General features: G+C 64.7%; 197 protein-coding genes and 8 tRNA genes (2 of these 205 only partly in view). 103 read left to right on the top strand and 102 right to left on the bottom strand.

What is annotated here, in order from left to right; translation table 11 throughout:
* The 4 genes from FMM79_RS14110 to FMM79_RS14095 all read right to left on the bottom strand — a co-directional run.
* Nucleotides 1–902, bottom strand: the 5' portion of a protein-coding gene (locus FMM79_RS14110) for a CynX/NimT family MFS transporter (protein WP_240339189.1). Its footprint begins 361 nt before the window's first position; only the first 902 of its 1,263 coding nucleotides appear in the window; its start codon is at nucleotides 900–902; the stop codon falls past the left edge of the window.
* Nucleotides 903–1,200: 298 nt separating this feature from the next.
* Nucleotides 1,201–3,609, bottom strand: coding sequence for a TonB-dependent receptor (locus tag FMM79_RS14105; protein ID WP_148628061.1), 2,409 nt, complete (start codon nucleotides 3,607–3,609; stop codon nucleotides 1,201–1,203).
* A gap of 353 nt (nucleotides 3,610–3,962) precedes the next feature.
* Nucleotides 3,963–5,384: a sensor histidine kinase gene (locus FMM79_RS14100; RefSeq protein ID WP_148628060.1), complete on the bottom strand. Its 1,422-nt coding sequence runs from the start codon at nucleotides 5,382–5,384 to the stop codon at nucleotides 3,963–3,965.
* Nucleotides 5,381–6,037: a response regulator transcription factor gene (locus FMM79_RS14095; protein WP_148628059.1), complete on the bottom strand. Its 657-nt coding sequence runs from the start codon at nucleotides 6,035–6,037 to the stop codon at nucleotides 5,381–5,383. Before FMM79_RS14095 ends, FMM79_RS14100 begins: the two co-directional genes overlap by 4 nt.
* 115 nt (nucleotides 6,038–6,152) lie before the next feature.
* On the opposite strand from FMM79_RS14095, the gene FMM79_RS14090 reads away from it, so the two are divergent.
* From FMM79_RS14090 to FMM79_RS14080, 3 genes are read left to right on the top strand one after another with little or no spacing between them, the layout of a single operon-like run.
* A complete protein-coding gene (locus tag FMM79_RS14090) occupies nucleotides 6,153–7,271 on the top strand; it encodes an efflux RND transporter periplasmic adaptor subunit (RefSeq protein WP_148628058.1) in 1,119 nt (372 codons plus the stop codon).
* A gap of 4 nt (nucleotides 7,272–7,275) precedes the next feature.
* Complete coding sequence (locus FMM79_RS14085; RefSeq protein WP_148628057.1) at nucleotides 7,276–10,386, top strand: efflux RND transporter permease subunit; 3,111 nt, start codon at nucleotides 7,276–7,278, stop codon at nucleotides 10,384–10,386.
* Entirely contained in the window at nucleotides 10,379–11,629 is a 1,251-nt protein-coding gene (locus tag FMM79_RS14080; RefSeq protein ID WP_148628056.1) for a TolC family protein, read from the top strand. The genes FMM79_RS14085 and FMM79_RS14080 overlap by 8 nt, the downstream gene beginning before the upstream one ends.
* A gap of 17 nt (nucleotides 11,630–11,646) precedes the next feature.
* On the opposite strand, the gene FMM79_RS14075 is transcribed toward FMM79_RS14080, so the two are convergent.
* On the bottom strand, nucleotides 11,647–12,936 hold the full coding sequence (locus FMM79_RS14075) for a DUF4010 domain-containing protein (RefSeq protein ID WP_162528516.1): 1,290 nt from the start codon (nucleotides 12,934–12,936) through the stop codon (nucleotides 11,647–11,649).
* A 206-nt stretch (nucleotides 12,937–13,142) separates the two neighbouring features.
* Here FMM79_RS14075 and FMM79_RS14070 point away from each other — a divergent pair, with 206 nt between their 5' ends.
* The gene (locus FMM79_RS14070) at nucleotides 13,143–15,926 is read left to right on the top strand and encodes a DUF3857 domain-containing protein (RefSeq protein ID WP_162528515.1); all 2,784 of its coding nucleotides are present in this window, start codon (nucleotides 13,143–13,145) and stop codon (nucleotides 15,924–15,926) included.
* On the opposite strand, the gene FMM79_RS14065 is transcribed toward FMM79_RS14070, so the two are convergent.
* Nucleotides 15,919–17,040, bottom strand: coding sequence for a putative zinc-binding metallopeptidase (locus tag FMM79_RS14065; RefSeq protein WP_148628053.1), 1,122 nt, complete (start codon nucleotides 17,038–17,040; stop codon nucleotides 15,919–15,921). The genes FMM79_RS14070 and FMM79_RS14065 overlap by 8 nt on opposite strands.
* 246 nt (nucleotides 17,041–17,286) lie before the next feature.
* Here FMM79_RS14065 and FMM79_RS14060 point away from each other — a divergent pair, with 246 nt between their 5' ends.
* The 4 genes from FMM79_RS14060 to paoC all read left to right on the top strand — a co-directional run bounded on the left by FMM79_RS14060 (nucleotide 17,287) and on the right by paoC (nucleotide 23,677).
* Nucleotides 17,287–19,563 (top strand): FdhF/YdeP family oxidoreductase, encoded by a 2,277-nt coding sequence (locus tag FMM79_RS14060; protein ID WP_148628052.1) that lies wholly within the window; start codon nucleotides 17,287–17,289, stop codon nucleotides 19,561–19,563.
* Nucleotides 19,564–19,881: 318 nt separating this feature from the next.
* Nucleotides 19,882–20,526, top strand: a complete 645-nt coding sequence (gene paoA / locus FMM79_RS14055; RefSeq protein ID WP_148628051.1) for an aldehyde dehydrogenase iron-sulfur subunit PaoA — start codon at nucleotides 19,882–19,884, stop codon at nucleotides 20,524–20,526.
* Nucleotides 20,523–21,479, top strand: coding sequence for a xanthine dehydrogenase family protein subunit M (locus FMM79_RS14050; protein ID WP_148628050.1), 957 nt, complete (start codon nucleotides 20,523–20,525; stop codon nucleotides 21,477–21,479). The genes paoA and FMM79_RS14050 overlap by 4 nt, the downstream gene beginning before the upstream one ends.
* On the top strand, nucleotides 21,476–23,677 hold the full coding sequence (gene paoC / locus FMM79_RS14045; protein ID WP_148628049.1) for an aldehyde oxidoreductase molybdenum-binding subunit PaoC: 2,202 nt from the start codon (nucleotides 21,476–21,478) through the stop codon (nucleotides 23,675–23,677). Before FMM79_RS14050 ends, paoC begins: the two co-directional genes overlap by 4 nt.
* A 191-nt stretch (nucleotides 23,678–23,868) precedes the next feature.
* Here paoC and rlmN read toward each other — a convergent pair whose 3' ends face one another.
* Complete coding sequence (rlmN, locus tag FMM79_RS14040) at nucleotides 23,869–25,194, bottom strand: 23S rRNA (adenine(2503)-C(2))-methyltransferase RlmN (protein WP_148628048.1); 1,326 nt, start codon at nucleotides 25,192–25,194, stop codon at nucleotides 23,869–23,871.
* A gap of 241 nt (nucleotides 25,195–25,435) precedes the next feature.
* Between rlmN and FMM79_RS14035 the strand changes: the two genes are divergently transcribed.
* Nucleotides 25,436–26,107 carry an outer membrane protein gene (locus tag FMM79_RS14035; protein ID WP_148628047.1) on the top strand — a complete coding sequence of 224 codons (672 nt, stop codon included), beginning with the start codon at nucleotides 25,436–25,438 and terminating at the stop codon, nucleotides 26,105–26,107.
* A gap of 87 nt (nucleotides 26,108–26,194) precedes the next feature.
* Here FMM79_RS14035 and FMM79_RS14030 read toward each other — a convergent pair whose 3' ends face one another.
* A complete protein-coding gene (locus FMM79_RS14030; RefSeq protein WP_240339188.1) occupies nucleotides 26,195–26,707 on the bottom strand; it encodes a hypothetical protein in 513 nt (170 codons plus the stop codon).
* On the bottom strand, nucleotides 26,704–27,198 hold the full coding sequence (gene greB, locus FMM79_RS14025; RefSeq protein ID WP_148628046.1) for a transcription elongation factor GreB: 495 nt from the start codon (nucleotides 27,196–27,198) through the stop codon (nucleotides 26,704–26,706). The genes FMM79_RS14030 and greB overlap by 4 nt, the downstream gene beginning before the upstream one ends.
* Before the next feature lie 228 nt (nucleotides 27,199–27,426).
* Here greB and FMM79_RS14020 point away from each other — a divergent pair, with 228 nt between their 5' ends.
* On the top strand, nucleotides 27,427–28,737 hold the full coding sequence (locus FMM79_RS14020) for a glycoside hydrolase family 27 protein (protein WP_205466680.1): 1,311 nt from the start codon (nucleotides 27,427–27,429) through the stop codon (nucleotides 28,735–28,737).
* Between the two features lie 147 nt (nucleotides 28,738–28,884).
* Here FMM79_RS14020 and FMM79_RS14015 read toward each other — a convergent pair whose 3' ends face one another.
* The gene (locus tag FMM79_RS14015) at nucleotides 28,885–30,861 is read right to left on the bottom strand and encodes a lytic transglycosylase domain-containing protein (RefSeq protein WP_148628044.1); all 1,977 of its coding nucleotides are present in this window, start codon (nucleotides 30,859–30,861) and stop codon (nucleotides 28,885–28,887) included.
* A 104-nt stretch (nucleotides 30,862–30,965) separates the two neighbouring features.
* Between FMM79_RS14015 and dapA the strand changes: the two genes are divergently transcribed.
* Nucleotides 30,966–31,847, top strand: coding sequence for a 4-hydroxy-tetrahydrodipicolinate synthase (gene dapA, locus FMM79_RS14010; RefSeq protein WP_148628043.1), 882 nt, complete (start codon nucleotides 30,966–30,968; stop codon nucleotides 31,845–31,847).
* 64 nt (nucleotides 31,848–31,911) lie between these two features.
* On the opposite strand, the gene FMM79_RS14005 is transcribed toward dapA, so the two are convergent.
* Nucleotides 31,912–33,900 carry a S9 family peptidase gene (locus FMM79_RS14005; RefSeq protein WP_240339186.1) on the bottom strand — a complete coding sequence of 663 codons (1,989 nt, stop codon included), beginning with the start codon at nucleotides 33,898–33,900 and terminating at the stop codon, nucleotides 31,912–31,914.
* Between the two features lie 277 nt (nucleotides 33,901–34,177).
* On the opposite strand from FMM79_RS14005, the gene smpB reads away from it, so the two are divergent.
* The 4 genes from smpB to recA all read left to right on the top strand — a co-directional run bounded on the left by smpB (nucleotide 34,178) and on the right by recA (nucleotide 39,311).
* Nucleotides 34,178–34,660, top strand: a complete 483-nt coding sequence (smpB, locus tag FMM79_RS14000) for an SsrA-binding protein SmpB (protein WP_148628042.1) — start codon at nucleotides 34,178–34,180, stop codon at nucleotides 34,658–34,660.
* Between the two features lie 115 nt (nucleotides 34,661–34,775).
* Nucleotides 34,776–35,378: a DUF2062 domain-containing protein gene (locus tag FMM79_RS13995; RefSeq protein WP_371710918.1), complete on the top strand. Its 603-nt coding sequence runs from the start codon at nucleotides 34,776–34,778 to the stop codon at nucleotides 35,376–35,378.
* Complete coding sequence (locus tag FMM79_RS13990; RefSeq protein ID WP_148628143.1) at nucleotides 35,378–37,840, top strand: ATP-binding protein; 2,463 nt, start codon at nucleotides 35,378–35,380, stop codon at nucleotides 37,838–37,840. The genes FMM79_RS13995 and FMM79_RS13990 overlap by 1 nt, the downstream gene beginning before the upstream one ends.
* 397 nt (nucleotides 37,841–38,237) lie before the next feature.
* Entirely contained in the window at nucleotides 38,238–39,311 is a 1,074-nt protein-coding gene (gene recA / locus FMM79_RS13985) for a recombinase RecA (RefSeq protein WP_148628041.1), read from the top strand.
* 296 nt (nucleotides 39,312–39,607) lie between these two features.
* On the opposite strand, the gene FMM79_RS13980 is transcribed toward recA, so the two are convergent.
* Genes FMM79_RS13980 through FMM79_RS13965 form a run of 4 tightly spaced genes read right to left on the bottom strand, consistent with a single transcriptional unit; the run spans nucleotide 39,608 to nucleotide 42,745 of the window.
* The gene (locus tag FMM79_RS13980; RefSeq protein ID WP_148628040.1) at nucleotides 39,608–39,862 is read right to left on the bottom strand and encodes a hypothetical protein; all 255 of its coding nucleotides are present in this window, start codon (nucleotides 39,860–39,862) and stop codon (nucleotides 39,608–39,610) included.
* 16 nt (nucleotides 39,863–39,878) lie between these two features.
* A complete protein-coding gene (locus FMM79_RS13975; protein WP_148628039.1) occupies nucleotides 39,879–40,856 on the bottom strand; it encodes a threonine/serine dehydratase in 978 nt (325 codons plus the stop codon).
* Nucleotides 40,857–40,872: 16 nt separating this feature from the next.
* Complete coding sequence (locus tag FMM79_RS13970) at nucleotides 40,873–41,511, bottom strand: class I SAM-dependent methyltransferase (protein WP_148628038.1); 639 nt, start codon at nucleotides 41,509–41,511, stop codon at nucleotides 40,873–40,875.
* A gap of 4 nt (nucleotides 41,512–41,515) precedes the next feature.
* Entirely contained in the window at nucleotides 41,516–42,745 is a 1,230-nt protein-coding gene (locus tag FMM79_RS13965) for a DUF3419 family protein (RefSeq protein ID WP_148628037.1), read from the bottom strand.
* A gap of 235 nt (nucleotides 42,746–42,980) precedes the next feature.
* Here FMM79_RS13965 and FMM79_RS13960 point away from each other — a divergent pair, with 235 nt between their 5' ends.
* The 4 genes from FMM79_RS13960 (at nucleotide 42,981) to FMM79_RS13945 (ending at nucleotide 47,573) form a co-directional block, all read left to right on the top strand.
* Complete coding sequence (locus FMM79_RS13960) at nucleotides 42,981–44,192, top strand: saccharopine dehydrogenase family protein (protein ID WP_148628036.1); 1,212 nt, start codon at nucleotides 42,981–42,983, stop codon at nucleotides 44,190–44,192.
* Between the two features lie 17 nt (nucleotides 44,193–44,209).
* Nucleotides 44,210–44,740 (top strand): O-acetyl-ADP-ribose deacetylase, encoded by a 531-nt coding sequence (locus tag FMM79_RS13955; RefSeq protein WP_148628035.1) that lies wholly within the window; start codon nucleotides 44,210–44,212, stop codon nucleotides 44,738–44,740.
* A 6-nt stretch (nucleotides 44,741–44,746) separates the two neighbouring features.
* Complete coding sequence (locus tag FMM79_RS13950) at nucleotides 44,747–45,949, top strand: carboxynorspermidine decarboxylase (RefSeq protein ID WP_148628034.1); 1,203 nt, start codon at nucleotides 44,747–44,749, stop codon at nucleotides 45,947–45,949.
* 394 nt (nucleotides 45,950–46,343) lie between these two features.
* Nucleotides 46,344–47,573, top strand: coding sequence for a type III PLP-dependent enzyme (locus FMM79_RS13945; RefSeq protein ID WP_148628033.1), 1,230 nt, complete (start codon nucleotides 46,344–46,346; stop codon nucleotides 47,571–47,573).
* Between the two features lie 77 nt (nucleotides 47,574–47,650).
* On the opposite strand, the gene FMM79_RS13940 is transcribed toward FMM79_RS13945, so the two are convergent.
* The 3 genes from FMM79_RS13940 to murI all read right to left on the bottom strand — a co-directional run bounded on the left by FMM79_RS13940 (nucleotide 47,651) and on the right by murI (nucleotide 51,339).
* Complete coding sequence (locus FMM79_RS13940) at nucleotides 47,651–48,748, bottom strand: NADH:flavin oxidoreductase/NADH oxidase (protein ID WP_148628032.1); 1,098 nt, start codon at nucleotides 48,746–48,748, stop codon at nucleotides 47,651–47,653.
* Nucleotides 48,749–48,906: 158 nt separating this feature from the next.
* Nucleotides 48,907–50,121 (bottom strand): 5-aminolevulinate synthase, encoded by a 1,215-nt coding sequence (hemA, locus tag FMM79_RS13935; RefSeq protein WP_148628031.1) that lies wholly within the window; start codon nucleotides 50,119–50,121, stop codon nucleotides 48,907–48,909.
* Nucleotides 50,122–50,493: 372 nt separating this feature from the next.
* Nucleotides 50,494–51,339, bottom strand: a complete 846-nt coding sequence (gene murI / locus FMM79_RS13930) for a glutamate racemase (protein WP_148628142.1) — start codon at nucleotides 51,337–51,339, stop codon at nucleotides 50,494–50,496.
* 142 nt (nucleotides 51,340–51,481) lie between these two features.
* Here murI and plsY point away from each other — a divergent pair, with 142 nt between their 5' ends.
* The 4 genes from plsY (at nucleotide 51,482) to FMM79_RS13910 (ending at nucleotide 56,381) form a co-directional block, all read left to right on the top strand.
* Complete coding sequence (gene plsY / locus FMM79_RS13925) at nucleotides 51,482–52,063, top strand: glycerol-3-phosphate 1-O-acyltransferase PlsY (protein WP_148628030.1); 582 nt, start codon at nucleotides 51,482–51,484, stop codon at nucleotides 52,061–52,063.
* A gap of 19 nt (nucleotides 52,064–52,082) precedes the next feature.
* Nucleotides 52,083–53,234: a DNA-processing protein DprA gene (gene dprA / locus FMM79_RS13920; protein WP_148628029.1), complete on the top strand. Its 1,152-nt coding sequence runs from the start codon at nucleotides 52,083–52,085 to the stop codon at nucleotides 53,232–53,234.
* A 177-nt stretch (nucleotides 53,235–53,411) separates the two neighbouring features.
* Complete coding sequence (gene topA, locus FMM79_RS13915; RefSeq protein WP_148628028.1) at nucleotides 53,412–56,087, top strand: type I DNA topoisomerase; 2,676 nt, start codon at nucleotides 53,412–53,414, stop codon at nucleotides 56,085–56,087.
* A gap of 114 nt (nucleotides 56,088–56,201) precedes the next feature.
* Entirely contained in the window at nucleotides 56,202–56,381 is a 180-nt protein-coding gene (locus FMM79_RS13910) for a hypothetical protein (RefSeq protein ID WP_148628027.1), read from the top strand.
* A 158-nt stretch (nucleotides 56,382–56,539) separates the two neighbouring features.
* Here FMM79_RS13910 and FMM79_RS13905 read toward each other — a convergent pair whose 3' ends face one another.
* From FMM79_RS13905 to lepB, 4 genes are read right to left on the bottom strand one after another with little or no spacing between them, the layout of a single operon-like run.
* Nucleotides 56,540–57,568, bottom strand: coding sequence for an SGNH/GDSL hydrolase family protein (locus FMM79_RS13905; RefSeq protein ID WP_240339182.1), 1,029 nt, complete (start codon nucleotides 57,566–57,568; stop codon nucleotides 56,540–56,542).
* A 46-nt stretch (nucleotides 57,569–57,614) separates the two neighbouring features.
* A complete protein-coding gene (era, locus tag FMM79_RS13900) occupies nucleotides 57,615–58,526 on the bottom strand; it encodes a GTPase Era (RefSeq protein ID WP_148628026.1) in 912 nt (303 codons plus the stop codon).
* Nucleotides 58,523–59,191, bottom strand: coding sequence for a ribonuclease III (gene rnc, locus FMM79_RS13895; RefSeq protein WP_148628025.1), 669 nt, complete (start codon nucleotides 59,189–59,191; stop codon nucleotides 58,523–58,525). The genes era and rnc overlap by 4 nt, the downstream gene beginning before the upstream one ends.
* Before the next feature lie 3 nt (nucleotides 59,192–59,194).
* Nucleotides 59,195–60,085: a signal peptidase I gene (gene lepB, locus FMM79_RS13890; RefSeq protein ID WP_148628024.1), complete on the bottom strand. Its 891-nt coding sequence runs from the start codon at nucleotides 60,083–60,085 to the stop codon at nucleotides 59,195–59,197.
* Nucleotides 60,086–60,253: 168 nt separating this feature from the next.
* Here lepB and pgi point away from each other — a divergent pair, with 168 nt between their 5' ends.
* The 14 genes from pgi (at nucleotide 60,254) to FMM79_RS13820 (ending at nucleotide 76,782) form a co-directional block, all read left to right on the top strand.
* Entirely contained in the window at nucleotides 60,254–61,774 is a 1,521-nt protein-coding gene (gene pgi, locus FMM79_RS13885) for a glucose-6-phosphate isomerase (RefSeq protein ID WP_148628140.1), read from the top strand.
* 275 nt (nucleotides 61,775–62,049) lie between these two features.
* Entirely contained in the window at nucleotides 62,050–63,396 is a 1,347-nt protein-coding gene (gene gor, locus FMM79_RS13880; protein ID WP_148628023.1) for a glutathione-disulfide reductase, read from the top strand.
* Nucleotides 63,397–63,743: 347 nt separating this feature from the next.
* The gene (locus FMM79_RS13875) at nucleotides 63,744–65,270 is read left to right on the top strand and encodes an acyl-CoA carboxylase subunit beta (RefSeq protein WP_148628022.1); all 1,527 of its coding nucleotides are present in this window, start codon (nucleotides 63,744–63,746) and stop codon (nucleotides 65,268–65,270) included.
* Nucleotides 65,271–65,358: 88 nt separating this feature from the next.
* Entirely contained in the window at nucleotides 65,359–66,540 is a 1,182-nt protein-coding gene (locus FMM79_RS13870; protein WP_148628021.1) for an acetyl-CoA C-acyltransferase family protein, read from the top strand.
* Nucleotides 66,540–66,980: a VOC family protein gene (locus tag FMM79_RS13865; RefSeq protein WP_148628020.1), complete on the top strand. Its 441-nt coding sequence runs from the start codon at nucleotides 66,540–66,542 to the stop codon at nucleotides 66,978–66,980. Before FMM79_RS13870 ends, FMM79_RS13865 begins: the two co-directional genes overlap by 1 nt.
* Nucleotides 66,977–67,426 (top strand): methylmalonyl-CoA epimerase, encoded by a 450-nt coding sequence (gene mce / locus FMM79_RS13860; protein ID WP_148628019.1) that lies wholly within the window; start codon nucleotides 66,977–66,979, stop codon nucleotides 67,424–67,426. Before FMM79_RS13865 ends, mce begins: the two co-directional genes overlap by 4 nt.
* Complete coding sequence (locus FMM79_RS13855; RefSeq protein WP_148628018.1) at nucleotides 67,426–68,205, top strand: enoyl-CoA hydratase-related protein; 780 nt, start codon at nucleotides 67,426–67,428, stop codon at nucleotides 68,203–68,205. The genes mce and FMM79_RS13855 overlap by 1 nt, the downstream gene beginning before the upstream one ends.
* Before the next feature lies 1 nt (nucleotide 68,206).
* On the top strand, nucleotides 68,207–70,354 hold the full coding sequence (scpA, locus tag FMM79_RS13850; protein ID WP_148628017.1) for a methylmalonyl-CoA mutase: 2,148 nt from the start codon (nucleotides 68,207–68,209) through the stop codon (nucleotides 70,352–70,354).
* A gap of 27 nt (nucleotides 70,355–70,381) precedes the next feature.
* Nucleotides 70,382–71,185: a heme-dependent oxidative N-demethylase subunit alpha family protein gene (locus FMM79_RS13845; protein ID WP_148628016.1), complete on the top strand. Its 804-nt coding sequence runs from the start codon at nucleotides 70,382–70,384 to the stop codon at nucleotides 71,183–71,185.
* Nucleotides 71,186–71,205: 20 nt separating this feature from the next.
* The gene (locus FMM79_RS13840; protein WP_148628015.1) at nucleotides 71,206–72,480 is read left to right on the top strand and encodes an O-acetylhomoserine aminocarboxypropyltransferase; all 1,275 of its coding nucleotides are present in this window, start codon (nucleotides 71,206–71,208) and stop codon (nucleotides 72,478–72,480) included.
* A 2-nt stretch (nucleotides 72,481–72,482) separates the two neighbouring features.
* Nucleotides 72,483–73,535, top strand: a complete 1,053-nt coding sequence (gene bioB / locus FMM79_RS13835) for a biotin synthase BioB (RefSeq protein ID WP_148628014.1) — start codon at nucleotides 72,483–72,485, stop codon at nucleotides 73,533–73,535.
* A 63-nt stretch (nucleotides 73,536–73,598) separates the two neighbouring features.
* Nucleotides 73,599–75,620: an acetyl/propionyl/methylcrotonyl-CoA carboxylase subunit alpha gene (locus tag FMM79_RS13830; RefSeq protein ID WP_148628013.1), complete on the top strand. Its 2,022-nt coding sequence runs from the start codon at nucleotides 73,599–73,601 to the stop codon at nucleotides 75,618–75,620.
* 3 nt (nucleotides 75,621–75,623) lie between these two features.
* A complete protein-coding gene (locus FMM79_RS13825; protein WP_148628012.1) occupies nucleotides 75,624–75,995 on the top strand; it encodes a tRNA-binding protein in 372 nt (123 codons plus the stop codon).
* Nucleotides 75,996–75,999: 4 nt separating this feature from the next.
* Entirely contained in the window at nucleotides 76,000–76,782 is a 783-nt protein-coding gene (locus tag FMM79_RS13820; RefSeq protein ID WP_205466666.1) for a thioesterase family protein, read from the top strand.
* A gap of 6 nt (nucleotides 76,783–76,788) precedes the next feature.
* Here FMM79_RS13820 and FMM79_RS13815 read toward each other — a convergent pair whose 3' ends face one another.
* From FMM79_RS13815 to FMM79_RS13800, 4 genes are all read right to left on the bottom strand, one after another.
* Nucleotides 76,789–78,183 (bottom strand): peptide MFS transporter, encoded by a 1,395-nt coding sequence (locus FMM79_RS13815; protein WP_148628011.1) that lies wholly within the window; start codon nucleotides 78,181–78,183, stop codon nucleotides 76,789–76,791.
* A 100-nt stretch (nucleotides 78,184–78,283) separates the two neighbouring features.
* Entirely contained in the window at nucleotides 78,284–78,469 is a 186-nt protein-coding gene (locus tag FMM79_RS13810) for a DUF3008 family protein (RefSeq protein ID WP_148628010.1), read from the bottom strand.
* 305 nt (nucleotides 78,470–78,774) lie between these two features.
* Entirely contained in the window at nucleotides 78,775–79,890 is a 1,116-nt protein-coding gene (aroB, locus tag FMM79_RS13805) for a 3-dehydroquinate synthase (protein ID WP_148628009.1), read from the bottom strand.
* Nucleotides 79,881–80,456, bottom strand: coding sequence for a shikimate kinase (locus FMM79_RS13800; RefSeq protein ID WP_148628008.1), 576 nt, complete (start codon nucleotides 80,454–80,456; stop codon nucleotides 79,881–79,883). Before FMM79_RS13800 ends, aroB begins: the two co-directional genes overlap by 10 nt.
* Before the next feature lie 58 nt (nucleotides 80,457–80,514).
* Between FMM79_RS13800 and FMM79_RS21255 the strand changes: the two genes are divergently transcribed.
* Genes FMM79_RS21255 through FMM79_RS13790 form a run of 3 tightly spaced genes read left to right on the top strand, consistent with a single transcriptional unit; the run spans nucleotide 80,515 to nucleotide 83,505 of the window.
* Entirely contained in the window at nucleotides 80,515–80,667 is a 153-nt protein-coding gene (locus FMM79_RS21255; RefSeq protein ID WP_153269329.1) for a hypothetical protein, read from the top strand.
* Entirely contained in the window at nucleotides 80,664–82,589 is a 1,926-nt protein-coding gene (locus FMM79_RS13795) for a hypothetical protein (RefSeq protein WP_148628007.1), read from the top strand. Before FMM79_RS21255 ends, FMM79_RS13795 begins: the two co-directional genes overlap by 4 nt.
* Nucleotides 82,590–82,611: 22 nt before the next feature.
* Entirely contained in the window at nucleotides 82,612–83,505 is an 894-nt protein-coding gene (locus tag FMM79_RS13790) for a tyrosine recombinase (protein ID WP_148628006.1), read from the top strand.
* A gap of 136 nt (nucleotides 83,506–83,641) precedes the next feature.
* On the opposite strand, the gene FMM79_RS13785 is transcribed toward FMM79_RS13790, so the two are convergent.
* Nucleotides 83,642–83,815: a Flp family type IVb pilin gene (locus FMM79_RS13785; RefSeq protein ID WP_148628005.1), complete on the bottom strand. Its 174-nt coding sequence runs from the start codon at nucleotides 83,813–83,815 to the stop codon at nucleotides 83,642–83,644.
* Between the two features lie 125 nt (nucleotides 83,816–83,940).
* On the bottom strand, nucleotides 83,941–84,114 hold the full coding sequence (locus FMM79_RS13780) for a Flp family type IVb pilin (protein WP_240339180.1): 174 nt from the start codon (nucleotides 84,112–84,114) through the stop codon (nucleotides 83,941–83,943).
* Between the two features lie 101 nt (nucleotides 84,115–84,215).
* On the opposite strand from FMM79_RS13780, the gene FMM79_RS13775 reads away from it, so the two are divergent.
* The 4 genes from FMM79_RS13775 (at nucleotide 84,216) to FMM79_RS13760 (ending at nucleotide 85,048) form a co-directional block, all read left to right on the top strand.
* Nucleotides 84,216–84,686, top strand: coding sequence for an NUDIX domain-containing protein (locus FMM79_RS13775; protein ID WP_256376804.1), 471 nt, complete (start codon nucleotides 84,216–84,218; stop codon nucleotides 84,684–84,686).
* A 37-nt stretch (nucleotides 84,687–84,723) separates the two neighbouring features.
* A tRNA-Arg gene (locus tag FMM79_RS13770) sits at nucleotides 84,724–84,800 on the top strand.
* A gap of 45 nt (nucleotides 84,801–84,845) precedes the next feature.
* Nucleotides 84,846–84,922, top strand: a tRNA-Arg gene (locus FMM79_RS13765).
* Nucleotides 84,923–84,971: 49 nt separating this feature from the next.
* Nucleotides 84,972–85,048: transfer RNA gene (locus tag FMM79_RS13760), tRNA-Arg, on the top strand.
* Nucleotides 85,049–85,159: 111 nt separating this feature from the next.
* Here the strand turns inward: FMM79_RS13760 and FMM79_RS13755 are convergent.
* Nucleotides 85,160–86,464 carry a chloride channel protein gene (locus FMM79_RS13755; protein WP_148628003.1) on the bottom strand — a complete coding sequence of 435 codons (1,305 nt, stop codon included), beginning with the start codon at nucleotides 86,462–86,464 and terminating at the stop codon, nucleotides 85,160–85,162.
* A 282-nt stretch (nucleotides 86,465–86,746) separates the two neighbouring features.
* A complete protein-coding gene (locus FMM79_RS13750; protein WP_148628002.1) occupies nucleotides 86,747–87,325 on the bottom strand; it encodes a hypothetical protein in 579 nt (192 codons plus the stop codon).
* Nucleotides 87,326–87,815: 490 nt separating this feature from the next.
* On the opposite strand from FMM79_RS13750, the gene FMM79_RS13745 reads away from it, so the two are divergent.
* Entirely contained in the window at nucleotides 87,816–89,378 is a 1,563-nt protein-coding gene (locus tag FMM79_RS13745; RefSeq protein ID WP_148628001.1) for a phospholipase D-like domain-containing protein, read from the top strand.
* A complete protein-coding gene (gene folE, locus FMM79_RS13740) occupies nucleotides 89,375–89,983 on the top strand; it encodes a GTP cyclohydrolase I FolE (protein WP_148628000.1) in 609 nt (202 codons plus the stop codon). The genes FMM79_RS13745 and folE overlap by 4 nt, the downstream gene beginning before the upstream one ends.
* A gap of 88 nt (nucleotides 89,984–90,071) precedes the next feature.
* On the opposite strand, the gene FMM79_RS13735 is transcribed toward folE, so the two are convergent.
* Nucleotides 90,072–90,551 (bottom strand): peroxiredoxin, encoded by a 480-nt coding sequence (locus FMM79_RS13735; RefSeq protein ID WP_148627999.1) that lies wholly within the window; start codon nucleotides 90,549–90,551, stop codon nucleotides 90,072–90,074.
* Nucleotides 90,552–90,949: 398 nt separating this feature from the next.
* Between FMM79_RS13735 and ahcY the strand changes: the two genes are divergently transcribed.
* The 8 genes from ahcY to trxA all read left to right on the top strand — a co-directional run bounded on the left by ahcY (nucleotide 90,950) and on the right by trxA (nucleotide 103,993).
* Complete coding sequence (gene ahcY, locus FMM79_RS13730) at nucleotides 90,950–92,371, top strand: adenosylhomocysteinase (RefSeq protein ID WP_148627998.1); 1,422 nt, start codon at nucleotides 90,950–90,952, stop codon at nucleotides 92,369–92,371.
* Nucleotides 92,372–92,523: 152 nt separating this feature from the next.
* On the top strand, nucleotides 92,524–94,881 hold the full coding sequence (locus FMM79_RS13725; protein ID WP_148627997.1) for a PAS domain-containing sensor histidine kinase: 2,358 nt from the start codon (nucleotides 92,524–92,526) through the stop codon (nucleotides 94,879–94,881).
* Nucleotides 94,878–95,342: a tRNA (adenosine(37)-N6)-threonylcarbamoyltransferase complex ATPase subunit type 1 TsaE gene (tsaE, locus tag FMM79_RS13720; protein WP_148627996.1), complete on the top strand. Its 465-nt coding sequence runs from the start codon at nucleotides 94,878–94,880 to the stop codon at nucleotides 95,340–95,342. Before FMM79_RS13725 ends, tsaE begins: the two co-directional genes overlap by 4 nt.
* Nucleotides 95,339–96,337, top strand: coding sequence for an aminoglycoside phosphotransferase family protein (locus FMM79_RS13715; protein ID WP_148627995.1), 999 nt, complete (start codon nucleotides 95,339–95,341; stop codon nucleotides 96,335–96,337). Before tsaE ends, FMM79_RS13715 begins: the two co-directional genes overlap by 4 nt.
* On the top strand, nucleotides 96,334–97,059 hold the full coding sequence (locus FMM79_RS13710) for a nucleotidyltransferase family protein (protein ID WP_148627994.1): 726 nt from the start codon (nucleotides 96,334–96,336) through the stop codon (nucleotides 97,057–97,059). The genes FMM79_RS13715 and FMM79_RS13710 overlap by 4 nt, the downstream gene beginning before the upstream one ends.
* Complete coding sequence (addB, locus tag FMM79_RS13705) at nucleotides 97,052–100,096, top strand: double-strand break repair protein AddB (RefSeq protein WP_240339177.1); 3,045 nt, start codon at nucleotides 97,052–97,054, stop codon at nucleotides 100,094–100,096. Before FMM79_RS13710 ends, addB begins: the two co-directional genes overlap by 8 nt.
* The gene (gene addA, locus FMM79_RS13700) at nucleotides 100,093–103,593 is read left to right on the top strand and encodes a double-strand break repair helicase AddA (RefSeq protein WP_148627993.1); all 3,501 of its coding nucleotides are present in this window, start codon (nucleotides 100,093–100,095) and stop codon (nucleotides 103,591–103,593) included. Before addB ends, addA begins: the two co-directional genes overlap by 4 nt.
* A gap of 79 nt (nucleotides 103,594–103,672) precedes the next feature.
* A complete protein-coding gene (trxA, locus tag FMM79_RS13695) occupies nucleotides 103,673–103,993 on the top strand; it encodes a thioredoxin (protein ID WP_039392795.1) in 321 nt (106 codons plus the stop codon).
* Between the two features lie 66 nt (nucleotides 103,994–104,059).
* On the opposite strand, the gene FMM79_RS13690 is transcribed toward trxA, so the two are convergent.
* From FMM79_RS13690 to argJ, 3 genes are read right to left on the bottom strand one after another with little or no spacing between them, the layout of a single operon-like run.
* Entirely contained in the window at nucleotides 104,060–104,869 is an 810-nt protein-coding gene (locus FMM79_RS13690; RefSeq protein ID WP_148627992.1) for an inositol monophosphatase family protein, read from the bottom strand.
* A gap of 23 nt (nucleotides 104,870–104,892) precedes the next feature.
* On the bottom strand, nucleotides 104,893–105,516 hold the full coding sequence (locus tag FMM79_RS13685) for a glutathione S-transferase family protein (RefSeq protein WP_148627991.1): 624 nt from the start codon (nucleotides 105,514–105,516) through the stop codon (nucleotides 104,893–104,895).
* A 13-nt stretch (nucleotides 105,517–105,529) separates the two neighbouring features.
* The gene (gene argJ, locus FMM79_RS13680; RefSeq protein ID WP_148627990.1) at nucleotides 105,530–106,756 is read right to left on the bottom strand and encodes a bifunctional glutamate N-acetyltransferase/amino-acid acetyltransferase ArgJ; all 1,227 of its coding nucleotides are present in this window, start codon (nucleotides 106,754–106,756) and stop codon (nucleotides 105,530–105,532) included.
* 83 nt (nucleotides 106,757–106,839) lie between these two features.
* Here argJ and FMM79_RS13675 point away from each other — a divergent pair, with 83 nt between their 5' ends.
* Complete coding sequence (locus FMM79_RS13675) at nucleotides 106,840–107,160, top strand: hypothetical protein (protein ID WP_240339176.1); 321 nt, start codon at nucleotides 106,840–106,842, stop codon at nucleotides 107,158–107,160.
* 136 nt (nucleotides 107,161–107,296) lie between these two features.
* A complete protein-coding gene (gene secA / locus FMM79_RS13670; protein ID WP_148627989.1) occupies nucleotides 107,297–110,044 on the top strand; it encodes a preprotein translocase subunit SecA in 2,748 nt (915 codons plus the stop codon).
* 105 nt (nucleotides 110,045–110,149) lie between these two features.
* Here the strand turns inward: secA and FMM79_RS13665 are convergent, their stop codons facing one another.
* From FMM79_RS13665 to FMM79_RS13655, 3 genes are all read right to left on the bottom strand, one after another.
* Nucleotides 110,150–110,557 (bottom strand): hypothetical protein, encoded by a 408-nt coding sequence (locus tag FMM79_RS13665; RefSeq protein ID WP_148627988.1) that lies wholly within the window; start codon nucleotides 110,555–110,557, stop codon nucleotides 110,150–110,152.
* A 95-nt stretch (nucleotides 110,558–110,652) separates the two neighbouring features.
* On the bottom strand, nucleotides 110,653–111,099 hold the full coding sequence (locus FMM79_RS13660) for a GFA family protein (RefSeq protein ID WP_148627987.1): 447 nt from the start codon (nucleotides 111,097–111,099) through the stop codon (nucleotides 110,653–110,655).
* Nucleotides 111,100–111,166: 67 nt separating this feature from the next.
* The gene (locus tag FMM79_RS13655) at nucleotides 111,167–111,382 is read right to left on the bottom strand and encodes a hypothetical protein (RefSeq protein ID WP_148627986.1); all 216 of its coding nucleotides are present in this window, start codon (nucleotides 111,380–111,382) and stop codon (nucleotides 111,167–111,169) included.
* Between the two features lie 118 nt (nucleotides 111,383–111,500).
* Between FMM79_RS13655 and FMM79_RS13650 the strand changes: the two genes are divergently transcribed.
* The gene (locus tag FMM79_RS13650) at nucleotides 111,501–111,776 is read left to right on the top strand and encodes a hypothetical protein (protein ID WP_162528514.1); all 276 of its coding nucleotides are present in this window, start codon (nucleotides 111,501–111,503) and stop codon (nucleotides 111,774–111,776) included.
* A 50-nt stretch (nucleotides 111,777–111,826) separates the two neighbouring features.
* Nucleotides 111,827–112,198: a hypothetical protein gene (locus tag FMM79_RS13645; RefSeq protein WP_148627984.1), complete on the top strand. Its 372-nt coding sequence runs from the start codon at nucleotides 111,827–111,829 to the stop codon at nucleotides 112,196–112,198.
* A 334-nt stretch (nucleotides 112,199–112,532) separates the two neighbouring features.
* On the opposite strand, the gene FMM79_RS13640 is transcribed toward FMM79_RS13645, so the two are convergent.
* From FMM79_RS13640 to FMM79_RS13620, 5 genes are all read right to left on the bottom strand, one after another.
* Entirely contained in the window at nucleotides 112,533–113,465 is a 933-nt protein-coding gene (locus tag FMM79_RS13640) for an IS5 family transposase (protein ID WP_148627983.1), read from the bottom strand.
* Between the two features lie 43 nt (nucleotides 113,466–113,508).
* Nucleotides 113,509–116,289, bottom strand: coding sequence for a M14 metallopeptidase family protein (locus FMM79_RS13635; protein WP_148627982.1), 2,781 nt, complete (start codon nucleotides 116,287–116,289; stop codon nucleotides 113,509–113,511).
* Between the two features lie 38 nt (nucleotides 116,290–116,327).
* Nucleotides 116,328–116,771 carry a putative 2OG-Fe(II) oxygenase gene (locus FMM79_RS13630; protein ID WP_148627981.1) on the bottom strand — a complete coding sequence of 148 codons (444 nt, stop codon included), beginning with the start codon at nucleotides 116,769–116,771 and terminating at the stop codon, nucleotides 116,328–116,330.
* A 334-nt stretch (nucleotides 116,772–117,105) separates the two neighbouring features.
* A complete protein-coding gene (locus FMM79_RS13625) occupies nucleotides 117,106–118,428 on the bottom strand; it encodes an NADPH cytochrome P450 oxidoreductase family protein (protein WP_148627980.1) in 1,323 nt (440 codons plus the stop codon).
* Between the two features lie 135 nt (nucleotides 118,429–118,563).
* A complete protein-coding gene (locus FMM79_RS13620; protein WP_148627979.1) occupies nucleotides 118,564–119,070 on the bottom strand; it encodes a DUF2271 domain-containing protein in 507 nt (168 codons plus the stop codon).
* Nucleotides 119,071–119,588: 518 nt separating this feature from the next.
* On the opposite strand from FMM79_RS13620, the gene FMM79_RS13615 reads away from it, so the two are divergent.
* The 4 genes from FMM79_RS13615 to FMM79_RS13600 are packed head-to-tail and all read left to right on the top strand — an operon-like array spanning nucleotide 119,589 to nucleotide 123,797.
* Complete coding sequence (locus FMM79_RS13615) at nucleotides 119,589–121,625, top strand: TonB-dependent receptor plug domain-containing protein (protein WP_240339174.1); 2,037 nt, start codon at nucleotides 119,589–119,591, stop codon at nucleotides 121,623–121,625.
* A 21-nt stretch (nucleotides 121,626–121,646) separates the two neighbouring features.
* A complete protein-coding gene (locus FMM79_RS13610; protein ID WP_148627978.1) occupies nucleotides 121,647–122,423 on the top strand; it encodes an energy transducer TonB in 777 nt (258 codons plus the stop codon).
* A 28-nt stretch (nucleotides 122,424–122,451) separates the two neighbouring features.
* Complete coding sequence (locus FMM79_RS13605; RefSeq protein ID WP_148627977.1) at nucleotides 122,452–123,261, top strand: DUF4198 domain-containing protein; 810 nt, start codon at nucleotides 122,452–122,454, stop codon at nucleotides 123,259–123,261.
* Nucleotides 123,262–123,308: 47 nt separating this feature from the next.
* Complete coding sequence (locus tag FMM79_RS13600) at nucleotides 123,309–123,797, top strand: EF-hand domain-containing protein (RefSeq protein WP_148627976.1); 489 nt, start codon at nucleotides 123,309–123,311, stop codon at nucleotides 123,795–123,797.
* 342 nt (nucleotides 123,798–124,139) lie between these two features.
* Here the strand turns inward: FMM79_RS13600 and FMM79_RS21635 are convergent, their stop codons facing one another.
* The 3 genes from FMM79_RS21635 to FMM79_RS13585 all read right to left on the bottom strand — a co-directional run bounded on the left by FMM79_RS21635 (nucleotide 124,140) and on the right by FMM79_RS13585 (nucleotide 125,800).
* The gene (locus FMM79_RS21635; RefSeq protein WP_205466664.1) at nucleotides 124,140–124,658 is read right to left on the bottom strand and encodes an Arm DNA-binding domain-containing protein; all 519 of its coding nucleotides are present in this window, start codon (nucleotides 124,656–124,658) and stop codon (nucleotides 124,140–124,142) included.
* Nucleotides 124,659–124,794: 136 nt separating this feature from the next.
* Nucleotides 124,795–124,869, bottom strand: a tRNA-Asn gene (locus FMM79_RS13590).
* A gap of 121 nt (nucleotides 124,870–124,990) precedes the next feature.
* Nucleotides 124,991–125,800: an NAD kinase gene (locus tag FMM79_RS13585; RefSeq protein ID WP_148627975.1), complete on the bottom strand. Its 810-nt coding sequence runs from the start codon at nucleotides 125,798–125,800 to the stop codon at nucleotides 124,991–124,993.
* A 110-nt stretch (nucleotides 125,801–125,910) separates the two neighbouring features.
* Between FMM79_RS13585 and FMM79_RS13580 the strand changes: the two genes are divergently transcribed.
* Nucleotides 125,911–127,248 (top strand): EAL domain-containing protein, encoded by a 1,338-nt coding sequence (locus FMM79_RS13580; protein WP_148627974.1) that lies wholly within the window; start codon nucleotides 125,911–125,913, stop codon nucleotides 127,246–127,248.
* A 38-nt stretch (nucleotides 127,249–127,286) separates the two neighbouring features.
* Here FMM79_RS13580 and FMM79_RS13575 read toward each other — a convergent pair whose 3' ends face one another.
* From FMM79_RS13575 to FMM79_RS13560, 4 genes are all read right to left on the bottom strand, one after another.
* Nucleotides 127,287–128,843 carry a S10 family peptidase gene (locus FMM79_RS13575; RefSeq protein WP_148627973.1) on the bottom strand — a complete coding sequence of 519 codons (1,557 nt, stop codon included), beginning with the start codon at nucleotides 128,841–128,843 and terminating at the stop codon, nucleotides 127,287–127,289.
* 110 nt (nucleotides 128,844–128,953) lie between these two features.
* Nucleotides 128,954–132,427: a transcription-repair coupling factor gene (mfd, locus tag FMM79_RS13570; RefSeq protein ID WP_148627972.1), complete on the bottom strand. Its 3,474-nt coding sequence runs from the start codon at nucleotides 132,425–132,427 to the stop codon at nucleotides 128,954–128,956.
* Between the two features lie 67 nt (nucleotides 132,428–132,494).
* Complete coding sequence (locus FMM79_RS13565; protein WP_148627971.1) at nucleotides 132,495–132,764, bottom strand: succinate dehydrogenase assembly factor 2; 270 nt, start codon at nucleotides 132,762–132,764, stop codon at nucleotides 132,495–132,497.
* Between the two features lie 80 nt (nucleotides 132,765–132,844).
* Nucleotides 132,845–133,264 (bottom strand): host attachment protein, encoded by a 420-nt coding sequence (locus tag FMM79_RS13560; RefSeq protein ID WP_148627970.1) that lies wholly within the window; start codon nucleotides 133,262–133,264, stop codon nucleotides 132,845–132,847.
* A 107-nt stretch (nucleotides 133,265–133,371) separates the two neighbouring features.
* Between FMM79_RS13560 and recG the strand changes: the two genes are divergently transcribed.
* Nucleotides 133,372–135,429, top strand: coding sequence for an ATP-dependent DNA helicase RecG (gene recG, locus FMM79_RS13555; protein ID WP_148627969.1), 2,058 nt, complete (start codon nucleotides 133,372–133,374; stop codon nucleotides 135,427–135,429).
* A gap of 11 nt (nucleotides 135,430–135,440) precedes the next feature.
* On the opposite strand, the gene FMM79_RS13550 is transcribed toward recG, so the two are convergent.
* The 3 genes from FMM79_RS13550 to FMM79_RS13540 are packed head-to-tail and all read right to left on the bottom strand — an operon-like array spanning nucleotide 135,441 to nucleotide 137,049.
* Nucleotides 135,441–136,010: a hypothetical protein gene (locus FMM79_RS13550; protein WP_148627968.1), complete on the bottom strand. Its 570-nt coding sequence runs from the start codon at nucleotides 136,008–136,010 to the stop codon at nucleotides 135,441–135,443.
* Nucleotides 136,007–136,282: a hypothetical protein gene (locus FMM79_RS13545; protein WP_148627967.1), complete on the bottom strand. Its 276-nt coding sequence runs from the start codon at nucleotides 136,280–136,282 to the stop codon at nucleotides 136,007–136,009. Before FMM79_RS13545 ends, FMM79_RS13550 begins: the two co-directional genes overlap by 4 nt.
* On the bottom strand, nucleotides 136,279–137,049 hold the full coding sequence (locus tag FMM79_RS13540; RefSeq protein WP_162528513.1) for an N-acetylmuramoyl-L-alanine amidase: 771 nt from the start codon (nucleotides 137,047–137,049) through the stop codon (nucleotides 136,279–136,281). The genes FMM79_RS13545 and FMM79_RS13540 overlap by 4 nt, the downstream gene beginning before the upstream one ends.
* A gap of 336 nt (nucleotides 137,050–137,385) precedes the next feature.
* On the opposite strand from FMM79_RS13540, the gene FMM79_RS13535 reads away from it, so the two are divergent.
* Nucleotides 137,386–138,912: a tetratricopeptide repeat protein gene (locus tag FMM79_RS13535; protein ID WP_162528512.1), complete on the top strand. Its 1,527-nt coding sequence runs from the start codon at nucleotides 137,386–137,388 to the stop codon at nucleotides 138,910–138,912.
* Nucleotides 138,913–138,988: 76 nt separating this feature from the next.
* On the opposite strand, the gene FMM79_RS13530 is transcribed toward FMM79_RS13535, so the two are convergent.
* From FMM79_RS13530 to FMM79_RS13520, 3 genes are all read right to left on the bottom strand, one after another.
* A complete protein-coding gene (locus tag FMM79_RS13530; RefSeq protein WP_148627965.1) occupies nucleotides 138,989–139,702 on the bottom strand; it encodes a cistern family PEP-CTERM protein in 714 nt (237 codons plus the stop codon).
* A gap of 254 nt (nucleotides 139,703–139,956) precedes the next feature.
* Nucleotides 139,957–141,423, bottom strand: a complete 1,467-nt coding sequence (locus FMM79_RS13525) for an alginate export family protein (protein ID WP_240339172.1) — start codon at nucleotides 141,421–141,423, stop codon at nucleotides 139,957–139,959.
* Between the two features lie 135 nt (nucleotides 141,424–141,558).
* Nucleotides 141,559–142,902, bottom strand: a complete 1,344-nt coding sequence (locus FMM79_RS13520; protein ID WP_148627964.1) for a dicarboxylate/amino acid:cation symporter — start codon at nucleotides 142,900–142,902, stop codon at nucleotides 141,559–141,561.
* Between the two features lie 232 nt (nucleotides 142,903–143,134).
* On the opposite strand from FMM79_RS13520, the gene FMM79_RS13515 reads away from it, so the two are divergent.
* Together FMM79_RS13515 and FMM79_RS13510 are read left to right on the top strand one after the other, a co-directional pair.
* Nucleotides 143,135–144,883 (top strand): ATP-binding protein, encoded by a 1,749-nt coding sequence (locus FMM79_RS13515; protein WP_148627963.1) that lies wholly within the window; start codon nucleotides 143,135–143,137, stop codon nucleotides 144,881–144,883.
* A complete protein-coding gene (locus FMM79_RS13510) occupies nucleotides 144,880–146,196 on the top strand; it encodes a sigma-54 dependent transcriptional regulator (protein ID WP_148627962.1) in 1,317 nt (438 codons plus the stop codon). Before FMM79_RS13515 ends, FMM79_RS13510 begins: the two co-directional genes overlap by 4 nt.
* Nucleotides 146,197–146,263: 67 nt before the next feature.
* Here the strand turns inward: FMM79_RS13510 and FMM79_RS13505 are convergent.
* The 3 genes from FMM79_RS13505 to FMM79_RS13495 all read right to left on the bottom strand — a co-directional run bounded on the left by FMM79_RS13505 (nucleotide 146,264) and on the right by FMM79_RS13495 (nucleotide 148,314).
* Nucleotides 146,264–146,340 (bottom strand) — tRNA-Pro (locus FMM79_RS13505).
* Between the two features lie 97 nt (nucleotides 146,341–146,437).
* Nucleotides 146,438–147,973: a methyl-accepting chemotaxis protein gene (locus FMM79_RS13500; protein ID WP_148627961.1), complete on the bottom strand. Its 1,536-nt coding sequence runs from the start codon at nucleotides 147,971–147,973 to the stop codon at nucleotides 146,438–146,440.
* Complete coding sequence (locus FMM79_RS13495) at nucleotides 147,970–148,314, bottom strand: hypothetical protein (protein WP_148627960.1); 345 nt, start codon at nucleotides 148,312–148,314, stop codon at nucleotides 147,970–147,972. The genes FMM79_RS13500 and FMM79_RS13495 overlap by 4 nt, the downstream gene beginning before the upstream one ends.
* A gap of 124 nt (nucleotides 148,315–148,438) precedes the next feature.
* Between FMM79_RS13495 and thyA the strand changes: the two genes are divergently transcribed.
* The 7 genes from thyA to FMM79_RS13460 all read left to right on the top strand — a co-directional run bounded on the left by thyA (nucleotide 148,439) and on the right by FMM79_RS13460 (nucleotide 155,370).
* Entirely contained in the window at nucleotides 148,439–149,422 is a 984-nt protein-coding gene (gene thyA, locus FMM79_RS13490; protein ID WP_148627959.1) for a thymidylate synthase, read from the top strand.
* A 117-nt stretch (nucleotides 149,423–149,539) separates the two neighbouring features.
* The gene (locus tag FMM79_RS13485; protein ID WP_371710917.1) at nucleotides 149,540–150,886 is read left to right on the top strand and encodes a thiamine pyrophosphate-dependent enzyme; all 1,347 of its coding nucleotides are present in this window, start codon (nucleotides 149,540–149,542) and stop codon (nucleotides 150,884–150,886) included.
* Nucleotides 150,883–151,935: an alpha-ketoacid dehydrogenase subunit beta gene (locus tag FMM79_RS13480; RefSeq protein WP_240339171.1), complete on the top strand. Its 1,053-nt coding sequence runs from the start codon at nucleotides 150,883–150,885 to the stop codon at nucleotides 151,933–151,935. The genes FMM79_RS13485 and FMM79_RS13480 overlap by 4 nt, the downstream gene beginning before the upstream one ends.
* A 4-nt stretch (nucleotides 151,936–151,939) precedes the next feature.
* Nucleotides 151,940–153,346 carry a dihydrolipoamide acetyltransferase family protein gene (locus tag FMM79_RS13475; protein ID WP_148627958.1) on the top strand — a complete coding sequence of 469 codons (1,407 nt, stop codon included), beginning with the start codon at nucleotides 151,940–151,942 and terminating at the stop codon, nucleotides 153,344–153,346.
* A gap of 357 nt (nucleotides 153,347–153,703) precedes the next feature.
* Nucleotides 153,704–153,780, top strand: a tRNA-Asp gene (locus tag FMM79_RS13470).
* 100 nt (nucleotides 153,781–153,880) lie between these two features.
* Nucleotides 153,881–153,957, top strand: a tRNA-Asp gene (locus FMM79_RS13465).
* A 102-nt stretch (nucleotides 153,958–154,059) separates the two neighbouring features.
* Nucleotides 154,060–155,370 (top strand): Hsp70 family protein, encoded by a 1,311-nt coding sequence (locus FMM79_RS13460; protein WP_148627957.1) that lies wholly within the window; start codon nucleotides 154,060–154,062, stop codon nucleotides 155,368–155,370.
* Between the two features lie 15 nt (nucleotides 155,371–155,385).
* Here the strand turns inward: FMM79_RS13460 and FMM79_RS13455 are convergent, their stop codons facing one another.
* The 4 genes from FMM79_RS13455 to FMM79_RS13440 form a co-directional block, all read right to left on the bottom strand.
* On the bottom strand, nucleotides 155,386–155,601 hold the full coding sequence (locus tag FMM79_RS13455; RefSeq protein WP_148627956.1) for a DUF2842 domain-containing protein: 216 nt from the start codon (nucleotides 155,599–155,601) through the stop codon (nucleotides 155,386–155,388).
* A gap of 3 nt (nucleotides 155,602–155,604) precedes the next feature.
* The gene (locus FMM79_RS13450; protein ID WP_148627955.1) at nucleotides 155,605–156,201 is read right to left on the bottom strand and encodes a 5-formyltetrahydrofolate cyclo-ligase; all 597 of its coding nucleotides are present in this window, start codon (nucleotides 156,199–156,201) and stop codon (nucleotides 155,605–155,607) included.
* 560 nt (nucleotides 156,202–156,761) lie between these two features.
* Nucleotides 156,762–157,112, bottom strand: a complete 351-nt coding sequence (locus FMM79_RS13445; protein ID WP_148627954.1) for a cell division protein ZapA — start codon at nucleotides 157,110–157,112, stop codon at nucleotides 156,762–156,764.
* Nucleotides 157,109–157,336: a hypothetical protein gene (locus tag FMM79_RS13440; protein ID WP_148627953.1), complete on the bottom strand. Its 228-nt coding sequence runs from the start codon at nucleotides 157,334–157,336 to the stop codon at nucleotides 157,109–157,111. Before FMM79_RS13440 ends, FMM79_RS13445 begins: the two co-directional genes overlap by 4 nt.
* Nucleotides 157,337–157,549: 213 nt before the next feature.
* Between FMM79_RS13440 and tkt the strand changes: the two genes are divergently transcribed.
* From tkt to thiE, 6 genes are all read left to right on the top strand, one after another.
* Complete coding sequence (gene tkt, locus FMM79_RS13435; RefSeq protein WP_148627952.1) at nucleotides 157,550–159,538, top strand: transketolase; 1,989 nt, start codon at nucleotides 157,550–157,552, stop codon at nucleotides 159,536–159,538.
* Nucleotides 159,539–159,553: 15 nt separating this feature from the next.
* Complete coding sequence (gene gap, locus FMM79_RS13430) at nucleotides 159,554–160,561, top strand: type I glyceraldehyde-3-phosphate dehydrogenase (protein ID WP_148627951.1); 1,008 nt, start codon at nucleotides 159,554–159,556, stop codon at nucleotides 160,559–160,561.
* A gap of 5 nt (nucleotides 160,562–160,566) precedes the next feature.
* Nucleotides 160,567–161,043 carry an MOSC domain-containing protein gene (locus tag FMM79_RS13425; RefSeq protein ID WP_240339201.1) on the top strand — a complete coding sequence of 159 codons (477 nt, stop codon included), beginning with the start codon at nucleotides 160,567–160,569 and terminating at the stop codon, nucleotides 161,041–161,043.
* Nucleotides 161,040–162,239, top strand: coding sequence for a phosphoglycerate kinase (gene pgk, locus FMM79_RS13420; RefSeq protein ID WP_148627950.1), 1,200 nt, complete (start codon nucleotides 161,040–161,042; stop codon nucleotides 162,237–162,239). The genes FMM79_RS13425 and pgk overlap by 4 nt, the downstream gene beginning before the upstream one ends.
* 265 nt (nucleotides 162,240–162,504) lie before the next feature.
* The gene (locus tag FMM79_RS13415) at nucleotides 162,505–163,416 is read left to right on the top strand and encodes a fructose bisphosphate aldolase (RefSeq protein WP_148627949.1); all 912 of its coding nucleotides are present in this window, start codon (nucleotides 162,505–162,507) and stop codon (nucleotides 163,414–163,416) included.
* 142 nt (nucleotides 163,417–163,558) lie between these two features.
* Nucleotides 163,559–164,212 carry a thiamine phosphate synthase gene (gene thiE / locus FMM79_RS13410; protein WP_148627948.1) on the top strand — a complete coding sequence of 218 codons (654 nt, stop codon included), beginning with the start codon at nucleotides 163,559–163,561 and terminating at the stop codon, nucleotides 164,210–164,212.
* Nucleotides 164,213–164,238: 26 nt separating this feature from the next.
* Here the strand turns inward: thiE and FMM79_RS13405 are convergent, their stop codons facing one another.
* Entirely contained in the window at nucleotides 164,239–165,345 is a 1,107-nt protein-coding gene (locus tag FMM79_RS13405) for a helix-turn-helix transcriptional regulator (protein ID WP_148627947.1), read from the bottom strand.
* On the opposite strand from FMM79_RS13405, the gene cysD reads away from it, so the two are divergent.
* The 3 genes from cysD to FMM79_RS13390 are packed head-to-tail and all read left to right on the top strand — an operon-like array spanning nucleotide 165,251 to nucleotide 169,040.
* A complete protein-coding gene (cysD, locus tag FMM79_RS13400) occupies nucleotides 165,251–166,366 on the top strand; it encodes a sulfate adenylyltransferase subunit CysD (RefSeq protein WP_371710916.1) in 1,116 nt (371 codons plus the stop codon). The genes FMM79_RS13405 and cysD overlap by 95 nt on opposite strands.
* Entirely contained in the window at nucleotides 166,366–168,303 is a 1,938-nt protein-coding gene (cysN, locus tag FMM79_RS13395; RefSeq protein WP_148627946.1) for a sulfate adenylyltransferase subunit CysN, read from the top strand. The genes cysD and cysN overlap by 1 nt, the downstream gene beginning before the upstream one ends.
* Nucleotides 168,304–168,308: 5 nt before the next feature.
* The gene (locus FMM79_RS13390; protein WP_371710921.1) at nucleotides 168,309–169,040 is read left to right on the top strand and encodes a 3'(2'),5'-bisphosphate nucleotidase CysQ; all 732 of its coding nucleotides are present in this window, start codon (nucleotides 168,309–168,311) and stop codon (nucleotides 169,038–169,040) included.
* A 92-nt stretch (nucleotides 169,041–169,132) separates the two neighbouring features.
* Here FMM79_RS13390 and FMM79_RS13385 read toward each other — a convergent pair whose 3' ends face one another.
* From FMM79_RS13385 to infA, 9 genes are all read right to left on the bottom strand, one after another.
* Entirely contained in the window at nucleotides 169,133–169,621 is a 489-nt protein-coding gene (locus tag FMM79_RS13385) for a MarR family winged helix-turn-helix transcriptional regulator (protein ID WP_371710915.1), read from the bottom strand.
* A gap of 152 nt (nucleotides 169,622–169,773) precedes the next feature.
* Nucleotides 169,774–171,216, bottom strand: a complete 1,443-nt coding sequence (locus FMM79_RS13380) for an efflux transporter outer membrane subunit (protein ID WP_240339170.1) — start codon at nucleotides 171,214–171,216, stop codon at nucleotides 169,774–169,776.
* Nucleotides 171,213–174,425 carry an efflux RND transporter permease subunit gene (locus tag FMM79_RS13375; RefSeq protein ID WP_148627944.1) on the bottom strand — a complete coding sequence of 1,071 codons (3,213 nt, stop codon included), beginning with the start codon at nucleotides 174,423–174,425 and terminating at the stop codon, nucleotides 171,213–171,215. Before FMM79_RS13375 ends, FMM79_RS13380 begins: the two co-directional genes overlap by 4 nt.
* A gap of 6 nt (nucleotides 174,426–174,431) precedes the next feature.
* Nucleotides 174,432–175,568 carry an efflux RND transporter periplasmic adaptor subunit gene (locus tag FMM79_RS13370; protein WP_148627943.1) on the bottom strand — a complete coding sequence of 379 codons (1,137 nt, stop codon included), beginning with the start codon at nucleotides 175,566–175,568 and terminating at the stop codon, nucleotides 174,432–174,434.
* Nucleotides 175,569–176,187: 619 nt separating this feature from the next.
* Nucleotides 176,188–176,263, bottom strand: a tRNA-Phe gene (locus FMM79_RS13365).
* Between the two features lie 98 nt (nucleotides 176,264–176,361).
* Nucleotides 176,362–176,553: a DNA gyrase inhibitor YacG gene (gene yacG / locus FMM79_RS13360; RefSeq protein ID WP_084592214.1), complete on the bottom strand. Its 192-nt coding sequence runs from the start codon at nucleotides 176,551–176,553 to the stop codon at nucleotides 176,362–176,364.
* Nucleotides 176,550–177,524: a ribonuclease gene (locus FMM79_RS13355; RefSeq protein ID WP_148627942.1), complete on the bottom strand. Its 975-nt coding sequence runs from the start codon at nucleotides 177,522–177,524 to the stop codon at nucleotides 176,550–176,552. The genes yacG and FMM79_RS13355 overlap by 4 nt, the downstream gene beginning before the upstream one ends.
* A 7-nt stretch (nucleotides 177,525–177,531) precedes the next feature.
* Entirely contained in the window at nucleotides 177,532–178,128 is a 597-nt protein-coding gene (locus FMM79_RS13350; protein ID WP_148627941.1) for a nucleoside triphosphate pyrophosphatase, read from the bottom strand.
* 18 nt (nucleotides 178,129–178,146) lie between these two features.
* Nucleotides 178,147–178,398, bottom strand: a complete 252-nt coding sequence (infA, locus tag FMM79_RS13345; protein WP_039392992.1) for a translation initiation factor IF-1 — start codon at nucleotides 178,396–178,398, stop codon at nucleotides 178,147–178,149.
* A 228-nt stretch (nucleotides 178,399–178,626) separates the two neighbouring features.
* On the opposite strand from infA, the gene FMM79_RS13340 reads away from it, so the two are divergent.
* Together FMM79_RS13340 and uvrC are read left to right on the top strand one after the other, a co-directional pair.
* On the top strand, nucleotides 178,627–181,353 hold the full coding sequence (locus FMM79_RS13340) for a hypothetical protein (RefSeq protein WP_240339169.1): 2,727 nt from the start codon (nucleotides 178,627–178,629) through the stop codon (nucleotides 181,351–181,353).
* Nucleotides 181,354–181,429: 76 nt separating this feature from the next.
* Nucleotides 181,430–183,373, top strand: coding sequence for an excinuclease ABC subunit UvrC (uvrC, locus tag FMM79_RS13335; RefSeq protein WP_148627940.1), 1,944 nt, complete (start codon nucleotides 181,430–181,432; stop codon nucleotides 183,371–183,373).
* Nucleotides 183,374–183,389: 16 nt separating this feature from the next.
* On the opposite strand, the gene FMM79_RS13330 is transcribed toward uvrC, so the two are convergent.
* From FMM79_RS13330 to FMM79_RS13305, 6 genes are all read right to left on the bottom strand, one after another.
* Nucleotides 183,390–185,492, bottom strand: a complete 2,103-nt coding sequence (locus tag FMM79_RS13330) for a sodium-translocating pyrophosphatase (RefSeq protein WP_148627939.1) — start codon at nucleotides 185,490–185,492, stop codon at nucleotides 183,390–183,392.
* Nucleotides 185,493–185,608: 116 nt separating this feature from the next.
* A complete protein-coding gene (gene thiL / locus FMM79_RS13325) occupies nucleotides 185,609–186,568 on the bottom strand; it encodes a thiamine-phosphate kinase (protein ID WP_148627938.1) in 960 nt (319 codons plus the stop codon).
* 53 nt (nucleotides 186,569–186,621) lie between these two features.
* The gene (gene nusB / locus FMM79_RS13320) at nucleotides 186,622–187,065 is read right to left on the bottom strand and encodes a transcription antitermination factor NusB (protein ID WP_148627937.1); all 444 of its coding nucleotides are present in this window, start codon (nucleotides 187,063–187,065) and stop codon (nucleotides 186,622–186,624) included.
* A complete protein-coding gene (hisD, locus tag FMM79_RS13315; protein WP_148627936.1) occupies nucleotides 187,065–188,354 on the bottom strand; it encodes a histidinol dehydrogenase in 1,290 nt (429 codons plus the stop codon). Before hisD ends, nusB begins: the two co-directional genes overlap by 1 nt.
* Complete coding sequence (gene hisG, locus FMM79_RS13310; RefSeq protein WP_148627935.1) at nucleotides 188,354–189,010, bottom strand: ATP phosphoribosyltransferase; 657 nt, start codon at nucleotides 189,008–189,010, stop codon at nucleotides 188,354–188,356. The genes hisD and hisG overlap by 1 nt, the downstream gene beginning before the upstream one ends.
* A 107-nt stretch (nucleotides 189,011–189,117) precedes the next feature.
* The gene (locus tag FMM79_RS13305; RefSeq protein ID WP_148627934.1) at nucleotides 189,118–189,390 is read right to left on the bottom strand and encodes a BolA family transcriptional regulator; all 273 of its coding nucleotides are present in this window, start codon (nucleotides 189,388–189,390) and stop codon (nucleotides 189,118–189,120) included.
* Nucleotides 189,391–189,583: 193 nt separating this feature from the next.
* Here FMM79_RS13305 and FMM79_RS13300 point away from each other — a divergent pair, with 193 nt between their 5' ends.
* Entirely contained in the window at nucleotides 189,584–190,030 is a 447-nt protein-coding gene (locus FMM79_RS13300; protein ID WP_371710914.1) for a J domain-containing protein, read from the top strand.
* Nucleotides 190,031–190,228: 198 nt separating this feature from the next.
* On the opposite strand, the gene FMM79_RS13295 is transcribed toward FMM79_RS13300, so the two are convergent.
* Together FMM79_RS13295 and FMM79_RS13290 are read right to left on the bottom strand one after the other, a co-directional pair.
* Entirely contained in the window at nucleotides 190,229–190,711 is a 483-nt protein-coding gene (locus FMM79_RS13295) for a GFA family protein (RefSeq protein ID WP_240339168.1), read from the bottom strand.
* 31 nt (nucleotides 190,712–190,742) lie between these two features.
* A complete protein-coding gene (locus FMM79_RS13290; protein WP_148627932.1) occupies nucleotides 190,743–191,375 on the bottom strand; it encodes a glutathione S-transferase family protein in 633 nt (210 codons plus the stop codon).
* Between the two features lie 206 nt (nucleotides 191,376–191,581).
* Here FMM79_RS13290 and FMM79_RS13285 point away from each other — a divergent pair, with 206 nt between their 5' ends.
* From FMM79_RS13285 to FMM79_RS13275, 3 genes are all read left to right on the top strand, one after another.
* Entirely contained in the window at nucleotides 191,582–192,319 is a 738-nt protein-coding gene (locus FMM79_RS13285; protein WP_148627931.1) for a helix-turn-helix domain-containing protein, read from the top strand.
* Nucleotides 192,320–192,439: 120 nt separating this feature from the next.
* A complete protein-coding gene (locus tag FMM79_RS13280) occupies nucleotides 192,440–193,417 on the top strand; it encodes an AAA family ATPase (RefSeq protein WP_371710913.1) in 978 nt (325 codons plus the stop codon).
* A gap of 364 nt (nucleotides 193,418–193,781) precedes the next feature.
* Nucleotides 193,782–195,401, top strand: a complete 1,620-nt coding sequence (locus FMM79_RS13275; protein WP_148627929.1) for an FAD-dependent oxidoreductase — start codon at nucleotides 193,782–193,784, stop codon at nucleotides 195,399–195,401.
* A gap of 64 nt (nucleotides 195,402–195,465) precedes the next feature.
* On the opposite strand, the gene FMM79_RS13270 is transcribed toward FMM79_RS13275, so the two are convergent.
* The 3 genes from FMM79_RS13270 to fmt form a co-directional block, all read right to left on the bottom strand.
* On the bottom strand, nucleotides 195,466–196,281 hold the full coding sequence (locus tag FMM79_RS13270) for an acyl-CoA thioesterase (protein WP_205466661.1): 816 nt from the start codon (nucleotides 196,279–196,281) through the stop codon (nucleotides 195,466–195,468).
* A gap of 274 nt (nucleotides 196,282–196,555) precedes the next feature.
* On the bottom strand, nucleotides 196,556–197,302 hold the full coding sequence (gene truA / locus FMM79_RS13265; protein ID WP_148627928.1) for a tRNA pseudouridine(38-40) synthase TruA: 747 nt from the start codon (nucleotides 197,300–197,302) through the stop codon (nucleotides 196,556–196,558).
* A complete protein-coding gene (gene fmt / locus FMM79_RS13260; protein WP_148627927.1) occupies nucleotides 197,299–198,207 on the bottom strand; it encodes a methionyl-tRNA formyltransferase in 909 nt (302 codons plus the stop codon). The genes truA and fmt overlap by 4 nt, the downstream gene beginning before the upstream one ends.
* Before the next feature lie 73 nt (nucleotides 198,208–198,280).
* Here fmt and recR point away from each other — a divergent pair, with 73 nt between their 5' ends.
* The 3 genes from recR (at nucleotide 198,281) to rmuC (ending at nucleotide 201,166) form a co-directional block, all read left to right on the top strand.
* On the top strand, nucleotides 198,281–198,877 hold the full coding sequence (recR, locus tag FMM79_RS13255; protein ID WP_148628125.1) for a recombination mediator RecR: 597 nt from the start codon (nucleotides 198,281–198,283) through the stop codon (nucleotides 198,875–198,877).
* A 79-nt stretch (nucleotides 198,878–198,956) separates the two neighbouring features.
* Complete coding sequence (gene def, locus FMM79_RS13250) at nucleotides 198,957–199,523, top strand: peptide deformylase (protein WP_148627926.1); 567 nt, start codon at nucleotides 198,957–198,959, stop codon at nucleotides 199,521–199,523.
* 71 nt (nucleotides 199,524–199,594) lie between these two features.
* Nucleotides 199,595–201,166 (top strand): DNA recombination protein RmuC, encoded by a 1,572-nt coding sequence (gene rmuC / locus FMM79_RS13245; protein ID WP_148627925.1) that lies wholly within the window; start codon nucleotides 199,595–199,597, stop codon nucleotides 201,164–201,166.
* A 7-nt stretch (nucleotides 201,167–201,173) separates the two neighbouring features.
* Here rmuC and FMM79_RS13240 read toward each other — a convergent pair whose 3' ends face one another.
* The 8 genes from FMM79_RS13240 to FMM79_RS13205 form a co-directional block, all read right to left on the bottom strand.
* Entirely contained in the window at nucleotides 201,174–201,587 is a 414-nt protein-coding gene (locus FMM79_RS13240; RefSeq protein WP_148627924.1) for an META domain-containing protein, read from the bottom strand.
* 78 nt (nucleotides 201,588–201,665) lie between these two features.
* Nucleotides 201,666–202,484 carry an RNA methyltransferase gene (locus FMM79_RS13235; protein WP_148627923.1) on the bottom strand — a complete coding sequence of 273 codons (819 nt, stop codon included), beginning with the start codon at nucleotides 202,482–202,484 and terminating at the stop codon, nucleotides 201,666–201,668.
* Between the two features lie 16 nt (nucleotides 202,485–202,500).
* Nucleotides 202,501–202,785 carry an HPr family phosphocarrier protein gene (locus FMM79_RS13230; RefSeq protein WP_148627922.1) on the bottom strand — a complete coding sequence of 95 codons (285 nt, stop codon included), beginning with the start codon at nucleotides 202,783–202,785 and terminating at the stop codon, nucleotides 202,501–202,503.
* Nucleotides 202,782–203,186, bottom strand: coding sequence for a PTS sugar transporter subunit IIA (locus tag FMM79_RS13225; protein WP_148627921.1), 405 nt, complete (start codon nucleotides 203,184–203,186; stop codon nucleotides 202,782–202,784). The genes FMM79_RS13230 and FMM79_RS13225 overlap by 4 nt, the downstream gene beginning before the upstream one ends.
* 42 nt (nucleotides 203,187–203,228) lie before the next feature.
* Entirely contained in the window at nucleotides 203,229–204,221 is a 993-nt protein-coding gene (gene rapZ / locus FMM79_RS13220) for an RNase adapter RapZ (protein ID WP_148627920.1), read from the bottom strand.
* A gap of 89 nt (nucleotides 204,222–204,310) precedes the next feature.
* Nucleotides 204,311–204,760, bottom strand: coding sequence for an HPr kinase/phosphorylase (locus FMM79_RS13215; protein ID WP_240339167.1), 450 nt, complete (start codon nucleotides 204,758–204,760; stop codon nucleotides 204,311–204,313).
* Nucleotides 204,757–206,343 (bottom strand): stimulus-sensing domain-containing protein, encoded by a 1,587-nt coding sequence (locus FMM79_RS13210; protein WP_148627918.1) that lies wholly within the window; start codon nucleotides 206,341–206,343, stop codon nucleotides 204,757–204,759. The genes FMM79_RS13215 and FMM79_RS13210 overlap by 4 nt, the downstream gene beginning before the upstream one ends.
* A 27-nt stretch (nucleotides 206,344–206,370) precedes the next feature.
* The gene (locus FMM79_RS13205) at nucleotides 206,371–207,174 is read right to left on the bottom strand and encodes a response regulator transcription factor (RefSeq protein ID WP_148627917.1); all 804 of its coding nucleotides are present in this window, start codon (nucleotides 207,172–207,174) and stop codon (nucleotides 206,371–206,373) included.
* A gap of 275 nt (nucleotides 207,175–207,449) precedes the next feature.
* On the opposite strand from FMM79_RS13205, the gene FMM79_RS13200 reads away from it, so the two are divergent.
* Both FMM79_RS13200 and FMM79_RS13195 read left to right on the top strand, forming a co-directional pair.
* A complete protein-coding gene (locus tag FMM79_RS13200; protein WP_371710912.1) occupies nucleotides 207,450–209,051 on the top strand; it encodes a phosphoenolpyruvate carboxykinase in 1,602 nt (533 codons plus the stop codon).
* A 199-nt stretch (nucleotides 209,052–209,250) separates the two neighbouring features.
* A complete protein-coding gene (locus FMM79_RS13195; RefSeq protein ID WP_240339165.1) occupies nucleotides 209,251–209,514 on the top strand; it encodes a hypothetical protein in 264 nt (87 codons plus the stop codon).
* Between the two features lie 66 nt (nucleotides 209,515–209,580).
* Here the strand turns inward: FMM79_RS13195 and FMM79_RS13190 are convergent, their stop codons facing one another.
* Nucleotides 209,581–211,443, bottom strand: a complete 1,863-nt coding sequence (locus tag FMM79_RS13190; protein WP_148627915.1) for a DUF885 family protein — start codon at nucleotides 211,441–211,443, stop codon at nucleotides 209,581–209,583.
* A 117-nt stretch (nucleotides 211,444–211,560) separates the two neighbouring features.
* Between FMM79_RS13190 and FMM79_RS13185 the strand changes: the two genes are divergently transcribed.
* The gene (locus FMM79_RS13185) at nucleotides 211,561–211,776 is read left to right on the top strand and encodes a hypothetical protein (protein WP_148627914.1); all 216 of its coding nucleotides are present in this window, start codon (nucleotides 211,561–211,563) and stop codon (nucleotides 211,774–211,776) included.
* A 44-nt stretch (nucleotides 211,777–211,820) separates the two neighbouring features.
* On the opposite strand, the gene FMM79_RS13180 is transcribed toward FMM79_RS13185, so the two are convergent.
* A complete protein-coding gene (locus FMM79_RS13180; RefSeq protein ID WP_148627913.1) occupies nucleotides 211,821–212,477 on the bottom strand; it encodes an alpha/beta hydrolase in 657 nt (218 codons plus the stop codon).
* A gap of 145 nt (nucleotides 212,478–212,622) precedes the next feature.
* On the opposite strand from FMM79_RS13180, the gene FMM79_RS13175 reads away from it, so the two are divergent.
* Genes FMM79_RS13175 through FMM79_RS13165 form a run of 3 tightly spaced genes read left to right on the top strand, consistent with a single transcriptional unit; the run spans nucleotide 212,623 to nucleotide 215,086 of the window.
* The gene (locus tag FMM79_RS13175; RefSeq protein ID WP_256376806.1) at nucleotides 212,623–213,675 is read left to right on the top strand and encodes a cysteine desulfurase family protein; all 1,053 of its coding nucleotides are present in this window, start codon (nucleotides 212,623–212,625) and stop codon (nucleotides 213,673–213,675) included.
* Nucleotides 213,672–214,751 (top strand): cysteine desulfurase family protein, encoded by a 1,080-nt coding sequence (locus FMM79_RS13170; protein WP_148627911.1) that lies wholly within the window; start codon nucleotides 213,672–213,674, stop codon nucleotides 214,749–214,751. The genes FMM79_RS13175 and FMM79_RS13170 overlap by 4 nt, the downstream gene beginning before the upstream one ends.
* A gap of 2 nt (nucleotides 214,752–214,753) precedes the next feature.
* Entirely contained in the window at nucleotides 214,754–215,086 is a 333-nt protein-coding gene (locus tag FMM79_RS13165) for a 2Fe-2S iron-sulfur cluster-binding protein (RefSeq protein ID WP_148627910.1), read from the top strand.
* 76 nt (nucleotides 215,087–215,162) lie between these two features.
* Here FMM79_RS13165 and FMM79_RS13160 read toward each other — a convergent pair whose 3' ends face one another.
* Both FMM79_RS13160 and FMM79_RS13155 read right to left on the bottom strand, forming a co-directional pair.
* Entirely contained in the window at nucleotides 215,163–215,702 is a 540-nt protein-coding gene (locus FMM79_RS13160) for a type 1 glutamine amidotransferase domain-containing protein (RefSeq protein WP_148627909.1), read from the bottom strand.
* A gap of 122 nt (nucleotides 215,703–215,824) precedes the next feature.
* Complete coding sequence (locus FMM79_RS13155; RefSeq protein WP_240339162.1) at nucleotides 215,825–216,361, bottom strand: DUF4349 domain-containing protein; 537 nt, start codon at nucleotides 216,359–216,361, stop codon at nucleotides 215,825–215,827.
* Nucleotides 216,362–216,469: 108 nt separating this feature from the next.
* Here FMM79_RS13155 and parC point away from each other — a divergent pair, with 108 nt between their 5' ends.
* Nucleotides 216,470–218,758: a DNA topoisomerase IV subunit A gene (parC, locus tag FMM79_RS13150; RefSeq protein WP_148627907.1), complete on the top strand. Its 2,289-nt coding sequence runs from the start codon at nucleotides 216,470–216,472 to the stop codon at nucleotides 218,756–218,758.
* A 52-nt stretch (nucleotides 218,759–218,810) separates the two neighbouring features.
* Here the strand turns inward: parC and FMM79_RS13145 are convergent, their stop codons facing one another.
* The 7 genes from FMM79_RS13145 to FMM79_RS13115 all read right to left on the bottom strand — a co-directional run bounded on the left by FMM79_RS13145 (nucleotide 218,811) and on the right by FMM79_RS13115 (nucleotide 224,311).
* Entirely contained in the window at nucleotides 218,811–219,476 is a 666-nt protein-coding gene (locus tag FMM79_RS13145) for a TIGR02281 family clan AA aspartic protease (RefSeq protein WP_148627906.1), read from the bottom strand.
* A gap of 57 nt (nucleotides 219,477–219,533) precedes the next feature.
* A complete protein-coding gene (locus FMM79_RS13140) occupies nucleotides 219,534–220,157 on the bottom strand; it encodes a TIGR02281 family clan AA aspartic protease (protein WP_240339161.1) in 624 nt (207 codons plus the stop codon).
* Nucleotides 220,154–221,326 (bottom strand): CCA tRNA nucleotidyltransferase, encoded by a 1,173-nt coding sequence (locus tag FMM79_RS13135; RefSeq protein ID WP_148627905.1) that lies wholly within the window; start codon nucleotides 221,324–221,326, stop codon nucleotides 220,154–220,156. Before FMM79_RS13135 ends, FMM79_RS13140 begins: the two co-directional genes overlap by 4 nt.
* Nucleotides 221,319–221,912 (bottom strand): CoA pyrophosphatase, encoded by a 594-nt coding sequence (locus tag FMM79_RS13130; RefSeq protein WP_148627904.1) that lies wholly within the window; start codon nucleotides 221,910–221,912, stop codon nucleotides 221,319–221,321. Before FMM79_RS13130 ends, FMM79_RS13135 begins: the two co-directional genes overlap by 8 nt.
* Nucleotides 221,909–222,454 carry a DUF1285 domain-containing protein gene (locus tag FMM79_RS13125; RefSeq protein ID WP_148627903.1) on the bottom strand — a complete coding sequence of 182 codons (546 nt, stop codon included), beginning with the start codon at nucleotides 222,452–222,454 and terminating at the stop codon, nucleotides 221,909–221,911. Before FMM79_RS13125 ends, FMM79_RS13130 begins: the two co-directional genes overlap by 4 nt.
* A 103-nt stretch (nucleotides 222,455–222,557) precedes the next feature.
* Nucleotides 222,558–223,085, bottom strand: coding sequence for a GNAT family N-acetyltransferase (locus tag FMM79_RS13120; RefSeq protein WP_148627902.1), 528 nt, complete (start codon nucleotides 223,083–223,085; stop codon nucleotides 222,558–222,560).
* A gap of 38 nt (nucleotides 223,086–223,123) precedes the next feature.
* Complete coding sequence (locus FMM79_RS13115; RefSeq protein WP_240339159.1) at nucleotides 223,124–224,311, bottom strand: PQQ-dependent sugar dehydrogenase; 1,188 nt, start codon at nucleotides 224,309–224,311, stop codon at nucleotides 223,124–223,126.
* A 16-nt stretch (nucleotides 224,312–224,327) separates the two neighbouring features.
* Here FMM79_RS13115 and FMM79_RS13110 point away from each other — a divergent pair, with 16 nt between their 5' ends.
* The 4 genes from FMM79_RS13110 to FMM79_RS13095 all read left to right on the top strand — a co-directional run.
* Entirely contained in the window at nucleotides 224,328–224,966 is a 639-nt protein-coding gene (locus FMM79_RS13110) for a ribonuclease HII (protein WP_148627900.1), read from the top strand.
* Nucleotides 224,967–225,214: 248 nt separating this feature from the next.
* A complete protein-coding gene (locus tag FMM79_RS13105; protein WP_148628123.1) occupies nucleotides 225,215–226,348 on the top strand; it encodes a site-specific DNA-methyltransferase in 1,134 nt (377 codons plus the stop codon).
* Nucleotides 226,349–226,406: 58 nt separating this feature from the next.
* A complete protein-coding gene (gene folP / locus FMM79_RS13100; protein WP_148627899.1) occupies nucleotides 226,407–227,519 on the top strand; it encodes a dihydropteroate synthase in 1,113 nt (370 codons plus the stop codon).
* A 238-nt stretch (nucleotides 227,520–227,757) separates the two neighbouring features.
* Nucleotides 227,758–227,775, top strand: the start of a protein-coding gene (locus tag FMM79_RS13095) for a hypothetical protein (protein WP_148627898.1). Its footprint extends 357 nt past the window's final position; 18 of the gene's 375 nt are visible here — the first part of the coding sequence; its start codon is at nucleotides 227,758–227,760; its stop codon lies off the right edge, out of view.

Here is a 227,775-nt window from a genome sequence, read left to right as displayed (position 1 = left end):
AGGAGCGCCATGGCGAGCGCTTGGAGGACGAGGCCGCCGATCAGGATCAGGCGCGGTGAGACCCGCTCGCAGATGGCGCCGGTCACGCCCTTCGTGCCGGTGCCTGCAAAGGCAAGGAGGCTCATCGCGATGGCACCCGGTGCCGCGCCATGGCCCAGGTTGGCAATGTGCGCGACAAGCAGCGAGTGGGTCGCGGTGACGACCGTCTGCACGACGGTGAGAATTACCGCGAGGATTAGGAAAGTGCGGGTGAAGAGGGCCTGACGCACGGTGTATCCACTGTCCGCAATTGTGCCGCTGGCCTCGGTGTTTTCCTGCGTTTCGGTTGTGGTGGCGGTGGCCTGGGTGTCGCGGATGCAGACAAAGCAGATGAGGCCAAGGACGGCGGCGGCTACGGCCATGACCATCCAGTGCAGGCGCCAGTCGCCGGTGGCCCCGGCAATGGCGCTGACGATGAGGGGCCCTGCGATACCGCCCGAGGAGCCCACCATGAAGTAGAACCCGATCATCCGGCTGGAGGTTCGCGGAAACCAGTTGGCGAGGAGATACACCGCAGGCGATGGCGCCAGCAGCGTGAAGCCAGCCCCCATCAGCGAGGTCGCGACGAAGAAGAAATTGAGGTCGTTGATGACAGAGGCCATCCCGAAGCCGCCTGCCAGAACGAGTGCGCCCAGGACCATCGTCAGGCGCGTTCCGATGGTCTTCATCAGGTAGGGTGGCAGCGGGCTGGCGAGCCCGCAGGCGAGGCCGAGCAGGGCAAAGCTGAAACCCGCAGCCGCGGCCGACCAGTCAAGCTGGTCGACCATGATGTAGAGGACATAGCCCAGCGAGGTGAAGGTCGTGGCCGTCACGAAGAAGAACGCCAGCGAGGCGGCAATCATGACCTGTGCGTTGCGGGGCATCGTATCTCCTGCTTACAGCTGCGTCCCGGCTTCGTGGCCGGGATTCGTGTGGCAGCATGTTCCCGAACTGGCGGGCTGCACTCTTGATGGTGTGCGCCTCAACACTTGATCCGGCAGCGGTTTCAGCTCTGGTGTCCTTGTGTGCGACAGCGGCATGGCGGTGCGACGACGCGCGAAGGCGCTTTTCCAGCCCCATGATGCGCTGCAGCGTCTTATGTCGCACTTGCGCACAAAAGGGAACGGGCACGAGGAGTCTTGCTCCCCGCGCCCGCAGACCGGCCATTGCTGGCGGTTTGGCTCAGAAGGTGTAGCCGAAGGACAGGATGAACTGGCGCGGGGGAATGTAGGTCTCCATCACCTGCGCGCTGCCGTAGGGATCGGAGAAGCGCGAGTTCACGCCGTTCGTGTCGAACAGGTTGATGACGCGGAACATCATCGAGAAGTTCGTGTCCTCGGGTTCGTACTTCACCATGGTGTTCACCTGGGTGTAGGACGAGGCGAGGTCGACGTCGGCGTCGTTGAACACGCGGTACTGGTACTTGCCGCGGTAGATCGCCTGGGCGCGGGCGGTCAGGTTACCCGGGCCGACCTTGTTGGTGTAGGTCGCAGCCAGCGTGCCCTGCCAGCGCGGCAGCTTGGGAATGCGGTTGCCGTTGATGTTGGCGCGCGCACCATCGCGCACGACTGAGGCGGCGTAATAGTTGTTCCAGAACAGCCAGTCTCCATAGCCCGCCGCGTTTTGCGCCGCCGCCGCCGCCGCCGGATCGAGCGCGAGGTAGTCCTCGGTGAACTCGCCTTCCAGCCACGAGCCCGAGGCATCGACGCGAAAGTGTTCGGTCGGCGCCCACTGGGCTTCGAGCTCGATGCCGTAGACGCGGGCCTTGGGGGCGTTGGAGATGCCTTCACCATAGAGTACGGGGTCTTCCTCGAGGAACTGCATGTTCTTGTAGAGATAGAGGAAGCCTGATGCGTTCAGCTGGAGCGTGTCGTTCGCGAAGCGGTTCTTGGTGCCGATCTCGAAGCTGTCGACGGTCTCCTTGGTGTAGGTGGGCTGCACCGAGTTCATGAGGCCCAGCGCCAGTCCGCCGCTGCCCGCCGAGGCGGCCGAGTTGATGCCGCCCGGCTTGAAGCCGCGCGTCCAGCTGGCGTAGACCATGTTTTCGGGCGTGATCTGGTAGTCGAGCGCGACCTTGCCGGTCCAGGCCTTGGTCTTGCGGGAGCCTGTGTAAGCGGGCTGAAGATAGGCCCCCGAGGACTGGCTGGAAGAGCCGCCCGATACGCTGTCCGACATGCCTTGCGCCTTGTCGTGATTGAAGCGAACGCCTGCGGTAAGCGCGAGCTTCTCGGTCAGGTCGTAAGTCGCCTGGGCGTAGACCGCCCAGAGGTCACGCTCGATCGAGGAAAGTTCCGCATAGGCCAGGTTGCCCACCAACGGGTCGTCCCAGGGCGTGGTCAGGGGCAGGGCGGGCTGGATGATGTTGTCGTCGGCCGCGCGGTACTCGTTGATGTACTGCTCGTTGTCGGAATGCAGGTAGACGCCGCCCGCAACCCAGTTCAGCGGCCCCGAGCCATTTGAGGTGATGTTGAATTCCTGGCTCCAGCTTTCCGTGTCCGACTGCCACAGGGGCACGTGGTCGTAGTTGGAGTAGGTCCAGCTGTCCGGGTTGTAGGTCACGGCCGAAAAGGTGGCGGCATCGAGGCCATCGGCGTCCCAGGCCTGGATCGAATGCAGCTTCTGGTAGCCGGTGATCGACTTGAACGTGGCGAACGGCGCCTCGTAGCGGATCGTGCCGGTGTAGAGCTCGGTCTCGACCAGCGAGCGGGCCGGGTAGTCCTGAGTCAGGATGCGCGGATCGTCTTCGGGGTCGAGGATGTTCTTCTGTGCCGGGCCATTGGTGTCGGAGTGGAAGTTGATGGCGTTGAGGGTGATCGAGAAGTTGGCCGAGGGCGCCCACTTTGCGCCAAGACGCCAGCCGTATTCGTCCTGATCGTCCAGGTCGTAGCTGTCGGTGCCGGGGACCTCGGTGGCCTTGGCATAGCCATCGTGCTTGGTCATCTGGAAGGCACCGCGCACGGCCAGCGTGTCGGTGAGCGGCACGTTGAGCGCTGCGCTCGCTTCCTTGTAGGCGTAGTTGCCGAAGCCGCCGTTGGCATAGCCGGTGACCGCGTCCATCGTCGGCTCGACCGAGACGACGTTGATCGTACCGCCGGTCGAGCCCTGGCCGAACAGCGTACCCTGGGGCCCGCGCAGCACTTCGACCTGGGCAACGTCGATGAAGGCGGCCGAGGCGGCGATAGAGTTGAAGATGTAGACGCCGTCGATGTGGTAGGATACGCCGGGTTGGGTGTTGGTGTTCTCGGGCGTCTCCGAGCCGATGCCGCGGATCGAGATGATGCGCTCACCGCCGCCTGAACGCGCGACGACCAGGCCCGGGACCGAGCCGTTGAGGCCGGTAATGTCGGTGATGTTGGCGGCCTTCAGGTCCTCGGCGCTGATCGCCGAGACCGAGAGCGGAGCGTCCTGGAGGCTGACCTCGCGGCGCTCAGCGGTCACGATAATGTCGTTGAGGCCCGTGGCGGCCGGAGCCGGGGCGGGGGCAGGCGCTGGTGCCGGCGCGGCCTCGTCGGCCTGCGCGGTCCCGGCCTTGAAGGCCATAAGTGAAACACTGCAGGCCAAGGCCCTGGCAAAATGCATCTTCGTCAACATGAAAGCTCCCCAAACCATGAATCTAATGGCAGTCCCGTGGTGGCGGCCGCTGGTTTTGTGGTTTGGCCGCTTGCCGGGGAAGCTGGCGAGAATTTGCCCGTGCGGTCTTGTGCGCGTGCGAATAAGTAGTTGACTGCAGACCCTCGCGGGGATGCCGTTTCGGGCATTCGTCGGGTCGATTTCAGGCGCGTGGGCAAGGATTACTGTTCCATAAGGGCTGTGGGGCGCGGGCCGCGACAGGGAGCGCTGCAGTGCAGGGTGGCTCCTCTATTGCGCGTGCGCGAAGGGTCAATGGGGCGGGGCGATGCGCGACAAGACGCACTACGTCCCGCACCCGGACCGGCAGGCCTGCGTCAGTCGGTTTCGTCAGGCACGGGAATTTCCACGCGCGCTTCGAGGCCGCGCGGAGCGTCGCCGCGCGCGGCAAGAGCAAGTTTCAGGCCATAGGCCCCGGCAATGTCGCGCGCGATGGCAAGGCCGAGCCCTGAGCCAGCCATGGCCGGATCGAAGCGCGAACCGATTTCGAAGGCCTGTGCGATCTGTTCACGCGTGAGCCCCGGACCATCGTCGAGAATGCGCACTACAAGCAGGCTTCCCCTCGCCGTGCCACGCTGCTCAACGGCGACAAAGACCTTGCGTGCAGCCCACTTTCCCGCGTTGTCGAGGAGTATCGCGAGCAGTTCGGAGAGGTCCACCGGGTCAACCGGGAGCGCGAGGTTGGTCTGCTCGGACATGGCGACAGAGAAAGCGGTGTCACGATGGAGGCGCTGCATCGCGCTGACGAGGGGGGGGAGGACCTTGGCAATGCGGCTTACCGTTCCGGGACGCCGCGCGCTTGCCATCGCGCGGGCGCGGGCGAGTTGATACTCGATCTGCTGGACCATGATCCGGCTCTGCTCCAGCAGCGTTGCGCCTGCCGCCTGCGTCGCCGGATCGTGGCTGAGGCGTTCGGCCTCGTCGGTCATCACCGCAAGCGGGGTACGCAGCGAGTGCGCGAGATTACCCGCCTCCAGCCGCGCACGCTCGACCGCACCCTGGCTGTGTTCGATGAAGACGTTGAGATCCGAGACGAGCGGGGCGATCTCGGTTGGGTAGGTCCCTTCCAGCCGCGCGGCCGTGCCCTCGCGCAGCCGCGCGCTGGCCGCGCCCAGCCGGTCGAGCGGACGCAGGCCGAATGCGACATACATTACGCCGGTCGTGCCCAGCAGCGCGGCCAGCAGCCCCAGCCACAGCCGCAGTTCGTGGTCGAAACGGGCGATGATGTTGTCGAGGATGCGCTCATCGGTGGCGATCACGTAATGGACATCGCCCAGCCCCTCAGCCTTGCGCACGAATCCGTAGGTGATGGTAGGACCTGTGGGGCCGCTCTCGACGTGGTGATGGATCGAACTGTCATGCGCAATGGAGATGTCGAGCTCGCCGTGGGTGAGCGAGGCCGAGCGCAGCGGCGGATAGCCATTGATGCTGACCTGCCAGTAGAAGCCACCATCGGGCACCGCGAAGCGCGGATCGGACAGCGGACGGTCGAGCCGGATCGTGCCGTCCGGTCCGATCCGCACGAGGCGGCCCAGCTCCCGGATGTGGACCTGGAGTTCGTCGTGGTAGTTCTGCTCGACGTGCTTGGCGAAAAGGCGGGTTGCCGAATACCAGATCCCGGCGATGCCAAGCGCGATCCAGGCCAGCGAGGCGAGGAGCAGACGAACCCTCAGCGAGCGCCAGTTCCAGCGCCCGCGCCTCGGGGTGTGCGGGGTGGTGCAGGCGGTGGAATGGCTCATGCACCGAACCTGTAGCCAAGCCCGCGCACGGTGTGAATGCGGCTCTTGCCGATCTTGCGGCGCAGGCGTGAGACCAGGACTTCGACCGAGTTGAGGTCGTAATGACTGGACAGATCGTAGAGGTGTTCGCCGATATTGGCCTGCGAGAGGATTTGCCCCGAGCGGCGCACGAACAGGCTGAGAAGCCGGAATTCCTGTTTGCTGAGAGTCAGCGGTTCCCCGTCGCACTCCACCACGCGGGCGACCGGATCGATACGGATGCCGTTGTCCTCCAGCCAGTTTTCGCGCGCGCCGTTCTCGCGTCGCAGTAGTGCGTGGAGGCGGGCGAGCAGTTCCTCGAAGCGCACTGGCTTGACTACGAAGTCGTCCGCGCCCGCGTTGAGCCCTGCGACCTTGTCCTGCCAGCTGCCGCGCGCGGTCAGGATCAGGATCGGGCAGGAAACCTTGCGGCGGCGCCAGTAGTCAAGAAGCTCCATGCCCGACCCGTCGGGAAGGCCGAGGTCGAGGATGATGACCGCGATCTTGTCCATGTCCGGCCAGTCCTCGCCCTCGCTGCGCGAGCGCGCGACGTCCACGGCAAAGCCTGCCGAGCGCAGGCGCCCGGACAGGCGCTCGCTCAGTTGGTCATCGTCTTCCACCAGAAGTGCGCGCATGGCCGCTGTTCTCCCTTGGCTGGGCTATGGCCTCATCGGCCTGTCCTCGTGAACCTGTCAATACGCTGCAAAACTGACAGGGTCCTGTCAGGTTGAAGGCGCATTTCAGGCCACCATGAACAGGACCACTCTTGCCGGCCTCGCCGCCGCCGCGCTTGCCCTTGCAGGCGGTGTCTATTTCGCCTTGCGCCTGGACGTTCGGGTCGAGCAAAGCAGTGAGGAAGCGCAGGATGGCCCTGCGGGTGCCCTGAGCGCCAAGCAGGTCGAGGCGCTGGGGATCCGCACCGAGGTGGCTGTGCGCGCCGAGGGTGTGCCGCTGGGGACGGTCCCGGCGCAGGTGACGCTGCCACCCCAGGCAAAGGTTGCTGTGACGACGCCGTTCACCGGCACGGTCGCGCAGCTCTTCGTGCTCGAAGGCGAGAATGTCGCGCGCGGGTCTGCGCTTGCGGTGGTGCGCGCGGCCGATGCGGTGCAGTTCAGCGCAGCTTTGCAGCGGGCCCGCGCGGATCTCGCGCTCGAGCGGGTGCGGGCGCAGCGGCTGGAAACGCTCGCGAAGGAAGGCGTCGTGGCCGGAGCTCGCGCAGACGAGGCGCGGGCGAGCCTGCGCCAGTCACAGGCGACCGTATCGGAAAACCAGCGCCTCCTCGCGCTGGCCGGGGCAGGGGCGGATGGCACTGTCACCCTGCGCGCGCCGATTGCCGGGCGTGTTGCCCATGTCGGCGTGGAAACCGGCGGCGGTGTCGGCAGTGACGAAGCCCCCTTCGTCATCGAGAACACGGCGGCGTTGACCCTCGATCTGCAGTTGCCGGAGCGGCTGGCGGGCAAGGTGCGTCCCGGCATGGACGTCGAAGTGACTGTGCGTGGCAGGGAAGCTACGCCGATCGCGGGGCGCATCGTTTCGGTTGGCGCGTCGCTCGATCCGCAGACACGCTCGATCCTTGCCAAGGCGCGGCTGCACGACACGGCAGGCCTCGTGCCCGGGCGCGGGGTAATGGCGGTCATCCGCGATCCCGGCGGCGCAGGAGAGGGGGTCTCCGTCCCCGCGACCGCAGTCACCCGGATCGGCGAGGCGGACGTCGTTTTCGTAGCGCAGAAGGGCCGCTTCGTGCGCCGCGATGTGCAACTGGTCGCCGAAGCCGGCGGGCGTGCCGTCGTCGCCGAGGGCCTGAAGGCCGGAGAACAGGTGGCGACGCATGGCGTGGCCGAACTCAAGTCCCTTTTGGCGGAGCAGTAAGGCCATGTTGCGCACCTTAGTCGAACGGGCGCTGGCCTGGCGCCTCGCCATGCTCGCGCTCGCGCTCGCGCTGGCCGGGCTCGGCACCTGGTCGTTCCTGCGTCTACCCATCGATGCCTTCCCGGACATCTCCAGCACGCAGGTGAAGATCATCTTGAAAGCGCCGGGTATGACGCCCGAGGAGGTGGAAAGCCGGGTCATCACGCCTATCGAGATGGAGATGCTGGGCATCCCTAGCCAGGCTAACCTGCGCTCGGTCGCCAAGTACGCCATCGCCGACATCACCATCGATTTCGACGATAGCGCGGACATCTACTGGGCGCGCACGCAGGTGGCCGAGCGGCTGAACGGGATCATGGGCGACCTGCCCGAGAACGTCTCGGGCGGCATGGCGCCGATCTCCACGCCGCTCTCGGACATGTACATGTTCACGCTGGAGGGGCCGCAGAGCCTCGCCGAGAAGCGCCGCACGCTCGACTGGGTGATCCGTCCTGCATTGCGCACGGTGCCCGGCGTTGCCGACGTTAACGCGCTGGGCGGCCGGGTCGAGACCTTCGAGGTCGCCCCCGATATGAGCGCGCTGGCCGCGGCGGGGCTCACCATTTCGGACCTTGCCGAAGCCGTCGAAGCGTCCAACCGCAACGATGGCGCGGGCCGCCTCGATGCGGGCGAGGAGGCGTTGATCGTGCGCTCCACCGCGCGGGTGGAGTCATTGGACGATCTGGCCGCCGTGGTCGTGCGCAGCGACGGGCAGCGTGTGGTGCGCGTGAGCGATGTCGCCGATGTGCGGACCGGCAGCCTGACCCGCTACGGCGCGGTCAGCAAGAACGGCACGGGCGAGGCGGTGGAAGGGCTCGTCATCGGCCTTCGCGGGGCCGATGCGGCGCAGGTCGTCGATGGGGTGAAGGCGCGCCTCGAAGACCTTCAGCCGAGCTTGCCCGAGGGCATGAAGGTGGCGGTCTTCTACGACCGTTCGGACCTCATCGAACGGGCCGTGGGCACGGTGGAAAAGGCGCTCCTGGAGGCGACTGTCCTGGTCGTTGTCCTGCTCCTTCTGTTCCTGGGCGATGTGCGCGCCTCGCTGATCGTGGCGCTGGCGTCGCCCATGGCGGTGCTCCTCACCTTCATCTTCATGCGCGCGATTGGCCTCACCGCCAATCTTATGAGCCTTGGCGGTATCGCGATCGCGGTGGGCATGCTGGTAGATGGTGCGGTCGTCGTGGTCGAGAATGTGGTGGAGAGGCTTTCCGACCCGAAGCATGCGAGGAATGGCAAGCTTTTCAACGTGCTCGTCGCGTCTGCTGAAGTGGCCAAGCCGGTCACCTCGGGCATGGCGATCATCGCGCTGGTCTTCCTGCCGCTCCTCACGCTGCAGGGGCTGGAGGGCAAGCTTTTCGCGCCCGTGGCGGTGACCATCGTGCTCGCGCTGCTGTCCGCGCTGGTGCTCTCGCTGACGCTGGTGCCGGTGCTCGCCTATTTCGTCCTCAAGGTGAAGGTGGAGGGGCATGGGCACGCGCATGAACCCTGGCTGATGCGCCAGCTCAGTCCGCGCTACCACGCATTGCTGGCCGGGGCCTTCGCGCGGCGGCGGCTTGTCTACGCGGTCGCGGGGCTTTCGCTGGTGGTCACCGTCTTTGCCTATAGCCTGACCGGCAAGACCTTCCTGCCGACGATGGACGAAGGTTCGGTCATCGTGCAGCTGACCAAGCTGCCCTCGATTTCGCTGGAGCACAGTGTCGAGGGTGACCTGAAGGCGCAGCGCTTGATCCTCGACACGGTGCCCGAAGTGCGCTCGGCGATTGCCCGCGTGGGCTCGGACGAACTGGGCCTCGACCCGATGAGCCCCAACGAGACCGACACCTTTCTGGAACTTGCCCCGCGCGAGGAATGGCGCGTGGCCGACAAGGAATGGCTGATCGGCGAGATCCGCACTGCGCTCGCCGCGCTGCCCGGGATGGAGCCCAGCTTCACCCAGCCTATCGATATGCGCATCTCAGAGATGCTCACAGGCTCGCGCGGGGATCTTGTGATCAAGGTCTTCGGGCCCGACCTGGCCGAGCTCTCGCGCATTGCGGGCGCCATTCAGGGGCGTCTCGAAGCCATTCGTGGGACCAGCGAGGCGATGACGGTCGCGAACGACAGCGTCGACTACCTCCAGCTTGCCGTCGATCGGGTCGAGGCGGGCCGCGTCGGCATGCCGGTAAGCGACCTGCAGGACGCCATGCGCGCCCAGATCGAGGGCATGCACGCGGGTGTGGTCGCGCAGGGCATCCGCCGTGTTCCCATTGTCATTCGCGGCGAAGGCGAGGGGCTTACCGCGCAGACCTTTGCCGATACGCTTTATCGTTCGCCCAGTGGTCAGCTCGTGCGTGCGAGCGATGTCGCGCACGTCGCGCGTGTAGAGGGGCCGGTGAAGCTGGAGCACGAGAACGGCTCGCGCTTCGCGCTTGTCCAGGCCTTCGTCTCGGGCCGCGACCTTGTCGGCTATGTCGAGGAGGCCAAGGCCGATATCGCGCGGAACGTAGCGCTGCCGCAGGGCTACCGCATCGTCTGGGGTGGCCAGTTCGAGAACCAGCAGCGCGCCTCGGCCCGGTTGATGGTGGTGCTGCCGATCTCGCTGGTGATGATCTTCGTGGTCCTCTACGCGACGCTCCACTCGCTGCGCGCCTCGCTGCTGATCCTGGCGATGATTCCCTTCGCGGTGGTGGGTGGCATGGTCTCGCTCGCGCTCTCGGGTGAGTATCTCTCGGTGCCTGCCTCGGTCGGCTTCATCGCGCTGCTCGGGATCGCGGTTCTGAACGGGCTCGTCATGGTCAGCTATTTCCGGCAACTGCGTGAGGAGGGTGTGCCTCTCGTCGAGGCTGTCCGACGTGGCGCGGAGCGGCGGCTGCGCCCCGTTCTGATGACTGCGACGATCGCGGCGTTCGGCCTTGTTCCGTTGCTCTTTGCCAGTGGTCCTGGCTCGGAAATCCAGAAGCCGCTCGCCATCGTTGTCATCGGGGGGCTCGTCTCCTCCACGCTGCTGACGCTGATCCTGCTGCCCATGCTCTACGAACGCTTCGGGGAGAACCGTGGCGAGACCCGCGCCGAAGAGGAGGAGAACGCCCATGCGTAAGCGTCTTTCCATCACCGCTGCGCTGGTCCTGACCCTGGCCGCACCACCGGGCCATGCGCAGGAGCCGGGCCTGCCCGACCTCGCGGAGGTCCGGGCCGCGCTCGATGCACACCCGTCAGTCCAGGCCGCGCAGGCGCGCACCGGAGCCGCGCAGGCCCAGGCTCGCGCGTTGGCGCGCGGCAGCCACGAGGTGACCTTCCAGGGCAGCTACATGAACCGCTCGATCACCCGCGAGGGGACCTATGACGAGTTCGACGCGCAGCTCATGCGGCCCTTGCGTCTTCCCGGCAAGGCGCGGCTCGACAAGGAGATCGGCAGCTACGGCATCGTCGCGGCCAAGAACCGGGCCGAGGATGCACGCCACCAGGCAGCGACGCGTCTCAACGACAGCTGGTGGGACTGGTTGGGCGCGGCCGAGGAAGTGCGCATCGACCGGCAGGCGGTGGGGAATTACGAGACGCTGCTCAAGGCCGTCTCGCGGCGCGTGGAACTGCGCGATGCGGCCCAGCTCGAAGCCGATCAGGCCGAAGCGAGCCTGGGGGCGGCGCGGCTTACCCTACAGCAGTCGGAAGGGCGCGCGGCGCTTGCCCGCACGCGCCTGAGGGCCCGGTTCCCAACTCTTGCCTTGGATGGCGAGGCGCCTCTGGTTCCCGTGCCGGTGTTGCCCGAAGCGGGCCTCGCCGCGCTTGGCCAGAAAGTTGTCGAGCACAGCCACGAGATCGCGGCGGCTGAGGCCGCGGCGGGCGGCGCGGACGTTTCGGCGGCGCGCGCGCGGGCCGAGCGCACGGCGGATCCGTCGCTGGGCTTCCGCGTCTTTTCCGAGCGCAGCGGCGAGGAGCAGGGCGCCGGCGTCCTTTTCCAGATGCCTCTGGGCGGCGGGCACCGCCGGGCGCTCGCCGATCAGGCCGAGGCGCAGGCCAGCGCGGCACGCGCCGAAGCCATGGCAACCCGCTTCGTCGTGACCGAGATGGCCGAGGCGGACATGACCGAGGCGCGCTACCGGCACGCGGCCTGGCAGCGTGCGCGCGAGGGCTTGCAGGCACAGATGGCGGCGCTCCTGAAGCTGCGCATCGGCCACAAGGCGGGTGAGATCGACCTCTCGGCTGAGCTTCTGGGCGAGCGGCAGGTCCACGACGCCCTGCGCCAGGAAGTTCAGGCACGGGTCGAGGCGATGCGCGCGCTGACCCGGTTGCGGCTCGATGCCCACGCGATATGGATCGGCGATCCGGCGGAACGCGACTAGAGGCGGGCGCGGCTCGTTCAGCCAAGTAGCGGAATTGCGCCCATGGCCAGCGTGACCAGCAGTACGGTCAGACTGGCGAGCAGGGCGAGCCCTGCGCGGCGCCCGGTGCGAGGACCTGCGTTGATGAAGACGAGGACGGTCTTGAAGGCCATGTTGCTGGCTACGGTCCCGGCAAGCGCGAGGGAGGCGATGGCCGGCGCGACCGCGCCCTGTGGCAGCGTGGAATAGGCCACCATCGCGGCATCGACGTCGAAGCTTCCGGCGAGGAAAAGCGAGAGCCCTCCGCCCGCCTCGCCGAACTGGTCCTGTGCCCAGCGCACAAGCAGCGCCGCGCCCGCAACGGCAAGAAGAAAGCCGAAGGCGGGGAGCAGTTCGAAAGGCTTGCCGCCTTGCGCAGGGCTGCTGGCGCCCGAACGCGTCTCGCGGCGCCAGACAAGGCTCGATACGAGGAAGGCGACGAGGAGAGCAGGCCCGAGCAGCCTGGCAAGGCGCACAAGGATGTCGGGTGCGAGCACGGCGGCGAGGATCATTACGCGCAGGTACATCACGGCCGAGGCCAGCGCGATGCCGGTCGCGAGGGGCCCCTCGCTCCCCTTGCGTAGCTGGCTGGCGAAGGCGGCGGTGACCGCGGTCGAGGAATAGGCTCCACCGATGAACGCGGTCGTGAGCGTCCCGGCCGATGCACCGATGGCGCGCCGCGCAATGTAGCCGGCAATCGAGAAGCCGGTGATGAGGATTACGACAAGCCAGAGCTGAAAGGGGTTCCAAGCCGCGTAAGGCCCCATGTTGCGATCGGGGAGGAACGGCAGAACGGCCACCGCGATGACCGCAAAGCGCACCAGCGCGCGCATTTCCTCCGGGGTCAGCGCGCGCAGGAGTGCGTGGGCCTGTTGCCGGGCCGACAGGAGAAGCGTGGCGATGGCGGTCAGGGCCAGCGCAAGGGCAGGGTATCCGGCGCCAGCCAGAAGCCCGAGGCCGATCGTCATCAGCGCCGCGACGGGTGTGGTCGCATCGAAGGTGGGGACGGCCCGGCGCGAGACGAAGAAGGCGCCGATGAGAAGGGCGAGGAGGGCGCTGAGGAGTACGGCCCCCAGGATCGCGGAAACGGCAAGCGAGAGCGCTGCAATGAGCCCCCCGCAGGTGCCGATCAGCGCGAAGGTGCGCACCCCGGCGACCCGGCTGCCATCCGCGGCCTCACGCTGGCGCCAGCCGCGCTCGACGCCCACCAGCAATCCCGCGGCGAACGCCGCCAGGAGGCGGCTGGCAAGATCCAGCTGGCTGTTCCAGTCCACGGTCTCGATTGGCACGCGCATTTTCCCTGGCAACTGTCCGGAGCGATCCGCGTCCTCTAGGCCGGTTCGGACCTGGGTAAAAGTGTCCTGTCGATTTTCCGAAATAGTCCTCTAGTCCCGGCACTTGTGCAATAGGTTAACCCCAAGTTGGGGGTGAGCCGCCTTGCCTTGGTGCGGCGTTCTTGCCACTCTTCCTCCGAGTAATTCTTGAGGGGGGTATGATGCGGTTTGTTTCTCTGTGCCTGGCCGGGGTTTCGTTGCTGGCGGCGGGTACGGCCATGGCGGGCGAAGAGGTGCTCTATTCGCCCGCGCCCGATTGGGTCGAGGAAGTCGATGCGAATGTCATCGATACCTCGTCCTCGACCCCACTGGCGCTTTACGACATGCAGCAACGCATCGAGGACGGGACGCTGTCGATCTATGTCGATCGGGCCTTCAAGCTCGATGCGCCTCAGGCCCTGACCCAGGCAGGGACAAGCACTGCCTCGTGGCTCCCGGACAAGGGCGACCTCACCATCCACAGGGTTGAAATCCTGCGTGGAGATAAACGCATCGACTTGTTGGAAGGCGGTGCGAAATACACCGTTCTGCGCCGGGAGACCCAGCTGGAAAAGCGCACGCTCGATGGCGCCCTGACCGCCACGCTCGCCGTGCCGGGGCTCGAACTGGGCGACGTGCTGCGCATTGCCTTTACCCAGTCGATCAAGGACCCCACGCTCAAAGGGGAGGTCCAGATGACCAACGTCCTGTTCGCAGCTCCCACCGAGGCGGGCTTTGCGCGTGACATCGTTTCCTGGCCCGAGGATGAGGGCGTGCGCTGGCAGACCGGCCCGGTCGACGTCGCGGTGGAGGAAACCAGCAAGAGCGGGGAGCACCGTCTCATCATTGCGCTCCCGTTGCCCGAGCCCGAGGACATGCCCTCCGATTCGCCGGTCCGCTACCGGCGCCCCGCGCTGATCCAGGCCGGGACCTTCTCGTCCTGGGAGGAGGTTTCCAGCATCTTCGCGCCGCTTTATGATCCGGCGGGGCGTATCGCGCAGGGCAGCGCGCTCGCGGGCGAAGTCGCGACGATCCGCGCGGCGAGCGCCGATCCGCTGGAACGCGCCGCACTCGCGACCCGTCTCGTCCAGGACAAGATCAGTTACCTGATGAATGGCATGGCCTCGGGCAACTACGAGCCCCAGGCCCCCGACGAAACCTGGCAGCTGCGCTACGGCGACTGCAAGGCCAAGTCACTGCTCCTGCTTTCGCTGCTCCATGAACTGGGCATTTCCAGCGAGGCGGTGCTCGTCCACTCCTCGGCCAGCGATGCCATTCCCGACCTCCTGCCCATGCCCAGTGCCTTCGATCACGTGCTCGTGAAGGCGAATATCGGGGGGAAAGACTACTGGCTCGATGGCACGTCTGCGGGCACGCGTATGAGTAACATTGCCGACACTCCGCCGTTCCGCCACGTCCTGCCGATCAGGGCCGAGGGGACGGGCGTGATGGCTCTGGCGCCGCGTGTCCCTGCGACCCCGCAGGCTCTTGTCAAGCTGACGTTCGACGAGCGAGGCGGGGTCGATCTGCCTGTGCTCGTCACCGCTCGGGCGATGCTATCGGGGCCCGTGGGCGTGGGGCTTGGCGCCGTCATCAAACAGGTTGGAGAGGACCAGAAAGAAAAGCTGATCGACCAGTTCGCATCCTCGACGCTTGAAGGGCTTGTCGTGACGGAAGGTTCATTGTCCTTCGACGAGGATCAGGGCATCGCCCATGTCGATGTCAGCGGCATCCGCACCACCGCATGGAGCCGGCAGGGCTCGCGCAAGCGCCAGGACTTTGCGGACCTGCCCAGCCAGGATGTCGACTTTTCGCCCGATCGCGCACGTCCGGCGTGGCGCGAGATCCCGGTCGACACGGGCGCGCCCACGCTGCAGATGACCGAACTGACCGTGCTCCTGCCCGAGGACGAGGATGGCTATCTCCTGCGCGGGCGCCCTGAGCTGGACATGCAGTATGGCACTACCCATTTCGTGCGAAGCGCGCAGCTGGAGGGGCAGACCCTCACCGTGACCGAGCGGGTCGAGGGGCTGGGCGGTGAAGTGCCGAGCGAGGCCATCGCGGCCGAGAAGGGCAAGGCAGCCCGGATCTCCAATTCCGCCGTATTCCTCCTCGCACCCGGCGATGCGGTGCGCCAGTGGCAGCTGGCCATGCCCGCCTACGAGGGACGGCTCAAACCTTACGAAGAGGCCTACGCCAAGGTCATCGCGCGCGAACCGGATAAGGCGTTTGGATACACCAACCGCGCGCTGTTTCGCTGGCGAACCGCGAACCTCGAAGGTGCATTGGCCGATTATGACAAGGCCCTGGAGCTTGACCCGGCTGCGAAAACCTACCGTTCGCGCGGTTCGGTCCTGTTCGCAATGGATCGTTTCGAGGATGCGCTGCCCTCCTACCGCAAGGCGTTCGAGATCGATCCCTCATCGACTTCCGCGCTTGGTCTCGCTGGTGCATTGGGACGCAACGGCGAGACCGAAGAGGCGTTGGCGCTGCTGGACGAGTACGACGACTACGGCACCCAGCATCCTCAGTTCGTAGAGCTGCGCGCCGAAGTCCTTGCCTATGACGGGCGCGCGGAAGAGGGCTTGGCGGCCATCGACGAGTTGATCGAGGAACGTCCCGGGCAAGGCTATCTCTACAACAATTCGTGCTGGTACCGCGCGCGCTTCAAGGTGGGGACAGAGGGCATGATCGAGACGTGCGACAAGGCGGTCGAACAGTCCTCGATGGCCGCCGCCGCGCTCGACAGCCGCGCGCTTGCCTGGCTGCAACTGGGCGAGCCAGCAAAAGCACTGGCGGACGCGGATGCGGCCATCGACCTGGCGCCCGAACAGACATCTAGCCGGTACTTCCGGGCTGTCGCGCAGCAGCGGCTGGGCGATGACAGCGGCAAGGATTTTATCGCCTACATGGATCGCTTCTGGCCCGGCCAGGCCCGCGATTTTGCGTTCTACGGCCTCAAGTAGCCGCCACGGGCGGGGGCATTGCGTCCGCCTCGAAGCGGTTCTTCGCGACGAGGCGGACGATGAAGTCAAGCTTGGCGACGATGGTTTCGGACAGGCGGAAAGGGTAGAGATCCCCAATCCCCATGGCTCGGTTCATGGAGTTCAAGGCAAAGGCGATCGGCTCCATGTGCCGCGCGAGCGTTGCGGCGTCGGCGCGGTAGGGATCGAAGCAAACCTCGACGTCGTTGCCGGGCGTGGCATCGGTGCTATCGCCGGGCAGGTGCAGTGAAAGGTCAAAGCTCCCGGCCGTCGCCTGCAGGTCCACCATGTGGAGATAGTGCGCCCAGGTCTCGGCGAAGTCCTCCCAGGGGTGTGAGGTCGCGTAGAAGCTGACATAGGCATCGGTCCAGACGGTGTTGCCGTTGCCATTGTAGTGTTCGGTCAGCGCCTGCTGGTAGTCGATCCGCTCATCGCCGAAGATCTTGCGGAATTCAGCAAGGCTGTCCGAATCGGTCTCGATCAGGCGCGACCAGTAGTGGTGGCCGATTTCGTGGCGGAAATGGCCGAGCAGCGTGCGGTAAGGCTCGCCCATGTTCTGGCGTATGCGTTCGCGTTCGGCATTGTCGGCCTCGATCAGGTTGAGCGTGATGAGGCCCGAGGCGTGCCCTGTCATGACCTGTGGGGCTTCGTCGTTTTCGGCTGCCGGGTCGTAGAGGAAATCGAAGGCGAGGCCCTGGCGTCCAGGCACTTCTTCGGCCTTGGTCTCCAGAGGCAGACCCAGCTTGAGGAGTGTGTGGACCATGCGCCGCTTGGCCGCCTCGATCCGCGCCCAGCGCGGGGGGACGGACGGTTCGGCAAGATCGGGGATCGTTCGGTTGTGACGGCAGGCCCGGCACAGGTGCGAGGGCTCGTCCGGTTCCACCAGCCAGTTGCAGATAGCGTGCGCGTTGTTGTTCGCGCAGACCACCACCTCGCGTGCAGCGCCGTCCTCGCCGCGCCAACGCGTGGCTCCGTCGGTCAGGTGGCGGAAGGCGTCGAGGACGGGATCGTAGCCCAGAGTCGCCTGACAGTGCGGGCACAGGCGGGCCTCGAAATGGATCGGCTGGTGGCAGTTGGGGCAGGCAAAGGCGTGCATGGACACTCTCGTTCCCGAAACAGGGCTTCTTGAAAAGCGGCGTGGCGCGGTATCGTGGCTCGCATAACGCATGGAAGGCGCGTAAGGTTCGCGACGAGTTGAAGAGCGGCGTGGCAACGCGTTTTGCGCCGTAAGGTGGCAGTTCCTATACCATTGGAATGCTTACCCCTTGCGGGCGCCTTGCGAAACGTGGAACCAGCGCTAGGCGTCGCGCATTGCGCCCACAGGAAGATCGGGAGAATACGAATGACGAAGGCCCCCAAGGTGCAGGGTTACAAGGGATCGGCAGGGGGCTGGGGATCGCTCAAGGGTATTTCGCGCATTGAACGCTCGCAGAAGGCGGGCCCGTCCGTGCTTGACACCCTGCGTCAGCTCAACAAGCCGGGCGGCACTATGTGCACGTCGTGCGCGTGGGTGAAACCGGAGAAGCCCAAGCCCTTCGAATTCTGCGAAAACGGCGCAAAGGCCACCTTGTGGGACCTGACTACGGACCGCTGCACGCCCGAATTTTTCGCCCGGCACACTGTCAGCGAACTGGCCATGTGGTCGGACTACGAACTGGAGATGGAAGGGCGCCTGACGCATCCCATGCGTTATGAGCCCGAAGTTGATCGCTACGTTCCGACGAGCTGGGAGGAGGCCTTCAAGGCCATTGGCGCGAAGCTGCGCGCACTCGATCCCAAGGGGGTGACCTTCTACGCCAGCGGCAAGGCCGCCCTCGAGCCCAGCTACCTCTATGCGATCTTTGCGCGCATGTACGGGCACAACAACCTGCCCGACAGCTCCAACATGTGCCACGAGACGACCTCGGTCGCGCTCAAGAAGGCCGTCGGTTCGCCGGTCGGCACCTGCCAGATGGAGGATTTCGAGCACTGCGACGCGATCTTCTACATGGGGCAGAACCCGGGGACGAATTCCCCGCGCATCCTGCACCCCTTGCAGAAGGCGGTGAAGCGTGGATGCAAGATCGTCGTCTTCAACCCCTTGAAGGAAAAGGCACTTACCGAGTTTCGCAGCCCCCAGAATCCGCTGCAGATGACCTTCGGCAAGGCTACGAAGATGAGCCATCTCTACCTGCAGGTGCGCCCGGGTGGCGACATCGCGGCGCTGATGGGCACGATGAAGCGCGTCCTCGAACGCGACGAGGAAGCCAGGGCGCGCGGAAGCCGGCGCGTTCTCGACACCGCTTTCCTCGAACAGCACACCAATGGGCTTGAGAGCCTGCTGGAAAAGCTGGCCGCCACGAACTGGGACGAACTTGAAGAGGCGAGCGGGGTCACTCGCGCCGAGATGGAGGCGGCTGGCGACATTTATGCCGATGCCACCAAGGTGATCGGTATCTACGGCATGGGCCTGACCCAGCACGTACACGGCAACCAGGCCATCGGCATGCTGGTCAACCTGCTGCTCCTGGGGGGCAACATGGGACGCCAAGGTGCGGGCTGCTCGCCGATACGCGGCCACTCGAACGTGCAGGGTCAGCGCACCGTAGGTATCACCGAGAAGGTCACACTGGCTCCGGTCGAGAAGTACCGCGAGATTCTGGGTCTGGAGACCCCGCAGGAGGACGGGCACACCACCGTCGAATTCCTCGAGGCGCTGCTGGCGGGCGCCAACACCGGCTTCATCGGCCTTGGCGGCAACCTGGCGCGGGCAATCCCCGATCATGACCGGGTTTACCCGGCCTGGCGCAACATGGAGCTTACCGTCCACGTCGCGACCAAGCTCAACAAGACGCATTGTATGCCGGGCAAGGAATCCTGGCTGCTGCCCTGTCTTGTGCGCGCCGAGGAGGACATGCAGGCCACTGGCAACCAGTGGGTCTCGATGGAGGACAGTTTCAGCCACGTTTCGGCTTCCAAGGGCAAGCGCAAGCCCGCGAGCGAGCACTTGATGAGCGAAACCGCGATCATTTGCGAGATCGCCAAGGCCACGCTCGATCCGAACCCGAAGTGGCAATGGGACGCCTGGCGCGGCGACTATGCGCGCATCCGTGACCTAATCGCGCGCACTTACCCCGATCAGTTCTACGAGATGAACACGCGCATGCACGAGCCGAGCGGTTTCTACCGCGGCAATCCGGCGCATGAGCGGATCTGGAAGACCAAGAGCGGCAAGGCCGAGTTCACCACGCCCAGCGTCCTCAACGCTTGTGGCATTCGCGGCAATCCGGGCGGCATGCATCTCGTCACCTTGCGCTCGAACGACCAGTTCAACACCACGATCTACGGCTTCTCCGACCGCCTGCGGGGGCTGGAGGGCAACCGCATGATCGTGCTGGTGAGCCCCGAGGAAATCGCGCGCCTTGGCCTCCACGAATACCAGCAGGTCTCGCTCGTCACCGAGGTGGACGACAATATCGAGCGCCGTGTTTCCGGGCTGTCGGTGCGCGCCTACGATCTGCCCAGGGGTGCGGTCGTCGGCTACTTCCCCGAGCTCAACCCGCTGGTGCCGCTGTGGTACCATGACGAACTGGCCAAAGTGCCCGCAAGCAAGGGCATTCCGGTCCGTATCGAGCCCTGAGGGCCGCTGTCAGCGGTCCCGGTGCGGACCGCTGACAGCGGACGGTAAATTATTTACAGCGTCGTTTCGGGTGCGTTTGCGGAACGAGTGCGCCGCACACGCATTAGCTTAGGCGAGGGGCCTCGGACCATTTGGGTTTCGGAGCCTTTTCGTATTCTGGCGTCGAAGCCCTGCGCTCTTGATGCCTGCGGGTAAACAGGCAGGAAAATACGCGCACCGGGCGCAGGAATACGGGTCGTTCGCGCCTTGCAAGGGGGCGTGGTCCGGATATCTCGCCCGAGGATCAGGTGCGCGGCACAGGACGGAGAAGCTTTCCCGATGGATCAACTCGACTATTTCTCGGTGTCCCGGCGCGGCGTGCTCGCCAGCGGCGCGGCAGGGCTGGCAGCCGGATCGATATCGCCACAGGTCGCCTTCGCGGCCTCCACACCGGCAGGGGAAAGGGCAATCACGATGCAGACCGTTTCGATGCGCATCAACGGCAAGGCGCAAACGCTTGACCTCGACACACGCACGACGCTGCTCGACGCTCTGCGCGAGCACGTCAAGCTGACCGGCACAAAGAAGGGCTGCGACCACGGCCAGTGCGGCGCTTGCACGGTGATCGTCAATGGTGAGCGCATCAATTCCTGCCTCAGCCTTGCTGTCATGCACGAAGGCGACGAGGTCACGACCATCGAAGGCCTCGGCACGCCCGAGAACCTCCACCCCATGCAGGCCGCCTTCGTGAAGCACGATGGCTACCAATGCGGTTACTGCACTCCGGGTCAGATCTGCTCGGCGGTCTCGGTACTCAAGGAGATCGCCGATGGCGTGCCCAGCCACGTCAGCGCGGAACTGACCGGGCCGATGGAGGCCAGCAACATCGAAATGCGCGAGCGCATGAGCGGCAACATCTGCCGCTGCGGCGCCTACTCCAACATCGCGGAGGCCATGGCCGAAGTCGCAGGAGATCGCGCATGAAGCCCTTTAGCTACGAACGCGTTTCGAGCCCTGCCGAAGCGGCCGCCGCGGCCGCGCGCGCGCGCGGCGCCAAGTTCATCGCAGGGGGGACCAACCTCCTCGACCTGATGAAGCTCGAGATCGAAACCCCGCACCACCTTGTCGACGTGACGGGCACCGGCCTCGATACCATCACCGAAACGGACGAGGGTGGCCTGCGCATCGGTGCGCTTGTCAGCAACACCGCGCTGGCCAGTGACGAGCGGGTAAAGCGCGACTACGCCGTCCTTTCGCGCGCCATCGTGGCGGGCGCCTCGGGTCAGCTGCGCAATAAGGCGACGACGGGCGGTAACCTGCTCCAGCGCACGCGCTGCCCTTATTTCTACGACACCAACCAGGCTTGTAACAAGCGCAAGCCCGGCAGCGGCTGCGCGGCGAAGGAGGGCGTCAGCCGCCAGCTGGGCATCGTCGGTGTCAGCGATGCCTGCATTGCGACCTACCCGGGCGATATGGCTGTGGCGCTGCGTGTGCTCGACGCGGTGGTGGAAACGGTCAAGGCCGACGGCACGACCCGCGCCATCCCGCTGGGCGAATTTCACCGCCTCTGGGGTGATACCCCGCATATCGAGACCGTTCTGGAACCGGACGAGATGATCACGGCCGTGACCCTGCCCAAACCCCTTGGCGGCACGCATATCTACCACAAGGTGCGCGACCGCCGCTCCTACGCCTTTGCGCTGGTTTCGGTTGCCGCCGTTCTCGACGCGGAGGGTAAGGGGCGGGTCGCCATCGGCGGCATCGCCCCGCGCCCCTGGCGTGTCGAGTCCGCCGATGCGGCGCTTCCTGACGTTAAGGCCGCCGCGCGCGCGCTCACGCAAGAGGCAAGCCCCACCGATCAGAATGCGTTCAAGATAGCCCTTGTCGAGCGCACGCTCGCGGGCGTCATGGCGAAGGCCCGAGGAGAGGCTGCATGAAGTACACCACCCCCGCAGGCGAGACCGTCATCGACCGCCAGCGCGTTGTCGGTCAGCCCACCACCCGCGTCGACGGCCCGCTCAAGGTGACCGGCCACGCGCCTTACGCCTATGAACGTCACGACGTGGCCGCCAACCAGGCCTATGGCTATATCGTGCCTTCGGCCATCGCCAAAGGCCGCGTGCGCAGCATGGATCTGGCTGAAGCCAAGGCGCAGCCGGGCGTGATCACGATCCTCACCACCACCGAAGTGGACGAACTGCCGCTGGGTATGGGGCACACCGTGCCGCTGTTTGGCGGTTCGCAGATACGATTTTACCATCAGGCGCTGGCGCTTGTGGTGGCCGAAACGTTCGAACAGGCCCGTGCGGCGGCCAAGCTCGTGCGCGTCGATTATGAGCGCACGCCGGGCAACCACGACTTCCACGCGCTGGCGCCTGATGCGCCGCTCGTCGAAGGTTCGGACGGTCCCGATGTCAGCAAGGTCGGCGATTTCGAGGCGGCCTACGCCTCGGCGCCGGTCACCATCGATGTGACTTACGAGACGCCGCACGAGAGCCACGCGATGATGGAGCCCCACGCCAGCATCGCGGCGTGGGAGGGCGAGAAGCTCTCCCTCTGGACCTCGAACCAGATGATTGCCTGGAGCAAGCAGGCGGTCGCCAAGATGCTGGACCTTGATCCCGCCAACGTCCGCCTCGACAGCCCGTTCCTGGGAGGTGGTTTCGGCGCCAAGCTCTTCGTGCGCGTTGACGCGGTCGCCGCCGCCCTTGCCGCGAAAAAGGCGGGGCGTCCGGTCAAGGTCATGCTCGACCGTCCACTGGTGTTCAACAACACCACGCACCGTTCGGCCACGATCCAGCGACTGCGCTTTGGCGCCGAGCGCGACGGGCGCCTGACCGCCATCTCGCATGAGTGTACCTCGGGCAACCTTGCGGGCCAGGAAGGAGAGAACGGCATTGCCCAGACGCGCCTCCTCTATGCGGGAGCCAACCGCTACACCGCGCAGCGAATCGCCCGCCTCGATCTGCCCGAAGCAAACGCCATGCGCGCGCCGGGCGAAACGGCAGGCCTCATGGCGCTGGAAGGCGCGATGGATGAACTGGCCGAGAAGCTGGGCATGGATCCGGTCGAACTGCGCATCGTCAACGACACGCAGGTTGATCCCGAAACCCCCAACCGGCCCTATTCGAGCCGCATGATGGTGGAATGCCTGCGGCGCGGCGCCGAGGCCTTCGGCTGGGACAAGCGCAACACGACGCCGGGTGGCTGGCGCGAAGGGCGCTGGCTGATCGGTCACGGCATGGCTGTGGGCTTCCGCAATTCGGTCCAGATGAAGTCGGCCGCACGCGTGCGCCTGTCGGGCAACGGCAAGCTCACGGTCGAAACCGACATGACCGACATCGGCACGGGCTCCTACACGATCCTTGCCCAGACCGCAGCTGAGATGCTGGGCCTGCCGCTGGAGGACATCACGGTTACGCTGGGCGATTCCGACATGCCCGCTTCGTGCGGCTCGGGCGGGCAGTGGGGTGCGCAGAACTCCACCTCGGGCGTCTATGCGGCCTGCGTGAAGCTGCGCGAGGATATTGCGGAGCGCTTTGCAATGGACCCCAACGCGGCGGAATTCGCCGATGGTGAAATCCGCGCAGGGGGCGAGAGCCGCAAGCTCACCGAGGCCACCGCCTCGGGCGAGATCGTCGCTGAGGATTCGGTCGAATACGACGATCTTTCGCAAAAGTACCAGCAATCGACCTTCGCCGGGCACTTCGTGGAAATCGCGGTTGATGCCTATACTGGTGAGACGTACGTGCGCCGCATGCTCGCAGCCTGTGCGGCCGGGCGCATCCTCAACCCGATCTCGGCGCGCAGCCAGGTGATCGGCGCGATGACGATGGGCGTGGGGGGCGCGCTGACCGAGGAACTGGCGGTCGACACCCGCTTCGGCTTCTTCGTCAACCACGACCTTGCCGGATACGAAGTACCGGTGCACGCCGACATCCCGCACCAGGAAGTGATCTTCCTTGATGAGCTCGACGCCATCGCCTCGCCGATGAAGGCCAAGGGCGTGGGCGAACTGGGCCTGTGCGGTGTGGGCGCGGCGGTCGCCAACGCGCTCTACAACGCAACCGGCGTGCGCGTGCGCGAGTACCCGCTGACGCTCGACAAGTACCTCGACAAGCTGCCCGCGGTCTGAGGGGCGAGAACGCATGAAAAAGGGCGGTCGGAGTGATCCGGCCGCCCTTTTTGTATGTCACGAATATACAAGAGATAGATCCGAGGGCCATCGCCCTCGGGCTCCCCGAACGGTCTAACTCACCTGCCGTACGCCCCCGTGGCCGAGAGAGGCGAGGTCGCCCGTTATGGGGTCCTTGTATCCTGCCTTCCTTACTCGGGCAGCTGCGCCAGTTCTTCGACGACTTCCTTGTCCTTCTCGGCGTAGAGGCGGTCGATCTCGGCGCGGCTCATCTTCTTGGCTGCAGTCTTGAGCTGGCCGCAGGCTGCGTCGATGTCGCGGCCGCGCGGGGTGCGCACAGGGGCCGAGATGCCCGCTTCGAACACGATGTTCGAGAACGACTTGATGCGCTCGGGCGTCGAGCACTCGTAGGCGGCGCCGGGCCAGGGGTTGAACGGGATGAGGTTCACCTTGGCGGGCAGCTTGTACTTCTTGAGCAGGCGGACCAGTTCGCGCGCGTCCTCGTCGCTGTCGTTCTTGTCCTTGAGCATCACGTATTCGAAGGTGATGCGCCGCGCGTTGCTGGCGCCGGGGTACTCGGCGCAGGCCTGCAGCAGTTCCTCGATGCCGTACTTCTTGTTGATCGGCACGATCTCGTCGCGCACTTCCTTGGTTACCGCGTGAAGCGAGACCGCAAGGTTGACGCTGATTTCCTGGCCGCAACGTTCGATCTGTGGGATCACGCCCGAGGTCGAGAGCGTGATGCGGCGGCGCGAGAGGGCAAGGCCATCGCCGTCCATGACGAGCTTGAGCGCATCGCGCACGTTGTCGAAGTTATAGAGCGGCTCGCCCATGCCCATCATCACGATGTTGGTGAGCAGGCGCCCGTCCGCGCTGTACGAGCCTTCATCCTCGTCCTCGTCGAGGCCCGCCATGGTGGCAAAGCGCGTATCCGAGGCGGACTTGGGCCATTCGCCCAGTGCATCGCGTGCGAGCATGACCTGACCAACGATTTCACCCACCGTCAGGTTGCGCACGAGACGCATCGTGCCGGTGTGGCAGAAGCGGCAGTTCAGCGTGCAACCCACCTGCGAGGACACGCACAGCGTGCCGCGGTCCGCATCGGGGATGAAGACCATCTCGTAGTCGTGGTTGTCTGCGGTGCGCAGTAGCCATTTGCGGGTCCCGTCGCCGGAATGCTGGGCCTGCACGATTTCCGGGCGACCGACCACGAAGCGCTCGGCCAGCCAGGGGCGCATGGTCTTGGCGATGTCGGTCATCGCCTCGAATTCGGTCACGCCGCGGTGGTAGAGCCAGTGGTAGACCTGCTTGGCACGCAGCTTGGCCGCCTTCTTGTCGAGGCCTGCGGTCTCGAACAGTTCGGCTATGCGCGTCTTGGGCAGGCCGATGAGGTCGGTGCGCCCGTCTTCACGCGGCGTCACGCCGTCTACCAGCGTCGGGCGCGGGACGGGCATCGGTTCGGTCGGGCCGGGGATCGTCATGATCCCCCCGGAGGGCTGGGAATTCGTGTCTGTCATGATTGAGCCCGCCTATACCCGATTTGGCGCTCCAGTGAAAGATGGGCTCGCGAACGCTAGTATCCGGATATTCGTTCCGGGAATCCACCGCGCGCCAAATACGTTCTGTCGCGCAAGTGTGGCCTAAAAACATCAATAAATTCGTTGTCTTACGTTAATGAAACTCCTCGTCCACGCGCCGCATTTGATGGGTCCATGCAGGGCGCCCGCCCGCAAAGGAAAACAAGACTGGAGTTTGAGTATGAAAAAGATCGTGTTTGCTCTCGCCGCCGGAACCACCGCGCTTGCCACCCCCGCAATGGCGCAGAATGTCGGCCCGGCGGAGCCCTTCGAGGGTTTCCACGTTGAAGCGCTCGGCGGCTATGACCGTGTCGAGGCCGGCAGCAGCATCGATGACATGCCCCAGTACGACAACGATGAAGGCATGGACGGCTTCAGCTACGGTGTGGGCGCGGGCTACGACCTCAAGATCGGTGAGCGCTTCGTGGTCGGCCCCGAGGCGGAAATCACCTGGTCAACGGGCGACACCGATTTCGAGGACGGCAATTTCGGTGGCTTTGGCATCGGCGATGTGAGCGCAAGCCGCGATATCTACGCGGGCCTGCGCGCCGGTTACATTGTCTCCCCTTCGACCATGATCTACGCCAAGGGTGGTTACACCAACGCCAAGTTCGACGTGAACAACGCGTTCGAAGGCACCCGCTACGAGCGCGATGTCGACGCCGACGGCTGGCGCATCGGCGCCGGTGTCGAGCAGGCGGTGACCAACAACGTCTTCGCCAAGGTTGAGTACCGTTACTCCAACTATGGCCGCGCCGAGATCGACTATGGCGCTGACATTCCCGACAGTTCGCGCTTCGACGTCGACTTCGACCGCCACCAGGTTATGGCTGGCGTGGGCGTGCGCTTCTGATCTGAGCCGGTTTCACGACCACCGAGCGGGAAGGGCGGGGGACCGAAAGGTCGTCCGCCCTTTTCCCTTATGCGGGATTCGTCGGTTTCAACGCAGGCGTGCGCAACCCAGCAGTGCGGAATCGATCGCCGAAGCTGCGCCCTGAAGCTCCCAGGTATTGGAAAAACGCCCGCCCTTGGCGCCGGTGGCGCTCAGCGTCATGCGCGGGGCCGCGCGCATGGCCGCGATGATCGCGGCGTTCTGCGCGTCGTCGGCAGGCCAGGCATCGCCGCCGCCGCCGATCAGACGAAAGCGCTCCGATCCTACCCTGAGCGAGATCGCGCTGCCCTTGGCCATCGCACGCGAGACGCGGAAATGGAGCTGGCTGCGCCGTCCGCGCTTGGGCCAGGTACCGATGGCGGCATACGGCTCATAATCGCGCCAGAGCTGGCTTGGCGCGGCCTTGGCAATGGCATAGCAGCGCGGCACAACCGGATCGCGAAACACGCCCCAGTCGCCATAGAGCCCCAGACTTTCGCGCGCACTGACCGGAGCTGCGAGAAGCGCGCTCCCTAAGGCCGCAGCGATCAGGGCGAGAACCGTCGACCTGACGCGTGTCAAGGGAGCCTGTCCTTGGGGTAGGTGATGGCCATGACTTCCCATTCCTTCGCGCCGGACGGCAGGCGTACCGTGCGCAGGTCGCCGATAGCTGCCCCCCGAAGTGCCTTGGTGAGGGGGGCGCTCCAGCCGATACGGCCCTGGCTCGCGTTCTGCTCATCATCGCCGACAAGGGTCACGACCATGCGTTCGTCGTCCTCGTCGGCCAGTTCCACGGTCGCGCCGAAAAAGACCTTGCTGCGCTCGACCTGGCGGGCCGGGTCGATCACCCGGACCCGCTTCATGCGCTTGGCAAGATAGCCCAGTTCGCGGTCGATCTCGCGCATGCGCTTGCGGCCGTAGAGGTAGTCCCCGTTTTCCGAGCGGTCGCCATTGCCCGCAGCCCACGAGACGATCTCCACGATCTCCGGACGCTCCTTGCCCAGGAGATGGTCGTAACGTGCGCGCAGGGCGGCAAATCCGGCAGGGGTGATCGGCGGGCCTTCGGGTTTCATGAAGACCGTCATACGGCGCGCGAAGGGCGGGGCCAAGATGGCGTGCGATCTTCGTCCCCGGCTTGCGATCCGGTTATTAGTCGGACAAAAGGGAGCGAGAGTCCACGGGAGCAAGGAACGGACATGACGAAGGCGAGCATCGACCTTACGCGCCGCAAGGCCCTCCAAACCGCGGCGGGCCTTTCCGGCGTGGTCGTGGGTGCGGCGCCGCTGTCCGCGCTGGCGGCAATGAGGCAAGCGAACGGTAGCGTGGGTTCGCAGGCGGGCGCGCGGGCTCCGGTCACCGATCTCGCGCCAAGGCCGCCAATGGGCTGGAACAGCTGGAACAGCTTTGCGGGCACGATCAACGAGGAACAGTCGCTGGAAACAGCGGCCATCATGGCCGAGAAGCTGCTGCCCTTCGGCTACGATGTCTTCACCGTGGATATACAGTGGTACGAGCCTGACGCGACGAGCTATTCCTACAATCCCAATCCGGTGCCCGCGCTCGATGGCCATGCGCGCCTCCAGCCTGCGCCCAATCGCTTCCCGTCCGCCAGGGATGGGCAGGGCTTCGCGCCGCTGGCCGACAAGGTCCATGCACTCGGTCTCAAGTTCGGCATCCATGTCATGCGCGGGATCGCGCGCCATGCCGTGAAGCTGGACCTGCCGATCGAGGGGACGCGCTATACCGCGCGCGACATCGCCGACACGTCCAGCGTGTGCCCGTGGAACCCGGACATGTACGGCGTCGACATGAGCAAGCCCGGCGCGCAGGAGTACTACGACGGGCTTTTCCGGATGTACGCCAGCTGGGGTGTCGACTTCATCAAGATGGACGACATGAGCCGCCCCTACGACGCTCACGCACCCGAAATCGAGGCTGCGGCCAAGGCCATTGCACGCTGCGGCCGGCCTATGGTGCTGAGCCTTTCGCCGGGAGAAACACCGGTGCCGCGCGGAGGCCACGTGCGCCAGTACGCGCAGATGTGGCGCATCTCGGACGACTTCTGGGACGATTGGGGCCTGCTTGCCGCGCAGTTCACCCGGCTTGAAAACTGGAACATGTGGATGGGCCCGGGTTCCTGGCCGGATGCCGACATGCTGCCACTTGGGCGCCTCGCGCTGGGGGATCGGAACACCAAGTTCACGCCCGACGAACAGGTCACGCTGATGACGCTGTGGTCGATCGCACGCTCGCCGCTCATCATGGGCGGGGACCTGCGCTATCTTGATGCCAAGACACTGGCGTTGCTGACCAATCCCGAGGTGCTTGGCGTCAACCAGAACTCGACCGCGAACGCGCCGCACTTCCTGGAGGACGGCCTCAAGGTCTGGACCGCGCGGGGGGCGCGCGGTTTCGAGATCTATCTGGCGCTCTTCAACCTCGCGCCCGAGGCGCGCGAGGTCTCGGTCCAGCTCGACAAGGTGGGACTTGTCGGTAGCTTCCTGCTGCGTGACCTCTGGGAACGTCAGGACAGGGGGGATGTGAAGGGCGCAGTCTCGGCGCAGGTGCCAGAGCACGGGGCGAGGCTCTTCAAGCTGACGCCGTTGGTTTGAGGAAGCCAAAGAATAAGTCCGAGGGCCATCGCCCTCGGGTTTCCCAAACTGTCCGCCTCACCTTTCGCGCGCCTCCCGGGCTGAGAAAGGTGAGGTTGCTGCGTTTGGGGTCAAGGGGCGATGGCCCCTTGAAGCGTCCTTCTTCTTCTAGCCCGGAGTCCGTTTGCCCATCAGCTTGGAGGTTAGGTTGGGCCCCTTGTAGATCCCCTTGTTAGGGTACATCGCCTCGTAGACGGTCGCGTTCTCGAGGACGCGCATGACGTAGTTCTTGGTCTCGTAGAACGGGATCTGCTCGATCCAGTCGACCCATTCGATCTCGCCCTTGCGCGGATCGCCGTTGGCGCGCAGCCACTTGTTCACGTTGCCGGGACCTGCGTTATAGGCGGCAATCGCCAGCGGGCGGGCGCCCCCATAGTAGTCCATCATGCGCGCGAAGAAGCCGGTGCCCAGCTGGATGTTGTAGACCGGGTCGCTCGTCAGCTTGTCGACCGAATAGGAAAGGCCGAGCTTGCCTGCGGTCTCACGCGCGGTCGCGGGCATGAGCTGCATCAGACCGCGCGCGCCCGCATGGCTGATCGCGTTCTGGGCGAACTGGCTTTCCTGACGGGTGAGGGCGTGGGCCATGGTCCAGTCTGCGCCGGAGGGCAGCGGCATCGTCGGGAACGCGATGGCGCCGAAGGCATCGTGGCCTTCGCCGTGTGCGCTCTGGCCCAGGATCACGGCAAGGTCGCGCCGCCCGATTTCGCGTGCAAGGTCGGCGACGAGCTTGTGCTCGATTTCGGTCTCGGCCTGGCCTGCGATCTCGCGGAAGAACTGGATGCCAGTGCGCCAGTCGGCGCTGCGCGCCACGTCACGCACGGCCTTGGTGATCGGCCTTGCATTGAACTCGGCACGCTGGGCAGGTGTGGGCTGCGCGTTGGAGCGGGTGTCGAGATCGGGCAGCGGACGGCCAAGGCGTTCGAGCGAGAGCTGGCCGTAGAAATAGTGCGGGTACTGCGCGGCCATCTCAAAGTAGCGGCGCGCACCGCTTTCATCGCCCGCCTTGGAAAGCGCACGTCCTGCCCAGTAGAAGCCCTTGGAGCGGGTGCCGGGGGTCTGCGCGGCCGCTCCGTAGCGGTAGAACAACGGCGCGGCGCGGCGGGCATCGCCCAGCGACCACAGCGCCTTGGTGCCCCCTAGCCACACGAGCGAGGTATAATCGTCGCGCAGGCGGTAGGAGAGACGGGAGATGTCGGTGCCGGGAGTGAAGGCGTCGTCGATCGAAGCGGCGATGGCGACCGCGTTCGACGGGCCGGTGCCGCGCGCCGCGGTCAGCAGTTCGCGCACCCACTTCTCGGGTTCGGGAACGGGTTCGCGTAGCTTGGGACGGTTGACCAGGAAGGCGATGGCGCCGGGCAGGTTGCCGTGGCGGCGCGCCTGCGAGACGCGGTTGAAGGCGTAGCCCGGATCTGTCGCGACATCGCCCGGAAGATCAAGGCCCAGGGTGCCGGGCGCGGTCCCCTGAAGCAGCGCGAGGCGTTCCATGAAGACGGGGCGGCGGGCAGGGGAAACGAACGAGATCTGCCGTTCGGCCTGCGGCGTCTCGCCCTGCCACAGGAGCGCATCCATGCGCGCGTCGTGATCGGCCGGGGTGAGCTGATTCCGATAGAGTGAGAGCAGGGTGGTTTCCGCGTTCTCGGTCAGGTCGCCGCCGCGCCAGGCTGCGCGGGCCTTTTCCAGCGCATCGTCGCGGCGCACGGCGGCCAAGGCGGTCGCATAGCGGCCAGCCGCTTCGTTGCCGAGCGGGGGGAAGCGGTCGAAGTAGGAGAGTACGGTGCGCGGTTCGGGCGATTCGCGCAGCATTGCCTTTTCGGCGTAGCCGCGAATCTTCTCTTCCTGCGGATAGCCCGGATAGGTCAGCAGGAAGCTGGCGTAGGTGCCGAAATCGAGTCGGTCACTGGCCACCACGCGGCGCCAGTCGTCGATCGATTGGTGGACGCGAATGTCGATGTCCTGCGACTGACGGGCCCGCGCAAGGTCCCATTCCCGGGCCTCCTGGGCCGATTCCTGGGCCATGGAGGGCGAGGGGAGTGCGCCGAGCGCAACCGTCGCCAAGAGAGAAGAAACTCGCAACATACTGGACATCGTGGAGGGTGGCTCCTTATCAGGCCCTTGAACGTAAGGCTTGGCGTCGGGACATGTTCCCGATGGCCAGCCCGACCAATTGCGCATCACTAGGGGTAAAGTCCATGTTCTCGGGGTCCATACCGGCACTTGTCACACCGTTTCGCGACGGTGCGTTCGATGAAGCGGCGTTTCGCCGCCTGGTCGACTGGCAGATCGAAAGCGGTTCCTCGGCGCTCGTGCCGTGCGGCACGACGGGTGAGAATTCCACGCTTTCCAACGCCGAGCACCACCGCGTCATCGAAGTCTGCATCGAACAGGCCGCCGGCCGCGTCCCGGTCATTGCGGGCTGCGGCAGCAACGATACGATGAACGCACTTCTCCACATGAATTTCTCGAAGAAGTGCGGGGCCACCGCGGCCCTCGTCGTCGCGCCCTACTACAACAAGCCGAGCCAGGAAGGCCTCTTCGCGCATTTCGCTTATCTGGCCGAGCATGCCGAGCTGCCGATCCTGCTCTACAACGTGCCGGGCCGAACGGTCTCGGACCTGAAGCCCGAAACCGTTTGCGAACTGGCGCGCCGTTATCCCGGCAAGATCATCGGCATCAAAGACGCGAGCGGCGACCTCAGCCGCGTAACCGATCACCGCATGGGGATCGGCAAGGACTTCTGCATGCTCTCGGGCGACGATGAACTGGCGCTGCCCTTCAACGCGGCCGGCGGAGCAGGCTGCATCTCGGTGACGGCGAACGTCGCGCCGGCGCTGTGCGCCGAGTTCCAGGCGGCTTGCGCGGCCAATGACCTCGCCCGTGCGCGTGAGCTCAACGATAAGCTCTATCCGCTGCACTACGCCATGTTCGAGGACAGCTCGCCGGGGCCGTGCAAGTACGCGCTGGCGCAGGTCCACGACTGGATGGAAAACGAACTGCGCCTGCCGCTCGTTCCCTGCAACGACACGGCCCGCAAGGCCGTGGACGAGGCACTGGTTCACGCCGGTCTGCTCTGAGCCTTCCGGCCAGACACCGATGAAAAACGGGGGCGCACCGCAAGGTCGTCCCCTTTTTTCGTGGTCAGTCCGCCGGGTTATGCTTCGCCACGAAGCTGACGACGACTTTCAGCATCGCCTTGCGGGTTTTGGCGCGTGAGAGCCAGTGATCCTCTTCGTCGAGCACCACGATTTCATAGGGTTTGCCCGCGTCCTTCAGCGCATCGGCCATCTTGCTGCTCTGCTCGAAGGGCACGACCGTATCGTCCTTGCCGTGCACGAGAAGGATCGGGGCGTCGGCATCCTCGGCATGGCGGCGGGGTGAGATCGCGTCGAAATCGTCCCTGTCGCCCAGGTCCTCCTGGAGGGAATTGCGTACCATGCGCGAACTGCCGCTCTCGTAAACGTCGGTGCGGTACATGAGCCCAACGTCCGAGATACCCGCGACCGAGGCCGCGCAGCGATAGAGCCCCTGTTGCAGAGTTACCCCGGCCAGCGCCGCATAGCCGCCGTAGCTGGCGCCCACGATGCAGGCCCGCGTGGGGTTGATGATCCCTTTCTCGGCGAGCGCTTGTACGCCATCGGAGATGTCAGTCTGCATGGCGCGGCCCCACTGGCCATGTCCGGCGTTGCGCAGTTCGGCCGTTCGGCCGGTCGAGCCTCGAAAATTGGGCTGGAACACGGCGTAACCGCGCGAGGCAAAGGCCTGGGCCCACCAGTCGAAGCCGACCTCGTCGCTGGAGTGCGGACCGCCGTGGGGCAGGACCACCAGCGGCAGGTCGCGCGCTTCGCGGCCCGGAGGCAAGCTGAGCACACCATCGAGTTCGAGGCCGTCCCCTGCGGTGTATCCGAACGAGGAGACCGGGCCGACCTGCGCAGTGTCGATGGGCGGGCGATCGTTGCCGATGGCGTCGGCCCTGCGGCCCGGAACATCGACCCGATACCAGGTGCCGCTGTCGGCATTACCTTCGGTATGGACAAGCACCTGGTCGAGGTTCGCCGTCCAGTCCACGAGGCGTGGGTTGCGACCGGGAAAGGCCTTGAAGATCATCGCCAGCTTGGTGTCTAGCTGGGGATCGAACATGACCGTTTTCGCGCTCTCGCCCGCTTCGCGGTAGCCCATGATCTGTCCATTGCCCGGATCGGTGTACAGCCGTTCGATGGCGATGCCTGACAGATATTCGACGGCTTCGCCGCCTGCGAGGGGAACCTCGAACCAGCGGTCGCGGCCTTCTTCGTCGCGCAGCTCATAGACGATGGTGCGCCCGTCCTTGCCGAAGGCGATGAGCCCGGCGCCATGGGTGGGGTCGTTGCCCCGGGCCAGTTTGTTGCCCTGCGCATTGACGATGTCCCAGGCGCCTGTGCGGGTGTTGATGTCGAGCGTGGCAGCTACCACGCCCTGGCCGTCGACCAGCCAGTCGCGCCAGTGATCCTCACTGGCTGCACGCGCGGCATGGTCCGCCCGGTTGCGCGCCAGATCCACGGCGTAGAGTGTCGGGCGGCCGTGGTTGAACTGCGGGTCGCCCATACCGCGTACGCTCAGTTCGATGCCGCCGTAGTAGCCGATGGTCTTGCCATCAACGCGGCGGATGCCATGCGCCCCGCGCGTGGTATCCGCGATCCTGCGCGTGTTTCCAAAGACAAGCCCGGTGGCGTTATCGGGATTGAGCGGGACGATGATCGTGCCAGTCAACTCGTACTTGGAGGCCGTGAAATTCATGCCCAGCGACACCGTCGCCGAATTGGTGATGAGGATCGTCTCGTCGTCGGCCCAGGTCAGGCCGCGAAACTTGTTGGTGCCCATTGGCACGCGCTGGATCGGCTGGATCTGCGAATCGAGAACGAACAACCAGAACTGCCCGCCGGAGTAGCGGATCGAAGCGGTCCGGGTGCCGTCCGGCGATATTGCGATATCGACAACGGCGGGAAGGTCGCCATAGGCATCAAGCGCGGGCAGTTCGGGCGCGGTGGCGAGGGCGGACGAGGAGCCAAAAGTCGGCATGGCGGCGAAAAGAAGGCCGCTGCCGACAAGGTGCGCCACGGTGCGCCGTTTCTGGCGACTGTATGCTGGCATATCGAAATGAGGTCCCCTTAGCCGGTCCCCCATGACCGACAGGACGAGAATAGCCCGCGATGTCGTAAAATCCAGATTTGCTTTCAGAGAGTTAATATAATTCGTATGGACGAAGCAGTCCCGCACAGGCACGCGTGCCCTGTCCGCCAGGCGAGAGGGAGTTGGCTTTGCTTCGCCCAATTTCCGCAGGCACGTGAGGGGCATGCCCTCCCAAAGTCGGGCTAATCGTTTTCAGCCGTTTCTTTTTGCCGCGCGCATCACTACATGCGCCTTCACCATGGCACGTCCGCAACGCACTACATTCGACAAGACCAAGACCGTCGCCGAAAACCGCCGGGCCCGCTTCGATTACTATATCGAGGAAAAGTTCGAGGCCGGCATCGCGCTGACGGGCACGGAGGTGAAGTCCCTGCGCTTTGGCGAGGGCTCGATCGCCGAATCCTATGCCGAGATCAGCGGCGGGGAATGCTGGCTGATCAACGCCAACGTGCCCGAATTCAGCCACGGCAACCGATTCAACCACGAGCCCAAGCGCCCGCGCAAGCTCCTGCTGCACGAGCGCGAAATCGCGCGTCTGCAGGGCGCGGTCGAACGCAAGGGCATGACCCTCGTACCGCTCTCGGTCTACTTCAACAGCCGGGGCCGGGCGAAAGTCGAGCTCGCACTCGCCAAGGGCAAGAACGCCGCCGACAAGCGCAACACGGTCAAAGAGCGGGACTGGAAGCGCGAACAGGGCCGCTTGCTGCGAGAACACGGATGATCACCGCCTTCGGGCGCCAGGCACACCGGTTCGACCGGCACGTGCTGGCCCAGGATCAGATCGCGGCCAAGTGCCGCCCGGACCTGCGCCTACGTCATGAGGGCGGTTTGGTCTCGTGAGCCACGGATCTCTCCTCCACCGTATCTCGGCCGCGCTGCGAAAGCGTATGCCGAGCCGTGAAGACGTGGCGGGGAACAAGTGGCTTGCGCCGGTCGCTGGACGCGCGCTCAGCCCCGAGCTCTGGCGCTTTACCCGCCGCTCGGTGCCGCGCGGTGTGGCGCTCGGTCTGTTTGCAGCCTTCATCATCCCGATCGGGCAGATCTTCCTGGCCTGCCTGTTGGCCTTTCCAGCCCGCGCGAACGTGGCGGTCGCCGCGCTCCTCACTTTCGTGACCAACCCGCTGACCTTGCCCTTCTGGTTCGTGGTTGCGAACCGCGTAGGGCACTTCTTCCTGAAGCCGGGAAGCGCCGACGAGGTGGTGCAGGCCGCAGCGCAGGGCAGCAGCGTGTGGAACGACGTCAACTGGTTCGCCCATTCCGCAGGCCAGGCCGCGCTCGGCTTCGTTATCCTGGCGATCGTCAGCTCGGCACTGGGCTATCTTGTGGCGGGTTGGGTATGGCGGTACTGGATCGGGCATAAGCAGCGCGAGCGGCGTCTGCGCAAGCCGGGCACGCGTGGGCGCACCCCGCCGGAGATGAGGACGGAACAGGACGAGTGATCTCAGTCGAGGATACGCCGCAGCCTGAAAGCCGCCGCTCTCTGATCGATGTGCTGGTCGTGGTCGGCGCCCTTGCCGCCAGCCTCGCCCTGGTTTGGGTCCTGACCCGCGATCCGGTGCTGAGCGCGGTCTTTGGCGGGGCCATGTTCGTTTTTGCAGGACTGTCCTTCGTTCTGTCCCGACGCGGTGGCGAAGTTGCCAGCCCTGATTTCGCCCAGCCCGACTGGTCGGTGACGGTCGCCGCGATCGAGCGACTCGACGTGGCTGTGGCGATTACCGACAGGGCCGGGCGGCTGACCTGCGCCAACACCGTATTCGAGACCCAGTTCGGGGTCGCGAGCGCACCGCCGATGCTGGCGCTTGATGTCCCCTCGCAGGAGCGGCTCGCCCAGGCCACGCGCATGGCCCTGCGCGATGGACAGGCCGCGTGCGATGTCGCAGCCGAGGCCCCAGCTGGGCTCGGTCCTTCGCTCTGGACGGCGCAGCTGCGCCGGGCCGGTCGCGGTGACGATTTCCTGATCTGGACCTTTACGCCCCAGTCTGCGCCGGATCTTGTCCGGGGCTTTGTGCAGCATCTCGAAGGCGGCCTTGGCCGGGGGCTCGCGCGCGCGGGAATCGCTGCGGCGCTGGTCGAGCCGGATGGCACGATCCAGGCTACCAGCGCGCTCTTTGCGGAACAGGCGGCGGGCGATCCCGAGGCAAGCCTTGCTGGAAGCGACTTCATCGAACTTCTCGCCCGTGACGAGGACGACACGATCAGTTGGGCCCACAGCGAAGGTCACGGCGAGCCGATGGTTCTCTACGCCGTGCCGGTCGCAGACCCCGATACGCCTGATCCGCTGGACGAGACCACGACACCCTCGCTGATGCTGGCGGTTCCCGCCTCGCAGGGGATCGGCGCCCGCGCCAATGGCAGCGGAGCCTCTCCGCACCTGGAAGCGCTTCTGGCACAGCTTCCGCTGGGGCTTGCCATGGCGGATCGCGACGGCCGCCTGCTCTTTGCCAACTCGGCCTTCATGCGGGCCGCAGGCCGTGAAGGCGAGGACGCGCCGACCTATCCCACCGACCTTGTCGTGCGTGAGGACAAGCGGGCGCTCTCCGAAGCGATCCGACGCTTTGCACAAGGCCCGTCCAGCGCGGGCGACATCGCCGTGCGCCTGTCCGCACAGGCGGAGGATCCGGTTTCGCTCAGTCTGGCAGGCGTGCGCGGCCTGGGCGATGCGGCAGTTCTTCTGGGCCTGACCGATACCTCGGAGGAAACCCGCCTCAAGCGCCAGGTCGCGCAGGCCACCAAGATGCAGGCCGTGGGCCAGCTTGCGGGCGGCGTAGCCCATGATTTCAATAACGTGCTGACCGCGATCCTGGGCACCTGCGATCTCATGCTGATGCGCCATACACCCGGCGATTCGGATTACGACGACATCCAGCAGATCCGAGCCAATTCCAACCGCGCGGCCTCGCTGACGCGCCAGCTTCTTGCCTTCTCGCGCCAGCAGACGCTGCGCCCGGAAGTGCTCCAGTTGCCCGATGTCGTGGCCGACGTCGCGCAGATGCTGCGCCGCCTGATCGGTGAAAAGATCGAACTGGTGGTCAAGCACGACCGGGACCTGGGGCCGGTGCGCGCCGACCCTACGCAGCTGGAGCAGGTGATCGTCAACCTGTGCGTCAATGCCCGCGATGCCATGCAGGGTCGCGGCGACGGTTCCGGCAAGCTCACGCTCTCTACCCGCAAGGTCCTGACGAGCGACGCGCGCACCTCGCGTAGCGAGATCATCCCGGCGGGGGATTACACCGCGCTCATTGTCGAGGATACGGGCGGCGGCATTCCGCCCGAGGTCATCGGTAAGATCTTCGAGCCGTTCTTTACCACCAAGGAACAGGGCAAGGGCACTGGCCTTGGCCTCTCCACCGTCTATGGCATCGTCAAGCAGTCGGGAGGCTTCATCTTCGCCGAAAGCGAACCGGGCAAGGGCACGCGTTTTGTGGTCTACCTGCCGGTCTACCATCCCGCGCCGGGTGCGCAGGTGGAGGCCGACGCGCCCGAGGTCCAGGCCGAGGCCGAGCCGAGCCAGTGGGCCGGGGGAGGGCGCATCCTGCTCGTCGAGGACGAGGTAACCGTGCGGATCATCGCCGAGCGCGCGCTGCTTCGCCAGGGCTACGAGGTGACCTGCGCCGAAGATGGCGAGGATGGCCTTGCCAAGGTCGAGGACGTGATTGCGGCCGGGGGCGGTTTCGACCTGGTTGTCTCCGACGTCGTCATGCCCAGCCTCGACGGGCCCGGCATGGCGCGCGAGATCCGCGCCATCGTGCCGGGCATGCCGGTGCTGTTCATGTCGGGCTATGCCGAGGAGCAGCTGCGCAAGGAAATCGGCCTCGCCAATGCCTGGTTCATGCCCAAGCCGTTTTCGGTGCAACAGCTCTCCGAAAAGGTTGGCGAGGTTCTTGCCCGCACAGCAAAGTAGCATCGAGTCCGCGCGCATCTGTTCGAAACTGTGGAAACGCGCGGTTCGTGCATCGGCGTCGCTGCGGCCACGAAGTGCAGGCCTTCATGACCGGAGTTGGCATGAGGCAAGTGACGAAAGAGGGCGAAGGCGTACAGGCGATCACCTGAGGGTGGTAGCGGTGTGCGCCGCCGAAAAGCCACCATTTCAGAAGGCCTAGGGGTAGGTTCATGTGCGACCACCGCGTCTACCTCTCCGGAATGCGCAGGGCCGGTGCGCCGCGCCGCACGGCCATCGGCTGGCGGTTAAATTTTGTTCAAAAGCAGATGTTCTCATCTTGTTCGCGTAGAACAAATAGAATACATAGCCCCGGTGACGTTGACCTTTCCGGTCAGCCCGGTAGCACAGGGGAAGTTTTATGGCTGCTCAGCTCAAGCTGATCCAGGAAGGCAAGGAAAAGGACGCGATGGACCGTCAGAAGGCGCTCGACGCGGCACTCGCACAGATCGACCGTGCGTTTGGCAAGGGCTCGGCTATGAAGCTGGGCTCGAAGGAAACGATGCAGGTCGAGGCAATCTCGACCGGTTCGCTGGGGCTCGACATCGCGCTCGGTATCGGCGGCCTGCCCAAGGGCCGCGTGATCGAGGTTTATGGCCCGGAAAGCTCGGGCAAGACCACGCTCGCGCTGCACGTCATTGCCGAGGCGCAGAAGAACGGTGGCACGGCGGCGTTCGTCGACGCCGAGCACGCGCTCGACCCGGTCTACGCCAAGAAGCTGGGTGTGGACATCGACGAACTGGTCGTCTCGCAGCCGGACACCGGCGAGCAGGCGCTGGAGATTACCGACACTCTGGTGCGCTCGAACGCCATTGACGTGCTTGTGGTCGACTCGGTCGCCGCGCTCGTTCCCCGCGCGGAAATCGAAGGTGAGATGGGCGACAGCCACGTCGGCCTTCAGGCCCGCCTGATGAGCCAGTCGCTGCGCAAGCTGACCGGCTCGATCAACCGCTCCAAGTGCATGGTGATCTTCATCAACCAGTTGCGTATGAAGATCGGTGTCATGTACGGCAACCCGGAGACGACGACGGGCGGTAACGCGCTCAAGTTCTACGCTTCGGTCCGTCTCGACATTCGTCGCACTGGCCAGATCAAGGACCGTGACGACATCATCGGCAACTCAACGCGCGTGAAGGTGGTGAAGAACAAGGTGGCCCCGCCTTTCAAGCAGGTCGAGTTCGACATCATGTACGGCGAAGGCATCTCCAAGATCGGCGAGATCCTCGATCTGGGCGTGAAGGCGGGTATCGTCGAGAAGTCGGGGTCGTGGTTCAGCTACGACTCGATTCGCATTGGCCAGGGCCGTGAAAACGCCAAGAACTTCCTTAAGGAAAATACGGAAGTCTGTGAGCGTCTCGAAAAGGCGATCCGCGGTCAGCGCGAGGGTCTTTCCGAGGAGATGATGGTCGGCCCCTCGGCGGAAGACGAGGAATAGATCTTCCCATGCCTCCGCCGCCAAGCGGAGGAAGGCGCGATCGAAGCACAAAAAGAGCCCCGGCCGAAAGGTTGGGGCTCTTTTCGTTTCGTCGTGATAGGGCGAGATGAAGTTCGGGAATCTAGGGGATGAAGAACAAGAAGCTGTCAATTCAAGGGGCTATTGCCCCTTGATCCCGGAGCGGCCGACCTAACCTTTCTCAGCCAGAGGGGGCGTGTTGCAGGTGGTCTGGACAGGTCGGGGCGCCCGAAAGCGATGGCCTTCGTGCTCCATCCTTCAAAGCTTGTGAACCTGTCTCAGGAACTCCGATCCAGCAGGTCGAGGAAATTGCGCGCAGCCTCGCGTTCGGCTTCGTCCTTGAAGGCGACGTCGAGGTCGGGGGCCTGTCCAAACATGTACATGAGCGCCCAGAGCGCAAAGCGGCGTCCGGGATCTTTCTCCATGCCCAGGTCAACCCTCATTTTCTCCAGTCCGCTCTCGAGCGCGCCGGGGCTGATGGTGGTGGGATCGTCGGTGCCGAAGTAGCGGCGCAGTTGGTCGTTGAAATCCATGGCGTGGGCTCGCGTGTCAGTCGGTGGAGGTCAAGACCTTTGCGTAGGCCTGCGCGTCGGTATTGCCGCCAGACAGGACAACGGCGGTCTGCGGGCCGACCTCGACCTTGCCTGCAAGGACGGCAGCCAGCGCAGCCGCGCCGCCTGGCTCGACGACCAGGCGTAGTTTCTCGAAGGCAAGGCGCTGGGCGCGGCGCACTTCGGCAGGCGAAACCGCCAGCCCGAAGGGGCAGTGCAGCGAAAGCACCGCGAAGTTGATGGGATGTGTTGCCGGTGTCTGCAGCGCATCGCATGCTGTTGGCGGCGCGTCGGGCCCGACGGGGAGGATCTTTCCTGCCGCAAGGCTGCGGCAGACATCGTCCCAGCCTTCGGGCTCAACCGGGACGATCGCCGCGTCCGGGCAGGCAAGCGCAAGGCCTGCGGCCAGTCCGCCTCCGCCGCAGGGGGTGACGATCCGATCAGGGCCCAGCCCGGTCATGCGTCCCATCTGCGTGGCGATCTCGATCCCGACCGATCCCTGACCCTCGATCACCCAGGGGTCACCGAAGGGATGTACGAGCGTCGAACCGCGCTCTCCGCAGAGCTTGCGGGCCACCTCGTCGCGGTCGACACCGCCCGGACGGTCGTAAAGCACCACTTCGGCACCAAGGGCGCGCGTGTTGGCCAGCTTCACGGCGGGCGCGTCGGTGGGCATGACGATGGTGGCCGCAATGCCCAGCTTGCGCGCGGCCCAGGCGATACCTTGGGCGTGGTTACCGCTGGAAACCGCGAGGATCCCGCGTGTGCGGGCCTTGGCGTCAAGATCGGTCAGCCGGTTCCAGGCGCCCCGGATCTTGAAGGCCCCGATGGGCTGCAGGCACTCGGCCTTGCACCAGAGCGTGGTACCTTCGATTTCGAGGGGGAGGAGGGGCGTTTCGGGCAGGATCTCGGCGACCTTGCGGGCGGCGAGTTCGACGCCTTCGTGCGTCGGATGGCGTAGATGGGGCTCGGACATGCCCCGCTTCATAGCCTCAGCGCGTCAGCCGTACCAACTGGTAATAGCGCATGGGGCCGTCCTGAATGTCGTAGGCAAGCCCGTGGGCATGGGCCAGGTCATTGGCGACATCGTGGAGGGCATGGCGCGGGCAGACGTGGAACTTAGCCAGCCAGGCCCGAAGCGCGCTCCGGGCGGGTTGAGGTAGGCCCGCCCCATCGCCAAAGTCGACAATATGGAGTGAGCCGCCCGGGGCGAGGCAGGCGGCTGCATGGGCAACGCAGGACTGCCAGTCCGGGATCATCGAGATGGCGTAGGAAAGGACGATCCGGTCAAAGCCCTCCCGCCCAAACAGCGCGATGGGATCGAAAGCCATCGCATCCCCGAGCGCCAGTTCGCCCTGGCCACCCAAGCGCTTGCGCGCGCTCTTGAGCATCTCGCGCGAGATATCGAGGCCGAACGGGCGGACACCCGGCCAAGCCTGAGTGATCCGGGCAAGGTTGCGCCCGGTTCCGCAGCCCAGTTCGAGCACGGCCATGCCGGGGCCTGCGTCCAGTTCGCGGATCAGCCGGTCGCGCCCGAACAGGTAGTACTTGCGCGTCAGGTCATAGATCGGGCGCTGCCAGCGGTAGATCGTGTCCATCAGGCGCGCGTGATCGTGGGGCTGGCTGGCCATGGCCCTATCCCTTGCGCACGTAGAGGTGGACGCCGCCATAGATCGAGGAGCGGTCCGCCTCGGTCGTGCGGCGTGATTCGTCCTCGCGGTAGTCCCAGCAATCGAGAATGGCCTCGGGCAGCCGGCCGGGCAGCAGCGTGGGCTCGGCGGCAGTGCGAAAAAGGACGCGCGCGCCAGGGGCGGCGACGCGGGTCATCTCGTGCCACAGGTCGGTCAGCTGCGTGTCGCTCATCCAGTCCTGCGCATCAAGGAGGATGAAGCGGTCGAAGGCGCCGTGATCGCTTGCGCGCACGATGTCGGTGAAATTGGCATGTTCCACCTGCACACGCTCCAGGCGGTCGCGCACCGCCTGGATGTTGCCGCGCTGGAGGTAGGGCGGGAGCGGGGCTTCGCAGCTGCGGCCATAGCCGCGTGAAAAGGCCTGCCAGGCAAAGTAGTTGTCGTTGACCGGAAAGCCGCAGGCGAGCTTTTCGAGGCGTGCGCGCAGGACATCGGCCATGCGCTGCTCGCCACCCAGCGCGTCGTACTGGGCGGGCGGAATGCCAAGGCCGAAGAGCGAGGCGGGATGGTTGGTGAGCCAACGCACGAGGCGGCGCTCGAAGACAGGGGCGAAGCGCTCGTCGAACAGGCGGCGCTGTTCCTCGACGCTTTCCGCGCCAAGGATTTCGGCCGGATCGAGGCGATAGAGGCGCGCGATCATGTGCGCGGCCCCGATGAACCCGCCGAGCAGGCCCTGCTTGTAGATCCCGCGCGTGAACGCGCGGATACGGCGGCGCCCGACAAGATCGCGGCCTTCCCAGTAACGGCGCGTCGTCTCGTCGAGGTGCGGGGCAAGCCGCTCACGGTAGATTGCGACATTGCCCGGATGGTCAGCCTCGGCGATGAAACGGCGAAGCTCCGCGTAGGTGGTGAGTTCGCGGATCGCGACGTGCTTCAGCTTGTTGAGCGCAACGTGTGCGGTGTTGAGGTCCACTACCGTTACAGAGGCCGGGTTCGCAGTGAGGTAGGACAGCGCGTTGCAGCCCCCGCTTGCAATCGTGAGGATACGGCTGTCGCTCTCGAGCGCGAGCGCCTCCATGTCCGCAACCGGGTCCTCCCAGATCTGCGCGTAGACCAGTCCCTTGAAGGCGAGCGCGAAGGCCTTGTCGAGCAACTTGGCGCCCGCGCGTGCGTCGCGGCGGACGACGGCGCCTTCGATCAGGTTGGCTTTCGCGGCGGGAGCGTGGGCGGTCATGCGGGATGTCACGGGCAGGATGTCCTTTGCCGATGTGCGGGTGTGTCGCGTCTCGTGACCGCTGTGCCGCCTTCGCGTGACCGCGCGATGACGTCTCGGGGACGCTTTATGACACGACTAAAAGCGCACCTGCGGGCACCTTGATGTGCAAATCGGGGAGGGCGCGCAGTTGAGTTGTCACGCAGGACCCTTATATGCGGGCCTTTCCCCGGCTCGCGGCGAAGGAGAATGACAGGTGAGCAAGGTTCTGGTGATCGGCGCAGGTGGCGTCGGCTCGGTCGCGGTCCACAAGATGGCCATGAATCCCGATATCTTCAGCGATATCCATCTTGCAAGCCGCACGGTTTCCAAGTGCGAGGCGATTGCCGAATCGGTCAAGGACCGCACCGGCGTGTCGATCAGCACCTACGCCATTGACGCCGACGATGTCGCGGCAACTTCGGATCTGATCCGCCAGCTCGGTCCCGAGCTTGTCGTCAACCTCGCGCTGCCCTATCAGGATCTGGCGATCATGGATGCGTGCCTGGCGACCGGCGTCAACTACATGGACACCGCGAACTACGAGCCCAAGGACGTGGCCAAGTTCGAGTACCACTGGCAGTGGGCCTACCAGGATAAGTTCAAGGACGCGGGCCTCACCGCGCTGCTGGGTTCGGGCTTCGACCCGGGCGTAACCAGCGTGTTCGCGATGTGGCTCAAGAAGCACAAATTGAAGACCATCCGCACGCTGGACATCCTCGACTGCAACGGCGGCGACCATGGCCAGGCCTTCGCGACCAACTTCAACCCGGAAATCAACATCCGCGAAGTGACCGCGCCCGCGCGCCACTGGGAGAACGGCGAGTTCGTCGAGACCCCCGCGATGGCGAACAAGCAGGCCTTCGACTTCGAGCAGGTCGGCCCCAAGAACATGTACATGATGTACCACGAGGAACTGGAAAGCCTCGCCAAGTTCCTGCCCGAGATGGAACGTGGCCGCTTCTGGATGACCTTTGGCGATGAGTACATCAAGCACCTGACCGTGCTGCAGAACGTGGGCATGACCCGCATCGATCCGGTGATGTATAACGGCGTCGAGATCGTGCCGTTGCAGTTCCTCAAGGCCGTGCTGCCCGAGCCCAGCTCGCTCGGCTCGACCACCAAGGGCAAGACCAACATTGGCGATATTGCGACCGGCGAAGCGCTCGACGGTTCGGGTGAGAAGACGTTCTACATCAAGAACATCTGCGATCACGAAGACGCCTTCGAGGAAACCGGGAACCAGGCCGTCTCCTACACCACGGGCGTCCCCGCGATGGTTGGCGCGGCTATGCTGCTGACCGGTAAGTGGAAGGGTGAGGGCGTGTTCAACATGGAGCAGTTCGACCCCGATCCGTTCCTGGAGATGCTGGGCGAGCAGGGCCTGCCCTGGCACGTCGAGGAACTCGCCGAACCGTTGCCGTTCTGATCGCACGAGGCGCGTCGATGAAGCTGGGCGCCACCTGTGTCGAGGTCTGGCAGGGGGACATCACGCAACTGGCGGTGGATGCCATCGTCAACGCGGCGAATTCCTCTCTGCTGGGCGGTGGGGGCGTCGATGGCGCGATCCACCGCGGTGCAGGGCCGGAACTCCTTGTCGAATGCCGCGAACTGGGGGGCTGCCCAACCGGGGAGGCGCGCCTGACAGGAGGCCACCAGCTTCCAGCGCGCCACGTCATCCACACCGTCGGGCCGGTCTGGCATGGCGGCGGGCAGGGGGAGGCGGAGCTTCTCGCCCGATGCTACCGCTCCTGCATTGACCGGGCCCACCGGGCGGGGCTGCGCACACTAGCCTTCCCGGCGATTTCGACCGGGGTTTATGGCTATCCCGCTGCGATGGCGGCGCAAGTCGCCGTTGGTGCAATTGCCCAAGCGCTTCGGGAACGTCCCGGAGCTTTCGACACTATCACGCTGGTCGGCTTCGACCGGCACGCCACGGCCGTGCTCCGCGCGGCACTGGCCGCGCAGGAGGACTAGGGAAACATGGAAACCAAAGCCGGTGATCCGGGCGCCTTTGCCCATTTCGATCTGTCGCGTGTCGACAGCCCTGCCTTCGTGGTCGATGCGGCCAAGCTGCGTGCGAACCTGCAGATCCTGCAGGACGTGGGTGAGCGTTCAGGTGCCAAGGTGCTCTCGGCTCTGAAGGCGTTCTCGATGTGGTCGACCGCGCCGATCATTGGCGAGTACCTCGATGGCGTGTGCACCTCGGGGCTGTGGGAAGCGCGCCTGGCGAGCGAGTTCTACGACGGCGAGATCGCGACCTACTGCGCGGCCTACAAGCCCGACGAACTGGACGAGATTCTGCGCCTGTCGGACCACGTCATCTTCAATTCGCCGCAGCAGATCGTGCGCTGTTCGGCGATCATCGCGAACGCGCGGGCGCGCGGCGAGACCTTCGACATCGGCCTTCGCATCAATCCGATGCAGCCCGAGGGCGAGGTCGCCAAGTACGATCCCAGCGCGCCGCACTCGCGTCTGGGCTTTCCCATCGACCAGCTCGCCGAAGAGCATGTCGAGCTTGTCGACGGCATCCACTTCCACAACTTGTGCGAGCAGGGCTTCGGCCCGCTCGATCGCACCTGGGACAAGGTGTTCGACTACCTCGAACCCTTCTTCGGTCAGCTCAAGTGGATCAACGTGGGCGGAGGCCACCACATCACCCGCGCCGATTACGAGCGCGAGGAACTGATCACCTTCCTGTCCGACATGGCCGAGGATACCGGCGCGGAAATCTACATCGAGCCGGGCGAGGCCGTAGCGCTCGATGCGGGCATCCTGATCGGCACCGTGCTCGACACGGGTTGGAACGGCATGCCGGTCGCCATTGTCGACATCTCGGCCACCTGCCACATGCCCGACGTGATCGAGGCACCCTACCGCCCGGCCATGCTGGGCGAGATCCCCGCGGCCGATCACGGCATGGTCGATGAAGGCGAGGGCGGGGCAATCCGTCTGGGCGGTCCCTCGTGCCTCGCGGGTGATGTCATCGGCGATTATCGCTTTCCCAAGGACCCGCAGCCGGGCACGCGTTTCGCGTTCCTCGACCAGGCCCACTACTCGATGGTCAAGACCACGACCTTCAACGGGGTCGCGCTGCCCTCGATCTGGCTGTGGGATTCGGAGACGGATGCGCTCGAGTGCGTCCGTCGCTTCGACTACGAGGATTTCCGCAGCCGACTGAGCTGAGCTTTGGTTGAAACGCACGCCAAGGCCTGTTAGGCGCGCGCCCCTCAACTGGTCCCGAACCGGGGCCGGGTGGGCACGCACCACGCGAATCGTGCGGAGCGTCTCATTAAGTCATGCGTTCGGAACGGCTGATAGAGTCGGTTCGAGGTGCACGCGAGAGCGTTGCCGCGCGGACCGATGGTCTGCAACATCGTGTTGTTACGGAAAGGAAAAATTTGGCTGATTGGCAAGCTCTTGTACGTGTGAACCGACATTTGTGACGGTTTCGTGAAATCTTTGGTTTTTCACTTGCGATTCAGCGCATCAGTCTTATATCCGCCCCTCGCTGCCCCATGGGGACTTCCAAACCGCAAGGCAGCTTTGTCGCTAACAATTTCGCTGGGGGTCCCTTGAATTGCTCCAACATCTCGACGCACCGGCCGTAGCGCGCGAAATCGCGCCTGACGAACCCGTTATCCTGAACCGCCCGCATGCAGCGGCGCGCGCGGCCCGATTCTTCGCCTCGAAGTTTCCGGGCAAGTCGCTCTATGCGGTCAAGGCCAATCCCTCGCCCGATCTGATCCAGATCCTGTGGGACAACGGGATCTCGCATTACGACGTGGCCTCCATCACCGAAGTGCGCATGGTCCGCGCGACGCTTCCCGAAGCGACGCTGTGCTTCATGCACCCGGTGAAGACGGCGAGCGCGATCCGCGAGGCCTATTTCAAGCACGGTGTGCGCACTTTCAGCCTGGATACCCAGGAAGAGGTCGACAAGATCGTGGCCGCAACCACCGACGAGAACGGTGTGCGTGCCAAGGATCTGCGCCTGTGCGTGCGCCTGCGCGTCTCCTCGGAGTATTCCGAACTGAGCCTTGCATCGAAGTTCGGCGTCGACCTTGTCGATGCGGGCCAGCTGCTCCAGTCGACCCGGCAGGTCGCGGACTGGCTGGGCGTGTGCTTCCACGTCGGCAGCCAGGCGATGACGCCCTTCGCCTATGTTCAGGCGCTGGAGCGCGCGCGCGCCGCAATCGCCGATGCCGGTGTCGTGATTGACATGATCGACGTGGGTGGGGGCTTCCCTTCCAGCTACCCGGGCATGGAACCGCCGCCACTCGAAGACTACTTCGCGATCATCCACCGCCATTTCGAGGCGATGCCGATTGCCTACAACGCGGAGCTGTGGTGCGAGCCCGGCCGCGCACTTTCGGCCGAGTACAACTCGCTGATCGTGAAGGTCGAGAAGCGTCGCGGCGAAGAGCTCTACATAAACGATGGGGCCTATGGCGCGCTTTACGACGCCGCGCACGTGGCCTGGCGTTTCCCGGTCCGCCACATCCCGCGCGATGTCGACAACGACAATTCGGCGATGGACGCGGCCGAACTGGAAGCCTTCTCGTTCTATGGCCCGACCTGCGATGATGCGGATTTCATGGAAGGCCCCTTCATGCTGCCCCCGGGCATCAAGGCGGGCGACTGGATCGAGGTCGGTATGCTGGGCGCCTATGGTGCGGCGATGAAGACCGCGTTCAATGGCTTTGGTGGCGCGGAAGTCGTCATTGTCGAGGATGAGCCGATGGCCAGCCTCTACACCGGCGACCGGTCCGACCCGCGCGTGTCGGACAACGTGGTCTCGCTGCGTTGAGGCTGCACTCTCGAACGGAATGAAAAAGGCCCCCGGAACAATGTGTTCCGGGGGCCTTTTTCATGTAGCTGAGAGCCCTATGCGGAGAACAGGTCCTTGAGGCGATGGGGCTGGCACCGCAGGTACTGCGGCGCGGCCTTGACTTGCGCGCCAAGCGCGGCGGCGGCGTGCCAAGGCCAGCGCGGGTCGTAGAGAACCGTACGTGCCAGCGCGATCATGTCGGCATCGCCCGTCGCGACGATGGCTTCGGCCTGTTCGGGCTCGGTAATGAGGCCGACTGCGATGACGGGGACGTTCACCGCTGCTTTCACGGCGCGGGCCAGCGGCACCTGGTAGTTGGGGCTGACGGGGATCTTCTGGTCCATGTGGAGCCCGCCGGAAGAGATGTGCATGGCCGCAACCCCGCGCGCTTCCAGTTCCTTCGAGAAGGCCACAGACTGTTCGACGTCCCAGCCGCCCTCGACCCAGTCGGTGCCCGAGATGCGCATGGTGACGGGCTTTTCGGCCGGAAAGGCCGCGCGCACGGCGTCGAAGACTTCAAGCGGGAAGCGCATGCGGTTTTCCAGGCTGCCGCCGTATTTGTCGGTGCGCTGATTGGAGAGGGGCGAGAGGAACTGGTGGAGCAAGTAGCCGTGCGCGCCGTGAAGCTGGATGGCATCGATGCCAAGGCGCGCAGCGCGCATGGCAGCCTGGGCAAAGGCATCGCGCAGGCGCACCAGGCCCTCGATGTCGAGGGCGGTGGGGGCGTTGTCATCGGCATCGAATGGAATGTCCGAGGCCGAGACGGTCTGCCAGCCGTTTGCTGCGTCAGGGGCGATCTGACGGCCGCCGTCCCAGGGCTTCTTGCAGCTGGCCTTGCGACCCGCGTGGCCCAGCTGAATGACGATGGGCATGTCCGACCAGCGCCGCACCGATTGCAGCACCTTGTCCATCGCGGCTTCGGTCGCATCGTTCCACAGGCCGACGTCGGCATAGGTAATGCGCCCTTCCGGGCTTACCGCGGTGGCTTCAATGGTGAAGGCGCCTGCGCCCGATTGCGCGAGCTGGCCGATGTGCATCGCGTGCCAGTCGGTCATGCAGCCCTCCTGTGCTGAATACTGGCACATGGGGGCGATGACGATACGATTGGAAAGTGTGAGATCGCCCAGAGTGATCGGCGCGAAAAGTTTTGCCATTGGGTCCTCGGATCAACCGGCCGCGAGATGCGCGGCCCTTGCGTGACCCTTTAGATGGGACCTTGCAGGCATAAGGGAAGGGGGCGCGGGCCGGGAGCTATCCGGCCCGACTAAAAGGAATTCTCTGACGTGCAGGGCAGGGGCAGGGGCGAGTGCGCTCAGGCGGCCTTGCGCATCTCCAGGCGTTCCCAGATCTCAACCAGGGCGCGGGTGAGGTCGTCCATCATTTCCTCGGTGTGTGCAGGGCCCGGGGTGAAGCGCAGGCGCTCTTTGCCGCGCGGCACGGTCGGGAAGTTGATCGGCTGCACGTAGGCACCGTATTCGGCGAGCAGGATGTCACTGATCTTCTTGGCCTTGACCGGATCGCCCACCATCAGTGGCACGATGTGCGTGGTCGAGTTCATGACCGGAAGGCCGGCCTCGCGGAACTTGGCCTTCATCATTGCAGCCGACTTCTGCTGCGTCTCGCGCTCGACGCTCGAGTTCTTGAGGTGCTTCACCGAGGCGAGCACCCCCGCAACCAGCACCGGCGAGAGCGAGGTCGTGAAGATGAAGCCGGGTGCGTAGGAGCGGATGCAGTCGATGATCTTCTGGTCGGCGGCGATGTAGCCACCCATGACGCCGAACGCCTTGCCCAGTGTACCCTCGATGATATCGATGCGGTGCGCGGCCTTGTCGCGGTCGGTGATGCCGCCGCCGCGCGGGCCGTACATGCCCACGGCGTGGACTTCATCGATGTAGGTCAACGCGTTGTACTTTTCGGCAAGGTCACAGATTTCGTGGATCGGGGCGACGTCGGCATCCATCGAATAGACCGATTCGAAGGCGATCAGCTTGGGAAGTGCCGGGTCGGTGTCGGCCAGCAGTTCCTCAAGGTGTTCGAGGTCGTTGTGGCGAAAGATCTTCTTGGGGCAGCCGGCGTTGCGGATGCCGGCGATCATGCTCGCGTGGTTCAGCTCGTCCGAGAAGATCACGCAGCCCGGCAGCAGTTTGGCCAGCGTGGAGAGCGTGGCGTCGTTCGAGACATAGCCCGAAGTGAAGAGCAGCGCGCCTTCCTTGCCATGCAGGTCGGCCAACTCGGATTCGAGCTCGATGTGGTAGTGGGTGTTGCCGCCGATGTTGCGCGTCCCGCCCGAGCCCGCGCCCACGTCGTGCAGCGCCTCTTCCATGGCTTCGATCACCTTGGGGTGCTGGCCCATCGCAAGGTAGTCGTTCGAGCACCACACCGTGATCGGCTTGGGACCGTTGTGGCCGGCAAAGCAGCGTGCGTTGGGGTAAGCCCCCTTGTTGCGCAGGATATCGATGAAGACGCGGTAGCGACCTTCGGAATGGAGACGGTCGATAGCCTGGTCGAAAATCTGATCGTAGTTCACGAAAGCCTTGTCCTGCTCTACGCCGTTATGCCTTTTTGCTTTGCGCCGGCTTAACTTTTGCCTCTATCCGCCCCTCGGTCCAGTCCTTTCCGGACTTTCCGATGGAAAGACGAACTCTACCCCGTATCGCGGGCCAATACATTATCCCTTGGTCCATGACCAGAACGTTGTCCCATATAGACGTCTTGCCGGTGTGCGGAAGTGGACGCCTTGTCCTAGCCGTGATGCCGGTTTTCTACCGTTTTGCGAAAGCTTCTACGGTTCTCGGCGCGACTGGCCTATTGCTGGTCTGAGACTTGCAAACATTGATCGCCATCAAGGTTTGCAAGGAGTTTCAATCCCAAGCGCGCAAAAGCATCGCGCGGGCGCGTATCAGAAGCGTTCGATGGTCTTGAGCCCGAAGCGGGTGAGGGCCGTGCTGTAAGCGCGCGCGGCCACTGGATCTCCGGTGAAGAGCGCGCGGTCCGGGGCGCGGCGGGAAAAGGCCTGTTTCTGCGTCAGCCGTGCGACTTGCCGCGCAATCCCCTGCGCGCCATGGACGAAGCGCACCTCCGGGCCGAACGCACCGGAGAGTTCCGGCTCCAACAGCGGGAAATGGGTGCAGGCCAGCACCACTGTGTCGATTTTCTCGCCGCCCGGCATCGCGCGCAGCGCGTCTGCCGCGCGGGAAATGGCCGCGGGATCGACAGGCTCGCCGCGCAGCTTGGCTTCGGCGGCCCCCACCAGCTCAGGCGCGCCGTGGCGCAGGAGTTGCTGGTCGGCGGCAAACTCGCGCTCGAGCCGGTCGACATAGCCCTGCCGGATCGTTGCCTGCGTCCCCAGAAGGCCAATAACACCTGTCTTCGTCATGGCGGCGGCAGGCTTGATCGCGGGCACCGTGCCGACAATCGGTGTTTCGAGCACCTCACGTACCATGCCCAGCGCGATCGTGGAGGCGGTGTTGCAGGCGATACAGATGAGGCGGGGGCGGAAACGTTCGGCCATGCGGCCGAGAAGGCCCGCCACGCGCGCGGCGACCTGAGCCTCGGTCTTGGTGCCGTAGGGCAAGCCGGCGGTGTCGGCGGCGTAGAGAATCGGGGCCTCGGGCAGAAGGCGGCGCACTTCGTCGAGCACGGTGAGACCGCCCACGCCCGAATCGAACAGAAGGACCGGCGCGCTTGCATCCGCGCCGCCTCTGTCCGCCGTCACCGTGTCCGCTTCGAGAATTTCGCCTGCCATCACTTTGCCTTGAGCCATGTCTCAGTTAGCCGCGATAGCGCGCATGTCGCAACGCGGGAAGCGGCAACTGGTCGCATTGTGGGGGCACTTACGCGTGCAAGATGTCTTCGCCTTGCCTTCCAATCGGGCTATGGCGCGCGCCATGGATTGGATTCTTGCTCTTCTTGTCGGCTACGGCTTCGGCTCGGTGCCCTTCGGTCTCATGCTCACCCAGCTTGCCGGGATGGACGATCTGCGTTCCATCGGTTCGGGCAATATCGGCGCGACGAATGTCTTGCGCACGGGTAACAGGAAGCTCGCGGCCGCGACCCTTCTGCTCGATCTGGCCAAGGGCCTGGCGGCGGTGTCGATGACCGCGCTGCTCTGGCCGGAGTGGACCTGGCTGGCCGCGCTCGGCGCCTTCTTCGGCCACTGCTTCCCCATCTGGCTCAAGTTCAAAGGCGGCAAGGGCGTGGCGACCACCGCGGGTATCGCTTTTGCTTATGCTTGGCCCATTGGTCTTGCCTACGCGGTTGCCTGGATCGGCCTCCTTGCCGTGGTGCGCATTTCCTCGGTTGCGGGGATGAGCGCGGCTGTCATCGCGCCGCTCGTTGCCTATCTTGTCGGCCAGAATGAGGCTGCGATGGTGCTTGGGGTTATTGCCCTTGTCGTCCTCTTCCAGCATCGTGCCAATATCGCGCGGCTGATCGCGGGGACCGAACCCAAGGTCGGCAGCAAGAAGTAGAACGTATCTGCGGGGGCGAATGGACGAGGCGAAGGCGCCTACGGGCACGGTCGAGAAGGAACGGCTGCAACTGAGCCAGGAGGAGGCCTTCGCGCGCATCCGCCTGCTGCGCTCGCCCAATGTTGGGCCCGTCAGCTACCGCCAGCTTCTGAGCCGTTTCGGCAGCGCTGTCGCGGCGCTCGAGGCGCTGCCCGATCTCGCCGGGAAAGGGGGCAAGCGCTACACCGCTGCCCCGGTCAAGCGCATCGACGCTGAGACGTCTGCGATGCGCAAGCTGGGCGCGAGATACCTTTTTCATGATTCGCCAGACTATCCGGCTTTGCTCACACAGGTCAGCGGCGCGCCGCCGATCCTGACCTGTATGGGCGATCTTTCGCTCCTGCATCGCCCCGGCGTTGCCACTGTCGGCGCGCGCAACGCCTCGGCCGCCGCGGTGCGGCTGGCACGTGATTTCGCCTATGGCCTGGCGCAGGCCGGATTTACCGTCGTCTCGGGCCTTGCCCGGGGCATCGACGGGGCCGCACACCAGGGCGCGCTCGCAGCGGGCGGCGCGACGGTGGGCGTGATCGCGAGCGGTATCGACATCGCCTATCCTCCCGAGCACGAGGCGCTCCAGGCCGAGATCGGGGAAAGAGGCCTGCTGCTTGCCGAACAGCCCTGCGGAACCGAGCCGCTGGCGCGCCATTTTCCTGCCCGTAACCGCATCATCGCCGGGCTTTGTGCGGGCACGCTGGTGGTGGAGGCCGCGCCCAAGTCCGGCTCGCTCATCACCGCCCGGTTGGCGGGCGAGATGGGGCGCGAGGTCATGGCGATCCCGGGCTCTCCGCTCGATCCGCGTGCCCACGGCTGCAACGGCCTCATTCGCGATGGGGCGGTGCTGGTCCAGTCGGTCGAGGACGTGGGCGAACTGATCACCGCTTTCGATGGCACCTCCCCCCGCACCACCTTCCGCGAGGAGGCCGAGAACTGGGACGTCTCCGAGGAAATCGCGCCGGTGGATGACAGTCCGGCCGAGATTGCCGATCTTCTCACTACCGCGCCTGTTGGCGTTGACGAACTCATTCGCCAGACCGGGGCGAGCCCGTCGGCTGTGCAACTGGCCTTGCTCGAACTCGAACTGGCCGGGCGCCTGACCCGTCACGCTGCGGGCCGGGTCAGTCTTTCGGGGTAGGCGGCCTCTCCTTCGAAACCGGACCTTGTTCCTCGGGACGAGGGTTCCCACCTTTGCCATCGCGCCGTCACGCATTGGTGCTTGACGAACGGTTCATCCGATTCCCACCCTATGCGTACACACATACACGTGTATGTGCATGCGCACGCACGTGAGGGGCATACTAGAAAGTCTGAAATGCAGCTTGTTATCGTCGAGTCACCCGCCAAGGCCAAAACCATCGAGAAGTATCTCGGCAAGGACTACAAGGTGCTCGCCAGCTACGGCCACGTCCGCGACCTGCCGCCCAAGGACGGCTCCGTCCGCCCGGACGAGGGCTTCGAGATGGACTGGGAACTTTACGGCGACAAGCAGAAGCAGGTCCGCGCCATCACCGACGCGGCCAAGCAGGCCGACCGCCTGATTCTCGCGACTGACCCTGATCGCGAAGGCGAAGCCATCTCCTGGCACGTGCTGGAGCTTCTGAAGAAGCGCCGCGCACTGCCTAAGGAGGTCGAGCGCGTCACCTTCAACGCGATCACCAAGGCCACCGTCACCAAGGCGATGCAGGAGCCGCGTGAGCTCGACCAGGACCTGATCGACGCCTATCTCGCGCGCCGTGCGCTCGACTACCTGTTCGGGTTTACGCTCTCGCCGGTGCTTTGGCGAAAGTTGCCCGGCGCCAAGTCGGCAGGCCGCGTGCAGTCGGTCGCGCTGCGCCTGATCGTGGATCGCGAGCGCGAGATCGAGGCGTTCAAGCCGCAGGAATACTGGTCGGTCGCGGCCCTTATGGCGCACGACGGCACCGACTTCACCGCCAAGCTGGTTCAGTTCGAAGGCGAGAAGCTCGATCGTCTCTCGCTCGGCGAGGAAGGCATCGCGATGCGCGCGAAGGCCGCAGTCGAAAATGGCGCTTTCAAGGTCGAGAACGTCGAGACCAAGCCGCACCGCCGCAATCCGCAGCCGCCCTTCACCACCTCAACCCTGCAGCAGGAAGCCGCCCGCAAGCTCGGCTTCTCGGCCAGCCAGACGATGCGCGTGGCGCAGGGGCTCTACGAGCAGGGCGCGATCACCTACATGCGTACCGACGGTGTGCAAATGGACCCGAGCGCGATCCAGGATTGCCGCAAGGCCGTCGCGGACCGCTACGATGGACATTTCCTGCCCGACAAGCCGCGTCACTACGAAACCAAGGCGAAGAACGCGCAGGAAGCCCACGAAGCGATTCGTCCGACGGACTTTACCAAATACAAGCTGGGCTCGGGCGATGCCGCGCGCCTCTACGACCTCATCTTCAAGCGCGCGATGGCGAGCCAGATGGCCTCGGCGCAGATGGAGCGCACCACGGTCACCCTGCGCGATGGCACGGGGCGTACCGAGCTGCGCGCCTCGGGCCAAGTCGTGAAGTTCCCGGGCTTCCTTGCCGTCTATGAAGAAGGACAGGACAACAAATCGGACGATGATGACAGCGGCCTCCTGCCCTTCATGAAGGCAGGCGACATGCCCGCCAAGAAGGACGTTTCGGCCGAGCAGCATTTCACCCAGCCGCCGCCGCGCTTCTCTGAAGCCAGCCTGGTCAAGCGGCTGGAGGAACTGGGCATCGGGCGCCCGTCGACCTACGCCGCCACGATCCAGGTGCTGAAGGACCGCAATTACGTGCGGACCGAGAAAAACCGTTTCTTCGCCGAGGAATCGGGCCGACTTCTCACCTCGTTCCTACAGCGCTTTTTCGAGCGCTATGTCGCTTATGACTTCACGGCGGGCATGGAAGATGAGCTCGACGATGTCTCGGATGGCCGCCAGGCGTGGAAGGATCTGCTCGAAGCGTTCTGGCGTGACTTCAAGCCCAAGTCCGATGAGATCATGGAGCTGAAGCCCTCGGACGTGACCAAGGAGCTGGACGAATTCCTGTCCGACTTCCTGTTCCCGCCCAAGGATGACGGCTCGGACCCGCGCCAGTGTCCCAAGTGCGCAGACGGTAAGCTGGCGCTGCGCGGCGGTCGCTACGGCGCCTTCATCGCCTGCTCGAATTACCCCGAGTGCAAGTTCACCCGCAAATTCGCCCAGCCCGGCTCCGATGGCGAGGGGCAGGACGATCACGAACTGGGCACCCACCCCGAGACGGGTGAAGAGATCTTGCGCAAGGTCGGGCGCTTTGGCCCCTACATCCAGATGGGTGAGGGCAAAGACGCCAAGCGTGCCTCGATCCCCAAGGATATCGACGAGCTTGATCTCGATTGGGCGGTCAAGCTGCTCAGCCTGCCGCGCACGATCGGCACGCACCCCGAAACGGGTGAGGAAATCGTCGCGAACATTGGGCGTTACGGGCCGTACCTTCTGCATAATGGCAAGTACGGGAAGCTGAAGACCACTGCGGACGTGTTCGAGACGGGCATGAACGCGGCAGTCTCGATTCTGGCTGAAGCGGCTGCGGGCCGGGGCGGCGGACGCACCAAGGCCGAGCCGATCAAGGTTCTGGGCAAGCACCCCACCAGCGAGGGCGAGATGAAGGTCATGTCGGGCCGCTATGGCCCCTACGTGACTGACGGCACCTACAACGCTACGCTCCCGCGCGACAGCAAGCCCGAAGACCTGACCGAGGCCGAGGCGATCGCGCTGATCGATGCGAAGGCCGCCAAGGGGCCGCCCAAGGGCAAGAAGAAGGCGCCCGCGAAGAAGAAGGCTCCGGCCAAGAAGACCGCGGCGAAGAAGGCGGACGACGGCGAGGGTGAAACCACGGCCAAGAAGGCGCCAGCAAAGAAGGCTGCGCCGAAAAAGACGGCTGCCAAGAAGGCTCCGGCAAAGAAGGCTCCGGCAAAGAAGGCCGGGGCCTCGGGTGAGGACCAGGGCGACGACGTGCCCTGGGATGCGTAAGGTTCGTGGGATCGCGCTGCGGTTGCGCTTGCCTGCGCACCGCATCGTGGATCCGTCAAGGGGTGAGTTCAGCCCCAATCAGATAAGGTCCGTGTCCGGGCCGGAAAGCAGGCCGTGAGCAACAAGATCGCCAAGCACAAGCAGCCCTGGAAGCCCGAAGAACTGCAAAAGCTGCAGACGCTTGCGGGCAAGGGCAAGGGCCTCAAGGAAATCGCCAAAGCTCTCAACCGCACCGAGGAATCGACCAAGGACGCGGCGCGCCAGCACGGTTTTTCCATCGCGAAGGCGCGGTAAGGTAGAAATAAGAGGTGTCCGAGGGCCATTGCCCTCGGGCTCCCCGAACTGTCTGCCTCACTGTCCTCGTGCAACCTTGGTCAAGAGAGGTGAGGTCGCCCATTTCTGGGGGCAAAGGGGCGATGGCCCGTTGAAAACGTCTTCTTACCTTCTTGAAATTAGTTGACTGCGGCTGCGTTGTCCTCCCTTTGCCCCGCAACTTCATAGGCCGGCGGATTGATTTCCTTGATGCCGCTGTTGATCAGCCACCACGAGATATCCTGTGCGGTCGCGCGCATGCCTGCCAGGTTGAGGTGCCACTGGAGACCCAGGCTCCCGTCGTAACCCGTTGGAGAGCCGATCATCCAGGCGTTTTCACCGTCGCAGGGCGTATGTCCCTTTGAGGCGATGTTCATTTCCACGACCAGAACACCGCGTTCGCGGGCGACCTTGTCGGTAATCTCGCCAAGGCGCTTGCCGATGGTGCGCACGATGGCCGCGTGTTCGGGGCTAACAGGCGTCGCCTCGCACAGCTGGCCCACAGGTGGTAGCGGGGTCAGGTACTGGACGAGCACGATCCGCGCGCGCGGTGCCTGGCTGCGCACGCGGCGGACGATCTCGTTTAACTGCATCTCGACGCGGGCGTAGTCGACGTTCTGGGGCGTACGTACTGCGTTGCAGGTGCGTGGCTTACTGCCGGGACTACGGTTTGCGTTGCGGAAATGGCAGGTCGCCGAGAACAGGTTCCCGATGTAGTTGAGATCGTTGCCGCCGATGGTGATCGTCACCAGCCGGGTCTGGGGTGTGACGGCCTCGATCTGCGGGGCGATTTCTTTCCATGGGCCCAGGATGTTCGTCGTCATCGCGCCCGAGCAGGTACGGTCGGTCAGGTTCAGACCGAAGCGCTGTGCAAGGAGCGTGGGGTAGTTGTTCTGGCTCTGCCCACAGCGCGGGTTGGGCCCGGGCTTGACCGGGCGCAGGCCCGGGCCTGCCGAAAACGAGGAGCCCATCGCGACGTAACGCTCGCCTTCCAGGCTTACGGGTTCGGGGGGCGGGGGGGCTTCGATGGTCACGACCGGTTCCGGCGTGGTCGGCTCGATACGCATGGGCGCGCGTGTCTGGGCGTGGGCCGTGTTCGCGGACAGCGCGCAGGCACCGGTAAGCAGCGCGGCAAGGCCAAGGCGGCCCGCCCGGGAAAAGAACGTCATCGTGCCTCCTGGATGGGAACGCGAGGTAATGTCGGGTTGGAAATGCCTAGCGGACCCAGTCGAGCCCGATTTCCTCGTAGATATCTTTCGCGTCGGCCCAGTTTTCCTCAACCTTCACGTGGAGAAAAAGGTGCACCTTCTGGCCCAGGATGTCGGCGAGTTCCTTGCGGGCGGCCTCGCCAATGGCCTTGATCTTGGTGCCGCGCTTGCCCAGCACGATGGCGCGCTGGTTGTCGCGGGTCACGACGATCTGCTGGCGGATTTCGACCGAGCCGTCCTTGCGCTGGGTGTAGCTTTCGGCCCGCACCGCGCTGTCGTAGGGCAGTTCCTCGTGAAGCTGGCGGTAGAGCTGTTCGCGCGTGACCTCGCAGGCGAGCAGGCGTTCGCTGGCATCCGACACCTGTTCCTCAGGGTAGTGCCAAGGCCCCTCGGGCATGAGTCCCGCAAGGTGCCCCTTCAGTTCCGGCACGCCGTCCCCGGTCAGGGCGGAGACGAAGTAGATCTCGTCGAAGCTGATCGCAGCACCAAGTTCCTGGGCAAGCTTGAGCAGCGGTTCCTTGGCGCAGGCATCGACCTTATTGAGGACGAGGATCTTGCGCTCGGCACGGTCTTTCAGCGTTTCGAGCAGCGGTTCCAGTTCGTGGCGACGCTGCTTGATCGGGTCGACCACGAGCAGGATCGCATCGGCTTCTTCCGCGCCTTCCCAGGCCGCAGCCACCATCGCGCGGTCGAGCCGGCGCTTGGGCGCGAAGATGCCCGGCGTGTCGGCAAGGATGATCTGGACTTGGCCTTCCAGGGCAATGCCCATGAGGCGCGCGCGGGTGGTCTGCGCCTTGGCCGAGGTGATGGCGACCTTTTGGCCGACAAGAGCGTTCACCAGCGTGGACTTGCCCGCGTTGGGGGCGCCGATGACGGCCACAAGGCCGCACTTTTCCGCGCTGTTGTCGGGCGACGTCATGCAAACTTCCTCATGAATTCTTCGGCCGCGCGGGTTTCGGCATCCTGCTTGGAATTGGCCGTGGCCTGTGCGCGGCCCACATTGTGAATAGCAACCTCGACGGTGAATTGCGAGGCGTGATCGGGGCCCGAGCGGTCGACGAGCTTGTATTCGGGCATCCGCCGGCGGTTGCCCGCGGCCCATTCCTGCAGCGCCGATTTGGGGTGCTTGCGCTGGCCGGTCTTACCCTCCAGCGTCTTGGCCCAGAGGCGCCGTACCATGGCCTGGGCGGCTTCGAAACCGTGGATGAGGAAGCAGGCGCCGATCAGCGCCTCCATCACATCGCCCAGGATGTTCTCGCTGTCCTCGCCCCCGTCGTCGCGCGCCTGCTTGCCCAGGCGCATATGCTGGCCAAGGCCCAGGCCACGCGCGATGACGGCGCAGGTCGCGCGACTGACGAGCGCGTTGAGGCGCTGCGACAGGCGGCCTTCGGCCTCCGCGCTGTGTTCGTAAAGCCACTCGGCGATGGAGAGCCCGAGGACACGGTCGCCGAGGAACTCCAGGCGTTCGTAGTTGCGCTTCTCGCCGGTGCTGCCGTGGGTGAGGGCCGCGATCCAGATCGCCTCCTCGCCGATGGGCTGGCCGACCGTCTCTTCGAGAAAGCGGCGGGTATCGTCAGTGAGCACGGATCAGAAGGTCCCGCCGATACGGTTCCAGCGCGCGGCCGTGAACCAGGTCCAGGGAAGCAGCCAGTTGGCCGAGCCATCGGTCGAGAACATCATCAGCGCCGCCTTGCCGACCAGGTTTTCCTGCGGGACGATGCCGATGCCGCCGCCTTCGATCGCCGGGAAACGGCTGTCGAGTGAATTGTCGCGGTTGTCCCCCATCAGGAACATGTGGCCTTCGGGCACGATGTAGGTGCCGGTGTTGTCCTTCTCGCGCGCGCCCATGTCGAGCACGTTGTAGCTGACTCCGTTGGGCAGCGTTTCGCGGTACTGCGGATAGCGGCAGGCGGACGAGCCATCGGCGCGCACGATTTCGAAGCGTGGCTCGACGCAAGGGAGGCGCATTTCCGTCTTGGCGGAATCGCGCATGTTTTGCGTGACGGGCAAGATGAAGTCGTCGATGCGTTCCTTGGGCACGGGCGTGCCGTTGAGGATGACCTGGCCGCCCTGCATGCGGATCTCGTCGCCGGGCAAACCAATGACTCGCTTGATGTAGTCGAGGTCATTGCCTGGAGGCGCCTTGAAGATGACGACGTCGCCGCGTTCCGGCTGGCTGGCGAACACGCGGCCCGGGATCAGCGGCGCGCTGAAGGGGAGCGAGTACTTCGAGTAGCCGTAGGACCACTTCGAGGCGAACAGGTAATCCCCGATCAGCAGGCGCGGCAGCATCGATTCGCTGGGAATGTTGAAGGGCGAGACGATGAAGCTGCGCAGCACGACCACGCCCAGCACAAGCCAGAACAGGAACGCGAAGAAGTTCTCGTCCTTCTTGGGCTTTTCGTCAGGTTTGGCCGCTGGGGGCTGGGGCGCCTTGGCGGCAGGCGCCGTGTCGGGAACGCTGTCGGTTTCGCTCATGCCCGACCCATGTTGCGCAAGGCCTCAAAGGTCAAGTGAATTGCCGAGGAAGTGCCATCTTGGCTCGACCGGGGGCAGCGGCAATGGGTGCTCTTGTGAAACGGCTTGGTTTTCGCACCTGCAATAACCATAAGGCGATCTAACTGCGCCATGAACGAGGAGACTGGCATGACTGACGCGATCTGGGACGCTCTCAAGGGGCTCGCAAAACCGAGCCTGACCGAGCTCTTCGATGGCGATTCGCAGCGCCTCGACAAGCTTTCGACCCGCTTTGAGCTGGGCGAGGAAGAGACGCTGGGCGAAATCCGATTCGACTGGTCGAAGACCCACCTTGATGACGCGCACATCGCCGCGTTCGAGGAACTGGCAGGCGCCATGGACTTTGCCGGGCGCCGCGCGGCGCTGTTCGCGGGCGAGATCGTCAATCCGACCGAGGGGCGCGCGGCCGAGCACACCGCGCAGCGCGGAGTGGGCAAGGAAGAGAGTGTCCAGCTGGCGCTTGACTACCACCACAAGACCGCCGCGATTGTCGAGGCGATCCTGCGCGGCGCGATGGGCGAGGTAAAGCACCTCATCCACGTGGGCATTGGCGGTTCGGCACTGGGGCCGGCCCTTGCGGTCGACGCGCTCTCGGAAGAAGGGGCGCTGGTCGATGTCCATGTCGTCTCCAACATTGACGGGGTCGCGCTGGAGCGCGCGCTGCGAGCCTGTGATCCGCGAACCACGATGCTCGCCATCGCGTCCAAGACCTTCACCACCATCGAGACCATGACCAACGCCGAGAGCGTGATGAACTGGTTTCGCGAGAACGAGGTCGAGGACCCCTACGGCCGCGTCGTGGCGCTGACGGCCTCGCCTGAGAAGGCGGTCGAATGGGGTGTCGATGAAACCCGCATCCTGCCATTTTCGGAAAGTGTGGGCGGACGCTATTCGCTCTGGTCCTCGATCGGCTTTCCGGTCGCGATGGCGCTGGGCTGGCCGGACTTTGCCGAGTTCCTGGCCGGCGCTGCAGCCATGGACGAGCATTTCCGCGACACCGACGGGGCGAACAACCTGCCGCTGCGCGCGGCCTTTGCCGACCAGTATTATGCACGCCTTCGTGGCTGTCAGACCCGTGCGGTTTTCGCCTATGACCAGCGCCTGGCGCTGCTGCCCGACTATCTCCAGCAGCTCGAGATGGAATCGAACGGCAAGAGCGTGAAGGCGGATGGCACCCCCGTGGAAGGGCCGACGGCACCGATTACCTGGGGCGGCGTCGGCACTGATGCGCAGCACGCGGTGTTCCAGCTCCTCCACCAGGGCACGAACCTTGTACCGGTCGACTTTATCGCCTGCATCGCGCCAGGAGATGACCTCGCCGAGGACCACCACCGCATCCTTCTCTCAAATTGCTTTGCGCAAGGCGCCGCGCTCATGGCGGGCAAGGCGAGCGACGATGCCGCCCGCGCCTATCCGGGCAACCGTCCTTCGGCGACGATCCTTCTTGATGACCTGACGCCTGCCACCTTCGGTGCGCTGGTCGCCTTCCATGAACACCGAACGTTTGCGAACGCGGTGCTTATGGGGATCAACCCCTTTGACCAGTTCGGCGTGGAACTGGGCAAGGCGATTGCCAAGCAGATCGAGAAGGGCGGCACCACCTTCGATCCTTCGACCGAGGCGCTGTTACAGGCCGCCGGGATCGCGTGAACTAAGATAGAGGATCCAAGGGGCCATCGCCCCTTGACCCCGGAATCGGCGACCTCATCATTCTCCGCCAACGTGGCGCGGGAAGGCTGAGGTCTCCTGTTTTGGGGAGCCCGAGGGCGATGGCCCTCAGAAGCCTTCCTTCTTGCATGCCCCTGATTGTTTGCTAGGCAAACAATCAGGGTGCGCGGTTGTCAAAGGGACCTGACCCGGCCCATATGCCGCGCAGCGATCCACAGTCTCGAATGCAAGGCCCACGCGCCGGGAGCAACCAGCAGATGTCCGAATACGATTACGACCTTTTCACCATCGGTGCCGGTTCGGGGGGCGTGCGCGCCAGCCGTGTGTCCGCGGCCCATGGCGCGCGCGTGGCCGTGGCCGAGGAGTTCCGCGTGGGCGGGACCTGCGTAATCCGCGGCTGTGTGCCCAAGAAGATGCTCGTCTACGGCGCCCACTTCGCCGAGGATCTTGAGGACGCCAAGCATTTCGGCTGGGATATCGGTGCAGCCAAATTCGATTGGGTGAAGCTGCGCGACAATGTCCTCAACGACATCGATCGCCTGAACGGCCTGTACAAGCAGACGCTGGAGAATAACGGCGTCGAGGTGTTCGATGAGCGCGCGACGATCACGGGCCCGCACGAGATCACGCTATCGAGCGGCGAGGTGAAGACGGCGAAGGTCATCCTCATCGCCACTGGCGCGCGCCCCTTCGTGCCCGGCTTTGAAGGGCGCGAACACGGCATCACGTCGAACGAGGCTTTCCATCTCGACGCCATTCCCGAACGTGTGCTGATCGCGGGCGGCGGCTATATTGCCAACGAGTTCGCCGGGATCTTCAACGAGTTCGGCGCGCAGGTCACGATCATGAACCGCTCGGACCAGATCCTGCGCGGCTATGACGAGGCCATGCGCGACCGTCTGTTGCAGATCTCGCTGGCCAAGGGCATCGACTTCCGCTTCCGGGCCGAGTTCGAGAAGATCGAGAAGAACGCGGACGGCTCGCTCAAGGTGTTCATGACCAACCATGAGCCGATGGATGTCGACTGCGTGCTCTACGCCACGGGCCGCGTGCCCAATGTTGAAGGGCTCGGCCTTGGCGAGGTGGGTGTTGCGACTAATGATCGCGGCGCCATCGCGGTGGACGAGTACAACCGCACGAGCGTCGAGAGCATCTACGCGGTGGGCGATGTGACCGACCGCATCCAGCTCACCCCGGTCGCGATCCGCGAGGGCCAGGCCTTTGCCGATACCGTGTTCGCCGGCAAGCCGACCACGGTCGATTACGGCTGCGTCCCTTCGGCGGTGTTCAGCCACCCCCCGATTGCCTCTGTCGGCATGACCGAGAGTGAGGCGACGAAGGCGTTTGGGTCGTGCAAGGTTTATACCAGCGATTTCAGGCCGATGAAGAACGCGCTCGCGCACCGTAACGAGCGCGCGCTCTACAAGATGATCTGCGAGCCCGAGACCGGCAAGGTGCTGGGCCTGCACATGATCGGCCCGGATTCGCCCGAGATTATCCAGGTCGCTGCCGTGGCCGTGAAGGCCGGGCTCACCAAGGCGGACTTCGATGCGACTGTCGCGGTGCATCCTACCATGTCGGAGGAACTGGTCCTTTTGAAGTAGGGCGCGTCCGACAGGTTTCGCTTCGCCGCAGATGCGAAGCGATGGGTGAAATGGGGCAGGGTTCAACTCCTGCCCTTTTTCGTGCGCGCACGTGCATGAAACGTTACACTGTTTCGCGCAAATTGCCGCAAGCGCACTGTTTGTACCTGCCTGGCGGGAAGATCGCTTGCCGGATATTGTCCGGTCAGAATACGATTTCTGTTTAACCGGGCGATTAAAACTGTTGACCTGAGCGCTGTGACCTGCCTTAGCACGCGCAGAAAAAGTTTTGCTCGTACCACCATGGACCGTTCCGCAGCGGGGCCATTTCCGCCGTGGTCTGGGACAGCACTGCCAAGGGAAGTCGGATGTCAGCCAATATTGCCGAACTGGAGAAGCGTCGTGCCGGTGCCAAGATGGGCGGAGGCCAGCGCCGCATCGATGCACAGCATGCCAAAGGCAAGCTGACCGCACGCGAACGCCTCGAAGTTCTCCTCGATGAGGACAGCTTCGAGGAGATGGACCTCTATGTCGAGCACGATTGCATCGATTTCGGCATGCAAGAGCAGAAGATCCCCGGCGACGGTGTGGTGACCGGATCGGGCACGATCAATGGCCGCCTTGTCTATGTATTCAGCCAGGACTTCACCGTGTTCGGCGGCTCGCTCTCGGCGCGCCACGCGCAGAAGATCTGCAAGGTAATGGACGCTGCGCTGAAGGTCGGCGCGCCGGTGATCGGCCTCAATGATTCGGGCGGTGCGCGCATCCAGGAAGGCGTCGCCTCGCTGGGCGGCTATGCCGACGTGTTTCAGAAGAACGTGCTCGCCTCGGGTGTCATCCCGCAGCTCTCGCTGATCATGGGGCCCTGCGCGGGCGGCGCGGTCTATTCGCCCGCGATGACCGACTTCATCTTCATGGTGAAGGATAGTTCCTACATGTTCGTGACCGGCCCGGACGTGGTCAAGACGGTCACCAACGAGGTTGTCACGCAGGAAGAACTGGGCGGCGCGATCACCCACTCGTCCAAGACCTCGGTTTCGGATCTGGCGCTGGAAAACGACATCGAGGCGTTGCTGGCTGCGCGCGAGTTCATCGACTTCCTGCCAGCCTCGAACCGTGACGAAGTGCCTGAGCGCCCCAACGCGGACCCCTGGGACCGTCTCGAGCCGAGTCTCGACACGATCATTCCGCCCTCGGCCAACCAGCCCTATGACATGCACGAAGTTATCCGCAAGACGCTGGATGAGGGCGAGTTCTTCGAGATCCAGCCGCTCCACGCGGGCAACATCCTGTGCGGGTTCGGCCGTATAGAGGGCAAGACCGTGGGTATCGTCGCCAACCAGCCGATGGTGCTGGCAGGCGTGCTCGACATCAATGCGTCCAAGAAGGCCGCGCGCTTTGTGCGTTTCTGCGACGCCTTCAATATCCCGATCATCACCTTCGTCGACGTGCCGGGCTTCCTTCCGGGCACAGACCAGGAGCACAACGGCATCATCAAGCACGGCGCCAAGCTGCTCTTCGCCTATGGCGAGGCGACCGTGCCCAAGATCACCGTGATTACCCGCAAGGCCTACGGCGGTGCCTATGACGTCATGGCCTCCAAGCACCTGCGCGGGGATCTCAACTACGCCTGGCCGACCGCCGAAATCGCGGTGATGGGCGCCAAGGGCGCGGTGGAGATCATCTTTCGAGGTCTCGACGCCGATGGCATCGCGGCCAAGACCAAGGAATACGAAGACCGTTTCGCAAATCCCTTCGTGGCCGCGAGCCGGGGCTACATCGACGAAGTCATCTACCCCCAGTCGACCCGCAAGCGCATCGCGCTGGGTCTTCGCAAGCTGCGCAACAAGAACCTCGAGAACCCCTGGAAGAAGCACGACAACATTCCGCTGTAAGGCGGACCATCGTCCGGGCGCAGGCGTGGTGTTGAACATACCGCGCGCGCCGGCGCGAACGATAATTTGAAGAGGATAGAGGGCACGCATGGAAGAGATTTACATCGTCAGCGGCACGCGCACGGCGGTCGGCACCTTTGGCGGTAGCCTGGCCTCGTTCCGTCCGGCAGAGCTCGGCGCCATTGCCATCAAGGAAGCCATCGCCCGTGCAGGGATCGATGCCGAACTGATCGAGAACGTGGTCGTTGGCACGGTCGTCCCGACCCAGCCCAAGGACGCCTATGTCTCCCGCATGGCCTCGCTGAACGCGGGCGTGCCGATCTCCTCGCAGGCGATGAATGTCAACCGCCTGTGCGGCTCGGGCCTGCAGGCTATCGTCTCGGCCGCGCAGGCGATCGCTCTTGGGGAACACCAGTTCGCCGTTGGCGCAGGCTGCGAGGTCATGTCGAACTCCACCCACATGACCAGCGCCGTGCGCAAGGGTGTAAAGATGGGCGGCGTCACCTTCGAGGACGGCATGCTGGGCGCGCTGACCGACCCCTTTGACGACATCCACATGGGCGTCACCGCCGAGAACGTCGCGGCGCAGTGTGATATCTCGCGCGAGGACCAAGATGCGCTGGCGGTGGAAAGCCACAAGCGCGCTGCGAACGCGATCGAGAAGGGCTACTTCAAGGACCAGATCGTTCCGGTCGAGATCAAGACCCGCAAGGGCGTGACCGTCTTCGACACCGATGAGCACGTGCGCGCCGATGCTACGCTGGAATCGATGGCCAAGCTCAAGACCGTATTCAAGAAGGACGGAACGGTGACCGCGGGCAACGCTTCGGGCATCAACGACGGCGCCGCAGCCGTTGTCCTGGCTAGCGGAAAGGCGGTTGCTGAAAAGGGCCTGACGCCGATGGCCAGGATCCTGGGTTGGGGGCATGCGGGCGTCGAGCCCACGGTCATGGGGCTTGGCCCGGTGAAGGCGGTTCCGGTGGCGCTGGAGCGCGCTGGGCTGACGCTTGACCAGATCGACGTGATCGAAAGCAACGAAGCTTTTGCCGCGCAGGCCTGCGGCGTCGCCAAGGAGCTGGGCTTCGATCCGGACAAGACCAACCCCAACGGTTCGGGCGTCTCGCTGGGCCACCCGATTGGCGCGACTGGCACGATCCTCACCGTCAAGGCGATGTACGAATTGAAGCGCACGGGCGGCAAGTACGCGCTCATCACCATGTGCATTGGTGGCGGGCAGGGTATCGCCATGGTCATCGAGGCCTGCGCCTGATGCAGCTGGGCCGGCTCAATCACGTAGGCATCGCGGTCCCCGACATGGAGGCCGCGCTGGCCCACTGGACCGGCGTGATGGGGGCAACCTGTGTGCACGAGCCCATCGTGATTGAGCGGGCCGGCATCCTCATCCGGTTCGTGGATACGCCCGCAGGCGGGGCGATGAACGGCACACAGGTCGAACTGATCCAGCCCCTGCGCGCGGGCAGCACGGTAAGCCCGTTCCTGGCCGAGAACCCGGGCGGCGGGCAGCATCATCTGTGCTTCGAGGTGCCCGACATCCACGAGGCCAAGGCCTGGTTCGAGGCTCAGGGCAAGCGTGTCCTGGGTGAGCCGCGCCCGGGCGCCCACGGCCATCCGATCTTCTTCGTCCATGGCGATGACATGGGCGGCATCCTCACCGAAATTCTCGAAACACCCAAGGAGCCTCAGCCATGAAGCTTGGCCGTCTCAACCACGTCGGCGTCGCGACGCCCGACCTCGATGCTGCCATCGCCTTCTACAAGGACGTTATGGGCGCGGCTGTCGTAACCCAACCTTTCGTGCTCGAAAGCCAGAAGGTGCGCGTGTGCTTCGTGGAAACGCCGCAGGAAAGCGGAGCGCTGGGCACTACGGGCGGCACGCAGATCGAACTGCTCGAACCCACTGATCCCGATTCCGCGGTCGGCAAGTGGCTGGCGAAGAACCCGCTCGGGGGACAGCACCACATTTGCTACGAGGTCGAGGATATTGCCGAGGCCAAGGCCTGGTTCGAGGCTCAGGGCAAGCGGGTCTTGGGCGAACCGCGCATTGGTGCCCACGGCACGATGATCTTCTTCGTCCACCCCAAGGACATGGGCGGCCAGCTTACCGAGATCATGGAACGTCCCAAGGGGGCGCACTGATGGCCGAGGTTCTCAAAGTCGAGCGTGAGGGCGATGTCGCCATTCTCACGCTCTCGCGCGAGGAACGCCTGAACGCGCTGACCCCGCGTCTCATCACCGAACTGCGCCTCGCGCTGGAGACAAGCGTGGCCGAAGGTGCACGCGCGCTGGTGCTGACGGGCGCGGGCCGGGCCTTCTCGTCCGGTGCGGACCTTCAGGCCGATGGCGAGGACGCGCTGCCCGAGGACCTCGGCGAGATTCTGGGCACGACCTACAACCCGCTGGCGCGCACGCTGGCCGAACTGCCCGTGCCGCTTGTCGTGGCCGTCAATGGCCCGGCGGTGGGCGCAGGAATGGGCTTCGCGCTCGCCGGCGACATCGTCGTCGCGGAGCGCTCGGCCTATTTCCTGCTCGCTTTTGCCAACATCGGCCTCGTGCCCGATGCGGGCGCGACGTGGATGGTGGCCAAGTGCGTAGGCCGCGCGCGCGCGATGGAACTGGCGCTGCTGGGCGAAAAGCTCTCGGCCGAGGACGCGCAATGCATGGGCCTCATCGCGCGCGTGGTCGAGGACGGGACCTCGCTGGCCGAGGCGAAGGCGCTGGCCGCGAAGCTTGCCAAGGGGCCGACGCGGGCGCTGGGGATGATCCGCAAGCAGGTAATCCACGCGCTCGACCATGATTTCGACCAGAGCCTGCGGATGGAAGCGGCGAACCAGAGCGATGCCGGCTTTTCCGAGGACTTCAAGGAAGCGGTCACCGCCTTCCGCGAGAAGCGCAAACCCGAGTTCAAGGGATTCTGAGATGAGCGACACACCCAAGCTGGACGACTGGAAGGCCCTTGCCGACAAGGAAGTGAAGGGCCGCGACCTCACCTGGAACACGCCTGAAGGTATCGCGGTAAAGCCGCTCTACACCGCCGAGGATGTGACCACCGATCCGGGCCTTCCCGGCTTTGCGCCTTTCACGCGCGGCGTGAAAGCCTCGATGTACGCAGGGCGCCCCTGGACGATCCGCCAATACGCAGGGTTCTCTACCGCCGAGGAATCGAACGCCTTCTATCGGCGCAATCTCGCAGCAGGTCAGAAGGGCCTCTCGGTCGCCTTCGACCTTGCCACCCACCGCGGCTATGATTCCGATCACCCGCGCGTGACCGGTGACGTGGGCATGGCAGGCGTCGCCATCGACAGCGTCGAGGACATGAAGATCCTCTTCGATGGCATTCCGCTCGATGAAATGTCGGTCTCGATGACGATGAACGGCGCGGTGATCCCGTGCCTCGCCTTCTATATCATCGCCGCCGAGGAACAGGGCGTTTCGCCCGACAAGCTGACCGGAACCATTCAGAACGACATTCTGAAGGAGTTCATGGTCCGCAACACCTATATCTATCCGCCTGAGCCTTCGATGCGGATCATCTCGGACATCTTCGCCTATACGGCGGACAACATGCCCAAGTTCAACTCGATCTCGATTTCCGGCTACCACATGCAGGAAGCGGGCGCGACGCAGGTGCAGGAACTGGCCTTCACGATTGCCGATGGCATGGAATACGTGAAGTACGGCGTAGCCTCGGGCCTCGATATCGACAAGTTTGCAGGGCGTCTCTCGTTCTTCTTCGCGATCGGCATGAACTTCTTCATGGAAATCGCCAAGCTGCGCGCCGCGCGCACCTTGTGGCACCGGGCGATGACACAGCTGGGCGCCAAGTCGGAACGCTCCAAGATGCTGCGCACGCACTGCCAGACCTCGGGTGTCAGCTTGCAGGAGCAGGATCCCTACAACAACGTCATGCGCACCACCATCGAGGCCATGGCCGCGATGCTGGGGGGCACCCAGTCGCTCCACACCAACGCGCTCGATGAGGCTATCGCGCTGCCGACGGACTTCTCGGCCCGCATCGCGCGCAACACCCAGATCGTGATCCAGGAAGAAACCGGCATGACCAATGTCGTCGATCCCTTGGGCGGCTCCTACTACATTGAGGCTCTCACCAGTGAACTGGTCGAGAAGGCCTGGGAGATCATCGAGCGCGTCGAGCGCGAAGGCGGGATGGCCAAGGCGGTTGCTGCCGGCTGGCCCAAGGGCATGATCGAGGAAGCCGCAGCCGGGCGCCAGGCGCGCGTCGACCGGGGCGATGACGTGATCGTGGGCGTCAACAAGTACCGCCGCGAGCAGGAAGACCCGATCGAGACCCTCGCGGTCGACAACGCCAAGGTTCGCGCCAGCCAGATCGCGCGCATCAACAAGGTCAAGGCGGGCCGCGACGAGGCCAGGTGCCGCGCGGCGCTCAAGGCCCTGACCGAAGGTGCAAAGGGCAAGGGCAACCTCCTGGCGCTCGCTGTCGATGCGGCGCGCGAACGCGCCACGCTGGGCGAAATCTCGGCCGCGATGGAAGAGGTCTTTGGCCGCCACGGCACGATGCCGACCCCGGTCAAGGGCATCTACGGCACGGCGTACGAGGGCGACAGCCGCTACCAGCAGGTGCTCGACGGGGTGGAGGCGGTCTCGCGCCGTCTGGGCCGTGCGCCGCGCCTTTTCGTCGCCAAGATGGGTCAGGACGGCCATGACCGCGGCGCCAACGTGATCGCCTCGGCTTTTGGCGACATGGGTTTTGATGTGGTGTCGGGCCCGCTGTTCCAGACCCCGGAAGAGGCCTGCAAGATGGCGCTCGAGAACGAGGTCGAGGTGGTCGGCGCTTCCAGCCTTGCCGCGGGGCACAAGACCCTCATCCCCGAGATGATCGAACACCTGCGCGACGCCGGGCGCGGGGATATCAAGGTGGTGGCAGGGGGCGTCATCCCGGCGACCGACTACGAGTTCCTCAAGGAGCGCGGCGTTCAGGGCATCTACGGTCCGGGCTCTAACGTGGTCGAGTGCGCGGCCGACGTCTTGCGCCTGCTGGGCCACAACATGCCGCCTGCGGGCGAAACGCTGGACGCGGCCGAGTAAGCGGCGGGCTGGGCGCGAGGACGAACGATGACACTCGGTTTCTCCGTGGAGGCACTCCTCCCCCAGGCGCGGGTCGAAGGGCCCCTGCGCATGGGGCTGGTACGCCTGCCTGAGGCCGATTGGCTCGATCCCGCGCCTGACTGCGCCGCGCGCGCGGCAGCCTTCGATGCCCACCCGCACAGCGTGATCGCGGGGCCCGAGGCGGCCGAGGCGATTGCCGAACTGGGCGAATTGCTTGGCGTCGAAGGCGACCTTGAAGCCTGCGCACGGGCCTGCTGGGAGGACCTGTGCATCATCGTCCAGGATGCCCCGGGCGCGCCGTTCCATTTGGCGGCGGGGGCGGTCGCCTTCCCAACCGATTGGCGTCTTGAGGAGAAGGTGGGGCTCTCGACAGCGGCGATCCATGCGCCCATCGATGGGTATGCGCAGGCGCTAGCCAGCGGCGTCGACAAGTTCATGGATGGCCTCCAGTCCTTCAACATCTTCGGGCGTACCAACGCCTTCGTGGTGGCAAGCGGTGCGCTGCGCTACCTGCCCGACGCGGAGCCCGAGGCCCGCTTCGCGCATGTCACGCCCGAGAACGCAGGGAGCACTCTCTACGTGCGCTGCGAGCGTGAGGCGCTGCGTCGTCTCAAGCGCTCGCGCGCGATCGTCTTCAGCATCGGCATCTACCGTGCGCGGCTCGACAGCCTGAGCGACGCGGCTCTGGCGCGCATCGTGCGTTCCGTCGAAGGGTTCGGGGCGGACGAGGGCGAACGCCGCGCCGCGCCGCACTACGCCGATGCGCTGCGCGGCTATACGACGCGCCGCCTTGGCACGACGGTTCAGTGACGAGAGGACAGGAGAGGGACATGACGCACAAGCTCGAGACCATGACCATCCACGCCGGCACCCAGCCCGATCCGGCGACGAACGCGCGCATCACGCCGATCTACCAGACGGCAAGCTATGTTTTCGACAGTCCCGAGCACGCGGCCGACCTCTTCGCGCTCAACGAATTCGGCAACATCTATACCCGCATCATGAACCCCACGAACGGGGCGCTCGAAGGCAAGATCGCTGCGCTCGAAGGCGGGGTGGCGGCGCTTGCCACCGCTTCGGGTCATGCCGCGCAGTTCCTGGCCTTCCACACGCTCATGGAGCCGGGCTGCAACATCGTGGCGGCGCGGAAGCTATACGGCGGCTCGCTCAACCAGATTGGGCATAGCTTCCGTAAAATGGCCTGGGATTCGAAGTTCGTGAACGCGGACGATCCCGAGGAAGTTGCCGCAGCCATTGATGACAAGACCCGCGCGGTCTTCATCGAGAGCCTCGCCAATCCGGGCGGGGTGGTGCAGGACATCGCCTCCATCGCCAAGGTCGCTCACGCGGCGGGCGTGCCGCTCATCGTCGACAACACCATGGCGACGCCTGCGCTGTGCCGCCCGATTGAGCACGGCGCCGATGTGGTCGTGCATTCGGCCACCAAGTTTCTGGGCGGACACGGCAATTCGATTGCCGGCCTGATCGTGGACGCGGGCACCTTTGACTGGAGTGCAGGGGGCAAGTTTCCCTATCTCTCCGAACCCAATCCCAGCTACCACGGCAAGGTCTTTACCGAGGCGTTTGGCAATCTGGCTTTTATCCTGGCCTGCCGGGCGCTGGGAATGCGCGATCTTGGTCTCACGCTTGCGCCGCAGAACGCTTTTAACGTGTTGACCGGAATGGAAACTCTGGCGCTGCGCATGGAGCGCCACTGCGCCAACGCGCTACATCTGGCCAGGTGGCTCCAGGCCCACCCCAAGGTCGCCTGGGTCAGCTATGCCGGACTGCCCGAGAGCGACTATCACCAACTTGCGAGGAGCTATCTGGGCGGCAAGGGCGGCGCTGTCTTCACCTTCGGGGTCAAAGGCGGCTATGAGGCGGGCGTGAAGCTCGTGTCCTCGGTCGAATTGTTCAGCCACCTGGCCAATATCGGGGACACGCGCTCGCTGATCATCCACCCGGCTTCGACGACGCACAGCCAGCTGCGCGACGACGAACTGGTCGAGGCAGGCGCAGGGCCCGATGTCGTGCGCGTGTCCGTGGGGATTGAGCACATCGACGATATCGTGGCCGACCTCGCGCAGGCCCTGGAGCAGATTTGATTATGACCGACGCCCCCCACAACGCCATCCGCAACGACTGGACCCGCGAGGAGATCGCTGCGCTGTTCGACCTGCCGTTCACCGAGCTGGTCTTCCGCGCGGCTGAGGTGCACCGCGCCAATCACAAGGCGAACGAGGTCCAGCTTTCGACGCTTCTCTCGATCAAGACGGGCGGGTGCCAGGAAGACTGCGGCTACTGTTCGCAGTCGGTCCACGCCAAGAGCGGGGTGAAGGCGACCAAGCTGATGGGCGTGTCGGAAGTTCTCCAGCGCGCCGCGCAGGCCGCCGACCAGGGCTCGACCCGCTTCTGCATGGGCGCGGCCTGGCGCAACCCCAAGGACCGTGACATGCCCGCCATTATCGAGATGGTGAAGGGCGTGCGCGCGATGGGTATGGAAACCTGCATGACGCTGGGCATGCTCACGGCCGAGCAGGCCGACATGCTCAAGGAAGCCGGGCTCGACTACTACAACCACAACATCGACACCTCGCCCGAGCGTTATGACGATGTCATCACAACGCGCACCATGGAGGACCGTCTCGACACGCTTTCCAATGTGCGCATGGCGGGAATGAACGTGTGCTCGGGCGGTATCGTCGGCATGGGCGAGACGCGCGCCGACCGGGTCGGCTTCGTCCACACGCTGGCAACGCTGCCCGACCATCCGCAGTCGGTGCCGGTCAACGCGCTCGTGCCGGTCAAGGGCACGGTTCTGGGCGACATGCTGGCCGACACCCCGATGGCCAAGATCGACGATGTGGAGTTCGTGCGCACCGTCGCGGTCGCGCGCATCACCATGCCCGGCTCGATGGTGCGCCTCTCTGCGGGCCGCGAATCCATGTCCGAGATGACGCAGGCCATGTGCTTCATGGCGGGCGCGAACTCGATCTTCACCGGCGACAAGCTGCTGACCGCGCCCAACGCGGGCGATGACAGCGACCTTGCCATGTTCGAACGCCTGGGGATCAAGCCTATGGCGATCACCGAGACATCCGCCGATGTCGACGCCAGCCGCATGCCCAAGGGCTGCGCGAAGCTCGAAGCGGCGGAATAACGCAACAGTACGCCAGGGGACGCTCGGGGAGAGCGCCTGATCGGCAAATTGGAGGAAGAGGGTTTGTTCAAGAAGATCCTGATCGCAAACCGTGGCGAAATTGCCTGCCGCGTGGTCAAGACGGCGCGCCGCATGGGTATTGCAACCGTGGCCGTGTACTCCGATGCCGACGCGCAGGCGCCCTTCGTGAAGATGGCGGATGAAGCGATCCACATCGGGCCCTCGGCGGCGGCGGAAAGCTACCTGCTGGCCGACAAGATCATCGCAGCCTGCAAGCAGACAGGCGCCGAGGCAGTGCATCCGGGCTATGGCTTCCTCTCCGAGCGCACCTCGTTCGCCGAGGCGCTGGCCAAGGAAAACATCGCCTTCATCGGTCCGCCCCCGGGCGCAATCGCGGCGATGGGCGACAAGATCGAATCCAAGAAGCTGGCGCGCGAAGCCGGTGTGAACGTGGTCCCCGGCTTCGTCGGCGTGATCGAGGACACCGAGCATGCGGTGAAGATCTCCAACGAGATCGGCTACCCGGTGATGATGAAGGCGTCCGCTGGCGGCGGCGGCAAGGGCATGCGTCTTGCCTGGTCGGAAACCGACGTGCGCGAAGGCTTCGAGGCAACGCGGCGCGAAGGGCTCAACTCCTTTGGCGATGATCGTGTCTTCATTGAAAAATTCATCGAGAACCCGCGCCACATCGAAATCCAGATCCTGGGCGACAAGCACGGGAACATCCTCTACCTGAACGAGCGTGAATGCTCGATCCAGCGCCGCCACCAGAAGGTGGTCGAGGAAGCGCCGTCGCCCTTCGTCACCGACAAGATGCGCAAGGCCATGGGCGAGCAGTGCGTCGCCTTGGCGCGCGCGGTGGACTACCACTCGGCGGGCACGGTCGAGCTGATCGTCTCGGGTGCGGATCCGACGGGCGAATCGTTTTACTTCCTCGAAATGAACACCCGTCTCCAGGTGGAGCACCCGGTCACCGAGGCGATCACCGGTATCGACCTTGTCGAGCAGATGATCCGCGTTGCCTATGGCGAGAAGCTGGCGATGACGCAGGACGACGTTAAGATCGAGGGCTGGGCCATCGAAAACCGCGTCTACGCCGAAGACCCCTATCGCGGCTTCCTGCCCTCGACCGGACGCCTCGTGCGCTACAACCCGCCGGTGGACGGCTGGAGCGATGACGGGACGGCCAACGGGCGGCGCGGCATCGACGGCATTCGCGTGGATGACGGCGTCTACGAGGGCGGTCAGGTCTCGATGTTCTACGACCCCATGATCGCCAAGCTGATCACCTGGGGCGAGACCCGCGACGAAGCCGCCGACAAGCAGATCGCTGCGCTCGATGCCTTCGAGATCGAGGGTCTGGGCCACAACATCGATTTTGTGAACGCGATCATGCAGCACGAGCGGTTTCGCTCGGGCGAACTGACCACGGGCTTCATTGCCGAGGAATACCCCGAAGGCTTCCACGGCGCGCCCGCTTCGGACGAGCTCAAGATCAAGCTGGCCGCCGTTGCCGGTTTCATCGCCGCCGCGCGCGCTGACCGTGCGCGCCGCGTCGATGGACAGTTGGCGACCCCGCTCGACCCGCCGGGTGAGTGGACGGTGACGCTTCAGAAGGAGCCCTACACCGTCGTCGTCGAGGAGGACACGATCCTCGTCAACGATGTCGAGGTGGATCTTGCGCTGGAATACACGCCGGGCGATCGCTTCATCGATGCCGACATCGATGGCGAGCCGATCACGATCAAGCTCGAAACCACGCGCATGGGCTTCAGGATGACCACGCGCGGGGCCATTCATACGCTCGATTGCCTGCCGACCCGCGTGTCGCAGCATTCCAAGCACATGATCGAGAAGATCCCGCCCGATCTCTCCAAGTACCTTATCTGCCCGATGCCGGGTTTGCTTGTCTCGCTTAACGTGGGTGAGGGCGACACGGTCGAAACCGGCCAGCCGCTGGCCGTGATCGAAGCGATGAAGATGGAGAACATCCTGCGCGCCGAGAAGTCGGGCACGGTCAAGGCGGTCAACGCCAAGGCGGGCGATAGCCTGGCCGTGGACGCGATCATCCTGGAACTGGAGTAACCCTTGCACCTCGACCACGACGCTACCGCCAGGGCTGCCGAACCCATCGGCTTCGATGATTTCCTGAAGGTCGACATTCGGGTGGGGACCGTGGTCGAGGCCACGGTCTACGAGGGTGCGCGCAAGCCCAGCTACAAGCTGGTGATCGACTTCGGGCCCGGGATCGGGAGACGAAAATCGATCGGGCAGGTCGCCGCGCTCTACGCGTGCGAGGATCTGGTGGGCAAGCAGATCGCTGCGGTTGTGAACTTCCCGCCGCGCCAGATCGGCAAGGCCATGTCCGAGTGCCTGACGCTTGGCTTTGGGGACGAAGAAGGGCGCATCACGCTCTTCTCGCCCGACACGCCCGTGCCCAACGGCGCGCGGCTGGCTTGAGGCGGTGCCTGCACTCGTCGAAATGCTCGCCGGAGCAGAGGCGCTGGAGGACGGCTTTGCCCTTGCGATCACGCCTGACTGGCAGCAGGGGCGCACCGCCTATGGCGGGCTGACCTCGGCGCTGGCGGTGGAAGCCGCGCGCCGAGTCCTGCCCGAGCCCCTGCCGCTGCGTTCGGCGCAGTTCTCGATGATTGCCCCACTGGTGGGCCGCATCGAGGCGCGCGCGAAGGTCGTGCGCGCGGGCCGCAATGCGGTCTGGGTGACAGCCGAGCTGGTCGGGGAGAAGGGAACCGGGTTCCTCGCCACGTGCGTCTTCATGCACCCGCGCGAGAGTGTGCTGGCGCTGGGCGGATATGCTCTGCCCGATGGCCTGATGCCGCTGGAGGAGGCGCCGGTCTTCAAGACTAAGGTGCTTCCGGCCTTCATGCAGATGCACTTCGACGTGCGTGTGGCGGTCCCGGCGGATCGCCTCCAGGAGGCGGATTTGTGTTGGTGGGTCCGCGTGCGCGAGCGCGAGGGGCTCGACGCCGATGTCGAGGCCGTGCTGCTGGGCGATGCCCTGCCGCCCGCCGTTCTCCCTTACTTGCCGCCGCGCACACCCGTCAGCTCGATGCAGTGGCACGTCAACATGCTCAACGCGGCGGCGCGGCCACGCGATGGCTGGTGGCTGATCCGCTCGACCAGCCGCCAGTCCGGCCACGGTCTGGCGAGCGAGGACATCCTGCAGTGGGGAGAGGGCGGCACGCCGGCAGTAGCCGGCATGCAGTCCGTCGCGGTCTTCGCCTGAGTGGGATCAGATGTTCGCCGGATCGGCGAGCGTCTTGCCCAGAAACAGTTTGAGCAGCGCAAAGGCGACAAGCCCGAACGCGGCGCTGGCGACGTGGAGCAGCCAGAACTGGGTGGTGTCCATTGAGGAATACCACCCGCCCACGATGCCGATTGTCTTGTTCGCGGCGAAGAAGGCCAGGTAATAGATGCCCACGACCGTCGCATTGAGGGCGCGTGGTGCGATCTTGGTGAAGAGTGCCAGACTGACCGGCATCAGGTGGGCAAAGCCGATCGAGTTGAAGAGGTGGAACATGACCGGCCAGAACAGGCCGATCTTGATGTCCGCCGGCGTGGTGGCCGAGGCGACAACAAGGCACAGGCCGCCCACGATCACAAAGACCGAGCCGATCACCATCTTGCCCAGTTCATCGGGCTCGGTACCGGTGCGACCGGCGCGCCACTTCCAGAACCAGGCGACCGCCACCAGCATCGAAAAGGCGAGCGCGGCATCGATCGTGATCATCCACGATGTCGGCACCTTGTGGCCGAAAAAGGTCAGGGCAAAGCGTTCGTCGGCCCAGACGAGGTAGGCGTTGAAGATTTCCTGGTTGGTCAGCATCGCAATGGCGAGCACGGGTACCAGGACCGCGAGTGTCGCCAGGCGCGGTGCGTCAGCGCGGGTGAGCTTGGCGCCTTCCTTGGCGGTATCGGCACCCTTGGCGCTCTCCCCCGGCAGCCATGGGCGGGCTTTCAGGTAAATGAGCAGGCCGATCACCATGACCACGCCAGCGGTGCCGAAGCCGTAGTGCCAGCCCAGCTCCTCGCCGGCGGTGCCCGCGACGAGCGGGGCGGCGATGACCGAGACGTTGATCGCGATGTAGAAGATCTGGAAGGCCATCGCGCGGCGTAGGTCCCCGGGGCCGTAGAGCTCGCCAACCTGGCTGGCGATATTGCCCTTGAACAGGCCCACCCCAATGACCAGCGCGATGAGCGCAAAGAGGAACAAGCCCTCGAAGGCCATGAGGAAATGCCCCATCGACATGATGACGGCGCCTGCGATGAGCGCGGCGCGGCGGCCCAGCCAGCGGTCGGCGAGGATACCGCCCAGAACCGGGGTCAGATAGACGAGCGAGGTGTAGTCGCCGAAGATCGCCGAGGCGAGCGGCTGGCCTTCAAGCCCGGTGTAGTGGGCCGAACGCAGCCATGACAGGCCAACCACGTTGCCCACATTTTCGGGGAGCAACAGGTACTTGACCATGTAGAGCACGAGCAGTGTCTGCATGGAATAGTAGGAGAAGCGCTCACAGCCTTCGACGAAGGACAGATAGCCAAGCCCCTTGGGATGGCCGAGAAAGGCGCGGTCCTCGGCGGAGGTCAGTGGATCGTGTTCAAAATCGGGTGTCGCTTCGGGGGCTGTCATGCAGAGGATGCTCGCGTAACTTTCTTATGATCGCGGGCACCATTACCACATGTCTGCGCAATGTCATGGGGAGAGGGGGACGTCCTCCGGAGAGCACTGCTCAACCCTCCTTGCGGTCCGGTTTGCCCGCGCGCGAGGTGGAGGCCATATCCTGGAGCTCGGCCTCGGTCATGGTCTCGACCATCTCGCGCGAGGCGCCCTGCAGTTCGGACTTGGGTATCTCGCCGCGCTTGGCCGAAAGGGCTGCGCCTGCAGCTTTCTGCTGGGCCTTGGACTGGGCTTTCATGGGTTTTCTCCTTTCACAAAGGAGAATGCACCACGGCATGTGGCCGTTCCCGAAGTCGGCCATGCACGCCGCGCGGACGGCGGCAGGCCGTGGGGACCTGCCGCCTGTGCATGCCGCTGTCAGGGGGATTCGCGAAGTGGCATGCGCGCCGCTCCCCGATCGGGCCTCGGGGTCGACCTAGCCGTATACATACTCCCATTTTCTGACGGATTTGCGAACAGAGTGCGCACACGGTCGCACACCGCACACATGTCGTCGTCTTTTGGAAGGTGGTGGTCGTTGGGGAACTTGGCACCCCCTGAAAACTACTTGGTCGGGCGGGCCAGTTCACTGTCGAGGAAGGGGGCGACATCGGAAAGGTCGACCTGTTTGTCGAGGTAGGTCTTGCCGATTCCCTGCATCAGAAGGAAGGGCAGGGTGCCCGCGTCCATCTTCTTGTCGTGCAGCATGTGGCGAACGAGCGCTGCGCCGTCGCAAGTAAGACCGAGCTCGGCGATCTCGGCACGCAGGCCGACGTCGGCGATGTGGCGGGCAACATGCTCCGCGCTCGCCGTGCTCATGTGGCCCAGGCGCGCCGAATAGCGCGCGGCGAGCACCATGCCCAGCGCAACACCTTCGCCGTGGAGAAGGTCGCTGGAAAAGCCGGTCTCGGCCTCCAGCGCATGGCCGAAGGTATGGCCAAGGTTGAGCAGCGCGCGCTTGCCGGTGGTCTCGAACTCGTCCTCGGCCACGATCCGCGCCTTGGCGGCGACCGAGTGGGCGACTGCATATTCGCGCAGCCCGCCGTTGCCCGCCAGCATGGCTGCGCCGTTCGCCTCGCACCAAGCGAAGAAATCGGCATCGTCGATCAGGCCGTACTTCACGACTTCGGCATAGCCAGCCAGCCGTTCGCGTTCGGGCAGTGTGTCGAGCGCGTCAAGGTCTGCGAGCACCAGCGAGGGCTGGTGGAAAGCACCGACAAGGTTCTTGCCAGCGGGGGTGTTGATCGCGGTCTTGCCGCCCACGCTTGAATCAACCTGGGCGAGGAGCGTCGTGGGTATCTGGATGAACTTGCAGCCGCGCTTGAGGACAGCCGCGCAAAAGCCGGTCAGGTCGCCGATGACACCGCCGCCCAGCGCAAGGATGTGGTCGCCGCGTTCGACCTCGAGCGCGAGTAGCCAGTTCACCGTGGCCGCCAGTTCGTCCCAGGATTTTGTCTGTTCGCCCGCGGGCAGGATGCGCCAGTGAACTTCGTGGCCGTGGGCGCTCAGCGAGGCCTCGACGATTTCCCCCCAGGCCGCGTGCACGTTCGCATCGGTGATGACAGGAACGGCGCGCTTGCGCAGGAAGCCCCGGCACTCGGCGCCGATCTCGGCAAGGAGGCCCTGGCCCACGCGAACCTCGTAGGGGCGCTGGGCGATGTCGACATGGATCACAGCCATTCAGTAAGTTCCTGCAAGACCTTGTTAATTGTTTGGACGTGGGGCCCTTGACCGCTGACGATGTGGATCGGGGCTTGCGCATAGAAGGGCTGACGGGTCTCGCGCAGCCGGCTCAGAATCTCGCGTGGGTCGCCGTTTTGGAGAAGGGGGCGGTTGTCCTTGCGCGCGGTGCGCTCGACCAGGGTGTCGACGTCGCTGTCGAGCCAGATCGTGACCGCTTTTTCAAGGATCAGTGCCCGGGTTTGTGCGTTGACGAAGGCTCCGCCGCCTGTAGCAATCACGATGCAGCCTTCGTTCTCGGCCATGAGGCGGGCGATGACGCGGCGCTCGCCATCGCGGAAATAGTCCTCGCCGTACGTCTCGAAGATTTCGGGAATGGGCATCTGTGCCGAGCGTTCGATCTCGTCATCGGCATCGACGAAAGGGCAGTCCAGAATTGATGCGAGGCGTTTGCCCACGCTCGACTTGCCGACGCCCATCATGCCGACGAGCACGATGGGGCGATCGATCTGGCGGGCGAGCGCGGATATCTCCTGCGCCGAGTAGCGGGTCTGTTGAACGTCCATTGCCCCACCGCCTATAGTTGCGCTAGGTCGCAGCGCAAGCATCGGTGAAGGAAGGCGAGTGACGATTAGAATGCGTGGGCGTTTGGCTCTGGCTATGGGGCTTGTCGTTCTGGCTGCAGGGGCGGTTCTGGCCGTTGCCTGGATCGATGCTGGCGAAATGCCGATCGAGGACCAGGTCTTGCCGGTTGCCGTGCCGGAGGTTCAGCCGTGAGGGCGGTTTATCTCCTTGCGGGCGCGGCGCTCAGCCTGATGTCGGCCTGGGCGGTCGCGCAGGATTCGCCCGAATCGCTCCTTCCCAAGATGTTCCAGGATCCCAAGCCGGCCGCGCCGCCGAGCCCGACGTCGACGCCCGCGCCGCGCACGAGCGCGCGTCCGGCAATCCGGCCCTCGTCAGGTGCTGCACCAAGCCCTACGGCTATCGCGACGCGCTCCGGTTCTGCGCCGTCGGGACAGCCCGCCCCAGGGGAGGTCGTACAGCGTTTACCGCAGCAGGCCGTGGCCGAAGACGATGCGCGCCGGGGGAATGACGGGCTCGCCCTCAAACGCCTTCCCTCGTTGGAAGAGCTGGGCAAGATGTCCCCGGAAGATTTCGAGGGGCTTATCGGGCGCAAGGTCGAGTTCGACATGCCCCCGCAGGCGCGCCGTACGATGACCCATGTCGGCCTGTTTGATGCCGATGAAGGCGGTCTGGCTGCGGGCTCGCTTCAGGGCGGTGATCCGGCGCTGCTGCGCCTGGCGCTTTCGGGCAATCGCGGCGCGCTGGTTTCGCGCTGGGGGCACATCGCGCTGCGCCGTGCTCTGCTCTCGCGCCTCGATGCGCCCGAGGGCATGAGCGCGCAGGATTTCCTGGCGCTGCGCGTGGCCCTGCTGGTGCGTATGGGCGAGTATGACGCGGCCCGCGCGCTGCTGCAGGACATCGACATTGCCAACTATACGCCCGAGATCGGCGCGCAAGTGCTCGACGTCTATCTCGGGACGGCGGACATGACGGGTCTGTGCCCGATCATGGCCACGCAGGGCTCGATGCGCAGCGATGCCGAATGGAACGTGGCAGGTGCTATCTGTGATGCGTTTCGCGGTAACAGCAACGCTGCGCTCTCTCGGCTTGATCGCGACATGACCCGCAAGGAACTGCCGCGCATCGACCTCCTGCTGGCGCAGCGCTATTCGGGCGCTGCGGGCAAGGCGCGCCGTGCCGTCACGATCGAGTGGGACAATGTCTCGGACCTTACGCCCTGGCGCTATGCCCTGGCGCGCGGGGTCGGCATCGCGCCTCCCGAATCGCTCATGGCCCCCAACGAGGGGCGCTACGATGCGGCCACAGTGCTGGCGCCGATGGTGGGCCTGGAGCGCCGTGCGAAGGCCTCGGTGCGGGCCGGGGCCTCGGGTATCCTCTCGAATGCGGCGCTGGTCGATCTCTACGCGCAGCTCTACGCCGATCCCGATACGGGAAGCGCCTGGCAAACGCGCGCGGAAAGCCTGCGCGATGCCTACGCGCTTCCTTCGTCTGCCGCGCGTATCGCGGCGATGCGCACGCTGTGGAGCGAACTGGAGGACGATGGCAGCGCCTATTGCGGGCGGGTCCTGACCGCAGCTGCCGCCGCGCGTATCGCGCCGAGCGAGGATGTCGCCGCTGAAGCGCCGGCTCTGCTGGGCTCGATGCTGGCGGCTGGTTTCGACGCCAATGCGGCGCGCTGGGCGCCCGTTGTTGAGGGTGGCAGCGAGGGCTGGGCACTGGTCGTGCTGTCGGCGCCCGGCGCCAACCAGAGCGCATCGTCGGGAAGCCTCGACAGCTTCATCGATGAGGACGCGAGCGCTGGCAAACGCAAGGCAGGATTCCTCGTGGCCGGACTGGCCGGACTGAACCGCCTCGATCGTAGCCGTGTGATGGGCTACTCGAATGATCTGTCCCTGGCGCTCGATGGCGAGACTCGCTGGACGCGGGCCATCGATGCGGCTGCAGCGCGCGGCGATGCCGCGAGCGTGGTGATCCTGGCGGGCTTTGGCATGCAGGGCGCCAACTGGAGACAGATGACTCCGCGTTATCTTTATCACATCGTGGCGGCCATGCGCGAAGTGGGGCTCGAGGCCGAGGCGCGCATGATCGCGGCCGAGGCGATCGCGCGCACCTGATCGCGATCGGCGTGAAGGCGTGATGGCACCGCGGGAGGATCCGCTCGAGGCGTTCCTCACTATGATGGCCGCCGAGCGCGGTGCGGCTGCCAACACCCTTGCAGCCTATCGCAGGGACCTGGAGGGTGCCCAGTCGGCGCTGGGGAACCTGGCCGGAGCGGACGGCGATGCGCTGGCCTCTCTTGCCAGCCATTGGGCCTCGCTTTCGGCCGCCAGCCTTGCGCGCAAGTGTTCAACCTTGCGCCAGTTCTTCGGGTTCCTCGTGGACGAGGGGCTGCGCGAAGACGATCCTTCGCCGGCCTTGCCGCGCCCACGCACCCGGCGTCCCTTGCCTCGGCTGCTCTCGCGTGAGGATGTGACACGCTTTCTGGCACAGGCGGAGGACGAAGCGCGGGGAGGGGAGAGCGGACCTGTGCGACTGTTGGCGCTGTTGGAGTTGCTGTACGGATCCGGGCTCCGCGCAAGCGAACTGGTTGCCCTGCCACTGGCTGGCGTACCGCGCGACACGCCGTTCCTGCATGTGCAGGGCAAAGGTGGGCAGCAGCGAATGGTGCCAGTCAGCACGCGCGCGCGCGCGGCTCTGTCGCGCTGGCTCGCGGTGCGCGGGGAAGCGGCGGGCTCGCGCTTTCTGTTTCCTTCGCGTGGGCGGTCCGGTCATCTGACCCGGGTTCGCCTATTTCAGTTATTGCGCGATCTGGCCGTTCGTGTCGATCTCGACCCGGCGAGGGTTTCGCCCCATGTGTTGCGCCATGCCTTCGCGACGCATCTGCTGGAGGGCGGGGCGGACTTGCGTGTGCTCCAGACGCTGCTGGGCCATGCCGATATCGCCACCACCCAGATATACACCCATGTCGACAGCGCGCGGCTTGTCGCGCTCGTTAATGAGCGGCACCCCTTGGCCGGGCGGGTAGGCTGAGGGGACGGCGTCGCAGTGTAAAGATTTCCGACGAGCGTCCCTGGGGGTACATGAAAACGGGCGGCAGGATGCCCTGCCGCCCGTTTCTGTAGCCAGCCATCGCCGTGAAGGCGAGTGGCACGGTAGACCTGCGAAATTAGGTGTTCGCGTTCGACAGCGTGGTCGAGGTCTTGTTGAAGGTGTTGCTCAGGTTGGTGCCGAGGCTGGTCATCGCGGTGATCGCGGCAACGGCGATGAGGGCGGCGATCAGGCCGTATTCGATCGCGGTGGCACCTTCTTCGTTGCGACGCAGCTTGGTGAGAAACTTCATGAAATGTCTCCTGATGAAAAGCAGTCTAACGTACCCGGTCCGGCCCACCTTCATTTTGTCTCAGGCTTGCCGAACCTCTTGATTGGTAGGTTGGAATAGTTGAAAAATGCTTAAGTCTGCAGGGGCTAGCCCGATGATGAAAGGGCCTCTGAGGTCTTGTCGTTGACATTACCCCACATCGCGATGGTCTCGTCGGCGACGCTCTGCATAGCCACTACGATGACGAGGGTGATGAGGCCCATGATCAACCCGTATTCGATTGCACTCGCGCCCCGGGCGTCGCGAAGCAGGGTTTGCATTCTGGTCAGGGGGAGCATCGCGGCCTCGGACCTTGTGATGACTAGGTTGCCCTTTAAACTTGCGGGTGGAGCTTAAGGATTGATTAAATGAAGGCGGCAAAGTGGCAAAAAATTTGACACCGCTTGTGGTGGTCGCGGTGGCGCTGGTCGATGCGCAAGGGCACGTGCTCATGCAGCAACGGCCTGAGGGAACGATGCACGCCGGGCTCTGGGAATTTCCGGGCGGCAAGGTGGATCCCGGTGAAAGCGCCGAGCAAGCCGCTGTCCGCGAGATGGAGGAGGAACTGGCCGTCGGGCTGGATTCGTCATCGCTTGTGCCTGTGGGGTTCGCCAGCGGACTTTTGGGCGAAGGGGGCGGGGGAGCGTCCGGGCGCAGGGCGCTTGTCCTTCTCCTCTATGCCACGCGCGCGTGGGAGGGGACTCCGGTCTCGCAGGAGGGCGGCCAGGCTCAATGGTATGCGCCTCAAGGCCTTGGAGAATTGGCCATGCCGCCGCTCGATTATCCGCTGGCAGATGCACTTAAGATTTGGCTGAATCACGATTCTTCAGAAGAATATGCAGATAGATGTTGACCGACCCCGATTCCTTTTCTAGAGGCGCCTCTCCAACGCGCCCGTAGCTCAGCTGGATAGAGCATCAGACTACGAATCTGAGGGTCGGACGTTCGAATCGTTCCGGGCGCACCATTTTCTCCGAATGGTTTGTTGGAGTTCAGGAGAACAAATATATGCGCGCCCGTAGCTCAGCTGGATAGAGCATCAGACTACGAATCTGAGGGTCGGACGTTCGAATCGTTCCGGGCGCACCATTCTCTTCGAATGACTTGTCTGCGCATTAGGAGAGAGCCAAGCGAATATGCGCCCGTAGCTCAGCTGGATAGAGCATCAGACTACGAATCTGAGGGTCGGACGTTCGAATCGTTCCGGGCGCACCATGGCTTCCAAAGCGTTCACCGCATCAAAAACGCCGCATCCTTCGGGAATGCGGCTTTTTTGTGTTTGCGGTAGGAAGGGCTCGACGAGGCGGGGAGGGCGAGGGGCGACGCTCAGGCCTGCCGCTCGCGGTTGTCCTCCCGCTGGCGCAGGAAGCCCTGCGAGAGCCCGTGGTAGAGCTTGGTCTGGCACACCAGCTTGCTGGCCGCATCGGCGATGATGGCGGTGAGGAAGAGCGGCAGGATCATGCCCCGGTTGGCGGTGGTCTCCATGAGGATGATGACGGCCGTCAGCGGCGCGCGTACGACGCCCACGAAGTAGCCGGTCATACCCAAGAGGACGACGGCGGGCATGGCGTCATCGGGGAAAGCGAACGTGAGCAGTTCACCGAAGCCCGCGCCCACGGAGAGAGAAGGGGCAAAAATGCCGCCCGGAGCTCCCGAGACCGCCGTCGCGGCAGTCGCCAGGAATTTGGCGGGGCCGAACCAGCCGGAAGGGGTGGCTTCGCCCTCGATCATCATCTTGGTCGTTTCATAGCCTGTCCCCCAGGTCGCGCCGCCGGTGGCGATGCCCACGATGGCTACGACGAGGCCGCAGGCAAAGGCCGAGAGGACCGGGCGCTTGCGGATGGCCTGGAAGGCCGGATGCCCGCTGCGCGCGAAGGACAGCATGATGCGGGCAAAGAGGCCGCCTGCGATACCGCCCAGGATCCCGGCCACGGGCGTGATGACGAGCACCGAGGTCAGCTCCAGCGTCTCGTGCATGACGCCGAAATAGACATAGTCGCCTGCAATTCCGAGCGAGACGAGACCGGCGATGACGACAGCGCCCATGACGAGGACGGCAACGCGCTGCTCGAATGCGGAGGCAAGTTCCTCGATGGCAAAGGCGACGCCGGCCAGCGGCGTGTTGAAGGCGGCAGCGACACCGGCCGCGCCGCCTGCGATGAGCACGCCCGCTGTCATGGGGACACGCATCACCTTGTGGCAGGCCACCATGATGGCTGCGGCGATCTGGACGGTGGGGCCTTCACGCCCCACCGAGCCGCCCACGAGCAGAACGCCCACGGTCAGCAGCAGCTTCACGACCGCGGTGGGGATCGTGAGGAGGCGGGTGTAGGCGAGGTCGAGGTTCTTGGTCGCGGCCATGACCTGCGGAATGCCCGAGCCACGCGCGGCGGGGCTGACACGGTTGGTGAACCACACGATCGCGGCAAAGCCGCAAGGCGTAAGCACAAGCGTCAGGTAGATATTGTCGGACTGGAAGCGGGTGAACAGTTCCTGCGCCTTGTCGCCCATCCAGGCAAAGGCAATGGCGATGAGCCCCAGGATGATCGCGCCGATGGCAGTGGCGATGCGGCGGCGGGCAAGGTCGAGCGATGAGTCGAAGCTGTGAAGAGCCTGTAGAATGCGTCTCATGCGCGCAGGGAAGGTCAACGCGGGTCCAATCGTGGTTATAAGGGGCTTGCAGGTCTCGTGCAGGTTGTTGCCGGGACAATTTCTGCGCCCTCTTGCTCCAAACCCACGATGAATCGCAAGGTATTTCCCCAGATTTCTGCGCGCAGGGGCTTAAGTTGCAAAATATGCAATGCCGCGAAGGGCGCTTTGCGGAGCCCACCTATGAAAAAGGGCCGGGATGGTCTGTCCATCCCGGCCCCGTTTCGTCTGAATGTCTCCAGCCCGGGGCTGGAAGCGCACGTCTTATTCCGCTGCGGGGCTTTCCTCGACGGGTGCGGCCGGAGCCGAGCCGCCGATGGCCTGCGCAAAGGCGGCCGCAGTCATGCCGATGGCGAGCGAGCCGTCGGGCATGAGGCCGATGTTGGCCTTCTTGAACAGGGCGGTCGCGCCATCGCCGTTGGCGAGCTCCATGGTCACGTCCTCACCCTCGAGCTTGGCAATGGTGCCGAGAACTTGGCCGTCGCTGCTCTTGATCGGGGCGTCGACGACCATGGCCGCTTCCTTGGCCTGGCCGGTTTCGGCCTTGGCGCCCATGACAGCGGATTCAAGCTGCGCCTTGGTCATACCGATGGTCAGACCCTTTTCGCGCATGGCAAAGGCCTTGGTGGGAAGACCGGCACGGGCCACGCCCGTGTTCACGGTAACCACCTCACCCGCGACGGCTTCAACGGCGCCGACTTCGTTCCCCTCAGGGTCGAAGACCTTGGCGCCCACCGTCGGGGCGACCGTCTCGGCTGCGGGAGCCGCAGCGTCCTGCGCCACGGCGGCGGCGGGAGCCAGGCCCGCAGCGAGGATCGCGGCGGCGATGAGCGAATTCTTCATGGTGTACTCCTTGTTTGCTCCACGAGGCCGGTTGGGCTCGACTTCACGGAGAGTTGCCCCGGGATAACGCAGGGCAGTGAATTTGGGTCCGGCTCAAGTTGTCCGGACAACGAACGCCGTCCGAAAACGAACCGCGCGAGGCCGCCCCGGGCAATAGCGTGCTGCACTGCAAATGGGCGACCAGAGGTGGTGCATGTGTTGCACACGCCTAATGGATGACCGCTGAACGGCTCCAGATCAACCGCTAAAATGACACTTTTTCACGGCCTGTTGTTCGCGCTCTTCAGGGTTTGAGCGTCATGTCCTTGAAAGGGCGCGCGGGGGTGAGGTGGGCTTGGGACTTGTGCGTCGGGCAGGGTGGGCTGCACTGTACTGCATTGCACAAAAGATGGTGCCAAAGGGGGGCGTGCACTCAAGCTTTGGGGGAACATTCCGGTATCGCGGCACTTTAGGCAGCAGTATTCGGCCGTAGCAGTACATGGACATCGGAATGAACGAGGTGGATCGCACCGGCCTTGGAACGGACCTGGAGGACATCTCCGCTCCCTCGGTCTGGCGCTATGCGATGGCGCGCAAGGCGCATGTGGTCATTGATGCAGACGACTATTTCAAACTGGTGCGTGAGGCCATGGAAGCGGCGCGGCAGCGGGTTTTCCTGATCGGCTGGGACTTTGATTCGCGCATTTTGCTCTCCGATGGACGCCGGTGGTGGCAGAAGGGGCGCAAGCGCCGTTTTCCGGCGCGCCTCGGCTCGTTCATCCTGTGGCTGGTGGAGCACAATCCAGACCTGGAGGTGCGAATACTGAAATGGAATTTCGCGCTTTTCAAGTCACTGTTCCGGGGAACCATGCTGGTTGACCTGCTGCGCTGGGCGCGGCGTGACCAGATCGACTTCAAGTTTGACGCCGCCCATCCGCTGGGCTGCAGCCACCATCAGAAGATCGTCGTGCTTGACGATGTCTTCGCAGTGTGCGGCGGTATCGACATGACTACCGACCGTTGGGACACGAGCGAGCATCTGCCCCGCGACACGCGCCGCCGCCGTCCGACCGGGCGCCTCTACAGCCCCTGGCACGACATCACGATGATGATGGAGGGCGAGGTCGCCGGCGCGCTTGGCGAATTGGGGCGCGACCGCTGGGAGGTGGCCGGCGGCAGGCCGCTGGAGCCCTGCAAGTTGCAGCAGGAAAGCCCCTGGCCGGAAAGCCTGCACGGCGAATTTCGGGACGTTGAACTGGGCATCGCGCGCACGCGCGCGAAGTATGGTGATTGCCCGCAGGTCAGCGAGATCGAGGCGCTCTTCGTCGCGCAGATCCGCTCCGCCCGGCGCTTCATCTACGCTGAAACGCAGTATTTCGCCTCACGCGTCATTGCCGAGGCCATCTGCGAGCGGCTTATGGAAGACGATCCGCCCGAGATCATCATCGTCAATCCCTTCACCGCCGATGGATGGCTGGAGCAGGTGGCGATGGATTCCGCGCGCACGCGCCTGCTGGAGATCGTGCGCGAGGCCGATCACGCCGGGCGCTTCCAGCTCTACTATCCTGTCGCGAGCGACGGTACGCCGATCTACGTTCACGCCAAGCTGACGATCATCGATGACCGTATCCTGCGCATCGGTTCGGCCAATATGAACAACCGGTCGATGGGGCTCGACAGCGAATGCGACGTGTTCCTTGACATCGAGCGGCCTGCCAACGCCGACCGTCCCGAACTTCCCGAGACCATCCGCAAGGTGCGTTACCGCCTGCTTGGCGAGCACTGCGCGCTGGAATTCGACGAAGCTGCGCGGCGTGTCGAGGAACTGGGGTCGATGCGGGAGATGATCGACACGCTCAACGAAGCGCGCGGAAATCAGGGCCGCCGGCTGGTCCCGCTGCCCTTGAAGGAACTCTCCGATGCCGAGAAGAAGCTGGGCGACAGCGCGCTTCTCGATCCTGAACGTCCCGACGAAATGTTCGAGCCGATCGAACGTCGCGGGTTGTTTCGCCGGAAAGGGGCACTAATGCGGGTGCGCCTGAAGGAAAGATGGAAAAGGAGAAGGCGCAGATGAGCTGTCTGGACGAGCCGGACACGGACAATCCGCTCGGCAAGCCCGATGTGCCGGAGCATGTCCAGGAGGCCATTCGCACTCTGATCGGCTGGGCGGGCGATGACCCGAGCCGCGAGGGGCTGCTCGATACGCCCAAGCGCGTCGCACGCGCTTGGCTGGAATATTGCCAGGGGTACCAGGAAGATCCCTCGATCCACCTGCGCCGCGTCTTCGAGGAAGTGGGCGGCTACGACGAGGTCGTGCTGCTCAAGGACATCCCCTTCCAGTCGCACTGTGAGCACCACATGGCGCCGATCCAGGGAAAGGCGGCGATTGCCTATCTGCCGCGCGATCACGTGGTTGGCATTTCGAAGCTTGCGCGCGTGCTGCACGGCTATGCGCGTCGGTTGCAGATTCAGGAGCGTCTGACCGCCGAGGTTGCCCAGTGCATCTGGGATCACTTGAAGCCGCACGGCGTGGCCGTGGTGATCGAGGCGCAGCACGGCTGCATGACCGGGCGAGGCGTGCGCACCCCGGGCGTGGGCATGATCACCAGCCGCATGATGGGCACGTTCCTGGAAGACGAGCGCAGTCGTAAGGAAGTGCTGAGCCTGATGGGCTACTGATCCGTCACCGCAGGTCCTGAACGAACACGAAAAAGGGGCGGCGCACCACAGGTACGCCGCCCCTTTTTGTATCGGATCTGGTCCGCGCTCAGAGCTTGCCGAGCATGTATTCCGCCGCGCTCACCTCGAAGGTGCCAGGGGCTTCGACGAAGACCTGCTCGACCACGCCGTCGTTCACTACCATCGAGAAGCGCTGTCCGCGTGTACCCATGCCGAAGCCCGAGCCGTCCATGGTGAGGCCCATCGCCTTGACGAGGTCACCGTTGCCGTCGGCCAGCATCGTGACGTCGGACGAGCCGGCGGCCTTGCCCCAGGCACCCATCACGAAGGCGTCGTTAACGGCGGTACAGGCGATCTCGTCGATGCCCTTGGCCGTGAGGTCAGCCGCCTTGTCGACGAAGCCAGGAAGGTGCTTCGCTGAACAGGTCGGAGTGAAGGCGCCCGGAACCGAGAAGAGCGCGACCTTCTTGCCCGCGAAGTAGTCTGCGGTCTGGACCGGCTCGGGGCCGCTCTCGCCAGCCTTCATCAGCTTCACGTCGGGAAGTTTGTCACCTACGGCGATGGTCATGCGTTCATCCTTCTTGGCATGGGTGTGCGGTTTCGCGTTCCCGATATAGGCCGGGCAGTGCGCCCTGCAATGCCCTTGCGCGCAATACTGAGGGGTGGGCGAAGGTCACATGTGTTTCTGAAATCGGAAAACTCCGGACCCGTGCGGATGGCGCGCGAAAGCGGCCGTGCATGTTTGCGGGATAGTCCTGAGCCACGCGCGAGGTCCAGGATGATACGTCTCTGCGCAGTGGTCCGGCGCGGTCATGACTGCGCCGACTGGTGGTGCGTTCAGGGTGGATATAAAGATGCCTTTATATTCGGTTTGCGTTTTGGCCGGGGGTCCTTTAATCCCTCACCAACCGCCGACGCTTTCGGGCGTCGACATCATTCACACGATCATTCCCCAGGAGTTCCCTCGTGGCCACAGCTGATACCGCCGTTCACGACTACGCCATCGCCGACATGTCGCTCGCCGATTACGGCCGCGCCGAAATCGCGATCGCCGAGACCGAAATGCCGGGCCTGATGGCCCTGCGCGAGGAATATGGCGCACAGCAGCCGCTCAAGGGCGCGCGCATCACCGGCTCGCTCCATATGACGATCCAGACCGCCGTGCTCATCGAGACGCTAGTCGCGCTGGGCGCCGAAGTGCGCTGGGCGACCTGCAACATCTTCTCGACCCAGGACCACGCCGCAGCCGCGATCGCCGCGCAGGGCATTCCGGTCTACGCCATCAAGGGCGAGAGCCTGGCCGATTACTGGGACTACGTCGGCAAGATCTTCGAATGGGGCACCGAGGCCGACGGCGAGCAGACCGCCAACATGATCCTTGACGATGGCGGCGATGCCACCATGTTCGCGCTGTGGGGCGCGCGTGTCGAAGCGGGTGAAGACCTGTTCGAGCCGAGCAACGCCGAAGAAATCGAATTCGTCCGCTCGCTAAAGAAGTTCCTCAAGGAAAAGCCGGGCTACCTGACGAAGTCGGTCCAGGCCATCAAGGGCGTTTCGGAAGAGACTACCACCGGCGTCCACCGCCTCTACCACATCGCCAAGCAGGGCAAGCTGCCGTTCCCGGCGATCAACGTGAATGACTCGGTCACCAAGTCGAAGTTCGACAACCTCTACGGCTGCCGTGAATCGCTGGTCGACGCGATCCGCCGCGCCACCGACGTCATGCTCTCAGGCAAGGTTGCCTGCGTGGCTGGCTTCGGCGACGTTGGCAAGGGCTCGGCCCAGTCGCTGCGCAACGGCGGCGCCCGCGTCCTCGTCACCGAAGTCGATCCGATCTGCGCCCTGCAGGCCGCGATGGAAGGGTTCGAGGTCGTCACCATGGAAGAGGCGGTCACCCGCGCCGACATCTTCGTGACCGCGACCGGCAACGAAGGCGTCATCACTGGCGAGCACATGAAGGGCATGAAGGACAAGGCCATTGTCTGCAACATCGGCCACTTCGACAGCGAGATCCAGATCTCCGCGCTCGACAACTACGAGTGGCAGGAAATCAAGCCGGGCACCGACCTTGTCACGCTGCCCGACGGCAAGCAGCTGCTTATCCTCGCGCAGGGCCGCCTGGTGAACTTGGGCTGCGCCACCGGCCACCCCAGTTTCGTGATGTCGGCCAGCTTCACCAACCAGACGCTGGCGCAGATCGAACTCTTCACCAAGTCGGAAAACTACAAGAACGACGTTTACGTCCTTCCCAAGTTCCTGGACGAGAAGGTTGCTGCGCTTCACCTCAAGAAGCTGGGCGTCAAGCTGACCGAGCTTTCGCAGCGCCAGGCCGACTACATCGGCGTGCCGGTGGAAGGCCCGTTCAAGCCCGATCACTACCGCTACTGATTTCAGGCGGGCAGCCGGGCTGCCCAACCGTTTTGCGGGACGAAGGGGCTGCGCGAAGGCGCGGCCCCTTTTTTGTTATCCGGCACAGTTTTGGGGTGGTCTTGCGGAGAGGGCATTGTCTTTGCGGGCCGTGCGCACCATAGCCGAGGGTGATGGAGACTGATCGTTTTCTGCCCCTCGTAGTCGGCATTCTGCTTGCGGCCTGGACGCTGGCGGCGGCTTGGGCGATCCTTGTCGCGCGCCGCCGCCAGAAGCGTGCGGAAATGCAGCTGCGTTCGGCCCGGCGCCTTGCCCGCATGATCGAGGAAAGCCCCGCGCTGCCGCTGCTTGTCCGCTCGGACGGCAGGATCGAAGCTTCGCCCCGGCTGGCGCAGTGGCTGGGACTCGATTCCGTGCCGCAGTACCTGACCGAACTCGATACCGGCGAGCGCGGCCTGCCCGCCGACAAGCTGACCGAACTGGCCGAGGCCGTGCGCCGCACCCAGAAGACGGCCTCACCGTTCCGGCTGGCCGCGACGCCGCGCAATTCCTCGCGCAGCCTGGCCCTGCGCGGGCACCTTGCCGATCCCCAGGTTTCGCCCGGCGGCGCGGCGCTTGTCTGGGTTTTCGACTTTTCCGAAAGCGAAAGCGAGCTCAGCCGTCTGCGGGAAGAGGCGGCCCGTGCGCGTGGCGATTTCAGCGCGCTCGTCTCGTTGATCGAGGCCGCGCCGATGCCGATGTGGTTCCGCCGCCCCGATGGGGCGCTGCAACTGGTGAACCGGGCCTATGTCGACGCCGTGGGTGGGCAGAGTGCGGAACAGGTCGTCAACTCGGGCATCGAACTGATCGAGACGGTGGAAGGCTTCACGCCCGGCGATGTCGCTTTGCAGGCCGCCGAGCGCAATGTGCCGGTCGAGCGTGTGGTCTCCACTACCATCGACGGCGCGCGCCGGGCGCTGCGCGTCTCCGATCTGCCGCTCGGCGGCGAGGGCGTCGCCGGGTATGCCGTCGACATCGAGGACATGGAAGATCTCTCGCGCTCGTTCCGGGCCTTCCGCGATGCCCAACGCGCACTCCTTGATCAGCTTTCGGCCGGTGTCGCCCAGTTCGACCGCCAGCGGCGCCTGTCCTTTGCCAACCAGCCCTTCCAGCGCATCTTCAACCTGCCTGCCAGCGCCGAGCACGACCCGCCCGCTTTCGAGCGTCTGCTCGATGCCGCGCGTGATGCCGGACGCGTGCCCGAAGTGCGCGATTTCCCGGCCTGGCGGCGTGAGAAGACGGCCTGGTTCCTTTCGGATGTCACTCGGGAAGAGGCCTGGACCCTGCCCGATGGCACCTACATGCGCATTGTCGCGCAGCCGCTTCCGGACGGCGGGCTGCTTGTCATTGCCGAGGATCGTACGGAGCAGTTGCGCCTTTCGGCGATGCGCGACACGCTGTTGCGCACGCGCACGGCCATTGTCGACAGCCTGTTCGAATCGATCGCCGTCTTTGCACCCGATGGCCGGATGCAGATCTGGAACCGGCGCTTTGCCAACGACTGGGGGTTGGAGAGCGATTTTCTCGACACCCACCCACACGTCGAGACCCTGCTCAAGAAGATCGCGCCGCGCCTTCGCCGCGGTGTCGAGGCTGAGAAGGTAGGCAACGTAGTGCGTGCCTCCACGCTCGACCGCACCCAGAAAGGCGGGCGCATCGCCCTCTCCGATGGGCGTATTCTTGAATTCGCGGGCGTTCCGCTGCCTGACGGGAACGGGCTTCTGGCCGTGCTCGACATCACCGATTCGCAAAAGGCCGAGGACGCCCTGCGCGAGAGTAACGCCGCGCTCGTCGAGGCCGACGCGATCAAGACGCGCTTTCTGGCGAGCATGAGCTATGAATTGCGCACGCCGCTGACCACCATCGGCGGCTTTGCCGAGATGCTGGATGCGGGAATCGGGGGCGAATTGAACGACAGTGGCAAGGAATATCTGGCCGCAATCCTGGCCTCGGTCGGCCAACTGGGTGAGCATATCGAGAGCCTGCTCGATCTTTCGCAAAGCGAGGCCGGTATGCTGCCGCTGCGTAAGGAGCCGGTCGACCTCATGCCCTTCCTGCGCAAGATCGCCGAAGAGCGCGCGGCCCGGCTCGATGCGATGGAGTTGACGCTCGATCTTCGCGGCGATGGCCTGCTGCGCCCGATCGAGGCGGACCGCAAGCGCCTCGCCCGGGCCGTTGGCGCGTTGCTCGACAACGCCATCGGCGCCTCGCCCAAAGGCGCGCGCATTCTATTACAAGCCACGCGCAAGAGAAGTGCAGCCGGCGGTGATGTCGTGCGCATCCAAGTCGAAGACAAGGGCGAGGGCATGGATGGCCGCACGCTGGCCCGCGCGCTCGACGGGATGAAAGTGAGCGCAGATGGCAAGAGCGTCGAGCGACGTCAGGGTCTTGGCCTGCCGCTCGCCCGCCAGCTGATCGAAGCGCATGGCGGGACCCTGACCCTGCAATCCGAACCTGGCCAGGGCACCCAGGCCCTTGTGGAGCTGCCATGACGACGACCATCGACCTTCCCGACATTGCCGCGATGGAGCGCCTGGGCATCGCAATCGCCAAGGCCCTGCGACCGGGCGACGTGGTCGCGCTCGAAGGCGGACTTGGCGCGGGAAAGACTACGCTGGCGCGCGCTATCGTTGCGGGGCTTGGCCATGACGGCGAAGTTCCATCGCCCAGCTTTGCGATCATCGAGCTCTACGAGCCGGGGCCGGACGGGACGGGTGTACGTCTGCCACTGGTCCACGCCGATTTCTACCGGCTCGAACATCCCGACGAAGCCTACGAGATCGGTCTCGATGAATACCGCGAGGGCGCGGCCCTCATCGCAGAATGGCCCGATCATGCGGGTGGTTTCGGGCATGAGCCCGGTTGCCTCACGATTGCGCTGGAAGTTGCGGATGCGGGGCGCTTGGCCATTGCCCGGGGTGGTTCGGATTGGCTAGGGCGGATGCCGAAATGACAGACGCTGGTGTGACAGGCCCTGAAGGGCTCGATTCGTTTGTGGCCAAGGCTGGCTGGGGTGACGCGCGCGTGGAGCCGCTGCCCGGCGATGCCTCATTCCGCCGCTATTTCCGCTTGCGCCGGGGTGAGGGCGCCTCGGCCATGCTGATGCACGCGCCGCCGCCCAACGAGGACCCGGTGCCGTTCCTGCGTGCTGCGCGCTGGCTTGACGGCAATGGCCTGCGCCCTCCGCATGTCCTCGCCGAGGACGCTGAACAGGGGTTCGTGCTGCTGGAGGATTTCGGCGATGCGCGCGTGCGTGACTACCTTGATGAATGGCCTGGTGATGAAATGGCGATCTACACCGGCGCGGTCGACGCGCTGGTGCAGCTTCATGCGCTTCCGGGCGGCCCGTTCAACGACTACACGCTGAGCGAGTACCTGCGCGAGACGAGGCTCTTTACCGAGTGGTACGTGCCTGCGCAGAAGCTCTACGTCGATGTTGAAGGCTACGCCAAGGCCTGGGAGACGGTGCTTGCCGATCTCCTGCCGCGTCAGCGCCCGGGCGTAGCGGTCCTGCGCGATTACCACGCGGAAAACATCATGCTTCTGGGCTCGCTGGAAAAGCAGGGCCTGCTGGATTTCCAGGACGCGCTGGTCGGGCACCGCGCCTACGATCTCGTCTCGCTCTTGCAGGACGCGCGCCGCGACGTCTCGCCCGAAGTTGAGCAGGCCATGATCTCGCATTACGTGCGGGCGACCGGGTGCGATGCCGAGGTGCTCCTGGCCGACTATGCCCGCCTTGGCGCCCAGCGTAACGCCAAGATCGTGGGTATTTTCGTGCGTCTTTGGAAACGCGACGGCAAACCGCGTTACCTCGACATGATCCCGCGTGTTTGGGCACATCTCGAACGCGATCTCGCGCACCCCGCGCTGGCCCCCGTTGCGGACTGGTTTGCATCCAACATTCCGGCCGAATTGCGCCAGGCAAAGGGCGGGAGCTTCGCGCTGTGAGTTGCGCGCATCTTGCCAGCGACACCGCGATGATCCTCGCGGCAGGTATGGGCAAGCGGATGCGTCCGCTCACCGCGACCCAGCCCAAGCCGCTCGTGCGCGTGGCCCACAAGGCGCTGATCGACCACGCGCTCGACAAGCTCGAGGGGGCCGGAATCGCGCAGGCCCTAGTCAATGTCCACTACATGGCCGACGCGCTGGAGGGGCACCTTGCCGTGCGCAAGGCGGGCCCGAAGACGGTCATTTCCGACGAACGGGCGCAGCTTCTGGAAACGGGTGGCGGCATGGTCCATGCCGCCGACAAGCTGCCCGATCCCTTCTTCTGCCTCAACAGCGACAATATCTGGCTCGATGGACCCGAGAACGTCTTTGCCGAACTCTCGAACGGCTGGGACCCGGAGCGCATGGACGCGCTCTTGCTGATGGTGCCCCACGCGCGGGCCCGCAACTATAGGGGAGAGGGAGACTTCCACCTCGACGCCGAGGGCCGGGTTTCGCGCCGCAAGCCGGGCCGTGTTGCGCCGTTCATCTACACCGGCATCCAGATCGTTTCGAAGCGCCTCTTGCGCGATGCGCCGCAAGGCCCGTTCTCGACCAATATTCTGTGGAGCCGGGCCATCGAGGAAGGTCGTCTCTTCGGCATCTCGCATCAGGGCGAGTGGTTCGAGGTGGGCGAGCCCAGCGCGATCAAGCCGACCGAAGAGTATCTCATTGGTGCCTGATCTGTTTGCGGCGGGGGACGAGACTTCGCCCAGTGTCTATTCGATTGCCGCCCACCGCGGGTTTGCCGATGCGCTCGTGGCAGGTCTCGTGCCACGCTACGCGGTTGCGGATATGGGCCTTGCGCGGCTGACCCTGCTGCTCCCCAGCCGCCGCACCGTGCGCACGGTGACCGAGGCCTTCGTGCGCTATGCGGGCGAGCAGGGGCTGGGAGCCGAGGTGGCCGACGACGCGCGCGCACCTGCGGGCATGCTGTTGCCGCGCATGGCGGTGGTGGGCGATCTTGATCTCGACGAGGCGCTCGGGCCCTTGCTTGATCCGCTGGGTGCGGCGGACATTCCGCCTGCGTGCGATCCGACGCGGCGCTGGCTGCGCCTTGCCCACTACCTGCGCCATGTTGAAGGCGATGCGGCGGGGAAGGGACCTGCGCTCCTGCGCCGTGCGTTCGAACTTGGCAGCACGATGGATCGCCTTCTGGTCGAGGGCATCGCGCCAATCGATCTCCTCTCCGACGAGGTGGTCGCTATCGTTGGTGACCTTTCGAAGCACTGGGAGGACAATACCCGCAGCTTCCTCAAGGTCCAGCAGTTCTGGATCGCCGAACTGGCGGGGCGCGGCGAGATCGATGCGCCTGAGCGGCGCAACCGTCTCTTCGCCCACGCCGCCGAAAGCTGGGCGACGAACCCGCCCGAATTTCCGATCGTTGCGGCCGGTGTCACCAGCGCTTCGCCCGCGCTTGCCCGCCTGCTGCGGGTGGTGAGCGAACTGCGCGATGGCGCGGTGATCCTGCCCGATCTTGACCTAGGCCTTGATCCGGAGGTCTGGGATGAACTGGGCAGCGCCGGCAAGCCGGCCGAGCCCGAGGATCCGCCGCTCGGTCGTCACGACGCGGTCACGCACCCCCAGTATCACCTGAAGCTCCTGCTCAACCGCATGGGCCTGTCGCGCTCGGACGTACGGCCCTGGCACCGCTCAGGGATGACGGCCTCCCCGCCCGAGCGCAAGGCTGCGATTTCCAACCTCTTCCTACCCCCGCGCGCCTCGGCGGCCTGGGTGAGCCTGCCCGCCGACAAGCGCCGCCTGTCCGACGTGCGGCTCATGGAGAGCGTCCATCCCGGCGAGGAGGCGCAGGCCATCGCGCTCCTCATCCGAGAGGCGCTGGAAACCCCCGAGCGCCGTGTCGCGCTGGTGACGCCGGACCGCGGGCTTGCCGCGCGCGTGGTGTCGCACCTCCAACGCTGGGGGATCACCGCAGACGATACGGCAGGCCAGCCCCTGCCGCAGACGGCCGCCGGGCGCCTGTTCCTGCTGCTGGCCGAAGTGCTGGCCGAGCAGGGGGCCCCAGTTCCGCTCATCGCACTTCTTACCCATCCTTTGGCTGGTAGCGGCGAGGGCCGTGCGCGCTGGCTCGAATCCGCACGCCGTCTCGACCTGGCGCTGCGGGGGCCACGTCCGGCTGCAGGGCTCGCCCCGCTGGCTGCGCTCGCCAAGGAGAACCGGCTGGGCACATGGTGGGAGCAGGTCGAGGTCTGCCTTGCGCCCCTGTTCGCACTCTACGCTGCTGAGCCGCTTGAAAAGGCGCTGGGTGTCCTGACCGAAGCGACCGAGGCGCTGTGCGGCGAGAACCTTTGGACCGGGGCGGATGGCCGCGCGCTCAGTGCTTTCATCGAGGAACTGCGCGCCGGAGCCTCGGCGGCGGGCACGCTTGTCGACGCGCGCGATATCCACGCGGTGCTGCGCGATGCGATGGACCGCACCTCGGTCCGTCCGCCCTGGGGCGGTCATCCGCGCGTGTCCATCTACGGCCTTCTCGAAGCGCGCATGAGCCGTGCGGATCTGGTCATCTGCGGCGGCCTCACCGAAGGTGTCTGGCCCGCCAGCCCTTCGCAGGATTCGTTGCTGCCGCCAGCTGTTCTGCGTGCATTGGGCGTGCCGGGCGCGGACTTTCGCATCGGCCTTGCCGCGCATGACCTTGCCGCCGCGCTGGGCGCGCCCGAGGTGGTGTTGAGCTGGGCGCAGCGCGACGAGGGCGGTCCTGTCATCCCCTCGCGTTTTGTCCTGCGCGTGAAGGCGATGCTGGGCGATCAGGTGGGGCGTCATCTGGAGCGCGAGATCCCGCGTCTGGCCCGCCTGATCGACGATGCGCCTCGCGCCGCGCCTCACCCGCGCCCGCAGCCCATGCCCAGCGCCGAGCAACGGCGGGTTGCCGTCTCGGTCACCGGGCTCGACCGCCTGAGGGGGGACCCCTACCAGTTTTACGCCAGCGCGGTCCTCAAGCTGCGCAGCCTCGACAGTCTCGACGCCGAACCCAGCGCGGCCTGGCGCGGCGAGATCGCGCACCTGATCATGCAGAAGTGGCATGAGGCGGGCGAACCCAAGGAGGGCCTCCACGCCATTGCGCAAAAGGTGCTCGATGATGAGAGCGCCCACCCGCTGATGCGCGCCTTGTGGTGGCCGCGCCTGTCCGCCGCTCTGGAGACGTTCGAGGGTCTTGTCCTTGCGGGCCAGGAGGAGGGCCGTGAAGTCCTGGGTGTGGAAAAATGGGGCCGGATGGACTACCGCGACGTCACGATCCTGGGGCGGACCGACCGTCTCGATCGCAAGGCTGACGGCACTATTGCGGTGGTCGACTACAAAACCGGCCAGCCGCCTTCGGGCACGCGCGTCGAGGAAGGCTTCGCACTCCAGCTTGGCGTGACTGGCCTTATCGTTGAGGCAGGCGGCTTCGAGGGTGTCGCGGGCGATGTTACGGGCTTTGAGTACTGGTCGATGGCCAAGGCCAAGGATGGTTCGATCGGCTACATGAACGAGCCGGTGCGCGAAGGGCGCAAGAAGTCGGGCCTCCTGCGTGAAGAGTTCCTCGACCGCACGCGCGAGTATCTGGATGATGCGCTGAACCGCTGGATTCTGGGCAATGAGCCGTTTACCGCGCGCCTCAACCCCGACCTTGATCTCTATTCCGATTACGACCAGCTGATGCGCCTCGATGAATGGATTACCGGGCTGGGCAAGCCCGCCCGCAAGGAGGACACCCCATGAGCGGTCCGGCCAAGGTCTACCCGCTGCACGGCAACCAGATGCCTGCGGTGAACCCGCTCGACACTGTGTGGCTTTCTGCCTCGGCGGGGACGGGCAAGACGCAGGTGCTTTCTTCGCGCGTGCTGCGCCTGCTGCTCCAGCCGGGGATCTCACCTTCGCAGATACTGTGCCTGACCTTTACCAAGGCGGGCGCGACCGAGATGGCTGCGCGCATCAACGGCACGCTCGCCGAATGGGTTCGCATGGAGGACATCGAGCTTTTCCCGCGCCTTGAAGCCATCGGCGCGCCTACCGATGCCGCCACCATGGCGCGGGCGCGCACGCTCTTTGCCGCCGTGCTCGATTGTCCGGGCGGCGGACTTCGTATCGACACCATCCACGCCTTCTCACAGTGGCTGCTCGCAACCTTCCCGTTGGAAGCCGACCTCATTCCCGGCAGCCGGCCGATGGAGGACCGCGAACGCACTCTGCTGGCCAAACAGGTCCTCGCCGATCTTCTGGTGGAAGCCGAGGAGGACCCGCTCGGCGATCCGCAGCTGCTCGATGCGATCTCGGCGCTGTCGCTGCGCCATGGTCCCGACGCAGTGGTCGGCTTCCTGTTGCGCTGCGCAGGCGCGCGCGAGGTCTGGTTTGGGCCCGGAAGCTGGCAGGCGGGAGACATGCGCGCGCATGTCCTGCGCCTGCTGGACCTTCCCCCGCAGGCCGATGCTGACATGCTGGCCGAGCTGTGCTCGGACACCCGTTTTGACGTGGCTTCGCTGCGCCGCTGCATGGAGGTGAACCACGAGTGGGGCACCAAGACCGGCCTGGAAGCGGTCGACCGGATCAGCGAGTGGCTGCTGGGCAACCCGACCCAGCGCGCGGCCTCCATCGACGAGATGGCCAAGGCCTTCCTCACCCAGAAGGGTGAGCCCAAGGCCAGCAAATCGCAGGACAAGATCGAGCCGTCCTATCCCGATTACGCCGCGCGCGTGGTGGCGGGGATCGAAGGCGTGCGCACTATGCGCGCCATGCTTGACCTCGTCGATCACCTCGTGCCCTCGCTGCGGCTTGGCCGGGCCTTTGCGATTGCCTGGGACGAGGCGAAGAGCCGCGAGGGCCTGATCGACTTCGACGATCAGATCCGCCGTGCCGCCTCGCTCCTCAAGGACAAGGCCCAGGCCGACTGGATCCGCTATAAGCTTGACCGGCAGTTCGACCACATCCTCGTCGACGAGGCACAGGACACGAACGAGCAGCAGTGGGACATCATCTTCGCGATGGCCGAGGAGTTCTGGGCGGGCGCGGGCCAGCACGAGGACCGGCTGCGCACGCTCTTCGTCGTGGGGGACTACAAGCAGGCGATCTTCCGCTTCCAGGGCACCAGCCCGGAAAACTTCCGCAAGGCCGCGGGGCGCGTGCGCAACCTGATGCGCGCCGCCGCGCGCAACGCCGCGCAACTTCGCGCCGAATACGAACCGCGTGAGATGCAGGAACTGGGTCTGGAACGCAGTTTCCGGACAGCCCAGCCGGTCCTCGATTTCGTCGACCAGGCGATTGCCGGAATTGGCCACGAACGTTTCGGCCTCGACCGGGCCGCGCAGCGCCATCAGGGCGAGGAGCGCCCGGGCTACGTTGCACTGTGGCGTCCGGTCGGCTTTGACACGGGCGAGAACGAGGGGGCACCGGAGGACCCCGGCGAGGGGGACGAAGGCGAGGAGACCTGGCTCTCCGGCCCCAATCGCCAGATGGCCGACCGTATCGCGCAGCAGGTGCGCGAGTGGCTCGATCCGCATGGCGATGGGTTCACACTCTCCAAGGGCAAGGTCCGCCGCGCGACCGCCGGCGACATTATGGTTCTGGTGCGCCAGCGCAAGGAGCTGGCCGGGCTCATTGTCGCGCGCCTCCATGCCGCGGGCGTGGATGTCGCGGGCGTTGACCGCCTGCGCCTGGGCGCGCCGCTCGCGGTCAAGGACCTGGTCGCGGCGCTGCGCTTTGCCGCCCAGCCGCTCGACGACCTAAATCTCGCCAGCCTGCTCGTCTCTCCACTTGTCGGCTGGAGCCAGGAGCAACTTCTGGCGCATGGCTATCGCGACAAGCACGTGCGCTTGTGGGACCACCTGCGCGCCTCTTCGGATGGCGAGGTTGGGCGCACGTTGCTCCAGTTGGGCGAATTGCTTGCGCTGGCCGATTACGAGGCGCCCCATGCGCTGCTCCAGTGGCTGCTCGTCGGTCCCTGGAGGGCGCGGCGCAAGTTGATCGCCCGGCTGGGCAGCGAGGCGGGCGATCCCATCGACGAACTGGTGAACGCCGCGCGCGCGTATGCGGTGACCGACACGCCCAGTCTTGCGGGTTTCCTTGCCTGGTTCGAGGCGGGCGATGGCGAGCTGAAGCGCGAGGCGGACAACGCAGGCGGGCAGGTGCGCGTCATGACCGTGCATGGCTCCAAGGGCCTGCAGGCGCCTATCGTGATTCTGGCCGATGCCACCGGCAATCCCGAAAGCGCGCGCGAAAGCGGGATTTCGCTGCCCGATCCGCGCGACAAGAACCGGCGCATCCCGTTCCCCCCGCTCTCCAAGGCGGAGAAGGTCGGGCCGGTGGCCGAGGAAATCGCGCAGGCGCGCGAGGCGGATGAGCAAGAGCATTGGCGCCTCCTCTACGTCGCCATGACCCGCGCCGAGGAAGCGCTTTTCGTAGGCGGAGCGCTGGGGCCGCGCGACAAGGGCCAGCCTGCGCCCAAGAGCTGGTATGCGCAGCTGCGCACGCTGTTCGAAGGGCAGGAGGAAGAGGCCGACGCGATCTGGGGTGGAGCCTTCACGCAAGGTTTGCTTGGCCCCTTCGTGCCGATGCGCGCGGCACCTGCCGAACTTCCCTTGCGCGCGCCTCTGCCCGAGTGGACCGGCCGTGCACCGGCGGCCGAACCGCGTCCGCCGCGCCCGCTCGCGCCCTCGGCGCTGGGTGAGGAAGATGCGCCCGATCCGCCGTTCCCACCGGGCGCGGGGCAGCAGGCCGCGCGGCGGGGCACCGTGCTGCACGCGCTTCTGGAGCGGCTTCCCGCGCTTGCGCCCGAACTGCGCGAGGCCGAGGCCGAACGCTGGCTCAAGCGCAATGCGAAAGACCTGCCGACAGAGATGCGCAGTACGATCCTGGCTGATGCCCTGGGCGTGGTGGCCAACCCGCAATGGGCCGAGATCTTCGGGCCGGACAGCCTCGCCGAAGTGCCGGTGGCCGCCATCGTCGGCGGACAGGTGGTGGCGGGCACGATTGACCGGCTGGTGATTGGCCCTGACAGGGTGCGGCTGGTCGACTACAAGACGTCGCGCCGTCCGCCCGCGTCGTTGGCCGAGGTCCCGCGCGGGGTTTTGCGCCAGATGGCGGCCTATGCCGCCGCGCTTGAACAGACCTTCCCGGGCCGCGATGTCGAGGTCGGCATTCTCTATACCTCGAGTCCCCGGCTCATCGAAGTTCCCGCCGGTGTGCTCGATGCGCACAAGCCCGCCTTGGCGGCGACGCAGTAAAGCTTTCGGTCCCAGCCGTTGCCAGCGGCGGTTTCATCCCTAGATTGACGATCAAACACCGTTTCGAGGAGTTCTCCCAATGCCCACGATTGCCGTAACCGATTCCAGCTTCGAAGATGACGTCCTCAAGTCCGAGACGCCCGTTCTCGTCGATTTCTGGGCCGACTGGTGCGGTCCGTGCAAGATGATCGGCCCGGCTCTCGAAGAGATCTCGGACGAGCTCGACGGCAAGGTCAAGATCGCCAAGATGGACATCATGGCCAACACCGAAGTGCCCGGCCAGATCGGCGTCAAGTCGATCCCGCTGATGGTGCTGTTCAAGAACGGCGAAGCCGTTGCCCAGAAGCTCGGTGCCGCGCCCAAGAACGCGCTCAAGGGCTGGATTGAAAGCGAGATCTGATCGCGTCGATCCGAGCGCCCTTCAGGGTTTTAGGGAACCCCTTCCGCGCTTCGGCACGGGAGGGGTTCAGTGCATCTGGAGGGCAAACTTGGCAAAGTCTGCCCACAGCTCGGGCGAGGCGGCGCCGACAAGATCGCGCCGTTCGTATTCGTTCACCCGGTAGGGCGTGCCATCGGGACGTGCGGCCATGCCGCCCGCTTCGTTGAGGAACAGGACGCCCGCGGCGTGGTCCCAGGGAAGCGTGCGGTTGAACATCGAGACATCGTTGGTGCCCAGCACCAGGCGCGGGTATTGCTCGGCCGCACAGCGCGGGATGTCGACGAGCGTGTAGTGCGGGGCGGCCAGCGCCATGAATTTCTCGCGCATGCCATCGTTCATGAACAGCGTGGAAATTGCCGCGACGGGCGGGGTCTCACCGCTGGTGCGCGCTTTGATGCGGTAATCGCCAATATGCGCGCCCTTGCCGAGGCCTGCGTGGCAGAAGCGTCCGGTTAGCGTGTCGAGGATCCAGCCGCCAATGGTTTCGCCCTTGTCGGCGAGCGCAACAAGCACGCCGAAGGGGGCTTTCCCTTGCGAGAAGTTCATCGTCCCGTCGAGCGGGTCCACAATCCAGCACAGGTTGTCCTTGAGCTTCTCCATGACCGTGGGATCGGCGGCGACGGCCTCTTCGCCCACGACGCAGGCTTCGGGCAGGATTTGTGAGAGGCGCGCGGTCAGGATCGCCTCGCTTTCCTGGTCGGCGATAGTGACGACATCGTTCACCCCCTTGTCCATGATCTGGTCGAGTTCGAGCTTGCGGTAGCGCGCCTTGATGGCCCGGTCCGAGGCTTCGCGCATGACGGTTTCGACGGCGCGGGTCAGGGCAGGGGTGATCATGGGAGGGACCTTTCGGGTCTGGCTCAGGAGAGGGGGAGGGCGACGTGCTCTAGGTAGGCCGGGCGTTCCAGCAGACGCTGGTACCAGGCATGAACGTGCGGGAGTTTGGCGGTTTCCGGCGCGAGCGTGAACCACGAGTGGATGAACGGGCCCATCGCGATGTCACCGACGCCGATCTGGTGGCCCGAGAGCCACGGCGTTGTCGCAAGCTGCGTGTCCAGCACCGCCAGCAGGCGCGCGCAGGCGGCCTTGGAAGCTGCAATGGCGGCGGCCTCGCGCTGATCTTCGGGCGTGCGCACGAGGCCGAGGTACATGTCCTTTTGCGCCGCGCCATAGCCCGTCTGCCAGTCCAACCAACGTTCGGCCAACGCGCGGTCGATGGGATCGGCCAGGTACCAGCGCGGGCCGCCGTATTCGGCCGCCATGTAGCGCACGATGGTGTTCGATTCCCACAAGGTCAGCTTGCCGTCCGCGATGGTCGGGATCAGCCCGTTGGGGTTGTGCGCCAGGTATTCCTCGGAGAAGCCGAAGGACCCGCCCATATCGATGCGCGTGAAAGCAAGTCCCAGTTCGGCGGCGAACCAGACTACCTTCTTCACGTTGTGCGAATCGGGGCGCCCCCAGATGCGGAAGAAAGGCTCGGTCATGGGGTGCAGAGCCTTAACTTCGGTAGTCGGCGTTGATCGAGATGTAGCCATGCGTGAGGTCGCAGGTCCACACCGTCGCCTGCCCGTCGCCAAGGCCCAGGTCTACCTCGATGGTGACGTCCTGGCCCTTGAGGTGCGCGGCCACGGGGGCCTCATCATAGTCGGCGAGCGGCAGGCCTTCCTTAGCGGCCCAGGTGCCCCCGAAACCGATCGATAGCGTGTCGCGGTTGGCCGGTTCGCCAGCCTTGCCCACCGCCATGACGACGCGGCCCCAGTTCGCGTCTTCGCCTGCGATGGCGGTCTTGACCAGCGGCGAATTGGCAATCGCCATGCCGACCTTGCGCGCGCTCTCGTCCGAGACCGCGCCCGTGACCGAAACTTCGATGAACTTGTTGGCGCCCTCGCCATCGCGCACGACGAGGTGGGCAAGCTGGCGGCACACGTCCTGTATGGCAGCGGCAAAGGCATCGGCGCCCGGGCTCTGCGCGGTGACGAGCGGCGCATTGCCCGCCGCACCGGTCGCAAAGGCGAGCACGGTGTCGCTGGTCGATGTGTCGGAATCGACCGTGATGCACGAGAAGCTGCGCAGGTTTGCCGCCGACAGGCACTCCTGAAGGAACGCCGGCTCCGCGGCGGCATCGGTGAAGATGTAGCCCAGCATCGTTGCCATATCGGGCGCGATCATGCCCGACCCCTTGATGATGGCGCCCAGCGTCACCTCGGTGTCGCCGATCATGGCGGTTGCGGTGGCGCCCTTGGCGAAGGTGTCGGTCGTCCCGATGGTGTTCGCGGCCTCTTCCCAGGTGCAGGGCGCGGCGGAGAAGGCCTTTTCGACACCCTCGCGCGCCTTGTCCTTGGGAAGCGGTACGCCGATTACGCCGGTCGAGGAGACGAACACTTCCTCGCGCGGACAGCCGAGGTTGCCGGCCACCTGGTCCATGATCTGCTCGACCGCCGCGCGTCCACGATAGCCGGTAAAGGCATTGGAATTGCCCGCATTCACCACCAGAGCGCGGGCGGTGCCCCGCTTCACGTTCTCACGGCCGATCTCGACCTCTGGCGAACAGCATAGGTTCTTGGTGAAGACGCCTGCGACTGTGGTCCCTTCGATAAAGGTCACGTAGGTGAGGTCGCAGCGGCCCCAGTCCTTGTACCCCGCGCGCACGACATGCGGTGTTACGCCTGCAATGGCAGGCATTTCGGGGAAGGGCTGGGCGAGCGGGCTGACGGGATGACTCATGGAAAAAGCGCCTAGCGCATGGCCCCGCAAGGTCAAGTATCGGCGAGGAAGCGGCCGAAATTTGGGACCAATTGCGCTTGGTGGTGGACAGTAGTGATGAGGGTTACTATCTCCCCGGCATGGCCAATCGCCTGCTATTGACCCTGCTCGCCCTCCTGACGGGCCTTGCCGCCCATGCCGAGGCGCCGCAGGCGCGTGCCGGTCAGGTGCCCTCGGCGCAGCAGGTGGCGCTTCTGGTCGAGACCGGACAGGCAAGGGCGCCTCGTGCGCCCGTGGCGCTGGCCCGCCTTCCCGAACCGGGGCTTCGCAACACGCGCCTTGTCGCGCTTTCGGCCCAGCCGGGACAGCCCGCTGCGCCGCGCGTGGTGGCCGCGCAGACCGGGATTGACCGCGCGCGCGAATAACGCGCCCAGCCGACATGAATTTCGCCGCCCCACCGGAGCGGCCTTTTCCGCGTGCGCTTGCCGTCCTGTGTGAGGGATTTTCGCGCCGCGTGATCACCGCATATTCCAAATTCTCCTAAAAACAGGGATTCCCGCCATGCTCGGCGCACTCGTCAAGAACATCTTCGGCTCGTCCAACGAGCGCTACGTCAAGTCTTTGCGCAAGGTCGTTGACCAGATTACCGCGTTCGAACCCGCCATCGAGGCGATGAGCGACGAGGAACTCGCCGCGCAGACCCCCAAGTTCCGCGAGATGCTCGCGAACGGTTCGACGCTCGATGACCTGCTTCCGGAAGCCTTCGCCACCGTGCGCGAAGCCTCGCGCCGCGTGTTCGGCATGCGCCACTTCGATGTGCAGATGATCGGCGGCATTGTCCTCCACCGCAGCGAGATCGCGGAAATGCGCACGGGTGAGGGCAAGACTCTTGTGGCAACGACCGCCACCTACCTTAACGCGCTGGAAGGCAAGGGCGTCCACGTCATCACCGTGAACGATTACCTTGCCCGCCGCGACGCGGAGGAAATGGGCCGCCTGCACAATTTCCTGGGCCTCACCATCGGCGTCATCGTTCCCAACCTCGACGAGTTCCAGCGCCGCGAGGCCTACGCCGCGGACATCACCTACGGCACAAACAATGAATTCGGGTTCGACTACCTGCGCGACAACATGAAGCACGAGCGCAGTCAGATGGTGCAGCGCGACTTCAACTTCGCCATCGTCGATGAGGTCGATTCGATCCTGATCGACGAGGCGCGCACCCCGCTCATCATCTCGGGGCCCACCGACGACAAGTCCGAGCTCTACATCGCGGTCGACGCGGTGGTGAAGCAGCTCTCGGATGAGGACTACGAGAAGGACGAGAAGACCAAGAACATCACGCTGACCGAGGACGGCGTGGAAAAGGTTGAGCGCATTCTCGAGGCCGAAGGGCTGCTGGTAGGTTCCAACCTCTACGACGTAGAGAACACGCAGGTCGTCCATCACCTCGACCAGGCCCTGAAGGCCGTGGTCATGTTCAAGCGCGACACCGACTACATCGTGAAGGACGACAAGGTCGTCATCATCGACGAGTTCACGGGCCGTATGATGGACGGACGTCGCTGGTCGAACGGCCTGCACCAGGCCGTTGAGGCCAAGGAAGGCGTCAAGATCGAGCCGGAGAACCAGACGCTCGCCTCGATCACTTTCCAGAATTACTTCCGCATGTACCCCAAGCTTTCGGGCATGACCGGAACCGCGGCGACCGAAGCGGCCGAGTTCTTCGACATCTACAAGATGAACGTCGTTACCATCCCGACGAACAAGCCGATTGCGCGCATCGACGAGGAAGACGAGTTCTACAAGAACACGATGGACAAGTTCGCGGCCATCGCGAAGCTGATCCGAGACAAGCACGAGATCGGGCAGCCGGTGCTGGTGGGCACGGTCTCGATTGAGAAGTCGGAACTGCTCTCGGACTTCCTTAACAAGGAAGGCGTGAAGCACTCGGTCCTCAACGCCCGCTTCCACGAAATGGAAGCGCACATCGTGGCGCAGGCGGGCCGTCTTGGCGCGGTGACCATCGCCACCAACATGGCCGGTCGCGGCACTGATATCCAGCTGGGCGGCAACCTTGAGTTCCGTATCGAGGCCGAGCTCGCCGACATGCCCGAAGGCCCCGATCGCGAAGCCGGAGTTGCCCGCATCAAGGAGGAAATCGCGGCTGAGAAGGCGCAGGTGCTGGAAGCTGGCGGCCTGTGCGTGATCGGCACCGAGCGCCATGAAAGCCGCCGTATCGACAACCAGCTGCGCGGCCGTTCGGGCCGTCAGGGCGACCCCGGCCTTTCCAAGTTCTACTTGTGCCTTGAAGACGATCTCCTGCGCATCTTCGGCCCCGACACGCTGTTCTCCAAGATGATGAACAGCAACCTCGCCGATGGTGAGGCGATCGGTTCCAAGTGGCTCTCCAAGGCAATCGAGACCGCGCAGAAGAAGGTTGAGGCGCGCAACTACGAAGTGCGCAAGCAGGTCGTCGAATACGACGATGTGATGAACGATCAGCGCAAGGTCATCTATGAGCAGCGCTCGGACATCATGGACGCAGAGGCGCTTGACGACGTCGTGCTCGACATGCGCCACGACACGGTCAACACGCTCGTGGCCGAGGCCTGCCCGCAAGGTTCTTACCCCGAGCACTGGAACCTCGAGGGTCTCAAGGAACGCGCGAAGGAAATCCTGGGCGTCGAGGCCCCCATCGATGCGTGGGTCGAGGAAGACGGCATCGATCCCGAAGGTATCGAGGAGCGCCTTGCGGAACTGGCCGACGCGCACATGACCGCCAAGATGGAGAAGGACGACCCCGCGATCTGGCGCCAGGTCGAGAAGTCGATCCTGCTCGATCGTCTGGACCACCACTGGAAGGACCACCTCGCGACGCTCGACGCGCTGCGCCAGGTCGTGTTCCTGCGCGCCTACGCGCAGAAGACCCCGATCAACGAGTACAAGCAGGAGGCCTTCGGCCTGTTCGACTCCATGCTCTCGGCCATCCGTGAGGACGTGACCCGCATCCTGGCGATCAGCGAACTGCGCATGCCCGAGCCGATCCAGGAGCCGAGCCTGCCCGAACTTCCCGACTTCCTGACCGGCCATATCGATCCGCTGACGGGCCTCGACAATTCGAACGACGGCGACGGTTCGGCGCTCAACCCGGCGCTGTTCGGCTCGCTTGCGGGCAGTCCGCAGGCAACGGCTAGCCCGGGCGGTACGGCCGAGAATCCCTATGCGGACATGGACCTAAGCCGCAACGCGCCATGCCCTTGCGGTTCGGGCAACAAGTACAAGCACTGCCACGGCGCGCTCGTCTGAGGGCACGACTGACTGGCTGGATAGGACGAAGGCTCGGCTTCCGCAAATCGTGGGGGGGCGGGCCTTCGTGTATTTGCAGGGGCTAGATCGGGCAGTCGGCGCGTCTCAGACCGGCATATCGATGAAGGTGCCGTGCGCGATGGTGTGGAGGTAGCTGTCGGCGTCTTCCTGCCCATAGGCGCTTGCCACCAGGGGGATGGCACGCGCGCTGGCGCTGTCATCGAGCGTGGTCTTTGGCGGCTCCTGTGATGGCGCGAAAGTGCGCACCAGCGCCTGCCGGATCGCGCGGGCATCCTCGGCGCTCAGCTTGCCGGTCGCCACGTCGCTGTCGATGCGGCGGGCGAGCGCGGTGCGAAAGGCATCGGCATCGAGTGTGCGGGTGGCGATGGCGGCCGCTTCCTGGGTCAGATCGCGTATCTCGTTTTCGACATAGGCCACCCTTTGCGCGGCAAGTCCGCTTCCGCGCAGCAGGTTGGTAACTTCGGCCCCGGATACGACAGCACTTATGCTCATGTCCCTCACCTCGCGTTTCCCGTCGTTCGCATGATGGCACCGCAAAAAGATTGCAAAGGTGCAAGCGCGGCATTCCGCAGAGTTCCGGGGGACGCTCAGGTGAGCTCGTGGGTGACCGGGTCAAACGGGGGATAGAGAGCGTAGACTTCAAGGTCCGGGTCGAAATGATCCCAGGGCAGGGCGTCCTTGCCGTAGATCACGTTTTCCGGAGTGACTTCGCCGGGCTCGTCGAGCGATCCGGCCTGGACCATCACATTTTCGCCGGGCAGTGCGCCCGAGGTGAAGATACGCCCCCCGCAGGTGCCGCAAAAGTGGCGTGAAACCGCGCCGCCGCTCTCGCCGAAACTAATGTAGACGGCCGGCTCGCCCTCGATCTGGAGCTGGTCGCGTGGGATCCCGACGATGGTCGTGTGCCCGGTGCCGGTCGCCTTCTGGCAGTCCCGGCAACAGCACTGGGTTTCGAACAGACTGGGGCCCGTCACGCGGTACCGGATCGCGCCGCACAGGCATCCCCCGCCGTATTCACGGTTCGTTTTCAGCATCCCTTGTCCTCTTCCATTTCGGTTCTTGTCGTTTGGCGGCAAGGCTAACAGCGATGCTCCGGCCTGCCTACCGGCAACAAAACCCTTGGAACGCGACGCCCACTTCTAGGCCAAGTGTGCGCGGGCGCGGTGCGAAGACTTGGCGTGCGTCCAGCGAGGTGGCCAGCACCTGCTCGGGGTGGTGCGTGTCGAGGGCGTTGCGCAGGCTCAGTGACAGGTCCCAGCCGCCCCGCTTCACTCCCACCGCCACATCGAGGCTCGCCCGTGCAAGGGGTTCGGGCATAGCTCGATTGGAGGGTATTGAACTGCGAAGCGAAGCCGCTCGAGGCCACGGCATCGAGGCGTCCCCACAGCGTCGTTCCCGAGGCGAGGCGGCGCTCGTAGGCAAGACCGAGCGAGCCTTGCAACTCGATCCCGCAGCGGGCGAGGCCAAGGCGCAGGCCCACTTCGTAGCTGCGCAGCGATTCGGCGGCGTAGCTGCGGTTCTCCTCGCTCAGAGAGGGGGTGATGTTGAGCGGGCGTACCAGCAGGCTCGAGGCTGCATTGGCGCGGGCGGTGATGCTATCGACGCGGTCGCGCCGGGTTTCGGCAAAAAGCCCGAGGTCAGGGACGTGTGGGCGAGGGCTTCAGTGTGGAACCGCACTTCGCCGTTCGCGCTGGTGACCCACATCGGCTGATAGAGAATCGCGGGAAGACGCATCGAAACGAAGGCGCGATAGGCCTCCCATTGCGTCTGCGTACAGCTGGCGCCCTCGCCAAGCCCGGCATGGCGCAGGCAACTGGCGGGGTTGTCGACAAGCCCTGCAAGGATATCGCTGAAGTCGCTCTGGCGCATGACCTTCCAGCGGTAGAACGTCGCGAGCGCGGTCAGCGTGCCCTAGTCGCTACGCCAGTCGAGAGTGGCGTTGGCGAGATTGAGCGTGTTGGCATTGGGGGTTCGCACGGCAAGGTCGTTCTTTCGCGCGCCGTCGCGGTCACCGAAGAACCGCGCGCCATCGCTGGCGTCTCCTGGTCGAAGAACGAGAGCTTGAGGCCGAGATCGGACCTGGGCGTCCAGGCCAGGGTCAGGCGCGCGCCCTGGCGCTCGGTTCCGCCCTGATTGGCAGGAGCGAAGCGTGGGTGGTCGATATAGCCACCCGTAGTGCGGTCATGTGCTGTCCTTGGTCACAACGAAGATAGCAAAAGGATCTTCGGGGCCGACGCCGCGTTCCGTGTAAGGTCGCAGCGCCGGTCCTGAAGGCCAGGGCGGGTATCAGAAGCGCTTCGTGATCGAGGCGTTAAAGTAGCGCGCGATGACGTCGTAGTTCTGTGCGTTGTAGGTGCCCTCGCTGTCACCCACCTGCGGGGGGTGGCGATCAAACAGGTTGGTGATGCCAATGGGCTTTGTTGCGCAAATCAGTCGCCGATCAGCAGTGGGCCTTTGTGGCAGTTGGTTAGGCGACGCGCTGCGTTTGAGGCCTTGCGAGCGCGGAGAAACGGTTGAGGATGGCGGCGCGGACTTGCATTTCGGCGACCTGGCGATCGAAGTCTCGTGCCATGATGCGCTGGCCCAGCAGCTTGAAGCGATGCATTTTCGTTTCGACCTGGCTGCGCTGGTGACAGCCGCTCCATCGCTTCCAGATCGCCCTGCCAAACCATTGGCTTGAGCGCACGATTTCATTGCGTGCCGCAACGCCCGGCGTACTCTCGGGCCAGGCCTGCGCATTGCTGCGAGTGGGGGTGATGGCGCAGGCATCGCGCGGGGCAATGGCTTCGTGACAGGTTCTTGTGTCGAAAGCGCCATCGGCGCTGACGCTCGCGATGGCGTGATCGGGTGGGATCTGGTCCCGCAGTTCGGGTAGTATGGGAGCATCGCCAACCCGGCTTCCAGTCACTTCGATAACGCGGATATCCGACGATCCGAGGTCCACGCCCAGGTGGACCTTGCGCCACTGGTGGCGTTTGGACGGGCCATGCTTGCGCCTGCACCATTCCCCGTCACCCACCGCGTTGATGCCCGTGCTGTCGATCAGCAGGTGCAGCGGCTCGGAACTGGGTTGACAGGGGATCTCGACCAGCAGGGTCTTCTGCCTCTGTCTCAGCGTGCTGAAATCCGGCACCGGCCAATCGAGCCCTGCCATCTCGAGAAGGCTGGCGACCATGCCGGTGGGCTGGCGCAAGGGCAGCCTGAACACGCCCTTCAGGGTCAGGCAAACCTGGATCGCGGCATCCGAAACCACCGGCTGACGCCCGCGCTTGCCGATGGGCGCGGACAGCCATTGCATCTCGGGATCAAACCAGACCGGAAGCGAACCTCTCAGCGCCAGCGCTGCATTGTCGGACTTCCCGTTCGTCGTGCGGTAGCGGGCCCGGGGCGGTTTGCTCATCCCCGCCCAATAACCAACTGGATTCACCAACGGAATTCCCTGGTTATTTCTTGCTGGAGGGGCCGTAGAGGATGCCGTTGAAGAGAAATTTGAAGGTCGGATAGGGCTGTGCGCGCTGCGTGACTTCGGGCCCCATCACGAAGAGCTTGCCCTTGCCCAGGTCCACGTCGGCAATTGCGGTGGTTCCCTGAAGTTTCTCCTGGCCCATCGCCCAGCCGCTCTTGAGCGGGGTCGGGCTTTCGTACCAGGAGACCTTCCGCGCCTGTGTGCCTGCTCCCGTGAACGTGAAGGACTGGCTGCGATCGAAGAACATGTCCACTGTTGGCGTGATGCCGTAGGCCAGTGGCTCGGAGGGATCGACGCGCGCTTCCACAAGGGCGCCAGGAATGAAGAACTCGCTCGTCGTCAGACCCTTGAGTTCGCCATCTTCCTCCTTGGCAAGCGCGGGAACGAGCGGGGCCTCGAGCATCGTCGCCAACTGGGCTGCATTGCCGATGGCGATGATCGTGCCGCCCTCCTTGGCGAACTCGGCCAATGCGGGAGCGGTTTTCTCCTCGCTGACAAGACCTAGCTGCGAGCGATACTGGGCCGGGATCGTCTCGGGATCCGGCATCGAGGAGGGGCGTCCGCTCCACGGGCCGTCCTTCACCGGCGGGACGGTGCCATTGGCAAAGACGAGGACGTCGAACTTGTCGGCAAGGTTGCCCTGGTCGAGCTCGCTTGGGAAGACGACCTCAAAGGGGAACTCGTACTGCTCGAAAAGCCAGCGCGCCCAGCCCGAAGATATGACCCCGCCATACTGGTCGACGAGCCCCACGCGCACAGGGGCAATGGCCATGGCGTCCTGCGAAGGTGCCGCGCCTTGAGCATAGGCGTTGATGCCCAGGTTCTTGACCGAGGCCTCGACGATGCTCCGGGCTTCACCCGAGGCGGGGACCCAGACAGCACCGGGGGCAAATTCCACGTTCCCGGCGCGTGTTTCGCTCTTGATCCACGAAACCGGCAGCCCGGCCTTGAGCAGACGGTTGGTGAGGATGAAGCTGTTGTTCGTCTCGTGGCGCACCAGCCAGCCGGCATTGCCCGAACCCACGATTTGGCCCGCGGGCACGTCGATCAGGCCGGTGATGGGAGTCGCAGTCGGATCGATGGTCTCAAACACGCGGTCATAGCCCACGCCCATCTGGTCGGAGAGCGTGTAGCCGGTGATGTCGTAGGGTCTCTTGGGCGGACCGCCGGGGTATTCGACGTCGTGCGGGTGATCCTGCGGCTCGAACATGTCGAGGACGTGGGGGCGATAGGCCTGCGAGGTCTTCACGATCCACGAGCCCGCCGGATAGCTGGCGCCCGCAGCCGAGAATGGCGCATCGGCTTCGAGCACTTCGACGCCGTTCTTGAGAAGCGCGTTGAGGAAGGCGACGGTAGTCGGAAGGTCGCGCTGGCTGCGCGAGATGACATAGGCGCGCGGGTCGCGCTTCTCGCTTGCCTGGAGGACTTCGCCATAGAGGGCAGGATCGACCCGGTTGGCGCGGAAATAGCTATTCTCGGCTTTGGGGACAGGGCGGTCCCTACCCGCTTCCTTGAGTTCCTCGATATCGGTGGGCGTCGTCGTCCAGCTGTCGGTCAGGCCCTTCTCGACAGAATTCTTGCCCATGCGGTAGTAGTTGAACAGCAGGCGGTCGCGGTTGCGCGAAGCATAGTCCAGAACGGCGCGGTCGAGGCTCCACTGGTATTCTAGGCTGTCCGCCAGATGCCATTCGCGCGGGGCGATGGGCATGGGCTTGTCGTTGTCGGGCAGCTGCACTTCGGGGACGAGCGGGATATTCATGGGCGCCGGGCCGCCGATGATCTCGGTGAGAAGCCCGATCGAGTTGTGGAAGTAGGAAACCGAGCGCTCCATGCCGTTGTGCCAGGTGGAGTACGATGCGGAACTGCGCATGCCCGAGCCCGGCTTGTTTTCCGCGATGAGGCGGCTGTGCATGGTCGAGCCCACTTCCTGCAATTCGGTCATCAGCAGCGGGTCGTAGTTGTAGTTGAACGGATCGCGGAACGGGGGCACGAACACGACCATGCCCTCAGGCCCGGTCTGGTGCTGGTTGAAGATGATCTGCGGGAACCACTCGCGGAAAAGCACGCGGTTGACGTTCTCGGTTTCGGGCATCTGCGCCATGAAGCTGTCGCGGTTGTTATCATGCCCGACGTACTTCTGGTAGAGGCGCGGGATCGTTCGGAATTCGCGCTTCTCCGGGTCTTCGTTGCGCATGTACCAGTCCGCGACGAGTTGGAGGCCGTCCGGGTTGTCATGGCCAAAGAGGATGATGACGTTATCAAGAATGCGCTTCGTCTCGGCATCGCTCCGGGTCAGCATCCGGTAGAGAACGTGGATCTGCGACTGGGTGGTCACCGTCTCGGTCGCGTGCATGCCAGCATCGATCCAGACCACCGCTTTGCCTTCCGCGGCCAGCGCCTGCGCCTCGGCATCATCGAGACCCTTCGCCTTGGCCAGCCGGGCGTTGATCTTCTTGTAGTGATCGAGCTTGGCAAGGTTCTCGGGCGAGGAGACGATCGCCACCCACATCGTGCGGCCTTCCGCGCTCTTGCCGATATCGACCAGCTTCATGCGGTCCGACTGGCTGGCCAGCGTCTTCAGATAGGCCTCGTACTGGTCGTAGTTGGCAAGGAAATAATCGCTGCCCGGTTCCTGCGGGAAGCTTTCGGCGGGTGTCGCGATGCCCATCGTGTTGGGCTGTGAGATCTGGGCCAGGCCCGGTGAGGTCAGCAGGAGCGCCATCGCTGTGAAGCTCGCCGCCCTAAGCCCAATTCGCATATCCGTATCTCCTCTTCGCGCATCGTGTGCCCTGCGTCCTAGGGTAGGACGCAGGTTCGGCGCGAACCCTCAGGCAAAAATACGAAAAAGGGGAAACTTTTTTCGCAGGGGCGAATCCAGGCGCGGGTTTCCGGCACGATATCGAAGGCAACGGTGAGGCGATCGGCCTCGCCGTAGAAGGGCTCGGTGCTGTGCCACAGGGAGCTGGGGAAGAGTACGAGGTTCCCAGGCTTCGGGCGTATGTGGGCAAGTGGTTCCAGCGTGGGCGAGGTCGTGCAGCCCGGCCTATCGGGGGCGGCCAGGCCCTGAATACGCGCGCGGGTCGGGTCGATGCCGGGGCCAAGCTCGCGAATGTAGCGGGTGATCACCGCGCGCGCTGGCAAAGAATCCTGTGAGGACGGGGTCGGGGCTGCGGGCGAGGTCTTCCTGGATTTGACTACCCCCGCGCAGCGATTGGCCGAGCGGGTGCATGGTTTATCCATGGCGTGCGCGCAGCGTTTCGCCAAGCGCACTCAGCCAGGCGTCGCGCGAAGGCCAGCCGTAAGGGGTGGGCACCTCCATCTGTCGCACCAGTCCAGTGTCGCAATAGGGCGCGCACGCCCTGATCTTGGGGATGGTGGGCCAGGATGCGCGCGGCAAGGTCGCGTCCGTCCTCGGCGCGGCTTAGGCCCAGCAGCGCTTCGACGGCGGACTCGGCGGTTACAGGCTGCGCGGTGCACTGATACGGACTATGTGATCTACTGGCCATTGGCTGCCCGCGCAGCGGCCTCTTTCGGCCGCCAGAAGGTCAACCTGAGAGGCGGTTTCACAAGGACGTTAGTACAAATCACTTCTGAGCCGGCCTGAAATGCGAGCCTCGTCAAGCCAATCTTCCCCCATGGTCTCTCGGAGGGCGGCAAGTGCGGCCTCGCCCATGGCGAGCCGTCCGCACAGCACCACGGCCGCCTCTGGTGCCAGGAATTCAGAAAGATCGGTGCTATGAGCCTGGAGAATGTCGGGTACGCGCAGACCGTCCTGGCGTGAGAGGGCCAGATCAAAACGATGTAAGCTGTTTTCCTTGTGCCACGCGCGCATTTCCTCAAGGAGGCCAGCGGCATCGGCCTCGCCACGCTCGCCGAAGATGAGCCAGCATGGGCGGCCGGTCGCCATGGCCTCAAGGAGGTGCGGGCGCAGCCCCGCCCAGCCCGAGCCTGCGCCGATAGCAAGGAGCGGACCGGTCCCGCGCGGAGGCCGAAAGCCGGCATGTTCGCGTATCCGCGCGCGGACACGACCAGCCTCCGCAGGCAGCGACGTGAGCAGACCCGAACCGCGTCCGGGCACGCCCTTGTCGATTACGCGGCGCACGAAGAGGATGAGTTCCTCTCCCCCGCACCGGTTGGCGATCGAGTAATCACGTTGGTGCCCATCGGACGTATGAAGCTCGAAGAGGTCGCCGACATCCCAGTCGGGAAGGTAGCCATCGACGGGGCGCAAAGCCAGGCGGAACAAACCTTCACTTGCCGCAGTCTGTGCATCTTGGCCAACGGGGCCAGCTACACGCGTGCGCGTTACGATCCGCCACTCGCGTGGAGCGTTATCGAGACGGTCGCTGGCCATCGGGCCGACACCTTCTTGCACGAGCACCGCGTCCCATTGGGAAAGTGCATCGGGAGCAAGATCATCCACCGTGATATAGGCGGTCACCTCTGCGGCCATGGCCTCGCACCAGGCCTTGAGGCGCTCCCCGAAGGCGCAGAAATGCGCATAGCGTCGATCCCCCAAGGCCAGGATGGACACCTGCACTCCGGTCAGATCGACGTCGCTATCGGCAAGAGCCCGGTCAAGACCTCCGGCATCGTCGGGCGCATCGCCTTCGCCGGTCGTCGAGACCGCGAAGAAAATCCGGTCTGCTCCGGCAAGATCGCCCGATTCGAGATGGTTGGCACACAAGAGCCGGGCATCCCGGGCCGAGCGGAGCAGGGCCGCGTGCGTGGCTTCGGCGATCTCCTGCGCGTGACCTGTCTGGGAGGCATAGACAACGAGGCTGGACGCGCCGTCGAAGGCCGCGCGCGGGCGCTTGCGCAGGCAGAGCCAGGTAAGGCCCAGCCAAGCCGCAATCAGGGCGGCGAGAATGAGCCAGTCAGTGAGCGTGGCGCGCATGGACAGGGTATTTCCTCAAGAGGGGGGCATTTCCCGGCAATCGCGCGCGCCGGGGCTGCGGAAGGGCGTTTCGCATCGCCGGGGTACGGCCCCCCGTGCCTCGCATCTGAAAGGCGCGCGAAACAGGACCGGCGATCAGTGCTGCGGGGAAACGCGTACAAGGCCCAGTTCCCGGTGGCCCTGCGCCGATGCGCCACGGACCTGGCCGCCCCGGATAACCACAGGCACCTTCACGACTTCGCGGCCCGCTTTCTCCCGCGCGGCTTCGACTACGAGACTGTAGGTGCCATCACCCAGCTCGCCGAGGCCCTTGATCGCGATGGTATGCCGGCCCGTCGTGCGGGTCGGCGCGGAGATTCCGTCCGCCGGCATGGTCATGCTGCGCCCGCTCTTGCGCCACCACGTGCGCAGTTCCGAAAGCCAGCGCGCGCCGATCCGGCTCTGATCGTGAAGCACCGCTGAAACCGCCAGGGCCTTGCCGTTGGCATCCTCCAGCCAGGCCGCGACATAGGGCTTGCGGTAATTGGGGTCCGAGACGCGCGGAAGTTCGATCGTGACCGCACCGCTTTGAGCCTGAGCACCAGCAGGAAGTGTAAAGGCGACGGCCGTCAAGGTCGTGGTGGCCAGGGTAGTCGAACGCATTGAAGTGCTTTCCTTCAAAGGGTGGTGGGGCCTAACCGTTTGGCAGGCGAGGAACGCGCTGGCCGGACCTGATGCGGAAACGCATGAGCGATGCGCCGCGAGGCTCACCTGCCCGGCTGGGCCCGTCTTTTATGCAAATGCTAATCACTTGCAATATTGCGCTGGCTATCCAAAGCGGGATTTGAAGTCAATATTCAGGCGTTCCACCACGTAACGCCCCAACGGTCGCGCGATGTTGGAATATCCGTGCGGCGCCATCGCGCAACTCTGCGCCCGCACCTCCAGAGGGGCTTTTGAAGGTTCCCACTCGCGTCACACGCGCCCGCGCCAACTGACATTCACACATCAGGTGAGAAGGGGGCAAAGATTGCGGATGCCCCTGCCTCCTCCAGACGATTGACTTCACGTTATAATTGCTCTTGCGAATCATTTGCACCTATGTGTAGGTCGCGCAGCTAATGCGAATCACTTGCATCTTTATCGCGGCCCGCTAGCATTCGGGCTGAGGGGGAAACACATTGCGACCTGACTTTCGTTCCGCAGCCACTCTTGGCGTTTCGGTTCTCGTTCTCGCGTCCATCGCGGCGCCCTCGCTGGCCCGCGCCCAAGACAGGGTCGTGCGTTCCGCCGAACAGGAAAGGGATGAAACGGATGGCGAATTTCTGGGCACGATCGACATCGGCGAGAGCACGCGGGCTATCCGCACCGACACCGCCACGCCCATCACCTCGATCAACCGCGAGGAGATCGAGGATCGCCAGGCCAATACGATCGCGGAACTGATCGATTCGATCCCCGGTGTCACGATCGTCAACGGTTCGACGCCGATCGGATCGGGCATCAATATCCGCGGGTTCGGCGCGACCGGCACCTACGGCACCGACCAGAAGGTTCTCGTTCTGGTGGATGGCGCGACAAACGGCTCGGAAGAGCTCTATCGCATCGGCACTCAGCTGTTCACCGACCCGCTCCTGTACAAGAGCGCCTCGGTGCTGCGTGGGACGGTGGGCAGCTTCGAATACGGCTCCGGCGTGATCGGGGGCACCGTGATCCTCGAAACCAGCGACGCCTACGATTACCTGGGCGGCAAGACCGGCTTTACAGTCAACCAAAACCTTTCGGGCAGCAGCAACGGCGGCGGCTTTGCGACCTCGACCACGCTGGCCGCGATGCCTAGCGAAAATGTCGAATTCCTGGCCAATTACAGCTATCGCAAGAGCGGCACTCAGGAAGACGGCCACGGCGAACGGATCGAAAACAGCTCCTTCTCGCTTCCCAGCTTCCTCGTAAAGGGCGCGGTCCACTTCGGCGCGGACAACGCGCATACCCTCAAGGCCAGCTTCAGCCAGACCACGACGGCGGAACGCGACAAGCCCTACGACAGCTTCGGCACGACAGGGGGTATCTTCGGTAACGTCGATCGCGACACCAAGTCGAAGAACCTTGTCCTGGGCTACTACTACGAGCCCCTCGATACCGACGCGATCAACCTCAGCCTGGTCTACACCCGCGCTCAGCAGGACATCGAGCAGTCCTACATTCCTTACTCCTCGCCCATCTTCGGTGAGGTGGGCACGCCGGTGACCGATGCCGACCAGCGCTATGTCACCTCTAAGGTCACGCTCAAGAACGCCGCGCTCTTTGTGACCGGCAGCGTCCGTCACAACCTGCGCATGGGGCTGGAATACATCGACAAGGACCGCCTAGACGCGAACTCCGCGCCGGGGGGCACCGACCGGCGCATGGCGGCCTTCGCCGTGGATGAGATCAACCTGATGCGAGGCTTCACGGTGACGCCTGCGGTCCGCTGGGAAACCTCGACCGTGAAGGGCGAACTCGATGACGGCTCGAACGCCAGCTATACCAATGAGGGCCTGATGGGTGGCGTCTCGGCGCGTTACGAACTGCCCTTCGGATTCTCGGTGTTTGGGTCCTGGGCCAAGACCCGCGCGATGCCGATCATCGATGACCTCGAAAACGTCACCTACATGAACCAGCCGGAAAAGAGCCGCAGCTGGGAAGCGGGGGCGGCCTTCGACCGCACGGGCATCTTCACGCAGAATGACCGCTTCGCCATCAAGGCCAATTATTACGACACCGACCTGACCGACAACACATCGTACTCGGGGGTGGCCGAAGTCTATCTCGAAGGCGTTGAGATCGAGGCCTCCTATGCAACGCCGAGCGGCTTCTATCTCGATTTCAATGGCAATATCGTGAGCGGCACCCAGCTTTCGACCGGAGGGGCGCTGAGCGATTGGGGCAACCTGCCCCAGAACACCTACCAGCTCGCCCTTGGCAAGCGGTTCGGCGACCACTTCGACGTGCGCTGGGAAGGCGTCCTGGCCGAGGATCTCGATACCGATGGGACAGTCGAGGAGGGCTACAACGTGCACAATCTGCGCGCCTCGTTCTCGCCCGAGGCCGGCTTCCTCAAGTTTCTCACTTTCCGGGTTAGCGTCGAGAACATCTTTGACACCTACTACGTGCCCGCGCTCGCTACGCGACCGGCTCTGGGGCGCAATTTCAAGGGCGCGGTTTCCGTCCAGTTCTGAGTGCGAGAGGAGGCGCAGGCGATGTATCTGGCACATGCTTCGAAGTGGGATCGGCAGCGACTGGTCGGCCTTGCCGGCTCGGCGCTGGTCAATGGCGGGGTGCTCGCGATCTTCGTCGGCCTCGCCAGCGGGGCCGTGCACGAAACCGGAGCCGGGAATTCGCTTACCGTGATCGCCTTCAGCCAGGCCGGGTTGACGCAGGACGAGGGCCAGAGCGCTAAGGCCTCTGCCGCCGAGCCGGCCGAGGCCCCCGCGCCGCGCACCCCACGCCCGCCGCATGCGGCGCGATCCGAAACTGCACAGGCCGCTATCGCCCAGAACGCCCAGGCCCATGCCCTGACGGCCCCGGCGCACGCTGTCCTGCAGCGCGAACAGCCAATTGTGCGCCCGGACCTCGCTCTGGTAGCCCCCGCCGTGATGATCGCGCCCCAGGCGCTTTCGCCAAGTGCCTCCAGCCCGCACGAGGTAGGGGGCATGTCTGCCGAGGCGGGCGCACAGGCCAAGAAGAATCCAAGCGAGAGCCGGGCGAATTCCGGGGGCGGCGCGGCGAAATACGCGGCCTCCGTCATGCGCCACCTCATGCGTTACCGCAGGCAGAATACGGTCGGGGCGGGGGCGGCCTACATTCATTTCACCGTGATCGAGGACGGGCGCTGCCGGGACATCGGCGTGGCGCGTAGTTCAGGCTCCTCGCGCTTCGATCACGCTGCGATGCAACTGGTACGCCGCGCCGCACCCTTCCCGCAGCCCCCGCATGGCCAGCCCCGCAGCTTCAATTTCGAGATCACCGGCTCATGAGCCGTTTCCGAACACCAGGAGGTTCCCGATGATAGACCCGACAGGCATCCGCTCCGCCCTTGCGCCCCTGGCGCTGGCCGCGTCGGCCGCCCTTCTTCCTCTTCCGGTCGCCGCACATACCGGTTTCATGCTGCCCAATGTCTTCGTTGCCAACACCGAGCGCATGGTGACGCTGGAAAGCGCCTTCTCGGAGGACTTCTTTCAGCCCGAGATCGCCCTGGAATCGGAGGACTTCCACGTCATCGGCCCCGATGGCGAACGCAGCGCCTTCGACCGGGTCTCGCCGCACAAGCAGGTCACGATCCTCGAGGCCGGGATGGAGGCCGATGGCACCTATCGCTTTACCAGCGGTGTGCGGCGCGGCCGGACGGGCAAGATGGCCATGGCCAAGGACAAATGGGTTCCGGTGCGCGGAGACGAACTTCCCGAAGGTACCGAATACGTAAAGACCAGCCAGACCGAAACCGTCTCGGAGGTCTATGTCTCGAAGAAAGGGCCGACCCGGGCGCCGGTCGATGTGCATGTCGGGCGCCTTGAAATCCACCCGATCACGCATCCCAGCGACGTCTACGCTGACGGGCGCTTCGTCTTCGAGGTGCTGTTCGATGGCAAGCCGCTCGCAGGCCAGGTGTTAAGTCTGGATCGGGGCAACGCGCGCTACGAACAGGTCAAGCCGCACAGGGCCGTGACAACCCGCGCGGACGGGAGGGTTGACCTCAGCTTCGACTCCCCCGGTGTCTACATCCTGATGACCCGCCATCGCGCCGATGCTCCGGCGGGAGCCGAGACGGATATCCGCAGCTACACCACCAGCCTCACCTTCGAGGTCCAGTCCTGATCCTTTTGCGGCGCTATGCGTCCCCACACACACGAAGGAAATATCCCATGACGACGAAGACGACCGGCGCGGCGCTGGTAGCCCTCACGCCCCTCCTTGCCCTCGCGGCCCTCAGCGGTCCTGCCCTGGCCCAGGACGGCGAGAGCGCCGCCATCGGTACGCGCGCGAACGCCAGCGGCCACAGCAAGACCAGCTTTCTGGAGACCTATGACACGAACGGCGATGGCAAAGTCTCAGTAGCCGAGTTCACCGCCGGGCGCGCTGCCAAGTACAAATCCTTCGATCTGGATGGCGACGGGCAGGTCTCCCAGACCGAGTACGTCGAAGAGTATCGCGCGCGTCTCGATGCCGAGCTGGCGCGCCGGCGTAGCCTCCAGATCCGGCAGACATACGTGCGCTACGGCGTGCTGGACACCGACCACGACCAGAACATGAGCCTTGCAGAATTCCACGAATCCGGAAGCCGCATGTTCAAGCGCCTGGATACGAACGGCGATGGCGTGATCGACGAGAGGGACACTTCGGACCACTATTGAAATCAGCCATCGGTTTGCGCGGCATCGCCTTTACCAATCGGCCCGTGAATGGTGCCTGGCAAGCAGAAGCATTTGATTCCGGCAGGTCGCGAGGCGGGCGATCTGCCGCGTCTTGCGCTGGGGGAAGTTCTCGGCGCTGTTTTACGTGGCTTCGAGGTGAGGCGTTGGATGCGGCTCGGGACGCAGCCCGAACCCTGGCGCTCTGAGTGCGAGGCCAGTTTGATGCCACATCGGGTCAGGATATGGCCCATGGGCATTTGGACGGCGCCGGGGAGGCGGACGCTGTTCTCAGCTGCCGCTCGACATCGGCGCGCCCATCGAGACCGCGTTCATGCGCAGCGTTTATGGACGTGCAATGCCAACTCCTGTGTTCCGGCAGCCGCACATGAGGAGTCCTGATGTCTTGCAGGAGCAGGTCGATCCATATCTGCGCGAGCGTGCGACGGCGTGAGAGGTAGGGCGCGCGATTGTATAGATAGGTTCGGTCCCCGGCTGTGTGTGCGCCAGCGTGAGGTCGATAATGCCGGAATCGCGTTCCTGGTTTTCCAGTGCTGCGCGCTCGTTCATGATCGTCGAGAAGTTTGCACGCCAGCCATGGGAAACATGCTCGCCTGCAAAGCCAGGATCCCCTCCTCGCGCAGCATCAGCAATGCGGCACCGCGTTTGGCTCTCGCTGCTGTCAGTGAGAATGCAGGGCAAGGCCCGATCGAGAACGTCTTTTTCCTTGTCCGTAAATCGGCAACGCATTCGCCACAGCTTCGAGCCAGTCGGACGAATGAGCAGGAAAAGCCAGCCTGCATCGAAGAGCTTGCGATCCTTCTCGCCGGACTTCGCCTTGCGACAGTTGATGTCGGTCAGCATGAAGCTTCGCGGCAGCCCCTGAAAGGGCCCCTATCTTCGATGGGCTTGGGTGAAACAGCTTGAACCGGCATTGCCAGAGATTTCAAGGTGTTGCCATCCTGTTTGCAGCGGGATGAAACCCGCTGAAACAAGAAAGTGGCTCCCCGAGTAGGATTCGAACCTACGACAACTCGATTAACAGTCGAGGGCTCTACCGCTGAGCTATCGGGGAGCAGCCAGTCAGTGTTTCCACCGCCGCGGCAGGACTGGCCCTATACGCAGGGTGTTTTGGGTTGGCAACCCTGATCTTGGCAAAAATTTGATTTTTTTTGAGGGGCTCGCAGAAAACTTCCTCAGACCTGGAACTGTTCGGCGAAGATGCGTTCCTCGAGGGTGAAGCCGGGGTCGAAGAGTAGGGTCATTTCTCTTTCGGTCGAGGTGCTTATCCGGACGGTGCGGACATCGCGCACCTCCTTCTGGTCGGCGACGGCGGCGACCGGGCGCTTGCCCGGCTCGCGGATGCGGAACTCCACTTCAGCGCTCTCGGGCAGGATCGCGCCCTTCCAGCGGCGCGGGCGGAAGGGGCTGATCGGGGTGAGGGCGAGCATGCGGCATCCCAGCGGCAGGATCGGCCCGTTGGCGGAGAGGTTGTAGGCGGTCGAACCGACCGGCGTCGCCACGAGAATGCCATCGCCTGCCATCTCACCCATGCGCACGCGTCCGTTGATACGGATCTCCAGCTTGGCGGTCTGGCGCGTCTCGCGCAGGAGCGAGACCTCGTTGATCGCGTAGTAGCTGAATTCCTCACCCGACTGGGTCGTGGCGTGCATGCGCAGCGGGCTGACCGGAATGCGCCGCGCTGCGTGGATGCGTTCCAGGACCGTCGCATCGCCGTGGAGGCTGTTCATGAGAAAGCCCACGGTGCCCAGGTTGATGCCATAGCAGGGCTTGGAAATCCCCTTGTCGAGCATTTCGTGAAGCACATGCAGCATGAAGCCATCGCCGCCCACGACGACCAGGATTTCGGCGTCCTCGGGCGCGACCCAGGGGTGGGCCTCGCGCAGCTCCTCCGCGCGGGTCTGGGCCTGCGCACTGTCAGAGAGGATGAGAGCGAGCCGCAAGGGCGGGCTAACCGCTTCATCCGAGGGGGAAATCTGACTCATGGAAACTCCGCAGCAATGTGTTCCCGAACGGGACAGCTGTTCCCGGCCCGGCCCATGGGGCTGGTAAATTTTGAACGGTTTGGCAAGGCCTTTGGCATAAAGGAGAAAAGATGACGTCGTCGCACCCTGGCCAGGCCGAACGCCTCGCGCTGAGACTGGAAGATCGCCTGAGCGGCCTTCCCGGCGTGGAGCTCGTCCATGAACGCATGGCCGCGTGGCAGGCCGAGGCGCAGGAGAACCTGGCCCCGGTGCACGTCCACGCAATGCTCATCAGCCTGCGCCGCCTCGATGCGATCAACATGGCCTACGGTGCGGCTGCCGGGGACGGCGCGCTCGAGGAGATTGCCGCGCGCGTCAGCCACTACGCTTCGGAAGAGCTCGACGCGCCCTGGGTGCTGACCCGTGCAGGCGGCGGCAACTTCCTGCTGGTCGCGAACATCTCGTGCAGTCGTGAGCGCTGGCAGCTGCTGGCCGACCAGCTTTCACACCTGCTCTCGCGGCCCATTGCCGTGCCCTCGGGGGTGATCCGCCTCTCGCCGCGCTTCGCCCTGATTCGGACGCTGGCCGAGGAAGCGGTCGAATCGATGCTCGAACGGCTCGGCGTTGCGCTTCAGGCGGTGAACGAGCAGCAGGGCGCGCGGCTGGTCTGGGCCGATGGTGAGGCGATCCCGCCCGGGATCTCGACCCCGCAGCTCGAGGCCGACCTCCTGGGCGCGATTGACCGCGATGAGATCGAGGTCCTCTTCCAGCCCCAGTTCAGCCTGGAGGATGACCGGCTGACCGGGGCCGAGGCGCTGGCGCGCTGGGATCATCCCGAACTGGGCCGGATCGGAGCAGGGGCGCTGTTTAACCTCGCCGAGCGGACCGATCATGTCGGCCCACTCTCGCAGCATATTGCGCGCAAGGCGCTGTGGGCGGCGCGCGACTGGCCCGAGAACCTGCGGCTTTCGATCAATGTGACGCCCGAGGATCTGGCATTTGAGAGCTATACCTCCCAGATGCTCGACCTTGTGGGCGAGAGCGGATTTCCTCTGCGCCAGCTGACCCTTGAGATCACCGAGCAGTCGCTGATTGCCGATGTCACCGCCGCTGCGCAGATCATGGCCGAGTTCTCGGCGCAGGGGATTCGCATCGCGCTCGATGACTTCGGCGCGGGCTTCTGCAATTTCCGGTACCTGAAGGTGCTGCCGATCCACTATATCAAGCTCGACCGTGCGATGATCGAGGGGATCACCACCGACCCGCGCGATGTCGCGATCCTGCGCGCAATCGTGGCGATGGCCACGGCGCTCGACCTGGAGGTGATTGCCGAGGGGATCGAGCGCGCGGACCAGCGGGAGGCCGTCGCGCGCGAGCATTGTGGGTATTATCAGGGTTTCCTGCGCGCCCAGCCGATGAGCGTGGCCCTGTTCGATAAGCTGGCGCGGACCGAGATGGCAAGGGCCTGAGGGCCTGATCCCGATCCGCGCGCGCCTGCGGGCTGTGCTTACCTGCCCTGTGCGTAGAAGGCTTCGAGGTCGAGGCGCATCTGGTGCAGCGCTTCGGGGTTCAGATAGATCATGTGCCCGGCCTCATAGTACTTGAACTGGAGGTTCCCGCGCAGTTTGGGCTCCAGCATCATGTGCTTGAGGTCCCGCTCGGTCGAGTGGAACGGCGTGGCCATGTCGTAGTAGCCGTTCAGCGAGAGCACGCGCATGTACGGGTTGGTGCGCATGGCGCGGCTGAGGTCCTGCGTCACGTCGACCTGGTTCTGGAAGCTTGAGTAGCCGTAACCCGGTGCCTTGTGCGACCAGTCCCACTCGAAGTTGCCCGCCTCGCGCGCGCTGCGGCGGTACGTGAGATCGGTGTCATACCCGAAAGTCGTGTGCAGCTGGTCCATGAAGCTGGAGATGTAGAGGCCGGTGATGCCCGTGCTGGAGGGATCGTATTCCGGACCTTCGCCCGCGGCATCCGCGTCCGTGCCGGTGTAGCGCGAATCGAAGCGGCCCAGCGTCTCACGCTCGGTGCGCAGCAGTTCCTTGCGGAAGCGGCTGAGATCGACGCGCAGGTTCGCGTCCTTCAGGAAGTCGACCGAGAGGCCGGTGTAGCGGCTCATCTGGCGTGCAATAGCGTCTTCCTCTTCAGGCGTGATGTCCGAACCCTTGCCCAGCGCGGTGGCGTAGGGGCCATTGGCGAATTGGCGCGCTTCCTCGACGAACTGGGCGAGCGAGGCGGGGCGGTCGGCCACGCGGTTATGGTACCAGGCGGTCGCGGCGTAACTGGGCAGATAGCCGATGTGGATGTTATCGAAGCCCGACTGGCGCACGCCGTAATTCATGATCGAGGAGAGCAGGACCACGCCGTTAAGCGCCATGCCGCGCCCTTCCATCTCCTCAGCCAGCGCGCCCGAGCGGGTCGTGCCGTAGCTTTCGCCGAAGATGTACTTGGGATCGCCCCAGCGCCCGTTCTTGGAGATGTAGCGCTGGATTGCGTCGGCAAAGGCGCCCACGTCCTGGTCGACGCCGTAGAACGCGGCCGGGTCGGTATCGCCGAGCGCGCGCGAATAGCCCGAGCCCGGCGCGTCGAGGAACACCATGTCGGTCGAGCCGATCAGGCTGTCGGGATTGGGGCCGACATCATAGGGGGCAGGGGCCACCGCGATGGGATCGTTGGTGCGCACGTGGGTCGGCGCGAAGCTGCCCATGCGCAGCCACAGGCTCGCCGAGCCGGGGCCGCCGTTGTAGAAGAAGGTGACCGGGCGGTTCTTACCGGGCGCGGTGTAGGCGGTGTAGAAAATGCTCTGGGTCGGCTTGCCCTTCGCGTCTCGGATGGTGAGCGTGCCCGCCGTCGCGGTGTAGGCGATTGAGCGGCCATCGACATTGACCGAGCCCTTCGCGGTCTTGGCAATTTCCTCGACCGGAGCGCTGGCCCAGCCAGCCGCAACTTCCTCGGCCACGGCCTGGTCGTGCTCGCGCGCGGCATCCGGCCCTTCGCTTTTCTGCGCTATCGCGGGATGCGCGAGCACGAGGAGGGAGGCGGCGGCGAGCGACGTAATTCGTTTCATGGGTGTCCCTGACTGTCTTTCGAGTGTGACCTCGAGGCTCAGACTGGTCGTCCGCCGGTTTCAAGGCAAGGATATATTGTATATCATTTCTAAAACTGTTTGTCGCAGCCTCACTTGGCCTTGCGCGCCACCCCGGAAAGACCCTTGGTCAGCTGGAACAAGCCGTTGAGGCGTGACTTTGGATCGCCCCAGGCACGCTGGAGCACCAGCTTGTGGTCCGGACGCAGCTTGATTGCCCCTTTCAGGCGCTCGGCATAGGCGATGAGGCCGGTGGGGTTGGGGAAGCTGTCGTTGTGGAAGCTGACCAGCGTGCCGCGCGGCCCCACGTCGATCTTGGCGATGTGGGCGGCAATCGCCTGGCGCTTAATCTGGATGAGCTGGATGAGGTTCGCGGTCGGATCGGGGAGGGGGCCGAAGCGGTCGATCATCTCGGCCGAGAGCGATTCCACCTCGTCCTGGTTCTCTGCGTCGTTGAGGCGGCGGTAGAGCGCCATGCGTACGGCGAGATCGGGGACGTAGTCGTCCGGGATCATGATCGGCGCATCGACAGTGATCTGGGGCGAGAGGCCCGTGGTGTCCTTCTCCAGCCCCACGCCGCCTGCGCGCGCGGCCATGATCGCATCCTCCAGCATCGACTGGTAGAGCTCGAAGCCGACCTCGCGGATGTGCCCGGACTGTTCATCTCCCAGCAGGTTGCCCGCGCCGCGAATGTCGAGGTCGTGGCTGGCGAGCTGGAAACCCGCGCCCAGGCTGTCGAGATCGCCCAGCACCTTGAGGCGCTTTTCCGAAACCTCGGTGAGCGCCTGGTTCGCAGGCGTTGTCAGGTAGGCGTAGGCGCGCAGCTTGGAGCGTCCCACGCGCCCGCGCAGCTGGTAAAGCTGAGCAAGGCCGAAGCGGTCGGCGCGATGGATGATGATCGTATTGGCGCGGGGAATGTCGATGCCGCTCTCGACGATCGTGGTCGAAAGCAGGACCTCGTACTTGCCGTCGTAGAAGGCGCTCATGCGCTCTTCCACTTCACCCGCCGACATTTGTCCGTGCGCGGCAATGACTTTCACCTCGGGCACGTACCTGGCCAGCCATTGCTCGACCTCGGGCATGTCCGAGATGCGCGGCACGACGATGAAGCTCTGGCCGCCACGGTGGTGTTCGCGCAGCAGCGCCTCGCGCATCACCATGTCGTCCCATTCCATCACGTAGGTGCGCACCGCGAGGCGATCGACCGGCGGGGTCTGGATGGTGGAAAGCTCGCGCAGGCCCGACATCGCCATCTGCAGCGTGCGCGGGATCGGTGTCGCTGTGAGGGTTAGAACATGGACGTCGGCGCGTAGCTGCTTGAGCTTTTCCTTGTGGGTGACGCCAAAGCGCTGCTCCTCGTCGACGATGACAAGTCCCAGGTTCTTGAACTCGATATTCTTGGAGAGGATCGCGTGGGTGCCGCACACGACATCGACGGTGCCGCTCGCCAGCCCCTCGCGGGTGGTGCGCGCTTCCTTCTCGGGGACGAGGCGCGAGAGGCGTCCCACGTTGAGGGGGAAGCCGTTGAAGCGCTCGGCAAAGCCAGAATAGTGCTGACGTGCGAGGAGGGTGGTGGGTGCCACTACCGCGACCTGCTGGCCGGCCATGGCCGAGACGAAGGCGGCGCGAAGTGCCACCTCGGTCTTGCCGAAGCCGACATCGCCGCAGACCAGGCGGTCCATCGGCTTGCCGCTACCCAGGTCCTCCAGAACGTCGTCAATGGCGTGGTCCTGGTCGTCGGTTTCCTGCCAGGGGAAGCGGTCGACGAACTGGTTGAAGCTCGACTCGTCTGGGAGCAGCGCGGGGGCCTTGCGCAGCGCGCGCTCGGCGGCGGTCTTCATCAGCTCGCCCGCGATCTCGCGGATGCGTTCCTTGAGGCGTGCACGGCGCTTCTGCCAGGCCTCGCCGCCCAGCTTGTCGAGTTGCACGCCCTCGGATTCGCTGCCGTAGCGCGAGAGGACGTCGAGATTTTCGACCGGGATGTAGAGCTTGTCACCACCATGGTAGGTCAGCATCACGCAGTCGTGCGGGGATTGGCCGACCGGGATCGACTGGAGGCCCTCGTAGCGCCCGATCCCGTGGTCCATGTGTACGATAAGATCGCCCGGGGTTAGCGCGGCGAGCTCGGCCATGAAGGCGTCGGCGTCCTTCTTGCGCTTCTTGCGCCGGACCAGGCGGTCACCCAGGATATCCTGCTCGGTGACGACCTCGAGTGCCTCGTTGGCAAAGCCGGTTTCAAGTGGCAGGACCAGCGCCGCGGCGCGGCTCTGGACCGCCATGCCCAGAGCTTCCTGCCAAGTCTCGGCCAGGCGCGGTTCGGTGCCCGAAGCCTCTCCCAGGATCGAGACGAGACGCGCGCGGCTGCCCGTCGAATAAGCGGCGAGGATGGGTTTACGGCCCTGCTTGCCCAGCGCGGCGAAGTGCTTGGCCGCGGCCTCGTAGGCGTTGTCGCCGCGCGCGCGTTCGGGCGCGAAATCACGGGCGTTGGAGAAGCCGAAATCGAGGACCTTGGCGCTCTCGGGCTGGGCAAAGGGATCGGCCTTGTGCGCGGGCTGGGCCTCGGCCAGTTCGGCGAATTCATCTGGTGCCAGATAGAGCGCATCGGTGGCCAGCGGGCGGTAGGATCCTGCTTTCTGCCCAGAGGTTTCCTTGCGGTTTCTAAAGTAGTCCGCGATGTCGCCAAACCGCTCCTCGGCAGCGCCCGCAACCGTGCTGTCGAGGACCATCACATCCTCAGGCGCAAGATGGTCGAAGAGGGTAACGAGGCGATCCTCGAAAAGCGGGAGCCAGTGCTCCATACCCGCCAGACGCCGCCCATCGCTCACCGCCTGGTAGAGTGGATCGGCGGTGGCGTTCGCGCCGAAGAGCTCGCGGTAGCGGGTGCGGAAGCGCTTGACGCTGGCTTCGTCGATCAGCGCCTCGCTCGCAGGTACGAGGAGGTGTTCCTTGACCGTGCCAGTCGAACGCTGGGTGTTGGTGTCGAAAAGGCGCAGCGTTTCCAACTCATCGCCGAAGAAGTCGAGGCGCAGGCCTGCATCGAGGCCCGAGGGCACGACGTCGAAGATCGAGCCGCGCACTGCGAATTCGCCCGCGTCGATGGCGGTGTCGGTTCGCTGGTAGCCCTGGCGGCGCAGGAGCGCGATCAGGCTTTCGTGGCCGATTTCGAGGCCCGGCTTCAGAAGCTTCACCGATTCGCGGATGCGGAACGGGGTAAGCACGCGCTGGGTCAGCGCGTTGGTCGTGGTGACAAGAAGCTGCGGTCCGGTGCGCTTGGCCTGAAGCTGGTGCAGTGCAGCCAGACGCCGGGCGCTGACCGAAAGCGCGGGGCTGGCACGGTCGTAGGGCAGGCAGTCCCAGGACGGGAACTCGATCACCTGCAATTCGGGCGCGAAGAAGCGCGCGGCCTCGGCCAGCGCGCTCATGCTCGCCTCATTGTCGGCGACGAAGATCGCGCGGCCCTTGCTGGCCCGCGCGAGGTCGGCCATCACCAGCGGCTGGCTTCCGCGCGTAACGGAGGTCAGCGTGAGGGACGAAGTGGCGGAAAGAATACGAGAAAAGTCGGTCATGGCATCTGCGTGTGGCGAGCGGCCGTCGCCACGCTCAGGCCAGGAATACGGGTGGGAGCGGGAAAACTCAGTACGGAATTTCGACGTAGTCGAGCTTCATCATGCGGTCCATGAGCGGACCCTGGAACTTCTCGGGGACCGGCTCGGTCTTGAGCGCCCAAGCCATGATCTCGACGTCCTCTTCATCGATCAGGGTTTCGAACCAGTCCATCTCGGCCTCCGACCAGCTTTCGTGGAAACGGTCGAAGAAACAGCCGATCATGTAGTCGGCCTCGCGCGTGCCACGGTGCCAGGCACGAAAACGAAGTCGGGCGAGACGGGACGAGGTATCAGTCATGACCCGCGCCGTTACAATGCAGCGCGGGCCGGGGCAAGGTTTTCAATGGTGCGAAAGGAGCACCAGGGGGCGCAAAGGCCTCAGGCGCGCAGGGCCGCCACGATCTCGGGACCCGAGCGGCCGGTGAGGGTCTTGGGCACTTCCTCCAGGATCGTAGCCTCCAGCCTCTTGTGGTAATGGCGGCGCATCTCGCCCAAGGATTTCGGATCGGCGATGACCACCAGCTTGTCCATGTGGTTTTCCATGGCCTGCTTGTTGAGCCAGTCCGTCACCGCCGCGACATGCGCGGCTTCATCGAGGCGGGAGGTGCGGTTCTCGGGGTTGGCGGGGTGGCGCGAGCCCGCGTCGTGATCCTTGATTCCGGCGCTGTAGTTGGTGGGCGCGAGATCGGGCACGTCGACTGCTGTCAGTTCGGGCGCGGCTTCCTTGCCGGCGTTTCGGTACAGTTCGAAGTTCTCACCGTCGACCAGCGCAAACATCGTTCCATGGGGCAAGAGCATGCTCTCTCTCCTTTTTTCGTTGCCGTTTGCTCCCATCAACGGGGAAAGTTGTCGGTATGTTCCACGGGCTCTGGTGAAATGCCCGAGAGGCGCGCTAAGAGGCAGCCATGCGGCCCCAAGCGCTCAACTCCCTGTTTGTCGATTCCGAGTCCCTTGACGGGGTCGGCCCCCGAATCCGCCGTCCGCTGGAAAAGCTGGGCCTGACCCGGATCAAGGATCTTGCCTACCATCTGCCCGACCGTTTCGTGGAACGGCGCATGGTCACGCGCCTCGACGAGGCGGGGATTGGCGAGAACGTGATCGTGCGTCTGACCGTGCGGGAGCACCGCGCCTCTTCGGGGCGGGGGCCCTACCGCATCATCGCCGAGGATGATGCGGGCGATATCTGCACGATCGCCTACTTCGGGCGCGCCTCCTACACCGGCAAGAAGCAGCTTCCCGTGGGCGAGACGCGCTGGGTGGCGGGGCGCATCGACGAGTACGGGCAGACGCGCCAGATGGTGCACCCCGAACACGTCTCGGAAAGCGACACCGCGCCCATCGGCCAGCAGCGCGAAGCGGTCTACGGTCTCTCCGAAGGCATGACGCAGGGGCGCATGGGATCGCTCGTGAAGCAGGCGCTGGAGCACTTGCCCGAACTGCCCGAGTGGATCGAGAGCAGCCAGATGGCCAAGAGCGACTGGCCCGCCTGGCACGAGGCTCTGCGCGACGCGCACCGCGGCCCCAATGAGCCCGCGCGCGACCGTCTCGCCTACGATGAACTCTTCGCCAATGCGCTGGCGCTCATGCTGGTGCGCGCAAGCAACCGTTCGCAGCGCGGCACGCCACTGCAGGGCGACGGCCGTTTGCGCGCCAAGCTTAGCCTGCCGTTCGCGCTGACGGGCGCACAGGCCCGTTCGATCCGCGAGATCGAGGGAGACCTGGCTCAGACCGCGCCGATGCTGCGTCTGCTGCAGGGCGATGTCGGTGCGGGAAAGACGGTGGTGGCGCTTTCCGCGCTGCTGATCGCGGTGGAGGCGGGCGCGCAAGGGGCGATGCTTGCTCCAACCGAAATCCTCGCGCGCCAGCACTACACCACGCTGCGCAAGATGCTGGAAGGGACCGGCGTCGAGATCGCGCTCCTGACCGGGCGCGACAAGGGCAAGGCGCGTGAAGCGATCCTGATGGGGCTGCTCGACGGCTCGATCCAGATCGTGGTGGGCACTCATGCGATCTTCCAGGACGCGGTCGCCTATCACAACCTGGCCCTCGTCGTGATTGACGAGCAGCACCGCTTCGGTGTCGGACAGCGCCTTATGCTGGCGCGCAAAGGTCGGCGCACGCCGCACACGCTGGCGATGACGGCAACCCCGATCCCGCGCACGCTGACGCTGGCGCAGTACGGAGAGATGGAAGTCTCGCGTCTCGACGAACTCCCGCCCGGACGCCAGGCCATCGACACCCGCGTCGTCTCGACCGATCGTATAGACGACGTGGTCGGTGCGCTTTCGCGCCACATCCAGTCCGGCCAGCAAGCCTACTGGGTCTGCCCGATGGTGACCGAGAGCGAGACCGACGACATTGCCGCCGCCGAGGCGCGCTACGAAGCGCTCAAGGAGCGCTTCGGCAACCGCGTCGTTATGGTGCACGGCCAGCTCAAGGGCGAGGAAAAGGACGCCGGGATGAATCGCTTCGCCTCGGGCGAGGCGAGCCTGCTGGTCGCCACGACCGTGATTGAGGTCGGCGTCGATGTGCCCAACGCCACACTCATGGTGATCGAACAGGCCGAGCGCTTCGGCCTGGCCCAGCTCCACCAGTTGCGCGGGCGTGTCGGGCGTGGTTCGGAAAAATCGACCTGTCTGTTGTTACGCGGAAAGGCGCTCAGCCAGACCGGCCGCCAGCGCCTCGCTCTGATGCGCGAGACGCAGGACGGCTTTCGTCTGGCCGAGGAGGATCTGCAACTGCGCGGGGGCGGCGAGCTTCTTGGCACGCGCCAGTCGGGTGACACGCCGTTTCGCATCGCCAGTCTCGAGCAGATCACCAAGCTGCTCCCGCTTGCTCACGACGATGCGCGCCTGTTGATGGAGCGCGATGGTGGCCTTGAAGGCGCGCGGGGCGAGGCGGCGCGCATTCTCCTCTATCTCTTCGAGCGTGACTATGGCGTGCAGCTACTGCGCGGGGGCTGAGCGCGCTGCATTCAGGGTGTTTTGGGCGGGAAGGCGAGGCCTTCCTCGACAAGCCTCTGGCCCCAGGCGTGGACGCGCAGCAGCCGTTCGGTATTCGCGCTCAGGGTATCGAAGTCGGCGCGGGAGAGAGTGATGGCAGGGCTATCGGGTCCGTCAGTGCGCGGGGCAGGGTGATCCGCGCCGGGGGCAGCGGCGTAGCTGGCCGGACTTCCAGAGGTGCCTGTACACGCGATGCGCATGCCGCCGTCATCGGCAAAACGGCGAGCGCGAGTACGCCATAGATCGGCTTCGTGAAGGGCATCGTCGGCTTCCTTTGCAAGACGGGAATGGGTGCGCTCGGTTGCGAGGCGTTGTTCTTGCGCACGTTGCGCAGCCTTGGCCTGCGCGCTCTCGTAATTCGCCCTGGTCGCGGCATGGCTGGCGGCTTCGTGGCGGGCGCGTTCGCGCCAGTCGCGCGCTCGGCCGTGTTGAAGCCAGGCGAAGGCAGCAAGGGCCAGCGCGAGCGTGGGCCACGGGTGCGTGCGAAGCAGTCGCCAGGGCCAGGTCAGGGCGGGCAGCAGGCCGACCGGGAGCGGGGTCATCGCAGGGTCTCCTTTTCGATTGCGCGCGAGCGGGCGACCTGCCGGTCTTTGAGAGCTGCGACGCCGCCTGCGGTGCCGATCAGAAGGACAAGGCCGCCGGGAAAGGCCGTGCAGTAGGAGGCAAGGTCGAAGGGGCGACCGCGCCAGATCGTCTCGAACAGGAGAAGGCCGTGGGCACCCAGGGCATAGAGGAGCACGCCAAAAGTGCCGAGCACGCGGGTCGTCTCGAACTCGCCGCTCGCCGCGCGCAGGATCGCCGAGAGGCCGCTCACGCCACGTGCTCCGCAAAGACCCATTGGCCCGGTGCAATGGCGATCCAGTCGCGGTGGCGGGCGGTCACCTCGACTGGTGTTCCCCGGGGCAGCGCGCGCAAGACCGGATGGTCGAGGCCGGGGCCGCTACGCACCCGAAGCGAGGAGGCCGTGACCCGAGCGCCCAAGCACGCGCCCAGCACCTGCGTGCGGAACGCCGGCATATCGAAGGCGGGGCCGGGGTCGAGCTTGCGGCCAGGCGCGATGTCATCATGTCCGACGATTTCGTGGATCGGATAAGTTTCGGTCAGGGCCCGGGCAACGGCGACGGCGGCTCTGATCTGGACTTCGGGAAAAACTTCCCAGCCGCGGACAGGCCCGCCATGGCGGTGGGCGGCCTCGATGGCAGGAATGGTCGTGCCGTTCGCATCGCACCATCCCTGAGGTGACCAGGTCAGAGGACCGCGGTTGGCAAGTTCGATGCCGATAGCGTGGCTGTTGAGGCCGGATAGACCGTGCCAGGCCGAGCGCCCGGCATGCCAGGCGCGCCTTGCCAGGTTGACGCACTGGATCACCGTACCGTCACGCCCGATCACAAGGTGCGCCGAGGCGCCCGCCGCGGGGTTGGCGAGCCAGCTGGCGGAGGAGGCTGCACTGCCACCTGCTGTGTAGTGCATCACAATCAGACGCGGCGGACGGCGGAAGGCGCCCGAATGGTTGGGGCTGGGAAGCTGCGTGACGGCGGCGTCCTGGGTGTGGAGCACGCCCTTGCGGACCGAGAATGGCATAAGCCTCCTGTGCGCCCTTTGGGCGCGTGCGGTATGGGAAGGGGGACGACCGGCACCGACATGGCGCGGCGGCGCGAGGAGCGCCGCAAGGCCAAACGGATGTCCGGGATCATTTCTTTGGGGAGATGGCGCGCTGCCTTGGCAGGGCGACTGTCCCGTAGGATTACATCGTGCGTGTGGGTGTAGGAAAGTTGTTTTTGCAAGGCTGCGGTGCCGCGCCGAGTGTCAGCGTGGGACATGATGCCCGTTTTGCTTGCTCAATTCCGTAAAAGTCCGGAAGAACAAGGCGTGAGAGCGGAGCGCCGTCGGGCGAGTCCGCGCCTGTGGAGGGGCTCAATGAAACGCATATTGCCGTTGGCGCTGGTACAGGCTCTTGCCTTGGCTCTGGCCGGGTGCGGTCTCGATCCTGCCCAGCAGATGGAGCGCGCGCGCGCTTCCTATGCCGGGCACGACTTCACTCGTGCCCGGCTCGACCTGGTCAGTCTGCTTAAAGAGGACCCGCAAAACGAGGCGGCCCGAAAGCTTCTCGCCCGAACGCTTCTGGCCATGGGGGATGGGGAGGGCGCGCGTCAGGCGCTCGAACGGCTCGCGCCTGGCCAGCGCAGCGCCGATCACGCCGTGCTGCTTGGCGAGGCAGCTCTCTTACGAAAACGGCCAGATGAGGCGTTGGCTCTGGTGGACGGTGCGCGCGGCAGTGGGGCGCAGTGGGTGCGGGGCATGGCTCATCTGGTCAAGGGCGATCCCGCAAGGGCGCGCAGTGCCTTCGCTCAGGGACTGGAGCAGGATCCCGAGGATGCGCGCCTCCTTGCCGATCTTGCGCGGCTCGAATTGAAGGAAGGACATGTTCCTGAAGCGCGTGGCTTTGTCGACCGGGCGCTCAAGGTCAATCCTGACGCGCGCGAGGCGCTGCTCGCCGATGGCCAGGTGGCCACGGCACAAGGGGATCTGCTGGATGCGCTCGAGGCTTATTCCGCCGCGCTCGAAGCCTATCCCGGGAACCTGGCCGCGCTGACCGGCAAGGCTGCGATCCTGGGAGATCTTGGCCGAACCAGGGAGATGGAAACCGTACTGGCCGCGGTTCCGGAAGATACAGGCGCGAGCCCGGAGCTTGTCTACCTGCGCGCTCGCTTGGCCGGGGCTCAGGGCGATTGGGCGAAGGTGCGCGGGATCTTCCAGTCCAGTTCCGAGGTCGTGCGCACGCGCGATGAGGCGGCAATCCTTTATGCCCGCGCGCTGGTGGAGCTCGGTCAGGACGAGCAGGCGCGCGCGGCCTTGCAGCCCGTGCTGACCCGCGCCCCATCCAATGTCGCGGCACGGCGCGAACTCGCCCGCATCCAGATCGCGCAGAAGGACTTTGGCGCCGCGCTTGCAACCCTGAAGCCGCTGGTGGCCAAATCGACCGCGTCGGGCCGCGACCGGCGGCTGTATGCGGCGGCCGCGAAAGGCGCCGGGCGACCCGATGCCGCGCAGGCCGCACAGCGGGCGCGTACACCCTCGCCCCAGGCTCTCGCGGCCCAGCTGGCCGAGGCTGACACGGCGATGAAGGCCGGTAACTGGGCCAACGCGAGCGCGCTTTACAAGAGCCTGCTTGCCGTCACCGTTGGTACCAATCCGCTTGTTCTCAACAATCTGGCGCTCGCGGAAAGCCGTCTCGGGCGTGGGCAAGAGGGGCTCTCCTATGCGCTGCGTGCGCTGGAGTCCGCGCCGGAAAATGCCTCGGTGATGGATACGGCGGGCTGGCTACTGGTGGAGACTGACACCGATCGCGCGCGCGGATTGCGCTTGCTGGAAGTGGCCGCGAAGAAGTCCCCCGGGAACGCCACGATTGCGGGCCACCTGGCTGCCGCCCGCAAGGGAACCTGATCACGCGACATGTGCCGGATATGAAAAGAGGGCCCGTCTTGCGACGAGCCCTTCTTGTCTGGTCCGAATCTGACCGTCAGGCTATTGCGTAGGTCGGACGAAGGCTGCCGCGGGCTACGACCGCACGGCGGCGGTTGATGGCGAGGCCGATCAGGGCAACGCCGAAGAGCGCGAGCATGCCCGGTTCGGGAATGTCCGAGCCGCCACTTGTCGAGGAGACGGTACCCGCGCCGCTCGCGGAGGTGACGCCCGATACGCCGGTGATCGACTGGTAGCGCACGTAGAAGTCGCTGAGCGAGAGTGTTTCGGTTGGGCTCGCGAACGAAAGGGTCAGCGCGCCGTCACCGCTGCCTCCAAGTTCGATGCCGCCGCCGCCGCCGCCCGCGCAGCTGCCCGTCGAGGCATCCTTGAAGCAGACGTCGACTGTGCCGATGCCGTTCGGGTAGGTCGAATTCAGCGTCGTGTAGCTGAAGGCGCCCGTGCTCGAGGCAGCGGAGATCGTGGGGTCGGTGTTGAAAGCAAAACCGGAGATGCGCGATCCGGTGACCGGCGCCGAGGTGGTGTTCGAGACATTGTAGGCGAACATGTAGTCGTTGCCCGAAATGCCCGTCAGCGTCAGCCGGATTTTGGCGGTCAGGCCATCGATTGTCGAGCCATCGGAAAACCCGTCGTACATGAGGGTGTATTCCGAGCCGACATCGGCATCCGAGAGAGTTATCTCGTCGGCAAGGGCGGGTTGCACCGCCAATCCGGTTACGAGCGCGGCAAGGCCGCATATGCTCTTATTCATGACTTTCCCCTTTCTCCCGTTCCCCCGCAGAACAACCGAAAGAGGATGAGCAAAGATCGTGCCACCTGCGGATTTGTTGCGTCCATTAGTTAACGCTTGTTTCGGGTTGTAAATATTTCCGACATAATCTCGTCCAGGGACGTCGCAATCGCGTCATAGATGGGGGCTTATGGATCCGGAGCATCGATATTCTCCCGCATGCGCTTTGGCCAGAATAGTTGACGCGATTGCGGGAAGAATTTGCGACGTGGAGATCAGAAGCGCAGGCTGATCCAGGTCCCGAAGAAGTCGGAATCGCCGTAGCCGGCTTCGCGCAAGGCGGGCCCTGCAAAGACGTGTTCGTAGCGCGCGGTGATGCCCACACGCGGCGAGATGTTCCACTGCACCTGCAGGCGTGGCATCTCGGCGGTCTTATGGGACGTCGAGAGCTGCGTTCCTGCCAGCGGGCGGGTGTTGGCGCGGTAAATCGCATCGTTGGTCGTCGCGCGCCAGGCGAAGCTGTAATCGGCGAGGATCTTTACCGATTTAAACGGGCTCAGCGACAGGGTTGGGGCGACCTCGACCAGGTTGCTGGCGGTCAGGAACAGGTGGTGGCTGAAAGGCGTGTTGGCGCCGTGCGGAGAGATCGCGTTGCGCATCTTTCCCGCACCGGGGCCATCCTCGTTGCCGCCACCGCCGCTGGCGTAATCGAAGTTGAAGCCGATGCGCGGCGCGCCCTTCTGCGCGCCCAAGGCGACCGTCTGGCTCAGGAAGACCTGCCAGGCGTCAATCGCGCGATCCTCGAAGCTGCCGGACTGGTGATTGACGGTCCAGTCGATGTTGACCGGGCCGACATCGCCCCAGGCATGCGCGCCGACATAGACGCGCTCTTCGCGCCCGCTTGTGGCGACCCACGTGGCTTCGCGGCGGCGCAGGCGCCACACGAAGGGGTCGAAGGAGAGCGTCGATCCGCCCAGCAGATCGCGCGGAAGCTGGGTGCCCACGGTCACGCCGCTGAAGCGGATCGCGTCGTTGATCCGATCATCGCCGGTGCCCTGGCGACCGTAGGCCGTCGGCTTGAAGTCGAACAGGTCTACCCGAACGTCCCGGCCCCGTGCCCACAGGCGCAGGCCGTTCTGGGTGTAGTGGATGGCGTTGTTGTCGCGCTGGCTGACAAGCATTTTCGAGCCATCGTAGAACATCTGACGCCCGTAACGTGCACCGAGATCAAGCCCGCCCAGCGTGCCGGTGACCTCGACGAAGCTCTGCTCCACGACGAGATCGTTTTCCTGGTAAACCGAGGGCGTGCCGATGTTGTGCCCGCTGCTGTCGGCGTGCGAGAGCTCGCCGTAGAGGCGCACATGCTCACCCAGGTGCAGATCGGCGCCGCCGGTCACGCGCAGGATGTCGTGGCGCTGGTGCTCGTTTTTCACGAGGCCGGGGTTGCTGGTGAAGTTCGTGCGCAGGCGCATCTCGCCAGCAAGCGTCAGGTAGATGTCATCGTCGCTGTCGAGGCGGATGTGCTTGAGGCGGTCGAGCGGATCGTCGATTTCGCGTGCCTCGCCTGGAGCGCTCCAGTTCTCAGACCAGCGCGCGGTCGCGTAGGCGTTGGTGACGCGTCCCTCTCCATTGGCTGCAGGTGGATAGGGCGTGTGCTCAGTGGTGCTCTGGGCAAGGGCCGGGCTCGCGTATAGTGCGCAGCCGAGGGCAACGGCCATAAGCGGCCGGTTGTCGATGATCATGGTTTTCAGCTCTTGTGTGGTGCGACCCGAAGGGCTGTTGAGGGGAAGGGAGGGGCGCTTCGTGCGTTGGCTTTGCCGGTCGCCTTGCTGACCCTCCCGCTATGTCAGCTTTGGAATGCGGTCTTGGTCGTGGTTTTATTCGGCCTCAGTGACGGCGGCCGCGGCGGCGTCGGGATCGGCAGGGGCGCGGCCGCTCTTGGCGATGGCGGCGCGGAAGGCCGCGGGATCAAGCGACTTCTCCCAGCGCGAGACGACGACGGTGGCCACCGCGTTGCCCACGAAGTTGGTGAGGCTGCGGCACTCGGACATGAAGCGGTCGATACCCAGGATCAGCGCCATGCCGGCGACCGGCACGGAAGGCACGATCGAGAGCGTGGCGGCAAGTGTGATGAACCCGGCGCCGGTGACGCCCGCTGCGCCCTTGGAGGACAGCATGGCAACCGCGAGCAGCAGGATCTGCTGGCCAAGGGTCAGGTCCACGCCGCAGGCCTGGGCGATGAACAGCGCCGCCAGCGTCATGTAGATGTTGGTGCCATCCAGATTGAACGAGTAGCCGGTGGGAACGACAAGGCCGACGATGGTCTTCGGGCAACCGGCCGCTTCCATCTTTGCGATCAGCGAGGGCAGGGCGCTTTCCGAGGAAGAGGTGCCCAGGACCAGCAGCAGCTCTTCCTTGAGGTAGCGGATGAGCGCGAAGATCGAGAATCCGGCAAAGCGTGCGACCGTGCCGAGCACGACGATCACGAACAGCAGCGAGGTGATGTAGAACAGCGCGACCAGCTCGGCGAGGTTGGCAAGGCTGCCCACGCCGTACTTGCCGATGGTGAAGGCCATCGCGCCGAACGCACCGATGGGCGCGGTCTTCATCACAATCGAGACAAGGCGGAAGAATACGCCCGACACGTCTTCGAGGATCGAGAGCAGCTTGTCGCCGCGCTCGCCCATGCCTGCAAGCGAAACGCCGAACAGGATGGCGATGACAAGAACCTGCAGGATGTTGCCCTGGGTCATCGAGGATAGGAATGTGTCCGGGATCATCGAGGTGAGGAAGCCGACGAGCGATGTCTCGTGCGCCTTCTCGGAATAGGAGGCGACGGCGGTAGCGTCGAGCGAGGACGGGTCGATGTTGAGCCCGTCACCCGGACGCATCACGTTGGCGATGATCATGCCGATGATGAGCGCGAGCGTCGAAAAGGTCAGGAAGTAGGCGAAGGCCTTGGCCGCGACACGGCCCACCGCGCGCAAGTCGCGCATCGAGGCGATGCCGGTCACGATGGTCAGGAAGATGACCGGGGCGATGACCATCTTTACCAGCTTGATGAAGGCATCGCCAAGCGGCTTGAAGGCTTCGCCAGTTTGCGGGGCGAAGTGCCCAAGTGCCACGCCCGCAGCGATGGCGACGATAACCTGAACATAGAGATGCGTGTACCAGCGGCGGCGCGACCCGGCCTGTGGCATGGTGGGGGAGGGGCTATGCATGGTGTACCTTTTCGTCCTCTCGCAAGCGGGAGACTTCGCCTCCTCGCAACTTGATGCAAAGAACTGCCCGCTCGGGGAATGCGGGGCCAGCGCAATCGTGCTTGGGTTAAAAGGACGCTTTCACAGGGATTTGCGATCGTTTTCAGAATGTTTCTGTGACGAAAATTGCATGCAATGCCTGCAAATGTGTCGGAAATTGCACATGGTGCGCGCGCTGCGTATTGAGGTAGAAATGATTCGCTTTACCTCCCTCCTGCCCGTTCTGGGCTGCTTCGTGCTGGCCCTGCTGGTGGGGCTGGGGGCTGGCTATCTCGCCCGTGAGCGTGCTCTCGACGCCCTTCTGGTTTCGGGGGAGGCGGACGCTCGCATACGCCAGGCCCTGATCGAAAGTGAAGTGGCGCGTTATCGGCTTTTGCCGCTCGCGCTTGCCGATGACCGCGACGTGATCGCGGCCGAGCGCGGTGAGAGCGATGCGGCCGTGGCGGTTCTCAATGGGAAGCTGAAGGAGCTCGCCCAGACGACGGGCGCATCGGCCATCTATGTGGTGAACCGGGACGGACGCGCGATCGCGGCCAGCAACTGGGACAAGCCTTATAGCTTCGTGGGCTCGAACTACAGCTTCCGCCGGTACATCCGCGAGGCGCAGAATTCGGGGGCAGGGCGGCAATTTGCGTTGGGAACAGTCAGTCGTAAGCCGGGGCTCTACCTTGCCCAGCGCACGCGCGGCGGCGGTGCCGTCGTGGTCAAGCTCGAGTTCGACTGGATCGAGGACCAGTGGCGCCAGGCCGGAGGGATCACCTTCGTGACCAACCCCATGGGGGTCATCTTCGTGACCAGCCGTTCGGCCTGGCGTTTCGCGGCGACGCGCGAACTGGATGCGCAGGCGCGGGCGCAGACCCAGCGCGACAGCGGCGCAAACGCGATCCATCCGCGCCCCTGGGCCCAGCGCCGCGATGGCTTGCTCGAGGTGTCGGGGCGCGAGGGGCCTTTCGTCCGTATCGATACGCCTGGAGGAAACGAGGGGTGGCAGCTGTTCCTGCTCCTGCCCACAAAGGGGGCGGTCGCGGGCCAGGCCCGGTTGGTGGGCATGACCGCAGGGGGCGGGGCTCTGGTTGTGAGCCTCTTCGTTCTCTGGCTTCTGCTTCGCAGTCGGCGTCGGCGTGCCCGTACGCTGGAACTGGAAAGTGCGGTTGTCGCGCGCACGGCGCAGTTGCGTGAGGAGATGGAACAGCGCGCCCAGGTCGAGAGCCGGGCGGCCCAACTGCGCGAGGAATTGCGGCTCGCCAATCGACTGGCCACATTGGGGCAGGTCAGTGCCAGCGTCGCGCATGAGACCGCGCAGCCTGTTTCGGCGATCCGCAATTACGCCGCGAATGCGAAGGTGTTCCTGGAGCGCGGAGACAGCGAACAAGTGGCCGAGAACTTGGGGGCGATTGACCGATTGGCCGAGCGTATCGGCGTCGTGACCGCCCAGCTTCGCGGATTTGCTCGCAAGAAGACCGTCGGGGGCACACAGTGCCTGCTGGCCGAGGTCCTCGAAGGGGCCGAACTTCTTCTGCGCGACCGGCTCGACCGCATCGATGCGGTGTTCCCCGATCTGTGCGCAGACCTGATGGTGACTGGGGACAAGGTTCGGGTCGAGCAGATTCTCGTGAATCTCCTCCAAAACGCACTTGATGCTCTTGGCGGGCATTCGGACCCGAGGATCGTTATCGAGGTCGAGGTGGATCGCCCGCGTGAGCAGGTTGCCGTGGTTGTCCGCGACAACGGGCCCGGGATTGCGGACGAGGTAGCTGAGAAGCTCTTCACGCCGTTCGCGACCAGCCGCGAGGAGGGACTGGGACTCGGGCTTGTCATTGCACAGGACATCGCCGCCGAATTCGGTGGCTCGCTGCGCTGCCTGATGGCGCGCGGCGCCTTGCCCACAGCGCAGGGGCAGGGCGGCGCGGCCTTTGAACTGATCTTGAGGATTGCCCGATGAGCGAAGCTGCCTCCATCAACCGCATCGCACTTGTCGAGGATGATGAGGACCTTGCACGTTCGACAGCTCAGCTCCTGAAGCTCGCCGGCTTTGAAGTGACGCTGTTTGACCGCGCGCAATCCGCACTCGACGTGCTTGATGCCGATTGGCCGGGGGTGGTCGTGACCGATGTGCGCATGCCAGGGCTATCCGGGATCGACCTGTTTCGTGCCGTGCGTGAACTTGATGCCGAGCTTCCGGTCGTGCTCATCACCGGACACGGCGATGTCGACATGGCGGTCGACATGCTCAAGTCCGGCGCCTGGGACTTCCTGACCAAACCCTTCGATCCCGATGGGCTGGTGACGGTGTGCGGGCGGGCGATCCGGGCGCGGGAACTGGCGCTGGAGAACCGGCAGCTGCGCGCGCTTGCAGGGGATGAGGCTGCTCCTGTCCTGCTGGGGCAAAGCTCTTCCATCCGGCGCCTGCGCGAAATGATCCCGATGCTCGCCAATGCGGATATCGACATTCTCATCGAAGGGGAAACCGGCACGGGGAAGGATCTGCTTGCGCGCCTAATTCACCGCTCGGGCAAGCGTTCGCGGCGACGGTTCCTGCCGCTGCCCTGTGCGGGCATGGACGAGGCGCTGGTAACGCGGACCTTTGGTCCGGCCAGTGATCCGGCAATTCTGTCGGTGGATCGGGGCACGCTTTATCTCGACGATGTCGACCGTGCCCCCCCGCGGCTCCAGGATCGGCTGATTTCCTTCGTGGAGAAGCGTAGTGTCGAGTCCGGGCCGAACGAGATCCCGCTGGATTTCCGGATCATCGCGACAAGCCTGCCGCTTGAGGAGGGCGAAGCAATGACCGTCCAGCCGGCATTGTTCTATCGTCTCGCGGCAATGCGGCTGGTCTTGCCACCCCTGCGCGAGCGGCGTGAAGATGTCTCGCTTCTGTTCGCGCGCTTTGCCGCCGCCAGCGCGCAGCGTCTCGGGCGTAATGTGCCGCCCTTGTCCGACGCCGTGCGCACGCGCCTGGCCACGCATGACTGGCCCGGCAACGTGCGCGAGCTGCGTAACTTTGCCGAGCTTTTCGTCATGGATCTCATCGGTGACCCGGCGGGAGCGGATGGTCTTGCGCCGGGCGGTGAGCCGACGAGCCTTGCCGAACGGGTCGATGCTTTCGAGCGGGGGGAGATCGTCCAGGCGGTGCGCGCCACAGGCGGCGAGATCGGCGCAGCCATCCGCGCGCTCGGCCTGCCGCGCAAGACCTTCTATTACAAGGTTGCCAAGCACGGCATCGATCTGCCCAGCCTCAAGAAAGGGGGGAGCTGAAGGGAAATGGCGCCTGTGCGTACGTCAGACATTAAAAAAGCCCAACGTTTCCGCTGGGCTTTTTTAATGGTCGGGGAGAGAGGATTCGAACCTCCGGCCCCTGCCTCCCGAAGACAGTGCTCTACCAGGCTGAGCTACTCCCCGACCGATGTCTGGAGCGCCGAAGCGCCCCGGGCAGGTGGGCGCCTATATAGGGGGTATTCTGAGCTGGCAAGGGAAAATTCAATTTTCGTTCCGCTTTTTACGCGGCCTCGCGCATTCCGCCCAGATTTCCGCCATGTCCTTCTGCGGAAACCTGAAAATGCTGAACCAGCCGCGCCATGGCTTCGGCTTCGCTGGAGAGGTGGCGGGCCGCTGCCGTACCTTCCTCGACCATGGCGGCGTTCTGCTGTGTTGCGGAATCAAGGCGGGCAACACGTTCATTGATGCGGCCGATTTCGCCCGCCTGAGCCTGCGAAACCGAGGCGATGCGTTCAATGGCCTCGTTGATCTCGGCGATCCCGGACACGATCGTCATCAGCGATTCGCCGGACTGGCCGACGAGTTTGACCCCGCGCGCGACCTGCTCACCCGAGGTGTCGATCAGCGCCTTGATGTCGTTTGCGGCATCGGCTGAGCGTTGGGCAAGCGCCCGAACTTCCGTGGCTACGACAGCGAAGCCCTTGCCCGCCTCGCCCGCGCGCGCCGCTTCGACGCCTGCGTTGAGCGCGAGAAGATTGGTCTGGAAGGCTATGCCGTCGATGAGCGTTATGATCTTACCGATCTCGTCGGCCGAGCGCTCGATCTCGCTCATGGCGAGGACCGCGCTCTCGACCACTTCGCTGCCGCTCAGTGCATCGCTGCGCGCCTTGGCCACATTGGCCTGAAGGTCGTGCGCGGAGGTGGCGTTGTCGGACACAGTGGTATTGAGCTGGCGCAGCGTGTTGGCGATGTCCTCCAGCGTGGAGGCCTGCTGTTCGGTGCGCAGGGCCAGATCGTCGGTCGCCGAACGGATCTCACGCGAGCCGGTCTCGATCTGTCCGGTCGAGCGCGTGACGTCGCGAACGATGCGGTCGAGATCGCCCGCTGCGCCGTTGAAGTCGCTGCGCAGGGCCTCGTAGCTTTTGGGAAAGGCGTTGGCGATCCGGCGCGACAGGTCGCCGCTGGCGAAGGCCCGCAGACCCTTCCCGATCTCGTCGATCACCAGCTGCTGTTCGCGCGCCGCGCGGGCGCGTTCCTCTTCCGCGATTTCCTCGGCGCGGATGCGGGCGCTTTCGGCCGAGGCCTGTTCGACGACCAGCCGCTCGAAGTCGCGCGCGATGATGACGAGGACTGTAGTTTCGGCAATCACGATCACCGCGTGCAGCAGGACGCGGGCAACGTCCGGCCCGTCCGGGAAGACGAGTGCGGGGGCCAGGAAGTTCGCAAGCAGGTGGTGCACCGCCGCGACACCCGCCCCAAGCAGGACCGGACGCCAGTCCGCGATCAGCATGAGAGTCGCGAGCGAGGCGAAGATCGTCATGTGCAGGTCGATCATCCAGTGGCTGCCGGTCCACTGCCACAACAGGATCGCGGGATAGATCGGCGAGGTAAAGCCCAGGACCATGCGCATCTGCTGCCCCTCGGGGTGTTGCAGGGCGAGCATGGTGGGGACGATGGAAACCACGATGGCGAGCACCGGGGGAAGGAAGCCGGTTTCCGCAAAGAAGGCGCATCCGATCGTGATCAGGACATAGACCCAGCCCAGGGCGACGAGGGACAGCGCGCCCTTGCGGCGCAGTTCGTTGAGTTCGTTCATGGTTCTAAAGCCAGTTTGGTTTGGGCAGGTCTGCCACAAAGGAATTCCGGAACGACGAAGAGCAGCGCGCCGCTTTGCAGGGCCTCGCCCGTGAGGTTGCCCGTGGGCACCCTGATGAAGAAGGAGCCGCGATAGGGGCCGGGCGCAACGAGCGCGGCGCCGTGCGCGCGCGACCAGGCAACGGTGCGCGCCGGGCTCGTGGCGGTCAGGGGCAGATAGAGCGCCGTCCCGTGCGAGGCCGGAGAGAGCGCGATGAGCAGAACTCCCAGCGCAAGTATGGCTTGCACGGCCATGGGGCCGGGCAGGATCTTGCACAGGGGATCGGGCAGGCGGACTTGCATGTGCGTTTCATGCACGCAGGCACTTTTCGGTCGCGCAAAGGCTTGCGTACGTAGAGATGCGGAGGCTTGGCCAGATCACTTTCGGCAATTGGCGGGGCTGGGCTGTTGCTATAGAGCCAAGCGGATGACCGAGACTCTGTCCCCCGCCAAGCCGACCGCTCCTGCCTCCCTTCATGCTGATGCCCGCCCGCGCCACTGGGAGTGGCAGTACCTCGATCTCATGCGCCACGTCTGGGAGCATGGGGACGAGCGGCGCGACCGTACCGGGGTGGGCACGCGCTCGGTTTTCGGGGCGACCATCCGCTTTGATCTCGCAGACGGGGCAATGCCCCTTCTCACCACCAAGCGGGTCTACTGGAAGACGGCGACGCGTGAGCTGATCTGGTTCCTGACCGGAGACACCAATATTCGTTCGCTGTGCACGCAGAACGTCCAGATCTGGACCGACTGGCCGTTGGATCGCTACCGCCGCGAGACGGGCGATGCGATCACGCGCGAAGCGTTCTCGCAGCGCATTGTCGAGGAGGCGGCCTTCGCGCGCGAATGGGGGGATCTTGGGCCCGTTTATGGCAAGCAGTGGGTCGACTGGCCAACCTACGAGCCGGTGGATGAGGGCTTGTTCCGGAAAGGGGAGGGCATCAACCAGGTCGCGCAGGTCGTCGAAAGCCTGAAAAGCAATCCTGGCAGTCGCCGCCACATCATTGAGGGGTGGAACGTCGCCGAACTCGATTCGATGGCGTTGCCGCCATGCCACAAGACCTACCAGTTCCATGTCGCGGACGGGAAGCTCTCGTGCCTGCTCTACCAGCGCAGCTGTGACCTGGGGCTGGGTTTTGCTTTCAACATGTGGTCGCTCGCCGCGCTGACGCGAATGATGGCCCAGCAATGCAACCTCGAGCCGGGTCACGCCGTTTGGACAGGAGGTGATGTCCATCTCTATCTCAACCACGGGGCGCTGGTGGAAGAGCAGCTTGCGCGTGAGCCTGCAGGCAAAGCGACGCTGGCCTTCGCACGCCGCCCGGCATCGATCTTCGACTATGCGATCGAGGATTTCGAGGTGACCGGGTACGCGCCGCAAGCCCATATCGCCGCGCCTGTCGCGGTCTAGATCAGGTTTCCGGAGCGATTGATTGACATTACCACGGTTTGAAATATTCTGACTTAACCGTGGAATTTTGATGCACTGCAAAAAATGACCGCAGGCGCTTGTTCTCACGGACCGTAAATGACGGGAGAGAACGTGATGGTCGACCAGACGGGACGAATCGGCATGCCGCGCGGCAATCTGCCGCCGCTTGAATTGCACGTCCCCGAGCCGCGCTTCCGGCCGGGCGATCCGGTCGACTATTCTTGGCTCGACATCCCCGGAGCCGGGGAGCTTCCCCGCTTCGACGAGGCTTGCGAAGCGCGCGAGACGATGCCCGCGACGCTGGGCATGGTCCGCGTACTCGATGAAAAACATCGGGCAGTGGGCCCCTGGGATCCGCGCCTCGATCCCGAAACACTGCGTCGGATCCTGCGGACCATGGCGCTCACCCGCGCCTTCGATGACCGGATGTACCGGGGGCAACGGCAGGGCAAGACCAGCTTCTACATGAAGTGCACCGGCGAGGAGGCGGTCTCGGTCGCCCATGCCTATGCCCTGGCGGGCGACGACATGGTCTTCCCCAGCTACCGCCAGCAGGGGATCCTGATCGCGCGTGACTATCCCCTCGTCGAGATGGTCAACCAGATCTATTCGAACCGGGCTGACCGGCTGAAGGGGCGCCAGCTTCCGATCATGTACTCGGCGCGCGACTATGGCTTCTTCACGATCTCGGGCAATCTGGCGACCCAGTTCCCGCAGGCCGTCGGCTGGGCCATGGCGAGCGCGATCAAGGGGGACACGCGCATCGCGACCAGCTTCGTGGGCGAGGGTTCGAGTGCGGAAGGCGACTTTCACGCCGCGATGACTTTTGCGGCCGTCTACAACGCGCCGGTGATCCTGAACGTGGTCAACAATCAGTGGGCGATCTCCAGCTTCTCCGGCTTCGCCGGGGCGGAGCGCTCGACCTTCGCCGCGCGCGCGGTGGGCTATGGCATTGCCGGGCTCAGGGTGGACGGTAACGACGCGCTCGCTGTCTACGCGGCGACGCAATGGGCGGCGAACCGCGCGCGGGCCAATAAGGGGCCTACGCTCATCGAGCACTTCACCTACCGCGCGGAAGGACATTCCACCTCGGACGATCCCAGCGCCTACCGTTCCGCGCACGAGCGCGAGGAATGGCCGCTCGGCGATCCGGTCATGCGTCTTGCGCGCCATCTCATTGCCCTTGGCGAATGGGATGACGAGCGCCATGCCGCCATGGACCGCGAGGTGGCCGAAGAGGTGAAGGCGGCGGCCAAAGCGGCGGAGAAGAACGGCGTGCTCGGCCACGGCTTCCACCATCCTTTCCATACGATGTTCGAGGACGTCTTCGAGGATTTGCCGTGGAACCTGCGGGAGCAAGCTGAGCAGGCCATCCGCGAGCGCGAGGCCAAGTGGCCCGCTGCCAAGGGTGCCGGCACGAGCGATCAAGGAGAGGGCGCATGATCGAGGAAACCGTCGTCAGCCTGCAGGAGGGCGAGGCGCGGCCGATGAACATGATCGAGGCCATCAATGATGCGCTGCACGTCATGATGGGCCACAATCCCGACATCGTCGTCTTTGGCGAGGACGTGGGCTACTTCGGCGGCGTGTTTCGCGCGACGGCGGGGCTTCAAGCCAAGTTCGGCAAGATGCGCGTCTTCGACACCCCCATCAACGAGTGTGGCATCATCGGCGCGGCGGTCGGTATGGCGGCCTATGGCCTGCGGCCCGTGCCCGAGATCCAGTTTGCCGACTATATATACCCTGGCCTCGACCAGCTGATTTCGGAAGCTGCGCGCCTGCGCTATCGCTCGGCGGGAGAGTTCACCGCGCCGATCACCGTGCGCTCCCCCTTTGGTGGGGGTATCTTTGGCGGACAGACCCACAGCCAGAGCCCGGAAGCGCTCTTCACCCACGTCTCGGGCCTAAAGACGGTGATACCATCCACCCCGCATGACGCGAAGGGGCTTCTCATCGCGGCGATCGAGGACAACGATCCCGTCATCTTCTTCGAGCCCAAGCGCATCTATAACGGCCCGTTCGACGGCTATTACGACCATCCGAGCAAGACTTGGAAGAACTACCCCGGCGGGCAGGTGCCTGAAGGCTACTATTCCATCCCGCTGGGCAAGGCGCGCACCGTGCGCGAGGGCTCGGCGATGACCGTGCTAGTCTACGGGACCATGGTTCACGTCGCCGAGGCGGTGCTCGCCGAAAAGGGCGTGGATGCGGATATCCTTGATCTGCGCACGCTCTGGCCGCTCGACATAGAGACTGTGGAAAAGTCTGTTCAGAAGACGGGCAAATGTCTCGTCATCCATGAGGCCACGCGCACCTCGGGCTTTGGCGCCGAGCTCGTCAGCCTCGTCCAGGAGCGCTGCTTCTATCATCTCGAAGCTCCGATCGAGCGCGTGACCGGCTTCGACACCCCGTACCCGCACAGTCTCGAGTGGGCCTATTTCCCCGGCCCGGTCCGCATCGGCGATGCGGTCGACCGCCTGATGAAGGAGTGATCCCATGGGTCGTTACACGTTTCGTCTTCCTGACATCGGGGAAGGGATTGCCGAAGCCGAGATCGTCGCCTGGCACGTCGTGGTGGGCGATCACGTCGAGGAGGACGCGCGCCTCGCCGACATGATGACCGACAAGGCCACGGTCGAGATGGAGAGCCCGGTCACGGGCACCGTCATCGAGATCGCGGGCGAGGCGGGCGAAATGGTGGCCATCGGATCGCCGCTCGTCGTGCTGGAAGTCGAAGGCGCGGGCAACGCGCGCGCGGAGGGGCCGCAAAAGTTCGAAGAGGTCCAGGTGCCTATCGAGGAGCCGGTGTCGGACAAGGCATCAGAGCCTGCATCTGCACCTAAGCCGTCTCCAGAGGCGCAGGAGAGGGTTGCCGTTCCGAAACCCGCTGCAAGCCCGCCAGCAAGCTCAGCAAGCTCAGCAAGCTCAGCAAGCTCAGCAAGCTCAGCAAGCTCAGCAAGCTCAGCAAGCTCAGCAAGCTCCGTAGCGCCAGCAACCGCCAAACCCAAAGTGGCCACTCAGGATGATGGCGCGCGTATCCTTGCCAGTCCGGCGGTGCGCAAGCGGGCAGCCGACCTGGGCATCGATCTTGGCGAGGTTCGCCCGGCCGAGGGTGGGCGCGTGCGCCATGGCGATCTCGACGCCTTTCTTTCCTATAACGCAAGTGGAGGCTTCCAGCCGACTGGGTGTACGGGTGAGGATGAGCAGGTGCGCGTCATTGGCCTGCGCCGCCGCATCGCCGAGAACATGGCTGCCTCCAAGCGCCACATCCCCCACTTTGCCTATGTCGAGGAATACGACGTAACGGCGCTCGAAGAGACACGCGCGCAACTGAATGCAGGGCGCGGCGAGCGCCCCAAGCTGACCATGCTTCCCTTCCTCATCGCGGCGATCTGCAAGTTGATCCCCAAGTACCCGATGCTGAACGCGCACTATGACGACGAGGTGGGCGTGGTGACGCGGTACGGTTCGGTGCACCTGGGTATGGCCGCGCAAACCGCTTCGGGCCTGATGGTTCCGGTTATCCGCGATGCGCAAGGCCGGAATCTGTGGCAATTGGCCGCCGAGATATCGCGGCTGGCCGAGGCCGCGCGCGAAGGGAAGGCCACGTCCGGTGAATTGAGTGGTTCGACCATCACCGTCACCTCGCTCGGCCCCAAGGGCGGGGTCGCCACGACGCCGGTCATCAACCGTCCCGAGGTCTGCATCATCGGCCCCAACCGCATTGTCGAGCGCCCGATGTTCGTCACCGATGCCAGTGGGACGGAGCGGATCGAAAAGCGCAAGACGATGAACATCTCAATGTCCTGCGACCACCGTGTCGTCGACGGGTGGGACGCGGCCAGCTTTGCGCAGGACCTCAAGACCGTGATCGAGGCGCCGGCGCTGATCCTCGCCGGATGAGGGCCCGGAGGCGAATCACGCTTGGCCTTTGATTCGTGCTGGCAGAAATTTTCACAGCACCCGGGATGTCCCGGAATTCTGCGAATTCCTGCGGTATTTGGTTTTGAAAACAGAAGTTTGGGTGAATTTATGGAAGCGGCCTCCATCCTCCTTGGCGCGGGATGGAGGGCGCGATGATACCGGCTGCGCCATTTTTTAGTCCTGCCTTTTTCCGCGCCAGCCACGCATTTCTGCGGGCCTTGGGAGGGGCAGCCGGAAGAGGGAGCAAAAAAATGCATTGGCCGCTGTAATTCCGTTGACAGGGTCGCCTCCCCGTCATAGATGCGCGGCTCCCAAGCGGACGCACCGCCCAAGTATGCGGGTGTAGCTCAGTTGGTTAGAGTGTCGGCCTGTCACGCCGAAGGTCGCGGGTTCGAGTCCCGTCACTCGCGCCACTTGGGAGTTGCTTCGTTTCAGTCTCGGCTGAACGGGGTCTTTCCGGGAAACCGGAGGAAAACAAAGGAATGCTCGGGTAACCGTTTATTCCATCGCTGCGCGGGTGTAGCTCAGTTGGTTAGAGTGTCGGCCTGTCACGCCGAAGGTCGCGGGTTCGAGTCCCGTCACTCGCGCCACTTTCCTTGCCGGGGAGTGGCCATACAGCGCGCAAGAGGCCGGGGTAACACCCGGCCTTTTTCCATTTCGGCGTATATTTCGGCACAGGATCTTATTTCGCGATGGTGGACAGCGCGCACCCGACTCTGGGCATCGACTTTGGCACGACCAATTCGGTCATGGCGCTGGCGGTCAGCGAAACCGAAGGGGAGATGATCCGCTTTGCCGCGCCGGCTGGCGCAAGCTCGGTCTTCCGCTCGGCACTGTGTTTCTGGCAGGAAGAGGGCGTGCGGGGCGGCCTCGCCCATGAAGCGGGCCCCTGGGCGATCGAGGAGTTCCTCGAGTTTCCGCAAGGTTCGCGCTTTATCCAGTCCTTCAAGTCGGTGGCGGCCAACCCCGCGTTCGAGACCGCAGGCATCTTCGAGAAGCGTTACCGTTTCGAGGATATGGGCAAGGTCTTTCTGGATCACCTCCTGGCGCACGCGGGCGATGCGCTGCGGGACCTGCCCGAGCGCATCGTCGTGGGGCGTCCCGTACGCTATGTCGGCGCGCGCGCCGATGCGCAGCTGGCCCGCACGCGTTATGATGCGATGTTCGCCAGCCTCGGGCGAGAGGTACATTATGTCTATGAGCCTGTGGGGGCGGCCTTTAGTTTCGCTTCGCGTCTGAGCGAACCCGCAACGCTCATGGTTGCCGACTTTGGGGGCGGTACGAGTGACTTTTCCATCGTCCGGGTCGAAGCGCCAGGGACGATGCAGCGCTGCACGCCGCTTGCTGCGGCGGGTATCGGCCTTGCCGGGGACCGTTTCGATTTCCGCATCATGGACAACCTTGTCCTGCCGCAGCTGGGCAAGGGCGGGACGTACCGGTCCTTCGACAAGGTGCTGGAGATTCCGCCGGGGCACTTCACCGATTTCGCCGACTGGTCGCGCCTTGCCATGATGCGGAACAAGCGTACGCTCGAGCAACTCAACAAGCTCAAGCAGAATGCGACCGATCCGGCCTCGATCGCCCGCATGATCGCGGTGATCGAAAATGAGCTCGGCTTCGGTCTTTACGAGGCGGTGGGGGCTCTCAAGCGCGCTCTGTCCAGTGGGGAGCAGGCCGTGCTCGACTTCGAGAGCGAGGACTTGCGTATTCACGCTGAAGTGGCGCGCCCCGATTTCGAGAGCTGGATCGCGCCGGACCTTGCCCGCATCGGTGAGACGGTCGATGAGGCACTGGGCCGCGCCGCTCTGGCGCCCGAGCAGATCGACCATGTTTTCCTGACGGGCGGGTCCTCGTTGATCCCGGCTGTGCGCCGCCTGTTCGTGCAGCGCTTCGGGGAGGCACGCCTGGCAAGCGGCGATGAGCTGACCTCGATCGCGCACGGCCTTGCGATGATCGGTCAGTCAGGCGACCTTGCGCAATGGTCCGCGCGCGACGAGGTCTGAGCGGGCGCGGGTGCCTCAGCCCCAGCGGCCGGTCTCCATCCACGCCAGATAGCGCTTTAGCGGAAAGATCCAGACGATACCGAGGACGACGTAGACCGGTAGCTGGAGAAGCGCATGCCAGTCCGCGATCACGGGGTGCACGTAGCGCGCGATCAAGATGCCATAGACGAGCAGGACTGCGCACAGCGCCAGTACGCCCACGGGGATGCGCCACGTCGGGGTTTCGCGCATGTCTCAGTCTACCCCGTGATAGATTCGCGTGGGTGTGACCACGGCGCTGAGCGGCTGGTCGTGCGATTCAACCGGCAGTTCGTCGGCAAGTTGGCAGTCCCAGGCAAGCCCAATGGCTTTCGTGTTGGGGTTGGCTGCAAGCCAGCGGTCATAGTGCCCGCCACCCTGGCCCAGGCGGTGGCCCTCCTGCGTGAACGCTATCAAGGGGACGACGACGATGTCCGGGGCCGCAAAGGAGGCCATGCCGGTCGGCTGGGGCATGCGGTAGGGACCTTCTTCCAGTGCCTCCTCGTCGAAGGGGTTGGCCCATTCGCGAAATTCCATGGGGGCACTGCGCGCGGCAAAGCGGGGAAGTGCAACCTGGCGGTCGTTCTCGGTAAACCAGCGCGCCCACCCCAGGGAAGGCGCTTCGGGGCCGAGCGGGTAATAGAGGCCAACGGTCGCTCCCTCCGGGATTATGTCGCTGACCGGAGCCGGGGGGCGATTGAGAATCAGGGCGCGCAGGTTCTCGGGCAGGCTGGCGACGTGTTCGGCGCGCGCTGCTCGGAATTTTCTGCGCAGGAGGGCCTTCGTATCGGTCAGGCTGGGAGGGGATACCATCAAACGTCTTCCTGAGCGCCGCTCGCGGGAGGCGAGGGCGTCCAAGGGGACTAGCGCAGGCCGGGCCTTGCAACAATGGTCGTATGGCAGGGGCGTGGTGCGTGTGGAAGCATGATGCTCCTGGCGGGCTTTCTGTTCGCACCCGGCGGCCTTGTGCGACCGCATTCAGGGTGGCTTCCAGGCTTTCCTCGCATTCAAGGCTCATCCGGATTTCCGGATTGGATTGAGTGTGACTTGGCAACCGCTGGAGGTGTCGTCGCGGATGTGGCCCTTGCTGCGACTGTTGCCATGGCCCTTGCCGGGGGGGCTTCGATTCCTGTGGGATGTGTTGCCGCGCACGGTTGCGGGCGGACCCTCAGGCGAAAGACCAGATCGGATCGGGGGAAAACGGTGACGGGTCCACCATGGGTCGTTTTCCTAGAACTCCTCTGACGCCTCAACGTCAGGTGGGGGCCATATACGTCGGACCACGGTCCGGGTAGGGACAGCCCCCTAGGATTGCTTATAGCCTCAGGGATGTTCGAACGGATCGTGCCGGGCAGATCCCGTCGCACTTCTAATTAGAGATCCTTTGCTCCATCCTCAAGTGGCGTCTCGAGCAGGTCGGCAAGTTTTTCCATCTTTTCGGCAATCCGTGAGAGGCGTGCCGTCTCTTCTGGATCCGGGGCGGAGGCCTCTCTACCCGTAGGTGAGGGCGCGGCGGTGCCAGCGCTACGCTTCAGTTCGTCGTTCTCGTCCGCGAGCAGGAGGGCGGCGAAAAGGAGCATTCGCGCTTCCGACAGGCCGCGCGCATTGGCCGCGTCGACCTTGTCGGCGATGACCTTGCCGAGCGCGCGGACATGCTCTTCCTCACCCGGACCACAGCCAACGAGGAAGTCGCGTCCGCCGATGACCAGTTCGACGTTGTTCATGGTGCGCTCCCTTCGATCAGAGTGTCGAGCTCGCCCAGCGTCTCCTCGACGCGGGTGCGGAGCGCGCCGTGACGCTGGATGAGGGCGTCCTCGGCGCGCAGGCGGTGCGCGCAGGCACTCTCAATGCGGGCAAGGGCGGCTTCGATCCGGGCAAGGGGGGAGGCGTCGGGGGCCTCGCCCGTCTCGGCGGACGGCGCGGGCAGGACAGTTTCTGTCTCTTCCATGGTGTCTCGCTATCGCACTAGCCGCAGAACGCAATCGTCTTGGCGCGTTTGTTCACAAGCCAGCCTGTTTTGCCGGGCGATTGTGCGCATGTCCAAGATTGGGCTGGACGGCGCATTTCCGCGGTGCTGAACTTGACGACGGTGTGGCCTGCCCTAAAGGGGGTCGGCAAGTCCGAATCATAGTGTAATAATCCGTTTTCCGGAGCCAGTCTGATGACCCTTGCCCCCGCCCGCCTTGCGCCGATGGCCAACGCCATTCGCGCGCTTTCCATGGACGCGGTCCAGGCGGCGAACTCTGGCCACCCCGGCATGCCGATGGGCATGGCCGACGTTGCCACCGTTCTCTACGCCAAGCACCTCAAGTTCGATCCGAAGAACCCGCAGTGGGCCGATCGCGACCGCTTTGTGCTGTCGGCAGGGCACGGCTCGATGCTGATGTATTCGCTGCTGTACCTCACCGGCTACGAGAGCCCGACGATCGAGGATATCCGCAACTTCCGCCAGATGGGCAGCCCTTGCGCGGGCCACCCGGAAAACTTCCTGCTGGACGGCGTGGAATGCACCACGGGGCCGCTGGGCCAGGGTCTGGCGATGGCGGTCGGCATGGCGATGGCCGAGCGTCAGCTCAACGCGACCTTCGGCGATGACCTCGTTGACCACAACACCTGGGTGATCGCGGGCGACGGCTGCCTCATGGAAGGCATCAACCACGAGGCGATCGGCCTTGCCGGTACGCTGGGCCTAGGTAAGCTCAAGGTCCTGTGGGACGACAACGACATCACCATCGATGGCAAGACCGGCCTGTCGACCTCGGAAGACATTCCCGCACGCTATCGCGCTTCGGGTTGGGACGTCTTCTCGTGCGACGGCCATGATTTCGCCGATATCGAGCGTGCGCTCGCGGAAGCGGCGGCTTCGGACAAGCCCTCGCTCGTTGCCTGCAAGACGGTCATCGGCAAGGGCGCACCCAACAAGCAGGGCGGCTCGGGTGTCCACGGCTCGCCGCTGGGGGCAGATGAAATCGTCGCGGCGCGCGAAGTCCTGGGCTGGAGCGCGGAACCTTTCGTGATCCCCGAGGACATCCTCGCCGACTGGCGTTCGCTCGGTGATAAGGGCGCCGAAGCGCGCGAAGCTTGGGAAGCGCGCAAGGTCTCGCACCCGGAAGCGGGCGAGTTCAGCCGCCGCATGGCCGGCGACCTGCCCGACACCGACGAGGTTGCCAAGACCTTTGCCGGCTGGCTGGAAGGCGATGCCAATATCGCCACCCGCAAGGCCTCGGAAAACTGCCTCAACGTGCTCGCTCCGGCGCTGCCCGAGATGATCGGCGGTTCGGCCGACCTTACCGGCTCGAACAACACCAAGGCCAAGTGCCAGGACCCGTTCACGGCCGAGAACTACGCCGGTCGCTATGTCTACTACGGCATCCGCGAGTTCGGCATGGCTGCGGCGATGAACGGCATGGCGCTGCACGGCGGCGTGATCCCCTACGGCGGCACGTTCCTGATCTTCTCGGACTACTGCCGCAACGCGATCCGTCTCTCGGCCCTGCAGCAGGTCCGCGCGATCTATGTGCTGACCCATGACAGCATCGGCCTTGGCGAAGACGGCCCGACCCACCAGCCGGTGGAGCAGGTCATGTCGCTGCGCCTGATCCCCAACCTCAACGTCTTCCGTCCTGCCGACGTGATCGAGACGGCCGAGTGTTGGAACATTGCGCTGCAGACCCAGGAAACCCCCTCGGTCCTCGCGCTGACCCGCCAGAACCTGCCGCAGCTGCGCACGTCGGGCGAAATGCTTTCGGCACGCGGCGCCTACACGCTGCGCGCGGCGGAAGGGGACCGCAAGGTCATCCTCATCGCCAGCGGTTCGGAAGTCGAGCTGGCCTGCACCGTGCGGGACGAACTCCAGGCCCAGGGCATCGGCGCGGACGTGGTTTCGATGCCGTGCATGGAACTCTTCGACACGCAGGAAGAGGCCTACAAACACGAAGTGCTGCCCCATGATCCCTCGATCCTCAAGGTCTCGATCGAGGCCGGCACGACGATGGGTTGGGAGCGCTACACCGCGACAAGCCGCAATGGCGGCCTCAATATCGGTCTGGACCGTTTCGGCGCGTCGGCCCCGGCCAAGGATCTGTTCGCTCGCTTCGGCTTCTCGGCCGCTTCGATCGTTCCCAAGGTCCTCGAAAAGCTTAGCGTCTAAGGAGGAGATTTGAATATGGCGACCAAGGTTGCGATCAACGGTTTCGGACGTATCGGGCGTCTTGTGGCCCGCGCTATTCTCGAACGTCCCGACTGCGGTCTGGAACTGGTCTCGATCAACGACCTGGCCGACACCAAGTCGAACGCTCTCCTCTTTGGCTTTGACACCACGCACGGGCGTTTCCCGGGCACGGTCGAGGCCGGCGAAGGCAAGATCATCGTCAACGGCAAGGAAATTGCCGTGACCGCCGAGCGTAACCCGGGTGACCTGCCGCACGCGGCACAGGGCATCGACATCGTGCTCGAGTGCACCGGCATCTTCCAGTCGAAGGAGGCCTCGCAGCCCCACCTCGACGCCGGTGCCAAGCGCGTGCTGATCTCGGCTCCCGCGACGGGCGTCGACAACACCGTCGTCTTCGGTGTGAACCACGAAACGCTGACGGCCGACCACATCGTCGTGTCGAACGCCTCGTGCACCACAAACTGCCTGGCGCCCGTCGCCAAGGTGCTGAACGACACCGTCGGTATTGAGCGTGGCTTCATGACCACGATCCACTCGTACACCAACGATCAGCGCATGCTCGACCAGATGCACAAGGATCTGCGCCGCGCCCGTGCCGGTGCGGCCAACATGATCCCGACCACCACCGGCGCGGCCCGCGCGGTCGGTCTCGTCCTGCCCGAACTAAAGGGCAAGCTCGACGGTTCGTCGGTGCGTGTGCCGACCCCGAACGTCAGCCTCGTCGACCTTTGCTTCGTGCCCCAGAAGGACACCACGGTCGAAGAGATCAACGCCGCGCTCAAAGCTGCTGCCGAAGGCCCGATGAAGGGCGTTCTTGACTTCACCGATCAGCCGCTCGTCTCCTCGGACTTCAACCACTACCCGGCTTCGTCGACCGTCGACAGCCTGGAGACGGCGGTCATGGAAGGCAAGTTCGTGCGCGTCGTGTCGTGGTACGACAACGAGTGGGGCTTCTCGAACCGTATGCTCGACACCGCAGGAGCGATGGCGAAGTTCCTCTGAACGTGATGTCGGCGCACGGCACGCTCCAGGGCATTGCGCGGCGAACGCGTTCGCGTGCGCTCATGGAGACCGTGCCGCGGGCCGAAGTGACAATCGCCGCGGGAATCCAGGGGGATTCCCGCGGCGTTGCACGTGAGGGCACGATCCCGCGCCGTCAGGTGGCGCTGATCGAGGCCGAAAGCTGGCAGGCGGCGATGGTCGACTTGGGGCTAATGCCGGGCATGGAACTGCCCTGGTATGCGCGCCGGGCGAACCTGTGCGTGTCGGGCTTGCGTCTCCCGCGTGAAGCGGGCGGCGTGCTCGCGGTCGGTCCGACCTGCCAGATCGAGACAACCATGGAATGCGATCCATGCACCCGCATGGATGAGATCGCGCCCGGGCTCATGGCCGCGCTGACGTCGGATTGGCGCGGCGGTGTGCTGGGCCGGGTCATACGCGACGGACCCGTCTCCGTCGGTGACGAGGTGAGGATAGTTAGATGAGCGCTTTCAAGACTTTGGATGACCTTGGCGATGTAGCCGGGAAGGTCGCGCTGGTGCGCGTGGACCTTAACCTGCCGATGCAGGATGGCCTCGTGACCGACATTACCCGCATCCGGGCTGCGGTGCCCACCATCACCGACCTGTGCGCCAGGGGCGCAAAGGTCCTTCTGCTCGCCCACTTCGGCCGCCCCAAGGGCGAGCGCCACTCGCAGATGTCGCTCTCGATGGTCGTAGGCGCGGTCGAAAAGGTGCTGGGCAAGGAAGTGATGTTCGTGCCCGAGATTGCCGGCGACGTCGTCGCGCAGACGGTGGGCATCCTCAAGGGCGGCGATGTCGCCATCCTCGAGAACACCCGCTTCTGGAAAGGCGAGGAAAAGAACGATCCCGAACTGGCCGCGGCGATTGCGGCCAATGCCGATTTCTACGTGAACGATGCCTTCTCGGCCGCGCACCGCGCGCACGCCACCACCGAAGGTCTTGCCCATGTGCTTCCCGCTTACGCGGGCCGTTCGATGCAGGCCGAACTCGAAGCGCTCGACAAGGCGTTGGGCGCGCCGGTGAAGCCGGTGGCGGCTCTCGTCGGCGGCGCGAAGGTCTCGTCCAAGCTTGACGTGCTCAAGCATCTTGTCACTCAGGTCGATCACCTGATGATCGGCGGCGGCATGGCCAACACCTTCCTCGCCGCGAAGGGGGTGGACGTGGGCAAGTCGCTGTGTGAACATAACTTGTTGGACACTGCCATAGACATCCTCGCCAACGCCGAAGCCAGCGGGTGCACCGTGCACCTGCCGTACGAGGTCGTGGTCTCCAAGGAATTTGCGGCCAACCCGGAATCGCTGCGTACCTGCAACGTGCACGAAGTTGCAGGCGACGAGATGATCCTTGATGCCGGGCCGCTGGCCGTCGAGGCTCTGGCCGATGCGCTCAAGACCTGCCGCACGCTGGTCTGGAACGGCCCGCTTGGCGCTTTCGAGATGGAGCCCTTCGATGCTGCGACCGTCTCGCTGGCCCGCACGGCCGCAGCGCTCACCATCGAGGGTACGCTGACTTCGGTCGCTGGCGGTGGAGACACCGTTTCGGCTTTGAACCACGCCGGGGTGGCCGAGGATTTCTCGTACATCTCGACTGCGGGCGGCGCTTTCCTGGAATGGATGGAAGGCAAAGAACTGCCGGGCGTCGCGGCACTCTCGGCCTGAGCAGATCGGGCCGCTGGACATATGGCGGCCCACTATACTGCGCTGCAGCAAGGGCACGGAACGAGGCTGACCGGATCCACGAGGAGGCGTGGTTCGGACATCCCGCTCCGGCACACGGGCCATTCACTGGCCGCCAGGCCTATCTGGTCTGGTTCGGAATTATTGTATCCTCAAGATACATCATGGCACCTTTGCCGCAGTTGCGAATTTCTTGGACGGGCTCTAGCCTGCCATCCACACGACGCATGACTTGAGGAGGAGTTTTATGCAAGTTTCGGAAATGACGGCCAAAATAGCCGATGGTGACGGTTTCATTGCCGCGCTCGACCAGAGTGGCGGGTCTACCCCCAAGGCGCTAAAGGGCTATGGCATCGAGGACGATGCCTGGGGCTCGGAAGAAGAGATGTTCGGCCTCATCCACGAGATGCGCAGCCGCATCATCTCCTCGCCGGTGTTCACCGGCGAGAAGGTTATCGGGGCGATCCTGTTCGAACGCACGATGGATGGCACCGTGGGTGGCGTGCCGACCCCGTCCGCGCTGATTGCCAAGGGCATTGTGCCCTTCATCAAGATCGACAAGGGCCTTGAGGACGAAGCCAACGGCGTGCAGCTGATGAAGCCGATGCCCACGCTCGATGCGTTGCTTGAACGTTCCAAGGCGCTGGGCGTCTTCGGCACGAAGGAGCGCTCGGTGATCCATTCGGCCAATGCCGAAGGTATCGCTGCGGTTGTTGAGCAGCAGTTCGAGATCGGTGCACAGGTCATCTCACACGGCATGATGCCGATCATCGAGCCTGAGGTGAACATCAAGAGCGAGACGCGCGCCCAGTGTGACACGATCCTGTGCGCAGAAATCGTCAAGAACCTCGACGCGCTGCCCGAGGGCCAGAAGGTCATGCTCAAGCTCTCGCTCCCGGTCGTGCCGGGCACGTTCGATGCGCTTGTCGATCACCCCAAGGTACTGCGCGTAGTAGCGCTTTCGGGCGGTTTCTCACGCGATGAGGCCTGTGTCGAACTGGCCAAGAACAAGGGCATCATCGCCAGCTTTAGCCGCGCGCTCCTGTCCGAGCTACGCGCACAGATGAGCGACGATGAATTCGACGCCGCCCTTGGCGAGGCGATCGATGCGATCTACACGGGCTCGACCCAGAAAGTCGCGGCGGCTGCTGCAGCCTGATCGCCGTCTCGGCGTGCCGGTCGCGCCATGACGCAATGTGCGGGGCGCTTTCCTCTGGGGTGGCGCCCCGTTTCGTTTCACTTTGCCTCCCACGTTGTGAGGCGGCTTCCCTTGGCGAGCGGATTTTTCTAAGGGACAGGCCATGACCGACAACACCGATATCGAACGCGAACCCACGCAGCTCTACCTGATTTCGCCGCTGGAGGTGGGTGGCGACTTTCCCCAGCGCCTGGAGCGTGCGCTCGACGCGGGAGATGTCGCGGCTTTCCAGTTTCGCGTGAAGGATATCGACCAGCACGAGGCAGTGCGCCTGGCCGAGCCGTTGCAGGCGATCTGTGCGACGCGCGGCGTGGCCTTCATCGTCAACGATTCGATCAGCCTCGCCAAGCGCCTCAAGGCCGATGGAGTGCATCTGGGCCAGGACGACGACACCGTCGAGGACGCGCGCAAGGCGCTGGGCATGGATGCGCAGATCGGGGTGACCTGCCACGATAGCCGTCACCTTGCCATGGAAGCAGGCGATGCGGGCGCGGATTACGTCGCCTTCGGGGCTTATTTTCCGACGACCACGAAGGAGACCAAGCACGTCGCGGGCACGGACCTGCTCGAATGGTGGCAAGCCATCTTCGAGATTCCGTGTGTCGCCATAGGGGGCGTCACGCCCGAGAATTGCGTGGATCTGGTTCGGAAGGGCGCGGACTTCATCGCGGTTTCGGGCGCGGTCTGGAACGGGGATGAGGCCGAAGCGGTGGCCGCGTTCACCAAGGCCATCGCCGAGGGTATGACCCCGGCCTGATTGGCTATTCCGGCGCGCATCGCCAATCAGGTCATGTGCGCTGTCCCCTCCAGGATCCGCCGCACCAGTTCCGCTTTTCCGCGCACGCCCAATTTGGCGTAGATGCGCTTGGAATAATTTCGCGCCGTCTCGACCGTCAGACCAAGAGCCTGCGCGGCTTCGGCAATGCTGAGCCCTTCCGACAGTTTTAGGGCCAGTTCGGCCTCGCGCGGGGGCAGGGCGTGCAGCGCTGTGAGGCGGGCCTGAGCGTTGTGTGACGGTGTGTGGGGGAGGGCGAAGACGGCGAGAAAGCGCGCCATGTTCGTATGCCCCAGCTCATCGTCGAGCGAGATGCGTTGCACCAGGGCTTCGACTTGTGGTGTGTCGCTCAGAAGCATAGGCTGCGGCGGGGCTGCCTGATCCTGCGCGAGTTCCTCGATGGCGGTGAGCAAGCCGCGTTCGGCCGGACGCGCCAAGCCAAGGAGGCGCTCCCCAATACGTGGCGGCTGGCCGTAACGCTCGCTCCACCACATTCGTGTTTCTGGGCTGAGGTCGACAAGGCGCCCGTCGGCATCGAAGGTCATCCAGCCATTTCCCGCGCGGGCCATGCCGGCCGCGTTGATGCGGGCGCTGTGGCGTGCGGCGCCGAGATCGCGGCCCGAGCGCAGCGCTTCGGCAACATAGGGAGCAAGATTGGAGAGCAGGGCGCTGTCGCTCGCGCTGCAGGGGCTCGTACGCGCGAGCAACAGCCAGGCGTCGAGACCGGTATCGGCGAGGATGCGCACGATCCGCTCGTCGGCCAGGCCAAGATCGCGCAGTTCGCGCCAGCGCTGGGCCTTGAGCACGGGGTCGTGGTCGACCAGTTCGCCCAGCGCATACACACGTCCGGGGCGCAGACTGTCGTAGTGCGCGCGGTCGAGGTCGAACAACACCGAGGTGCCCCTAATGGGGCTTCCGGTAGGAAGTGGGTCTCCGGCGTAAAATTCGGTGATCGGAGCTTTGCCGAGGCGGCCTTGGCGCACGAGAAGGGCAATATAGCGCGCCCCGGTGCGCCGCCGCATGCGCTCCAGGAAGGTGGAAAAGCGCGGCGTTTCGCGCATTGCGCCCAGCAGCGGGAGCAGCAGATCCGTCTCGTCCGAACTTGTGAGGGCCATACCCTCCCATATGGGAGGTGCCTGCCGCTGTCATCCCTGTAAGTTCAGCCTATTCCCGTTCCCAGGCCCTGTCGTCCGGGGGACGCGCACGGCTCGAAGAGGGAGTTCGATGAAAAAACTGACGCATCTTGAAAGGCTGGAAGCGGAAAGCATCCAGATCATCCGTGAGGTCGCTGCGGAGGCTGACAAGCCGGTCATGCTCTACTCGGTGGGCAAGGACAGCGCGGTGATGCTCCACCTTGCGCGTAAGGCCTTCTACCCTTCGCCGCCGCCGTTCCCGCTGCTCCATGTCGACACGACATGGAAGTTCAAGGCGATGTACGACCTGCGCGACAAGATGGCCGAGATGTCGGGCATGGAACTGCTGGTCTACAACAATCCCGAAGCCAAGGAAAAGGGCATCAATCCCTTCGATCACGGCTCGCTTCACACCGACATGTGGAAGACCGAGGGGCTGAAGCAGGCGCTGGACAAGTACGGTTTCGACGCTGCCTTTGGCGGCGCGCGCCGTGACGAGGAAAAGAGCCGCGCCAAGGAACGTATTTTCTCGTTCCGCACGTCTTCGCACGGGTGGGACCCTAAGAACCAGCGCCCCGAACTGTGGAACCTCTACAACGCTAAGAAGGCGCGCGGCGAATCGATCCGCGTCTTCCCGATCTCGAACTGGACCGAGCTCGACGTGTGGCAGTACATCCGCCTCGAGAACATCCCTATTGTCCCGCTCTATTTTGCTGAGAAGCGTCCGACCTTCGAGTGGGAGGGGGGCCTGTTCATGGCGGACGATCCGGAACGCCTCGAGAAGGTGCTGGGCTACATGCCCGAGATCACCGAGAAGTCGATCCGCTTCCGCACGCTCGGTTGCTTCCCGCTGACTGGCGCGGTCGAAAGCGAGGCTTCGACGCTGACCGAGGTCATCCAGGAGACGCTCCTGACCACCACCAGTGAGCGGCAGGGCCGCGTGATCGACAAGGATGCCGGCGGCGCCGGTATGGAAGTCAAGAAGCAGCAGGGGTACTTCTGATGGCCGATATCGAGACCAAAGAGTCCGCATACGTCGTCGACAAGCTGATCGCCGAAGACATCGACAGCTATCTCGACCAGCACGAACACAAGACCATGCTGCGCTTCATCACCTGTGGCAGCGTGGACGACGGCAAGTCGACCCTGATCGGGCGCCTCCTCTACGATTCGAAGATGATCTTCGAAGACCAGCTCGACGCGCTCGCTAGCGACTCCAAGAAGGTCGGAACGCAGGGACAGGAGATCGACTTTGCGCTCCTCGTCGACGGCCTCGCCGCCGAACGTGAGCAGGGCATCACCATCGACGTTGCCTATCGCTTCTTCAACACCGAGAAGCGCAAGTTCATCGTCGCCGACTGCCCGGGGCACGAGCAGTACACACGCAACATGGTGACCGGCGCCTCGACCTCGGATCTTGCTGTCATCCTTATCGACGCGCGCAAGGGCGTGCTCGTCCAGACGCGCCGCCACAGCTACATCTGCAAATTGCTGGGCGTGAAGAACATCGTCCTGGCCGTCAACAAGATGGACCTTGTCGACTACAGCCAGGAGGTATTCGACAAGATCCTCGCCGACTACCGCGCGTTTGCGGAATCGATTGGGATCGCGAACTTCACGGCGATGCCGATCTCGGGATACAAGGGTGACAACATCACCACGCTGTCCGAGAACACGCCCTGGTACACAGCGCCGGAGTATGCCGGTGTTCCCCTGATCGAGCACCTCGAGACAGTCGAGGTCCTGACCTCGGACGATGCCGACAAGCCGTTCCGCATGCCGGTGCAGTGGGTGAACCGCCCCAACCTCGACTTCCGTGGCTTCTCGGGCCAGATCGCAACGGGCGTGGTCAAGCCCAAGGATAAGATCCGCGTCCTGCCTTCGGGCAAGACCAGCACCGTCTCCAAGATCGTGACCTTCGATGGCGAGCTGGAGGAAGCCGGTGCCGGTCAGTCGGTGACGATTTGTTTCGAGGACGAAATTGATTGCTCGCGCGGCTCGGTGATCTCGATCGCCGATGCGCCGCCGCAGACCGCCGACCAGTTCGAATCGACCTTCGTGTGGATGGCGGACGAGGCGATGGTGCCGGGCCGTGCCTACTGGATGAAGATCGGTACGCAGATGGTGTCGGCCTCGGTTGCCGAACCCAAGTACGAGATCAACGTCAACACGATGGAAGAGCTGGCGGCCAAGACTCTGGAGCTTAACTCCATTGGCGTGGCCGAGATGACGACCGACAAGCAGATCGTCTTCGAGCCCTATACGGAGAACCGCCAGCTTGGTGGCTTTATCCTGATTGACAAGATGACCAATGCGACCGTCGCGGCGGGCATGATCAACTTCAGCTTGCGCCGTTCGCAGAACGTGCACTGGCAGGCCGTCGACATCAGCCGCACGCAGCACGCGGCGCTCAAGAACCAGAAGCCGGCCGTGCTGTGGTTCACAGGGCTCTCGGGTTCGGGCAAGTCGACGATCGCCAACATGGTCGAGAAGAAGCTGCACCGGATGAACCGGCACACCTTCCTGCTCGATGGCGACAACGTGCGCCATGGTCTCAACAAGGACCTGGGCTTCACCGAGAGCGACCGCATCGAGAACATCCGCCGCGTGGGCGAAGTCTCCAAGCTGATGACCGATGCGGGCCTGATCGTGATCACCGCGTTCATCTCGCCGTTCCAGGCCGACCGTGAACTGGTGCGCGCGATGCTGCCCGAGGGCGAGTTCCTTGAGGTTTTCATCGACACGCCGCTCAAGGTTGCCGAAGCGCGTGACGTGAAGGGGCTGTACAAGAAGGCCCGTGCCGGTGAGCTCAAGAACTTCACGGGTATCGACAGCCCTTACGAGGCCCCGCGCAATCCGGAAATCCGCGTCGACACGACCAAGCTCTCGCCCGAAGAGGCCGCAGACCTGATCGTCGATACGCTGCTGGGAGACGTCTAATGACGATGACCGACGGTGATCTTGCTGCCCACCTGGCCAACGTGGCGGGCAAGATCCTCATCGAGGTGCGCGAATCCGGCATGTTCGAGGGCAAGTCCCTCGGCAAAGCCGGAGACCAGACGGCCAACCAGTTCCTCGTTCACGCGCTGCGCGAGCAGCGCGCCGAGGACGGCCTTCTCTCCGAAGAGGAGAAGGACAACGCCGAGCGTCTCGCCAAGGAGCGCGTGTGGATCGTCGATCCGGTCGACGGCACGCGTGAATATGGCGAAGCGCGCGTCGACTGGGCGGTCCATGTCGGCATGGCGGTGAACGGTGTACCGACGCTGGGCGCGGTCGCGCTGCCTGGAGCAGACTTGGTGCTGCGTTCGGATCAGCCGGGTGAAATCCCGGCTGCGCCCGAGAAGCTGCGCATGGTGGTCAGCCGCACGCGTCCCGCGAAGGAAGCGACCGGCGTGTGCGAAGCCATCGGCGGTGAACTGGTCCCGATGGGCTCGGCCGGTGCGAAGGCCATGGCGATCCTGCGCGGGGAGGCGGATATCTACCTGCACTCGGGCGGGCAGTACGAGTGGGATAGCTGCGCACCGGCAGCGGTCGCACTGGGCTGGGGCCTTCATGCCTCGCGCATCGATGGGAGCCCGCTCGTCTACAATCAGGAAGACGTCTATATGCCCGACCTGCTGATCTGCCGGAAGGAGCATGCCGACATGGTGCTGGAGAAGGTCAAGGCCTTCCTCTGACACCCAGGTCTCTAAAACGCGAAAGGCCCGTCCCGGGATGCCGGGGCGGGCCTTTCGCGTTTGGGGTGGGGAGCGGTGGTGGCCGGACGGGGTCAACCGTCGGCGGCGTTGGCGTGGATGCGGTCCATGAACGCGCACATCTGTTTGAGTTCGGTATCGCTGAAACCCTTGAAGAGCTGAGCCTCGTTCTCGGTTGCGGCCTCGCCCAAAGCGGCGAGCACAGGGGCGGCGGCCTCGGTCACGTGGACGACGCGCGCGCGGCGATCGTCCTCCTTGGCGCGGCGCTCGAGCAGGCCTTCCTGGCACAGCTTGTCGATAAGGCGTCCGGCCGAGGCCTCGGACATGTCGAGATACTCGGCGATACAGCGCTGTGTCGAGCCGGGGTAGCGTGCGACAATCGCGATCATCGTCCATTGCGAACGGGTGGCCTGGAGTGAAGCGGCCTTCCGGTCGAAGGTGTTGCGCAGCAACCGGGCAAGGACGGAAAGCCGGATGCCGACCTGTCGCTGCAGCGAATCCGTCTCTGTAAACAGTGATTTCATGGTCTTGCCGGTGTTGGCATCCGGCGCATTCGTGCTCACGTCTCGTTCCTCGTAATCGCGCATTGCCCGTGCAGGTCACCGTGGATGCGCCCCATGGGGCAAGGCGGCACGCATGATGCCTCGCGGCCCATCGCGTGTCGCGCCCGCTTGGTCAAGTGGACGCGCGCAACGCCAATTGCATAGGCGGGTGCCTAGTTCGCAGTCTCGTCGGGGCGCGGTTGGCTCACCCACTCGCCGCCCAGCACGCGGTAAAGCGTGATGCGGTTGACCGCACCGGCCAGCCGCATGCCCACTTCGGCCTGGCGAGCGGCATAGAGGCTGCGCTGGGCATCGAGGTTCTCCAGCGAACTGGCCATGCCCTGCCGATAGGTTGCCTCGACGAGGCGCGCGTTGTCGGCCGAGACTTCTGTGAAGTTTGTGGCCGCATTCAGACGCTCGGCGATGGTGCCCTGGTCGGCCAGCGTGTCGGCGGTCTCCCGAAAGGCGGTCTGGATCGCGCCCTCATAGGTCGCGAGCGCGGCATCGCGTTGGGCCTTGGCGACGCCGACGTTGGCGCTGCGGCCACCCGCGTTGAAGATCGACCATTCACCGTTGCCGCCATAGCTGGTGGAGCGCGAGGCCTCGTCGAAGAGCCTCGAGAGCGACTGCGCGGCAAAGCCGGTCAGAGCCGAAAGGGAGATGGTGGGGAAGAGCTGCGCGCGCGCAACACCGATGTTGGCGTTGGCCGCACGCAGGGAATACTCCGCTTCCAGCACGTCGGGACGGCTGAGCAGGACCGTCGTATCGGCGCTGGTCGGGACTTCGGCAAGCGCCGCATTGACGCGCGTGATGCTGCTTGGAAGCGCGTTTTCGTCGAAGTCCGCGCCGACCAGCAGGCGCAGTGCGTTGACGTCCTGCGCGAGCGCGGTCTTCTGGGCGGCAAGATCGCTGCGCGCGGTTTCAAGTACCTGCTGGGCCTGGCGCAGCTCGCTTCGTGCTGCGATCCCCCCTTCGAGCCGTGCCTGGGTCAGGCGCACGCTTTCCCCGGCGCTGCGCGCGGTGTCTTCGGCGATGCGCAGGAGTTCCCTGTCCGCCGCATAAGTGGCCCAGCCTTGCGCGATGTCGGCAACGAGGCCGAGCTGGACGGTGCGTGCCGCCGCTTCGGTCGAAAGCGCGGTGTTGATCTGTGCGGCGGTTGCGTTCTTGAGCCGTCCGAACAGGTCGAGCTCGAAATTCGAGACGCCGGCGCGCAGGGCGTAGGACCAGCCGTTGAGGCCAAAGCCGCCGCCGGTCTCTTGATGGGTGGCGGACGCCGTGGTGGCAAGCGCTGGGAACTGGTTGGCCCGCGTCACCTTCACTTGTGCGCGGGCCGCTGTGATATTGGCCGCTGCGACCCTGAGGTTACGGTTGTTATCGAGCGCTTGTGCGATCAGTTGCTGGAGCGCCGGGTCCTCGAACACTTCGGCATAGTTGAGCGGGCGCGGTGCTGCACTTACAGTGTCGCGGTAAGCTTCGCCGTCAGGCCATGTCTGGGGCACCGGGCTGGCCGGCTGGACGTATTTGGGCGCCATCGAACAGGCGCCCAGCAGCGCAGCGGTGAGAAGGGCGCTCGTGCGCTTCACCGGCGCATGGACGGGTCGCATCGACGGCCTCATGCCGCGTCTCCTGAGTTGGAGGTCTTCTTCTCGCGGCGCGTTTCGAGACGGGCGCGGGCGGCGGCGAGGCCGTCTCGCACGCTGCGGCGCACGATCACGAAGAACAGCGGAATGAAGAAGATGGCAAGGATCGTCGCAGTCAGCATGCCGCCCACCACCGAGGTGCCGATGGCGATGCGGCTGTTGGCGCCCGCGCCCGAGGCAGTCGCGAGCGGGATCACGCCGAAGATGAAGGCGAAGCTCGTCATCAAGATCGGGCGCAGGCGGATGCGTGCGGCCTCGACCGCGGCCTCGATCACACGCATGCCCTGACGCTCCGCCTGTTCGGCAAATTCGATCATCAGGATGGCATTCTTCGCGGCAAGGCCCATCGTGGTAAGCAGGCCGATCTGCAGGTAGACGTCGTTTTCCAGCCCGCGCAGCGTGACCGCGAGGATTGCACCGAGGAGGCCTAGCGGAATGATCAGGATCACCGCAATCGGGATCGACCAGCTTTCATAGAGCGCGGCAAGGCACAGGAACACGACCAACAGCGAGAGGGCATAAAGGAGCGGCGCTTGGCCCGAGGAGAGGCGCTCCTGGTAGGAGGAGCCCGCCCAGGCGACAGAGATGCCCTGGAACTGGTGCGAGAGCTCTTCCATCACATCCATGGCCGTACCCGAACTGACCCCATCTGCCGGTGTACCGGAGAATTCGTAGGCCATCAGGCCGTTGAAGCGCGAGGTGGAGCTGGGCGCTGTAGACCAACTGGTTTTCGCGAATGCAGAGAAGGGCACCATCTGGTTGTCCGAACCACGCACGAACCACTTGTAGAGGTCTTCCGGGCGCGAGCGCGAATCCGGCTCGCCCTGCACATAGACGCGCTTTACACGGCCCTTGTCGATGAAGTCGTTGACATAGGTGCCGCCCCATGCGGTTTGCAGCGTCGAATTGACGTTGGCGGGCGTCAGGCCATAGGCGGTCAGTGCGGCGATGTTGTTGTTGACCTTCAGCGTAGACACTTCGGGTAGGTCGGAGAGGCGCACGCTGGACAGGCGCTCGTCGGCCTGAGCAGCGGCGAGCAGCTGGTCACGCACCTCTTGGAACTTCTCGCGCGTCAGCCCTGATTGGTTCTGCAGCTCCATGGTGAAGCCCGAGGACTGACCAAGGCCACGGATCGCCCCGGGGACGAGGACGAAGACCTGCGCATTGCGCAGCTTGGCAAAGGCCTGGTTGGCGCGTGCGACAATGGCGGTCGCGGCCTGGTCGGGGCGCGTGCGCTCGGACCAGTCGCGCAGGCGGATGAAGCTGGAGCCTGCGTTCTGACCCGATCCGCCCGGCCCGCCGCCCGAAATGGCGAACAGGCCGGTGATGTTTTCCGCTTCTTCCTTGAGGAAATACTGCTCGACGATGTGCTGGATTTCTTCGGTGTCGGAGCGCGGCGTGCCCGAGGGCAGGCGCCATTGCACCATGATGTCACCCTGGTCCTCGTTGGGGAGAAAGCCGGTGGGCAGGCGCTGGAACAGGAAGAAGGTGCCTGCACAGATAAGGGCGAAAAGTGCGAGCCAGCGCCACTTGTGGGCGACCACGGTCTCGACCTGGCGCGCGTAGGCATCACTCATTCTGTCGAACGAGCGATTGAACCAGGTATGGAACTTCTCCCAGGCGCGTGCGAGCCAGGGCAGATGACGCTCGGTCCAGGTCTTCTTGCGGTCGGGGGCCCGGTTCTTGCCCTTGAGAAGCTGCGCGCACAGCGCCGGGCTGAGCACGAGGGCCACAAGCACCGAGAGGACCATGGCCGCGACGATGGTAAGAGAGAACTGGCGGTAGATGACGCCGGTGGAGCCCCCGAAGAAGGCCATTGGCATGAATACGGCCGAGAGCACGAGGCCAATCGCGATTAGCGCGACCTGGATTTCCTTCATGGACTCCAACGTCGCATCGCGTGCGCTCATGCCGGGGTTTTCATCGAGCAGGCGCTCGACGTTCTCGACCACGACAATGGCGTCATCGACCAGCAGGCCAATGGCAAGGACAAGGCCGAACAGCGTCAATGTGTTGAGCGAGAAGCCCATTAAGTAGAAGATCGCAAAGGTGCCCAGCAGCACGACCGGAACCGCAATCGCCGGGATCAGCGTAGCGCGCCAGCTTTGCAGGAACACGAACATCACGATGACGACGAGGATGATCGCCTCGAACAGTGCCTTTTCGACCTCGTCGACCGAAAGCTGGATGAACTTGGTGCTGTCGCGGCCGTACTCGAACTCGATGCCCTCGGGCATGTTCTGCGCGAGTTCCTCGACCTTGGCCTTGACCCGCTGCGCCGTGGCCAGCGCGTCGGCGCCCGGCGAGAGGGAGACAGACAGGCCCGCGCCGGGAAAACCGTTGTAATTGGTGACGACCGAGTAGCTTTCCGCGCCCATTTCGACACGGCCAAGATCGCCCACCGTGACGGTGGAACCGTCGGGGTTGCTCTTCACCACGATGGCGCGGAACTGTTCGGCGGTCTGCAGGCGCGAACCCGCCGTGACCGTGGCTGTCAGAGCCTGATCGTCCGGTGCGGGCAGATCGCCCACGCTGCCTGCAGCCACTTCGGTGTTCTGGGCCTGGATCGCCGAGACGACGTCGGCTGGTATCAGCGAAACGGCCGAGAGCTTGCGTGGATCGAGCCAGATGCGCATCGCGTGGGGTGCGCCGAATACGTTGACTTCGCCCACGCCCTCGACACGCGAGAGCGGGTCCTGGATGTTGGAGGTGAGGTAGTCCGAGACGTCTTGGTTAGAGCGGTTGCCGGTCGAATCGTAGACCGAGACGACCATCAGCTGGTCCGGGTTCGACTTGGTTACGCGCACGCCCTGCGCCTGCACGGCCTGAGGCAGGCGCGAGAGGGCGGACTGGACCTTGTTCTGGACCTGCACCTGCGCGATGTCAGGATCGGTGCCCTTGGCGAAAATCGCGCTGATGGAGGCGCGGCCGCGGTTGCTTGACTGCGAGCTGAAATAGAGAAGGCCGTCGATCCCGGTCAGGTTCTGCTCGATAACCTGCGTGACGCTGTTCTCGATCGTTTCAGCCGAGGCGCCAGTATAGGTCGCGCTGATGTTGACCTGGGTCGGCGCGATGTCGGGGTACTGCTCGTTGGGCAGGAACATGAGCGCGCCCAGGCCAGCAAGCATGACCACGATGGCAAGCACCCATGCGAAGATAGGGCGGTCGATGAAGATCCGTGACATAGGAGCTTAACGACCCTGCCCGGCTGGCCTGGGGCGTTCGACCGGCTGTGGCTCCGAGGCGGCTATGGCCTTGACGGGCATACCCTGTCTGAGGCCGTTGAGGCCTTGCACGATGATCCTGTCGCCCTTCTTCAGGCCCTTGGTGACGACGAAGAACTCCTTGTAGGTGCGCCCGGCATCAAGGTTGCGGCGAACCGCCTTGCCGTCCGGCCCTGCCAGCATGACGTACCCCGTCCCGTCGAAATCGCGCTGGACGGCGCCCTGGGGAACGAGGAAGGCGCCCGGGTTGCGGGCCTGGTCGAAGATGGCGGTAGCGAACATGCCGGGCAGGAGCAGCCCTTCAGGATTGGGGAACTGCGCGCGCAATGTGACCGTGCCCGTGTCCTGGTTGACGGTCACTTCGGAGAACTGGACTTGGCCGGGCAATCCGTAGTCGGTGCCGTCGTCGAGCTGGAGGCGCACTTCGGTGCTGCCTGGTTCCGCGCCGCCCTGGCTCAGCTGACGGCGCAGCGCGATAAGCTCGGAGGCCGACTGCTGCATGTCGACGTACATCGGGTCGGTGCGCTGGATCACCGCCATGGGATCGGCCTGGCTGTCGCTGACGAGCGCGCCGACGGTCACAAGGTTGCGTCCGATGGTGCCCGAGATCGGGGCCGGGACGGTGGAAAAGCGCAGGTTGACACGCGCGGTCTCCAGCGCGGCGCTAGCCTGCGCGATGGCGGCCTGCGCGACGCCTGCATCGGCCTTGGCATCGGTATAGTCCTGCCGGGCGACGGCTTCCATCTCGGCGAGCGGCTTGAGGCGCGCGGCGCGGGCCTTGGTGGATTCGGCCGTGGCCTTCGCGCTGGCGAGGTTGGCTTCGGCTTCGTGGACGGCCGCGCGGTAGAGGCTGGGATCGATCTGATAGAGTGGTTGTCCGGCCCGGACGGTGGAGCCTTGCGTGAAGTAGATCTTCTTGATCACGCCCGTTACCTGGGGGCGCACTTCGGAGGTTTCGTAGGCGACCGTGCGTGCGTTCAGCGAAACCGGCATCGGCACCGTGCTGGGCTTAGCCTCGATGATCCCCACTTCGACTTCGCGCCCGCCCATTCCGGGGCCTGCGTCCTGCTGCGAACAGCCAGAAACCGCGACACTTGCGAGCATGAGGGCCGCAAGAGCCGGTTTGCAATGGTGGAAGGCATGCGAAAATGGGGAGTAGTACAAGCCGGTAACCTCAGTCGCGGGGAATGCGCCGTATCGAAAGAATTGTAGCGCAGCGCAAGCACTTGTGGACGCTGTGCGACAATTTGTGACGACTGAATTCGGCGTCCGAACAGAATATTCCCGCGTATCAGCCGTTTGCGGTGAGATGTGTGCTCTTGCGCGAGGGCAACTAGTGGCAATTCGCGTCTGTTAGGAAAGCGGCGCGGTGTCGCAGCTCCCCGCATTCGTGCGCTTACGGGAGGGGCTGGCCGGGCCTGGGGCCTTGCGTTTTTGCGCGCCCGTGCCGAAGCAGCGGAGGTTTGGAGGAGGAGGAGCCGCCTCGGGCACGGGCACGCGCGACGCGTGCTCCCGGCAAAGGGTGCGCGCGACGGAGAGCAATCTCGAAGGGGCGAGGTCGCAAGCCAAGTGAAAAAGGTTTCACACCGGCGAGTTGTTCCAGCTCTCAGAGGTGCCGGTCGACACGACGCTTGCGGAAAAGATATAATCTGTAATTCTGGCTGAGGTGCTGACTTGCCTAAGGTTTTTAGGATTTCAGCGTTGCACCAGCTTCTTGGGGAAGTGGTGCCCGAGGGCGGATTCGAACCACCGACACTGCGATTTTCAGTCGCATGCTCTACCAACTGAGCTACTCGGGCATCTTCATGATCGGGGTTTTCGTTCGCCGCCGATCAGCTGGTTGCGGGCCTATGAAGAAGGGATTGATTCGTTGCAAGCCCTAAATTGGCAAGTTTTTTCAATCTTCGTCCTGATCCCCGGAAAACGGGGCCAAATCGCTTGAAGAAAGATCGGGAGGTCCCGGAAGGGCGTAGCCGCCATCAAGCCATTGCAGTAGGTCGCGGTCCCGGCAGCGCTTTGAACAAAAGGGAGAATGTTCCTCGGACCGGGCCTTGCGGCAGATGGGGCAGGTGCGTTTGGGAGTCGTCATGATGCGACGGCCTGCGCGAAACCACCGCCAGGCGCAAGGCCATCGTCCACGCTCCAGCGCAGCGTACGGCCGGTGCGACGGGCAAGTTCCTCTTCCCACTCGGGGTGTACCGCAGCGCGCACCGCGCGCGAGGCGCCAAGGAGGAGGGTGCCCGGCTCGGCGACGGCTTCGGCCCGGCGCAGCAGCAGGCGTGCGCCGGTACCGGCAGGATCGTTGTGCACCCGATGCAGCAGGGAGGGCCCTTCGCAGCGAGCGACGAGCTGGACGAAGCCAAAGCCGTTCATGGCCGTGGACTGGTGCGGCCAGTGGTCGAGCGCTGCGGCAAGAGCCGTATCTACGGCGCGGCGCTGGTCCTTTCGCTCGAGCGAAGGGAAATCGATGCCGATCGCCCCGTTGAGATCAAGTTGTCCGATGCACGTGGCAATCGCCGGGACTGCGGCCATGGCCAGAGTGGCTGGGGGGAGGGCGCCGTCGATGTCGATCAGCGTCATTGCCGGCGTCGGACTGACAAGGAGCGTGCCGCCGGTAAAGGCGACCTGCCCGTCGAGCGCCTGAGACACGAGTTCGGGCCAGGTATCGTCCGGGAAGCGGCGCACCTCCTCGACGGGATAGCCATCGCGTTCCAGTTCCTCGCGCGGCGAGGGCGGGGGGCAGGGCGCCTTGTCGGTCGGGCGCACCTGCATGCGCTTGACGCGGCTGCCTTCGCGGATGGCGCTTCGCGTGACGACAACACGCAAGGGCGCACCCTCGCTGGCGCTCTTCTCAAGTCCGTCGATCAGGGCTTCCTCACCCGATGGCAGGCGCACGGTGCCGCGCCGGGAACCGGATTGGCGTGCGACAAGCCTGGCCTCGATGACGGCGCCCGCGCGCAACTCGCCTGGCAGAAAGAGGCGTGCGGCCAGTACTTCGCCGCCCTCCACAAGGACGGCGCGGGTCTCGCCGATGCCGTTCTCGATCAGCCAGCGAGGCATCGAAATGTCAGGTGAGGGGGAAGCCGGCGGCCTTGAGCAGGGCGCGGGCTTCGAACAGGGGCAGGCCGACGACAGCCGAATGGCTGCCCTGGATCCAGGCGATCAGGCCCTCGGCGCGGCCCTGAATGGCGTAGCCACCGGCCTTGCCGTTCCAGTCGCCACTGGCGATGTAGCCATCGATCTCTTCGGCGGTTAGGGTCTTGAAGCGCACAACGGTTTCGCTCAGGCGTTCGTGCAGCGTGCCATCGGGATGGCGCAGGGCAATCGCGCTGAGGACGCGGTGGCGACGGCCCGAGAGCAGCTTGAGGCAAGTGCGTGCGGTCGCCTCGTCCTCGGCCTTGGGCAGGATGCGGCGTCCACAGGAGACCACGGTATCGCCCGCGAGGATGTGCGTATCGCTGCCAAGGATCGCCAGTGCCTTTTCGCGCGCCATGCGGCGGGCGTAGACACGGGGGGGTTCGGCCTTTGCAGGCGTCTCGTCGATGTCGGCGGCGCAGATCGCTTCGGGTGTCACCCCGAGCCGCGCGAGCAATTCGCGGCGGCGCGGGCTGGCAGAGGCCAGGACCAGGCGCGGCGCAGGCGCCGCGTCAGTATTCTCGGTCATGGCGGATCAACTGGGAGATCAGGACGAGTAGCCGCCGGGGCCGCCGCGTCCGGGCATGAAGCGGTAGGTGATACGGCCCTTGGTCAGGTCGTAGGGGGTCAGTTCGACCAGCACCTCGTCGCCCACCAGGACACGGATGCGGTTCTTGCGCATCTTGCCTGCAGTGTGGCCGAGGATCTCATGGCCGTTTTCCAGTTCGACGCGGAACATGGCGTTGGGCAGCAGCTCAACGATGCGGCCGCGCATTTCGAGAAGTTCTTCTTTCGCCATTGGCGATCAATATCCAATCGTTTCGTAGGGTGTTTGCGGCGCGACATAGCCATCAACCGCTCAAAATGGAAGCCTTCACGCAACAAGAAGGCCAATCGGGACTTATTCGCATGTCGCAGGGCCCACAATTTGCGACAAAGTGATACCGCGCGAAGGCTTGTCGAAGCACATCCAAAACGGCAGCAGGACGTCACAGGGAGAGGCCGAATTTCTTTACGGAGACAGTGTTTGCGACTGACCTACCTTCTGGCCCTGGCCACCAGTGTTTCGATGCCGGCACTTGCCGCCGCCCAGGACATGTCGGTCCCATCGGGCGGCACGGCCACGAATATGGACGACGAGGAAGAACTCGGCGGGGCGCTCGGTTCCGACGCGGTCATCGGCAACGAGATCATCGTGACCGGCCGCAGCGTGCTGCCCGGCGCTGTTGATACGCCCTACGAGCCGATCCAGACCTTCGAGGAAAGCGACATCGCGGCCTATGGCGCTTCGTCCATCGCCGAGCTGCTCGAGGCGATCTCACCTCAGACGGGAAGCGGACGTGGGCGCGGGGGAGGGCGTCCGGTGATGCTGGTCAATGGTCTGCGCATCACCAGCTGGCGCGAGATGCGCAACATTCCGCCCGAAGCCATCCGACAGATGCAGGTCCTGCCCGAGGAAGTGGCGCTGCAATTCGGTTATTCGGCGGACCAGCGGGTGGTCAACCTTATCCTCAAGGACAACTTCGCGGCGGGAACCGGCGCGGGCGAATACAATCGCCCGACGCGCGGCGGCTATGACAACTACGAGCTGGAAACCGGCATCTTCAGCGTTTCGGGCCCGCGCCGCTACAATCTGTCGGCCAAGCTGACGGAAACCTCGATGCTGACCGAGGACGAGCGGGGTATCGCGCGCGAACAGGGCGAGATGCCGAGCGTGGCCGGCGACCCTGATCCCCGCCGCTTCCGCAGCCTGGCGGGTGACGAATCCGAACTGGAGATCAACGGCACCGTAACGCAAGGCCTGGGCGAGGGCGGCATGAACGGCCAGATCACCGGGAACGTCGCGTACACGCGCACGGTAACCAATTCGCTCTCCGGCCTCGACACGTTCACGTTGAGCGACGGCGCGGGCAATTCCGAGATTCGCACCTATGACGATCCGCTCGCGCGGCGGGTCTCGACCGACCTGTTCGAGGGTGGCCTTGGCTACAACCGGCAGCTCGATGGCTGGCAGCTCAGTGTCACGGGAGACGGGGCCTATACCGACACCGCGACCCGGGTGGATCGCCGCCGCGACACCAGCGCCATCGAGGCCGACGCTCTTGCTGGCGATCTCGACATTGCGGGCGCGCTGCCTGAACTTCCCGGGGCAGGTGTGGACTTTGCGCGCAACCGCACGCTGGCGCTGACCTCGCTGGCCACGTTGTCGGGCCGACCGCTCAGCCTTCCGGCGGGTGATGCGAACCTGACACTCAAGGCGGGGTACAATTATTCGCGCACGCTCAGCGATGACACCCGCAGCGAGTTCGACACCGTGCGCCTGACGCGGGGGGACGTTTCGGCGGGCGTCAATCTGGCACTGCCGATCACCAGCCGGAACAACTACTTCCTCGATGCCATCGGCGATCTCTCGCTGAACCTGGGCGCCGGGATCAACCACCTCTCCGACTTCGGTACGCTTACCAACTGGACGGCCGGGCTCTCCTGGTCGCCGACTGAGACGCTGACGCTCCAGGCGACGTATCTGGGCGAAGAGGCCGCGCCCACGCTCTCGCAGCTGGGCTCGCCGCAGATCGTCAATTACAACGTCTCGGTCTACGATTTCACCAATTCGACAACGGCGCTGGTGACCGCGACAAGCGGAGGCAACCCGGATCTCCTCAAGGAGAAGCGGCGGGACATCAAGCTCTCGGCCAACTGGCAGCTGCCTTTCCTCGACCGGTCGAATCTCGTCCTGGAGTATTTCCGCAACCGCTCGGACAATGTCTCGCAATCGTTTCCCCTGCTGACGCCTGCCATTGAGGCCGCGTTCCCGGACCGGGTGACGCGTGATGAGAACGGCTCGCTCATCGCCATCGACCAGCGTCCGGTGACTTTCGATAAGGTGTCGAGCTCGAACGTGCGCTGGGGGTTCAACATCAGCGGCAGCCTGGGCGAGTCCGAACCGTCATCGCAAGCGTCTCCGGCGCGTCCCCAGAATTCCGATGCGCGCCGTGGACCGGGTGGTCCGGGACGCCTTGTTGGCGGGCGCAACTTCGATCCGGCCCGTTTCGAGGCGATCAAGGCAGCGCTGTGTGCAGAAGGACAGGAGCCCGACCTGTCCGCGCTGCCCGAACCGATGCTGGCGCGTCTGCGCAAGGAGGACGGCTCCATCGACAAGGAGCGCCTCGCCGCGATGCGCGAGCGGATCTGCAATTCCGACGGTCCGCCTTCGCGCGCCGGAGGGGTGTCTGCGCCAGCCTCGCCGCCGCCAGCCCGCCGTGGTCCTCCGGGCGGGCGCTGGAACCTCTCGCTCTACCATACCTGGCGTCTGTCCGAGGACGTGCGGATCGGTCCGAACAGCCCTGTGCTTGATCAGCTTTCGGGCGAATCGCTGGCGGCTGGCGGAACCCCGCGCCATTCGATCGAGGCCGAGGGCGGCTTCTTCCTCAACGGCAACGGCGCCCGCCTGAAGGGCGAATGGAGCGCCCCGACGCAGGTGAACGGGACGGGTGCGCCGAACAGCTCGGACCTGCGCTTTGGCAGCACCTTCGTTCTCGACCTGCGCATCTTCATGGACTTGGGGGGCAAGGAAAATCTGGTTCAGAAGATGCCCTTCCTCAAGGGTTCGCGCCTCTCCTTCACGGTCGATAACATCCTCGATTCGCGTCAGAAGGTGACCAATGCCGGGGGCGAAATCCCGATTGCCTACCAGCGAGGCTACCGCGACCCGCAAGGGCGCGTCATCGGCATCGACTTCCGCAAGCTGTTCTGATGCCAGGCGCCGCTTAACTGCGGATAGGACGCGGACGGGGCTGGAGAAGCGCCGTCCGTACCCCTATCTGGAGGACATGTCGCGAACACCGGCCGGAACTCCGGAAACTCCCCAGGGCACCGAACGCTTTAACGAGGATCGGGCCACCTCCACCGTGCGTGGGTCGGACAAGCCTGACCTGGAAGCCGGTGTCGAAGTGATCCGCGATACCGTGCGTACGCTGCCCACGCGCCCGGGCGTCTACCGCATGCAGGATTCGCGTGGGGAGGTCCTGTACGTCGGCAAGGCCCGCGTGCTGCGCAACCGGGTGGCCAACTACACACAGTGGGAGCGGTTGCCCTCGCGTCTCCAGCGCATGGTCAGCCAGACCCGCTCGATGACTATCGTTACGACCAATTCCGAGGCCGAGGCGCTGCTCTTGGAAGCGCAGCTGATCAAGCGCTATCGTCCCGCCTACAACGTGCTTTTGCGCGACGACAAATCGTTTCCTTTCATTCTCCTGCGCGCCGAGCACGACTACCCGCGGATCATGAAGCACCGCGGTGCGCGCAAAGCCAAGGGGAACTACTATGGCCCCTTCGCCAGCGCGGGATCGGTCAACACCACGATTAATGCGCTTCAGAAGCTGTTTCTTCTAAGGAGCTGTACAGACAGCTTTTTTGCGCGTCGTGATCGGCCTTGTCTGCTCTACCAGATCAAGCGCTGCTCGGCGCCGTGCGTGGGCCGCATTGATGAGGCGGGCTATGCCGAATTGGTGCGTGAGGCCAAGGACTTCCTGGGCGGCAAATCGAACGCGGTGCAGCGCAAGATTGAGGCGCAGATGGCCGAGGCCGCCGAAGCGCTCGATTTCGAGCGCGCGGCCATGCTGCGCGACCGCCTGCGCGCAGCGACCTTCATTCAGGGCAGCCAGGCGATCAACGCCGAAGGGCTCGACAGCGCCGACATCTTCGCGATGGCGGTCAACAACGGGCAGGTCGGCATCCAGGCCTTCTTCATCCGCGGTGGGCAGAACTGGGGGCACCGCGCCTTCTTCCCGACCCACACCGAGGGCCTTTCCGACGAGCAGGTTCTGCAAAGCTTCCTTACGCAGTTCTATGAGGAGGTTCCGCCCGCACGCGTGATTCTGGTCGACCGGGAAATTCCGGAAGGCGAACTCCTTTCCGAAGCCTTCCGCGAACTGGCGGGGCACAAGGTGGAGATCTCGGTGCCGCAGCGCGGATCGCGCCGCCGCCTCATCGAGCAGGCGACGCGCAATGCGGTCGAAGCTCTGGAGAGGCGTCTGGCCGAACGCGGCACGCAGGCCAAGGTCATGCGCGAAATGGCCGAGTTCCTGGAACTGCCGGAGATCCCGCAGCGCATCGAGGTCTACGACAACTCGCATATTCAGGGGACCAAGGCGCTGGGCGCGATGGTGGTCGCAGGGCCTGAAGGCTACATGAAGAACCAGTACCGCAAGTTCAACATCCGCGAGGCGCAGTCGAACGACGACTATGCGATGATGCGCGAGGTGATGACACGCCGTTTCGGCCGCGCGATGGAAGAGGACCCGGACCGCGAAAGCGGTACTTGGCCCGACCTCGTCCTGATCGACGGCGGCAAAGGGCAGATGAGCGCGGTCAGGGAGGCGCTGGAGGAACTGGGCGTCGAGGACGTGACGCTGATCGCCATTGCCAAGGGCCCGCACCACGGGCGCGATGGGCGCGAGGTGTTCCACTTTCCCGATGGGCGCGAGAAGATGCTGCCAGTCAATTCCCCGGTGCTGTTCTACCTCCAGCGCCTGCGTGATGAAGTCCACCGTTACGTCATAGGGGCGCACCGCGCCAAGCGCAGCCGCGCCATCACCGCAAGCCCGCTCGACGAGATTCCTGGGATCGGCCCAGCGCGCAAGCGCGCACTGCTGCTTCACTTCGGGACAGCGGGCAAGGTGCGCGCGGCGAGTCTGGAAGACCTGCAGCGCGCGCCCGGTGTCAGCGCGGCCGTGGCGCGCACGATCTACGATTTCTACCACCCGGGAGGGTGATCGAAGCGGCGCGCACCTAGCCTGCCGCGAGCGCGGCGAGGAGCAGGAGCGCGACGATGTTGGTGATCTTGATCATCGGGTTTACGGCCGGCCCTGCGGTGTCCTTGTAGGGATCGCCCACGGTGTCGCCGGTAACGGCGGCCTTGTGGGCTTCGGATCCCTTGCCGCCGAAATTCCCGTCCTCGATGTATTTCTTTGCGTTGTCCCAGGCGCCGCCGCCCGAGGTCATCGACAGTGCGACGAACAGGCCGCTCACAATCACACCCAGAAGCAGCGCGCCGAGCGCGGCAAAACCGTTCTCCCTACCTGCCACCAGCGTAATCGCGAAATAGACCACGATGGGCGCCAGCACCGGCAGCAGTGAGGGGACGATCATCTCCTTGATGGCGGCCTTGGTGACGAGGTCGACCGTACGTGCATAGTCGGGCCGCGTCTGGTGGGTCATGATACCCGGGTTCGCCTTGAACTGCTCGCGCACGTCGCGCACGACATCGCCCGCCGCACGGCCCACGGCGGTCATGCCCATTGCACCAAAGAGATAGGGCAGGAGGGCGCCGAGCAGCAGCCCGACGATGACGTAGGGGTTCTCAAGGCTGAAATCGACGGTGAGCTCGGGAAAGAACTCACGCAGGTCCGTGGTGTAGGCAGAAAAGAGCACCAGCGCGGCAAGGCCTGCCGAACCGATGGCATAGCCCTTGGTGACGGCCTTGGTCGTGTTGCCCACCGCATCGAGCGCGTCGGTCTTGGCGCGCACGCTGTCATCAAGTCCCGCCATCTCGGCAATGCCGCCTGCGTTGTCGGTGACGGGGCCATAGGCGTCGAGCGCCACCACCATACCCGCCAGCGCCAGCATGGCGGTCGCGGCATAGGCGATGCCCAGCAGCCCTGCGATCTGGTGGGCGAGGATGATCCCGGCGACAATCAGCAAGGTGGGAAGGGCGGTCGCTTCAAGGCTGATGGCAAGGCCCTGGATGACATTGGTGCCGTGCCCTGTGACGGAGGCCTTGGCGATGGACTTGACGGGGCGAAAGGCTGTACCCGTGTAGTACTCCGTGATCCAGATGATGAGCCCTGTGATGGCAAGGCCGACCATCGCACTGTGGAACAGGTCAAAGCCATGGACTTCGCGCTCGCCGACCTGGAACTCGCTCGCCATGCCGCCAAGGGCATAGGATATGGCGAGCCAGATCGCCGGGACCGAGAGCAGGGCCGAGACCAGGAAACCCTTGTACATGGCGCCCATGATATTGCCCTTTCGGCCCAGCTTGACGAAGAAGGTGCCCACGATGGACGTAACGATGCAGGCCCCACCGATAAGCAGCGGAAGCGCCATCAGCGCGGAGAGCTGTGGGCCGATATCGCCCAGAAGCAGAGCGGTGAGGATCATCGTCGCCCCGACGGTTACGACGTAGGTTTCGAACAGGTCGGCCGCCATACCAGCGCAGTCGCCCACGTTGTCGCCCACGTTGTCGGCGATGACGGCAGGGTTGCGCGGGTCATCCTCGGGAATGCCTGCCTCGACTTTGCCGACAAGGTCTGCGCCCACGTCCGCCGCCTTGGTGAAGATCCCTCCACCCAGCCGCGCGAAGATCGAGATGAGCGAGGCCCCGAAGGCCAGGCCGGTCAGGCCGTTGACAACGCTGCGGTCCTCGCCGCTCCAGGCATGGCCAGCAGGCCCGGTCAGATACCAGGAAAAGACGGCAATTGCGAGAAGGGCAAGGCCCGCTACCAGGAGTCCGGTGATTGCTCCTGCCCGAAAGGCGAGGGTGAGGCCGTCCTGCAAACCATCCTGTGCGGCCGAGGCGGTGCGCACGTTAGCGCGCACCGAAATGGTCATGCCGATGAAGCCCGCTGTCCCGGAAAGTACCGCACCGATCACGAACCCCGTTGCCGAGATTGCGCCCAGTGTCAGGAAGAGGATCACGGCAACGACCACGCCGACGATGGCAATTGTGGTGTACTGACGTTTGAGGTAGGCCTGCGCGCCCTCCTGGATGGCGGCAGCGATTTCCTGCATGCGGGCGTTGCCCGCATCGGCGCCGAGCACGAACCGGCTGGTGACGATGCCGTAAATCAGCGCCATACCACCCAGGGCGATTGCAATCGTGAGTGCATTCACGCGATTGTCCCCTTCCCACTGTTATTATCGTTCTCGCGGCGGGTTTTTCCCGCTCAGGTGCTTTCAGAGCTACGCCTGTGCCGGGGAACTGGCAAGTTGCTTGTCAGGGAGGGGCGTCAGTGCTCATAGCCAAGGTGGGCCGGGAGGGGGATATCCGTGCCCTCACAGGTCAGGCGTAGACCCGCGTGGTGGCCAATCGTGCCGAGCGCGCGCACCGCGCCGCCCGTGGCCTTAGCGATCGCTTCGATGTCGGATGTGTTTTGCGCCGGGGCGGTGAAGAGCAGGACGTAGTCATCGCCCGCACAGGCTGCTTTCAGACGGGCCTCGCGCGAGGTTCCGGCAACCGCTGCGTAGGGCGAAGACAGCGGCATGGCGTCCAGATCGATCCGAGCACCCACATTGCTTGCAGTCGCCAGGCGGGAAAGGTCGACGAGGAGGCCGTCCGAGACATCCATCATCGCATGCACGTAGGGCGCAAGCGCTGGGCCCAGCGGGGTGAGGGGCATGGGGCGGCGGTAGCGCGCCTTCAGCCATTGCGCCCCCGGCCCGCTTGCCATTTGTGTTCCCAGCAGGATGTCGAGGCCGAGCCCGGAATCGCCGATAGTCCCGCTGACCCACACGATATCGCCGGGGCGGGCCATCGTGCGGGCGGGTGGTGGGGTGCCTTCGGGGCCTTGGCCGAGTGCGGTCAGCGAGAAGCTGCGCGGTGCGCCCTCGGGCATGCGAACGGTATCGCCGCCCAGCAGCGGTAGCGCAAAATGGCGGCAGGCCTCGGCCAGACCCTCCAGAAAGGCGGTGTCCCACGCGTCCTCACCCAGCGCGTGGGAATAGAGGCAGCCGAGCGGGGAAGCTCCCTTGGCCGAAAGGTCCGATGCGTTGACCGCCACCAGCTTCCAGGCGACGTCCTGTGCCGGATCGTCAGGGAGGAAATGGACACTCTCGACCACGGTGTCCATGGTCAGCACCAGATTTGCACCGCCCACTGTCAGAACGGCGGCATCGTCCATCAGCCCGCGCGCAGCGGTGCTGGAGGCAAGGTTGCGCAGCGCCGAGATGAAGGCGGTTTCGGAGCTCATGGAATGAGAGGGTAAACCGGAACGCTGTGCTCCGGTCAATCCGGGTCGCGGGCTTAGCGGACTGACTTCGCGACCGCGTCGAGGACGCCGTTCACGAATTTGGCTTCGCGCTCGTCGAAGAAGGCGTGGGCGACATCGACGTACTCGGTGATGACCGCGCCGGTCGGCACGTCGGCGCGGGCCATCAGTTCGTAGGCACCGGCGCGCAGGATCTGCAGCATGGTCTTGTCGAGGCGTGACAGGGCCCAGCCTTCGGCGAGCTTTGCCGAGAGCGCTTCGTCAATCTCGTCGCGACGCGCGATTACACCCTTCACCACGTCGTCGAAGAAGGGGATGTCCGCGTCGGCAAATTTCTCGTCGTCGATTTCCATGCCGAGGCGATGGCGGCGGAATTCGTCGAGGAGGCTGGCCTGGGGCGTGCCTTCCATGTCGAACTGGTAGAGCGCCTGGACGGCGGCGAGACGGGCGGCAGCCCGCGATTTCTTGGAACCGGACATTACTTTTCAAGCCTTACGGAAACGGAGCGGGCGTGCGCGGGAAGACCCTCGGCCTTGGCTAGCGCCACGGCGGCGGGGCCGACGGCGCCAAGGGCGGCTTTGTCCAGCTGGATGAAGCTGGTGCGCTTCATGAAGTCCAGCACGGAAAGCCCCGAGGAGAAGCGCGCGCGGCGCCCGGTGGGAAGAACGTGGTTGGGGCCAGCGACGTAGTCACCGACCGCTTCGGGGGTCAAGCGCCCGAGGAACACCGAACCGGCGTGGCGGATCCTGGCGAAGATCGCTTCGGGATCGTCGGTGGCGATCTCGACATGCTCGGCGGCGAGACGATTGGCGAGCGCCGGCACCTCGTCGAAGTTTTCGACCACGACGATGACCCCGTTGTCGCTCCACGAGGTGCGCGCAGTCTCTTGGGTGGAAAGCTGCGTGAGTTCGCTCTCGACCGCGGCGGTCACCGCGTCGGCAAAGCCGGCATCGTCGGTGATGAGGATCGACTGCGAGGTCGGGTCGTGCTCGGCCTGGCTGAGAAGGTCGGCGGCGGTGTGGACCGGATCGTTCTTGCCATCCGCGATCACGAGGATCTCGCTGGGCCCTGCAACCATGTCGATGCCGACAACGCCGTAAAGCTGGCGCTTGGCTTCGGCGACCCACGCGTTGCCGGGGCCGGTGATGACGTCGACCGGCGCAATCCGCTCGGTGCCGTAGGCAAGCGCGCCCACGGCATGGGCTCCGCCCACACGCCAGACTTCGTCGACACCGGCAAGGTGCGCGGCAGCGAGCACCAGCGCATTGACTTCGCCTCTGGGGGTGGGAGTGACGACGACAAGGCGCTCCACACCCGCGACCTTGGCGGGAATGGCGTTCATCAGCATCGAGGAGGGGTAGGCTGCCCGGCCACCTGGCACGTAAAGCCCGGCGGCATCGACCCCGCGCCAGACCGCGCCCAGGCGCACGCCCGCCGCATCGGTGTAGTCGCGGTTTTCGGGCAGTTGGGCCTCGTGGTAGGCACGGATGCGCGTTGCGGCAAGTTCGAGTGCTGTGCGAAGGTCGGTATCGAGTGCGTCAAAGGCGGCTTTGCATTCCTGCGCCGAGACCTGCCAGCCGGTGGTGTCGAGATCGTGGCCGTCGAACTTCGCGGTCAGCTCGGCCAAGGCGGCATCGCCGCGCATGCGCACATCCTTGAGGATCGCAGCAACGTCCGCGGCGACGTCGAGCGCGCTTTCGCGGCGGTCATCGACGACGTGCGCAAACGCGTCCTCGAAACCGGGATCGCGGGTGGAAAGGCGCTGCATCAGGCAGCTTCCTTCTCGCGCGCGACCGCGGCGCGGAAGGCATCGATGAGGGCCGCTACGCGCTCGTCGGTCTTGAGCGCGGCGCGGTTGACGATGAGGCGCGCAGAGATGTCGAGGATCTTGCTCGTCTCGATAAGGCCGTTTTCCTTGAGCGTACGCCCGGTGGAGACCAGATCGACGATACGGCTGGACAGGCCAAGCGTGGGAGCCAGCTCCATCGCGCCGTTCAGTTTCACCACCTCGGCCTGCACGCCCAGCTGCTCGAAGTGGCGGCGGGTGAGGTTGGGGTACTTGCTGGCAACGCGCAGGTGCGAGGGCAGCGTGTCGGTCTGCTCACCCTTGATCTCGGCAACCGAGAGGTGGCAGTGCCCGATATCGAGATCGACCGGCGCGTAGAGATCGGGGTAATTGAACTCCTCGACCACGTCCGATCCGACGATGCCGACCTGCGCCGCGCCATGCGCGACGAATGTCGCGACGTCGAACGCGCGCACGCGGATGAGGCGCATGTCGCTGTTCTCGCACGCAAAGGAAAGCGCGCGCGACTTCTTGTCATGAAACTCGGCGTCGGGAACAACGCGTGCGCGCGCCATCAGTGGCAGAGCTTCATCGAGAATACGCCCCTTGGGCACGGCAAAGGTCAAAGGTATCGGCATGGTGCGCGCATTTAGGCGCACGCAGGCCAAAGGGCAACCTGCAGAAGCCCGCGATTTTGGCGATGGCTGTCATCGCCAGAATCGCGAGGCAAATTCGCAGGCCACGATCACTCGCCGGGGGCACGCGCCTTGATAGCGAGGGCATGGACCCGCTCGCCGGGAATGTCGCCCAGCGCGGTGTTCACCATGCGCTGGCGCTGGAGGCGTGAAACACCTGTGAATTGCGCACTTTCGATATGTATCGTGAAGTGCGATTCGCCGGTGCCGTCATCGCCCATGTGGCCCGCGTGGTGGGCCGAGTCGTTCACGATCTCGAGCTGGGTGGGGGCAAGGGCAGCGGTCAGGCGCTGGGCGATTTCCTGGGCGATAGGTCCGGTCATGGGGTTTCATTTAGCGACTGTTTCGCCCATCTTGAAGCGGGTGAGACAGCATAGATTTCATGGAAGATACGATTCCGATGGGCGCGAATGCAGCTGGCCGGGATGTGAGGAGGCGGGCGAATTTCGTGCGCCGGGGTCGCGCTCGCCCAGTTTCGACGGGCCGGGCGACTACCGGTGGTTCTGCCTGGAGCATGTGCGGGAGTTCAACGCCGGTTACGACTATTTCGAGGGCATGGAGGCAGAGGAAGTCTTCCGCGCGCAGTCCCCGCTACATGGCTGGGAGCACACCGCGCGTGCTTTCCGGCCCGACGAAACGGTCGACGGCGCGCCGCATTGGTCGCATTTCTCCGATCCTCTGGAGGCAATCCAGGCCCGCGCACGCCAGCACGTCAAGCGCCGCCGCAGCGAAGTCCAGGACGAGATGCGTGCCAACGCCCGCTTCACACCCGCCGAACGCGGCGCTTTGAACGTGCTCGGCCTCGAACTCGATGTCGACCGCAAGACGATGCGCATGCGCTACACCCGGCTCCTGCGCCAGTATCACCCGGACCAGAACGGCGGCGATCACGGCCACGCCGAAAAACTGCAAAAGGTGGTCGAGGCGTACAACCTGCTCAAGAAGGCGGCGGCTTTCGCCTGAAGCGAAGTTCAGAAGAGGTTGAAGGGAAGATTCCGAGGGCCATTGCCCTCGGGCTCCCAAAACTGTCTGGCTCACCCCTCATGCGCCGCGCTGGCTGAGAATGGTGAGGTCGCCCATTGCCGGGGCAAGGGGCGATGGCCCCTTGAAGGCGTACTTCCTTTCCTTTTCGTCTGTGGGGCCAGTCCTGCGGACCCGCCTTCAGCGCTCCAGCACGGCCTTCCAGCGCGCGGTGTTGGCCTCACCGAAGACGCGCGGGACGTCCTTGCCGCGATAGAAGGCCTCAAAAGTTTCGGCGCCTTTCGGGATGATGACCCAGTCCTGCTTGGCCTTGGTGAAGATATGCAGGTCGGGGGCCACGGCGTGCGTGTTATCGAGAGTGCCGGCCCGCACGAAGCGCGCCCTGTCGCCGGCCTGGTGGAAGGTTGACCACAGCGAAACCCGGCAATGGGGGCATCGGAAGTTTGCCTGCCCATGACCGCTTTGAGTGGGCATTTCCACCGCTTCGGGGGATTTGCCGAGTAAGCTGATGTTCGCAGTCTCGATCACGAGGTTGAGGGCGAAGGCGCTACCTGTCTGGCGTTGGCAGGCGTGGCAGTGGCAGCACTTGGTGACGATGGGTTCGGCCTCGAGCCGATAGCGCACCTTGCCACAGTCGCAGCCGCCTTCCTCTCCGCTCAGCATTCCATTCCCTTTCCTGTGACGGGCTGGCCCCTCAAGCCTTGTCGGACTTGGCGATCAGTGCGCCGTCGATGGCCTTGGCCTCCTTGTAGGCGCCGCGGGACTGGCAACGCTCGGTATAGGCGACGAAGGATTCGTTGGGCGGCAGCAGGCCGAAGTTGAGCCCCCAATCGACCGAGCTCCCGACATAGACATCGGCCATGGTGAAGCGTTCACCGCACACCCACATGCGGTCTGCCAGAAGATGGTCGAGGGTCGCGATCAATCGCTCGAAATTGCCGAAGCTGACGAGGCCTTCCTGCCGCGCATCGGACGGGCCAAAGCCCAGCGCCTTGGCGGTGAGGGCCTGGTCGACGGGGCCTGCGCAGAAAAAGGTCCAGCGGTAGTAGTCCGCCATCTGCGTGTCGTCGGGCAGGAGTTCGGCCTCGGGGTGCATCTCGGCAAGATAGAGGCAAACGGCGGCGGCCTCGCTCACCACGCGCGGGCCTTCATTGGCGTGATGGATAAGGGTGGGCACCTTGCCCATCGGGTTCATCGCAAGGAAATCCGAGCTCTTGGCGCTCCAGTCGACCAGTTCCTGGTCGTAGTCGGCTTCGACTTCGTGCAGGGCCCAGCGCGCGATCTGCCCGCGCGACATGGGGTTGGTGTAGAACGTGTAGTCAGCCAAGAGCCGTTCTCCTTGCCCGGCGGACCTGGGGCGCCGAGCTTCGCTGCAGGGAAGCTGCGGCATGGCGCCTCTGCCGTCAATCGCTTCGCGTCGGACCGAAGGTGTGGACTTGCCGGGAAATCGCGGTTGCAAGGCGGCCCTTTTCGCTCCGATTCGGAGACAGTCCTGTTTTGTGCGCGTCTGGTGGAGAGTTACCAATTGCAACCATGGGAACTCAGGAAATCTCGCGTCAAAAGGGAGGCACGTCGGGTGGGGCACTTGCACAGGCTCCGGCCCACAAGGCCCGGCGCTGGTACCAGGACGGTTGCGGTGCGGCGCAGGCGCTTGAGCTCATGGGGGAGCGCTGGTCGCTTCTGATCGCCCGTGAACTCCTGCTGGGCGCGCGACGTTTCAACGAGATTCGTGCCGCTTTACCGGGCCTCTCGGCCAAGATCCTGAGCGAGCGGCTGGAGACGTTGGAAGCCAGCGGCGTGGTTGTGCACTGCCTGCTGGCACCGCCGGTCTCCGCGCGCGCCTATGGGCTCACACGATGGGGGCAGGGGCTTGAGGACGTGCTGTGCTCGCTGGTGCGCTGGGTGCACCAGAACGGCGACGTGCAAAGCGATGCGCTTCCGCTTACGCCGGTGGCCTTGATGCTCGCCTTGCGGGCCTGGCTGTTGCCCGGTCGCATCGGTGGGCTCGATTTGTGGGTCGCCTTCGACATTGCCGAACAGCGCTTTGCCGCGCGCGTTCGGGCCGATGGGATGACCATACATCCCGGAGGCGCGGCCTTGCGCGCACCGGATCTACGTTTCACCGCGCGAAGTGCCTGCGATCTTCACGAGGTGCTCTTTGCGGACGCGGCGCGCAACGTGCCAGAGAAGGGCCTGCGCTGTGAGGGCGATCCGGATCTCGCCGACCGCTTTGCCGGACTTTTTGTAAAAGCGGGGCTCGAAGCACACTGATCGTTCGTTCCGGGGCGGGTGCGGGACACCAGCGGAGCGGGAAAAAGCCTTTGCGGTGCAAAGCATGTTGCGGTGCGATGCTCTGTCCTTTAGGCGGGTAGCGCGATGACAGAGACAGCGATGACCCAAGCCGAGAACCGCGAAGCCACCGTGCTCGCCGCACCCGATATCGAACTTGATGTTCGCAAAACCTTCGGGATTGACATCGACATGAAGGTGCCTGCCTTCTCCGAAGCGGACGAGCGCGTTCCCGATCTTGACGAGACTTACGTGTTCGATCCGGACACCACGCTCGCGATCCTGGCCGGCTTTGCCTATAACCGCCGCGTGATGGTCCAAGGCTATCACGGTACCGGCAAGTCGACCCACATCGAACAGGTCGCAGCCCGCCTCAACTGGCCGTGCATTCGCATCAACCTCGATGCCCACATCAGCCGTATCGACCTGATCGGGCGCGACGCGATCGTGCTGCGCAATGGCATGCAGGTCACCGAATTTCGCGAAGGTCTGCTTCCCTGGGCGCTGCAGCACCCGGTCGCGCTGGTCTTTGACGAATACGACGCGGGCCGTCCCGACGTTATGTTCGTGATCCAGCGCATCCTCGAAACCGAGGGCAAGCTGACCCTGCTCGACCAGAACCGCGTGATCCGTCCGGACAAGCACTTCCGCCTGTTCGCCACAGCGAACACCGTGGGCCTGGGTGATACCTCGGGCCTCTACCACGGCACGCAGCAGATCAACCAGGGGCAGATGGACCGCTGGAACCTGGTGGTTGGCCTCAATTACCTGCCCACCGAAACCGAAGTCGACATCGTGAGCAAGAAGGTCACGAAAATCGCGCCTGAAGTGATTGCGCAGATGGTCAAGGTGGCCGACTTCTCGCGCCAGGGCTTCATGAACGGGGACATCTCTACCGTGATGAGCCCGCGTACCGTGATCACCTGGGCGCAGAACACTGCGATATTCAACGACGTGGGATTCGCCTTCCGACTCTCGTTCCTCAACAAGTGCGACGAGACCGAGCGCATGCTGGTGGCCGAGTACTTCCAGCGCGTCTTCGGCAACGACCTTCCCGAAAGCGTCGTCGGCAAGGCCTAATCGTTCGCTGCATCTGGATGCGGCGAAGGCTCTGGAAGACAAAGATACATCGCAATTGCGCCCCGGAGCGGGAGGGAAACCTCTCGGTCCGGGGCGCAATTGCGTCGGGCGCATGGTGAAAAATATTCACGTGATGCTGACAAATGGGTTGCCATGCGTATCTGGCAACCGTGATTTGTTTAACTACATTGCATAGCAACAGGGGCTGACACCAAGCTGACACAATCCCGCAAAACGGTTTCGTGTTGGCCGTGGCCGTCGATGGTCTGAAACGCATTGCAAACCGACGACGAGACCGTTTCGGCGACTGGATGTAGCCTCCCTGTGCGAAGCTGTGTCCCATCCAGTAAACGAAGACTCTGTCATGATTATCGATTTCAAGTCCACCGAACTGTCCACCTTCGATGCCGACGTGTGCATCGTGGGGGCCGGCGTTGCGGGCATCACCGTCGCGCGCCGCCTGCTGGCGGCCGGGCGAAGTGTCACGATCCTGGAATCGGGCGGCTTCGACTACGAGGAGGACACGAGCGATCTCAACGCGGGCGAAACGGTAGGCGCCCCCTACTACCGACTCGACCACGCCCGGATGCGCTTCTTTGGTGGCACCACCGCGATTTGGGGCGGGCGTATCGCCGAACTCGATCCCATCGATTTCGAGCGGCGGGACTGGGTGCCGCACTCGGGCTGGCCGGTATCCTATGCACAGATGCAGGAATACTACGACGAATCGCGCGGCTATTTCGGCCTTCCCGAGCGTCGCCTCGAAGCGAAAGACCTTGAGCGCGTCGGCGTCTGGTTCCCCGAATTCGAGGATACGATGACGGTCAAACTGTGGAATTTCGACCCGGAATTCAGCCGTTTCAACATCAAGAATTGCCGCGATCTCGTCAATCATCCGCGCTGCACGATCCTGACTCACGCCACGGCAACTCAGATCCTGACCGATCACAGCGGGGCCCGTGCGACCGGACTCGACATCGCGAACCTGGCGGGCCGCCGGGCGCGTATCAACGCCCGCGAGGTCGTTCTCGCTTCGGGTGGGATCGAAAACCCGCGCCTTCTGCTCGCTTCCGACCAGGTTCACGCCAAGGGCCTGGGCAACGGGCACGATCTGGTCGGCCGCTTCTTCATGGAGCATCCCCACGCGCGCGGCGGGCATGTTACGACCAAGCTCGTCTGGGACATGTTCAAGGCCTATGGCCGTCGGCACAGCCTGAACGGCCAGACGGTGGCCGCGCTGCTGGCTGCCGCAGAGGCGACCCAGCGCCGCGAGGGCATGCTCAACACCTCGATGACGATCGCCCCGCGCCAGCCGTCGGACAGCCGCCAGTTCATGGGCATGCGCGCCTACAACAAGATCAAGCATGATCTGTCGCCCACGCGCCATGCCCGCCTTATGTGGCTGATTACCAAGCGCGCGGCGACGATCGCGCAGAAGGTGGCCGACCCGGCGCGCTCGTGGCTGCTCTACAAGCTCAACCGCGTGGAAGCGGCGCTGCTGGTACGCGCCGAGCAGGCGCCCAATCCCGACAGCCGCGTGGGCCTCTCGGGCGAACGCGATGCGCTGGGCATGCCGCGCGTGAAGCTGGACTGGCGCCTGACCGACCTCGACGTGCATTCGGTCGACCGGCTGGTCTCTACCTTCGGGGCCGAGATCGAGCGGATGGGGCTGGGCAAGGTGGACAAGGAGCCCTGGCTTTCGGGCTCGCGCCGCGAATGGACCTTTGATCCGCTGGTCAGCGCACATCCCATCGGGGGCTATCACCACATGGGCACGACGCGCATGTCAAATTCGCCGTCCGAGGGCGTGGTTGATGCGCAGTGCCGTGTCCACGGGGTCACCAACCTCTACATCGCGGGCAGCTCGGTATTCCCCACCTCGGGTTGGGCGAACCCGACCTTCACCATCGTCGCGCTGGCGCTGCGCCTGGCCGACCAGATCGCGGGCCAGCATGCGCAATCGGTTCTGAAGAAGATCGCCTGATCGCTTATTCCGTGCAGGTGAAAAGGGCCTGCCGTTCCGTGGGGAGCGGCAGGCCCTTTTCGTGTCAGGAGCCGGTAGGTCCGAAGTGCTTGGGTCGGCCGTCCTTGTCGACGGCGACCATGGTGTAGCGCGCGGTCGCAGCGTGGCTGCGCAGGCCACTTAGCAGTTCCTCGGCCCACAGTTCGACCTCGACCAGCATCGAGCTGCGCCCGGTCATGCGGATGCGCGAGACAAGCTCGATCATCGAGCCTTCGCGGATCGGTGAGGTGAAGTCGATGCGGTCGGAGGAGGCCATCACCACGATTTCGCGGCAATGGCGGGTTGCCGCGATGAAGGCGGCCTTGCCCATCATCTTCATGGCATCGCCGCCAAACAGGTTGCCGTGGTGGTTGGTGGAAGTGGGAAAGACCATGTCGACCATGCGCAGCGGCTCGTCCTCGCCCGGCTCGAGCGCGGAGGCCGGCATCGGCGGGAGGGGCAGGCGCGTATCGGGGCCCTTGCGCGCGACCATGGTGAAGAGCCCGCGGGTCAGGTTGCGCCGCTCGCCGCTAACCAGTTCCTCGGCAATGACGTTGACTTCGACATCGAGCGAGCTGTTACCCACGCGCGTGAGCGCGCCGTGCACTTCGACCATCTCCCCCGAGAACCCGGGCGCGGTGAAGTCGATGCGTTCCGAGCGCGCGGTAACGAAGGGCGCGCGCCCGTGGCGCGTGGCGGTCAGGAAGGCCACCTTGTCCATGTGGGCAAGCGCCACACCGCCGAAAAGAGTCCCATGGTGGTTGGTGTCGCCGGGAAAGATCATGTCGATCAGGCGCACCGAGCTGTCGGCGAAGGTCTGGGTGTCTTCGGGGGTAGGGGCAATCAGATAATCAGAGGACATTCGGGTTCCCGCGTGGACATGGTGGCAACAGGGACGGCGCAGGCCCAGCCCGCCTCCGGCGGCATGCCGGGGAAGGGGACCATTGCTCTCCTGGGGATTCGGGCGCGGTGCGTGCGGGGGTATATGCGCCCCGTTCGTTGATGCACCCCGGTTGCAGCGCCGCCGTTCCGGGGCCGCAACACGTGCGTTGCGCGTCCTTGTGAGGGTTGCCGTCTTAGGTCAAGGGTCTGACACCAAGGCTTATTGCTGTGCGGATAGCGCGTTTTCGTCGCGATCAGATCTCGGGGTAGATGGCGCGCACGAAGTAGAGCCCGTCGGGCGGCGCGTTGAGGCCAAGGGCCTGCCGCTCCTTCGCGGCGAGAGCCGCTGCGACTTCGCCCTCGTCCCAGCGGCCCATGCCGACCAGCGCCAGGCAGCCCACCATCGAGCGGACCTGGTGGTGGAGGAAGCTGCGGGCCTCGGCCTCGATCAGCACCATTTCACCCTCGCGCCGCACGTCGAGCCGGTCGAGCGTCTTCAAAGGGCTCTGAGCCTGGCAGTGGACCGAGCGGAAAGTTGTGAAGTCGTGGCGCCCGACGAGCGCCTGCGCGGCGCGGTGCATGGCCTTCTCGTCGAGCGGGCGCGAGACCTGCCAGGCCTTGCCGCGCTCCAGCGTCAGGGGGGCACGGCGATTGGCGATGCGGTAGATGTAGGAGCGCCCGATACACGAAAAACGCGCGTGCCAGTCGTCGGGGACCACCTCGCAGGCGGTGACGGCGACGGGATTGGGCCGCATCCTGGCGTTGAGCGCTTCCATCAGGCGAAAAGCATCGAAGGGCTTGGCGATCTCGATATGCGCGCGCATGCCCAGCGCATGGACGCCCGAATCGGTGCGTCCGGCCGCGTGCATGATCACATCCTCGCCCGTAATGGCATGGGCCGCATTCTCGACCGTCTGCTGCACCGAAGGGCCGTGCGACTGGCGTTGCAGGCCCATGAAGGGCGCGCCGTCGAACTCGAGGAGAAGGGCAAAGCGGGTCACGCGATCTGGGTCCCCGCCGGGATCGCGCGGCCGCGCAGCATATCCTGGGTCGCCATGGCCGGCTTTCCGGCCCGCTGGATCCGCGTGACGCGCAGCGCTCCGGCGCCGCAGGCGATGGTGAGCGCATCGTCGAGCGTCGTGCCGGGCGTGCCGGTGTCTTCCACGACGTCGGCGGCGTGGACCTTGTAGCGCTCTCCGTCGAACTCGAAAAAGGCGCCGGGCGCAGGCATGAAGGCGCGCACCTTGCGTTCAATGGCTTGCGCATCCTGTGTGAAGTCGATGCGGGCCTCGTCCTTCTCGATCTTCTTCGCATAGGTGACCCCATCGTCGGGCTGGGTGACGGGGCGGTGATTGGTCAGCTCGCGCAGCGTGCCGACCATGAGCTGCGCGCCCTTGTCGGCCAGTTCCGTGGTCAGATCGCCAGTGGTCTTGGCATCGATGGTGGTGCGCAAGGTGGCGAGCATGGGGCCGGTGTCGAGTCCCTTTTCCATCTGCATGATGGTAATGCCGGTGGTCGGGTCTCCCGCCTCGATTGCGCGGTGGATGGGCGCGGCGCCCCGCCAGCGCGGCAGGATCGAGGCGTGGATGTTGAGGCAGCCGTGGCGCGGGGCGTCGAGAATCGCCTGGGGCAGCAGCAGGCCATAGGCCGCGACCACCGCGACATCGGCTTCGAGCGCGGCGAAGGCGGCCGTTTCCTCATCGCCCTTGAACGAGACCGGCGTGCGCACCTCGAATCCGCGCATCTCGGCGACCTTGTGGACGGGGGTCGGGGTCAGTTCGCGGCCGCGGCGGCCTCCGGGACGGGGCGGCTGCGAATAGACGCAGACGATCTCGTGGCCCGCATCGGCCAGCGCTTCCAGCGCCGGGACCGCGAAATCAGGGGTTCCCATGAAGATGATACGCATATTGTGGGCAACTTCCTCGCTCGTCGTGGTGCCGGGCTTCCGCTCGGACCGGGGAGGCCCTATCTCTCTCCTCATGGCATCGCAAGAGATCGAGACGCTAACCGCCGCGCTGGCCCGCTTGCCGGGCCTTGGCCCCCGTTCGGCCCGGCGCGCGGTGCTCTGGCTCATCAAGCGCCGTGAAAGTTCACTGGTTCAGCTGCTTGACGCGCTCGATGCGGTGCGCGAGACGCTGGTCGAATGCAGCGTGTGCGGCAATGTCGATACGCGCGACCCTTGCGGCATCTGCGCCGATCCCAAGCGCGACCAGCGCTCGCTCTGCGTGGTCGAGGAAGTGGCCGATCTGTGGGCGCTTGACCGTGCGCATCTCTTTACCGGTCGCTACCATGTCCTGGGCGGACGGCTCTCCGCGCTCGATGGCGTGCGGCCCGAGGACCTCGCCATCGACAGCCTGCTCGCCCGGATCGAGAAGGGAGGTATCGACGAGATCCTCCTTGCCATGAACGCCACGCTCGAGGGCCAGACAACCGCTCACTATATTGCCGAAAAGTTGGAGAACCGGCCCGTGCGCATCACCCAACTGGCGCATGGTTTGCCGGTGGGGGGCGAACTCGACTACCTGGACGAGGGCACGTTGGCACAGGCGATCCGCGCGCGCCGCCCCGTCGCCTGAGCGCGGTTCCCAATCGCACGATTTCTGTGATCGCCATCGCAATCTTGCGAAACGCGCAGGCTGCGCTTATTTGCAAGTTATGGCTATCCGCGAAATCCTTGAAGTTCCCGATCCTGTCCTGAAGCAGGTCTCCAAGCCCGTCGAAACCTTCGACGACGAGCTCAAGACCCTTGTCGAGGACATGTTCGAGACCATGTACGATGCCCCCGGCATCGGTCTTGCCGCCATCCAGGTCGGCGTTCCCCTGCGTGTCCTTGTGATCGATCTCCAGCCCGACGATCCCGATGCCGAGCCCGAGGTGTGCAACCACGGTGGCCATCAGCACACGCACCAGCCCACGCTCAAGGAGCCGCGGGTCTTCATCAACCCGGTCATCCTCGACCCGTCCGAGGACCATAGTGTCTATCAGGAAGGCTGCCTCTCGGTTCCCGAGATCTACGCCGACGTGGAGCGTCCCGCGACCTGCCGCGTGCAGTACCAGGACCTGAACGGCAACCACCACGAGGAAGCCATCGAGGGCATGCTGGCAACCTGCCTGCAGCACGAGATGGATCACCTTGAGGGCATCCTTTTCATTGACCACCTCTCGCGTCTCAAGCGCCAGATGGCGCTGCGCAAGCTGGAAAAGCTGCGCCGCGCGGCCTGATCCATCCAGAATTGGGGACAACGGACCGGGGAGGTCTGGCGTTCTTGAATTGTTCCAATTAGAATGGCGGCATGGACATCATCCTTGCCGCCATTGTTGCACTCGTCGTCGGCCTCGGTGCCGGCTGGTTCTTTGGTTCGCGTCCGACCGCGCAAGCCAATGCACGCCTCGCCAAGAGCGAAGACGCCCTCCATGGACTGGAAGAGCGTTTCCGTGCCGCCATCCGCGATCTTGCCGGGGCCGAGGCCCGTGCGGCGCGTGCCGATGAGTATTCCGCCGCCCTGACCCGCGAGCGCAGTGCCAATGCCGATCAGCTGGAGCGAGTGCGCGGGGAGGCTTCGGCCACGCTGGAGCGCGAACGCGCCGAAGCAACCGCGCGCTATGACGCCGCCCGCACCGCTTTTGACGCCGAGATGGGACGCCTTCGCGACGCCTACCGCGAAGCCAGCGACGAACTTTCTACCCTGCGCGAAAAGACCGCCAACTTTGATGAGCAGAAGCGCCTTCTGATCGAGGCACAGGAGGCGCTGCGCAAGGAGTTCGAGAACGCGGGCGCCAAGGTCCTCGAAGGTGCGCAGGAAGCTTTCCTGCGCCGCGCGGGCGCGCGTTTTGAGGAAAGTGAGAAGGCCAACGCCGAACGCATCCGCGCGCTGCTGGAGCCGGTGGGCGCGCGTCTCCAGAGCTACGAAGCGCAGGTCTCCGAACTGGAAGCCAAGAGGGTCGATTCCTTTGGCCAGCTGACCGGCCTCATCCAGTCGATGCGCGAAGGGCAGGAACGTGTGCGCGAGGAAGCGCAGCGCCTTGGCAACAGCCTGCGCAATGCCCCAAAGGCGCGCGGGCGTTGGGGGGAGCAGCAGCTGCGCAACCTCCTGGAGCAGTGCGGCCTTTCTGAACACACCGACTTCGTGACCGAGCATTCGATCGACACCGAGGAGGGGCGCCTGCGTCCCGACGCCATCGTCAACATTCCCGGACAGAAGAAGCTGGTAATCGACGCCAAGGTCTCGCTCAATGCCTACCAGGAAGCCTTCGAGGCAGAAGACGATGCGGCGCGCGAACTGGCGCTCAAGGCCCATGTCGCCTCGATGCGAAATCATGTCCAGACGCTCGGCACGAAAAGCTATCAGAGCCAGTTCGAGGACGCGCCGGACTATGTGGTGATGTTCGTGCCGGGTGAGCATTTTGTGGCCGCCGCGCTCGAATACGACCCGGAGCTGTGGGACTTCGCCTTTCGCAATCGCGTTCTGCTTGCAACGCCCACGAACCTTGTCGCCATCGCGCGCACGGTCGCGCAGGTATGGCGTCAGGATGGCCTGGCCCGCGAAGCACGCGAGATTGGCCGGATGGGCGGTGAACTTTACGACCGCATCGCGGTGGCGGCCGAGCACATGAAGCGCGTGGGCGCCGGGCTCGAAACGGCGGTCAACAATTACAACAAATTCGTTGGCAGCTTTGAGCGCAACGTGCTCTCCTCCGGACGGCGCCTTCGCGAAAAGCACATCGAGATCGGCAAGCGTGAGATTGAGGAGCCCCCCCGGGTCGAAGCCGCACCGCGCTACGGCGCTGCCGATATCGAGGCTGCGCTGCCGGAGTATCCCGAAGCCGAGCCACCTGCTGCGCTGGCTTCGGCCGAAAAGGAGTGAGGCGCGCTCAGTCCCCGACGCGGATGAGCTCGGCAGTATGTCCGCTGGATTGCAGGATCATGCGCTCATCGTTTACGCGGATGCGCGGTGTGGAGGCGAGGAGCGAGCCGACAGCCTTTTCCTGGTCCCAGGCCGGGGCAGGGCAGGCCATCTCGGTCTGCACCAGAGGTCCGGCGACGAGACGGTCGGCGGAAATCCGCCAAGGCCCGCTCATGCGGTTGCAGCCAACGAGAACGCGCACCTCTCCCTTCTCGAAACGCATGTCGGCCGCGTCCGACATCGGCGACTGACCGTCGATTAGCGCAAAGCTCCAGTGACTGGCGCTGAGGTGCTGACCTTCGGTGTCCGGCGCGCAGGCGACGAGGGCCAGCGTGGGAAGGGCGCCTGCCAGCGCGCGGCCGAAGGATGGAACTCGAATCATGCCTGCATGGTGCCATGCAGCATGTGAGAGCGGGATGAACGAGCCTATCCGCAAAAGGCAGGCGCGGCAGGGCCTATGCTAGCCGTCCTGACTACGGGCGAGGTGGGCGAGGGCTTCGTAGGCGAGGACCGCGCCGGCGACAGCGGCGTTGAGGCTGTCCGCGCGCCCCAGCATCGGGATCGTGACCCGCAGGTCGCAGGTGTCTTCGTATTCGGCCGGGAGCCCCTGCGACTCGTTGCCGACCATAAGGAAGCAGGGCGCAGCGTAAGGGGCCTTGCGGTAGTCGGTTGGGTCGCGCAGCGAGGCGGCAACGAGTTGTCCCTCGCCTTCGCGCAGCCACGACTGGAATTCATCCCAGCGTGCCATCGCCAGCGTTTGGGTGAAGATCGCCCCCATGCTGGCGCGCACGGCCTCGACTGAGAAGGGGTCGGCGCAATCGTCGATGAGGATGAGGCCGCCAGCCCCGACCGCATCGCCGGTGCGCAGCATCGTGCCCAGGTTCCCCGGATCGCGCAGCGCCTGCGCGACGAGCCAGATGGGAGCGGACTGCCGGTCGATCCCGGCAAGCCGCGTGTCGAACTCGGTGAAAACCCCGGCAACGGTCTGCGGGTTGTCCTTGCCGGTCACCTTGGCGAGTATATCCTGGTCCATCTCCACGACTTCGCCGCCTGCTGCGATCACGGCCTCTTCGAGCTGGTCGAGCAGGGGGTGGGCGGCGCGGCCCGTGGCCATGACGAGCATTTCAGGCAGAATGCCTGATTCGCGCGCGTCGGTCAGCAGGCGCAGCCCTTCAGCCAGGAAGCGCTGCTCACGCCGACGGTGCTTCTTGTCGCGCAGCGAGCGCAGGAACTTGACGAGCGGGTTGGAAAATCCGGTGATGGTGCGGCGGTAGGTCACGTCGAAAGGCGCCTTTTCAGCCCTGGTCTTCGCCAAAGCCGCCGCGCACCAATGCGACGAGCCGGTCGAGCGCAGCCTGCGCGTCATCGCCTGCGCACGCGATCTCGATCCTGTCGCCCTTGGCCGCGCCCAGCATCATCAGGCCCAGGATCGAATTGCCAACCGCACTCGCGCCGTCCTTGCTGACCGACACTGAAAGCTCTCCGGGCAATTCGGTTACGTAGTTCACGAACTTGGCACTGGCCCTGGCATGAAGTCCGCGCTTGTTAACGATGGTCACCGTCTCACGGCAGTCGTTCATGCATCCTGTCCCAGGTATTCGCTTGCGATGGTGATGTAGTTGCGTCCCGCTTCACGCGCGGCCGCGGCAGCGTCGCGCACCGACATGCAGGCGCGTGCCTTGGCAAGCCGGATCAGCATGGGCAGGTTGATCCCGGCGATGACTTCGACCGTTCCGGCTTCCATCAGCGAGATCGCGAGGTTCGAGGGCGTTCCACCGAACAGGTCGGTGAGGATGATCACACCTTCGCCGCTGTTCACCTTGACTATGGCTTCGGCAATCTCGGCGCGGCGTCGCTCCATATCGTCGTTGGGACCAATGCACACGGTCTCAACCGCCGTCTGATCGCCGACGACATGTTCCATTGCGTGAACGAACTCTTCGGCAAGATTGCCGTGAGTGACCAGAATCATGCCGATCATGTTGAGGAAACGCTCCGAATACCCTGCAGTTGCACCCGGATCTTAGTGCTTGTCATCACGCCGCGGCTCTCCTTCAAGAAGATCGGCTGCTCGTGAGCCCAGGTTGCGGTGCAGCAATGTGGGGGAAAATCCCGAGTGGCGCAAGGCCGATGCCATCTTTTCCGCGGTAAAAACCGAACGGTGTTTCCCGCCGGTACACCCGAAGGCGATGTGGACGTAACTTTTACCTTGTGCCTTGTAACGCGGCAGCAAGAGCAGAAGAAGATCGCGTATGCGCGTGAATGCCTCGGAAAAAGCGGGGTCTCTGCGGATGAATTCGCCAACGTCGGCGTCCTGCCCGGTCTGCGAGCGAATGTCCGGATCCCAATGGGGATTGTCGAGAAAGCGCATGTCGAACACCAGGTCAGCCAGCGGGGGCATCCCGCGCGCGAATCCAAAGCTGGAAATGGTGAGGGTCGTGCCCTCGGTCGCGCTTTCAGCGAATCTTTCGCGAATCACGCGCTGGAGATCGTTGCTGGTGAATTCGCTGGTGTCGATTAGCAATTCGGCCCAGCGCCGCAGCGGCGTGAGCAATTCACGCTCGGCTTGAATCCCAGTCGCGACGGGGGCGTCGGCGGCAAGGGCATGGCGGCGGCGGGTCTCGTTGTAGCGGCGTTCGAGCTCGGCACTCTGGCAATCGAGGAAGAGCGTCGTCAGTGCGATGTCACGGCGTTCACTAAGGGCTTTTACTTGGGCGATCACGCGCTCGGGATCGAAGCCGCGGGTGCGCGAATCGAAGCCGATGGCCAACCGCGTGGGAAGATCGCTCTGCGCCTCGCCAGGAGCATCGAGCAGACCTTCGAGCAGGCGGATCGGGAAGTTGTCGATAATCTCCCAGCCAAGGTCCTCCAAAACCTTGAGAACCGTGGTTTTTCCGGCGCCGAGCATGCCGGTGACGAGTAGGACCGATTGACGCCTTGGCAGCGCCGGGTCAGGCCTCGTCTCGTCCGCGCCGTGTGCGCTGGCCTCGGGGGTGGGCTCAGGTGTTGCAGTCATCGGGGCTGTTTGCGCTCCTCCGCCTGGAAAGGGAAGGGAGAGATTGGTCTTATCCGACCGCCTTTCCGGGGTCTTGCTTGCGCGTCTTTTCAGCGAGTTGTGGGGCCGAGTCCGTGGACGGCCAGCGCGCGTTCGGCCTTGATGGCCATCGGACCGCTCCAAGGCGAAAGGCGCAGGGAAGGGATGACCAGCCCCGCAAGCTCGATGCCCTCGGCGTTCTGGATGAAGCGTGGGGCCTTGCTATCCAGAAGAATGTGAAGGCAGACCCGGGCCTTGGCGCAGATCGGTTCGCCCAGGATACCGAGATTGCGTACCTCGATCAGACCGGCCGTGCGGGGGTGGGGCTTGACGACGAGATGATCGGCGCGCCTTTCGATGACTACGCCATCATCCCCCACGAGCACCGCACCCCGGTCTATCAACTCGAGCGCGAGCGAGGTCTTGCCAGAGCCCGAGGGGCCTTCGATGAGAATGGCGCGTCCCTCGCGCGCGACGCAGGTTGCCTGACGGACCAGCGAAGGTGAGGCACCCGTGGTCACGCTTCGGGCTCGCTCGGCCATTGGGGAAGGGCGAGAACGAAGCAGCCGCCCGGCAATCGGTCGTCGCGATCGGTGGCAAAGAGCGAGCCGGAGTGGGCATCGACAATGGTGCGCGCGATCGAGAGCCCGAGCCCGGAATGGCGGCCGAATTCTTCTGACGAGGGGCGCAGTGAATGGAAACGCTCGAAGATCCGTTCGCGCGCGGCCCTGGGAATGCCCGGGCCATGGTCGCTGATCGTGATGCGCACTTTGCCCTTCACGCTCTCCAGGGTAACGTCGATAGGCGCGCCCTTGGGGGAGAAGGAGACAGCGTTGTCGAGCAGGTTCTGGAGCACGCGTTCGAGGCGCGGGGCGTCACCTGGTGCAACGAGCGGGCCAGCGCCAACCTGTGCGATTATCACCTCGCTTGCGCCGTTGACGCCGCGTTGGGCGCGCTCGGCGACAAGGGCGCGCAGAAGGCTGTTCATGTCGACCGGCTCGAAGGTGGTCCGGCTGAGCTGCGCGTCGATACGGCTGGCATCGGCGATCTCGGTAACGAGGAAATCGATTCGTCGTACGTCGTCGTTGGCGACCGTCACGAGTTGGCGACGAAGGTCGGGATCGTCCACGCGGTCCAGGTTCTCAAGTGCGCTGCGCAGCGACGTGAGCGGATTTTTGAGTTCGTGCGCGACATCCGCCGCGAAGCGTTCGACCGCATCGATGCGAAGGCGCAGGGCGCCGGTCATGTCGGAGACGGCGCGGGCGAGGAGGCCGATCTCGTCGCGGCGGTCGGGCAGGCGCGGGACGACCACGCTGCGCTCGCGCCCGAGGCGCACGCGGACCGTGGCGCGCACCAGTTTTCGCAAGGGATCGACAATGGTGCGAGCGAGGAACAGCGACAGCAGGATCGAGATCCCGAGCGCGGCGCCCACGATGATGGCAAGCGTCTGGCGGGCCATGCGCACGTTCTCGGTGATGTCGCGCGCGTTGCGGGTCATCAGCAGGATTTCGCCCCTGTCGCCGAGCGGCGTGGCGGCAAGAATGACCGGGGTCTGGTCGGGCGCGGCTTTCTGGTCGATGCGCGTTTCGCCTGTCGCCAGCGCCTCGCGGGCGACAGGCCAGTCCTGGATCGCCTGTTCGGGCGGGTTGCGATAGGCCGGGATGCGGCGGGCACCGAGGAGAAAGTCCATGCCCTGGTCGAGCAGGCGCGCAGCGTCCTGCAGCCAGGGCTCGCTGTCGGGATCGATGAAGCGGTACGACGGCGGGGCCAGCTTGAAACTGTCCGCAACGAGATCGCCATTGGCATCGTAGAGGCGCAGACGCAGTTTCTGCGTGGTTCCGATCCGCGCGATCAGGTGGCGTTGCCGATCGAGGCTTTCCCCGGAGAGGGCCTGGGCGGTTATCTCGGCTTCGCTGCGAGCAAGGCGAAAGCGCTCGTCGAGAAGTTCGCGGCGATAGCTGTCGATGTAGAAGAGACTGCCCGCCATGAGCGCGAGCGCGATGATGTTGACCGCAAGGATGCGTGCGGTCAGCGAGACGCGCCAGGATAGCCCCAGACGGACGGGCAGCGAGGCTGCGATGCGGGCGTGCGAGCGCTCGGCCATAGCCTCAGGCGGTCCGCCGGGGCATCGTCACCCTTCCTGTCCAGCGGCAGGCCCAGCGGCCTGCTCATCCGAAAACGAGTAGCCCGCGCCGTAGAGTGTATCGATGGCGTTGAACGCAGAATCGACCGCGCGGAATTTGCGCCGCAGGCGCTTGATGTGGCTGTCGATGGTTCGGTCGTCGACATAGATGTCGTCGTTGTAGGCCGCGTCCATCAACTGGTTGCGGCTTTTGACGACGCCCGGGCGCAGCGCCATGGCTTCCAGGATCAGGAACTCGGTGACGGTGAGCGAGACCGCCTGTCCGTCCCATTCCACCTGATGGCGCGCAGGGTCGAGCGCGAGGCGACCGCGCACGACAGGTTCGGGCAGGTTTTCCTGGACAGGCTCTTCGGGGCCTGTGCGCACCAGTTCGCTGCGCCGCAGGATGGCGCGGATGCGGGCAGCTAGAAGGCGCTGGCTGAAGGGCTTTGTGATATAGTCATCAGCGCCCATGGCGAGGCCAAGGGCTTCGTCGGGTTCCTCATCCTTGGAGGTGAGGAAGATCACCGGCAGGCTGGAGCGCTCGCGCAGATTTCGCAGCAATTCCAGGCCATCCATGCGCGGCATCTTCACATCGAAGATGGCAAGGTCAGGCGGATTTTCGAGGATCGCCTTCAGCGCGGTTTCGCCGTCGGTATAGACCCTTGTGGAAAAACCTTCGGCCTGAAGACCGATCGAGACCGTGGTCAGGATGTTGCGGTCATCGTCGACGAGTGCGATCGTGTGCCGGCGCGTCTCGACCGCCGCGCTGCGGGACTCGGAAGCGGGAGACGGGGATGCTGGCACGGACATCGCAGGTGCCCTGGTCCTTTCTCAATTCGCGAGCACGCTGCCTAGCCGCTGGACGCCTGACTGGCAATGTGGCGAGCCATGGTTTCCAGGCGGGCCGCGGGGGCGCGCTGGGGCATCTGACCTGTTTCTTTCGCGTTTCGGCCCTTTGCGGTTCCATTTGTTGTCAATTTGACGGAAAAGAATGCGTCGATTATCCGCGATCCCGATTCCTGAGGAGGAATTGATGATGCCGTCGCTGGATAATCCGGCGAGGTGTCACGTTGGAGGAGATGACATTGACCGCTACCCTTAGCTACCCGCTCGACAAACACGGGATCGCCACCAAGGCGGAAATTTTTGCGAACCTGGGTACCGCCCCGCTGGTCGAACATGCCATCCGGAACGAGGAAGGCACGCTCTCTGCGAACGGTCCTTTCGTGGTCGCGACGGGCAAGCACACGGGCCGTTCGGCCAAGGACAAGTTCATCGTCAAGGACGCCGAGACCGAAGATACGATTTGGTGGGGCAACACCAATGTGCCCATGACGCCGGAACACTTTGCTGCGCTGAAGGAAGACTTCCTCGCCGCCGTCGGCGACAAGGAAAAGCTCTACGTCGCGGACCTGTTTGGCGGCTCGCAGCCCGAACACCGCGTCAAGGTGCGCGTCATCAACGAGTTCGCATGGCACAACATGTTCATCCGCACCCTGCTGGTGCGTCCGAGCGCCGCGGAACTTGAAGGCTTTGTGCCGGAATACACGATCATCGACCTGCCCAGCTTCAAGGCCGACCCGCAACGCCACGGCAGCCGCAGCGAGACCGTGATTGCGGTCAACTTCTCGGAAAAGCTGATCCTTATCGGTGGCACGGCCTATGCCGGCGAGATGAAGAAGTCGGTCTTCGGCATCCTCAACTATCTGCTCCCGACCAAGGGCGTGATGCCGATGCACTGCTCGGCCAACATCGGCCCGGACGGTGACACGGCGGTCTTCTTCGGCCTTTCGGGTACCGGCAAGACGACGCTTTCGGCGGATGCGTCGCGCACGCTCATCGGCGATGACGAGCACGGCTGGTCGGACACGGCGGTCTTCAACTTCGAAGGCGGCTGCTACGCCAAGATGATCCGTCTTTCGGAAGAAGCCGAGCCGGAAATTTACGCGACCACCAAGCGTTTTGGCACCGTCCTTGAAAATGTCGTGATCGATCCGGTCACCCGCACGCTCGACCTCGACGACAACTCGCTTGCCGAGAACAGCCGCGGTGCCTACCCGATCGACTTTATCCCGAACGCGTCGGAAGAGAATCTGGGCCCCGTGCCGCAAAACGTGATCTTCCTCACTGCGGATGCTTTCGGCGTGCTGCCTCCGATTGCGCGTCTCACGCCCGACCAGGCCATGTACCACTTCCTTTCGGGTTACACCGCCAAGGTTGCGGGCACCGAGATCGGTGTGACCGAGCCGGAAGCGACCTTCTCGACCTGCTTTGGTGCGCCGTTCATGCCACGTCATCCTTCGGTCTATGGCAACCTCCTCAAGGAGCGTATCGCCAAGGGCGGTGTGAAGTGCTGGCTGGTCAATACCGGCTGGTCGGGCGGCATGGCCACTATGGACGGCATCAAGCGCATGCCGATCAAGGCCACCCGCGCGCTGCTCAACGCGGCGCTCGATGGCAGCCTCAACACCGCCGAGTTCAAGGAAGATCCTAACTTCGGCTTTGAAGTGCCCGTGGAAGTACCCGGTGTCGACACCGCGCTTCTCGACCCGCGCGGTGCCTGGGCCGATGGCGCTGAGTACGACAAGACCGCGCAGGTTCTGGTCAAGAAGTTCATCGACAACTTCGCCCAGTTCGAAGCGCACGTCGATGAGGGCGTCCGCCAGGCCGCGCCCGTCACGGCCTGACAGGCGCGCGAGCAATCTATGACATGAAGAAGGCCCCGGACGCTTCGGCATCCGGGGCCTTCTTTCGTTGCGGGACGAACGCAGTGCCTCCCGTCAGAACCAGAAAAGAGACATGGGACTATTGGACGGCGTACCGGGGCAGATCGGCGGCAGCGTCGATGTGGCCAATCTTGCCAGGCAGTTCGGCATATGATCGGCAATGGCAAAGAACGCCATGGTTGCGCCCAGGCAGGCGCACCATCAACCGGGCGACCCGGCTGAACTTGCAGCGGGGCGCGCGGGGTTCGATGTTGCCACGATCCAGCAGATCATCACCGCCATTGGCGGCGAGAGCGCGCTGGCGCGCTTTGCCGGGGAGATCGTGTCCAACCCGCAGGTCATGGCCTTGCTCGACCGCGATGGGGACGGCGATGCCCTCGATGATATCGCGGGTCTGGCCTCGGGTTTCTTCGGGCGCAAGTGACGCGCGGACAGGCAAGGCGCCCCGGCGCGCAGTGGCGCATCCAGGGGCTTTGCCTGAGTGGGCCGGTTAGCCCTTCACGCCCGCGATGTAGCGCGTGATATTGTCGCCCAGAACGTCGAGCGGGACGTTGCCACCATCCACAACCGCCTGGTCGAAATCGCGCAGGTCATAGGTATCGCCAAGCTCGGCAATGGCGCGCAGGCGCTGGTGGTTGATCTCGTTGTGGCCCATCTTGTAGCCACAGGCCTGACCCGCCCACGAGCAGTAGCGGTCGACCTCGTTGACCACTTCCTCGCGCTTGTTGCCGTTCTTTTCCATGAAGAAGCGAATGCCTTCCTCGCGGCTCCACCCCTGCGAATGCAGGCCGGTGTCGACGACCATGCGGCAGGCCCTAAAAGCGATGGACTGGAGGTAGCCGAGACGCCCGACGGGGTCATCGTCGTAAGCGCCCAGTTCGTCGCCCAGCTGCTCGCCATAGAGCGCCCAGCCTTCGGAATAGGCGTTGAAGGCCAGGATCGAGCGGATCAGCGGCAGGCGGTTGGCATACTCACCCTGCCAGACGTGGCCGGGAATGGTCTCGTGGTGGACAAGGGTGGGCAGGTCGTACTTGCGGTGGAGGTCCGTGGTGCGCAGGTTGATCCACATCTTGCCCGGTACCGTGCCGTCCTTGGAACCCGCGCCGCCATAGGCGGTAGGAGCACCCGGTTCCTCGGCGAGTGGCAGGCGGCGCACCTCGACGTTGCCGGGCACGAGTTCGCGGAACGCGCGGGGCATTTGCGAGGTGATCCAGTCGATGCGCTGGCGGATGGAGGCCATGATCTGGTCGCGCCCTTCGTCACCCTTGGCGAACATGAAGCGCGGGTCCTTGCCCAGCGCGGTCATGCGTGCGCCCACGGTGCCTTGCGTGTAGCCCAGATCTTTCAGGATGGGGTCCATCCGGCCATGCAGTTCGGCAAGCTGCTCGTGGCCGAGCTTGTGGATCTCCTCAGGCGACATCGTTGTCGTGGTGCTGGCTTTGAGTGCCCAGGCGTAGAACTGTGCGCCGCTAGGGCGTTCGCGCAGGCCCGGTGCGCTGGTGGCGAGGCCGCGCTGGCGCTTGAGTTCGGCCAGCTGGCGCTGAAGCGCGGGGAGCACGTCGCCCGCGACAAGGCTTTTGGCTTGGGCTTCCCAGTCACCCTCGAACGAGGCGGTGCGGTTGGCCACCGAGGCGACGAGGCCGCCACCGTCCTTGCCTGCGTCGGCGACCGTGCTCTCCATCTGCGCGATGGCGCGGTCGAGCAGGAAGTCGGGCGGCACAAGGCCCTTGTCGGTCGCCGCCTTCATGCGCACCAGCTCGCCGTCGAGCTGGTCATCCATCTGAGCAAGGCGTGCGATGTAGGCGTCCGCATCCTCGGGCGTCTTGATCGGATGGTCGGCGTCAAGGAAGCGCGGCGTGTCGAGATAGGCGCCCACGTTCTGGATCACGACGTAAGGTGTGTTGCGCCAGCTACCCACGGCAACGTCGCCATAGGGCTGCGCGAAGCCTTCGAGCGAAGTCGTATAGGCGCTCTTGATGACTTCCAGGCTGGTGCGCGTCGCGGGATCGAGGCCGGTCTCATCGACGGCGGAGACCGCTGCGAGATCGCGCCGTAGCAGGGCGGCCATGCGCGCCACGCCATCGGGGGATCGGTCCTCCATACGGCTGCGCAAGGCGGCGTGGACCCCGGTGTCGACACCCAGGCTGGTCGCCGTGCCGGGATTGAGGTCGAGAAAATTCCAGGCGAGCGTGTCGAGAAGGCCGCTCGCCTCGGCTGAGACGGGCGAGCCTGAAGTACTCTGGGCAAGCGCGCGGGCACTGCCCGGAAGGGCCATGGCGGCGACGCCGCAGGACAGGATCTGGAGAGCGTTGCGACGGGAAAGCGGCGCTATGGCCGATGTAGGGTGTATCATTACGCGAAATTGGCTCCGACAGGCGGACAAGTCAAACGCGGATGGGGATGAAAGGAGGCGGAAAGCGCGGCCGGATCGGCGCTCGCATCGCGCCCGGGGATCGGCTATCGCCTCGTCATGGCTATTGCGCTTTCCCTCATGGTCCTCGCCTGCATTGCTCTGGTGCTGGGCGGTATCGCACTGTGGCGTCGTCCCGGCCATCGCAAACGGGCCGTGCTGATGCTCGTCCTCGCAGGGATCATGGCGGTCAACGTCGCGATCCTCACCGTGCCCACGCCTGATGGCCGCTCGCTTACCAGTATCGCCGAAACGCAAGACGGGGCGCCGCAGTAGCCCCGCGACGCCCCGTCTTGCGTGCCGTGCGTGGACCTGCGCGATTACTTGATCGGGCAGTCCGGCGCGAGGCGCATATCGAGGTAGTTGTTGACCGACTTCATCAGGTCATCGGTCTCGTTTTCGAAGAAGTGGTTGGCCTTGCGCACTTCATCATGGTGGATGGTGATGTGCTTCTGGGTGCGTAGCTTGTCGACCAGCTTTTGCACCGCGTTGGGTGTCACCACCGTGTCGGCGTCACCCTGAATGATGATGCCCGAGGCGGGGCAGGGTGCGAGGAAGCTGAAGTCGTACATGTTGGCGGGCGGCGCGATCGAGATGAAGCCGCGGATTTCCGGGCGGCGCATAAGGAGTTGCATGCCAATCAGCGCGCCGAACGAGTAGCCCGCGATCCAGGTGGTCGAGCTTTCGGGGTGGATCTGCTGCACCCAGTCGAGCGCGGCGGCCGCGTCCGAAAGTTCGCCGATGCCATTGTCGAAGCTGCCCTGGCTGCGGCCCACGCCGCGGAAGTTGAAGCGCAGGGTGGCAAAGCCGCGTGCAACGAAGGTCTTGTAGAGATGCTGCGTGATGCGGTCGTTCATCGTTCCGCCCGCCTGCGGGTGCGGGTGGAGGATCATGGCGACCGGCGCACGCGGACGCGGTGCAGGCTGGAAGCGGCCTTCAAGACGGCCTTCGGGTCCGGGAAAGATCACTGCGGGCATGGAATAGCGAACCTGACTTGTTGAGGCTCCGGCAAGAATGGCCGCGCAAGGAAGGGGCCGTGATTGCAGGAGTGGAAATGGGAGAGCAGTTTATATAGAAACATTCGTAGCAAAAACAATCACGACAAAACAAGCGGAGCCGCCAATTTCTTCCCCTGTCTACCTGGACCATGCCGCAACCACCACCTTGCGGCCCGAGGCACGCGCCGCGTGGCTCGAAGGTGCCGAAATCTGGGCCAATCCCTCCAGCCCGCACAAGCAGGGGCGCGCCGCGCGCGCCGCGCTCGAGGACGCGCGTGAGCGGGTGAAGCGGGCGCTGGGCTGGAGCGGTGAGCTTCTTTTCACCTCGGGGGCGAGCGAGGCGCTGGCCCTGGGATTGGGCCGAGCGAAGATTCAGCGCCGTCTTGTTTCGGCGGTCGAGCATGACGCGGTTTTTCGTGCCTCGGCCGATGCCTTCGAAATGCCGATGGCAGGGGGCGCGTTGGACGGCCAGGTTCTGGCCAAGCGCCTTGGCGAAGAGGGGCGCTGTGTACTCGCGCTTCAGTCGATCAACTCCGAGACAGGGACCGTGCTGCTGCCTTCTGGGGCGAACGAAGCGTTGGAGGCAATGCGGGCGGCCGGAGGGCTCCTGCTCGCCGACTGTTCGCAATCGGCAGGCAAGGCGCCGTTGCCCGAGGCCGACCTCATCGTTGTCTCGGCCCACAAGCTGGGTGGTCCCGTCGGGATCGGCGCGCTGCTGGTGCGCGACTTCGCGCTGCTGGAGCCGGTCGGCGGGCAGGAGCGTGGCTACCGTGCGGGAACCGAGAACCTGCCGGGGGCAATGGCCTTTGCCGCAGCCTTGGAAGCGGGCGGCGTTGAGAGCTGGGCGACGAGCGAGAAGGAACGCTTCGCTTTCCGCGACCGCCTCGCCGAATTTGGTGAGGTGATCCAGCCCGGCACGGCCTGCTCGCACATCTTCGCGCTCGCGGCGCCCAGGCTTGCTGCCACCGCCATGCTCATCCGGCTCGATGCCATGGGCTTTGCGATTTCAGCGGGAAGCGCGTGCTCGTCGGGGACACTCAAGCAGAGCCGGGTGCTCAAGGGCTTCGGGGTCGATGAAGACACCGCGCGGCACACGGTGCGGGTCAGCATCGGCTGGAACACGACACTCCAGGACCTCGATGCCTTTGCGAAAGCCTGGGCGCAGGTGAACGGGTGATCTATCTCGACTATCAGGCAACGACCCCGCTCGCGCCTGAGGCGCGCGAGGCCATGCTGTTCTGGCTGGGTGGACCCGAGACCATCGGCTTTGCCAACCCACACAGCCCGCACCGCCCCGGGCGCATGGCGGCCGCCGCCGTGGAGGTCGCGCGCGATCAGGTAGCCGCGCTTCTGCCACCAGAAGGCCGCGTGATCTTTACCTCGGGCGCAACCGAGGCGATCAACCTGGCAATAGTGGGAAGCGGGGCGAAGCGGCTGGCCGTGTCGGCCATCGAGCACTCGGCCGTGCTCGATACCGCGCGCTGGATGGATTCTGAAGTGCAGGAAATTCCGGTCGGGGAGGATGGCTGCGTGGCCACCGACGCGTCGCTGCGCGAGGGCACGCATCTCGTCGCGGTCATGCAGGTGAACAACGAAATCGGCACGGTCCAGCCAGTGAACGAACTGGCGCAGCGCGCCCATGCCGCAGGCGCGCTGTTCCTGTGCGATGCGGCGCAGGGAGCTGGCAAGATCGCGCCGCCACAAGGCGCGGACATGATCGCGGTTAGCGCCCACAAGATGTACGGTCCCAAGGGGATCGGTGCGCTTTGGGTGCGCGACGGGCTCGATGTCGATCCGCTGATCCGCGGCGGCGGGCAGGAGCAGGGCCTGCGTTCGGGCACCTTGAGCCCGGCGCTGTGTGCCGGGTTCGGTGCAGCAGCCGCGCTGGCGCTCAAGAGTCGCGATGAGGACGCAGCGCATATTGCCCGGCTTTGGGATATTGCGCGTGCGGCTTTGTCGGACTGGGACCTCAATGGCTCGGCGGAACAGCGGTGGAAAGGAAATTTAAACCTGCATCGCAAGGGGTTGGATGTAGCCCGTCTGATGTCCGATCTTCGCACGGTGGCGTTTTCGGCTGGCTCGGCTTGCGCCAGCGGCTCGGGGAGGCCCAGTCACGTGTTGCGTGCACTCGGACTTGCCGACAGCGCGGCCAAGGCCTCTATCCGTTTGGGATTCGGGCGATATAGTACACAACGGGACATAGAGGATGCCTGCGCTCAAATAGAAGCCGCTGCGGCGGCGCAGGGAGTCTGAACTTGGTATACGTGCAATTCGTCACGACCGAAGGGAACAAGGTTTCGGCAGAAGCTGAGCCTGGAACGCGCCTGCTCGAAGTGGCTCAGGCCGCGGGCATGCCGCTTGAAGGGACATGTGAGGGGCAGATGGCCTGCTCGACCTGTCATGTCTATTTGTCGGATGAGTGGTTTGCAAAGGTCGAGCCCGCCTCCATGGACGAAGAGGACATGCTTGATCTGGCTGCGGGTGTGGCGCGTACCAGCCGCCTTTCGTGTCAGATCGAACTGACCGAGGATCTCGACGGGATCGAGGTGCGTATCCCCGGCGTTTCGCGCGACATGCAGATCGGCTGAGCCGGAATAGGCGACAGCCGCACTCCGTTAGGAGTGCGGCTGCGCGTTTTTCGGGACGTGATCGGGGTGGCCCTTGTCAAGCGGCTTGCGCCGGAACCCTGATGGCCTCGATCAGGGCGTTTGAGAAGGCCGGGATGTCGTCGGGGTTGCGGCTCGTAATGATGTTGCCATCGACTGCCACTTGGCGGTCGACCACGTTCGCGCCCGCGTTGGCTAGATCGGTGCGGATCGAGGGCCAGCCGGTGACAGTCTTGCCGCGAACCGCGTCCGCTTCTATCAGCAGCCAAGGCGCGTGGCAGATTGCGCCAACGGGCTTGCCCGAATGGACGAAGGCCTGGACCAGTTCCACCGCCGTGGAATTGAGGCGCAGGGTATCGGGATTGATCTGGCCGCCGGGCAGGACGAGAGCATCGAACTCGCTCGCCTTCACATCGTCGAGGGCGAGATCTACCTTAACCGGATCGCACCAGTCGGTGTGATCCCAGCCCTTAATCTCGCCGGCCTCGGGGCTGGCGATCTGAACATCCATGCCGGCATCGCGAAGGGCATCGCGCGGACCGGTGAGCTCGGAGGGTTCAAAACCGTCGGTGGCGAGGATGAGGATGCGCTGGGTCATGTCATAACCTCCTTTTCTATTAGTGTTCCCTCATTCAACACCGCCGCGACACGTGCCGTTCCCGGTCCCGACACGGTCTGCCGCGCCTTGGACACGGATCGGAGAATGTCGCTCTGCGTTGGTCAGCCATTCCGGCGACGGCGCAGGTGGCCCACCAGCCAGACGATCCCCCAGATCACGAAGCCCAGCGGAATGCCGATGGCTCCCAGGATGATGAGCGCGCCGATCACGGTGCCGAGGATCGTGTCGAGATTGCGCACCGCCTCTCGAATAGGTCCAAGGAAGCCGCGGCTCGACGGCGTGCGCGAGACGTAGGAGAGGTTCATTGCACTGAAGTCGACCCGGCCCTGCATTTGCGCCAACCAGCTCTCGGCCTGGTCGATCTCCTCATTGACCTTGGCGACGCCGCGCTCGGCCTCCACCAGTTCGGCGACCAGGCGATATTGGTAGCGGTAGGTGTAGGCGATGCGCGGAACCGAAACGGGGATCTCGCCGCTCTCCGGCGCTTCCTTTGGCGGCTCTTCGCTGATGTCTGCCGTCGTGATCTTGTCTACCCCGCTCGGAGTGGCTTCGTAGTTACCCGCCTCGCCGCAACCGACCAGCAGAAACGAAGCAAGAACAGGCGTAAGCGGCCACACGGGCCTTGTCGGACCGAGCACTCTCTCTCCATTCTGATTTTCAAGAGAGAAAAGCGCGCCGCAAGCCTGCGGAAAACTGCGAATTGTCGCTTTGGAGTGTGGTCCCGCGCTGCTACGCTGCCGGCCATCATGGTGACTTCTCTCGACGACAGTTCCGATCCGTTCGACGCCATTGTCGATGCGCCTTTCGATGCCGCGCTTTCCGAGCGCTACCTCGTCTATGCGCTTTCGACGATCACCGCGCGTTCGCTGCCCGACCTTCGCGACGGTCTGAAGCCGGTTCACCGGCGCCTGCTCTGGGCGATGCGGCAACTGAAGCTCGATCCGGCAAGTGCCTACAAGAAGTCCGCGCGCGTCGTTGGCGACGTGATCGGCAAGTATCACCCGCATGGGGATGCGTCGGTCTACGATGCGATGGTTCGCCTCGCGCAGGACTTCTCGCTGCGCTACCCGCTGGTGCAGGGGCAGGGCAATTTCGGCAACATCGATGGCGATAACGCGGCGGCCTACCGCTACACCGAGGCGCGCCTCACCAAGACCGCGATCCAGCTTATGGCGGGGCTCGATGAAGGCACCGTCGACTTCATCCCGACCTACAATGGCGAAGAGAGCGAGCCGGACATCTTCCCGGGGCTCTTCCCGAACCTGCTAGCGAACGGGGCGACGGGTATCGCGGTGGGCATGGCGACCTCGATCCCCAGCCACAACGCGGCCGAGATCATTGATGCGACGATGCTCCTGATCGAGAACCCGCAGGTTGAGCATGCACAGCTTATGGAGGTTTTCCATGGGCCTGACTTTGCAACCGGCGGTCTTGTCGTCGACAGTGCGGCGGCTATCTCCCACGCCTACGAGACGGGCAAGGGCGCCTTCCGCATGCGCGGACGCTTCTCCAATGGCCGGGACGAGGCGGGCAACTGGGAGGAAAGCGGCGTCGAGAAAATGGGTGGCGGCCAGTGGCAGCTGGTCGTTAGCGAAATTCCCTACATGCTCGCCAAGGGCAAGCTTATCGAGCAAATCGCGCAGCTTATCGCGGACAAGAAGCTGCCCATCCTGGAAGACGTGCGCGACGAGAGCGACGAGCAGATCCGCATTGTCCTTGTACCCAAGAGCCGCAATGTCGATCCGGAACTCCTGAAGGAAAGCCTCTACCGGCTGACTGATCTGGAGAGCCGCTTCTCGCTCAATCTGAACGTCCTCGACGCGCAGCGCACGCCCGGTGTGGTCGGGCTGAAGGACCTGCTGCGTCAGTGGGTCGTCAACCAGATCGACATTCTCCAGCGCCGCACGCAGCACCGACTGGACAAGATCGCCGCCCGTCTCGAGCTCGTTGAAGGCTACATCATCGCCTATCTCAACCTCGACCGGATCATCGAAATCATTCGGACTGAGGATGAGCCCAAGGCGGTGATGATGGAGGAATTCAACCTCACCGACCGGCAGGCCGAAGCGATCCTCAACATGCGCCTGCGCTCCTTGCGCAAGCTGGAGGAAATGGAGCTCCGCCAGGAGCACGAGGGACTGCTCAAGGAGCAGGACGAGCTCACCAAGCTGCTCGAGAGTCCGGCGCGCCAGCGCACACGCCTCAAGCGCGATCTGACGGCGCTGCGCAAGGATTACGCCGAAGATACCGAGCTTGGCCGCCGCCGCACGACGATTGCCGAAGCGCGCCCCACGGTCGAATTCTCGATGGACGCGATGATCGAGAAGGAGCCGATTACGGTGATCCTCTCGCAGCGCGGCTGGATTCGCGCGGCCAAGGGCCACGTCGCGCTCGACAGCGAATTCAAGTATAAGGAAGGCGACGGCCCAGCCTATGTATTCCACGCGCAGACGACGGACAAGTTGCTGATCGCACTCGACAATGGCCGGTTCTATACGTTGGGTGGCGACAAGTTGCCCGGCGCGCGCGGCTTTGGCGAGCCGATCCGCACGATGGTCGACATTGACGCAGAAGCACAGATCGTTGCCGCACTTGCGCACAAGCCCAAGGGGCAGCTCCTGCTGGCCTCCAACATGGGGCGCGGCTTTGCCGTCGTGACCGACGAGATCCTGGCGGAAACCCGCAAGGGCAAGGCGGTGATGAGCACCAAGCCGGGCGTGAAGCTGACCGTGGTGCGCGAAATCCCGGCCGAGCACGATCACGTGGCCGTGGTGGGAGACAACCGCAAGCTCGTCGTCTTCAATCTGGATGAGCTGCCGATCATGGCCAAGGGGCAGGGCGTGACGCTCCAGCGCTACCGCGACGGGGGGATGGCGGACGTGACCACGCTCAAGCTGGAAGAGGGTCTCTCCTGGAGGATGGGCGGCGACACCGGGCGCACGCGTACCGAAAAGGACATCGCGATGTGGAAGGTCGCGCGCGGGGCGGCCGGGCGCTTGCCGCCCAACGGTTTCCCGCGTGACAACAAGTTCTGAAGAACGAAGGAAGCGATTGCGAGGGCGATAGGCCCTTGCAAGAATCCTTCTGCTAAATCTCTTCTACCGGCTGAGGGTGGTTTGGTACGAGGATCAGCGTGCGGCCCTCGACACGCCAGCTGGCAAGACGCGAGAGCAGGTTCATCCCGATCACGTTCTGTTCGCCTAGGCCCGGCGCGACGACGGCATCGAGATCGCGCGCGACGATGTTCCCGAAGCGTAGTTCGTCTACGGTGACGAGTTCGGCGGGGACGGTGCCGTTGGCCGTGCGCATCGCAATCCGGCGGGGAACGGGCGAATGTTCGATCCGTGCGGCTTGGGCTGTCACGGGAGCAAGTGCCGTGAGGGTAGCCCCGGTGTCGACCAGAAAATCGCGTTCGACGCCGTTGATGCTGGCGCGGATCCAAAAGTGTCCGTCCGGGGCCATGGCGACCCGTGTTTCGCTGCCCTCAACGCTTTGCCGCTCGATCCCGACCTGGGGCAGGGCAAAGTCGAAACCGGTATTGAGCCGTGCGAACTGGGCGATGGTGAGGAGCAGGGCGGCGACAAGGCCAAGGTTGCCCACGCCCTTCACGAAACCGCCGAGGAACGGCAGGGGCCCGCGCAGGAGGCCGCCGAGCATCGTCACCAGCAAGGCGCCCAACGCGAGCGCAAGGAGTGGCTGGCCTGCAAGATAGCTCGCAAGGTCATCGAGCTGGTCGGGAATTTCGAGGTTCATGGTCCCTATACTACCCGCACAGACCTTGCCGGTTCCTGACCGGGCTAGGCGCCATGCTCATGGCTTCAGGATCAGCCGCTCACCGTCCACGCGCCAGCTCTTCATCTGTGAAAGCAGATTCATGCCAATGACGGAGGTCTCGTTCTGCGTGTCGGGCAGAACAGCGAGTGGGAGGTCGGTCGCCTTGATGGTGCCGAGGCACAGCGAACGGGCGAGACCCATGCGCGCGACAACGGTGCCGTTGGCAGTGTCGAGCAGACGGCCTTCGCCGTTCTGGCTGGCGGCAAGACCGGTGCGTTGCGCAACGCTTTGCGGAACCGTGGTGTAGGTTGCGCCGGTGTCGATCATGAAGTCGACCGGTTCGCCATTCAGTTGCGCCTTGACCCAGAAGTGTCCGTCCGCGCGCATGGCGATGACGGTTTCGTCGCCTTCGATACTGGCCTCGCGGGTATGGTCGAGCCAGAGCGCGGCGTCCGAGGTCCGGTTGCTGCCTGCGAACTGAACGACCGTGAGCAGTCCTGCCACGAGAAGTCCGAGATAGGCGACATTGCGCATTCCCGTGCCAAGACCCGGACGCTTCCCGCTCACCATCTGCGCGGCAACGGCGAGCACGATGGCGGCCACCGTCAGCGCGAGGAGCGGCTGGCCTTCCAGAGTGGCGCCAAGGTTGCCTCCGCTCACGCGCGGCCTTGCGCGATCACATTGTCGAGCAGCTGCTCCACGCGCGGGCCTTGCGGGAACCCTTCCGCGATCCACATCGCTTCGACGGCGCGCAGGACGCGCGCGACCTCGGGGCCTGCGCCTACACCGCGCGCGACGATTTGGCCGCCCTTGAGCGGGAAGGTGGGGACGGTCCAGTCCTTGAGCGGGGTGACATCGGCCCCTGCGATCAGCAAGCGGTCGAGCGCCTGTTCCATGCCCAGTCGGAATGCGAGCGCCCGCGACTCACCGGGAATGTCCTCGCGCGCAGCGGCGAGAGCGAGGCGCTTCTTCTGCGTTCCGGAAAGTCGGAAGCGCGAGGCGATCTGTTCGGCGAGAGCAACATCGGGCGGGAGCAGGGCGGCAAGGCGGCGTACCGGATCGGGCGCGATTCCATGGCGCTGCTCGCACGCGATGAGGGCGGTGAGCGCTTCGGGGTTGGCTTCGGGCAGAATCACGTCGAGAATGCCCAAGGATTTCATCCGGGCAATAGTCGGTGCGGGATCGGTGAGGCCGAGGAGGTTCATCGTTTCCATGCCCACTCGCTCGCGCGAGAGGCCCTTGAGCGTCGCGGCGAGTTCCCGGCAGGCACTCTCGGCTTCGGGGTCGGCGGGCAGGCTTCCGAAACGGGCCTGGAAGCGGAAATAGCGCAGGATGCGCAAGTGATCCTCGCGGATGCGCTGGCGGGCATCGCCGATGAAGCGCACGGTGCGCGAGGCGAGATCGGTCTGGCCTTCGAAATAGTCGAAGATCGTGCCATCCACGGGATCGGCGTAGAGGGCGTTGATGGTGAAGTCGCGCCGCGCGGCGTCCTCGTGCCATTCCTGCGCGAAGGCGACCGTGGCCCGGCGCCCGTCGGTCGAGATATCATGGCGCAGGGTGGTGATCTCGACTGGGCCGCCGAAGAGGACAGCGGTGACGGTGCCGTGTTCGATCCCGGTGGGTACGCGGCGGATTCCGGCCTCCTCAAGGCGCTGCATGACCTCTTCAGGCCGCAGCGTGGTGGCCATGTCGATGTCCTTCACGGCAAGGCCAAGCAACGTATCACGCACCGCGCCGCCGACGTAGCGGGCGCAGCCCTCGCCCAGTGCCGCGACCAGATCGGCGAGATCCGCGCGGCCCATCCATTCGGCGCGAAGCCGTTCAGTCATGCCAGTTCAGCCTATGCGTTAGGTTGGTGATGATGGCGCCAGTAACGCCCCAGATGCGGTGTCCCTCCCAGATGATCTCGACATATTCGCGCCGCGCGCCTTCCCATTCCAGGCTCCTGGCCTTCTGGTTGGCCGGATCGAGCACGAAGTCGACCGGGGCCTCGAACCACTTGGCAACCTCGGCGGGGTTGGGGCGGATCTCGATGTCAGGGGGCACGATGCCCAGGACGGGCGTAATTTCGTAGCCGCTGCCGGTGCGGTAGAGATCGCCCGTGCCGACGACCCGCACGCAGGCGGGATCAATGCCCAGTTCCTCGTTCGCTTCGCGCAAGGCGGCTTCGACCGGCGCTTCGCCCGGATCGATCCGGCCGCCGGGAAAGGCGACCTGGCCCGGGTGCGCGCGCATCGAGGAAGGGCGGTGGAGGAGGAGCATACCGGGGCGCTCGCGTTCGGTCAGCGCAATGAGGACGGCGGCCGGGATGAAGCTCTCGATCTGGGCGGTGCGCGGATCGATGAAGCGGTTGGGCTGGGCATGTTTTTCGCGCGCCTCGAAGCGGCGCTTTACGGCCTCGAACAGGGCGCTCATGCCGTGCTCAGCGGGAAACGGGCGGTGCCGCTCGTGACCGAGAGGTCATCGCTTGCAAGCGCGATTTCGGCGAGCTGGGCGTACGTGCTGCGGTTGAGCCGGGCACGGCAGCCGTGGCGCACGTCCAGGTAAATGGCGGGTGTGTCGGGATCGCCTTCGGCCGTGATCGGGTGCGCAGGGCCCGCGATCACGAAGTCATCGGTGTTGAGGCGAAAGACGAGATTGCCGTCCTCCGCCTTGAGGTCGACGGCGAGGAACGCGGCATCTTCCACCGCAATCGACAGTTTCTGGGTGGGCGTGACCAGCCAGTGCTGGTCGTGTGCGTCGCACAGCAGCAGCGAGGCAAAGGCGCGCACCATAGCGGGGCGCGTGATCAGGCCGTTTTCGTGGTACCATCGTCCGTCGGCGGCGATGCGCATATGGCTGTCCCCGACATGTGCAGGCTTCCAGGTTTCGACGGGCGGCAGTCTCCGCGCTTCGAGGAGCGCGGCCACGTCGGCGAGAGAAAGGCCGGCAAGGTCGGGTGGGGCTTCGTAAGGCATGGCGTGTGCGATGCCAGATAGGCACGCATGCGCCAAGCGCCAAGCTTTTCCAGCTTCATTCCCGAGCCAGGCACCCTGATATGCGGCTGGGACCGGATCCCGTTCAGCGCGTCCAGGGGCCAAGCGTGCCCTTTGTAGGCAGCACGGCCGGGTTGTCGCAGCGCACCAGCAGGCGGCTCGCCTCGAACGTACCGGGCAGGTCCCACCCTTGCGTCTGGGCGTTGCTGAAGGCCCAGAAGCGGCCGTAGTATTCGGGATCGCCGATGAGGACCTGCGGGAGCGGGGCGCGCTCGTCGATGCCCGACATGGCCGCCGACATCAGCGCCTGGCCGTAACCGCGGTTCTGTTCCTCGGGCAGTACGGCAACGGGGCCGACCATGATCATCGGGTGCGCGCGGCCATCGTCGTCGGTCAGCGCGACCGGCCAGCACTGGATCGAGCCGACCATCATGTCCTTGGCGTCCATGACCGCGAAGCTGAGCGCGGGGAGCCATTCCATGCCTTCACGCACCTTGTAGGCGGTGCGCTGGTGTCGCTCGGGTTCGAACGCACGGTCGAGGAGGTCCTCGACGAGGGCGGGGTCGACGTTGTCGAGCGGAATGACGGTTGCGGTTTCGGACAAGTTGGACATGGCGCGCGCCGATAGGGCTGGACGCACGCTTTGTCGATTCAATTCGCGCTTTGGCCGTTGGCAGGAGGCACCAGTTTCAGGAGGTGTCCGCTGTCCGGAGCAGGGCCGTCTTCCAGCAGCCAGATCTCGCCCGAGGGTGTCTCGCGTACCTCACGGATGCGATGATCGAGTTCATAGCGCGCTTCTTCAACACCTTGTGTGCCGTTGAGGGCGACCAGGACGAGGCCGGGGACGGAGAAGGAGGCAATGACCGCCTTGCCTTGGAAGCCGGGATAGCGGTCTGCCTTGTACAGAATGAAATCGCCCGGTGCGATCACCGGGTTCCAGCTGATGGCGGGCCCGGCAAGGTCAGGACGGGTGGAATGGCGCGGAATCGGATCGCCGTTGTAGTGATCGCCGTCCGAGACGAGAGGCCAGCCGTAATTGAGCCCTGCCTCGACGCGGTTGATTTCGTCGCCACCCGCAGGCCCGTGCTCAAGGTCCCACAGGTCCCCGTTCGCATCGAAGGCAAGGCCAAGTACGTTGCGGTGGCCGTAGGACCAGATCTCGTCGGAGGGTGAGCCCTTGTCGGCAAAGGGGTTGCCGGGCGCCGGGGAACCATCGGGCAGCAGGCGCACGATGGTTCCCAGCGTGTTCGATGTGTCCTGCGCGGGCTGGCCCTTCTGGCGTTCACCCGAGCTGACGAAGAGGTAGCTTTCATCGGGCGAAAAGGCGAGACGGTGTGAATAGTGTCCGGCACCTGTCACTTTGGGGGTCTGGCGCCAGATTACTTCAAGTCCTTCGAGCACACAGCTGGCGGGCGCCGAGCAGGCCAGAGTGCCAAGACCCACGGCTGCGCCGCGGGTGTCGCCTTCACCCGGCTCGGCCCAGGAGATGTAGACCCGGCGCCCGTCGAGCGATCCGTTCCCGGGCGGTGTCCAGTCGGTTTGCGGGGCGAAGAGGACATCGCCAAGGCCGCCTTGGCCCTGGTAGGCGACCTTGGGTGCGCCGCTGACGGTTCCCTTGCTGCCATCGGGCAGGTAGAGGCGGATCGTCCCGGCCTTCTCGGTGATGATCGCCGTGTTGGTGGCCGCATCGATGTCCATAGCCCAAGGTTCCTCGAAGCTTGCCAGCGTTTCCACCGTGAAGGGCGGCGCTGCGGCTTCTGGGGTGGGCGGGGTGTCGGAGGCCGATGATCCGCAGCTTGCCAGCGCCAGCCCGAGCGCCGATAGGGACGGCAGAAACATGGATTTTCCGGAGATCATGACGCTTCCTTCTATCGGCCCCTACGGGGGCATCGCGCTGGTTCGCCCGCATGTCATGGGCATTGACGAGGCCGGTCGTGGGCCGCTGGCCGGGCCTGTTGTGGCGGGCGCTGTGCTGCTTGGCAAGAACGCGCCGGCCGGGCTCGACGATTCCAAGAAACTCTCGGCCAGCCGCCGGTTGCAGCTGGAAACAGAAATACACAAAACCTGCCTCTGGGCTGTTGGTGTCGTCGATGTCGAGACGATCGACCGTATCAACATCTTTGCTGCGACTATGCTGGCGATGACCCGCGCGGCCAGTTCGCTGTGCTCCAAGGCCGGGTTCGAGCCGGACGAGGTTCTCATCGATGGCAACAAGACGCCGGAGGGACGCAGCGAGGGCTGGCGCTGGCCCAACGTGCGCGCGATCGTGGGCGGTGATGGCAGCGAGGCGGCGATCTCGGCTGCCTCGATCATAGCCAAGCAGCACCGCGACCGGATCATGCGCGTGCTCGCGCAGGCCTTCCCGATGTACGGCTGGGAGCGCAACGCGGGCTACGGCACTGCAGGACATCTTGCCGCGCTGCGCGAACATGGACCCAGTCCGCACCACCGCCGCAGCTTCGCGCCCATCGCCCAGCTCGAAATGGCGTTTTGAGCCGCTTGCGACATCCTCTTTCGGAGCGGCGTAAAAAAATTTCGCGGCACCGCGCAGGGGTGCAGGCACAATATGTTGAGTCGTTCGCGAATCGGCAGACTCCATATGCTGTGTCGGATTCGTTTTGTTCCGTTTTATGATACCTTGAATCATCAGGATTCCCGGCGAGTCGCAGCTTGACGGCGACTCGCCGATGAATCATTAGGGTCGTCTTTCCACAGTTAATTATGGTTTTAGACGGGGTCATGATGGGTCAGGTACTGCTCAAGGAACGCATTCGCGCAAAGGCACCGGCGCCGACCCCGAAGGAACTGCTGCCGCTTGGCCAGATCATTCCGGGCGACTGCATCGAGGCGATGCGCCAGATCCCCGACGCGAGCGTGGACATGGTCTTCGCCGATCCGCCGTACAACCTGCAGTTGGGCGGCGATCTCGACCGTCCCGATGGTAGCCGCGTCGATGCGGTCAACGATGAGTGGGACAAGTTCGCCAGCTTTGCGGCGTATGACCAGTTTACCCGTGACTGGCTGACCGAGGCGCGCCGTGTCCTCAAGCCCGACGGTTCGCTGTGGGTGATCGGCTCGTACCACAACGTGTTCCGCCTTGGCGCGATCATGCAGGACATGGGCTTCTGGATCTTGAACGACATCGTGTGGCGCAAGGCGAACCCGATGCCCAACTTCAAGGGCACCCGCTTCACCAACGCGCACGAGACGCTGATTTGGGCGAGCATGGGCGAGAAGGCGAAGTACACCTTCAATTACCGTGCGATGAAGACACTCAACGATGAACTCCAGATGCGTTCGGACTGGCACCTGCCGATCTGCAACGGCGCCGAGCGCCTGAAGAAGGAAGGCCGCAAGGTCCACCCGACGCAGAAGCCCGAGGCGCTGCTCTACCGTGTGCTGCTCGCCACCACCAATAAGGGTGACGTCGTACTGGATCCGTTCTTCGGCACCGGCACCACGGGCGCTGTCGCCAAGCGCCTTGGCCGCGAGTGGATCGGCTGTGAGCGCGAGGGCGATTACCGCGAAGCGGCGATGGAGCGCATCGAGATGGCGCTCGAACTCGACGAGAGCTCGCTCAAGACCATGCAGTCCAGGCGCGCAGCACCCAAGGTCGCCTTCGGCACGCTGGTCGAGACCGGCTGGATTGCGCCGGGCACCGAACTGACCGCCAAGAAGGGCAAGTTCACGGCCACCGTGCGCGCCGACGGCTCGCTCGCTTCGGGTCCTGTGACGGGGTCGATCCACGGCGTGGGCAAGGAATTGCAGGGCGCGCCCTCGTGCAATGGCTGGACCTTCTGGAGCATCCAGCACGAAGGCAAGCTCAAGCCGCTCGACGACATCCGCCAGCTCTACCTGCTTGCCACCGAACCGTGAGAAGAGGGTCTCTTCCACCCTTTCTCGACACCGTCCGGTAAAAGGCTAAAGAGCCGCCATGCCCCGCAAGATCTATATCCGCCCGATCGCTCTGGTCGACAGTCCCCAGAGCGAAGCGGGCAACGCTGTCCGCCTTGGTGGTTCGCTGGCTTGGGCCAGTCGCTTTGCGCTTATCGAACGCAAGGGGCGTAAGGTTGTCGCGCGCACGCTGGTCGATGCAGCGGCCATGCCTGCTGCGATTGCGGCGCTCGATGCGCCTTTGAAGACGCAGGCCGAGACCCAGTGGTCAGCACTTGCGAAAGTGCATGCGCCGATCTCCTGCGGCGAGCGCACGATCCGCCTGGATCAGCCCCAGGTCATGGGCATTCTCAACATGACGCCCGACAGCTTTTCCGATGGGGGGCGGTTCCTGGACCATCCCGATGTCGCCATCGACCACGCTGTGGGCATGCTGGAGGAGGGCGCCGCGATCATTGACGTGGGCGGCGAGTCCACGCGCCCTGGCGCAGCTGCAGTTTGGGAAGGGGATGAAATCAAGCGCGTCGTCCCCATGGTCGAGCGCCTTGCCATGATGGGCGCGGCGGTTAGCCTCGACACCCGCCGCGCGGCGGTGATGGAGGCGGCACTGGCTGCGGGTGCGCACATCATCAATGACGTTTCGGCTCTGCGCTTCGATCCGCGCAGCTTGGAATTGGCGGCGGCCTCGAAGGCGCCGGTGGTTCTGATGCATGCACCGGGCAAGGGCGATGACCTGCATTCGGATGGGCGCTACGGCGACGTCGTTCTCGACGTATTCGACTGGCTGGAAGAGGCCCGCGACGAGGCCGTGGCCGCAGGCATCGCACCGGAGCGCATTCTCCTCGATCCGGGCATCGGCTTTGGCAAGACGCTGGCCGAGAATCTGGCGTTGATGAACGCCATCGCGCTGTACCATGCCCTTGGGCACCCGCTGCTGGTGGGCGCGAGCCGCAAGCGCATGATCGGGGCCCTCTCGAACGAGGCGGCAGCCCATGAGCGTTTGGGTGGTTCGATCACGCTGGCGCTCAAGGCCATGGAGGCGGGCGCGCACATCGTGCGGGTCCACGACGTGGCCGAAACGGTGCAGGCCGTGCGCGTGTGGCGCGGTATGCGGGATGCCGCGCTCACCGACTTCTCGCAGCTGGTGGATTGATCGGGCAGCCTCAGGGCTCGTCCGACACCCGAAATCTTGATCGCCGATGAACCGCAGCTTTCTGCGGGATGAACCAGCAAGGGGCGGTGCGTTCACCGCTGCACGCATCGCCGTTTTCGTCGCGGCAAGGGCCCATTTCGTCTCTTCCCCGGGAGGGATTTACCCGATCGACCCGTTTCCTTCCCGAACGCAAGGCAATCGAGCCTGGCGCTGATTTCGAAGAAGGGAGACACATCCCATGATCAAGACCAAGACC

This window comes from Novosphingobium sp. BW1, from assembly GCF_008107685.1.
Lineage (GTDB): Bacteria > Pseudomonadota > Alphaproteobacteria > Sphingomonadales > Sphingomonadaceae > Novosphingobium.
Note: the sequence above shows the minus strand (reverse complement) of the source record. Positions and strands in the feature narration are given on the sequence as shown.

Excerpts from the sequence above, each read along its gene's own strand:
- FMM79_RS14105 (WP_148628061.1), bottom strand. The coding sequence starts at position 3,609 with ATGTTGACGAAGATGCATTTTGCCAGGGCCTTGGCCTGCAGTGTTTCA.
- FMM79_RS14100 (WP_148628060.1), bottom strand. The coding sequence starts at position 5,384 with ATGAGCCATTCCACCGCCTGCACCACCCCGCACACCCCGAGGCGCGGG.
- FMM79_RS14095 (WP_148628059.1), bottom strand. The coding sequence starts at position 6,037 with ATGCGCGCACTTCTGGTGGAAGACGATGACCAACTGAGCGAGCGCCTG.
- FMM79_RS14090 (WP_148628058.1), top strand. The coding sequence starts at position 6,153 with ATGAACAGGACCACTCTTGCCGGCCTCGCCGCCGCCGCGCTTGCCCTT.
- FMM79_RS14085 (WP_148628057.1), top strand. The coding sequence starts at position 7,276 with ATGTTGCGCACCTTAGTCGAACGGGCGCTGGCCTGGCGCCTCGCCATG.
- FMM79_RS14080 (WP_148628056.1), top strand. The coding sequence starts at position 10,379 with ATGCGTAAGCGTCTTTCCATCACCGCTGCGCTGGTCCTGACCCTGGCC.
- FMM79_RS14070 (WP_162528515.1), top strand. The coding sequence starts at position 13,143 with ATGCGGTTTGTTTCTCTGTGCCTGGCCGGGGTTTCGTTGCTGGCGGCG.
- FMM79_RS14065 (WP_148628053.1), bottom strand. The coding sequence starts at position 17,040 with ATGCACGCCTTTGCCTGCCCCAACTGCCACCAGCCGATCCATTTCGAG.
- FMM79_RS14060 (WP_148628052.1), top strand. The coding sequence starts at position 17,287 with ATGACGAAGGCCCCCAAGGTGCAGGGTTACAAGGGATCGGCAGGGGGC.
- paoA (WP_148628051.1), top strand. The coding sequence starts at position 19,882 with ATGGATCAACTCGACTATTTCTCGGTGTCCCGGCGCGGCGTGCTCGCC.
- FMM79_RS14050 (WP_148628050.1), top strand. The coding sequence starts at position 20,523 with ATGAAGCCCTTTAGCTACGAACGCGTTTCGAGCCCTGCCGAAGCGGCC.
- paoC (WP_148628049.1), top strand. The coding sequence starts at position 21,476 with ATGAAGTACACCACCCCCGCAGGCGAGACCGTCATCGACCGCCAGCGC.
- rlmN (WP_148628048.1), bottom strand. The coding sequence starts at position 25,194 with ATGACAGACACGAATTCCCAGCCCTCCGGGGGGATCATGACGATCCCC.
- FMM79_RS14035 (WP_148628047.1), top strand. The coding sequence starts at position 25,436 with ATGAAAAAGATCGTGTTTGCTCTCGCCGCCGGAACCACCGCGCTTGCC.
- greB (WP_148628046.1), bottom strand. The coding sequence starts at position 27,198 with ATGAAACCCGAAGGCCCGCCGATCACCCCTGCCGGATTTGCCGCCCTG.
- FMM79_RS14020 (WP_205466680.1), top strand. The coding sequence starts at position 27,427 with ATGAGGCAAGCGAACGGTAGCGTGGGTTCGCAGGCGGGCGCGCGGGCT.
- FMM79_RS14015 (WP_148628044.1), bottom strand. The coding sequence starts at position 30,861 with ATGTCCAGTATGTTGCGAGTTTCTTCTCTCTTGGCGACGGTTGCGCTC.
- dapA (WP_148628043.1), top strand. The coding sequence starts at position 30,966 with ATGTTCTCGGGGTCCATACCGGCACTTGTCACACCGTTTCGCGACGGT.
- FMM79_RS14005 (WP_240339186.1), bottom strand. The coding sequence starts at position 33,900 with ATGCCAGCATACAGTCGCCAGAAACGGCGCACCGTGGCGCACCTTGTC.
- smpB (WP_148628042.1), top strand. The coding sequence starts at position 34,178 with ATGGCACGTCCGCAACGCACTACATTCGACAAGACCAAGACCGTCGCC.
- recA (WP_148628041.1), top strand. The coding sequence starts at position 38,238 with ATGGCTGCTCAGCTCAAGCTGATCCAGGAAGGCAAGGAAAAGGACGCG.
- FMM79_RS13980 (WP_148628040.1), bottom strand. The coding sequence starts at position 39,862 with ATGGATTTCAACGACCAACTGCGCCGCTACTTCGGCACCGACGATCCC.
- FMM79_RS13975 (WP_148628039.1), bottom strand. The coding sequence starts at position 40,856 with ATGTCCGAGCCCCATCTACGCCATCCGACGCACGAAGGCGTCGAACTC.
- FMM79_RS13970 (WP_148628038.1), bottom strand. The coding sequence starts at position 41,511 with ATGGCCAGCCAGCCCCACGATCACGCGCGCCTGATGGACACGATCTAC.
- FMM79_RS13965 (WP_148628037.1), bottom strand. The coding sequence starts at position 42,745 with ATGACCGCCCACGCTCCCGCCGCGAAAGCCAACCTGATCGAAGGCGCC.
- FMM79_RS13955 (WP_148628035.1), top strand. The coding sequence starts at position 44,210 with ATGAAGCTGGGCGCCACCTGTGTCGAGGTCTGGCAGGGGGACATCACG.
- FMM79_RS13950 (WP_148628034.1), top strand. The coding sequence starts at position 44,747 with ATGGAAACCAAAGCCGGTGATCCGGGCGCCTTTGCCCATTTCGATCTG.
- FMM79_RS13940 (WP_148628032.1), bottom strand. The coding sequence starts at position 48,748 with ATGGCAAAACTTTTCGCGCCGATCACTCTGGGCGATCTCACACTTTCC.
- murI (WP_148628142.1), bottom strand. The coding sequence starts at position 51,339 with ATGGCAGGCGAAATTCTCGAAGCGGACACGGTGACGGCGGACAGAGGC.
- plsY (WP_148628030.1), top strand. The coding sequence starts at position 51,482 with ATGGATTGGATTCTTGCTCTTCTTGTCGGCTACGGCTTCGGCTCGGTG.
- dprA (WP_148628029.1), top strand. The coding sequence starts at position 52,083 with ATGGACGAGGCGAAGGCGCCTACGGGCACGGTCGAGAAGGAACGGCTG.
- topA (WP_148628028.1), top strand. The coding sequence starts at position 53,412 with ATGCAGCTTGTTATCGTCGAGTCACCCGCCAAGGCCAAAACCATCGAG.
- FMM79_RS13905 (WP_240339182.1), bottom strand. The coding sequence starts at position 57,568 with ATGACGTTCTTTTCCCGGGCGGGCCGCCTTGGCCTTGCCGCGCTGCTT.
- era (WP_148628026.1), bottom strand. The coding sequence starts at position 58,526 with ATGACGTCGCCCGACAACAGCGCGGAAAAGTGCGGCCTTGTGGCCGTC.
- lepB (WP_148628024.1), bottom strand. The coding sequence starts at position 60,085 with ATGAGCGAAACCGACAGCGTTCCCGACACGGCGCCTGCCGCCAAGGCG.
- pgi (WP_148628140.1), top strand. The coding sequence starts at position 60,254 with ATGACTGACGCGATCTGGGACGCTCTCAAGGGGCTCGCAAAACCGAGC.
- gor (WP_148628023.1), top strand. The coding sequence starts at position 62,050 with ATGTCCGAATACGATTACGACCTTTTCACCATCGGTGCCGGTTCGGGG.
- FMM79_RS13875 (WP_148628022.1), top strand. The coding sequence starts at position 63,744 with ATGTCAGCCAATATTGCCGAACTGGAGAAGCGTCGTGCCGGTGCCAAG.
- FMM79_RS13870 (WP_148628021.1), top strand. The coding sequence starts at position 65,359 with ATGGAAGAGATTTACATCGTCAGCGGCACGCGCACGGCGGTCGGCACC.
- FMM79_RS13865 (WP_148628020.1), top strand. The coding sequence starts at position 66,540 with ATGCAGCTGGGCCGGCTCAATCACGTAGGCATCGCGGTCCCCGACATG.
- mce (WP_148628019.1), top strand. The coding sequence starts at position 66,977 with ATGAAGCTTGGCCGTCTCAACCACGTCGGCGTCGCGACGCCCGACCTC.
- FMM79_RS13855 (WP_148628018.1), top strand. The coding sequence starts at position 67,426 with ATGGCCGAGGTTCTCAAAGTCGAGCGTGAGGGCGATGTCGCCATTCTC.
- scpA (WP_148628017.1), top strand. The coding sequence starts at position 68,207 with ATGAGCGACACACCCAAGCTGGACGACTGGAAGGCCCTTGCCGACAAG.
- FMM79_RS13845 (WP_148628016.1), top strand. The coding sequence starts at position 70,382 with ATGACACTCGGTTTCTCCGTGGAGGCACTCCTCCCCCAGGCGCGGGTC.
- FMM79_RS13840 (WP_148628015.1), top strand. The coding sequence starts at position 71,206 with ATGACGCACAAGCTCGAGACCATGACCATCCACGCCGGCACCCAGCCC.
- bioB (WP_148628014.1), top strand. The coding sequence starts at position 72,483 with ATGACCGACGCCCCCCACAACGCCATCCGCAACGACTGGACCCGCGAG.
- FMM79_RS13815 (WP_148628011.1), bottom strand. The coding sequence starts at position 78,183 with ATGACAGCCCCCGAAGCGACACCCGATTTTGAACACGATCCACTGACC.
- FMM79_RS13810 (WP_148628010.1), bottom strand. The coding sequence starts at position 78,469 with ATGAAAGCCCAGTCCAAGGCCCAGCAGAAAGCTGCAGGCGCAGCCCTT.
- aroB (WP_148628009.1), bottom strand. The coding sequence starts at position 79,890 with ATGGCTGTGATCCATGTCGACATCGCCCAGCGCCCCTACGAGGTTCGC.
- FMM79_RS13800 (WP_148628008.1), bottom strand. The coding sequence starts at position 80,456 with ATGGACGTTCAACAGACCCGCTACTCGGCGCAGGAGATATCCGCGCTC.
- FMM79_RS13790 (WP_148628006.1), top strand. The coding sequence starts at position 82,612 with ATGGCACCGCGGGAGGATCCGCTCGAGGCGTTCCTCACTATGATGGCC.
- FMM79_RS13785 (WP_148628005.1), bottom strand. The coding sequence starts at position 83,815 with ATGAAGTTTCTCACCAAGCTGCGTCGCAACGAAGAAGGTGCCACCGCG.
- FMM79_RS13780 (WP_240339180.1), bottom strand. The coding sequence starts at position 84,114 with ATGCAAACCCTGCTTCGCGACGCCCGGGGCGCGAGTGCAATCGAATAC.
- FMM79_RS13755 (WP_148628003.1), bottom strand. The coding sequence starts at position 86,464 with ATGAGACGCATTCTACAGGCTCTTCACAGCTTCGACTCATCGCTCGAC.
- FMM79_RS13750 (WP_148628002.1), bottom strand. The coding sequence starts at position 87,325 with ATGAAGAATTCGCTCATCGCCGCCGCGATCCTCGCTGCGGGCCTGGCT.
- FMM79_RS13745 (WP_148628001.1), top strand. The coding sequence starts at position 87,816 with ATGAACGAGGTGGATCGCACCGGCCTTGGAACGGACCTGGAGGACATC.
- folE (WP_148628000.1), top strand. The coding sequence starts at position 89,375 with ATGAGCTGTCTGGACGAGCCGGACACGGACAATCCGCTCGGCAAGCCC.
- FMM79_RS13735 (WP_148627999.1), bottom strand. The coding sequence starts at position 90,551 with ATGACCATCGCCGTAGGTGACAAACTTCCCGACGTGAAGCTGATGAAG.
- FMM79_RS13725 (WP_148627997.1), top strand. The coding sequence starts at position 92,524 with ATGGAGACTGATCGTTTTCTGCCCCTCGTAGTCGGCATTCTGCTTGCG.
- tsaE (WP_148627996.1), top strand. The coding sequence starts at position 94,878 with ATGACGACGACCATCGACCTTCCCGACATTGCCGCGATGGAGCGCCTG.
- FMM79_RS13715 (WP_148627995.1), top strand. The coding sequence starts at position 95,339 with ATGACAGACGCTGGTGTGACAGGCCCTGAAGGGCTCGATTCGTTTGTG.
- addA (WP_148627993.1), top strand. The coding sequence starts at position 100,093 with ATGAGCGGTCCGGCCAAGGTCTACCCGCTGCACGGCAACCAGATGCCT.
- trxA (WP_039392795.1), top strand. The coding sequence starts at position 103,673 with ATGCCCACGATTGCCGTAACCGATTCCAGCTTCGAAGATGACGTCCTC.
- FMM79_RS13690 (WP_148627992.1), bottom strand. The coding sequence starts at position 104,869 with ATGATCACCCCTGCCCTGACCCGCGCCGTCGAAACCGTCATGCGCGAA.
- FMM79_RS13685 (WP_148627991.1), bottom strand. The coding sequence starts at position 105,516 with ATGACCGAGCCTTTCTTCCGCATCTGGGGGCGCCCCGATTCGCACAAC.
- argJ (WP_148627990.1), bottom strand. The coding sequence starts at position 106,756 with ATGAGTCATCCCGTCAGCCCGCTCGCCCAGCCCTTCCCCGAAATGCCT.
- secA (WP_148627989.1), top strand. The coding sequence starts at position 107,297 with ATGCTCGGCGCACTCGTCAAGAACATCTTCGGCTCGTCCAACGAGCGC.
- FMM79_RS13665 (WP_148627988.1), bottom strand. The coding sequence starts at position 110,557 with ATGAGCATAAGTGCTGTCGTATCCGGGGCCGAAGTTACCAACCTGCTG.
- FMM79_RS13660 (WP_148627987.1), bottom strand. The coding sequence starts at position 111,099 with ATGCTGAAAACGAACCGTGAATACGGCGGGGGATGCCTGTGCGGCGCG.
- FMM79_RS13655 (WP_148627986.1), bottom strand. The coding sequence starts at position 111,382 with ATGCCCGAACCCCTTGCACGGGCGAGCCTCGATGTGGCGGTGGGAGTG.
- FMM79_RS13640 (WP_148627983.1), bottom strand. The coding sequence starts at position 113,465 with ATGAGCAAACCGCCCCGGGCCCGCTACCGCACGACGAACGGGAAGTCC.
- FMM79_RS13635 (WP_148627982.1), bottom strand. The coding sequence starts at position 116,289 with ATGCGAATTGGGCTTAGGGCGGCGAGCTTCACAGCGATGGCGCTCCTG.
- FMM79_RS13630 (WP_148627981.1), bottom strand. The coding sequence starts at position 116,771 with ATGGATAAACCATGCACCCGCTCGGCCAATCGCTGCGCGGGGGTAGTC.
- FMM79_RS13625 (WP_148627980.1), bottom strand. The coding sequence starts at position 118,428 with ATGCGCGCCACGCTCACTGACTGGCTCATTCTCGCCGCCCTGATTGCG.
- FMM79_RS13620 (WP_148627979.1), bottom strand. The coding sequence starts at position 119,070 with ATGCGTTCGACTACCCTGGCCACCACGACCTTGACGGCCGTCGCCTTT.
- FMM79_RS13610 (WP_148627978.1), top strand. The coding sequence starts at position 121,647 with ATGTATCTGGCACATGCTTCGAAGTGGGATCGGCAGCGACTGGTCGGC.
- FMM79_RS13605 (WP_148627977.1), top strand. The coding sequence starts at position 122,452 with ATGATAGACCCGACAGGCATCCGCTCCGCCCTTGCGCCCCTGGCGCTG.
- FMM79_RS13600 (WP_148627976.1), top strand. The coding sequence starts at position 123,309 with ATGACGACGAAGACGACCGGCGCGGCGCTGGTAGCCCTCACGCCCCTC.
- FMM79_RS21635 (WP_205466664.1), bottom strand. The coding sequence starts at position 124,658 with ATGCTGACCGACATCAACTGTCGCAAGGCGAAGTCCGGCGAGAAGGAT.
- FMM79_RS13585 (WP_148627975.1), bottom strand. The coding sequence starts at position 125,800 with ATGAGTCAGATTTCCCCCTCGGATGAAGCGGTTAGCCCGCCCTTGCGG.
- FMM79_RS13580 (WP_148627974.1), top strand. The coding sequence starts at position 125,911 with ATGACGTCGTCGCACCCTGGCCAGGCCGAACGCCTCGCGCTGAGACTG.
- FMM79_RS13575 (WP_148627973.1), bottom strand. The coding sequence starts at position 128,843 with ATGAAACGAATTACGTCGCTCGCCGCCGCCTCCCTCCTCGTGCTCGCG.
- mfd (WP_148627972.1), bottom strand. The coding sequence starts at position 132,427 with ATGACCGACTTTTCTCGTATTCTTTCCGCCACTTCGTCCCTCACGCTG.
- FMM79_RS13565 (WP_148627971.1), bottom strand. The coding sequence starts at position 132,764 with ATGACTGATACCTCGTCCCGTCTCGCCCGACTTCGTTTTCGTGCCTGG.
- FMM79_RS13560 (WP_148627970.1), bottom strand. The coding sequence starts at position 133,264 with ATGCTCTTGCCCCATGGAACGATGTTTGCGCTGGTCGACGGTGAGAAC.
- recG (WP_148627969.1), top strand. The coding sequence starts at position 133,372 with ATGCGGCCCCAAGCGCTCAACTCCCTGTTTGTCGATTCCGAGTCCCTT.
- FMM79_RS13550 (WP_148627968.1), bottom strand. The coding sequence starts at position 136,010 with ATGACCCCGCTCCCGGTCGGCCTGCTGCCCGCCCTGACCTGGCCCTGG.
- FMM79_RS13540 (WP_162528513.1), bottom strand. The coding sequence starts at position 137,049 with ATGCCATTCTCGGTCCGCAAGGGCGTGCTCCACACCCAGGACGCCGCC.
- FMM79_RS13535 (WP_162528512.1), top strand. The coding sequence starts at position 137,386 with ATGAAACGCATATTGCCGTTGGCGCTGGTACAGGCTCTTGCCTTGGCT.
- FMM79_RS13530 (WP_148627965.1), bottom strand. The coding sequence starts at position 139,702 with ATGAATAAGAGCATATGCGGCCTTGCCGCGCTCGTAACCGGATTGGCG.
- FMM79_RS13525 (WP_240339172.1), bottom strand. The coding sequence starts at position 141,423 with ATGATCATCGACAACCGGCCGCTTATGGCCGTTGCCCTCGGCTGCGCA.
- FMM79_RS13520 (WP_148627964.1), bottom strand. The coding sequence starts at position 142,902 with ATGCATAGCCCCTCCCCCACCATGCCACAGGCCGGGTCGCGCCGCCGC.
- FMM79_RS13515 (WP_148627963.1), top strand. The coding sequence starts at position 143,135 with ATGATTCGCTTTACCTCCCTCCTGCCCGTTCTGGGCTGCTTCGTGCTG.
- FMM79_RS13510 (WP_148627962.1), top strand. The coding sequence starts at position 144,880 with ATGAGCGAAGCTGCCTCCATCAACCGCATCGCACTTGTCGAGGATGAT.
- FMM79_RS13500 (WP_148627961.1), bottom strand. The coding sequence starts at position 147,973 with ATGAACGAACTCAACGAACTGCGCCGCAAGGGCGCGCTGTCCCTCGTC.
- FMM79_RS13495 (WP_148627960.1), bottom strand. The coding sequence starts at position 148,314 with ATGCAAGTCCGCCTGCCCGATCCCCTGTGCAAGATCCTGCCCGGCCCC.
- thyA (WP_148627959.1), top strand. The coding sequence starts at position 148,439 with ATGACCGAGACTCTGTCCCCCGCCAAGCCGACCGCTCCTGCCTCCCTT.
- FMM79_RS13485 (WP_371710917.1), top strand. The coding sequence starts at position 149,540 with ATGACGGGAGAGAACGTGATGGTCGACCAGACGGGACGAATCGGCATG.
- FMM79_RS13480 (WP_240339171.1), top strand. The coding sequence starts at position 150,883 with ATGATCGAGGAAACCGTCGTCAGCCTGCAGGAGGGCGAGGCGCGGCCG.
- FMM79_RS13475 (WP_148627958.1), top strand. The coding sequence starts at position 151,940 with ATGGGTCGTTACACGTTTCGTCTTCCTGACATCGGGGAAGGGATTGCC.
- FMM79_RS13460 (WP_148627957.1), top strand. The coding sequence starts at position 154,060 with ATGGTGGACAGCGCGCACCCGACTCTGGGCATCGACTTTGGCACGACC.
- FMM79_RS13455 (WP_148627956.1), bottom strand. The coding sequence starts at position 155,601 with ATGCGCGAAACCCCGACGTGGCGCATCCCCGTGGGCGTACTGGCGCTG.
- FMM79_RS13450 (WP_148627955.1), bottom strand. The coding sequence starts at position 156,201 with ATGGTATCCCCTCCCAGCCTGACCGATACGAAGGCCCTCCTGCGCAGA.
- FMM79_RS13445 (WP_148627954.1), bottom strand. The coding sequence starts at position 157,112 with ATGAACAACGTCGAACTGGTCATCGGCGGACGCGACTTCCTCGTTGGC.
- FMM79_RS13440 (WP_148627953.1), bottom strand. The coding sequence starts at position 157,336 with ATGGAAGAGACAGAAACTGTCCTGCCCGCGCCGTCCGCCGAGACGGGC.
- tkt (WP_148627952.1), top strand. The coding sequence starts at position 157,550 with ATGACCCTTGCCCCCGCCCGCCTTGCGCCGATGGCCAACGCCATTCGC.
- gap (WP_148627951.1), top strand. The coding sequence starts at position 159,554 with ATGGCGACCAAGGTTGCGATCAACGGTTTCGGACGTATCGGGCGTCTT.
- FMM79_RS13425 (WP_240339201.1), top strand. The coding sequence starts at position 160,567 with ATGTCGGCGCACGGCACGCTCCAGGGCATTGCGCGGCGAACGCGTTCG.
- pgk (WP_148627950.1), top strand. The coding sequence starts at position 161,040 with ATGAGCGCTTTCAAGACTTTGGATGACCTTGGCGATGTAGCCGGGAAG.
- FMM79_RS13415 (WP_148627949.1), top strand. The coding sequence starts at position 162,505 with ATGCAAGTTTCGGAAATGACGGCCAAAATAGCCGATGGTGACGGTTTC.
- thiE (WP_148627948.1), top strand. The coding sequence starts at position 163,559 with ATGACCGACAACACCGATATCGAACGCGAACCCACGCAGCTCTACCTG.
- cysD (WP_371710916.1), top strand. The coding sequence starts at position 165,251 with ATGCGCTCCAGGAAGGTGGAAAAGCGCGGCGTTTCGCGCATTGCGCCC.
- FMM79_RS13405 (WP_148627947.1), bottom strand. The coding sequence starts at position 165,345 with ATGGCCCTCACAAGTTCGGACGAGACGGATCTGCTGCTCCCGCTGCTG.
- cysN (WP_148627946.1), top strand. The coding sequence starts at position 166,366 with ATGGCCGATATCGAGACCAAAGAGTCCGCATACGTCGTCGACAAGCTG.
- FMM79_RS13390 (WP_371710921.1), top strand. The coding sequence starts at position 168,309 with ATGACCGACGGTGATCTTGCTGCCCACCTGGCCAACGTGGCGGGCAAG.
- FMM79_RS13380 (WP_240339170.1), bottom strand. The coding sequence starts at position 171,216 with ATGAGGCCGTCGATGCGACCCGTCCATGCGCCGGTGAAGCGCACGAGC.
- FMM79_RS13375 (WP_148627944.1), bottom strand. The coding sequence starts at position 174,425 with ATGTCACGGATCTTCATCGACCGCCCTATCTTCGCATGGGTGCTTGCC.
- FMM79_RS13370 (WP_148627943.1), bottom strand. The coding sequence starts at position 175,568 with ATGCTCGCAAGTGTCGCGGTTTCTGGCTGTTCGCAGCAGGACGCAGGC.
- yacG (WP_084592214.1), bottom strand. The coding sequence starts at position 176,553 with ATGACGACTCCCAAACGCACCTGCCCCATCTGCCGCAAGGCCCGGTCC.
- FMM79_RS13355 (WP_148627942.1), bottom strand. The coding sequence starts at position 177,524 with ATGCCTCGCTGGCTGATCGAGAACGGCATCGGCGAGACCCGCGCCGTC.
- FMM79_RS13350 (WP_148627941.1), bottom strand. The coding sequence starts at position 178,128 with ATGACCGAGAATACTGACGCGGCGCCTGCGCCGCGCCTGGTCCTGGCC.
- infA (WP_039392992.1), bottom strand. The coding sequence starts at position 178,398 with ATGGCGAAAGAAGAACTTCTCGAAATGCGCGGCCGCATCGTTGAGCTG.
- uvrC (WP_148627940.1), top strand. The coding sequence starts at position 181,430 with ATGTCGCGAACACCGGCCGGAACTCCGGAAACTCCCCAGGGCACCGAA.
- thiL (WP_148627938.1), bottom strand. The coding sequence starts at position 186,568 with ATGAGCTCCGAAACCGCCTTCATCTCGGCGCTGCGCAACCTTGCCTCC.
- nusB (WP_148627937.1), bottom strand. The coding sequence starts at position 187,065 with ATGTCCGGTTCCAAGAAATCGCGGGCTGCCGCCCGTCTCGCCGCCGTC.
- hisD (WP_148627936.1), bottom strand. The coding sequence starts at position 188,354 with ATGCAGCGCCTTTCCACCCGCGATCCCGGTTTCGAGGACGCGTTTGCG.
- hisG (WP_148627935.1), bottom strand. The coding sequence starts at position 189,010 with ATGCCGATACCTTTGACCTTTGCCGTGCCCAAGGGGCGTATTCTCGAT.
- FMM79_RS13305 (WP_148627934.1), bottom strand. The coding sequence starts at position 189,390 with ATGACCGGACCTATCGCCCAGGAAATCGCCCAGCGCCTGACCGCTGCC.
- FMM79_RS13295 (WP_240339168.1), bottom strand. The coding sequence starts at position 190,711 with ATGCTGAGCGGAGAGGAAGGCGGCTGCGACTGTGGCAAGGTGCGCTAT.
- FMM79_RS13285 (WP_148627931.1), top strand. The coding sequence starts at position 191,582 with ATGGGAACTCAGGAAATCTCGCGTCAAAAGGGAGGCACGTCGGGTGGG.
- FMM79_RS13280 (WP_371710913.1), top strand. The coding sequence starts at position 192,440 with ATGACCCAAGCCGAGAACCGCGAAGCCACCGTGCTCGCCGCACCCGAT.
- FMM79_RS13275 (WP_148627929.1), top strand. The coding sequence starts at position 193,782 with ATGATTATCGATTTCAAGTCCACCGAACTGTCCACCTTCGATGCCGAC.
- FMM79_RS13270 (WP_205466661.1), bottom strand. The coding sequence starts at position 196,281 with ATGTCCTCTGATTATCTGATTGCCCCTACCCCCGAAGACACCCAGACC.
- fmt (WP_148627927.1), bottom strand. The coding sequence starts at position 198,207 with ATGCGTATCATCTTCATGGGAACCCCTGATTTCGCGGTCCCGGCGCTG.
- recR (WP_148628125.1), top strand. The coding sequence starts at position 198,281 with ATGGCATCGCAAGAGATCGAGACGCTAACCGCCGCGCTGGCCCGCTTG.
- def (WP_148627926.1), top strand. The coding sequence starts at position 198,957 with ATGGCTATCCGCGAAATCCTTGAAGTTCCCGATCCTGTCCTGAAGCAG.
- rmuC (WP_148627925.1), top strand. The coding sequence starts at position 199,595 with ATGGACATCATCCTTGCCGCCATTGTTGCACTCGTCGTCGGCCTCGGT.
- FMM79_RS13240 (WP_148627924.1), bottom strand. The coding sequence starts at position 201,587 with ATGATTCGAGTTCCATCCTTCGGCCGCGCGCTGGCAGGCGCCCTTCCC.
- FMM79_RS13230 (WP_148627922.1), bottom strand. The coding sequence starts at position 202,785 with ATGAACGACTGCCGTGAGACGGTGACCATCGTTAACAAGCGCGGACTT.
- FMM79_RS13225 (WP_148627921.1), bottom strand. The coding sequence starts at position 203,186 with ATGATCGGCATGATTCTGGTCACTCACGGCAATCTTGCCGAAGAGTTC.
- rapZ (WP_148627920.1), bottom strand. The coding sequence starts at position 204,221 with ATGACTGCAACACCTGAGCCCACCCCCGAGGCCAGCGCACACGGCGCG.
- FMM79_RS13210 (WP_148627918.1), bottom strand. The coding sequence starts at position 206,343 with ATGGCCGAGCGCTCGCACGCCCGCATCGCAGCCTCGCTGCCCGTCCGT.
- FMM79_RS13205 (WP_148627917.1), bottom strand. The coding sequence starts at position 207,174 with ATGTCCGTGCCAGCATCCCCGTCTCCCGCTTCCGAGTCCCGCAGCGCG.
- FMM79_RS13195 (WP_240339165.1), top strand. The coding sequence starts at position 209,251 with ATGGCAAAGAACGCCATGGTTGCGCCCAGGCAGGCGCACCATCAACCG.
- FMM79_RS13190 (WP_148627915.1), bottom strand. The coding sequence starts at position 211,443 with ATGATACACCCTACATCGGCCATAGCGCCGCTTTCCCGTCGCAACGCT.
- FMM79_RS13185 (WP_148627914.1), top strand. The coding sequence starts at position 211,561 with ATGGCTATTGCGCTTTCCCTCATGGTCCTCGCCTGCATTGCTCTGGTG.
- FMM79_RS13180 (WP_148627913.1), bottom strand. The coding sequence starts at position 212,477 with ATGCCCGCAGTGATCTTTCCCGGACCCGAAGGCCGTCTTGAAGGCCGC.
- FMM79_RS13160 (WP_148627909.1), bottom strand. The coding sequence starts at position 215,702 with ATGACCCAGCGCATCCTCATCCTCGCCACCGACGGTTTTGAACCCTCC.
- parC (WP_148627907.1), top strand. The coding sequence starts at position 216,470 with ATGGTGACTTCTCTCGACGACAGTTCCGATCCGTTCGACGCCATTGTC.
- FMM79_RS13145 (WP_148627906.1), bottom strand. The coding sequence starts at position 219,476 with ATGAACCTCGAAATTCCCGACCAGCTCGATGACCTTGCGAGCTATCTT.
- FMM79_RS13135 (WP_148627905.1), bottom strand. The coding sequence starts at position 221,326 with ATGACTGAACGGCTTCGCGCCGAATGGATGGGCCGCGCGGATCTCGCC.
- FMM79_RS13130 (WP_148627904.1), bottom strand. The coding sequence starts at position 221,912 with ATGAGCGCCCTGTTCGAGGCCGTAAAGCGCCGCTTCGAGGCGCGCGAA.
- FMM79_RS13125 (WP_148627903.1), bottom strand. The coding sequence starts at position 222,454 with ATGCCTTACGAAGCCCCACCCGACCTTGCCGGCCTTTCTCTCGCCGAC.
- FMM79_RS13120 (WP_148627902.1), bottom strand. The coding sequence starts at position 223,085 with ATGTCCAACTTGTCCGAAACCGCAACCGTCATTCCGCTCGACAACGTC.
- FMM79_RS13115 (WP_240339159.1), bottom strand. The coding sequence starts at position 224,311 with ATGTTTCTGCCGTCCCTATCGGCGCTCGGGCTGGCGCTGGCAAGCTGC.
- FMM79_RS13110 (WP_148627900.1), top strand. The coding sequence starts at position 224,328 with ATGACGCTTCCTTCTATCGGCCCCTACGGGGGCATCGCGCTGGTTCGC.
- FMM79_RS13105 (WP_148628123.1), top strand. The coding sequence starts at position 225,215 with ATGGGTCAGGTACTGCTCAAGGAACGCATTCGCGCAAAGGCACCGGCG.
- folP (WP_148627899.1), top strand. The coding sequence starts at position 226,407 with ATGCCCCGCAAGATCTATATCCGCCCGATCGCTCTGGTCGACAGTCCC.